The 172,261-nt window shown below is 73.2% G+C and carries 165 protein-coding genes, 4 pseudogenes and 2 riboswitches (1 of these 171 only partly in view); of the genes and pseudogenes, 81 read left to right on the forward strand and 88 right to left on the reverse strand.

The window, feature by feature from the left end; genetic code table 11:
- The 4 genes from FHU28_RS31405 to FHU28_RS31420 form a co-directional block, all read left to right on the forward strand.
- Nucleotides 1-1,524 carry the 3' portion of a M28 family peptidase gene (locus FHU28_RS31405; protein WP_184688753.1) on the forward strand. Its footprint begins 873 nt before the window's first position, so only the last 1,524 of its 2,397 coding nucleotides appear in the window; the start codon falls outside the window, past its left edge; the stop codon is at nt 1,522-1,524.
- 150 nt (nt 1,525-1,674) lie between these two features.
- Nucleotides 1,675-2,070, forward strand: coding sequence for a hypothetical protein (locus FHU28_RS31410; RefSeq protein ID WP_184688755.1), 396 nt, complete (start codon nt 1,675-1,677; stop codon nt 2,068-2,070).
- A gap of 5 nt (nt 2,071-2,075) precedes the next feature.
- On the forward strand, nt 2,076-2,669 hold the full coding sequence (locus FHU28_RS31415) for a YciI family protein (protein ID WP_184688757.1): 594 nt from the start codon (nt 2,076-2,078) through the stop codon (nt 2,667-2,669).
- A 10-nt stretch (nt 2,670-2,679) separates the two neighbouring features.
- A complete protein-coding gene (locus FHU28_RS31420; protein ID WP_184688759.1) occupies nt 2,680-3,414 on the forward strand; it encodes a PH domain-containing protein in 735 nt (244 codons plus the stop codon).
- A 71-nt stretch (nt 3,415-3,485) separates the two neighbouring features.
- On the opposite strand, the gene FHU28_RS31425 is transcribed toward FHU28_RS31420, so the two are convergent.
- The 3 genes from FHU28_RS31425 to FHU28_RS31435 form a co-directional block, all read right to left on the reverse strand.
- Complete coding sequence (locus FHU28_RS31425; RefSeq protein ID WP_013288724.1) at nt 3,486-3,740, reverse strand: Smr/MutS family protein; 255 nt, start codon at nt 3,738-3,740, stop codon at nt 3,486-3,488.
- A gap of 59 nt (nt 3,741-3,799) precedes the next feature.
- The gene (locus FHU28_RS31430) at nt 3,800-4,162 is read right to left on the reverse strand and encodes a tetratricopeptide repeat protein (RefSeq protein ID WP_184688762.1); all 363 of its coding nucleotides are present in this window, start codon (nt 4,160-4,162) and stop codon (nt 3,800-3,802) included.
- Between the two features lie 87 nt (nt 4,163-4,249).
- Nucleotides 4,250-5,020: an ROK family protein gene (locus FHU28_RS31435; RefSeq protein ID WP_184688766.1), complete on the reverse strand. Its 771-nt coding sequence runs from the start codon at nt 5,018-5,020 to the stop codon at nt 4,250-4,252.
- 85 nt (nt 5,021-5,105) lie between these two features.
- On the opposite strand from FHU28_RS31435, the gene FHU28_RS31440 reads away from it, so the two are divergent.
- From FHU28_RS31440 to FHU28_RS31450, 3 genes and pseudogenes are all read left to right on the forward strand, one after another.
- Nucleotides 5,106-6,743: an ABC-F family ATP-binding cassette domain-containing protein gene (locus FHU28_RS31440; protein WP_184688768.1), complete on the forward strand. Its 1,638-nt coding sequence runs from the start codon at nt 5,106-5,108 to the stop codon at nt 6,741-6,743.
- A gap of 38 nt (nt 6,744-6,781) precedes the next feature.
- Nucleotides 6,782-7,033 (forward strand): annotated as a pseudogene (locus FHU28_RS31445) (hypothetical protein); the annotation flags it as partial.
- Between the two features lie 639 nt (nt 7,034-7,672).
- Complete coding sequence (locus tag FHU28_RS31450; protein WP_184688774.1) at nt 7,673-8,398, forward strand: methyltransferase domain-containing protein; 726 nt, start codon at nt 7,673-7,675, stop codon at nt 8,396-8,398.
- 128 nt (nt 8,399-8,526) lie between these two features.
- Here the strand turns inward: FHU28_RS31450 and FHU28_RS31455 are convergent, their stop codons facing one another.
- Nucleotides 8,527-9,531: a LacI family DNA-binding transcriptional regulator gene (locus FHU28_RS31455; protein WP_116508818.1), complete on the reverse strand. Its 1,005-nt coding sequence runs from the start codon at nt 9,529-9,531 to the stop codon at nt 8,527-8,529.
- Nucleotides 9,532-9,682: 151 nt separating this feature from the next.
- Between FHU28_RS31455 and arfA the strand changes: the two genes are divergently transcribed.
- Genes arfA through FHU28_RS31480 form a run of 5 tightly spaced genes read left to right on the forward strand, consistent with a single transcriptional unit; the run spans nt 9,683 to nt 15,380 of the window.
- Complete coding sequence (gene arfA / locus FHU28_RS31460; protein WP_184688776.1) at nt 9,683-11,194, forward strand: arabinosylfuranosidase ArfA; 1,512 nt, start codon at nt 9,683-9,685, stop codon at nt 11,192-11,194.
- 37 nt (nt 11,195-11,231) lie between these two features.
- On the forward strand, nt 11,232-12,563 hold the full coding sequence (locus FHU28_RS31465) for an ABC transporter substrate-binding protein (protein WP_184688778.1): 1,332 nt from the start codon (nt 11,232-11,234) through the stop codon (nt 12,561-12,563).
- 6 nt (nt 12,564-12,569) lie between these two features.
- Nucleotides 12,570-13,532, forward strand: coding sequence for a carbohydrate ABC transporter permease (locus FHU28_RS33180; RefSeq protein ID WP_184688780.1), 963 nt, complete (start codon nt 12,570-12,572; stop codon nt 13,530-13,532).
- 10 nt (nt 13,533-13,542) lie between these two features.
- Nucleotides 13,543-14,367 carry a carbohydrate ABC transporter permease gene (locus FHU28_RS31475; protein ID WP_073829028.1) on the forward strand — a complete coding sequence of 275 codons (825 nt, stop codon included), beginning with the start codon at nt 13,543-13,545 and terminating at the stop codon, nt 14,365-14,367.
- Nucleotides 14,364-15,380, forward strand: a complete 1,017-nt coding sequence (locus FHU28_RS31480; RefSeq protein WP_184688783.1) for a glycoside hydrolase family 43 protein — start codon at nt 14,364-14,366, stop codon at nt 15,378-15,380. Before FHU28_RS31475 ends, FHU28_RS31480 begins: the two co-directional genes overlap by 4 nt.
- Before the next feature lie 90 nt (nt 15,381-15,470).
- Here the strand turns inward: FHU28_RS31480 and FHU28_RS31485 are convergent, their stop codons facing one another.
- Nucleotides 15,471-16,964, reverse strand: a complete 1,494-nt coding sequence (locus FHU28_RS31485; RefSeq protein ID WP_184688785.1) for an amino acid permease — start codon at nt 16,962-16,964, stop codon at nt 15,471-15,473.
- A 271-nt stretch (nt 16,965-17,235) separates the two neighbouring features.
- On the opposite strand from FHU28_RS31485, the gene FHU28_RS31490 reads away from it, so the two are divergent.
- Together FHU28_RS31490 and FHU28_RS31495 are read left to right on the forward strand one after the other, a co-directional pair.
- The gene (locus tag FHU28_RS31490) at nt 17,236-18,900 is read left to right on the forward strand and encodes a glycoside hydrolase family 10-like protein (RefSeq protein WP_184688787.1); all 1,665 of its coding nucleotides are present in this window, start codon (nt 17,236-17,238) and stop codon (nt 18,898-18,900) included.
- Nucleotides 18,901-19,060: 160 nt separating this feature from the next.
- A complete protein-coding gene (locus tag FHU28_RS31495) occupies nt 19,061-19,603 on the forward strand; it encodes a phospholipase (protein ID WP_184688789.1) in 543 nt (180 codons plus the stop codon).
- A gap of 60 nt (nt 19,604-19,663) precedes the next feature.
- Here the strand turns inward: FHU28_RS31495 and FHU28_RS31500 are convergent, their stop codons facing one another.
- Together FHU28_RS31500 and FHU28_RS31505 are read right to left on the reverse strand one after the other, a co-directional pair.
- Entirely contained in the window at nt 19,664-22,477 is a 2,814-nt protein-coding gene (locus FHU28_RS31500) for an ATP-binding protein (RefSeq protein ID WP_184688791.1), read from the reverse strand.
- A gap of 155 nt (nt 22,478-22,632) precedes the next feature.
- On the reverse strand, nt 22,633-22,848 hold the full coding sequence (locus FHU28_RS31505; RefSeq protein WP_073829034.1) for an FmdB family zinc ribbon protein: 216 nt from the start codon (nt 22,846-22,848) through the stop codon (nt 22,633-22,635).
- A 55-nt stretch (nt 22,849-22,903) separates the two neighbouring features.
- On the opposite strand from FHU28_RS31505, the gene FHU28_RS31510 reads away from it, so the two are divergent.
- The 3 genes from FHU28_RS31510 to FHU28_RS31520 all read left to right on the forward strand — a co-directional run bounded on the left by FHU28_RS31510 (nt 22,904) and on the right by FHU28_RS31520 (nt 28,767).
- On the forward strand, nt 22,904-24,319 hold the full coding sequence (locus FHU28_RS31510) for a lytic transglycosylase domain-containing protein (protein WP_184690072.1): 1,416 nt from the start codon (nt 22,904-22,906) through the stop codon (nt 24,317-24,319).
- Between the two features lie 67 nt (nt 24,320-24,386).
- The gene (locus FHU28_RS31515; protein WP_184690073.1) at nt 24,387-25,403 is read left to right on the forward strand and encodes a GNAT family N-acetyltransferase; all 1,017 of its coding nucleotides are present in this window, start codon (nt 24,387-24,389) and stop codon (nt 25,401-25,403) included.
- Between the two features lie 91 nt (nt 25,404-25,494).
- Nucleotides 25,495-28,767, forward strand: coding sequence for a lamin tail domain-containing protein (locus tag FHU28_RS31520; RefSeq protein ID WP_184688793.1), 3,273 nt, complete (start codon nt 25,495-25,497; stop codon nt 28,765-28,767).
- A gap of 32 nt (nt 28,768-28,799) precedes the next feature.
- On the opposite strand, the gene FHU28_RS31525 is transcribed toward FHU28_RS31520, so the two are convergent.
- From FHU28_RS31525 to FHU28_RS31550, 6 genes are all read right to left on the reverse strand, one after another.
- Nucleotides 28,800-29,435, reverse strand: a complete 636-nt coding sequence (locus FHU28_RS31525; RefSeq protein WP_311773682.1) for a helix-turn-helix domain-containing protein — start codon at nt 29,433-29,435, stop codon at nt 28,800-28,802.
- Nucleotides 29,436-29,912: 477 nt separating this feature from the next.
- Nucleotides 29,913-30,896 (reverse strand): porphobilinogen synthase, encoded by a 984-nt coding sequence (hemB, locus tag FHU28_RS31530; RefSeq protein ID WP_184688798.1) that lies wholly within the window; start codon nt 30,894-30,896, stop codon nt 29,913-29,915.
- A 13-nt stretch (nt 30,897-30,909) separates the two neighbouring features.
- Nucleotides 30,910-32,490: a bifunctional uroporphyrinogen-III C-methyltransferase/uroporphyrinogen-III synthase gene (locus FHU28_RS31535; RefSeq protein ID WP_184688800.1), complete on the reverse strand. Its 1,581-nt coding sequence runs from the start codon at nt 32,488-32,490 to the stop codon at nt 30,910-30,912.
- Nucleotides 32,487-33,473, reverse strand: a complete 987-nt coding sequence (hemC, locus tag FHU28_RS31540) for a hydroxymethylbilane synthase (RefSeq protein WP_073829041.1) — start codon at nt 33,471-33,473, stop codon at nt 32,487-32,489. The genes FHU28_RS31535 and hemC overlap by 4 nt, the downstream gene beginning before the upstream one ends.
- On the reverse strand, nt 33,470-34,843 hold the full coding sequence (locus FHU28_RS31545) for a glutamyl-tRNA reductase (RefSeq protein ID WP_184688802.1): 1,374 nt from the start codon (nt 34,841-34,843) through the stop codon (nt 33,470-33,472). Before FHU28_RS31545 ends, hemC begins: the two co-directional genes overlap by 4 nt.
- Nucleotides 34,840-35,610: a redox-sensing transcriptional repressor Rex gene (locus FHU28_RS31550; RefSeq protein WP_184688804.1), complete on the reverse strand. Its 771-nt coding sequence runs from the start codon at nt 35,608-35,610 to the stop codon at nt 34,840-34,842. Before FHU28_RS31550 ends, FHU28_RS31545 begins: the two co-directional genes overlap by 4 nt.
- Nucleotides 35,611-36,000: 390 nt before the next feature.
- Between FHU28_RS31550 and FHU28_RS31555 the strand changes: the two genes are divergently transcribed.
- Together FHU28_RS31555 and FHU28_RS31560 are read left to right on the forward strand one after the other, a co-directional pair.
- Nucleotides 36,001-37,305, forward strand: a complete 1,305-nt coding sequence (locus FHU28_RS31555) for a sensor histidine kinase (protein WP_184688806.1) — start codon at nt 36,001-36,003, stop codon at nt 37,303-37,305.
- Between the two features lie 66 nt (nt 37,306-37,371).
- The gene (locus FHU28_RS31560; RefSeq protein ID WP_184688808.1) at nt 37,372-38,028 is read left to right on the forward strand and encodes a LuxR C-terminal-related transcriptional regulator; all 657 of its coding nucleotides are present in this window, start codon (nt 37,372-37,374) and stop codon (nt 38,026-38,028) included.
- 98 nt (nt 38,029-38,126) lie between these two features.
- On the opposite strand, the gene FHU28_RS31565 is transcribed toward FHU28_RS31560, so the two are convergent.
- The 3 genes from FHU28_RS31565 to FHU28_RS31575 are packed head-to-tail and all read right to left on the reverse strand — an operon-like array spanning nt 38,127 to nt 40,710.
- A complete protein-coding gene (locus FHU28_RS31565) occupies nt 38,127-38,768 on the reverse strand; it encodes an HAD family hydrolase (protein ID WP_184690074.1) in 642 nt (213 codons plus the stop codon).
- A 24-nt stretch (nt 38,769-38,792) separates the two neighbouring features.
- Nucleotides 38,793-39,047, reverse strand: coding sequence for a glutaredoxin family protein (locus tag FHU28_RS31570; RefSeq protein ID WP_073829047.1), 255 nt, complete (start codon nt 39,045-39,047; stop codon nt 38,793-38,795).
- Nucleotides 39,037-40,710 (reverse strand): AMP-binding protein, encoded by a 1,674-nt coding sequence (locus tag FHU28_RS31575; protein ID WP_184688810.1) that lies wholly within the window; start codon nt 40,708-40,710, stop codon nt 39,037-39,039. Before FHU28_RS31575 ends, FHU28_RS31570 begins: the two co-directional genes overlap by 11 nt.
- Before the next feature lie 512 nt (nt 40,711-41,222).
- Between FHU28_RS31575 and FHU28_RS31580 the strand changes: the two genes are divergently transcribed.
- The 3 genes from FHU28_RS31580 (at nt 41,223) to FHU28_RS31590 (ending at nt 44,334) form a co-directional block, all read left to right on the forward strand.
- On the forward strand, nt 41,223-42,194 hold the full coding sequence (locus tag FHU28_RS31580; protein WP_184688812.1) for an ECF subfamily RNA polymerase sigma factor, BldN family: 972 nt from the start codon (nt 41,223-41,225) through the stop codon (nt 42,192-42,194).
- A 292-nt stretch (nt 42,195-42,486) separates the two neighbouring features.
- Nucleotides 42,487-43,344 carry a DUF5667 domain-containing protein gene (locus FHU28_RS31585; protein ID WP_184688814.1) on the forward strand — a complete coding sequence of 286 codons (858 nt, stop codon included), beginning with the start codon at nt 42,487-42,489 and terminating at the stop codon, nt 43,342-43,344.
- Nucleotides 43,345-43,455: 111 nt separating this feature from the next.
- Complete coding sequence (locus FHU28_RS31590; protein WP_184688816.1) at nt 43,456-44,334, forward strand: HAD family hydrolase; 879 nt, start codon at nt 43,456-43,458, stop codon at nt 44,332-44,334.
- A 15-nt stretch (nt 44,335-44,349) separates the two neighbouring features.
- On the opposite strand, the gene FHU28_RS31595 is transcribed toward FHU28_RS31590, so the two are convergent.
- The 11 genes and pseudogenes from FHU28_RS31595 to FHU28_RS31645 form a co-directional block, all read right to left on the reverse strand.
- Nucleotides 44,350-45,207: a lysophospholipid acyltransferase family protein gene (locus tag FHU28_RS31595; RefSeq protein ID WP_184690075.1), complete on the reverse strand. Its 858-nt coding sequence runs from the start codon at nt 45,205-45,207 to the stop codon at nt 44,350-44,352.
- Nucleotides 45,208-45,593: 386 nt separating this feature from the next.
- Nucleotides 45,594-46,667: an NAD-dependent epimerase/dehydratase family protein gene (locus FHU28_RS31600; RefSeq protein ID WP_184690076.1), complete on the reverse strand. Its 1,074-nt coding sequence runs from the start codon at nt 46,665-46,667 to the stop codon at nt 45,594-45,596.
- 120 nt (nt 46,668-46,787) lie between these two features.
- Complete coding sequence (locus FHU28_RS31605) at nt 46,788-46,889, reverse strand: 30S ribosomal protein bS22 (RefSeq protein ID WP_007465623.1); 102 nt, start codon at nt 46,887-46,889, stop codon at nt 46,788-46,790.
- Between the two features lie 221 nt (nt 46,890-47,110).
- Nucleotides 47,111-47,320, reverse strand: a complete 210-nt coding sequence (locus tag FHU28_RS31610; protein WP_013288759.1) for a helix-turn-helix domain-containing protein — start codon at nt 47,318-47,320, stop codon at nt 47,111-47,113.
- A gap of 202 nt (nt 47,321-47,522) precedes the next feature.
- Complete coding sequence (locus FHU28_RS31615) at nt 47,523-48,707, reverse strand: ABC transporter permease (protein WP_043328082.1); 1,185 nt, start codon at nt 48,705-48,707, stop codon at nt 47,523-47,525.
- Nucleotides 48,704-49,558: an ABC transporter ATP-binding protein gene (locus FHU28_RS31620; protein ID WP_184688818.1), complete on the reverse strand. Its 855-nt coding sequence runs from the start codon at nt 49,556-49,558 to the stop codon at nt 48,704-48,706. Before FHU28_RS31620 ends, FHU28_RS31615 begins: the two co-directional genes overlap by 4 nt.
- Nucleotides 49,555-50,951, reverse strand: a pseudogene (locus FHU28_RS31625) (efflux RND transporter periplasmic adaptor subunit). Before FHU28_RS31625 ends, FHU28_RS31620 begins: the two are co-directional and overlap by 4 nt.
- A gap of 30 nt (nt 50,952-50,981) precedes the next feature.
- Nucleotides 50,982-52,523: a hypothetical protein gene (locus FHU28_RS31630; RefSeq protein ID WP_184688820.1), complete on the reverse strand. Its 1,542-nt coding sequence runs from the start codon at nt 52,521-52,523 to the stop codon at nt 50,982-50,984.
- A gap of 95 nt (nt 52,524-52,618) precedes the next feature.
- Nucleotides 52,619-52,840: a YrdB family protein gene (locus FHU28_RS31635; protein WP_260413218.1), complete on the reverse strand. Its 222-nt coding sequence runs from the start codon at nt 52,838-52,840 to the stop codon at nt 52,619-52,621.
- On the reverse strand, nt 52,837-53,406 hold the full coding sequence (locus tag FHU28_RS31640) for a TetR/AcrR family transcriptional regulator (protein WP_184688822.1): 570 nt from the start codon (nt 53,404-53,406) through the stop codon (nt 52,837-52,839). Before FHU28_RS31640 ends, FHU28_RS31635 begins: the two co-directional genes overlap by 4 nt.
- Entirely contained in the window at nt 53,399-54,193 is a 795-nt protein-coding gene (locus tag FHU28_RS31645; RefSeq protein WP_184688824.1) for an alpha/beta fold hydrolase, read from the reverse strand. Before FHU28_RS31645 ends, FHU28_RS31640 begins: the two co-directional genes overlap by 8 nt.
- A gap of 77 nt (nt 54,194-54,270) precedes the next feature.
- Here FHU28_RS31645 and FHU28_RS31650 point away from each other — a divergent pair, with 77 nt between their 5' ends.
- Entirely contained in the window at nt 54,271-54,675 is a 405-nt protein-coding gene (locus tag FHU28_RS31650) for a VOC family protein (RefSeq protein ID WP_116508871.1), read from the forward strand.
- A 1-nt stretch (nt 54,676) separates the two neighbouring features.
- Here the strand turns inward: FHU28_RS31650 and FHU28_RS31655 are convergent, their stop codons facing one another.
- Nucleotides 54,677-55,597, reverse strand: coding sequence for a proline dehydrogenase family protein (locus FHU28_RS31655; RefSeq protein ID WP_116508873.1), 921 nt, complete (start codon nt 55,595-55,597; stop codon nt 54,677-54,679).
- Nucleotides 55,598-55,715: 118 nt separating this feature from the next.
- On the opposite strand from FHU28_RS31655, the gene FHU28_RS31660 reads away from it, so the two are divergent.
- The 3 genes from FHU28_RS31660 to FHU28_RS31670 are packed head-to-tail and all read left to right on the forward strand — an operon-like array spanning nt 55,716 to nt 57,745.
- Entirely contained in the window at nt 55,716-55,991 is a 276-nt protein-coding gene (locus FHU28_RS31660) for a hypothetical protein (protein WP_311773683.1), read from the forward strand.
- 1 nt (nt 55,992) lies between these two features.
- Nucleotides 55,993-57,159, forward strand: a complete 1,167-nt coding sequence (locus FHU28_RS31665) for a glutathionylspermidine synthase family protein (protein ID WP_184688826.1) — start codon at nt 55,993-55,995, stop codon at nt 57,157-57,159.
- Between the two features lie 19 nt (nt 57,160-57,178).
- The gene (locus FHU28_RS31670) at nt 57,179-57,745 is read left to right on the forward strand and encodes a CGNR zinc finger domain-containing protein (RefSeq protein WP_184688828.1); all 567 of its coding nucleotides are present in this window, start codon (nt 57,179-57,181) and stop codon (nt 57,743-57,745) included.
- Nucleotides 57,746-57,767: 22 nt separating this feature from the next.
- Here the strand turns inward: FHU28_RS31670 and FHU28_RS31675 are convergent, their stop codons facing one another.
- Both FHU28_RS31675 and FHU28_RS31680 read right to left on the reverse strand, forming a co-directional pair.
- Complete coding sequence (locus tag FHU28_RS31675) at nt 57,768-58,574, reverse strand: sugar phosphate isomerase/epimerase family protein (protein WP_184688830.1); 807 nt, start codon at nt 58,572-58,574, stop codon at nt 57,768-57,770.
- 75 nt (nt 58,575-58,649) lie between these two features.
- Nucleotides 58,650-59,594 (reverse strand): Ppx/GppA phosphatase family protein, encoded by a 945-nt coding sequence (locus FHU28_RS31680; RefSeq protein WP_073829066.1) that lies wholly within the window; start codon nt 59,592-59,594, stop codon nt 58,650-58,652.
- A 74-nt stretch (nt 59,595-59,668) separates the two neighbouring features.
- Here FHU28_RS31680 and FHU28_RS31685 point away from each other — a divergent pair, with 74 nt between their 5' ends.
- The gene (locus FHU28_RS31685; RefSeq protein ID WP_184688832.1) at nt 59,669-60,475 is read left to right on the forward strand and encodes a DUF3109 family protein; all 807 of its coding nucleotides are present in this window, start codon (nt 59,669-59,671) and stop codon (nt 60,473-60,475) included.
- 46 nt (nt 60,476-60,521) lie between these two features.
- Here the strand turns inward: FHU28_RS31685 and FHU28_RS31690 are convergent, their stop codons facing one another.
- The 3 genes from FHU28_RS31690 to FHU28_RS31700 form a co-directional block, all read right to left on the reverse strand.
- A complete protein-coding gene (locus FHU28_RS31690) occupies nt 60,522-61,097 on the reverse strand; it encodes a hypothetical protein (protein ID WP_184688835.1) in 576 nt (191 codons plus the stop codon).
- Nucleotides 61,098-62,061: 964 nt separating this feature from the next.
- The gene (locus FHU28_RS31695; protein WP_184688837.1) at nt 62,062-62,745 is read right to left on the reverse strand and encodes a response regulator transcription factor; all 684 of its coding nucleotides are present in this window, start codon (nt 62,743-62,745) and stop codon (nt 62,062-62,064) included.
- Between the two features lie 21 nt (nt 62,746-62,766).
- Nucleotides 62,767-64,059 carry a sensor histidine kinase gene (locus tag FHU28_RS31700; protein ID WP_184688839.1) on the reverse strand — a complete coding sequence of 431 codons (1,293 nt, stop codon included), beginning with the start codon at nt 64,057-64,059 and terminating at the stop codon, nt 62,767-62,769.
- Nucleotides 64,060-64,259: 200 nt separating this feature from the next.
- On the opposite strand from FHU28_RS31700, the gene phoU reads away from it, so the two are divergent.
- Entirely contained in the window at nt 64,260-64,904 is a 645-nt protein-coding gene (phoU, locus tag FHU28_RS31705) for a phosphate signaling complex protein PhoU (RefSeq protein ID WP_184688841.1), read from the forward strand.
- Nucleotides 64,905-65,004: 100 nt separating this feature from the next.
- On the opposite strand, the gene FHU28_RS31710 is transcribed toward phoU, so the two are convergent.
- Nucleotides 65,005-65,772 (reverse strand): phosphoglyceromutase, encoded by a 768-nt coding sequence (locus FHU28_RS31710; RefSeq protein ID WP_184688843.1) that lies wholly within the window; start codon nt 65,770-65,772, stop codon nt 65,005-65,007.
- 150 nt (nt 65,773-65,922) lie between these two features.
- Between FHU28_RS31710 and FHU28_RS31715 the strand changes: the two genes are divergently transcribed.
- Both FHU28_RS31715 and FHU28_RS31720 read left to right on the forward strand, forming a co-directional pair.
- The gene (locus tag FHU28_RS31715) at nt 65,923-67,248 is read left to right on the forward strand and encodes an MDR family MFS transporter (RefSeq protein ID WP_184688845.1); all 1,326 of its coding nucleotides are present in this window, start codon (nt 65,923-65,925) and stop codon (nt 67,246-67,248) included.
- Between the two features lie 80 nt (nt 67,249-67,328).
- A complete protein-coding gene (locus FHU28_RS31720) occupies nt 67,329-68,579 on the forward strand; it encodes an MFS transporter (RefSeq protein WP_184688847.1) in 1,251 nt (416 codons plus the stop codon).
- A gap of 367 nt (nt 68,580-68,946) precedes the next feature.
- Here the strand turns inward: FHU28_RS31720 and FHU28_RS31725 are convergent, their stop codons facing one another.
- From FHU28_RS31725 to mshA, 3 genes are all read right to left on the reverse strand, one after another.
- Nucleotides 68,947-69,768 (reverse strand): hypothetical protein, encoded by an 822-nt coding sequence (locus FHU28_RS31725; protein WP_376700886.1) that lies wholly within the window; start codon nt 69,766-69,768, stop codon nt 68,947-68,949.
- Nucleotides 69,769-70,056: 288 nt separating this feature from the next.
- On the reverse strand, nt 70,057-70,590 hold the full coding sequence (locus FHU28_RS31730) for a type III secretion system chaperone family protein (protein ID WP_184688852.1): 534 nt from the start codon (nt 70,588-70,590) through the stop codon (nt 70,057-70,059).
- A 51-nt stretch (nt 70,591-70,641) separates the two neighbouring features.
- Nucleotides 70,642-72,003 carry a D-inositol-3-phosphate glycosyltransferase gene (gene mshA, locus FHU28_RS31735; RefSeq protein WP_184688854.1) on the reverse strand — a complete coding sequence of 454 codons (1,362 nt, stop codon included), beginning with the start codon at nt 72,001-72,003 and terminating at the stop codon, nt 70,642-70,644.
- A 171-nt stretch (nt 72,004-72,174) separates the two neighbouring features.
- On the opposite strand from mshA, the gene FHU28_RS31740 reads away from it, so the two are divergent.
- A complete protein-coding gene (locus FHU28_RS31740; protein ID WP_184688856.1) occupies nt 72,175-72,939 on the forward strand; it encodes an SDR family NAD(P)-dependent oxidoreductase in 765 nt (254 codons plus the stop codon).
- A gap of 56 nt (nt 72,940-72,995) precedes the next feature.
- Complete coding sequence (locus FHU28_RS31745) at nt 72,996-73,778, forward strand: class I SAM-dependent methyltransferase (protein WP_184688858.1); 783 nt, start codon at nt 72,996-72,998, stop codon at nt 73,776-73,778.
- A gap of 290 nt (nt 73,779-74,068) precedes the next feature.
- On the opposite strand, the gene FHU28_RS31750 is transcribed toward FHU28_RS31745, so the two are convergent.
- Nucleotides 74,069-75,160 carry a UDP-N-acetylmuramate dehydrogenase gene (locus tag FHU28_RS31750; protein ID WP_184688860.1) on the reverse strand — a complete coding sequence of 364 codons (1,092 nt, stop codon included), beginning with the start codon at nt 75,158-75,160 and terminating at the stop codon, nt 74,069-74,071.
- A gap of 70 nt (nt 75,161-75,230) precedes the next feature.
- Between FHU28_RS31750 and FHU28_RS31755 the strand changes: the two genes are divergently transcribed.
- The 7 genes from FHU28_RS31755 (at nt 75,231) to FHU28_RS31785 (ending at nt 82,798) form a co-directional block, all read left to right on the forward strand.
- The gene (locus tag FHU28_RS31755; protein WP_184688862.1) at nt 75,231-75,986 is read left to right on the forward strand and encodes a maleylpyruvate isomerase family mycothiol-dependent enzyme; all 756 of its coding nucleotides are present in this window, start codon (nt 75,231-75,233) and stop codon (nt 75,984-75,986) included.
- Between the two features lie 194 nt (nt 75,987-76,180).
- The gene (locus FHU28_RS31760) at nt 76,181-77,491 is read left to right on the forward strand and encodes an ABC transporter substrate-binding protein (protein ID WP_184688864.1); all 1,311 of its coding nucleotides are present in this window, start codon (nt 76,181-76,183) and stop codon (nt 77,489-77,491) included.
- Between the two features lie 68 nt (nt 77,492-77,559).
- Entirely contained in the window at nt 77,560-78,549 is a 990-nt protein-coding gene (locus FHU28_RS31765) for a carbohydrate ABC transporter permease (protein WP_184688866.1), read from the forward strand.
- The gene (locus FHU28_RS31770; protein WP_030504579.1) at nt 78,546-79,379 is read left to right on the forward strand and encodes a carbohydrate ABC transporter permease; all 834 of its coding nucleotides are present in this window, start codon (nt 78,546-78,548) and stop codon (nt 79,377-79,379) included. Before FHU28_RS31765 ends, FHU28_RS31770 begins: the two co-directional genes overlap by 4 nt.
- Nucleotides 79,376-80,743 (forward strand): GH1 family beta-glucosidase, encoded by a 1,368-nt coding sequence (locus tag FHU28_RS31775; protein WP_184688868.1) that lies wholly within the window; start codon nt 79,376-79,378, stop codon nt 80,741-80,743. The genes FHU28_RS31770 and FHU28_RS31775 overlap by 4 nt, the downstream gene beginning before the upstream one ends.
- A gap of 19 nt (nt 80,744-80,762) precedes the next feature.
- Nucleotides 80,763-81,770, forward strand: a complete 1,008-nt coding sequence (locus FHU28_RS31780; protein ID WP_116505108.1) for a LacI family DNA-binding transcriptional regulator — start codon at nt 80,763-80,765, stop codon at nt 81,768-81,770.
- Nucleotides 81,771-81,892: 122 nt separating this feature from the next.
- The gene (locus FHU28_RS31785) at nt 81,893-82,798 is read left to right on the forward strand and encodes a GNAT family N-acetyltransferase (RefSeq protein WP_184688870.1); all 906 of its coding nucleotides are present in this window, start codon (nt 81,893-81,895) and stop codon (nt 82,796-82,798) included.
- Here FHU28_RS31785 and FHU28_RS31790 read toward each other — a convergent pair.
- Both FHU28_RS31790 and FHU28_RS31795 read right to left on the reverse strand, forming a co-directional pair.
- Entirely contained in the window at nt 82,791-83,309 is a 519-nt protein-coding gene (locus FHU28_RS31790; RefSeq protein WP_184688872.1) for an O-acetyl-ADP-ribose deacetylase, read from the reverse strand. The two genes, FHU28_RS31785 and FHU28_RS31790, sit on opposite strands and share 8 nt — an antisense overlap.
- Nucleotide 83,310: 1 nt before the next feature.
- Nucleotides 83,311-84,102, reverse strand: a complete 792-nt coding sequence (locus FHU28_RS31795) for an EI24 domain-containing protein (RefSeq protein ID WP_184688874.1) — start codon at nt 84,100-84,102, stop codon at nt 83,311-83,313.
- Between the two features lie 40 nt (nt 84,103-84,142).
- On the opposite strand from FHU28_RS31795, the gene FHU28_RS31800 reads away from it, so the two are divergent.
- On the forward strand, nt 84,143-85,138 hold the full coding sequence (locus tag FHU28_RS31800; RefSeq protein WP_184688877.1) for a helix-turn-helix transcriptional regulator: 996 nt from the start codon (nt 84,143-84,145) through the stop codon (nt 85,136-85,138).
- On the opposite strand, the gene FHU28_RS31805 is transcribed toward FHU28_RS31800, so the two are convergent.
- Nucleotides 85,129-86,043 (reverse strand): SDR family oxidoreductase, encoded by a 915-nt coding sequence (locus FHU28_RS31805; RefSeq protein ID WP_184688879.1) that lies wholly within the window; start codon nt 86,041-86,043, stop codon nt 85,129-85,131. The two genes, FHU28_RS31800 and FHU28_RS31805, sit on opposite strands and share 10 nt — an antisense overlap.
- Before the next feature lie 76 nt (nt 86,044-86,119).
- Here FHU28_RS31805 and FHU28_RS31810 point away from each other — a divergent pair, with 76 nt between their 5' ends.
- Entirely contained in the window at nt 86,120-86,791 is a 672-nt protein-coding gene (locus tag FHU28_RS31810) for a nucleotidyltransferase domain-containing protein (protein ID WP_184688881.1), read from the forward strand.
- A gap of 9 nt (nt 86,792-86,800) precedes the next feature.
- Here FHU28_RS31810 and FHU28_RS31815 read toward each other — a convergent pair whose 3' ends face one another.
- From FHU28_RS31815 to FHU28_RS31835, 5 genes are all read right to left on the reverse strand, one after another.
- On the reverse strand, nt 86,801-87,538 hold the full coding sequence (locus tag FHU28_RS31815; RefSeq protein ID WP_184688883.1) for an alanyl-tRNA editing protein: 738 nt from the start codon (nt 87,536-87,538) through the stop codon (nt 86,801-86,803).
- A gap of 11 nt (nt 87,539-87,549) precedes the next feature.
- On the reverse strand, nt 87,550-88,437 hold the full coding sequence (locus FHU28_RS31820; protein WP_184688886.1) for an alpha/beta fold hydrolase: 888 nt from the start codon (nt 88,435-88,437) through the stop codon (nt 87,550-87,552).
- Nucleotides 88,434-88,748: a DUF2516 family protein gene (locus FHU28_RS31825; RefSeq protein ID WP_030504568.1), complete on the reverse strand. Its 315-nt coding sequence runs from the start codon at nt 88,746-88,748 to the stop codon at nt 88,434-88,436. Before FHU28_RS31825 ends, FHU28_RS31820 begins: the two co-directional genes overlap by 4 nt.
- Nucleotides 88,749-88,820: 72 nt before the next feature.
- Entirely contained in the window at nt 88,821-89,576 is a 756-nt protein-coding gene (locus FHU28_RS31830) for a hypothetical protein (RefSeq protein WP_184688888.1), read from the reverse strand.
- On the reverse strand, nt 89,573-90,190 hold the full coding sequence (locus tag FHU28_RS31835; RefSeq protein ID WP_184688891.1) for a helix-turn-helix domain-containing protein: 618 nt from the start codon (nt 90,188-90,190) through the stop codon (nt 89,573-89,575). The genes FHU28_RS31830 and FHU28_RS31835 overlap by 4 nt, the downstream gene beginning before the upstream one ends.
- Before the next feature lie 112 nt (nt 90,191-90,302).
- Here FHU28_RS31835 and FHU28_RS31840 point away from each other — a divergent pair, with 112 nt between their 5' ends.
- The gene (locus FHU28_RS31840) at nt 90,303-91,106 is read left to right on the forward strand and encodes an alpha/beta fold hydrolase (protein ID WP_184688893.1); all 804 of its coding nucleotides are present in this window, start codon (nt 90,303-90,305) and stop codon (nt 91,104-91,106) included.
- Between the two features lie 118 nt (nt 91,107-91,224).
- On the opposite strand, the gene FHU28_RS31845 is transcribed toward FHU28_RS31840, so the two are convergent.
- The 4 genes from FHU28_RS31845 to FHU28_RS31860 all read right to left on the reverse strand — a co-directional run bounded on the left by FHU28_RS31845 (nt 91,225) and on the right by FHU28_RS31860 (nt 94,756).
- Entirely contained in the window at nt 91,225-92,184 is a 960-nt protein-coding gene (locus FHU28_RS31845; protein ID WP_311773684.1) for an asparaginase, read from the reverse strand.
- Between the two features lie 94 nt (nt 92,185-92,278).
- Nucleotides 92,279-93,121: a beta-keto acid cleavage family enzyme gene (locus tag FHU28_RS31850; RefSeq protein ID WP_184688895.1), complete on the reverse strand. Its 843-nt coding sequence runs from the start codon at nt 93,119-93,121 to the stop codon at nt 92,279-92,281.
- 112 nt (nt 93,122-93,233) lie between these two features.
- On the reverse strand, nt 93,234-94,352 hold the full coding sequence (gene ygfZ, locus FHU28_RS31855; protein ID WP_184688897.1) for a CAF17-like 4Fe-4S cluster assembly/insertion protein YgfZ: 1,119 nt from the start codon (nt 94,350-94,352) through the stop codon (nt 93,234-93,236).
- Complete coding sequence (locus FHU28_RS31860) at nt 94,349-94,756, reverse strand: Fur family transcriptional regulator (protein ID WP_184690079.1); 408 nt, start codon at nt 94,754-94,756, stop codon at nt 94,349-94,351. The genes ygfZ and FHU28_RS31860 overlap by 4 nt, the downstream gene beginning before the upstream one ends.
- A 91-nt stretch (nt 94,757-94,847) precedes the next feature.
- On the opposite strand from FHU28_RS31860, the gene FHU28_RS31865 reads away from it, so the two are divergent.
- Nucleotides 94,848-95,738 (forward strand): aminotransferase class IV, encoded by an 891-nt coding sequence (locus FHU28_RS31865; RefSeq protein ID WP_184688900.1) that lies wholly within the window; start codon nt 94,848-94,850, stop codon nt 95,736-95,738.
- Here FHU28_RS31865 and FHU28_RS31870 read toward each other — a convergent pair.
- On the reverse strand, nt 95,695-96,282 hold the full coding sequence (locus FHU28_RS31870; RefSeq protein ID WP_184688903.1) for a heme-binding beta-barrel domain-containing protein: 588 nt from the start codon (nt 96,280-96,282) through the stop codon (nt 95,695-95,697). The genes FHU28_RS31865 and FHU28_RS31870 overlap by 44 nt on opposite strands.
- A gap of 4 nt (nt 96,283-96,286) precedes the next feature.
- Nucleotides 96,287-96,391 (reverse strand): small membrane protein MtfM, encoded by a 105-nt coding sequence (gene mtfM / locus FHU28_RS33185; RefSeq protein ID WP_030504452.1) that lies wholly within the window; start codon nt 96,389-96,391, stop codon nt 96,287-96,289.
- 12 nt (nt 96,392-96,403) lie between these two features.
- On the opposite strand from mtfM, the gene FHU28_RS31875 reads away from it, so the two are divergent.
- The 3 genes from FHU28_RS31875 to FHU28_RS31885 all read left to right on the forward strand — a co-directional run bounded on the left by FHU28_RS31875 (nt 96,404) and on the right by FHU28_RS31885 (nt 99,312).
- Nucleotides 96,404-96,778 carry a DsrE family protein gene (locus FHU28_RS31875; RefSeq protein ID WP_073829103.1) on the forward strand — a complete coding sequence of 125 codons (375 nt, stop codon included), beginning with the start codon at nt 96,404-96,406 and terminating at the stop codon, nt 96,776-96,778.
- A gap of 78 nt (nt 96,779-96,856) precedes the next feature.
- Nucleotides 96,857-97,240, forward strand: a complete 384-nt coding sequence (locus tag FHU28_RS31880; RefSeq protein WP_184688906.1) for an SCP2 sterol-binding domain-containing protein — start codon at nt 96,857-96,859, stop codon at nt 97,238-97,240.
- The gene (locus FHU28_RS31885) at nt 97,237-99,312 is read left to right on the forward strand and encodes an amylo-alpha-1,6-glucosidase (RefSeq protein WP_184688908.1); all 2,076 of its coding nucleotides are present in this window, start codon (nt 97,237-97,239) and stop codon (nt 99,310-99,312) included. Before FHU28_RS31880 ends, FHU28_RS31885 begins: the two co-directional genes overlap by 4 nt.
- Before the next feature lies 1 nt (nt 99,313).
- Here FHU28_RS31885 and FHU28_RS31890 read toward each other — a convergent pair whose 3' ends face one another.
- The 7 genes from FHU28_RS31890 to FHU28_RS31915 all read right to left on the reverse strand — a co-directional run bounded on the left by FHU28_RS31890 (nt 99,314) and on the right by FHU28_RS31915 (nt 104,882).
- Complete coding sequence (locus FHU28_RS31890) at nt 99,314-100,162, reverse strand: hypothetical protein (protein ID WP_184688911.1); 849 nt, start codon at nt 100,160-100,162, stop codon at nt 99,314-99,316.
- Nucleotides 100,163-100,217: 55 nt separating this feature from the next.
- On the reverse strand, nt 100,218-101,270 hold the full coding sequence (locus tag FHU28_RS31895) for a hypothetical protein (protein ID WP_184688914.1): 1,053 nt from the start codon (nt 101,268-101,270) through the stop codon (nt 100,218-100,220).
- Between the two features lie 128 nt (nt 101,271-101,398).
- Nucleotides 101,399-101,737 (reverse strand): DUF1416 domain-containing protein, encoded by a 339-nt coding sequence (locus tag FHU28_RS31900; RefSeq protein ID WP_184688917.1) that lies wholly within the window; start codon nt 101,735-101,737, stop codon nt 101,399-101,401.
- Nucleotides 101,737-102,585, reverse strand: coding sequence for a sulfurtransferase (locus tag FHU28_RS31905; RefSeq protein WP_184688920.1), 849 nt, complete (start codon nt 102,583-102,585; stop codon nt 101,737-101,739). The genes FHU28_RS31900 and FHU28_RS31905 overlap by 1 nt, the downstream gene beginning before the upstream one ends.
- Nucleotides 102,586-102,787: 202 nt before the next feature.
- Entirely contained in the window at nt 102,788-102,865 is a 78-nt protein-coding gene (locus tag FHU28_RS33190; RefSeq protein WP_310503780.1) for an Ms5788A family Cys-rich leader peptide, read from the reverse strand.
- Between the two features lie 105 nt (nt 102,866-102,970).
- Entirely contained in the window at nt 102,971-103,753 is a 783-nt protein-coding gene (locus tag FHU28_RS31910) for an LmeA family phospholipid-binding protein (RefSeq protein ID WP_184688922.1), read from the reverse strand.
- 79 nt (nt 103,754-103,832) lie between these two features.
- Nucleotides 103,833-104,882: a hypothetical protein gene (locus FHU28_RS31915; protein WP_184688925.1), complete on the reverse strand. Its 1,050-nt coding sequence runs from the start codon at nt 104,880-104,882 to the stop codon at nt 103,833-103,835.
- A 246-nt stretch (nt 104,883-105,128) separates the two neighbouring features.
- Here FHU28_RS31915 and FHU28_RS31920 point away from each other — a divergent pair, with 246 nt between their 5' ends.
- The 7 genes from FHU28_RS31920 (at nt 105,129) to pstB (ending at nt 112,230) form a co-directional block, all read left to right on the forward strand.
- The gene (locus tag FHU28_RS31920; RefSeq protein WP_176722767.1) at nt 105,129-105,848 is read left to right on the forward strand and encodes a winged helix-turn-helix transcriptional regulator; all 720 of its coding nucleotides are present in this window, start codon (nt 105,129-105,131) and stop codon (nt 105,846-105,848) included.
- Between the two features lie 151 nt (nt 105,849-105,999).
- Complete coding sequence (locus FHU28_RS31925) at nt 106,000-106,854, forward strand: polysaccharide deacetylase family protein (protein ID WP_184690080.1); 855 nt, start codon at nt 106,000-106,002, stop codon at nt 106,852-106,854.
- Between the two features lie 67 nt (nt 106,855-106,921).
- Entirely contained in the window at nt 106,922-107,890 is a 969-nt protein-coding gene (gene mshD / locus FHU28_RS31930) for a mycothiol synthase (RefSeq protein ID WP_260413219.1), read from the forward strand.
- A gap of 233 nt (nt 107,891-108,123) precedes the next feature.
- Nucleotides 108,124-109,221, forward strand: coding sequence for a phosphate ABC transporter substrate-binding protein PstS (gene pstS / locus FHU28_RS31935; RefSeq protein WP_184688928.1), 1,098 nt, complete (start codon nt 108,124-108,126; stop codon nt 109,219-109,221).
- 41 nt (nt 109,222-109,262) lie between these two features.
- Nucleotides 109,263-110,348, forward strand: a complete 1,086-nt coding sequence (gene pstC / locus FHU28_RS31940) for a phosphate ABC transporter permease subunit PstC (protein WP_184688930.1) — start codon at nt 109,263-109,265, stop codon at nt 110,346-110,348.
- Nucleotides 110,345-111,433 (forward strand): phosphate ABC transporter permease PstA, encoded by a 1,089-nt coding sequence (gene pstA / locus FHU28_RS31945; protein ID WP_184688932.1) that lies wholly within the window; start codon nt 110,345-110,347, stop codon nt 111,431-111,433. The genes pstC and pstA overlap by 4 nt, the downstream gene beginning before the upstream one ends.
- 20 nt (nt 111,434-111,453) lie before the next feature.
- Nucleotides 111,454-112,230, forward strand: coding sequence for a phosphate ABC transporter ATP-binding protein PstB (gene pstB / locus FHU28_RS31950; protein WP_184688934.1), 777 nt, complete (start codon nt 111,454-111,456; stop codon nt 112,228-112,230).
- Nucleotides 112,231-112,302: 72 nt separating this feature from the next.
- Here the strand turns inward: pstB and FHU28_RS31955 are convergent, their stop codons facing one another.
- The gene (locus FHU28_RS31955; protein WP_184688936.1) at nt 112,303-113,118 is read right to left on the reverse strand and encodes an NUDIX hydrolase; all 816 of its coding nucleotides are present in this window, start codon (nt 113,116-113,118) and stop codon (nt 112,303-112,305) included.
- A gap of 136 nt (nt 113,119-113,254) precedes the next feature.
- Between FHU28_RS31955 and FHU28_RS31960 the strand changes: the two genes are divergently transcribed.
- Nucleotides 113,255-113,842: a DinB family protein gene (locus FHU28_RS31960; protein WP_184688938.1), complete on the forward strand. Its 588-nt coding sequence runs from the start codon at nt 113,255-113,257 to the stop codon at nt 113,840-113,842.
- A 60-nt stretch (nt 113,843-113,902) separates the two neighbouring features.
- Nucleotides 113,903-114,871, forward strand: coding sequence for a Gfo/Idh/MocA family protein (locus FHU28_RS31965; RefSeq protein ID WP_184688940.1), 969 nt, complete (start codon nt 113,903-113,905; stop codon nt 114,869-114,871).
- 48 nt (nt 114,872-114,919) lie between these two features.
- On the opposite strand, the gene FHU28_RS31970 is transcribed toward FHU28_RS31965, so the two are convergent.
- From FHU28_RS31970 to FHU28_RS31980, 3 genes are all read right to left on the reverse strand, one after another.
- Nucleotides 114,920-115,924, reverse strand: a complete 1,005-nt coding sequence (locus tag FHU28_RS31970) for an inorganic phosphate transporter (protein ID WP_184688942.1) — start codon at nt 115,922-115,924, stop codon at nt 114,920-114,922.
- Between the two features lie 4 nt (nt 115,925-115,928).
- Nucleotides 115,929-116,555 carry a DUF47 domain-containing protein gene (locus FHU28_RS31975; RefSeq protein WP_184688944.1) on the reverse strand — a complete coding sequence of 209 codons (627 nt, stop codon included), beginning with the start codon at nt 116,553-116,555 and terminating at the stop codon, nt 115,929-115,931.
- 149 nt (nt 116,556-116,704) lie between these two features.
- Nucleotides 116,705-117,655 (reverse strand): PPK2 family polyphosphate kinase, encoded by a 951-nt coding sequence (locus tag FHU28_RS31980; protein ID WP_184688945.1) that lies wholly within the window; start codon nt 117,653-117,655, stop codon nt 116,705-116,707.
- Between the two features lie 205 nt (nt 117,656-117,860).
- On the opposite strand from FHU28_RS31980, the gene sigJ reads away from it, so the two are divergent.
- Entirely contained in the window at nt 117,861-118,811 is a 951-nt protein-coding gene (gene sigJ / locus FHU28_RS31985; protein ID WP_184688947.1) for an RNA polymerase sigma factor SigJ, read from the forward strand.
- A gap of 6 nt (nt 118,812-118,817) precedes the next feature.
- Here the strand turns inward: sigJ and FHU28_RS31990 are convergent, their stop codons facing one another.
- Nucleotides 118,818-119,324, reverse strand: coding sequence for a DUF402 domain-containing protein (locus tag FHU28_RS31990; RefSeq protein WP_184688950.1), 507 nt, complete (start codon nt 119,322-119,324; stop codon nt 118,818-118,820).
- 124 nt (nt 119,325-119,448) lie between these two features.
- Between FHU28_RS31990 and FHU28_RS33305 the strand changes: the two are divergent.
- Together FHU28_RS33305 and FHU28_RS33310 are read left to right on the forward strand one after the other, a co-directional pair.
- A pseudogene (locus FHU28_RS33305) lies at nt 119,449-120,795 on the forward strand (ATP-dependent DNA helicase); the annotation flags it as partial.
- 111 nt (nt 120,796-120,906) lie between these two features.
- A pseudogene (locus FHU28_RS33310) lies at nt 120,907-121,593 on the forward strand (ATP-dependent DNA helicase); the annotation flags it as partial.
- Between the two features lie 51 nt (nt 121,594-121,644).
- Here the strand turns inward: FHU28_RS33310 and FHU28_RS32000 are convergent.
- Nucleotides 121,645-122,943: an AI-2E family transporter gene (locus FHU28_RS32000; RefSeq protein WP_260413220.1), complete on the reverse strand. Its 1,299-nt coding sequence runs from the start codon at nt 122,941-122,943 to the stop codon at nt 121,645-121,647.
- A 154-nt stretch (nt 122,944-123,097) separates the two neighbouring features.
- On the opposite strand from FHU28_RS32000, the gene FHU28_RS32005 reads away from it, so the two are divergent.
- Nucleotides 123,098-123,445, forward strand: coding sequence for a GroES family chaperonin (locus FHU28_RS32005; RefSeq protein WP_184688956.1), 348 nt, complete (start codon nt 123,098-123,100; stop codon nt 123,443-123,445).
- Nucleotides 123,446-123,518: 73 nt separating this feature from the next.
- On the forward strand, nt 123,519-123,686 hold the full coding sequence (locus FHU28_RS32010; RefSeq protein WP_167796936.1) for a hypothetical protein: 168 nt from the start codon (nt 123,519-123,521) through the stop codon (nt 123,684-123,686).
- A gap of 3 nt (nt 123,687-123,689) precedes the next feature.
- On the opposite strand, the gene FHU28_RS32015 is transcribed toward FHU28_RS32010, so the two are convergent.
- Nucleotides 123,690-125,228, reverse strand: a complete 1,539-nt coding sequence (locus tag FHU28_RS32015) for a PrsW family intramembrane metalloprotease (protein WP_184688958.1) — start codon at nt 125,226-125,228, stop codon at nt 123,690-123,692.
- A gap of 23 nt (nt 125,229-125,251) precedes the next feature.
- Nucleotides 125,252-125,374: riboswitch (SAM riboswitch) on the forward strand.
- 46 nt (nt 125,375-125,420) lie between these two features.
- On the opposite strand from FHU28_RS32015, the gene FHU28_RS32020 reads away from it, so the two are divergent.
- Nucleotides 125,421-126,683, forward strand: a complete 1,263-nt coding sequence (locus FHU28_RS32020; protein WP_184688960.1) for an aminotransferase class V-fold PLP-dependent enzyme — start codon at nt 125,421-125,423, stop codon at nt 126,681-126,683.
- Between the two features lie 134 nt (nt 126,684-126,817).
- On the opposite strand, the gene FHU28_RS32025 is transcribed toward FHU28_RS32020, so the two are convergent.
- Entirely contained in the window at nt 126,818-128,077 is a 1,260-nt protein-coding gene (locus tag FHU28_RS32025; protein ID WP_184688962.1) for an FUSC family protein, read from the reverse strand.
- Between the two features lie 69 nt (nt 128,078-128,146).
- On the opposite strand from FHU28_RS32025, the gene FHU28_RS32030 reads away from it, so the two are divergent.
- Nucleotides 128,147-128,782: an HD domain-containing protein gene (locus tag FHU28_RS32030; RefSeq protein ID WP_184688964.1), complete on the forward strand. Its 636-nt coding sequence runs from the start codon at nt 128,147-128,149 to the stop codon at nt 128,780-128,782.
- On the opposite strand, the gene FHU28_RS32035 is transcribed toward FHU28_RS32030, so the two are convergent.
- Nucleotides 128,708-129,046, reverse strand: a complete 339-nt coding sequence (locus FHU28_RS32035; protein ID WP_184688966.1) for a DUF4031 domain-containing protein — start codon at nt 129,044-129,046, stop codon at nt 128,708-128,710. The genes FHU28_RS32030 and FHU28_RS32035 overlap by 75 nt on opposite strands.
- A 33-nt stretch (nt 129,047-129,079) precedes the next feature.
- Here FHU28_RS32035 and FHU28_RS32040 point away from each other — a divergent pair, with 33 nt between their 5' ends.
- Entirely contained in the window at nt 129,080-130,480 is a 1,401-nt protein-coding gene (locus FHU28_RS32040; protein ID WP_184688968.1) for an FAD-binding oxidoreductase, read from the forward strand.
- A 1-nt stretch (nt 130,481) separates the two neighbouring features.
- Here the strand turns inward: FHU28_RS32040 and FHU28_RS32045 are convergent, their stop codons facing one another.
- On the reverse strand, nt 130,482-130,991 hold the full coding sequence (locus FHU28_RS32045; protein WP_184688970.1) for a hypothetical protein: 510 nt from the start codon (nt 130,989-130,991) through the stop codon (nt 130,482-130,484).
- A 66-nt stretch (nt 130,992-131,057) separates the two neighbouring features.
- Nucleotides 131,058-132,875 (reverse strand): glycerol-3-phosphate dehydrogenase/oxidase, encoded by a 1,818-nt coding sequence (locus FHU28_RS32050; protein WP_184690082.1) that lies wholly within the window; start codon nt 132,873-132,875, stop codon nt 131,058-131,060.
- Nucleotides 132,876-132,943: 68 nt separating this feature from the next.
- Here FHU28_RS32050 and FHU28_RS32055 point away from each other — a divergent pair, with 68 nt between their 5' ends.
- Both FHU28_RS32055 and FHU28_RS32060 read left to right on the forward strand, forming a co-directional pair.
- Nucleotides 132,944-135,349, forward strand: a complete 2,406-nt coding sequence (locus FHU28_RS32055; protein ID WP_184688974.1) for a S8 family serine peptidase — start codon at nt 132,944-132,946, stop codon at nt 135,347-135,349.
- Between the two features lie 585 nt (nt 135,350-135,934).
- Complete coding sequence (locus tag FHU28_RS32060) at nt 135,935-137,392, forward strand: hypothetical protein (RefSeq protein WP_184688977.1); 1,458 nt, start codon at nt 135,935-135,937, stop codon at nt 137,390-137,392.
- Between the two features lie 57 nt (nt 137,393-137,449).
- On the opposite strand, the gene FHU28_RS32065 is transcribed toward FHU28_RS32060, so the two are convergent.
- Nucleotides 137,450-137,968 (reverse strand): DUF1877 family protein, encoded by a 519-nt coding sequence (locus FHU28_RS32065; protein ID WP_184690084.1) that lies wholly within the window; start codon nt 137,966-137,968, stop codon nt 137,450-137,452.
- Between the two features lie 72 nt (nt 137,969-138,040).
- Between FHU28_RS32065 and FHU28_RS32070 the strand changes: the two genes are divergently transcribed.
- Both FHU28_RS32070 and FHU28_RS32075 read left to right on the forward strand, forming a co-directional pair.
- Nucleotides 138,041-138,967: a GNAT family N-acetyltransferase gene (locus tag FHU28_RS32070; protein ID WP_184688979.1), complete on the forward strand. Its 927-nt coding sequence runs from the start codon at nt 138,041-138,043 to the stop codon at nt 138,965-138,967.
- A 70-nt stretch (nt 138,968-139,037) separates the two neighbouring features.
- A complete protein-coding gene (locus FHU28_RS32075) occupies nt 139,038-139,259 on the forward strand; it encodes a hypothetical protein (protein ID WP_073829133.1) in 222 nt (73 codons plus the stop codon).
- A 69-nt stretch (nt 139,260-139,328) separates the two neighbouring features.
- Here the strand turns inward: FHU28_RS32075 and groL are convergent, their stop codons facing one another.
- From groL to FHU28_RS32090, 3 genes are all read right to left on the reverse strand, one after another.
- Nucleotides 139,329-140,951, reverse strand: coding sequence for a chaperonin GroEL (gene groL, locus FHU28_RS32080; RefSeq protein ID WP_184688981.1), 1,623 nt, complete (start codon nt 140,949-140,951; stop codon nt 139,329-139,331).
- A gap of 275 nt (nt 140,952-141,226) precedes the next feature.
- Nucleotides 141,227-142,681, reverse strand: coding sequence for a hypothetical protein (locus FHU28_RS32085; RefSeq protein ID WP_184688984.1), 1,455 nt, complete (start codon nt 142,679-142,681; stop codon nt 141,227-141,229).
- A gap of 113 nt (nt 142,682-142,794) precedes the next feature.
- Complete coding sequence (locus FHU28_RS32090) at nt 142,795-142,998, reverse strand: cold-shock protein (RefSeq protein WP_067305333.1); 204 nt, start codon at nt 142,996-142,998, stop codon at nt 142,795-142,797.
- A gap of 222 nt (nt 142,999-143,220) precedes the next feature.
- Between FHU28_RS32090 and FHU28_RS32095 the strand changes: the two genes are divergently transcribed.
- Nucleotides 143,221-143,736, forward strand: coding sequence for a GNAT family N-acetyltransferase (locus FHU28_RS32095; RefSeq protein ID WP_184688987.1), 516 nt, complete (start codon nt 143,221-143,223; stop codon nt 143,734-143,736).
- 72 nt (nt 143,737-143,808) lie between these two features.
- Here FHU28_RS32095 and paaN read toward each other — a convergent pair whose 3' ends face one another.
- From paaN to thrC, 3 genes are all read right to left on the reverse strand, one after another.
- On the reverse strand, nt 143,809-145,482 hold the full coding sequence (gene paaN, locus FHU28_RS32100) for a phenylacetic acid degradation protein PaaN (protein ID WP_184688989.1): 1,674 nt from the start codon (nt 145,480-145,482) through the stop codon (nt 143,809-143,811).
- A 51-nt stretch (nt 145,483-145,533) separates the two neighbouring features.
- Nucleotides 145,534-146,553: a GNAT family N-acetyltransferase gene (locus FHU28_RS32105; protein WP_184688992.1), complete on the reverse strand. Its 1,020-nt coding sequence runs from the start codon at nt 146,551-146,553 to the stop codon at nt 145,534-145,536.
- A gap of 297 nt (nt 146,554-146,850) precedes the next feature.
- Nucleotides 146,851-148,140 (reverse strand): threonine synthase, encoded by a 1,290-nt coding sequence (gene thrC / locus FHU28_RS32110; protein ID WP_184688994.1) that lies wholly within the window; start codon nt 148,138-148,140, stop codon nt 146,851-146,853.
- 12 nt (nt 148,141-148,152) lie between these two features.
- Nucleotides 148,153-148,285: riboswitch (SAM riboswitch) on the reverse strand.
- A gap of 303 nt (nt 148,286-148,588) precedes the next feature.
- Here thrC and FHU28_RS32115 point away from each other — a divergent pair.
- Nucleotides 148,589-149,230 (forward strand): DUF4232 domain-containing protein, encoded by a 642-nt coding sequence (locus tag FHU28_RS32115; protein WP_184688996.1) that lies wholly within the window; start codon nt 148,589-148,591, stop codon nt 149,228-149,230.
- A 64-nt stretch (nt 149,231-149,294) separates the two neighbouring features.
- Here the strand turns inward: FHU28_RS32115 and FHU28_RS32120 are convergent, their stop codons facing one another.
- The 3 genes from FHU28_RS32120 to FHU28_RS32130 form a co-directional block, all read right to left on the reverse strand.
- Nucleotides 149,295-149,744, reverse strand: coding sequence for a DoxX family protein (locus FHU28_RS32120; RefSeq protein ID WP_184688999.1), 450 nt, complete (start codon nt 149,742-149,744; stop codon nt 149,295-149,297).
- Between the two features lie 150 nt (nt 149,745-149,894).
- Nucleotides 149,895-150,803, reverse strand: coding sequence for an ABC transporter permease (locus FHU28_RS32125; RefSeq protein WP_184689002.1), 909 nt, complete (start codon nt 150,801-150,803; stop codon nt 149,895-149,897).
- Nucleotides 150,803-153,667 carry an alpha/beta fold hydrolase gene (locus FHU28_RS32130; RefSeq protein WP_184689004.1) on the reverse strand — a complete coding sequence of 955 codons (2,865 nt, stop codon included), beginning with the start codon at nt 153,665-153,667 and terminating at the stop codon, nt 150,803-150,805. Before FHU28_RS32130 ends, FHU28_RS32125 begins: the two co-directional genes overlap by 1 nt.
- A 374-nt stretch (nt 153,668-154,041) precedes the next feature.
- Here FHU28_RS32130 and FHU28_RS32135 point away from each other — a divergent pair, with 374 nt between their 5' ends.
- The 7 genes from FHU28_RS32135 to FHU28_RS32165 are packed head-to-tail and all read left to right on the forward strand — an operon-like array spanning nt 154,042 to nt 162,586.
- Nucleotides 154,042-155,223, forward strand: coding sequence for a hypothetical protein (locus FHU28_RS32135; protein ID WP_184689007.1), 1,182 nt, complete (start codon nt 154,042-154,044; stop codon nt 155,221-155,223).
- On the forward strand, nt 155,210-158,086 hold the full coding sequence (locus tag FHU28_RS33195; RefSeq protein WP_184689009.1) for a sensor histidine kinase: 2,877 nt from the start codon (nt 155,210-155,212) through the stop codon (nt 158,084-158,086). Before FHU28_RS32135 ends, FHU28_RS33195 begins: the two co-directional genes overlap by 14 nt.
- A complete protein-coding gene (locus tag FHU28_RS32145; RefSeq protein ID WP_073829144.1) occupies nt 158,083-158,547 on the forward strand; it encodes a roadblock/LC7 domain-containing protein in 465 nt (154 codons plus the stop codon). The genes FHU28_RS33195 and FHU28_RS32145 overlap by 4 nt, the downstream gene beginning before the upstream one ends.
- Nucleotides 158,544-158,993 (forward strand): DUF742 domain-containing protein, encoded by a 450-nt coding sequence (locus FHU28_RS32150; protein WP_073829145.1) that lies wholly within the window; start codon nt 158,544-158,546, stop codon nt 158,991-158,993. Before FHU28_RS32145 ends, FHU28_RS32150 begins: the two co-directional genes overlap by 4 nt.
- Nucleotides 158,971-159,765, forward strand: a complete 795-nt coding sequence (locus tag FHU28_RS32155; RefSeq protein ID WP_184689011.1) for a GTP-binding protein — start codon at nt 158,971-158,973, stop codon at nt 159,763-159,765. Before FHU28_RS32150 ends, FHU28_RS32155 begins: the two co-directional genes overlap by 23 nt.
- Nucleotides 159,766-159,812: 47 nt before the next feature.
- A complete protein-coding gene (locus tag FHU28_RS32160; RefSeq protein ID WP_184689013.1) occupies nt 159,813-160,304 on the forward strand; it encodes a hypothetical protein in 492 nt (163 codons plus the stop codon).
- Between the two features lie 38 nt (nt 160,305-160,342).
- Nucleotides 160,343-162,586, forward strand: a complete 2,244-nt coding sequence (locus FHU28_RS32165) for an AAA family ATPase (RefSeq protein WP_184689015.1) — start codon at nt 160,343-160,345, stop codon at nt 162,584-162,586.
- Nucleotides 162,587-162,602: 16 nt separating this feature from the next.
- Here FHU28_RS32165 and FHU28_RS32170 read toward each other — a convergent pair whose 3' ends face one another.
- The 4 genes from FHU28_RS32170 to FHU28_RS32185 form a co-directional block, all read right to left on the reverse strand.
- Nucleotides 162,603-163,640, reverse strand: a complete 1,038-nt coding sequence (locus tag FHU28_RS32170; protein WP_184689017.1) for an SRPBCC family protein — start codon at nt 163,638-163,640, stop codon at nt 162,603-162,605.
- Between the two features lie 2 nt (nt 163,641-163,642).
- Complete coding sequence (locus tag FHU28_RS32175; RefSeq protein ID WP_184689019.1) at nt 163,643-164,050, reverse strand: hypothetical protein; 408 nt, start codon at nt 164,048-164,050, stop codon at nt 163,643-163,645.
- Nucleotides 164,051-164,211: 161 nt separating this feature from the next.
- The gene (locus FHU28_RS32180; protein ID WP_184689021.1) at nt 164,212-164,721 is read right to left on the reverse strand and encodes a GNAT family N-acetyltransferase; all 510 of its coding nucleotides are present in this window, start codon (nt 164,719-164,721) and stop codon (nt 164,212-164,214) included.
- Between the two features lie 150 nt (nt 164,722-164,871).
- Nucleotides 164,872-165,774, reverse strand: a complete 903-nt coding sequence (locus tag FHU28_RS32185) for a hypothetical protein (protein WP_184689023.1) — start codon at nt 165,772-165,774, stop codon at nt 164,872-164,874.
- A 152-nt stretch (nt 165,775-165,926) separates the two neighbouring features.
- On the opposite strand from FHU28_RS32185, the gene FHU28_RS32190 reads away from it, so the two are divergent.
- The gene (locus tag FHU28_RS32190; protein ID WP_073829150.1) at nt 165,927-166,139 is read left to right on the forward strand and encodes a hypothetical protein; all 213 of its coding nucleotides are present in this window, start codon (nt 165,927-165,929) and stop codon (nt 166,137-166,139) included.
- Between the two features lie 6 nt (nt 166,140-166,145).
- Here FHU28_RS32190 and FHU28_RS32195 read toward each other — a convergent pair whose 3' ends face one another.
- The 4 genes from FHU28_RS32195 to FHU28_RS32210 all read right to left on the reverse strand — a co-directional run bounded on the left by FHU28_RS32195 (nt 166,146) and on the right by FHU28_RS32210 (nt 169,669).
- A complete protein-coding gene (locus tag FHU28_RS32195; RefSeq protein WP_184689025.1) occupies nt 166,146-166,583 on the reverse strand; it encodes a DUF3263 domain-containing protein in 438 nt (145 codons plus the stop codon).
- A gap of 138 nt (nt 166,584-166,721) precedes the next feature.
- Nucleotides 166,722-167,735, reverse strand: coding sequence for an ABC transporter permease subunit (locus tag FHU28_RS32200; protein WP_184689027.1), 1,014 nt, complete (start codon nt 167,733-167,735; stop codon nt 166,722-166,724).
- Nucleotides 167,732-168,730, reverse strand: a complete 999-nt coding sequence (locus tag FHU28_RS32205) for an ATP-binding cassette domain-containing protein (protein WP_311773492.1) — start codon at nt 168,728-168,730, stop codon at nt 167,732-167,734. Before FHU28_RS32205 ends, FHU28_RS32200 begins: the two co-directional genes overlap by 4 nt.
- A 153-nt stretch (nt 168,731-168,883) precedes the next feature.
- Nucleotides 168,884-169,669, reverse strand: a complete 786-nt coding sequence (locus FHU28_RS32210) for a DeoR/GlpR family DNA-binding transcription regulator (RefSeq protein ID WP_073829154.1) — start codon at nt 169,667-169,669, stop codon at nt 168,884-168,886.
- 198 nt (nt 169,670-169,867) lie between these two features.
- Between FHU28_RS32210 and FHU28_RS32215 the strand changes: the two genes are divergently transcribed.
- From FHU28_RS32215 to FHU28_RS32230, 4 genes are all read left to right on the forward strand, one after another.
- The gene (locus FHU28_RS32215; RefSeq protein ID WP_184679688.1) at nt 169,868-170,797 is read left to right on the forward strand and encodes an SIS domain-containing protein; all 930 of its coding nucleotides are present in this window, start codon (nt 169,868-169,870) and stop codon (nt 170,795-170,797) included.
- Nucleotides 170,794-170,994, forward strand: a complete 201-nt coding sequence (locus FHU28_RS32220) for a hypothetical protein (protein ID WP_184679689.1) — start codon at nt 170,794-170,796, stop codon at nt 170,992-170,994. Before FHU28_RS32215 ends, FHU28_RS32220 begins: the two co-directional genes overlap by 4 nt.
- A complete protein-coding gene (locus tag FHU28_RS32225; RefSeq protein ID WP_184679690.1) occupies nt 170,991-171,923 on the forward strand; it encodes an ROK family protein in 933 nt (310 codons plus the stop codon). The genes FHU28_RS32220 and FHU28_RS32225 overlap by 4 nt, the downstream gene beginning before the upstream one ends.
- Nucleotides 171,920-172,261: amidohydrolase family protein (locus FHU28_RS32230; RefSeq protein WP_184689030.1), on the forward strand; the 342-nt coding region annotated here is incomplete at its 3' end. The genes FHU28_RS32225 and FHU28_RS32230, both read left to right, overlap by 4 nt.

Here is a 172,261-nt window from a genome sequence, read left to right on the forward strand (position 1 = left end):
CTGGACGTACCGGCCCGGGTGGACCGGGGCAGCCTCCAGATGCACGGCGACAACGCGCTCGGCCTGGCGCGCGAGTTCGGCCGTACCGACCTGGGCGACCTGAGCGCGGGCCACGACGACACCTACTTCCCGGTGTTCGGCGCTCTGGTGAGCTACCCCGGCTGGCTGACAGTGCCGCTCGCCGTGGCCGCGCTGCTCGCCGTCGGCGCGCTCGGCTGGCTCCTGCGCCGCCGGGGCCGGGCCACCGCCGGCACGCTCGCCGCCGGCTTCGGCCTGACCCTGCTGCCGGTCGTCGTGGCCCCGCTGGGCGCGTGGCTGCTCTGGGCCGCGATCACCACGATCCGCCCCGGGTACGCCGAGCTGCTCGACCCGTACCGCCCGGTCTGGTACCGGCTCGCCGTGGTGGCGCTCTCCGCCGCGGTGCTGTTCTGCTGGTACGCGCTGCTGCGCCGCCGGGTCGGCCCGGCCGCGCTGGCGTTCGGCGGGCTGGCCTGGCTCGCCGTGTTCGGTGTGCTGCTCGCCGTGGCGGTGCCCGGCGGGGCGTACCTGACGACACTGCCGGCGCTGGCCGGCGCGCTCGCCGGTTTCGCGGCGCTCGCCACCCGGCGCGACGGACCATGGCCGGTGGTCGCGGTGACGCTCGCCGCCGCCGTGGCAGTGGTCATCCTGCTGCCTCCGGTGGTGCTGCTGTTCCCCGCGCTCGGCATGGGCATGGGCGCGGTAGCCGCGCTCGTCGCGGTGCTGCTCGGCCTCGCCGTACTCCCGGTGGTGGACCTGCTGCACCCCCGGGCCGGCGGCCAACGCGGCCTGCTCGCGCTGCGCGCACGCCGGCTCGGCGCGCTGCCCGCCGCGGCCGCCGCGCTGGCGGCGGTGGTGCTCGCCGGGGTCGGCCTCGCAGTGGACCGCTTCGACGCCGCGCACCCCGTGCCGACCCACCTGATGTACGCGCTCGACGCGGGCACCGGTAAGGCGGCCTGGCTCACCCGTGAGGAGAAGCCGCAGCCCTGGACCGACGGCTACGTCGACGGCACGGTCTCGATCGCCGACGACTTCCCCGGGTTGGGCGCCACCGAGTTGCGCGGCGGACCGGCCACCGCCGCGCCCCTGCCCGCCCCGAAGGTGGAGCTGCTCTCCGACACCCGCTCCTTCTCCGACCCTCCCTCGCGTGACCAGCGCGTGCTGCGGGTGCGGGTGGTGCCGCAGCGGCAGGTACGCCTGCTCACGCTGCACGTCGACACCAGCACCGCCACCGTGCGGTCCGCCTCGGTGGCCGGGCGGGACGTGCCGGTCGAGCCGGGCGAGGGCAAGTGGGGATTCGGGGTCGTGTTCCACGCTCCGCCACCGGAGGGTGTCGAGGTCACGCTGACGCTCGTGCCCCGCGGCGGTGCTGTCTCGGTGCGCGCGATGGACGCCAGTGACGGGCTCTCCTCCGTGCCCGGGTTCCGGCCCCGGCCGGCGGGTGTGGGAGTGGTCGGCTCGCACAGTTCGGAGATGCTGGCGGTGGCACGCACGTACCCGCTCTGACCGGCCTGCTCGATCGACACCACTGCTTGACCGACACCACCGCTTGATCGACACCACCTCGCCGAAGTGGCGGTATCCGCGCGCCGGGATACCGCCACTTCGGCGTACCGGGGTCGGCATACGTCGGTGGATCTCCCTAGCATCGACGCCGTGGGATACAGCGTGTGGCCTGCCGGCCGTCTGCACCTGCCCGAGCGGAACGAGGTCGCCGCCGTGGCCGCTGTTCGAGCGACCTGCGCGCGGCGGAAGGGCTGGTTCGACCCGGATCGGGAGCCCGCCGCCGAGACGCTTTCCGACCTCGCGTGGGTCGGTGCGGCCTCGTTCGTCCGCGACGGCGACTGGATCGAGGTCGGCCGGAGCCGGGACGACCCCAAGTGGTCGGATCAGGCCACCGCGTTCTACGTCGCGCTGGCTCCGTTCGTACGGTCCGGCACCGTCGGGTTCGAGGGTGAGGGCGAGGAGCGCTGGTCCTACACGTACGCCGACGGCCGGATCACGCAGCAGGGCCGCAACGGCTGGAACGGCTCCACCGAGCCGGTCGGCTGAGGGCCATGGACTTCTTCTGCTACCACCGGGACCGGCACGGCTCGATGGCGCTGCGGAGTGAACTCGTCGAGGAACACTGGACCTATATGGACCCGTACGCGGAGCAGATGATCGCGCGCGGCCCGACTCTCGCCGACGACGGTTCGCCGACCGGCAGCGTGCACATCCTGAGCTTGCCCGGCCCTGCCGCCGCCCGGGCGTTCGCCTTCGACGAGCCCAACTACCAGGCCGGCGCGTACCGGGACGTGATGCTGCGGCGGTGGACGAACATGCTGGGCCGCACCATGTGGGAGTTCCCCGGGGGCCGGACCGGCGGCAACCGGTACCTGGTGCTCGGCCTCGGTCCGGAGCAGGGCGCCGGTCCGGTGCTGCCGCAGCGGCAGGACGAGCTGATCGCGTACGGGCCGCTGCTGTCCGACGACGGCGGGACGTGGGTGGGGACTGCGGCGCTGGTCCGGGCGACCGGGCCGTACGAGGCACGCGCCGTGCTGGCCGCCGACCGGTACGCCGAGGTGGAGTCGCGCAACTGGATGTTCGGCGGACGCCCGGACCAGGCGTCGCCACCTCGGCGCAGCAGACGGGGTGAACCCCGGTTGTAGGGTCGCGGGAGTGATCGACGCGATCTCGGCCGCCGTGGCACGGCACCGACGTCCCATCCTGGTGACAGGTGTGCTGGTGGCGGGCGGAAACGCCGCCGCCATGGGCTACGCGCCAGACGTGGCGCGGGCGTCGTCCCTCCCGCTCCTCCTCCTCGCTCTGGCCTTCCTGCTCCTTGCGATCATCAACATAGGTACACGGTCCGCCACTCTGGTGGTGCTGCCGCGGAGCGCGGCCTTCGCCTCACCGGTCCCGGCGTGGCGGGTTCTCCTCACCCTGGGCCTACTCGGCCAGTCCTCCGCGACCGTCGGCGCATACCTGCGTTCCACAGAGGCGGGCATCGCAACAACGTTCGACGTCCTCGTGAGCCTGCCCTGGCTCGTGCTGATCGCGCTGCTGGTAGCCGCGGTGTGGAGCGGGCACAGCGTGCGGCTCAGCCCGGACGGCGTACGCACGACAGGACTCCTCGGGTCGCGCATGATCCCGTGGGAGGCCGAGCCGCGCGTCGAGGCGTCGAGCAACGACATGCGGTCGCTCCTGCGGCTACCGCTGAGGCTCGGGAACCCCACGCTGGTACGGCGTCGTGGCCTGGTGGGCCGCCCCGCGATGCCCGTCGACAGCGTCCAGCCGCGCTTCCTCGCCTCCGTGATCGACCACTACGTCGCCCACCGGGGCCATCGGGCCGCCATCGGCACGCCGGACGAATACCGTCGGCTGGTCACCCACCTGCACGGTACGGCCAGTTGAGCTGACTTCCGGTTCCCCCTCGGCGGGCGTGACCACGGCTGCGACCGATCTTCAAGCGGCGAACCGCCGGCCTACTTCCAGCGGAAGTGCACGAACAGCCGGCCGAAGTTCTTCGAGTCCTTCTCGACCCGGTGGTAGAGCTGCTTCACGTCCTTCTGGTCGAGGAAGCGCAGCACCTTCTTCTTCAGCGCGCCCGACCCCTTGCCCGGGATGATCTCCACGAGCGTGGCCTTCTTCGCCACCGCCTCGTCCATGATCCCGCGCAGCGCACGGTCGATGTCGTGGCCCTTGTTGTAGATGTCGTGGAGGTCGAGCTTGAGCTTCACGCTCCCATCCTAGGTACGCGGAAGGGCAGCCCGCCCGGGCTGCCCTTCCGCGTGATCCGTCAACGACCGACCTTGCCCTCCACCCGGCGCAGCGCGGTGGCGTAGTCGGTGTTCGTCGAGTACATCGCGGCCGCGATGCGCAGGTGCCGCAGCGCGTCCGCCGGCCGGTTCATCCGCTCCAGCGTGCGGCCGAGCACGTGGTGCGCGTAGTGGTCGCTCGGGTCGCGGTCGACCAGCGCGCGCAACTGCACCTCGGCCCGGTTGAGCTGGGCCGACTGGAAGTAGGCGCGGGCCAGCAGCTGCCGTACCGAGGAGTTGTCCGGCTCGGCCTCGATGATCGGTTCGAGCAGCCGGGCCGCTCCGGTCGCGTCACCCGCTTCGAAGAACATGGTCGCCCGCCGGTACTCCGCCAGAAGATCCACTCGACCCACCTCCTCGTGTCGCGCCAGACCTTGGTCCGACGCTGACACAACACCGGCGCGAGCGCGAGTGTTCCTGCGAGGCGAAGATCAGGCAGTGGGGTCGTACCGGCCGCCGACCAGGTCCCAGGCCCGGACACCGCCGACGATTCCGGCCGTGTTCGGGACGATCACCACGTCGTCGCCCATCCGGGCCACCTGCTCGGGCCGGATCAGCCGGGAGTTGCCGCCGCCGAGGTACAGCCGGTCCCAGCGGAACACCGGCCGCAGGCCGTCCACCACCTGCCGGATCCGCCGGGACCAGAACGCGTCGCCGAGGCGCCGCCGTTCCGGCTCCCCCACGTACGTGTCGTAGGTGGTGTTCCACCGCACCGGCGCGTGCGACAACTCCAGGTGCGGGGCCAGCACCCCGCCGTCGAACAGCGCGCTGCCCAGCCCGGTGCCGAGTGTCAGCACCAGCTCGCAGCCGGCCCCGGCGACCACGCCCGCGCCGTGCACCTCGGCGTCGTTCAACACCAGCGCCGGTACGCCGAAAGCCTCGCCCAGCGCGGTGCGCGCGTCGTACCCGGACCACTCGGCCAGCAACTCGGGGTCGACGCGGCTGCGCGGCCCGGACCGGGTCACGTAGTGCGGCGTCGCCACCACGACGCCGTGCCGGATCATGCCGGGCATGCCGACGGTGAGCCGGTCCGCCGTGGGCAGCCGGGCGCCGAGATCCAGCAGCGTCTTGACGAACAGGCCGGGCGGCAGCGGGTACGGCGTGGGCACGCGCAGCGGCCGGGCGCGCATGGTCCCGGCGGCGTCCAGCACGGAGGCCTTGATCCCGCCGCCACCGCAGTCGATCGCCAGTGTGGTCACCACGGCTGTGAGTCTCCCTCAGATCGGCGCCGCCGCGAGCGCGGGTCACGGTAATCCGGATGCGCGCGCCGGTAGGCTCAAGCACCTGATGAGCGCCACGTTGATCGCCAAGGACCTCACCGCCGGCCACGGTGACCGCCTCCTCTTCGAAGACCTCGACCTGGTCGTCGCGCCGGGCGACGTGGTGGGGCTGGTCGGGGTCAACGGCGCCGGCAAGTCCACGCTGCTGCGTACCCTCGCCGGGCTGGTCCCACGCGAGCAGGGCACGGTCTCGCTCAGCCCGCCCACGGCGACTGTCGGCTACCTGCCGCAGGAGCCGGAGCGCCGGCCCGGCGAGACGGTCCGGGAGTTCCTGGCCCGGCGCACCGGGGTCAGCGCCGCGCAGGCCGCGCTGGACGCCGCCACCGAGGCGCTCACCGCCGGGGCGGCGGGCGCCGACGACGCGTACGCGAATGCTCTGGAACGCTGGCTCGACCTCGGCGGCGCGGACCTGGACGAGCGGGCCGCGCAGGTCGCCGCGGAGCTGGGTCTCGACGTCGGCCTGGACCATCCGATGACCGGCCTGTCCGGCGGGCAGGCCGCCCGCGCCGGGCTCGCGTCGCTGCTGCTCAGCCGGTACGACGTCTTCCTGCTGGACGAGCCCACCAACGACCTCGACCTGGCCGGGCTGGACCGGCTGGAACGCTTCGTCACCGGCCTGCGCGCCGGCACCGTGGTGGTCAGCCACGACCGGGAGTTCCTCACCCGCACGGTCACCCGGATCGTCGAGCTTGACCTGCACCAGCGGCAGGTCAACCACTACGGCGGTGGCTACGCGGCCTACCTGGAGGAGCGGGAGGTGGCGCGCCGGCACGCCCGCGAGGAGTACGAGGAGTTCGCCGACACGAAGGCCGGCCTGGAGGCGCGTGCCCGCACGCAGCGCGCCTGGATGGAGAAGGGCGTCAAGAACGCCCGGCGCAAGGCCACCGACAACGACAAGGTCGGGCGCAAGTTCCGCGCCGAGTCGACCGAGAAGCAGGCCGCCAAGGCCAAGCAGACCGCCCGGCTGATCGAGCGGCTGGAGGTGGTCGAGGAGCCGCGCAAGGAGTGGGAGCTGCAGATGGAGATCGCCGCCGCGCCCCGCGCCGGCGCCGTCGTGGCCTCGCTCCGAGGAGCGGTGGTACGCCGAGGCGGCTTCACGCTCGGGCCGGTGGACCTGCAGATCGACTGGGCCGACCGGGTGGCGATCACCGGGGCGAACGGCTCCGGCAAGAGCACCCTGCTCGCCGCGCTGCTCGGCCGGCTGCCGCTGAACGAGGGGCACGCCGCGCTCGGCCCCGGTGTGGTGGTCGGCGAGGTCGACCAGGCCCGGGGACTCTTCCTCGGCGACCAGCCGCTGCTCGACGCGTTCGGTGCCGCCGTACCCGATCTGGCCCCTGCGGAGGTGCGGACGCTGCTCGCGAAGTTCGGCCTGCGCGCCGATCACGTGCTGCGCCCGGCGGCGACGCTGTCCCCCGGCGAGCGGACCCGGGCCGCGCTGGCCCTGCTCCAGGGCCGCGGCGTCAACCTGCTGGTGCTCGACGAGCCGACAAACCACCTCGACCTGGCCGCGATCGAACAGCTCGAATCGGCGTTGGCCACCTATCCGGGCACGCTGCTGCTGGTGACCCACGACCGGCGGATGCTCGACGCGGTGAGCGTGAACCGGCGGCTGGGCGTGGCGGACGGACGGATCGCCGAACACTGATCCGTGCCGACCCGGCCGCGCGGGTCCACAATGAGCGCATGCTCAAGTGGGAGTACGCGCTGCTGGTCCGCCGTCGTCAACCCGCCGCGACCGACCTCGGGTTCGAAGTCGTCTTCATCTGGTACGGCCCGGACGGCTCCATGATCGACGTGACGCCGTACGGCGACACCGCGCTGGCCCACCTGAACCGGGCCGGTGACCAGGGCTGGGAACTGGTCGCGATGAGCGAGGACCCGTCGCTACCGGGCAACAACGAGCTACACCGCTACCACCTCAAGCGCCCGAAGACGGCCGCCACGCAGCCCCGCCAGCGCATGCGCAGCTCCCGCACCGTCCGCCGAACCCTCTCCGGCTAACCCCACCCCTCGTCCTCCCTCGCCCGCCCTGCCCCGCCCCGCCCCGCCCCGCCCCGCCCCGCTGATCTTGCAGTTGAGGCCCCTCACCTGCCCCTTTTGCGAGCTTGGTCCGGGCCACAACTCCATGATCGACGAGGCAGCAGCCCCAGGCCCCCGGCACCGGAGCGCACCCCGGCCCGAGACCGGCGGTGATCAAGGAGTTCGTGTCAACAGCGCCCTCGAAAAAGGACACAAACTCCTTGATCATCGAGGTGGGCGCAGCGTCGGGGAGGGCACGCGCACCGCTCGCTCGGGCGATCAAGAAGTTTGCGTCCACCCGCCCGGCCGAGCCGAGCCGACACAAACTCCTTGGTCATCGCCGCAGCCCATGGTCGCCGGAGATCTTGGTAGGAAAGTGCCCCCATGAGGGCCGTTCGGTACCAAGATCTCGGGGCGTCGCTCCGGTGATCAAGGAGTTTGTGTCTCCGGGCGCGTCTTCTGGTGACACGAACTCCTTGATCACGGCGACAGACGGGGCGGGTGGGCGGGGCATATTGGGGTGAAATGGGGGTAACGGGCCGCCGGAGGTGGCGCATGGTGGCGATGGGGCAGACCGCGCTCTCGGGTGAGCGACTCCGGCAGACCGACGACTTCCTCGCCGAGGCGTGGGCCGATCTGGCCCGGCACGACGAGCGGCTGCGCGGGACGACCGTCGAGGTGCGCTTCGACAGGGGGGTGGCGCACCTGACCGGCGCGGTCGCCGACCCGGCGCAGTTGCGGCTGGTACGGGAGTTGATCGGCCGGCTGGCGGGCGTACTCGGGATCTGGTGCCGGGTCGCCGTGGCCGGGCGGGCACCGGTGGTGGTCGACCTGGGCTGCGGCGCGACCAAGCAGTGGCCGGGCAACCTGGGGCTGGACATCTATCCGGCGCCGGGGGTGAACGCGGTCGCCAATCTCGCCGGCTCGCTGCCGCTGCGCGACGACTCGGTGGACGTGTTCTTCGCCGTGCACATCGTCGAGCACCTGATCGACTTCCTGCCGCTGTTCGACGAGTGCCACCGGGTGCTGCGGCCCGGCGGGGTGCTCCACGTGATGAGTCCCTGGTGGCGGCACGTCAACGCGGTTGCCGACCCGACCCACGTACGCCTGCTGGACGTGCAGACGTTCAAGGGCATCTGCGCTCAGCGCCCACCGGGTACGCCGCGCTGGTATCCGCTGCACGTGGGCTGCGACGGCGCGTCGATCTTCGCCGACCTCACTCCCCTGCCCCCGGACGCGCCACCCCCACCCGCGTCCCACCTGGCCCGCTTCTTCGACTGACCACACCACCCCGCACCCCCGGGCCAACCCGGACCACCCCGTTGATCATGAAGTTGGCGGCACTTCTGGAGATCGACATCGCCGCCAACTTCATGATCGACGCGGCCAGGAAGAGGGCTGGAAGAGGGCTAGAGGGGGGCGGACTCGCGTAGGGCCAGGTGGTGGGGGGCCACGAGCTCGCGCGGTGGGGAGTCGCGGTCGGGGCCGAGGCGTCCGGCCAGCAACTCGACCGCGAGGCGGGCGATGCGCTCCTTGTCCGGAGCGACTGTGGTCAGCGTCGGGATCGAGAAGCGGCCGTCCTCGATGTCGTCGAAGCCGGCCACCGCGACGTCCTCGGGCACGCGCAGGCCCACCTCGTGCAGGGCACGCAGAGCGCCGAGCGCGAGCGTGTCGTTGAAGCAGAAGACGGCGTCGGGGCGTACCCCGGTGGTGAGCAGGTTGCGCATGGCGGCGGCGCCGTCCGCGCGGTGCCAGGCCGGCGCGGGCGCCACCAGGCGGTCGTCGTACGCGATGCCGGCCTCGCTCAGCGCGGCGGTGTAGCCCGCCAGGCGGAGCCGGGCGCTGGCGCCCTCGGGGGTGCGCTGGGAGCCGATCGCGGCGATCCGGCGGCGGCCGAGCCCGATCAGGTGGGCGGTGATCTCCCGGGCGGCGGCCACGTTGTCGATCATGACGTGGTCGGCGGGACCGTGGTCCACCCGTTCACCGAGCAGCACCATCGGCAGGCCGTGCAGGGCGGCGAGGTCGTCGGAGGTGAGCGCGAGCGGGCTCAGGATGAGGCCGTCGATCATGTGGTCGCCGATGCCGCTGGCAGCCTTTCGCTCCTGTTCGGAGCCGCCGCCGGTCTGGTCGATGAGCACCGTCCAGTCGTGGTCGGCGGCGGCGGTGACGACGTGCCGGGCCAGCTCGGCGAAGTAGGGGATGTCGAGTTCGGGCACGGCCAGGGCGATCACCCCGGTACGCCCTTTGCGCAGGTTGCGGGCCGACAGGTTGGGCCGGTAGTTGAGTGCGGCGATGGCCTCCTCGACCCGGGCCCGGGTGTCGGCGCGTACGTGTTGGTAGCCGTTGACGACGTTGGAGACGGTCTTCACCGACACTCCGGCCCGCTCCGCGACGTCCTTGAGCCTGTGCCGCACTGAACTGTCCTCCCGGTGAACGCTGGCCGCACTGTACCGCGTCACGACGACGTAACAACCTCTTTACACGAGCACTTACAACGTTGTAGAAACCACTGACAGGGGGGTGGCCGCGGTCACCGGCAACACCAGTGGGAAAGAGGTTGGCATCGTGCCGAACGCGCAGCTCACGATCGATCCGGCGTTCCGGATCGGGCCGGCGGACCGCCGGATCTTCGGTTCCTTCGTCGAGCACATGGGGCGCTGCGTCTACGGCGGGGTGTACGAACCGGGGCACCCCGCCGCCGACCCGAGGGGTCTGCGGCGCGACGTGCTGGACCTGACCCGCGAACTGGGCGTCTCGGTCGTCCGGTACCCGGGCGGGAACTTCGTCTCCAGCTACCGCTGGGAGGACGGCGTCGGTCCGGCCGGTGACCGCCCGCGCCGGCTCGACCTGGCCTGGAAGACCATCGAGACGAACGAGTTCGGCCTGGACGAGTTCATGACCTGGGCGGCCGAGGCCGGGGTCGAGCCGATGATGGCTGTCAACCTCGGCACCCGCGGCGTGGCCGAGGCGCTCGACCTGCTGGAGTACACCAACCACCCGGGCGGCACCCAACTGTCCGACCTGCGCCGCAAGCACGGCGCCGAGCAGCCGTACGGGGTGCGGCTGTGGTGCCTCGGCAACGAGATGGACGGGCCGTGGCAGGTCGGGCACAAGACCGCCGACGAGTACGGCCGCCTCGCCGCCGAGACCGCGCGCGCCATGAAGATGATCGACCCGTCGATCAGCCTGGTCGCCTGCGGAAGCTCCAACCGGGGCATGCCCACGTTCGCCGCGTGGGAGGCCACCGTGCTGGAGCACACCTACGAGCACGTCGACTACATCTCCGCCCACACCTACTACGACCCGTCCGACGGCGACCGGGCCAGCCTGCTCGCCTCCGCCGTCGACATGGACGCCTTCATCACCGAGGTCGTCGCCACCGCCGACCACGTGGGCGCCAAGCTGCGGCAGAAGCGCAAGCTGAAGATCTCCTTCGACGAGTGGAACGTCTGGTACCAGTCCCGCCTCCAGGCCGACCTGGACCGGCGCGGCTGGGTCGAGGCGCCCGCGCTGATCGAGGACGACTACACCGCTGTCGACGCGGTGGTCGTCGGCGACCTGCTGATCACGCTGCTCCGGCACGCCGACCGCGTCGGGGTGGCCTGCCAGGCGCAGCTCGCCAACGTGATCGCCCCGATCCGTACCCGAAACGGCGGCCCGGCCTGGCGGCAGAGCATCTTCCACCCGTTCGCCCTGACCGCCCGGTACGCGCGCGGCACCGTGCTGCGGACCGAGCCCACCGGCCCCACCTACGAGACCCGCCGGTACGGCGACGTGCCCGCGCTGGACACCGTCGCCGTGCACGACGAGGAGACCGGCGAGCTGGCCGTCTTCGCCGTCAACCGAAGCCCGCAGGACCTTCCGCTCGACCTGGACCTGCGCGGCCTGCCCGGCCTGCGGGCCGAGGCGCACACCACTGTGGCGGCCGGGACCGAACCGGACGCCACGAACACCGAAGCGGACCCGGAGCGGGTCACGCCCCGGGACCTGACCACTCCCACAGTCGACGGCGGCCGGGCCTCCGTGCTGCTGCCGGCCACCTCCTGGAACCTGCTGCGCTTCGTGCCAGCACTGTGACCAGGCAATACTCCATCCCGTCCCCCAAGGAGTACCCATGATCCAGAACGAGATGAGCCGGCGGCGCCTGCTCGGGCTCGGCCTCGGTCTCGGCGCGGCGGCCACGATGACGCTGAGCGGCTGTGGCGGCGGCAGCAGCAGCGACAGCTCCGGCGCCTCCGGCAACGGCGGCAAGGACTACACCGGCCCGAAGGTGGACCTGAAGCTGTGGAACGGCTTCACCGGCGGCGACGGCGACATCTTCAAGGCGCTGGTCCAGCAGTTCAACAGCGAGCACCAGAACATCGCGGTCAGTGTGATCACGTACCAGTGGGAGGACTACTACAGCAAGCTCCCCGGCGCGGTCTCCAGCGGCAACGGCCCGGACATCGCGGTCATGCACATGGACCAGCTCGCCACGTTCGCCGCCCGCGGCACGATCACCGAACTGGACGACGTGGCGAAGACCCTGGAGCTGAGCGAGGGCGACTTCGCCCCGACCGTCTGGAAGGGCGGCCTCTACAACGACAAGCGGTACGGCATCCCGCTGGACATGCACCCGCTGGGCTTCTACTACAACAAGGCGGTCATGCAGAAGGCCGGGCTGGACCCGGAGAAGCCGCCGACCACCCGGGACGAGTACACCGCGGCGCTCACCGAGCTGAAGAAGTCGGGCGTGCAGGGGTTCTGGGTCAGCCCGTTCCAGTTCACCGGCGGCATGACCTTCTACAGCCTGCTGCACCAGTGGGGCGGCACGCTGTTCGACGCCGAGGTGGCGAAGGCGACGTTCAACTCCGACCCGGCGGTCGAGGCGTGCACCTGGCTGGTCGACCTGATCAAGCAGGGCCACTCCCCGGCGAACGTCGGCCAGGACGCCGACTACCTGGCGTTCAAGAGCGGCAAGAACGCGTTCAACTGGAACGGCATCTGGCAGATCAGCGATCTGAAGAAGAGCTCGAACGTGCAGTGGGGCGTCGCGCCGCTGCCGCAGATCGGCAGCCAGCAGGCCGCCTGGGCGAACTCGCACAACTTCACCATCGTCAAGCAGCGCTCCGCGAACGCGAACAAGACCGCCGGGGCGAAGGTGTTCATCAACTGGCTGAGCCAGCACTCGCTGGACTGGGCCAAGGGCGGCCAGGTGCCGGCCCGCAAGGCCGTCCGCGAGAGCAGCGAGTTCAAGGGCCTCACCGAGGTCAACGCGCTCGCCCCGGAGCTGGAGTACGCCGCGTTCCCGCCGGCCGCGCCCGGTCTCGGCGAGACCATGCTGACCTTCTACAGCGCCTTCAACGAGGCGGCGCTGGGCAAGAAGTCGCCGAAGCAGGCGCTCGACGACGGCGTGGCCAAGGCGAACAAGCAGCTCGAGGACAACCGCAAGAAGTACGGGAACTGATCCGCCGTGGCGGACGTGATCGAGGCCGGGGCGGCGCGTGAGAACGCGCCGCCCCCGGCGGCGCCCACCCGCCGCCGGGGCGCGACGGAACGCGGCAACCGCACGACGCCGTACCTCTTCCTCGCGCCGTACCTGATCCTGTTCGGCGTCTTCGGCCTCGCGCCGATCCTGTTCGGGGTCTGGATCAGCCTGCACCAGTGGGACCTGCAACTGCCCAACCGGCCGTTCGTCGGGCTCGGCAACTACCGGGACCTGTTCTCCAGCGACTCGGCCATCTACGGGGACTGGTGGTCGAGCGTCCGGGCCACCGGGACCTTCACGCTGTTCTCCGTGCCGCTGCTCGTGGTGATCCCGCTCGGGCTGGCGCTGCTGCTCAACCGCTCGTTCCCCGGCCGGACGTTCTTCCGGGCCGCGTTCTTCGCCCCGTACGTGCTCGGCGTGGCGGTGATCGGCCTGCTCTGGCGGTTCCTGCTCGACGCCAACCTGGGCCTGGTCAACCGGCTGCTCGGCGTGGTCGGCCTCCCCTCGGACACACCCTGGGTGACCGACGTGCCGTGGGCCTGGATCTCGCTCGTCGGCGTGACCGTCTGGTGGACCTGCGGCTTCAACGCGGTGATCTACCTGGCCGGTCTCCAGGACATCCCGGCCGAGCTGTACGAGGCGGCGAAGGTCGACGGCGCGGGCGCCTGGGACCGGTTCCGCCACGTCACGATCCCCGGCCTGCGCCCGGTCATGCTGTTCGTCTTCACCACCACGATCCTCGCGTCGGCGAACGTCTTCGGGCAGGCGTTCCTGATCACCCAGGGCGCGCCCGGCGAGCAGACCCGGACCGTGGTCTGGCGGATCGTCGACGAAGGACTTCGGGACTACGACGCCGGGCGGGCCGCCGCGATGAGCGTGTTCTTCGCGCTGATGCTGGCGGTGGTGAGCGTCGTCAACTTCCGGCTGTTCCGCTACCGGGAAGACTGAGGGGGACGACATGAGGAACGTACGCGCGGTGGCGCGCTACGGCGTACTGCTCCTGATCACCGCGATCTTCGTGACCCCCCTGGTCTGGATGCTGCTGACCTCGGTGAAGACGTACGAGGACGCGCAGCAGGTGCCGCCGGGCTGGCTGCCGAACCCGTTCTCCACCTACGGCTACGAGCAGATCATCGACAACACGGCGAATCCGGTGCTGCGCTGGTTCGTCAACAGCATGCTCGCGGCGACCCTGCACACGCTGCTGGTGCTGGTGACCGCGTCGATGGCCGCGTACGCGCTGGCCCGGATGCGGTTCCGCGGGCGCAAACTGCTGTTCGCGCTGATCGTGGGCACGCTGTTCCTGCCGCCCACCTCGTTGATCATCCCGAACTTCATCATCGCCGAGCGGCTGAGCTGGATCGACACGCTCACAGTGGTGATCGTGCCGGGCGCGGCCAGCGCGTTCGGGGTGTTCTTCCTGCGCCAGTTCTTCCTCTCCATCCCGGCCGAACTGGAGGAGGCGGCGGTGCTGGACGGGGCGAACCACTGGCAGATCTTCCGCCAGGTGCTGCTGCCGCTGTCGAAACCGGCACTGGCCACGCTCGCGGTGCTGTCGTTCCTGACCAACTGGAACGACTTCCTCTGGCCGGTGTACGTGCTGTTCAGCCCGGAACGGCTGACCCTGCCGGCGGGCCTGGGCCTGCTCCAGGGCGCGTACGTGACCGACTACCCCGTCATCATGGCGGGCGCGGTACTGGCCAGCGTGCCGGTGCTGATCCTGTTCGTGCTCGCCCAGCGGCACGTCATTCAGGGTGTCTCCCGCAGCGGCCTGAAGGGATGAACGCCGGGCGAACGAGGCGACGCGGCGCGGCGGCGGTCCTGGCCGCCGCGCTGCTCGTCGCCGGTTGCGGCAGCACACCCACCCCGTCGAGTACGCCGGAGGACGCGCGCGTGTTCACCAACCCGGTCGTCCGCAGTGACGCCCCCGACCCGCAGGCGATCCGGGTCGGCGACACCTGGTACCTGTTCCACACAAACGCCGTCGGCCGGAACGTACCGGTGCTCACCTCACCCGACCTGGTCGACTGGACGCCGGCCGGCGACGCGCTGCCGGCGCTGCCCGACTGGGCGGACGCGGGGAAGACGTGGGCGCCCGAGGTGATCCAGTTGGCCCCGGACCGGTTCGTCCTCTACTACACGGTGGCCGACCGGGCCTCCGGCCGGCAGTGCCTGAGCCGGGCGGTGGCGAGCACCCCGCTCGGCCCGTACGCGGACGACTCGGACCGGCCGCTTGTCTGCCAGGCGGACCTGGGCGGCTCGATCGACGCCAGCCCGTTCCGGGACACCGACGGCAGCCTGTGGCTGCTGTGGAAGAACGACGGCAACGCGATCGGTGTGGACACCTGGCTCTGGTCGCAGCGCCTCTCCCCGGACGGGCTGCGGCTGACCGGTCCGGCGGCGAAGCTGCTGCGGCAGACCGAGCCCTGGGAGGGCACGCTGATCGAGGGGCCGTTCCTGCACCGGCACGACGGGAAGCTGTTCCTGTTCTTCGCCGCGAACGCGTACGACAAGGGCGCCTACGCCGAGGGGTACGCGGTCTGCGAGAGCCCGGCCGGGCCGTGCGTGAAGGCGCCGGAGAACCCGATCCTGCGCGGCAACGAGGTGGCCTCCGGGCCGGGGCACGCCTCGATCGTCGAGCACGACGGCCGTACCTGGCTGCTCTACCACGCCTGGCCGCCGGGCCTGGAGGGCGCGACCGATCCGGGCCGGCAGGTGTGGCTGGACGAGATCGTCTGGGAGAACGGCAGGCCGGTGGTGAAGGGTCCCACCGGGTCCGCCCAGCCCCGCCCGTAAGGAAGGGCCCCTTCTTAACGCCTCCGGTAGTAGAAGGGCCCCTTCTTAACGCGCGGCGTTAAGAAGGGGCCCTTCCTTCGGGGGCCCGCCTCAGGGGGTGGGGGCGGGCTCGGGGGTGTCCGAGTGCTCGCGCCGGGCGAGCCGGTTCTTGCGGTGGCCGTACCCGAAGTAGATGACCGCGCCGAGCAGCATCCACGCGAGGAACCGCAGCCAGGTCTCCACCGACAGGTTCAGGCTCAGGTAGAGGCACGCCACGGCGGTGACGATCGGCAGCACCGGCGAGAACGGCACCTTGAACGGCCGCTCCAGGTCGGGGCGGCGCCTGCGCAGGATCGGCACCGCGATCGCGACCAGCGTGAACGCGCAGAGCGCGCCGATGCTGACCAGGTCGGCGAGCGCGGACAGCGGCAGGAAACCGGCGAGCAGCGCCACCGCGACGGTCATGATCCCGGCGATCCGGTACGGGGTGCCCCAGCGCGGATGCACCTTGGCGATGGCGGGCGGGATGAGCCCGTCCCGGGCGATGGCGAAGCCGATCCGGCCCATGGCGACCAGGTCGACCAGGATCACGCTGGTGAGCCCGGCGACGGCGGCGATGGAGACGAGCACCGCGGCCCAGCCGGCGCCGACCGCCCGGAACGCGGACGCGATCGGCGCGCCCTCGTCGATCTCGGTGTACTTGACCATGCCGACCACGACGAGCGAGACGCCGATGTAGAGCACGGTGGAGATGACGAGCGTGCCGAGCAGGCCCAGCGGCAGGTCCCGCTTGGGCTTGCGGGTCTCCTCACCCAGGTTCGCCACGGCCTCGAACCCGGTGTACGCGAAGAACACCACGGCGGCGGCGGTGAGCACCCCGACGAAGCCGAAGACGGAGGGCTCCAGCCCGAAGATGGCCTGGGTGACCGGTTGCTTGATGCCGTCGTCCCCGGCCCCGGCCGGCTCGGCGGACGGGATGAACGGGCTGAGGTTGGCCGCCTTGACGAAGAACAGCCCGGCGATGATGACGAAGGCGCAGATCGCCACCTTGACCAGCACCAGCACGTTGGTGACCCGGGCGGACTCGCGGATGCCGACGACGGCGACCACGCCGAGCACCAGCACGATGCCGATCGCGCCGAGGTTGACGACGCTGCCCTCCTCGGCGAACCAGGCGCTGGGCAGACCGAACAGGTCGGCGAGGTAGCCGGACCAGCCGCGGGCCACCACCGCCGCGCCGAGCGCGAACTCCAGCAGCAGGTCCCAGCCGATGATCCAGGCGACGATCTCGCCCATCGTCGCGTACGCGTAGGTGTAGGCGCTGCCGGCGGTCGGCACGCTGCTGGCCAGTTCGGCGTAGCAGAGCGCGGCGAGCAGCGCGACCAGGCCGGCGATGCCGAACGAGATCACCACGCCTGGCCCGGCGCTGTTGCGCGCCTCAACACCGGTGAGCGTGAAGATGCCGGTGCCGATCACGATGCCGATGCCGAAGCCCATCAGGTCGACCGCGCCGAGCCGGCGCCGCAGTCCCGGTTTGCCGTCCTCGCCGTCGGCGTCGCCCTGGGCGAGCACGTCCGCGATCGGCTTGGTACGCAGGACCGACATCTGATCACCTCCCCCACCGCGTGGCCGCCACGGTGGCGGTCTGACGCCGGCTAGCTACCCAGCCGTTTTCCGCTCCAATCCCGCACCGCAGGTATCGGAATCGTCACGATCCGGCCGAGTCGGACTGCCCGGGACATCGATCACCGGTCAAGGTCTTGCGCCGGGCACGGATAGATGAAAGTTTCCTACCGGAGGCATGGACAGTGCGGCGAATCTTGCCGCACACCCGCCGCCGATCGTCCCCCCGGACCCGACGAAGGGACCGCACCGCATGAAGGCAACTCGGCTCGGAGCAGCCGCGCTGGCCGCGGCGCTGCTCAGCGCGCTGGTCGCCGGCACGCCGGCGCAGGCCGCACCCGACGACACCAGCACCGCCACTTCCCCCTCCACCGACTGCGTCACCGACCCGGCCACCCCCAAGCGCCAGTTCCGGGCCATGTGGATCGCTTCGGTGACGAACATCGACTGGCCCACCAAGGACTCCTGGACCGCACCGGACCAGGTGGCCAAGCAGAAGGCCGAATACCTGGCCTGGCTCGACCTGGCCCAGAAGCTCAACCACAACGCCGTCGTGGTCCAGGTCCGCCCGACCGCCGACGCGTTCTGGCCCTCGCCGCACGAGCCGTGGTCGGAGTACCTGACCGGCGTACGCGGCAAGAACCCCGGCTGGGACCCGCTGGCCTTCCTGGTCGGCGAGTCACACAAGCGCAACCTGGAGTTCCACGCCTGGTTCAACCCGTACCGCGTCTCCATGCCCGCGCCCGGCGGCGCCGGCGCCGACCTGTCGCAACTGGCCCCGGACAGCCCGGCCCGCCAGCACCCCGACTGGGTCTTCGCCTACCCGCCCGCCGGGGTCGCCGGCAGCCGGCTCTACTACAACCCCGGCGTCCCCGAGGTCCGCGAGTTCGTCCAGACCGCGATGATGGACGCGGTCAAGCGGTACGACATCGACGGCGTGCACTTCGACGACTACTTCTACCCGTACCCGAGCGGCACCCACCAGGTGCCCGACGACGCCACGTTCGCGGCGTACAACAGGGGCTTCACCGACAAGGCCGACTGGCGGCGGGACAACATCAACCTGCTGATCCAGGAGATGAACGCCAAGATCAAGGCAGTGAAGCCGTATGTGAAGTTCGGCGTCAGCCCGTTCGGCATCTGGCGCAACGCGTCTGCCGACCCGAACGGCTCGGACACCACCGGCTCGCAGTCGTACGACATCATCTCCGCCGACTCCCGCAAGTGGGTCAAGGAGGAGTGGATCGACTACATCGTGCCGCAGCTCTACTGGTACATCGGCCAGTACCCGGCTGCCGACTACGCCCGGCTGGTGCCGTGGTGGGCCGAGCAGGTACGCGGCACGCGGGTCCAGCTCTACATCGGCCAGGCCGACTACAAGAGCGGTGACCCGGCGTACGGGTCGTTCTGGATGAACCCGCAGGAGCTGTCGAACCACCTGACGCTCAACCGGTCGTACCCGGAGGTGCTCGGCAACGTGCACTTCTCCGCGGTGCAGGTCCGGGCTGACCGGCTCGGCGCCACCGACATCTACGCGGCCGAGCACTACTCCCGCCCGGCGCTGGTGCCCACCATGACGCACCTGCCGCGCAAGCCGCTGCTGTTCCCGGTGGTCACCAAGGCCCAGCGGGAGGCGGACGGGGTACGCCTGAGCTGGCGGCAGCCGGCCGACGGCAAGGGCCCGCTCGGCACCGCCGCGTCGTACGCGATCTACCGGTTCGACGGGCACGGCCTGGCCGGGCGCTGCGACTTCGCGGACGCCTCCAACCTGGTCGGCACCGTGCGGGCCACCGACGGCCCGGTGCAGTCCTGGGTGGACACCACGGCGGCCGACGGCGCCCGGTACACCTACTACGTGACAGCGCTGGACCGGCTGGCGAACGAGAGCCCGGCGAGCCCGCCGCGCTTCGTACGCTGATTCACCCCGAATGCCCCCGGGCCGCCTCGCCGACCCGGGGGCATTCGTCTGTTTGAGCGGATGTCAGCGAGCGGTCACCCGCAGCGTCGCCCCAGCTCACCCGCTTGATCGACACTTGTCGACATCCGGAGATCCCGGCCACCACCCCGCGGAGGTTCCCGTGTCCCGTCGCCTCGCCACCACTCTCGCCGCCGGAGCACTCGCCCTGCTCACACTGCTCGGCCTGGCCACACCGGCCGCCGCCGCGGTGAGCACCCAGCAGAAGCTGTCCGTCCTGACCAGTTGGACGCAGACCAGCGCGTCCAGCTACAACGCCTGGAACAGCGCCCGGCAGAACCGGTCGCCCTGGACCGAGTACGGCTTCGACTGGTCCACCGACTACTGCTCGTCCAGCCCGGACAACCCGATCGGCTTCAACTTCAAGCTCTCCTGCTACCGGCACGACTTCGGCTACCGCAACCACAAGGCGATGGGCGTCTTCTCCGCCAGCAAGTCCCGGCTGGACAACGCCTTCTACGCCGACCTGAAGCGGGTCTGCGCCACGTACAACGCGGTGGTCCGGCCCGCCTGCTACAGCCTCGCCTGGACGTACTACCAGGCAGTGAGCGTCTTCGGTTCGGTCGCCGCCGTGTCCCAGGCCGACCTCGACCGCGCCGCCCGGATGAAGGCCGACGCCGAACGCCGCGCCGCCGCGCGCGCCTGACGCACCACGCGGGGAGTCCGCCGCACGGCGGGCTCCCCGCCATGTGGCGGGCTCGCCCCCTCAGCCCGCCGTGCTGCGTGGCTGGAACGCCGGCCAGGAGCCCTGCGCGGTGAAGCCGAACCGGGGTGAGTCGGCTGCCAGGTCCGGGTGCTCGACGTGCAGCGCCAGCGCCGCCACCTCGTCCAGCCGCAGTCCCGCCCCGGCGCCGTACGCGGCGTCGAACGCCTCGTCGCCGAGAACCCGGCGCAACTCCGCCTGCCGGGCCGCCCAGTACGGGCCGTATATCCCCGGCGTGGCCCGCAGGTTCGACCGGGTGGCCTGCGCCGCGCCGAACAGCCGGGCCGCGGCGAGCGCGTCCCCGGCCAGCGCGCAGCGCACCGCTATCGCGTTTATCGTGTCGCAGGCCCGGCCCAGGTAGCCGTGGCTCATCCGCGACCGCAACGCCACCAGCAGGTGCTCGTGCGCCGCGACCAGGTCACCCCGGGCCAGCGCCACCATCCCGAGCAGCATGTCCACCGAACGGCCGCCCCGCTCCGCCGGCCGGGACGCCTCGACCGGGCGGGCCCCGGCGAGCACGTCGGCCGCCTCGTCCAGCGCGCCCCGGCGCCAGAGCAGCTCGGCCAGGTTGTAGACGGCGAGCAGCGCGTCCCCCACCACGTCCTGCGCGTACGCCCAGTCGATCACCTCACGGCAGATCCGCTCCGCCTCGGCGAACTGGCCCATGTCGACAAGCGGCGCCGCGCGCCCGGCCAGCACCCGGGCCAGCAGACCCCGGTCGCCGGACTGCCGGGCGGCCGCCTCGGCCCGCTGCGAGTACCGCAGCTCCTCGCCGAACTCGCCGTCCGCCCCCGCGTGCAGCGAATGCATGTGGTACGCGGCGGCCAGCTCGGCCTCCGGCATCACCTCGCCGGTCTCGGCGAGCCGGCCGTAGAGCCGGAACAGCCATAGCCGCCCCTCCCGGGCCAGCCCGCGCTCCCGCCACCACTGGTCCAGGTCGCCGGCCAGGCGCAATCCCGCCCGGGCGCTGCCGCCGGTGGCGCACCAGCGCAGCGCGGCCCGCAACTCGCCGGCCAGCGGGTCCAGCGCGTACAGGGAGAGCGTCACCGGACGGCCGTCCGGCCCGAGGCATGCCCGGTCCAGCGCATGCCGGCACCAGTCCACGTGCCGGTCCCGGGCGCTCTGCTCCTCGCCCGCCTCGACCAGCCGCCGGGCCGCGTACGCCCGGATCGGGTCGAGCATCCGGTACGTGCTGCCCGAGGCGTGCGGCTCGGCCAGCACCATCGACTTGTCCACGAGCACCGAGAGCGGATCGAGCGGGTCCTCGCCGAGCAGCCACTGCACGGTGGGCAGGTCCACCGGTCCGGCGAACACCGCCATCCAGCGCAGCAGCCGGGCCGAACGCGCGCCGAGCGTCCGGTACGACCAGGTGACGGTGGCCTGGATGGTCAGGTGCCGCTCGCTGGCCGAGCGCTGCACCGCGCGGGTCGCCGGCGTGGGCGGGGCGGCGCCGGTCGCCGCAGCCACCAGGTCCACCGTGTCCTGCTGGTTGCCGCTCCAGCCCGCCTCCACCGGCGGCGGCTCCGCCGTCTCCCGTCCCGCGTCGAGCGTGCCCAGCATGTCGTCCAGCCGCTCCGCCAGCTGCCCGGCGGAGAGCACCCGCAGCCGGGCGGCGGCCAGCTCTATGGCCAGCGGCAGCCCGTCCAGACGGCGCACCACCCGGTGCAGGTCGGCCTGCTCGGCCGCCTCCGGCGCCCGCCCGCCCCGGGCCACGGCCGTGCGGTCCAGCAGCAGCGCAACGGCGTCGCTGCCGCCGTCGGGACCCTCGTCCACCGACAGCGGCGGGATCCGCCACACCACCTCACCGGGTACGCCGAACGACTCCCGGCTGGTCGCCAGCACCCGTACCCCCCGGCCCCCGGCCAGCAGCCGGCTGATCACCTCGGCCGACGCGGCGGTCTGGGCGTCGCAGGTGTCCAGCAGCACGAGCATCCGGCGCGGCGCCGCGTACTCGACGAGGGTGTCGAGCATCGGCCGGCCGGGCTCCGGGCGGAGGCCGAGCACGGCGGCGATCTCGAACGCCACGAGCCCCGGGTCGGTCACCGCGGCGATGTCGACGAACCAGACCCCGTCCGGGTAGTCCTCGACGATCCCGGAGGCCAGCTCCACGGCCAGCCGGGTCTTGCCGGCGCCGCCCGCGCCGAGCACCGTCACCAGGCGGTACGCCTCGACCAGCCGGCCCAGCTCGGCGCGCTCGGCCTGCCGGCCGACGAACGAGGTGACCTGGGTGGGCAGGTTGTGGGCCGTCGCGTCGGCGGTACGCGGACGCGGGAAGCGCCGCTCCAGCCCGGGCGCGACGAGCTGGAACAGCCGCTCCCGGTCGTCGAAGCCGCGCAGCCGGTGCAGGCCGAGGTCCAGCAGGGACACACCGTCCGGCAGCGGCTCGGCGTGCCGGGCGGTGGCGGCCGAGCAGAGCACCTGCCCGCCGTGCGCGGCGGCGGCCACCCGGGCGGCCCGGTGCACCTCGGGGCTGGCGTACTCGCCGTCGCGGGGTTCGGCGTAGCCGGTGTGCAGACCCATCCGGACCCGGGGCGTGGCGTCCGGGTTGGGCCACTCGTGGCCGGCGAGCGCGCGTTGCGCGGTCAGGCAGGCGTGGACCGCGGCGGCGGCGTCCGGGAACACCAGGAAGAACGAGTCGCCCTCGGTCAGCAGCTCCGCCCCGTCGGTGCCGGCGAGGGTGTCGCGCAGCAGCCGGCGATGCTCGTGCAGCACCGGCCGGTAGACCGGACCGAGCATCCGGGCCAGCCGGGTCGAACCTTCGATGTCGGTGAACACGAAGGTCACCCACCCGCTGGGGAGGTGGTGTCCTGGCGACATACGTCGAACCTCCGCCCGCTGACGTCGGGTCCATGCTGCCCTATGATCGCGCCGTCACGCATCGTGAGAACGGTTGGGCGGATTCCGACCCAAGGTGCCAAAAGATCACACGGGCGGCAAGGGGCCGTTCGACCCGCGGGACGAGCGGCGGAAACTCAGCAGCCGCAAGACCCGCCGCAGCAACCTCCACCGCTGGGAATCCCACCAGTCGGGCCGGAGCCACCACGCCCCGTGACGGCGACAGCGGAGAGCAGCTTCACCGTGTCGGCGTGGCCCTGCGGGCAGGTGGCCGGCTCGGCGGCCTCGGCCATCGGGCGGTTGACCTCGAAGGTGTCGCCGCAGGCGCGGCAACGGAACTCGTACCGGGGCATGACATCAGCCTACGGCGGGCCTGACGCCGTCACACGGATGGGTGATACTCGACGGGTGGTGGACGGCGAACGGCGAGCGACGGCCCGGCCCCTGCGACCCGCAGCGCCGCCCGACGGCGACGCCCGGCCCGTCCCGCGACCCCGCCGCGATCCCCTCCCCCCGGAGCGCCCCGCCGACCCGCCCCGCGACCCGGACGCCAAGGCCGGCGCGCCGAGCACGGACGCGAGCGCGAAGCCGGACGCGAGCACAAAGCCCGACGCGAGCGCGAAGCCCGCAGTCGGCACGGACGCGAAGCCGGACGCAGACGCGAAGCCCGGAGCCGACGCGGGTGCGAAGCCGGACGCAGGCTCAGGCGCAGACGCCGAGCCCGACGCGGGCGCCAAGCCGCAGCCCGGGCAGGACGCGAAGCCGGAGCGCGCGCCGGATGCCGGAGCCGACACGGACATCAAGCCTGACGCGGATGCCCCGTCCGGCGAGAAAGCGGAGCCGAAGGCGAAGGACGAGGCGGCGGACGCAGACGCGCAGCCGGCCGGCGGGCGGCGTCGGCGCGTACCGTTCGCGCACGCCGTCCGCACGCGGCCGCGGCAGCTCGCCGTCGGCGCGGCCCACGCCACCCGCGCCTGGTCCCGCCGCCCCGCAGGGCGCACCGCGCTGCCGGCGCTGTTCCTGCTCGCCCTGGTCGGCGTCGCCACCACGGCCGGCGCGGTGATCGTGCCGGCCGCTGTCGGCAGGCAGGCGTCGGTCGACGAGGCTCTGCCGGAACCGAGCGTGGCGCGGACCGCCGCGCCCGCCGCGACGCCCCTGTTTCCGGACCCGTCCGGGCTGCCCGGCACCGCCGCGCCGACGGGAACGCCGCTGCCCGGCGGCGCGACCGTCGCACCGCCCACCGGCCGCCCCGCCGACGCGCTGGCCGACTGGGCGAGGCGGGTCAGCGCGGTCACCGCCATCCCGGTGGTGGCGCTCCAGGCGTACGCGTATGCCGAGCTGGTGCTCGCCCAGACCAACCGTGCCTGCCAGCTGAGCTGGACCACGCTCGCCGCCATCGGGCACGTCGAGTCCGGGCACGGCTCGGCCAACGGCGCCACGCTCGGGCCCGACGGGCGGGCGCTGCCGGAGATCAAGGGGCAGCCGCTCGACGGGCAGGGCGGCCGGTCCCGGATCCTCGACACCGACCAGGGGCAGCTCGACGGCGACCGCGTCTACGACCGGGCGCTCGGCCCGATGCAGTTCATCCCGACCACCTGGCAGGAGATCGGCGCGGACGCGGACAACGACGGCGTGAAGAACCCGCACGACATCGACGACGCGGCGCTGGCCGCCGGCCAGTACCTGTGCAAGGGCGGCCGGAACATGACCATCCCGGGCGACTGGTGGGGGGCCATCCTCTCCTACAACGATGTGCGCCGCTATGCCCAGGCCGTCTTCGACAAGGCCGACGAGTACGGCAGGCTCAGCCGCAACGTGAGGTGACCGCTCGCGTACATTCGCGGACTGAACCCTTCCCCCCAGCAGCGGTTGACGGCAAGCTAGACGGGTGATGGTGCGCGAGTGGAACCCTCGGACCGCCTCGTCCGCCGAGATCGCGTCCCTGCTGGACACGCTGAACGCGGTCCTGGCGGCCGACCTGCCGCAGGACCCGCCCTGGCGGGACAGCTCCATGCGGGAGTACCTGTCCGAGGTGATGCCCGGCGAGCGGCGGATCTCCTGGGTGGCGCAGGAGGACGACGCTCCGGACGGCACGCCCGGAGCGATCGTCGGACACGTGCACGTGCTGCTGCTGGGCGGCATCGGCGTACTGGAGGTTCTGGTGCACCCGGCCGTCCGGCGCACCGGGCTCGGCCGTGACCTGGTCCGGGTTGCCGCCCGCCGGGTGTGGGACGAGGGCTTCCAGTCGATCGGCGTGGAGGTGGTCGGCGACACCCCGGCCGTGGCGTTCTACGAGTCGCTGGGCTTCACCCGCGACTATGTGGAGACCCGCAGCGTGCTCGACCTGCGCACGGTGGACTGGCCGGCGCTGACCGAGATGGCCGCCGAGGTGGGCGCGGGCTACCGGGTCGAGTTCTGGCCGGGCGGGCCGCCGGACGAGTTGATCGAGGCGTACGCGCGGGCCAAGGCCGAGGTGCGCGACTCCGACGACGTGGAGCTGCGGCCCAGCTCGTACGACCCGGACCGGCTGCGCGACAGTCTCGCCACGTTGCACCGGCGCGGCATGAAGCCGTACATCGTGCTGGCGCTGCACGAGCAGACCGGGGACGTGGCCGGGTTGACCGAGGTGGTGGTGCCGGCGCAGCACCCGACCCGGGCCGACCAGTACGACACGATCGTCGTTCTCGACCACCGTGGTTACGGCATCGACCGGGCCATCAAGGCGCGGATGCTGCTGGAGCTGCGCTCCGCCGAGCCCCAGCTGGTCGAGGTGCAGACCTGGAACGCGCAGGACAACGAGTCGATGCTGAAGGTCAACGCCGAGCTGGGCTACCGCCCCGACCGTGACTGGTGCGAGTACGGAGTGGACGTCGCCGAGCTGGTGCACCGGCTGGACAGTCACCGCTGACCGTTCACCGGACGGCCATCGAAGGGCTGGACGGTGGACCCACGAGAGCCTTAACGTTCGTTAGTTCCTGTCCACCCACCGTGGAGGCCCCATGCGCCCGCGCCGCACCCTCGCCGCGCTCGCGACCACCGCCGCCGTCACCCTCACGGCGATCGCTGTCGCACCCCCCGCGGCCAGTGCCGCGCCCACCGACCTGCTCATCTCCGAGTACGTCGAGGGGTCGTCCAACAACAAGGCCGTCGAGCTGTACAACGGCACCGACGCCCCGATCGACCTGGCCGCCGGCGGCTACCAGCTCCGGCTCTACTTCAACGGCTCCAGCACGTCGACGAACGTCGCGCTGACCGGCACCGTCGCCACCGGGGACGTGTTCGTCTTCGCCGCCGCGTCGGCCGCGCCCGCGATCCTCGCCCAGGCCGACCAGACGTTCGGTGGGTCCCTGTTCAACGGCGACGACGCGATCGTGCTGCACAAGGGTGACACGGTGGTCGACTCCATCGGCCAGGTCGGCGTCGACCCGGGCACCGAGTGGGGCAGCGGGCTCACCAGCACCGCCGACAACACGTTGCGCCGGCTGCCCTCGGTGACCGCCGGCGACACCGACCCGGCGGACCCGTTCGACCCGGCCGCGCAGTGGGCCGGCTTCGCCACCGACACGTTCGACGGGCTGGGCAGCCACACCGTCGGCGGAGGCGGCCCGATCGACCAGCCGCCGACGCTCGCCTGCGGCGGCGCGCTGACGCTGTCGGCGGGCGCCACCGCGACCCGCGAGGTGACCGCCACCGACGCCGACGACACGATCACCGACCTCGCGGTCACCGCCGTCGTGCCGGCGCCGACGAGCGGCTCGATCAGCCGTACCGCGTTCGCGCCGGCGGCCGGGGACGGTGGCACGGCCACCGCCACGCTGACCGCCACCGGCCTGCCGGCCGGCAGCTACGCGGTGACTGTGACCTCCACCGACGACGACGGCGACACCGCCACCTGCACGCTCAGCGTGCAGGCCACGAGCGTGCTGTCGATCGGTGAGGTGCAGGGCCGCACCGGCGACGACGAGGACGGCCGCGCCGACCGGTCGCCGCTCGCCCCGGCCAGCGGCAACGGCACCAGCTCCACGTTGTACGACGTGCGCGGCGTCATCACCGGCATGTCGCTGACCCGCAGTTCGGCCGGGGCCGACCAGTGGGGCTTCTACCTGCAGAGCCGGCTCGGCACCGAGGACGGCGACCCGCTCACCTCCGACGGTCTCTTCGTCTTCATGGGCTCGTTCACCACGCTGATCGGCGGGTACGCCCCCACCGTCGGCGACGAGGTCGTGCTGCGCGGCCGGGTCTCCGAGTACTTCAACCAGACCCAGCTCTCCAGCGCCTCGCTGGTCCGCAAGCTCGACTCCGGCCTCGACGTGGACACGGTGGTCCGCGTCGACGACGCGATCCCGCCCGCCGAGGCGGCCGCAGCTGACCTGTTCTGGGAGCGGCACGAGGGCGAGCGGATGCGCGTCCGCGCCGGCAGCGGCGTCTCCGCGCCCCGGCACATCTACTCCTCCACCGCCGACTCCGAGATCTACGTGCTGGACCGGGAGGACCCGGTCATGAAGCGGTCCGACCCGTACGCCCGGCGGGTGTTCCGGGACGCGCACCCGCTCGACGACATCCCTGGCACGCTCTTCGACAACGGCAACAACCAGCGCATCCTGCTGGGGGCCGGCGGTGTGAAGGCGACCGCCGGTGACTCCGGCGCGCTGCTGCCCGAGGCGCGTACGTTCGACACGCTGACCGAGGACGCCTACGGCTCCGTGTCGTACGCGTTCAGCAAGTACAGCGTGCAGCCCGAGCAGCTCACCCTGACCGGTGGCGCGGACCCGGCCGCGAACCACCCGCCGCAGCCGGCCGACCGCGGCAGCGAGGTCGCGATCGCCACCTACAACGTGGAGAACCTCTACGACTACCGGGACGACCCGTTCGACGGCTGCGACTTCGCCGGCAACACCGGATGTACGGGGGTCAGCCCGCCGTTCGACTACGTGCCGGCGAGCCAGGAGGCGTACGCCGCCAAGCTGGCCGCGCAGGCCCGGCAGATCGTCAACTCGCTGCACAGCCCGGACCTGATCCTGGTGCAGGAGGCCGAGGACCAGGACATCTGCTCGGTGGTCGACGGCGCTCTGGCGTGCGGTGACACGAACAACGCCGACGGCGCCCCGGACACCGTGCAGGAGCTGGCGCTGGCCATCGCGGCCAACGGCGGCCCCGCCTACACCGCCGCGTACGACCGCACCGGCGCGGACGCCCGGGGCATCGCCTCGGCGTTCCTCTACCGCACCGACCGGCTCACGCTGGCCGAGGCGACCGCCGCGGACCCGCTGCTGGGCTCGGCGCCGACTGTCCAGTACCGCTCGGCGGCGCTCGGGTCCAACACGGACGTGCAGAACCCGAAGGCGTTCAACGCGGTGCTGCCGGCCGACGTGGACCGGTCGACCGGTGTGGACGGCAGCAACGTCTACACCCGCGCGGCCCAGCTGGCCCGGTTCACCGTCAAGGCCGCGCCCGGCTCGACCGAGCGGTTCACGCTCTGGGCGGTCGCCAACCACTTCTCGTCCGGGCCGGACAGCCGGGTCGGGCAGCGCCGCGAGCAGGCCGCGTACGGCGCCGCGATCGTCGCGGCGGTCGAGGCGAGCGACCCGAACACCCGGGTGGTCTACGGCGGGGACCTGAACGTCTTCCCTCGCCCGGACGACCCGATCGCCACCGCCCAGAACCCGACCCCGTCGGACCAGCTCGCCCCGCTGTACGAGGCCGGACTGCACAACCTCTGGGACGACCTGGTGGCGGACGCGCCGGCATCGGCGTACTCGTACACCTTCAGCGGCCAGGCGCAGACGCTGGACAACCTCTTCGTGAACGACCCGATGCACGACGACCTGGTGCAGGTACGGACGGCGCACATCAACGCCGACTACCCGACCGACGCGCCGGAGCTGGGCGACCGGGGAGCCAGCGACCACGATCCGCAGGTGGCCCGGTTCCGTTCGCGCGCCTCGCTGCGCGTTGCCGACACCTCGGTGGCCGAGGGCGACAAGGGCACCCGCGCGATGACCTTCACGGTCACCGTGTCCCGCCCGCTCTCCGAGCCGGCGCTGATCTGCGCGACCACCTACGGCACGACCGCCCAGGCCGGGTCGGACTACGACCCGTACGTGGGCTGCAAGCTGCTTCCCGCGGGCCAGACGTCGCTGGCGTTCCCGGTCACCGTGCGCGGCGACCGCAAGCGCGAGGCGGACGAGAAGCTGACGCTGTACGTGGCGGGTGTGCCGGGCCTGCGGCTGGCCGACCCGTCCGGCGTCGGGACGATCCTGAACGACGACTGACAGGTGTTTCGCGGGGCGGCCCGTCGATTCGCTCACGGGCGGATCGGCGGGCCGCCGCGGTATCCGCACCGCTGCGGGTCCGGCGGGGACGGCACGTTCCGGTACTTGGCCACCCGCACCTCCCACTGGCTGCGACGGCGCAGCGCGTCCCGGACCGCCCGGTCGCGGTAGAACGTCTCCGGCGGGCGGGCCAGCCCGTAGCGGTCGGCCCACCACTCCCCCGGCTCCGGGTCGGTGACGACGTCGAGGTGGGACGGGTACCGCCGCTCCGCGCCGTCACGCAGATCAGCCCGGTCACGCATCGGTTTGAGGACCATGCCGGCCTCGTCGACGACCACGAGCCGGAAGCCGGCCGTGCCGATGACGCGCGACAGTATGGCCAGGCTCGGGGTCAGGCTGCCCGCCTCGATGCGCCCGATCGTGCTCGGATGCACCCTGGCGAACCGGGCCAGCTCACGCTGGCTGGCGTCGGCCCGACGACGCACCGCCCGGATGATCCCCGGCGCCGGGAACGGGACGTCGAACGGCTCGGTGAGCAGCGCCGGCCCGCCGTCCGCCGCGGGCCCGCCGTCGGTCGCTGTCACGGGGGCCGCCACAGTCGCTCCCGGCGCTTCGCAGGCACCTGCTCCGGTGGCCGCCTCCGGCCCGGTGTCGGCGATGTCTGTCACGCCGCCCACGGTCCCGCCTGGGGCATCGGCCCGGCAACCCCGCTCCCCGCCCCTGTGGAAAACCCGGGATCCGGCGTCCGACCACGCCTCGCCGCCGCGTCGGCCACCCCACTCAAGGCACACGGAGCGTGACATCACTGTGCGTTAAGCATTGCTGCCAAAACGAGCAACGCGCCGCCGGAATGAAGAGCAATCAAGCGGACATAATCCCCGGCGAGGCCGGGCATGGGAAGACTGCCTCGGCCGACTTTGCTCTGCAGCCATCGAGGCAGCGCTCACGCTTCGTGACAGATGCGTCCATGGCTGCAGAGCAAAGTCGCCCGGGGGTAATGCCGTCTTCCGCCCAGAAAACTACTGCGAGTTATCGCGTCCGGCTGTGGAAAACGCGAGGCGACGCACCTCCCGCTGATCTCGCCGACGGCACGGCGCCGGCACCGGCGCGAGCCCGCTCCGGGCCCGACGCCGGCCAGGCGAGGGTCAGTAGCGTTGGCGCAGCAGCTGGGCCGCCTCGACCGCCCAGTAGGTGAGGATGATCTGCGCGCCGGCCCGGCGGATCGAGGTGAGCGTCTCCAGCATGACGCGCTCCCGGTCGATCCAGCCGTTCGCGGCGGCCGCCTCGACCATCGCGTACTCGCCGGAGACCTGGTAGGCGGCGACCGGGACGTCCACCGCGGCCCGGACCGCCGACACCACGTCGAGATAGGGCAGCGCGGGCTTGACCATCACCATGTCGGCGCCCTCGGCCACGTCCAGCTCGACCTCGCGCAGCGACTCCCGCAGGTTCGCCGGGTCCTGCTGGTAGGTACGCCGGTCGCCCTCCAGCGCCGACTCCACAGCGTCGCGGAACGGGCCGTAGAAGGCGGAGGCGTACTTGACCGCGTACGCGAGCACCGAGACGTCCTGGTGCCCGGCGGCGTCCAGCGCCTTGCGGACCACGCCGACCTGGCCGTCCATCATCCCGGACGGCCCGACCACGTGGACCCCGGCGGCGGCCTGGGCCACCGCCATGTCCGCGTACGCGGCGAGCGTGACGTCGTTGTCCACCCCGCCGTCCGGCGTGAGCAGGCCGCAGTGCCCGTGCGAGGTGAACTCGTCCAGGCACAGGTCGCTCATCACCACCGTCGAGTCGCCGACCTCGGCGATCACGTCCCGGATCGCCACGTTGAGCACGCCGGCCGGGTCGACACCGCCGGAGCCGGTCTCGTCGCGCGTCGCCGGCACCCCGAAAAGCATGATCCCGCCGACCCCGGCCTGGACCGCCTCCGCGGCGGCCTTGCGCAGCGAGTCCCGGGAGTGCTGGAGCACTCCCGGGAGCGACGCGATCGCCCTCGGCTCGGTCAGCCCCTCCTTGACGAACATCGGCACGACCAGCTCGGCCGGGTCGACGCGGGTCTCGGAGACCAGCCGCCGCACGGCCGCGTTGCGGCGCAGCCGGCGGGGCCGGATCTCGGGGTACGGCATGCGGAGCCTCCTGTCAGCGGAACCTCAGGGCGGTCGGGCCCTGCACCTTGGAGCCCCGGCGCTGCTTCGCCGGCATGGCGGCGAGCTTCTCCCGCAGCTCGACGGCGTAGGCGGCGAGCGCCTCCACCAGGTCGGGCACCGAGGCGTGTGGCGGCTGCACGTCGACCCGCAGGCCGAACTCGGTGGCGGTCTCCGCCGTCTTGGGCCCGATGACTGCAACAACCGTGCGCGCGTGCGGCTTCCCGGCGATACCGACGAGGTTCCGCACCGTGGACGACGACGTGAACAGCACCGCGTCGAACCCGCCCGACTTGATCGCGTCGCGGATCTCGGCCGGCGGCGGCGCCGCCCGCACCGTCCGGTACGCGGTCACGTCGTCGACCTCCCAGCCCCGCTCGGTGAGCCCGGCGGCCAGGGTCTCGGTCGCGATGTCGGCACGCGGCAGCAGCACCCGGCCGACCGGGTCGAGGACCTCGTCGTGCGGCGAGAACTCGGCCAGCAGGCCCTCGGAGGACTGCTCCCCGGAGGGGATCAGCTCCGGCTGGATGCCGAAGGCGCGGACCGCCTCGGCGGTGGCGTCCCCGATACAGGCGATCTTGACGCCGCCGAAGTGGCGGGCGTCGAGGCCGTGCTCGGCGAACTTCTCCCACACCGCCCGGACCGCGTTGACCGAGGTGAAGATGACCCAGGCGTACCGGCCGTCGACCAGGCCCTTCACCGCCCGCTCCATCTGTGCCGGGGTACGCGGCGGCTCGACCGCGATGGTCGGCACCTCGCACGGGATCGCCCCGTACGCGCGCAGCCGGGCGCTCATCACGCCGGCCTGCTCCTTGGTGCGGGGCACCAGCACCTTCCAGCCGTACAGCGGGCGGTTCTCCCACCAGCTCAGCTTGTCGCGGTCGGTGACGGCCGCGCCGACGGTGAGCACCACCCGGCCGGTGAAGCCGAGCGCAGCCGCGACGAAGGAGTCGACTGTCGACGTGGTGGTGTACTGCGTCTCGCCGGTGCCGTCGCCGGTCACCCCGACCGGGGTGGTGCCGTCGACCCCGGCGGCCAGCAGACCGTCCCGGACGGCGGCCAGGTCACCGGCGTCCACGGCGAGCGCCAGCGAACCCCGGCCGACTGCGGTGGCGAGCGCGTCGAAGTCGAGCGCGGTGACGTCCTCGACGTCGGCGGCGGTGCGTACGCCCGGCAGCGGAACGCCCGCGTAGGTGGCGACGCCCTCGGCCTGGCCGACGCCCGGCACCACCTCGAAGTGGGCGGCGGTACGCGCGACCGCCTGCACCTCCTTGACCACCGAGTCGTGGCCGAACGGGTCACCGGAGACCAGGTGCACGGCGTTCTGCCCGGCCCGGGCCGCGGAGATCAGCACCTTCGCCACGTCCCCCGGTACGCCCTCGGCGGGGCTGAACTCGGCGTCGGGCCGGGCCTGGGCGCGTACGTGCGCCAGGAGCGACTCGGGTACGCCCCGGTCGTAGACCACCTGGTCGGCCTCGACCAGGGCGTCCAGCGCCCGGCGGGTCAGCAGGCCGGGGTCGCCGGGGCCCGCCCCGACGAAAGCGATCTGGCCTACGGGCTTACGGGTGCGGGTCATTCTGTGCTCCCAAGTTGCTGGGTCCCCGGGCCGGCCTGTGCGTCCTGGCCGAGGATCGAGTCGGCGCCGAGTTCGAGGAGTTCGGCGGCGAGTGCCTTGCCGATCTCCGCCGCGTCGGCGGGCGTTCCGGTGCGGGACAGCCGGAGGTCACGGGTACCGTCCGGGCTGATCACCGCACCGCGCAGGTAGATCTCCTGGATCACGTCGCCCTCTTCGGTGATCTCGCCTTCGGCGAGGACGGCGTACGCGGCCACGGGTGCGCTGCACCCTGCCTCCAGGGTGGCCAGCAGCGCCCGTTCCGCGGTGATCGCGGCGCGGGACGGCTCGTGGTCGAGCAGCGCGAGCATCTCGATCACGTCCTGGTCGTCGGCCCGGCACTCGACGGCCAGCGCGCCCTGAGCGGGCGCGGGCAGCATGAGCATCGGGTCGAGCGTCTCGGTGATGACGTCGGCGCGGCCGATCCGGTTGAGCCCGGCGCGGGCCAGCACGACGGCGTCGAGGTCGGCGTCCGGGCCGAGTACCCGGGCCACCCGGGTGTCGATGTTGCCCCGGATCGGGGCGACCTCCAACTGCATGCCCAGCGCGTGCAACTGGGCGATCCGGCGCAGCGCGCCGGTGCCGACGCGGGCGCCGGGCGGCAGCTCGGCGAGCGTACGGCCGTTCGTGGCCACCAGCGCGTCGCGCGGGTCCTGCCGGGGCGGCACGGCCGCGACGTGCAGGCCGGGCGCCGCCGCGGTGGGCAGGTCCTTGTACGAGTGCACAGCGAAGTCGATCTCACCGGCGGTCAGCGCGTCGCGCAGCGCGGACACGAACACGCCGACGCCGAGTCGCTGCACCGGGGCGGTGGACTTGTCGCCTGCGGTCACCACCTCGACCAGCTCGACCGGGCGGCCGGTGGCCGCGGTGAGGGCTTCGGCCACATGGCCGGACTGGGCCATCGCCAGGGCGCTGCCCCGGGTGCCGAGGCGCAGTGGGGCGGTCATCGCGCACCTCCGGTGGGCGGGATGTCGGCGGCGTCGAACGACGGCCGCCCGTCGAGATCGGTGGCGACCACGTCGGGAACGGTGTCGACCGGGGACGTCTGCGGAACGTCCAGGTCGAACAGCTCGCGCAGCAGCGCCGCGTACTGGTCGCCGCCGGGCTCGGCGGCGAGCTGGCGGACCCGTACGGTCGGCTGGTGCAGCAGCCGCTGCACGACCCGGTGCACGGTGCGGGCCACCTCGGCCCGCTGGTCGTCGCTGAGGTCGGGACGGCGCTGGCCGAGCCGGCGCAGCTCGGTGGCGACCACGTCGTCGGCCCGGCCGCGCAGGGCGGCCACTGTCGGCGCCACGTCGGCGCCGCGCAGCCAGCTCAGGAACGACTCGACCTCACCGGCCACGATCCGGGCCACCTCGGCGGCGTCGGCGGCGGCCGGCCCGTCGGCGAGCACGGCGGCCATCCGGTCGATGTCGATCACCTCGACGCCGGGCAGCTCGGCGACGCCCACCTCGACGTCGCGCGGGACGGCCAGGTCGAGCAGGACCAGGGGGCCCCGGTCGGCGTCCCGGCGGGCCAGCGCCCGGGTCACCGCGTCGCGGGTGAGCACCGGCTCGGTGGCGGCGGTGGCGGCGACCACGACGTCGACGTCGGCGAGCGCGGTGATCAGCTCGGCCATCGGCACGGCGGACGCGCCGTACGACTCGGCGAGCCGGACGGCGCGGGCGGCGCCCCGGTTGGTCACGGTGAGCGGGCCGGCGCCCAGCCGGGACAGCGTGGCCACGCCCAGCGAGCCCATCGCGCCGGCGCCGACGATCATCGCGGACCGCCCGGCCAGCTCGCCGTCGAGCAGCTCGGCGGCGAGGTCGAGGGCGGCGGTGACCACGCTCTGCCCGGCCCGGTCGATGTTGGTCTCGGCGTGCGCGCGCTTGCCGACCCGCAGCGCCTGCTGCATCAGCTCGTGCAGCAGGCGGCCGGCCGAGTCGGCGCCACCGGCGGAGTGGTACGCGTCGCGGAGCTGGCCGAGGATCTGCGCCTCGCCCACCACCATCGAGTCGAGCCCGGCGGCGACCCGGAAGACGTGGTCCACGGCGGCGGCGTCGTAGTGCACGTAGAGGTGCGGGGCGAGCGCCGCCGGCTGGCAGCCGGCCTGATCGGCCAGGACCGCGCAGATGTCGCCGAGTCCGCCGTGGAACCCGGAGACGGCCGCGTAGACCTCCACCCGGTTGCAGGTGGAGACCAGGACGGCCTCGGCGACGTACGGCTGGGCGATCAGGCGGTCCAGCGTCCGGGTCAGGTCTGCGGGCGGGACGGCGAGCTCTTCCAGGGTGGCGACCGGTGCGGTGCGGTAGGACGCGCCGACGACGAGCAGTTTCACGTGCCGATCGCCTCCTGGGTGTCGGTGGCCGCGAGACCGCCGGGCAGGGCGGTGAGGGCGGACCCGCCGGTGGCGGGAAGCGCGGTCAGCGATGCCTTGCGGTGCTCGTGGAAGGACAGGATCTGCAGCTCGATGGCGAGGTCGACCTTGCGCACGTCGACCCCCTCCGGGACCGAGAGTACGCAGGGCGCGAAGTTGAGGATGCTCGTCACGCCGACGGCGACCAGCTGATCGGCGACCGCCTGGGCGGCCGGCGCGGGGGTGGCGATGACGCCGATCGAGATCGACTCCTCGGCGACCACCTGGGGCAGCTCGTCGATGTGCTGGACGACGAGCCCGTTGATCAGCTCGCCGACCCGGGACCGGTCGGCGTCGAGGAGAGCGGCGATGCGGAAGCCGCGGTTGGCGAAGCCGTCGTAGCCGGCCAGCGCGTGACCGAGGTTACCGACGCCGACGAGCGCGACGGCCCGGCACTGGGTGAGGCCGAGCACCGAGGAGATCTGGTCGACCAGGAGCGCCACGTCGTAACCGACGCCGCGGGTGCCGTACGAGCCGAGGTGGGACAGGTCCTTGCGGAGCTTCGCGGAGTTGACGCCGACGGCGTTCGCGAGCCCTTCGCTGGACACCGTCTCGTGCCCGGAGTCGGCCAGCGCGTGCAACGCACGCAGGTATTCCGGGAGCCGGGACACGGTCGCCTCGGGCAGGTCCGGAAGCGCCGGTACGGCACCGGTGCGACCGGGCGCGCCTGGTTGACGGTGCTGACTCATGAGACTCCGTGCGGTGCGATCCTCGACCAGCGACGGAGGCCGGTCGTTTCGGGACTCCCGCTGGCGACCGTTGTTGCCGGCTGTGCTAGCAGGGCGCGTCGAAACTACAGAGTAGGCGCTTGTGAAGAGGTGCACAAATCGCGATCTTGAAAGCTCGCGACGCGCCTTCACCTGCCCCTCCATTCCTGCAAGATCGATCGACCGCGCTCTTCGGCGGCGCGTGGCGATTATTGCTCAATCCCGACTTCCCTGACCAATCGCGCGCGGCCCGTAGCGCTCCGTCACCGGCGTGGCGAGGCGAGTCTCACGTTTTGCAGTAGGGAGAACCCCACCCTGAAGAGGCCAGCGTGCGGGATGGGTCGGCAGGTCGTACGCCCATAGCCTCGAACCATGACCGCAGCACCACTGGCCACCGCGCCCACCCCGACGTCGCCCGTCCTCGGCCTCCTGCGCCGCCTCGGCCGGGACTCCGCCTACGTACTCCTCGGCCTCCCGCTGGCCATCGTGGGCTTCGTCCTCGCCGTGGTCGGGATCTCACTGAGCGCCGGGCTGCTGGTGACCACGCTCGGCCTGCCGATCCTCGCCGGCTTCCTGTACGCCACCCGCGGGCTGGCCGACATCGAGCGGCTCCGGCTCGCCGGGGTGCTGGACCGGCCCCGGGTACGCCCCGTCTACCGCCGGCCGGAGCCGGGTGCCGGGTTCTGGCGGCGGGTGTTCACCCCGATCCGGGACGCGCAGTCGTGGCTCGACCTGCTGCACGCGTTCGTCCGGCTGCTGGTGGCCCTGCCCACGTTCGTGGTGCTCGTGGTCTGGTGGGTGCTGGCCCTGGGCGGCACGCTCTACGTCGTCTACGACTGGGCCATTCCGCGCGGCGTCGACGACCAGGACCTGAGTCAGCTCCTCGGGATGGGCGACGGGGCGGGCGCGCGGATCGCCCTGAACACCGCGATCGGGCTGTTCGCCCTGTTCACCCTCCCGCTGGTGGCGCGCGGCGGCGCCCGGCTCCAGGCCGGGCTGGCGTACTCGCTGCTCACCGGGGTGGCCGAGATGCGACAGCGGATCATCACGCTGGAGGAGCAGAAGCGCGCCGCCGCCTCGGCCGAGGCGGTCGCCCTGCGCCGGCTGGAGCGCGACATCCACGACGGCCCGCAGCAGCGACTGGTCCGGCTCGCCATGGACCTCGGACGGGCCCGCCACCAGCTCGCCGCCGACCCGGAGGCGGCGCGGCAGACGCTGGACGAGGCCGTCGCCCAGACCCGGGAGACGCTGGACGAGCTGCGTGCCCTCTCGCGGGGCATCGCGCCGCCGATCCTGGTCGACCGGGGCCTGCCCAGCGCGCTCGCCGCGCTCGCCGCCCGCGCGCTGGTGCCGACCGAACTGGTGGTGGACGACGAGCTGGGCACCGCCGCCGGCCGGCTCGACCCCGGGGTGGAGAGCACCGCGTACTTCGTGGTGGCCGAGGCGCTGACGAACGTGTCGAAGCACAGCCGGGCGAGCGCCTGCCGGGTGGAGGTGACCCGGAAGGTGGGCCGGCTGGAGATCACCGTCACCGACGACGGCGTCGGCGGCGCCCACCTGGCGAAGGGACACGGGCTCAACGGCATCGCCGACCGGGTCCGGGCGGCCGGCGGCACGCTGGACGTGACCAGCCCGGAGGGCGGACCGACCCGGGTCCACGCGGAACTGCCCAGGTGAAACGACACGCCCCGGACCCGGCCCGCCCGATGGGCGCCGGGTCCGGGCGTGATAGACACCGGACCCATGCGGGTGGTGATCGCGGACGACGCCGTACTGCTCCGGGAGGGGCTGATCCGGCTGCTGACGGAGTACGGGCACGAGGTGGTGGCCGCCGTCGGTGACGGCGTCGCCCTGGTCGAGGCGGTGGTGACGCACCGCCCGGACGTCTCGGTGGTGGACGTGCGGATGCCGCCGTCACACACCGACGAGGGACTGCGCGCCGCGGTGGAGGCCCGCCGCCGGGTGCCTGGTACGCCGATCCTGGTGCTGTCCCAGTACGTCGAGGTGTCGTACGCCGACGACCTGCTGGACACCGCGGGCGGGGCCGGCGGCGGCATCGGCTACCTGCTCAAGGACCGGGTCGCCGCGATCGACGAGTTCCTGGACGGCCTGGCCCGGGTGGCCGCCGGCGGCACGGTGCTCGACCCGGAGGTGATCAGCCAGTTGCTGGTCCGGCGGCGGCGCGACGACCCGCTGGCGTCGCTGACCCCGCGCGAGCGCGAGGTGCTGGCGCTGATGGCCGAGGGCCGCTCGAACACCGCCATCGCCCGCGCGCTGGTGGTCAGCGACGGCGCGGTCGAGAAGCACGTCCGCAACATCTTCACCAAGCTCGACCTGCCGCCGGACGCCACCACCCACCACCGCCGCGTCCTGGCCGTCCTGGCCCACCTGCGCGCCTGACCCCGGGTGATCCACTCCAGGTCGGGGAGGTGGTGGGGTCCGGCGCACCCCGAGGCCACCACCTCGCCGAAGTGGTGACGATCAAGGGGTCATGAGGGTCAGGACAGGGTGCGGGCCACTGTCACCGCGTCGGTGAGCGTGTCGGCGGCCGGGTGGCCGCTGGCGCGCAGCCGGTCCGGGTCGGACAGGCCGCCGGTGTAGAGCACGCAGCGGGCGCCGGCCGAGGCGGCCGCGTCGGCGTCGTCGAGCGAGTCGCCGATCAGCACCACCTCGTGCCCACCCAGCCCCAGCTCCGCCAGGTGCTTCTCCAGCCACTCGGCCTTGCGCCCGCCGCCGACAGTGGCGCGCAGCCCGTCCACCCGGCGGAAGTGCGGGGTCAGCCCGTACGTGTGCACCGTCGGCACCAGCTCGTCGTGGAACCACATGGACAGCAGCGACTGGCTGCCCTCCCAGGACTCGATCGCGGTGGTGGCGTCGGCGGCCAGCGCGCAGGTGGTCAGCCCGGCCCGGTACGCGTCGTGGAAGACCCGGTCGAGCGTGCCGAACGCGTCGGCGTCCACGGCCCGGCCGAGCATCTCGGCGTAGTAGTCGGCGATCGGCCGCCGGAACCGCACCCGGTGCTCGGCGGCGGTGACCGCCGGCCCGCCGGCGCTGGCGAAGGCGACGTTCGTGGCCTGGACCACCAGGTCGAGGTCGTCGAGGAGCGTTCCGTTCCAGTCCCACACGAGGTGGCGTCCCATACCCGTCACCCGAGCACTCTAAGGCTAGAGCTGCGGGGTGGTCAGGTCGCGCAGCAGCCGGTCCTCCTCGACCCGCCAGTAGCCGTGCTCCTTGCCGTCGAGCAGCACCACCGGCAGCCGGTCGCCGTAGTCGCGCTCCATCTCCAGGTTGCCGGTGACGTCCCGCTCCACCCAGCGGTCACCGGTGACCGCCACCACCCGGTCGAGCGCGGCCTTCGCGTCGTCGCACAGGTGGCAGCCGGGCCGGGTGATCAGGATGAGCCTCGGGTCACTGGACATCGGATACCTCCGTGCGGATCTCGGTCGGCGGCGACGGCGACGGCACCGCGGGCGCCGGGCGCAGCTCGGTCTTGCGCACCTTCCCGATCGCCGAGTACGGCAGGCTGTCGACGAACTCGACGGCGGTCGGGCACTTGAACCGGGCCAGGTTACGCGCGCAGTGGGCGAGCAGATCGTCCGCCGTCACCGCCGGATCGGCCGCCCGCACCACGTACGCCCGCACAGTCTCGCCGGTCCGCGGATGCGGCACGCCGAGGACCGCCGACTCGGCCACCCCGGGGTGCGCCTGGAGCACCAGCTCCACCTCGTGCGGGTAGACGTTGAAGCCGTTGACCAGGATCAGCTCACCGAGCCGGTCGACCAGGAAGAGGTCGCCGTCGCCGTCGGCGTACGCGACGTCGCCGGTTGCCCACCAGCCGTCCGGGTCCGGCCCGCCCCGCCCGTCCGGCCAGTAACCGGCGAACAGGTTCGGACCGCGTACCACGATCTGCCCGGGGTCGGTGCCGGCCAGTTCGTCGGAGAGGTCCATCTCGTCGTCGTCGGGCTCGTCGGCGGGCACCCCGTCGCGCCACAGCTCGGCGCCGTCCGCACCGGTCAGGCGCAGCTCGACGCCGGGCAGCGGGCGACCGATCGAGCCGGGCTTCGGCTCGCCGCCGACGAGCGTCGAGGTGAGCACCGGCGCGGTCTCGGTGAGCCCGTAGCCGACGTGCACCGGGTGCCCGGTCAGCTCGGTGAAGCGCGCGCCGACGGCCGGCGGCAGCGGCGCCGCGCCGCACACCGCGACGCGCACCGAGGTCAGCGCCGCGGCCGGGTCACGCTCCGCCTCGGCCCAGGTCAGGAACATCGACGGTACGCCGACGAGCACCGTTACGCGGTGCCGGGCGATCTCGTCCAGCGTCCCCGCCGCGGGCTCGTCGACGAGTACGCCGGTCGCGCCGTGCCGCACCACGGCGCCGAGCGCGGTGTTCAGCCCGTACGCGTGGAACAGCGGGAGCGCGAGCAGCACGACGTCGTCGGGGCCGAGGACCGGCGGCTCGATCCGGTCGGTCTGGTCGTGGTTGGCGGCGAGCGCGCGGTGCGACAGCATCGCGCCCTTGGGCTGCCCCTCGGTGCCGGAGGTGTAGAGCAGGACGGCCAGGTCGTCGCCGGAGCGGGCCGGGAACCGGGTCGGCCCGGCGTCGCCGCCCACCGGCGGCGCGGTGTGCACGGCGCGCAGCCCGGGCAGTTCGGCGCGGTCCACCCGGCCAATCACCTCGGGCGCGCCGACCAGCATCGCGGCGCCGGAGTCGGTGAGCACGTGCCGCAGTTCGCGGGCGGTGAGCGCGGGGTTGACCGGTACGGCGACCAGGCCGGCCCGCAGCGCGGCGAGGTAGGTGACCACGAAGTCCGGGGTGTTGCCGAACGCGACAGCCACCCGGGGCGGATGCCCCGTTCCGGCGGCCGGCGGCGCGTCGGCGACCAGCGCGCGGGCGGTGGCGGTGACCGCGTCGTCCAGCTCGGACCAGGTGAGCGTCCGCTCGCGCCAGTGCAGCGCGGCCCGGTCGCCCCGTTCGGCGGCGGCCCGGCGGACCCGGTCGGCGAGGTTCGGCGCGGAGCTTTCGGCGGCGTCCTGCACGGTGGCTGAGTCTGGCACAGCCGCGTCCGCCGGACCATGCCCGGACACGGTGCCGGGTCCGCCAAACGGGACTGGGAATGCAGTACGGTGGGATTCCCCAGCACGGGATAACGATCTCCAACGGCACGCGCCGAGCAGCCCGGGGCGACCCGCGTGAACCGCCTTCGCGACACGCCGAGCGGAAAGAAAATCTGCTCCGACCAGGACTTTCCACTGCGGACCACGATCCGGTGCGAAAGTCAACCACACGCGACGGACAACGGGTCCGCCATCCGTGCGATCCGGCGGGAAATACTTCCGCTCTGTGTAACGGACTTGCCACGCGTGGGTGACGTTGGCCCTATCATCACTCGGGTCGGCTCACCCCATTTGCCGTGAGTCGACACCCCTCAGCCCGAGGAGGCCCCCGTGCCCGTCAGCGCATTGGACCAGCACCTCAAGGGGATCTGCCGCCCGTCGGCACGTCCCGACCCGGCCGCGCCCGGCCGGGTTCCACCCGGTCCCCCGGCGCCACAGTGGCGCCCGGCGCGGTCGCTTCCGATTCGGACCGGGGAGGCGCGGTGACCACCTTCGGTTACGCCGAACGGCCGGCCGGCGTCACCGGCCCGACCCAGCGCAACCCGCTCAACGAGCGCGCCGATCCACCTCCCCGGGGCACCGACGGCCAGATCGCGGTACGCGGCGAGGGGCGGCGCGTACGCAGCCGCGCGCACCACACGAACGAGGCGCCGGCACGCCCCGCGACGCCCGGCGGCAACGCGAAGCCCGCGGCCGGGCGACTCGGCAGCCCGGCCCGCCCCACCATGCCGGCCCAGGCCCGGCGCGGTGACGCGGCAACCGGCGCCGAGCCCTCCGCCGCGGAGACCGCGATCCTGCCGGCGGTGACCACCGGCGACACCGCCGTCCTGCCCGCCGTGCCGGCCGCCACGCCCGCCACCGGCTTCCCCAGCCGCCCCGACCCGTCCGACCCGGCCACCGAGGTGTGGACGCTCGTCGAACGCGCGCAGGCAGGCGAGTCCGAGGCGTTCGGGCTGATCTACGACAGGTACGTCGACACGGTGTTCCGGTTCGTCTACTTCCGGGTCGGCAACCGCCAGCTCGCCGAGGACCTCACCTCCGACACGTTCCTGCGCGCGCTCAAGCGGATCGGCAGCTTCACCTGGCAGGGCCGCGACCTCGGCGCCTGGCTGGTCACCATCGCCCGCAACCTGGTCGCCGACCACTTCAAGTCGGGGCGCTACCGGCTGGAGGTGACCACCGGCGACGTCCTCGACGCCGACCGGGAGGACCGCGGGCCGGAGGGCAGCCCGGAGGCCGCGGTGGTGGAACACATCACCAACGTCGCCCTGCTCACCGCCGTCAAGCAGCTCAACCCGGAGCAGCAGGAGTGCATAGTGCTGCGGTTCCTGCAGGGTTTCTCGGTGGCCGAGACGGCCCGGGCCATGGGCAAGAACGAGGGCGCCATCAAGGCTCTCCAGTACCGGGCGGTACGGGCCCTGGCCCGGCTGCTGCCCGACGGCTTCCACTCCTGAGCGGCAGCCCCACATCAGTCCTCCCACCGGCGCTGTCGCCGGGCGCTGTCGCGTGCCCGACGCGCCACGCGGGCCGATCACTCTTGGTGATTTCGCCGCCGCCCCGGCCGTAACCGGCGACCGGCGCGGTCCGTTTCTCCGGGTGCGACCAGTGGTTGTCCCGGCGTCCCCCGGGCCACCCGGTCCGGCGGGTCAGGTCGGCCGTCCCGGTCGACTCTGCGCCTCACGCTGCCACCGGTCGCTGGTGACGACGACGGCCGCCCGGCCGTGACCAGCGAGAGGGGGTGCCGCGGTGGACAGCGACCTCTTCTCCCGTCGGCGGGCCGAGCGCTTCGCGCAACTCCTCGACGAGGCCAACGGCGGACGCCGGCACCACGTCCGGTCCAAGGCGGACGGTGAACTCACCGCGCTCGTCGAGGTGAGCCGCCGGCTCACCGCAGAGGGGCCCGACGTCGAGCCGCGCGCCGAGTTCCGCACCGGACTGCGGGCGATGCTCGTGGCCACCGCCGAACGCGAGGGCATCGGCACTCCGGCCAAGCCCGCCACCACAGGAGTACGCGGCGCGCTGCTGCCGGCGATCACCGGACGCCGGGCGCGGGCCCGGGGCGCGATCCTGGTCGGCGTGGCCGCCGGCGCGATCGCCCTCTCCGGGATCTCCGCCGCCAGCGAGAACGCGCTGCCCGGCGACGCCCTGTACGGAATGAAGCGCTCCACCGAGCGCGCCCAGCTCGCGCTCGCCAGCTCGGACATCAGCCGCGGGCAGCTCTTCCTCGACTTCGCCCGCACCCGGCTCGACGAGGCCGCCTCGGTGCACGGCGACCAGCTCGGCTTCAGCGCCGTCCTGGACGACATGGACGCGGACACCCGTCAGGGCGTACGCCTGCTGACCACTGTCGCCGCGCAGCGCTCCGACCCGGCGGCGCTGGACGCGGTGGACACGTTCCTCGCCGGCCAGCGCCGGGTGGTCAGCGGCCTGCTGGACCGGCCCGACCACGCCGACCGGGAACGCACCCGCCGCTCACTGGCGCTGCTCGACGCGGCCGGCAAACGCGCCGACGCGCTGCGCGAGGCGATCGCCTGCGGGCTGCCCGCGCCGCAGGCCAGCGACGCGCTCGGGCCCGCCCCGGCCGCCTGCCCGGCCGACCGCTGAGCGCGGACGCCGACCGCGCCACACTTCTCCCGGCGGACACCCGCCCGTCACACCCTGCCGGATACGCTCGGCGCGGAGGGCGTACGCGGTCGTCGAGGCAGGGAGGTCGCCGTGGCCGGCACCCGGAAGGTGACCGTCAGCACCGACGCGCACGGGCACACCGCGGGCTGGTCCGAGGCCCCGTCGGCGCCCGCGACCACGGTTCCGCCCGACCCCACGGCTGCCGCCTTCTTCGACGTCGACAACACGATGATGCAGGGCGCCTCGATCTACTGGTTCGCCCGTGGGCTGGCCGCCCGGAAGTACTTCACCACCGGCGACCTGGCCCGCTTCGCCTGGCAGCAGGCCCGGTTCCGGCTGCTCGCCACCGAGCACGCGGGCGACATGTCCCAGGCCAAGGAGGCCGCGCTCGCCTTCGTCCAGGGCTGGCGGGTGGACGACATCGAGCGCCTCGCCGACGAGATCTTCGACGAGCTGATGGCCCCGCGCATCTGGGCCGGCACCCGCCGCCTCGCCCAGCGTCACCTCGACGCGGGCGAGCGGGTCTGGCTGGTCAGCGCCGCCCCGGTCGAGATCGGCCGGGTGATCGCCGCCCGGCTCGGCCTGACCGGCGCGATCGGCACGGTGGCCGAGGTGGTCGACGGCGCGTACACCGGACGGCTGGTCGGTGACCTGATGCACGGTCCGGCGAAGGCCGAGGCGGTGACCCAGCTCGCCGCCGTGGAAGGGCTGGACCTGGACCGGTGCGCCGCCTACAGCGACTCGGCCAACGACCTGCCGATGCTCTCCGCCGTCGGCCGCGCGGTGGCGGTGAACCCCGATCCGGCGCTGCTGCGGCAGGCCCGTGAGCAGGGCTGGGACGTGCGCGACTTCCGCACCGGGCGACGGGCCGTACGCATCGCCGTGCCCTCCACCGCCGCCGCCGGGCTGCTCGCCGGCGCGGTCACGGCCGGACTGGCGCTGCACCGGCGCCGGCACCGCGAGGCCTGAGCCCGCCCTGACCGCTCAGGGGCCGAACGGGTCGGGGCGGCGTTCGAGCAGCTTGTGCAACGTCTGCTGGATCGTCTCCCGCACCTGGTCGGCGAGGTTGAACACCACCAGCGGGTCGTCCGCGGAGTCACGCAGGTGCGCCGTCGGGATCGGCGGGCAGAACTCGATCAGCCACTTGCTCGGCAGCGGCACCATGCCCAGCGGCCCGAGCCAGGGGAACGTGGGCGTGACCGGGAAGTACGGCAGTTTGAGCAGCCGGGCCAGCGGCTTGATGTCGGCGAGCATCGGGTAGATCTCCTCGCCGCCGACGATGGCCACCGGCACGATCGGCGTACCGGTGCGCAGCGCGGCGGAGACGAACCCGCCCCGGCCGAAGCGCTGGAGCTTGTAACGGTCGGTGTAGAGCTTGCCGACCCCCTTGAAGCCCTCCGGGAACACGCCCACCAGTTCCCCGTTGCCGAGCAGCCGCTCCGCGTCCGGGCTGCACGCGACGGTGCCGCCGGTCTTGCGGGCTATCTCGGACACGACGGGCATCCGGAAGACCAGGTCGGCGCCGAGCAGCCGCAGGTAGCGGCGCGCCGGGTGCCGGTCGTGCAGCGCGGCGGAGAGGATCAGCGCGTCGATCGCCACGGTGCCGGAGTGGTTGCCCACGACCAGGCCCGCGCCCTCGGCCGGTACGTGCTCGATGCCGCTGACCTCGGTGCGGAACCAGTCCCGGTAGAGCAGCCGCACCAGCGGGTGGACCACCGCGTCGGTCAGGTCGGGGTCGAAGCCGAACTCGTCGACCTCGTACTCACCGGCGAGCCGCCGTCGCAGGAACGCCAGGCCCTGGGCCACCTTGCGGTCCCAGTGGTCGCCCGGCCGGTCGGCCACCGCCGGTCCGGGCGGCGTGTCACCGGCCGGTTCGCTCCCGGCCGCCGGATCAGCTACTGCCTTCTTCGCGACGGCCTTCTTCGCCACGGTCTTCTTCGCCACCGTCTTCTTCGCGACCGTCTTCTTGGCCACGGTCTTCTCGGCCGTCGGGCGGTGCGCCGCCGGGCTCGGGGCGACCGTCCCGGCCGGAGCGCCGGGCCGGTCGGCAGCGGTGCCGGGCTCGTCGGCGGAGGTGTCCGGCTCGTCGGCCGGGTCCACCGGCGCGGCCGGGCGGGCGGACGGCGCGGTCACCCGGCGGTGTCCGTTGCGCCGCGCCGGCTCCGCGCCCGGTCCGGGCACGTCCAGCGGTACGTCGTAGCGCGCGTCGCGCCGCTCCTCCGGGCTGCTCACGAACGCTCCCGTACGGTCGAGCGGACCTGCCGGATGCTCTCCAGCACCAACTGCTCGGCCGCGGCCAACTGGTCCCGGGTCACCACCACGCCGCCGTGGTGGGCTCGGATGAAGTCGTCGAACGCGGCGGCGGTCGAGCGGGGCGTGAAGCCGAACTCCCGCTCCAGCCGGCTGGTGTCCACCACCCGGCCGTGCACGAACAGGTCCACCTGGTCCAGGCCGTACCGGCCGAAGCCCAGGCTGCGGGCGATCGCGGCGACCCCGGCCAGGCCCGGCTCCAGCACCGGCACCGCCACCCGGCCCGCCCGGCGGATCGCCTGCGACAGCGACAGCACGCCCGGCCCGGCGACGTTGTACGTGCCCGGGTGGTCCTCGGCGACGGACCGGTGCAGCACCTCCAGCGCGTCGTCGAAGTGCACGAACTGCAGGCGCGGGTCACGGCCGAAGACGGTGGGCACCACCGGCTGGGAGAAGTAGCGGGTGAGCGTGGTGTCGGCGGCGTACCCGATGAACGGCGCGAAGCGCAGCACTGTCGCGGTGACGTCGGGCCGGCGGCGGCGGAACCCGCGGACGTACCCCTCGATGTCGAGTATGTCGCGGCCGAAACCGCCGCGTGGCACCTCGCGAGGCTCGGTCTCCTCGGTGAAGACGGCCGGATCGCGGAACGACACCCCGTACGCGGCGGTGGACGAGCGGACCACGAGCTTGCGCAGCCGGGGCGCGCGCTGCGCGGCGGCGAGCATCTGCATCGTGCCGATGACGTTCTGTTCCTTCATCCCCGACCGGCCGCCGTGCTGCGGATCGGGGGAGGTGACGAGCGCCAGGTGCACCACGGCGTCGACGTCGAGGTCGACCAGGAGGCCGCCGAGCGAGTCCAGGTCGAGACGGACCGGTTCCACGTCGGTGAGCAGATCGGCCAGCTCGGGGTTGGGCGGGGCCGGATCGACCCCGATGACGCGCTCGATCCGCGGGTCGGCGGCGAGCCGCGCGGCGACGTGCGCGCCGAGCCAGCGACCGACTCCGGTGACGACGACGACCCCCGGGGCACCGGAGGTGTCACCGGGGGTCATGTCGTGCGCCTTGCGCGGCAGGCAGGATCGAGCCGGGACGTCCACGGCCTGATCACCTGAGCCTCCGAGGGTCGACAGTTGGCAAGTGGTGCCGGGAGCCGGGCCAGTGCCCGGCCCCGGTCACTTGCCGAGACGGCGACGCTGGACGCGGGTCTTGCGCAGCAGCTTGCGGTGCTTCTTCTTAGCCATGCGCTTGCGGCGCTTCTTGACCACCGAGCCCATACGACAGCCTTTCGATGCAACGTTCGGGGCGGACCGGAAGACACCACCGCCGGTGGTGCCTTGACCGCTTGCGGACAACGGACCGGACCAGCGTGGTGGGCAGGGCACACCAGAGGGCGATCACGGTCGTGGTCCAGCCTAACCGGAGTGCGTCAGCAGGACCAACGCGCCCCCGTCGATGCCCCTTTTCGCCACACTCGGCGGACCGGCCCGCCGAGTGGTCAGGCGGACTCCTGGAAGGCGCCCCGGAGGTATTCGTGCACGGCGTGCTCGGGCACCCGGAACGAGCGGCCGACCCGTACCGCGGTCAGCTCACCGCTGTGCACGAGACGGTAGACCGTCATCTTGGAGACCCGCATGACCGTCGCCACCTCGGCGACGGTCAGGAACCTGACATCCGACAGCCGTGCGTCGGACTGCGACCCGGCCATGGCTCACCGACCCATTCCCGTGCCCGGCGCGTGTCACCGGGCAGGTGCTCCCGCCTCGACGAGCGACGCGCGTGTAACCAGTACGGTAGCGGGACGGCTGTGACCTGCGCGATCCCTTCCACCCTTTGATCATGGCGGGGCAGCCGTTCACCCGATGTCCAGCAGGGGTTTTTCGCCCGGACGGGTGCCTCGTCCGATCCGCCTACTCGGCGCGCAGCGCCACCACCGGGTCGAGCCGGCCCGCCCGCTGCGCCGGCACCACGCCGAAGACGATGCCGACCGCCGCGGAGACGCCGAACGCCAGCGCCAGTGACCACCAGGTGATCGCCGCCGGGATCGGGGAGAACGCGTCCACGAGCAGGGCGGTGCCCACGCCCAGCGCCATCCCGGTCAGGCCGCCGACCGAGGTGAGCAGCACCGCCTCCAGCAGGAACTGCACGCCGATGTCCCGGGGGCGGGCGCCGACCGCCTTGCGCAGGCCGATCTCGCGGGTCCGCTCGCGTACCGAGACCAGCATGATGTTGGAGACGCCGACGCCGCCCACCAGCAGCGAGATGCCCGCGATGGCGGCCAGCACGCCGGTGAGCACGCCCAGGATGTCGCCGAGCACGCCGAGGATCTGCCGTTGGGTGACGGCGCTGAACTCGGTGTCCGGGTGCCGGCGGGACAGCTCCGCGACGATCCGCTCGCCGAGTTCGTCGATCCGCTCCCGGTCCGGCGCCTTGACCGCGATGCCGTCGATGCGCTGGGTGCCCCACAGCCGTTGCGCCGCCGTCACCGGTACGTGCACCTCGTCGTCCCGGTCCACGCCGAGGCTCTGCCCGAGCGGCGCGAAGACGCCGATCACCCGGAACCGCACCCCGGCCAGCGTGACCTGCTGGCCGAGCGGGTCACGGTCGGGAAAGAGCGCCCGGGCCACCGAGTCGCCGAGCACCGCCACGCGGCGGCTGGTGTCCACGTCCGCCCCGGTCAGGTAGCGGCCCCGCGACAGCGACCTGGTGAACACCGACGGGGTGGTCTCCAGCACGCCCTGCACCGTGGTGAAGTCGGACCGGTTGCCGGCCCGCGCGGTCGCCCCGGAGGCCACAGTCACCGCCACCCGTCCGGGGTCGCCGACCACCCGGGAGACGGCGTCGGCGTCGCTGAGGTCCAGCGGCGAGACCACCGGCGCGTTGCCCACCTCGATCCGGCCCGGCACCACCAGCAGCAGGTTGGAGCCGAGCCCTTCGACCTGCTGCTCGACCTGCTGTTTGGTGCCGGTGCCGATGGCCACCAGGATCACCACCGAGGCCACCCCGATGATCACCCCGAGCATGGTCAGCACGCTGCGCAGCCGGTTGGCCCGCAGCGCGTCCCACGCCACCCGCCACGCCTCGGCCAGCCTCATCCGGCGTCCCCGCCGGCCCGCGGAAGGCGCCCGGTGGCACCGGCGGCGCCACCGGAGCCACCGGGCGGGTGCCCCGGGCCGCTTCCGGACGCGGACCGGGGCTCCGCGCTGGGAGCGGGGTCCAGTGTCGCAGGTGCGCCGGAACCCTCCGACGGCGGTCGATCATGAGCGCTGTCGGAGCGGATCAGGCCGTCCCGCACCGCGATCCGCCGACGCGCCCGGGCGGCCACCTCCTGGTCGTGGGTCACCATCACCAGCGCCACCCCGGACTCGGCGTTCAGCTGTTCCAGCAGCTCCAGCACCGCCTCGCCGGTGGCGCTGTCCAGGTTGCCGGTCGGCTCGTCGGCGAGCAGCACCGCCGGTTCGGTCACAAGCGCCCGGGCGATCGCCACCCGCTGCTGTTCACCACCGGAGAGCTGATTGGGCCGATGGTGCAGCCGGTGACCGAGGCCCACCCGGCCCAGCATCGCCGCCGCCCGCTCCCGCCGCTGCCGCGCCCCGACGCCCCGGTAGACCAGCGGCAACGCGACGTTGTCCACAGCCGACGTACGGGCCAGCAGGTGGAACGCCTGGAACACGAAACCGATCGTCTCGTTGCGCAGTGTCGCCAGTTCCGGAGCGGTGAGCGTGGTGACGTCCCGGCCGCCGATCACCAGCCGGCCGCCGCTGGGCCGGTCCAGCCCGCCGAGCAGGTGCATGAGCGTCGACTTGCCCGAGCCGGACGGCCCGATCACCGCCACGTACTCGCCCTGGTCGATGGTGAGTGACACCCCGCGCAACGCGGACACCGAGACGCCGTCCAGCTCGTACGTGCGCCAGACGTCGACGGCCTCGACCGCCGGGGCCGTCACCGCAGTTCCTGGCCGTCGCGCACCTGGTCGGCGCCGCGTACCACCACCCGGTCGCCGGCCCGTACGCCGTCGACGATCTGCACCAGGTCCTGCCCCTGCACGCCCACCGTCACCGGCACCCGGTCGGCCCGGCCGTCCCGCAGCACCCAGACCGCGTCCCGCCCGTCGGCGGAGAAGACCGCTGACGCCGGCACCGCCACCGCGTCGGCGGCCTCCCGCACCCGCAGCCGTACCACCGCGTTCATGCCGGGCGGGGCGCCGGGGCGGCCTCGGCCTCACCCAGGCGACCGGCGCCCAGGTCGAGCCGGACCCGGTAGGTGACGCCACCCCGCGCCGAACTGCTCGGCAGCACGTCGACAGACCGCACAGTGGCGTCGTACGTCGCGCCGGTCACCGCGTCCAGCTCGACCGTCGCGGGCACCCCCGCCCGGACCAGCAGCACGTCGGTCTCGTCCACCTCGGCGAGCAGGCCGAGCCGGCCGGTGTCCACCACTGTGAGCACCGGTGTGCCGGCGGTGACCCGGCCACCGGCCGGGATCGCGTCGTCCACCCCGGGCGGCGGTCCGCCCTGCCCACCCGCACCGAGCGCCGACGGGTCGAGACCGGGCACCGCCGCGCCACCGGCCGCCCCGAGCAGCCCGGCCAGGTCGGCCGGCGCCGCCGATCGGGTGCCGCCCGGCTGCACCACACCGGCGATCGGGGCGCGCAACGTCAACGCGTCCACAGTCGCCTTCGCCAGGTCGTACGCCTGCTGGGCCTGGAGTCGCTGCGCGGCCGAGAGCGCGCCGACGGCGCTGTTCAGGCCGGCGACCCCGCGCTGCACCTGGGCGACCGCCCGGTCGGCGGCGCGGGCGGCCGACTCGTACTGCCGCTGCGCCGACTGGACCTGGAGCAGCAGCGCGGCGCGTACCTGCGGGTCGCCGACCTTGCCGGCGGCGGCGCGGGCGGCGGCGAACGCCTCGTCGGCGGCCCGGTCGGTGCCCCGCCGGCTGCCGCCCAGGTCGCCCGTGCCGGCGCCCCGGCCGGCCCGCTTCGCCGCGCGCAGCGCCTCCCGTGCCTGCGCCAGGCGCTCCCGGGCGGACGGCGAGTCGATCACCGCGAGCACCTGTCCCCGGGCGACCCGCGCGCCGGGCTGGACACGCAGGCTGGCGAGCGTGCCGTCGGCGGGGGCGGTGAGGGTGGCCGCGGCCCGCGCGGTCACAGTGGCCGGCGCGTCGATCACCTCGCTCACCGGCGCGCGGCCGACCTCGGCGACCGTCACCGCCGGTGCGTCGTCACCGCAGGAGGCGGCGGTGGCGCCGGTCAGCGCGACGACGGCGAGAAGCGCGGTGACGAGACGGGGGCGGCGGGCCGCGGGCAGCCGCGGCGAGGGAGTGCGGGCCACCCGGCCCATGCTACGACCCCGTCGACAGCCGTCGACGTATCAGCCGACGACGGCCCGCACGTAGGCGACGCACTCGTCGTGCAGCATCGACCACGGGTCGCCGAGCACCTCGTCGGCGGCCTGCGCCGGTGGCTTCCGCTCGTGCACCACGGCCCGGTAGAAGTCGAGCATCCGCTGCTCGCCGTAGCGGTCGACCAGGTGCCGCACGGCCAGGTAACCGACGCCGTAGGCGCCGCCCACCCGGCTGTCGCTCGCGTCCGCCTCCGGCGCCACCGCCTCCAGCCGCCCGGACCAGCCGCCGCGCAGCAGCTCCCGCATCTCGGCCAGGCCCTCGTAGCGGTGGACCGGCTGGCCGTCGGCCCCGGCGTACTCGGCCAGCCCTTCCACCAGCCACCAGTCCGCGCGGTCGGCGTACCCCCGGTCGGGCAGCGAGGCGGCGTGGGTGAGTTCGTGCCGCAGCAGGTCGTCGACGCCGTCCGGGGTGACGGTCTGGGCGTTGAGGACGACGTCGTGGCGTCCACCGCCGACGCCGACCGCGTACCCGGCGGTCCACTTCGGCCGGCCGCCGCCGTACCAGCGCCGCCACTCGGCCTTCCCGGCGTAGTAGACGAGATACCGGTCCGGCCGCGCGTCGCCGACCGCGTACCGGTCCGCGACCCGGGCGGCCGTCTCGGCCTGGGCGAGCAGGCCGGGCAGCTTGCTCCGCTGGGCGGGCGTGGTGGCCACCACCACCCGCTTCCCGACCGTCACGGCCAGGTCGTTCGCCTGCCACGGCCGCACGCCGGCCGGATCCGCGCCGGACGGTTCCAGCGCGGTCAGCCGGGGCTCCTCCCCCACCAGCCGCCAGCGTGCGTCCAGCTCCACTGTGCTCGGCGCGCAGTCCGGCACCACGAAGCAGTAGCCCACGGTGATCGTCTGCCGCCACTCCCCGGGCCGCCCGTCGGCCGCCGCCGGAACCTCGTCGGCCGCCGGCCGCCACACCGTGACCCGCAGCGCCCGCAGCGCCGCGTACCGCCCGCTCAGGGCGGGCCGCGCCGCCGGATCGGCGATCGCGAGGAAGCCGGCCCGGTCCGCGCCGACGAGCGCGGCGGCCTGCCGGTCCAGCAGCGCGAGCATCCGCTCGCCGAGCCGCCGCTGCGCCGCAGTGCCCGGGTCGTCCCGGCCCGCGGCCGACCGCCCGGCCGCGTCCGGTGACAGCTCCCGCAGGAGTACGCCGGGTACCGCGCCCGCCACCAGACCGAGCACCAGGCCGAGCGCGGTCCAGAGGGGCCAGCGCCGCCGTTTCCGCACCGTCCGCGTCTGCTCGCCGACGTGCGCCAGGGGTACGGGGTACGGCGCGGATGCCGTGACGGGGTGCGGCGGCGGGTTCGTGTCCGCGACCGAGGCCGCGACGGGGTGCGGCGGTGGACTCGTGTCCGCGACCGGGGCGGGGACGTCGGGCGCGTTGTCGGCCCCGTCGATCGACTCCGCCGGCGTCGGGCTCGCGTCGGCGACGGGGGCGCCGCCCGGGGTGGTGCTGTCGGTACGAGACTCGTCGCCGTCCGTCGTCCGGCCGGGAGGCTGCTCGTCGCCGTCGGTCACCGGCGAAGGGTACGACCAATCGGGCGTTCCGGGAAAGAGTCCCGCCGTTGTTCCGCCGCGTCGGAGGCCGTGGGACGGACGTCGTCCAGGATCTCTCAGATCGGGGTGCCGGTCAGCGTCAGCGCGGCCTTGTCGGCTGTCCAGAGGGCCACCAGTGCCACAGCTGGGACGGCGTGGCCGGCCACTGCGAGCAGCACGCCGCCGGTGAGGAAGCAGGCGGCCTGGACGGCGAGCTTGGCCGGGTCGGGCAGCGTCACGGTGGCGCGGGGTGAGCAGAACAGCCCCCACACCACAGCGATCAGCAGTGGCGCGGTCATCGGTCCCCCCAGGAACGGTAGGCGCGGTCCAGGCCCGCGATGAGCTGGTCGAAGGAGCGGTCGGTGTCGCGGGGCAACCCGAATCCGCCGGCCGCCTCCAGAGCGACGAAGCCGTGCACGGCGGCCCGGAACATCCGGATGGCGTCGATCGCGTCGTCGCCGTCCAGGCCGTACCCGAGCAGGATCGCCCGGACGGCGCCGACCGCGCGCTCACCGGCGGCGAGGTGGTCGGCGTCGGCGGGGTCGGGTGCCCGCTGGGCGGCCGGGTAGCGGCCGGGGTGCTGCCGCGCGTACGCCCGGTAGGCGGTGGCGACGGCGCGCAACGCGTCGCTGCCGGCCCGGCCCGCGGCGGCGGCGGTCAGCACCTCGGCGATCTCGGCGGTGGCGAGCACGGCGAGCTGCTGGTGCAGCGCGTCCACGCCCCGTACGTGCTTGTAGAGGCTGGGCAACGCGACGCCGAGTCGCGCGGCGAGCGCCGCCAGGGTCAGCTTCTCGTAGCCGGCCTCGTCGGCGAGCACGGCGGCCTCCCGCACGACTGTGGCCGGGGTCAGGCCGGCCCTAGGCATGCGCGGTCACCGCCAGGAACTCGACCAGGTCGGCGGCGGTGGCGTCGGGCTGGTCGGCGTGCGGGTAGTGACCGGAGTCGGCGACCATGCGCGCCTCGGCGACGGCGAACAGTCGCCGCGCGGCCCGTGCCTCGGCGCCCGGGTCGGGGAAGTCCGGGTCCTTGGTGCCCATCAGCACGAGCACCGGCCGGCGCACCTCGGGTGCCCGTGCGGTCCAGTGCGGGTCGGCCGGCGCGACCACGCCGCGCACCGCGTCCATCCGGCCGCGCAGCTTGGCGACCAGTTCCTTGCGGTACGCGGCGTCGTCCACCGGGCGCCCGCAGGGGAACAGCGTGCGGTGGAACAGCCCAAACAGCCGAGGGCTGCGCAGCACGGCGGCTTGCGCGGCCCGCATCAGCGGGTTCGGCTTCGGCGTGCCGACGAACGGGCTTACCTGCACGATGCCGCTGACCAGTTCCGGCGCCTCGGCCGCGGCGAAGACCACTGCCGCGCCGCTGGACGAGCTGCCGACCAGGGTGGCGGGGCCACCGCCGAGTGCCCGCACCACGGCGAGCAGATCGCCGCCGACCTGCTCCGGGGCGTACGTGGGCCAGTGCGGGCTGGAGTCGCCGTGCCCGCGTACGTCGACCGTGGCGACCCGGTAGCCGGCCGCCACGAGCCGGGGCGTCAGGTGACGGAAGGCCGCCCGGTTCTCCCCCATGCCGTGCGCGAGCACCACGAGCGGACCCGACCCGTGCACCTCGTACGCGATAGTGCCGCCGTCCCGCGCCACCTGGCTAACCGTCATAGCCAACAAGCTAATGCCATTAGCTTTCTGGGTCAAGGCTTGACCTCAACACGACGTGAAGTCGCACGATCGCCGACATGCCGATCACCGCCGACACCCACGTACGCCTCGCCCGCCCGAGCCGCGACCTGACCGCCGCCGAACGGTTCTGGGCCCACGGCGTCGGCCTGGACGTGCTGTTCCGCGCCGAGGCCGGGCGTCCGGGCGAGCACGACCTGGTGATGCTCGGCCTGCCCGGCGCGGCCTGGCACCTGGAGCTGGTCGGCGGCGCGGCACTGACCGTCGCGCCGCGCCCCACCGAGGAGGACCTGTTGGTGCTCTACCTCGACGGCCCCGCCGACGACGAGCTGGTGACGAGACTGGAACGGGCCGGCGGGACACGGGTCTCCGCCGGCCCGTACTGGGACAGGTGGGGCATCACGTTCGCCGACCCGGACGGCTACCGCCTCGTGCTGTGCACCCGGGCCTGGTCGAACGAGTGACTCACTTCTTCGACAGCACCGCCCGGCCGAAGAACGCCAGGTTGGCCGGGCGCTCCGCGAGCCGGCGCATCAGGTAGCCGTACCACTGGTCGCCGTAGGGCACGTAGGTGCGCACGGTGTAGCCCTCGTCCACCAGGCGCTTCTGCTCGTCCGGGCGGATGCCGTAGAGCATCTGGAACTCGAACCGGCCCGGTTCGCGGTCGAACCAGCGGGCCCGGTCCTCCCCGATCGCGATCAGCCGCGGGTCGTGGGTGGCGAGCATCGGGTAGCCGTCGCCGGACATCAGCACGTTCATACAGCGCACGTACGACTTGTCGACCTCGCGGGCCGACTGGTACGCCACCGACTCCGGCTCCTTGTACGCGCCCTTGCACAGCCGCACCCGCGACCCGGCGGAAGCCAGCTCCCGGCAGTCCGACTCGGTGCGCCGCAGGTACGCCTGGAGCACCGCCCCGGTCGACGGGTGGTCCTTACGCAGCTTCGCCAGGATGTCCAGCGTCGAGTCGGTGGTGGTGTGGTCCTCCATGTCCAGCGTGACTGTGGTGCCCGCCGCGTCGGCCGCCGCGCAGATCGCCCGCGCGTTGTCGTACGCGAGCTGCTCGTCGAACATCTGGCCCAGCGCGGACAGTTTCACGCTGACCTCGGCGCCCGGGGTGAGCCCGGCGGCGCCGAGCCGGCTCAGCAGCCTGAGGTACTCGTCCCGGGTGGCGTTCGCCTGCTCCGGGGTGGTGGTGTCCTCGCCCAGGTAGTCGAGGGTGACCGCTTGGCCGTCGGCGACCAGCTCGCGGGTGGCGCGCAGCGCGTCGTCGGTGGCGGCGCCGGCGACGAACCGGCGGACGACGTCCCGGGTGAACGGGGCCGTCGCGACGAGCCGCTCCACCTGGGAAGACCGGGAGGCGGCGAGGATGACGGAACGGAGCATGAGCCGAGCGTAACGCTCACCACCGGGCCCCCGCCGGGTGCGTCCGAGGCCCGTCCCCTCCCGCGCTGCGGCCTGGGCCGGGCTCCCCAGGCTGGCGGAGATCGGCTACAACGTTCACGTGGATCGACGACACCCCCGGCGCCGGCTCCGCTCGGCCTCCGTGCAGCTCGGCGCGCTGACCGCGCTGGCCCTCGCGCTCTCCGGCTGCAACAACGGTTACGACGACGACGATGACGACTGCGCGCTCGGACCGGCCGGTGGAGGCGCCGACACCGTCGCGGTCGCCCTGCGCGTGCCCGCGCCGGCCACCGCCGCGCGCGGCGAAGCGGCCCCGACCGCCGCGCTGCCCGAGCGCGGCGGCTTCGGCACCCACCTCGCCTCCTGCGGCGGCTGACGTGCGCCGCGAGGCGAGCACGCCGCGCCCCGGCTGGGACGAGACCATCCGGGCCCAGGGCCTGGTGTACGTCGACACCGAGCTGCCCGACGGCGAGATCATGTCGTACTGGGACGAGACGGCGGCGTACTCGTTCACGCTGGACGAGGTGCTCCGGCTGGAGGAGGCGACCGAGGAGCTGCACCGGATGTCGGTGGCCGCCGCCGAGCACGTGGTGGCCCGCCGCCGGTACGCCGAGTTCGGCATCCCCGAGTGGGCCGCCGAGGCGGTCGCCCGCTCGCTGCGGGAGAACCCGCCGACGCTCTACGGCCGGTTCGACCTCTGGTACGACGGCAGCGGCCCGCCGAAGATGCTGGAGTACAACGCCGACACCCCGACCGCGCTGGTCGAGGCGAGCATCGTGCAGTGGTACTGGCTGGAGCACACCCGGCCCGACGCGGACCAGTGGAACAGCCTGCACGAGCGGCTGGTCGGCGCGTGGGCCAAGATCGGCGCCGGGCTGCACGAACGCCGGACGCACGTGCTCTGGTCCGACGAGGAGGAGTCGGGCGAGGACCAGATCACCGCCGGCTACCTGGCCGAGACGGCCCGCCAGGCCGGGCTGGACGTGACGCTCGTGCCGATCCAGCAGGTCGGTTGGGACGGGCGGCGCTTCGTCGACGCCAACGACCGGCCGATCACCACCTGCTTCAAGCTCTACCCCTGGGAGTGGATGCTCGCCGAGCCGTACGGGCGGCCCGCGCTCGCCCCGGGCACGCCCACCACCTGGATCGAGCCGGCCTGGAAGCTGCTGCTGTCGAACAAGGCGCTGCTCGCCGTGCTCTGGGAGCTGTACCCGGGGCACGACTACCTGCTGCCCGCGTACCTGGACTCGCCGCGCGGCATGACCGAGTACGTGGCCAAGCCGCTGCTCGGCCGCGAAGGCGGTTCGGTACGCATCGTGACCGGCGAAACAGAGATCACCAATCCGGGGATCTACGGCGACGAGGGCTTCTGCTATCAGGAGTTCCGCGCGTTGCCCGAGTTCGAGGGCAACCGGACGGTGCTGGGCAGCTGGATCGTGGACGGCGAGTCGGCCGGCGCGGGCGTGCGCGAGAGCGAGAGCCTCATCACTGACGGTTACGCGCGGTTCCTGCCCCACTACATCGACGCACCGCGTCTGCCCTGAGTCGTCTACCGTTGGTGTCGTGAACTTCGACGCGTACGCCCGGACCGGGGTCGAGCTCGTCAACGCCCGGCTGGACGACCTGGACGGCCTGCGGGCTGTGTTCTCGGACGAGCAGGGCTGGATGCGCGACGAAGTCGCGGAACGGGACCTGGCGATCTTCCGGAGAGCGCAGAAGCGCCTCCGGGACGTCTTCGAGTACGGCACCTCGGGCCGGGACAACGAGGCGGTGGCGGAGTTGAACACGCTGCTGGAGGCGTTCCCGGTGCAGCCACGCATCTCCGGCCACGACTCCTCGGACTGGCACATGCACGTGACCAGCCGGGGCGCCTCCGTCTCCTCGGAATACCTCGCCGGCGCGGTCTGGGGCCTGTCGGTGTGGCTCTGCGAGTACGGCAGCGCCCGCTTCGGCGTCTGCGCCGACGACCGCTGCGGCAACGTCTACCTGGACACCTCGTCCAACTGCTGCCGCCGGTTCTGCTCCGAGCGCTGCGCCACCCGCTCCCACGTGGCGGCGCATCGGGCCCGCAAGCGGGCCGCGGTCGGCGAACAGGCCGTCCCGGCGCAGCCGCTCTCCCCGGTGAGCTGACCTCCGAAGGCGGCGCCGTTGGTCAGGCGTCGACCGGGGACGGCGCGGTCAGGTGGGCCCGGGCGAACTCCAGCGACTCGCGCAGGTCCGCCTCGCGGACCGCGCGGCTCTTCGCGCCCCGCGTGGTCACCTCCACCGCTACCGTGCCGCTGAAGCCGCGCCCGGCGAGCGAACGGAGCATCTCCGCGCAGGGCTGCCCGCCGCGACCGGGCACCAGGTGCTCGTCGCGCCCCTCGCCGGTGCCGTCGCCCAGGTGCACGTGCGCCAGGCCGGAGCCCATCCGGTCGGCCATCGCCATCGCGTCGGTGTGCGAGGCCGCGCAGTGCGACAGGTCGAGCGTGTAGGAGGCGTACCCGATCTCCGTCGGGTCCCAGCCCGGCGCGTACGGCACGAACTGCCGCCCCGCCATCCGTACCGGGTACATGTTCTCCACCCCGAAGTGCAGGCCGCCGAACTGCCCGGCGATGGTGTCCAGCCCGTCGGCGAAGTTGCGCGCGTAGTCACGCTGCCAGGTGAACGGCGGGTGCACCACGACAGTCGGCGCCTCCAGCGTCTCGGCCAGCTCGGCGGCCTTGCGCAGCCGCTCCCACGGGTCGGGGCTCCACACCCGCTGGGTGACAAGCAGGCAGGGGGCGTGCACCGACAGCACCGGCACGCCGTAGTGCTCGGCGAGGCCGCGCAGCGCGCCCGCGTCCTGGCTGACCGGGTCGGTCCAGACCATCACCTCGATGCCGTCGTAGCCGAGTTCGGCGGCGAGCTGGAACGCCGCCGCGGTCCGTTCGGGGAAGACCGAGGACGTGGACAGGAGTACCGGAACGCGGTAGGTCACGTCTCCGAGGGTAGCTCCAAGCGCCAGCGAGCATCGGGACGAGCAACCGCAAAGCAACCCAGAGCGCTCGGCCGGTCACATCGGCGCGAGCTGATCCAGCCGACGCAGGATGACTCCCTCGCGCAGCGCCCACGGGCAGATGTCCACGCGGTCCACGCCGAGCCGGCGCATCACCGCCTCGGCCACCACCGCGCCCGCGAGGAGCTGGTGCGCGCGCTGCGCGCTGACCCCCTCCAGCTCGGGCAACTGGGCCGGCGGGATGTGCCTGATGAACCCGAGCACCTGCCGGAGGCCGGTGCGGGTCAGGCTGCGCCGCGCCCACAGGCCCGCGCCGGAGGGAGCGGCGCCGGCCAGCCGGGCCAGCGTGCGGAACGTCTTCGACGTGGCGACCGGGCGTTCCCAGCCCACCGCCGTCAACTGCTCCACCACCGGGTCGAGCTGTGCGTCCACGTACGCCCGCAGTTCCTCCACGGCCTCGGCCGACGGCGGCGCCGTGCCGGCCGGGTCGACAGCCAGCCGCTCCCGGCTCAGCCGGCCCGCGCCGAGCGGCAGCGAGACCGCCACGTCCGGGTGCTCGTCGATGCCGGCGGCCAGCTCCAGGGACCCGCCGCCGATGTCCATCGCCAGCAGCCGCCCGGCGGACCAGCCGAACCACCGCCGCACCGCGAGGAACGTCATCCGCGCCTCGTCCGCGCCGGAGAGCACCTCCAGGCGTACGCCCGTCTCGTCGCGGACGCGGGCCAGCACGTCGGCGGCGTTCGTGGCGTCGCGAACAGCGCTCGTGGCGAACGCGAGCAGATCCTCGGCGCCCAGCCCGTCCGCCGCCGCCCGGGCCATGCCGACCGCCTTGACCAGGCCGTCCGCGCCCCCGACCGTGAGCGCGCCGTCCGGGCCGATCTGCTCGGCCAGCCGCAGCACCACCTTCTCCGAGTGTGCCGGCCAGGGGTGCGCGCCATGATGGGCGTCGACCACCAGCAGATGCACCGTGTTGGAACCGACGTCGAGGACACCCAGCCGCATGGGAAAGACCCTAGGGCCAACACGTTTCGTCGGCTCGTCGGCCGGGCGGGGTCACCGCGCGTAGGCTGGTCCGAGTGACAGGGCAGATCGAGCTTCACGTGCTGGTGGACGACCCCGAGGACCCGCGCAGCCGCGAGGTCGGGCTGGACTTTCCCCGGGAGTGGATCGAGTTCGTCGACCCGGCCGACCCGAAGCACGTCGTCCGCGCCGACCTGACCTGGCTGCTGTCCCGCTGGACGTGCATCTTCGGGCAGGGCTGCCACGGCATCGTCGCCGGGCGGGCCGCCGACGGGTGCTGCTCACACGGCGCGTTCTTCACCGACTCCGACGACGAGAAGCGGGTCCGGGCAGCCGTCAAGCGGCTGACGCCGGAGACCTGGCAGCACTTCCGGCGCGGCTTCAAGAACTGGACCGAGAACGACACGGTCGACGGCAAGACGCCGGCCCGGCGTACCGCCACCCGCGCCGTGGACGCCCCGTGCGTGTTCCTCAACGACGCCGGCTTCGCCGGCGGTGGCGGCTGCGCGCTGCACGCCCAGGCGCTGCGCGACGGGGTGCACCCGCTGGAGTACAAGCCGGACGTCTGCTGGCAGCTGCCGGTACGCCGCGACCAGGAGTGGCACACGCGGCCGGACAACACGAAGGTGCTGATCTCCACGCTCGCCGAGTTCGACAGGCGCGGCTGGGGCGCGGGCGGGCACGACCTCGACTGGTGGTGCACCAGCTCGACCGACGCGCACGTCGGCGCGGACCCGATGTACGTCTCGTACGGGCCGGAGCTGACCGCGCTCATCGGTGCGCCCGCGTACGCGAAACTGGCCGAACTCTGCGCCGCCCGGCTGCGCCAGGGACAGGTCGCCCCGCACCCGGCAAGCGAGTGAAGGCCGGCACCCCGTCTTGGGGGTGCCGGTCTTTCACGTGTGTCTGTTACTTGTTCCAGTGTTCGGCGACGAGGTCGGCGGCCTGCTGCTCCCACTGGGCGTAGTGGTCGGGGTAGGCGGAGACCTGGACGGTCTGGGCGGCCTTGGTCAGCGGCATGTCCTGCCAGCCGTCGACCTGCTTCAGGCCCTTGAGGAACGCGGTGGTGGAGTATTCGGGGTCGGTGATCTGCTCGACCGTGCCCCACCCGCTGGAGGGGCGCTGCTGGAACAGGCCCTGCGAGTCGTGGTCGTTGCGGTCACCGAGGTGGCCGAGGTTCTCCAGCTTCGACTCCTGCAGGGCGGTGGCGATGGAGACGACGGCGGCGCGTTCGTCCATGCCGGCCTTCTTCGTGGCCGCGATGATCGCCTTCACATTCTTGGTCTGCTCATCGTTCAGCTCGATGCGCGACTGGTTGCCCTGCACACCGTGCGGGATCAGCTTGTCCGACTGGACGGTGGCCGTGACCGGCTTGGCGTTGGCCGTGGTGTCGGCCGCGTGGGCGGCGACCGGGCCGGCGAACACGCCACCGGTGAAGGCCAGACCAGCAATACCCAGGACGCTCTTACGCAGAATCGTGTTCATGATGGGGCTCCATTCGGGGGTCGACGCACCCGGGGGACGGGGTGCGTGGGCACCGTCAGGCGCTCAACAGAAAGTCTTCGCGGGGGATCTCGGCTGCTCGCGGGGCCGGGGGGCTCGGCGCGGCGCCGGAAGGATGTCCAACGACCGGTGGCCCGGCGTCATTCCCGGGCCGCCTCGCGCCACCGGCAAGGCGGCGCGGGTTCACGTCGTCGGAACCATGCTCAACGACCGGCCGGGCGAGATGATTCCCGCGGCTCACGGCGTCGGAACCGAACTCAACGACCGGCAGCTGCGGACTGTTCCCATACCCGGCGCCGCCTTGAGGGGGCGTGGCCTTGCTCGGTCGGTCACCTGATTACAACGCCACCGGCCCGCCCACGATTCCACCACCAGAGTGCCGCCGACCACCCCCGAACCGGACACCCACCCCACACGCACCCGGATCCCCACCGAGCCCGGCCCGGGGCACCTGCTCTGCGCCCCGTGATCAAGGAGTTTGCGGACTTTCCGGGCGTCCGCGAGACCACAAACTCCTTGATCACCCCCGAAGAAGCCCTCCCCGGGCCCCCACACAGGGGTTGATCATGAGGTTGGCGGCGGCAAAACGGACACCGAGTGCCGCCAAGTTCATGATCGACGCGACCGGGCGGGGTGTGGCTGGACGGGAGCGCAGCGGCCGCCGACAGGCTGCGCGATCTTGCAGTTCGAGCCCTCCGGGCGTCCCATTCGCGCGGTTTGCGGGGCACCAAAGTGCAAGATCGCGCGCGGCCCCAGGGAGCCCTGGGCGGGATGGGGGGCCGAGAACTCCCCCGAAGGCGGCTCGGGTCGGCGATCTTGGAGTTGTGGCACCTCGCGAAGGGTGTCAACCGGGCATCCTGGGCGCCACGCCACGACTCCAAGATCGACGGCGCGAGGTGGGACGGGGCGGACGGGGCGTGGGCGGGGCGGACGGGCGGGCCGGGGATCAGGGCTCGAACTTGTAGCCCAGGCCGCGGACCGTGACGATGTAGCGCGGCGCGGACGGCTCCGGCTCGATCTTGGAGCGCAGCCGCTTCACGTGCACGTCCAGCGTCTTCGTGTCACCCACGTAGTCGGCGCCCCAGACACGGTCGATCAACTGCCCGCGGGTGAGCACCCGGCCGGCGTTGCGCAGCAGCAGCTCCAGCAGCTCGAACTCCTTGAGCGGGAGCTGCACACCGGCGCCGCCGACGGTCACCACGTGCCGTTCGATGTCCATCCGGACCGGGCCGGCGGCGAGCGTCGGCGCCCCCGTCTCGTTCGACTCGGCGCTCCGCCGGCGCAGCACCGCCCGAATGCGGGCGACCAGTTCACGCGGCGAGTACGGCTTCGTCACGTAGTCGTCGGCGCCGATCTCCAGGCCGACCACCTTGTCGATCTCGCTGTCCCGCGCGGTGACCATGATGATCGGCACGTGCGAGCGCTGGCGCAGCTGCCGGCACACCTCGGTGCCCGACATCTCCGGCAGCATCAGGTCGAGCAGCACGATGTCGGCGCCGGTCCGGTCGAACTCGGTGAGGGCGTCGGTGCCCGTCGCGGCGACGGAGACCTCGAAACCCTCCTTGCGGAGCATGTAGGACAGGGCGTCGGAGAACGACTCCTCGTCCTCGACCACCAGTACGCGGCTCAACGGGTGTTTCCTTTCCTGTGGTCAGACCTGCCGGAGCTCGGCCGGGCCGGCCTCGATTCCAGCGGAGGCGAGTGTCGTCTCCAGGTCGTCCGGGGGGCGGGCGGGCAGCCGGAGGGTGAACGTCGACCCCCCACCAAGGGTGCTCGACACCTCCACCCGGCCGCCATGGTTGCTGGCGATGTGCTTGACGATGGCCAGTCCCAGACCGGTGCCGCCGGTCGCGCGGGAGCGGGCCTGGTCGGCGCGGTAGAAGCGCTCGAAGACCCGGTCCACCTCGTTCGGAGCGATGCCGATGCCCTGGTCGGCCACGGCGATCTCGACGTGCTCGTCGGTGCCGGTCACCGTGACCCGGACCGTGGTGTCCTCGGCGGAGTAGGTGATCGCGTTCTCCACCAGGTTCGCCACCGCGGTGGCGAGTTGGCTGTCGCTGCCGTACACGGTCAGGCCCCGCTGCCCGCCGACGGCGATCTCCACCCGGCGGGCGGAGGCCGCGGTGCGGGTCCGGTCGACGACCTCGGCGAGCACCCAGTCCACCGAGACCGGCTCGGGGGCGGGTTGCGGCTCGGCGCCCTGGAGCCGGGTGAGTTCCAGCAGCTCCTGCACGAGCCGGCCGAGCCTTGTCGACTCGTGCTGGATCCGCTCGGCGAACCGCCGTGCGGCGACCATGTCCTCGGACAGGTCGGGCGCGCCGCCGGCGGCCGGCTCGGTCGCGTCGACGAGCGCCTCGGCGAGCAGTTGCAGCGCGCCGATGGGTGTCTTCAACTCGTGGCTGACGTTCGCCACGAAGTCCCGCCGTACCCGCGCGAGACGGTGCGACTCGGTGACGTCGACCGCCTCGATCGAGACGTAGCCGGAGCCCAGTCCCATCGCCCGCAGGTGCACGCCGAGCGGGTTGTCGCCACCGCCGTCGCGGCCCCGGGGCAGGTCCAGCTCGATCTCGCGCCGCACGCCCGTGCGGCGGACCTGCCCGGCGAGGGTACGGATCAACGGGTGCGCCGCGATCGATCCGGGTGTCGCCCCGGTACGGAGCAGACCCATCGCCCGGGCGGCCGGGTTGACGAGCACCGGCACGTCGTCCGGGCCGAGCACCACCACGCCGGCGCGCAGCGAGTCGATCGTCTTGCGGCCGAGCCCGGATAGGCCCCCCTGCTGTTCGTCCGGAATCGTCGGCCTCCCTGCGTCACGGCGGGTGGTCCCGCCGCCCTGCGACGCCCGCCGGCGCCGCCATTGTTCAACCGGTCCGGACAGCGTCGCTCCGGCGACCAGCCCGGTCACCAGCGCCACGGCCACCGCGATGGCCACTGCCCATTCCACCCGGCGATCGTAGGGTCATTGTTAACCCGGGGATCGGGCACAAAGGGACGAACCACTCTCGCTTTCGGCAAAGTTCACCTGCGGGCCCCGCGTCGTTCACTCACGTTCATCCTGGTGCCGACCGTTCGGCCTAGCGTGGGGCGCGCACCTGCTCCCGCCGTACCCCTCGGGGCCGCGGCCACCGACCTCAGGAAGTGACGATGCGCGACGAGTTCCGGGCCGACCTGCAGATTGTCAGCCAGTTGCTGGTGGACATGGCCGAGGCGGTACGCGCGGCCATGCGGCAGGCCACGAAGGGCCTGCTGACCGCCGACCGGACGGCCGCCGAGACGGTGATCGCGGGGGACGCCGAGATCGACGAGCTGTACCGGCACGTGGAGGAGCGGGTCTGCGACCTGCTGGCCCGGCAGGCGCCCGTCGCCTCCGACCTGCGTGCCATGATCACCGCCCTGCACGTGGCCGCCGACCTGGAGCGGATGGGCGACCTCGCCGACCACGTGGCCAAGACGGCGCTGCGGCGGCACCCCTCACCGGCCGTCCCGGCGGAGCTGCGGCCGGTCTTCACCGACATGGCCGGGATCGCCGACCGGATGGCGGAGAAGATCGGGTCCGTGCTGGCCAAGCCGGACGCCGATGTGGCCGCCGAACTGGACGGCGACGACGACGCGATGGACGACCTGCACAAGAGCCTGTTCGGCGTGCTGCTCGGCGACGACTGGCCGTACGGGGTGGAGACGGCTATCGACGCGACGCTGCTGGGGCGCTTCTACGAGCGCTTCGCCGACCACGCGGTGAACGCGGGCGAGCACGTGGTCTACCTGATCACCGGTTCCACGTCCGCCTGACCCCGCCCCTCGTGCAAGGAAGGGCCCCTTGTTAACACCGAGCGTTAACAGGGGGCCCTTCCTCTACCGCAGGCGTTAAAAGGGGGCCCTTCCTTACACCTCAGCGGCCCTGGTTGGCGACCGCAGCGGCGGCGTCCTTGGCCGCCGCCGGGTCCAGGTACGTGCCGCCGAGCACCTGCGGGCGCAGGTCGGCGTCCAGGTCGTAGCGCAGCGGGATGCCGGTGGGGATGTTCAGCTTGGCGATCGCCTCGTCGGAGATCTGGTCGAGGTGCTTGACCAGGGCACGCAGCGAGTTGCCGTGCGCCGCCACCAGCACCGTCCGGCCGGCCAGGATGTCCGGCACGATCGAGTCGTACCAGTAGGGCAGCATCCGGTCGACGACGTCCTTCAGGCACTCGGTGCGCGGCATCAGCTCGGTCGGCAGCAGCGCGTACCGGGGGTCGCCGACCTGGGACCACTCGTCCGCGTCGTCGATCGGCGGCGGCGGCGTGTCGTACGACCGGCGCCAGAGCATGAACTGCTCCTCGCCGTACTCGTCAAGGGTCTGCTTCTTGTCCTTGCCCTGCAGGGCGCCGTAGTGGCGCTCGTTGAGCCGCCACGACCGGCGCACCGCGATCCAGTGCCGGTCGGCGGCGTTCAGCGCCAGCTCGGCGGTGCGGATCGCCCGGCGCATCAGGCTCGTGTGCACCACGTCCGGCAGCAGGTCGTGCTCGCGCAGCAGCTCGCCGCCGCGCCGCGCCTCGGTCTCCCCCTTGGTGGTCAGGTCGACGTCGACCCAGCCGGTGAAGAGGTTCTTGGCGTTCCAGTCGCTCTCGCCGTGCCGCAGCAGGACCAGCGTCCCGACGGTGGGCCCCTCGCTCGCAGTCATGCCGATCATCCTGCCGTACCGGCGCGACGGGCACGCGCCGACCGGTCGTGACGACCACCACGTGGAAAACCTGATGACCACGCCTCCGGCCCGGCACTAGGTTGTAAGGCGTTCTAAACAGGTCGGTCATTACCACACGGGGGCGTCGGGATGCGGACGGTACGGGGCTGGTTACAGGACACGGCCGGTGGCCTGCCACGGACGTTCTGGTACCTCTGGGCCGGCACGCTGATCAACCGGCTCGGCTCGTTCGTCCTGATCTTCCTGGCCATCTACCTGACCCAGGAGCGGGGCTTCTCCGCCTCCCAGGCCGGTCTGGTGATCGGCCTCTGGGGCGCCGGCGGCGCGGTCGGCACCACCATCGGCGGCACCCTGACCGACCGCTGGGGGCGGCGGCCCACGCTGCTCACCGCGCACGTCGGCGCGGCCGGCATGATGATCGCGCTCGGCTTCGCCCGCCCTCTCTGGGCGGTCGCGGTGGGCGCGCTGCTGCTCGGCGCGTTCGCCGAGGCGGCCCGCCCCGCCTTCGGCGCGATGATGGTCGACGTGGTGCCGGACAAGGACCGGCTGCGCGCCTTCTCGCTGAACTACTGGGCCATCAACCTCGGCTTCGCCTGCGCCGCCGTGCTCGCCGGCTTCGCCGCCCAGGGCAGCTACCTGCTGCTGTTCCTGGTGAACGCGACCACCACGCTGGTGACCGCGCTGATCATCTTCGCCAAGGTCGGCGAAACCCGCGGCCCGGTCACCGCGCTCCCGGCCAAGGGCATGCCGGCGCCGGCCGGCGCGCTGCGCACCATCCTCGCCGACCGGGTGTTCCTCGGCTTCGTCGCGCTCAACCTGCTCGCCGCGCTGGTGTTCCTCCAGCACATCTCGATGCTGCCGATCGCCATGGGCGACTCCGGGCTCAGCCCGGCCACCTACGGCTCGGTGATCGCACTGAACGGCGTGCTCATCGTGTTCGGCCAGCTCTTCGTACCCCGGCTCATCAAGGGCCGCAGCCGCTCACACGTGCTGGCGCTCGCGTCGCTGGTGATGGGCGCCGGGTTCGGGCTCACCGCGCTCGCCGACACGGTCTGGCTCTACGGCCTGACCGTGCTGATCTGGACCCTCGGCGAGATGCTCAACTCCCCGTCCAACGCCACCCTGATCGCGGAGCTGTCGCCGGCCGCGCTGCGCGGCCGCCACCAGGGCGTCTTCTCGCTGTCCTGGCAGCTTGCCGGCGCTGCCGCGCCGATCCTCGGCGGCCTGGTCCGCGAGCACGCCGGCAACAGCACGCTCTGGCTGGGCTGCGCGGGCATCGGCGTGGTGGCGGCGGTCGCCCACCTGATCTCCGGCCCGGCCCGGGAGCGCCGCGCCGTCGCGCTGCGCGCCGTGGGCACGCCCGTCACGCCGGTCAACGTCACCGCCACCCCGGCGCCCGAGGCGGCCGAGGCCGCGGCCACCTCACCCGCCGACCCGGTCCGCGCCGGTTCCTGAGTACGCCCCGACGCGACCGCCCCGAGGCGGGTGGATACCGTACGGGACGGAATCGGTAAGGAAACCTTCCTGGAGGACGGGTGCGCGGCCTGCGGCGCTGGTGGGACGACACAGCCGGCGGACTGCCGGCCACGTTCTGGTACCTCTGGTCCGGCCTGCTGATCAACCGGGCCGGCGCGTTCGCGCTGCTGTTCCTGTCGCTGTACCTGACCGCCGCGCGGGGTGCCCCGCCGTCGCTGGCCGGGCTCGTGGTCGGCGCGTACGGGATCGGTGGCGCGGCCGGCACGCTGCTCGGCGGCGTACTGGCCGACAGGTGGGGCCGGCGGGCCACGCTGCTCGCCGCCCACCTGGTCGCCGCGGGCCTGATGGCGACGCTGGCGTTCAGCACGCACCTGGCGGTGATCGCCGCGCTGGCCACGCTGGTCGGGGTGGCGCACTCGATGCCCAGCCCGGCGTTCGTGGCGGCCATCGTGGACGTGGTGCCCGAGGCCCGCCGCTCCCGCGCGTTCAACCTCCAGTTCTGGGCGTTCAACCTCGGCATGGCGGTGGCCTCGCTGCTGGCCGGCGTACTCGCCGAGGCCAGTTTCACGGCGCTGTTCCTGGTCGACGCCGGAGCCACGCTGGCGGCGGCAGTGGTGATCGCGCTGAAGGTGCCGGAGACGCTAGGCCGGCGTCCGGCGCTCACGCCCCGGGCCGCAGTGGGACGCCGTCCCGGTCTGCACACCGCGCTCACCGATCGCACGTTCCTGGCGTTCGTCGGGCTGACGTTCCTGCTCGCCGTGCTGACCATGCAGACCTCGACGATCATGCCGCTGGCGATGCGCGCGGACGGCCTGCGCCCGTCGGCGTACGGGCTGGTGGTGGCGCTCGGCGGGGCGCTCATCGTGGCCGGGCAGCTGTTCGTGCCCCGGCTCATCGAGCCGTACCGCAAGTCGACGGTGCTGGCCGTCTCCACAGGTCTGATGGCGCTCGGATTCGGCACGCTCACAGTCGCCGACGGGCTGCCGCTCTACCTCGGCGCGGCGGTGGTCTGGACGGCCGGGCAGATGCTCGCCGCGCCGCCGAACGCGCAGATCAACGCCGACCTCGCCCCGCCCGAACTGCGGGCCCGCTACCAGTCGGTGTTCTACCTGACGTTCCCGGCCGCGTCGTTCGTGGCGCCCGCGCTCGGCGGGCTCAGCCTGGAGCACCTGGGTGAGCGGCACTGGCTGGTGGTCGGCGCGCTCGGGCTGTTGGCCGCGGCCGGGCACCTGCTCGCCGGGCCGCCCCGGGAGAGCCGGGTCGCGGCGCTGCGGGCGGCGGCCGCGGAACCCGTCAGGTCCGCCCGCTGACAACGGCAGAGCGCCCACCCCGACCCCCGTCGAGATGGGCGCTCGTACCGTACGCCCGGCGGCGGCGGGCGACACTCACCCCCGTAAGCGTCGCCCGCTCGCGCCGCCGGTTCCACGGGCGGCACCGTCCCCCAACGGCGTGATCCACCCGATCTTCGCGTCTCACTTGCGCGGATCTGATCGATCCACCGCTCCCCCGAACGGAAACAAGCGTGACGCGGTGCAATAAAGTTAGTTCGCCCGGATTCCGGATTCAACCCAGATCGCTGTCTTGCCCGTCACAGCGTCCGTGTCGGGAATCCGGCTGCCCGTGCTGTGGTCCCTGGGATGGCAAACATCGGGTTCCCGGGGTCCATTCCCGTAAACCTCAGCCGTCCTCGCGATTCGGGTTCTCGGTCCGGAAGAAGTTGCTCTGCCGCCCGTCCCGCATCTGCTCCTGGTAGATCAGGTTCAGACGCCGCAGGTCGAACGTCCGGAACCAGTCGTCCCAGGTGATCTCCCGGATCCGGCTGCTCTCCCGGTACCCCGGCATGTTGAACGTGAGCACCCCGGGCCGGTCGCCGCGCTCGGTGCCGGCGATGGTGGCCGGCTTCGCGCCCCGCGCCCGCGCCCACCGCTGGATCACCTCGTGGTTGCGGGTGACCAGGCTGCGGCCCGGACGCTCCGGCCGGTCCGCGAGCGACGTGATGAGCTGCGAGGACCCGACCGACCGGCTGGACGCCGGACCGCGGGTCGGCGCGCTCTGCGCCCGAGCCGACGTCGCCTTGCGGGTCGTGGCCGCCTTGGCCGGGGCCGCCTTCGCCCGAGCAGGCGCCGCCTTGGCGCGAGCCGGAGCCGCCTTCGCGCGCGTCGTCGTCGCCCGCGACGAGGTCGCCTTCGCCCGTGCCGGAGCCGCCTTGGCGCGTGCTGCCGGCCGCGACGAGGTCGCCTTCGCGCGGGACGGAGCCGCCTTGGCGCGCGTCGTCGTCGCCCGTGACGAGGTGGCCTTGGCGCGGGCGGGTGCCGCCTTGCGCGTACCCGTCGCCTTGGCCCTGGCCCCGGTGGCCCGCGCGGCCGGCGCGGACTTGGCCGGCGACGTCGCGCGGCGGGCGGTGGTCTTCTTCGCGGCGGTGCTCTTGCGGGTGGCCGACGGCCGGCCGGCCGGGCCGGCGCTGCGCCGCGCGGCGCCACCGCCCCCCTCGGAGCGCATGCTGCGCGCCAGGGTCTTCACCAGTTCCGGCTTCCGCAGCGCGGAGATCCCGGAGACTCCGCGCCGTCGGAGCTGGCTGCGGATGTCGTCGACCTTCATCCGGGAGATCTCGGACTCCGACACCCTCGGGGTGTTCGGCGTCTGGTTGCCGGTTTGCCGCTTGGTACGGGTCGCAGTCGTGCCGCGACCTGAGCTGTTGCGCTGAGCCATGGGACACGCTCCTCGACAGTCCGTCCTCGGCCCGCGGTGGGTCCCAAATGCTCCGCACCGCGCGGGGCGGCATACCCGTCAGGAGGGCTCCGAACCTCCGGGGGGCGATCCGGCCGTGGCGGAAGGCTCGAAGAGGTGCGCGAACGCGGCCAGGTTGGCTGTCGACTCGCCGCGCTTCACCCGCCACTCCCACTCCCGGCGGATGGCGGCGCCGAAGCCGATCTCCAGCATGCTGTCGAACGACTCGTCGGCGTACGTCAGCACGGAGCCGAGCAGGCGGTCCAGCTCGTCGGCGTCGACCCCGGCCAGGTTGACCCGGCCGGTCAGGTAGACGTCGCCGACCGAGTCGATGGAGAACGAGACGCCGTACATCCGGGCGTTGCGCTGCAGCAGCCAGGCCCACAGCTCCTCGCGGCGCTCGTCGGGCTGGCGCATCACGAACGCCTCGACCCGAAGCGCGTGCTCGCCCACGATCAGGTTGCAGATCGTCTTGAGCTTGTGCGTGCCGGGCAGGGTCACCGCGTACGACGCCTCGCCTGTCGACTCCCACTCCAGCTCGCGCTCGGCGCAGACGGACTCGATCAGCGCGGCGACCTCACTCCTGCGGCTCATCGCACCCACTCTACGACCGGCGTAGCGGGGCCGCCCGATGGCCGGTGGCGGTCACCAGGAGCACAGCAGGGCCGGGTCGCCGAGCCGCCGCGCCAGCCGGGCCCGGTGCTCGGTGATCGCCTCCCCGTAGACGGCGAGCAGGCCGGAGGCGGTGCGGTGCCAGGAGAACTCCCTGGCGTGCCGCTCGGCCCCTCGGCCCAGCGCGGCACGGCGTACCCGGTCGGGCAGCAGGCGCGCCAGCTCCCGGGCCCAGTCCGCCGGGTCGTGGCCGTCGATGAGCACCCCGCTGACGCCGTCGCGTACCGCGGTGACCAGGCCGCCCACGGCGGCGGCCAGCACCGGCGTGCCGCACGCCTGGGCCTCCAGCGCGACCAGGCCGAACGACTCGTTGTGCGACGGCACCGCGACCAGGTCGGCGGCGCGGTAGAGGGCGGGCAGGTCCGCGCCGGTCTGCGGCGGCAGGAAACGCACCCGGTCGGCCACGTCGAGCGCGTGCGCCAGCTCGATCAGCGCGGTCGGCCGGTCCAGGCCGCTGCCGCTGGGCCCGCCGCAGATCACCACGGTCAGCTCGTCGGCCAGCGCCGGATCCCGCTCGCGCAGCGCGGCGACGGCGCGGACCAGCACGTCCGGCGCCTTGAGCGGCTGGATCCGGCCGACGAACGCGACCACGTACCCGTCGGTCGGCAGGCCGAGGCGGCGACGGGCGGCCCGGGTCGCGGCGGCCCGGTCGCCGGATGCGGGACGGAACCGGTCCAGGTCGACGCCGGGCTCCACCACCGCCACCCGGTCCGGCTCGGCCGCGTACCGGTCGAGCAGGTCACGCGCCTCCACCCGGGTGTTCGCGACCAGCCGGTCGGCCTCGGTGACCACCTGCTCCTCACCGATCACCCGGGCCTTCGGCTCCGGGCGGTCCCCGGCGGCGAGCCGGGCGTTCTTCACCTTCGCCAGCGTGTGCGCGGTGTGCACCAGCGGTACGCCCCAGCGCTCCTTGGCCAGCCAGCCGACCTGCCCGGAGAGCCAGTAGTGCGAGTGGATCAGGTCGTAGTGGCCCGGCGGGCGGGCCGCCTCGGCGCGCAGCACGCCGGCGGTGAAGGCACAGAGCTGACCCGGCAGCTCCTCCTTGGTCAGCCCCTCCAGCGGCCCGGCGGTGACGTGCCGGACGGACACACCGGGCGCCACCTCGACCAACGGGGGCAGGTCACCGGCGGTGGCCCGGGTGAAGATCTCCACCTCGACGTCGGCCTCGGCCAGCCGCCGGGCCACCTCCAGGATGTAGACGTTCATGCCGCCCGCGTCACCGGTGCCGGGCTGGTGCAGCGGCGACGTGTGCACCGAGAGAGTGGCGATCCGGCGGGGCCGCGGCCACGGCAGCGCACCTCGCTGACGACCGACACCGGTGTGCATATCCGCCACGTCCGCTCCCTCTGTCACGGTTGATGCCGTCCCGCACGACCGGCGCTTCTCGGTCAACCCGTGTGCCGGATGTCATCTTCCCCATCGGGGTACGGAAATGCCCTTCGCCGGGTCCCCGGCGTGACGGACCTCATCACCGCGCGGGGCCGGGCGGCGGGAGACAATGGCCGGATGACTTCCGTCGCCATCGTCACCGGGGCGTCCAGCGGGATCGGCGCGGCCACCGCCCGCCGGCTGGCCGCCGAGGGCTTCCACGTGCTGGCCGCCGCCCGGCGCACCGACCGGCTGGCCGCGCTGGTCGCCGAAATCGAGGCGGCCGGTGGCGCGGCGACAGCGGTGGCGTGCGACGTGACCTCGGACGAATCGGTCGCCGGCCTGGCCGCTGCCGCCGACGCCGCGCCCGGGCCGGTCACGCTGCTGGTGAACAACGCCGGCGGCGCCCGCGGCCTGGACCCGGTCGAGACGGCCGACGTGGGCGACTGGCAATGGATGTACGACGTCAACGTGCTCGGCACGCTGCGCGTCACCAAGGCGCTGCTCCCGGCGCTGGAACGCTCCGGGGCCGGCACCGTCGTGATCGTCAGCTCCACCGCCGGGCACGTCGTCTACGAGGGCGGCGGCGGTTACACGGCCGCCAAGCACGCGCAGACCGCGATCGCCGGGACGCTCCGGCTGGAGCTGTGCGGACGCCCGGTCCGGGTGATCGAGATCGACCCCGGCATGGTGAAGACCGAGGAGTTCGGCCTGGTCCGTTTCGGCGGTGACGCCGACCGGGCGGAGGCGGTCTACGCCGGGGTCGCCGAGCCGCTCGTCGCCGACGACGTGGCCGACTGCGTCGCCTGGTGCGCGACCCGCCCGCACCACGTCAACATCGACCAGCTCGTGGTCCGCCCGCTGGCCCAGGCCGCGCAGCACAAGGTGCACCGGACGTCGTGAAGCGCGAGGAGTGAGCCGGTGTTGCGAGCCCCGCAGTCGCTGACCCGGAGGCACTGATGGAGCGTCCGCTCGGCGTGGCCACCCGGGGCACCACCAACCCCAACCGGCTCCGGCGGGTGGACAACTGGATCGTCGAGACCTGCGGCGACGCGCTGCGCGCCGCCGCCGACCCGCTCGTGGTCGACCTGGGCTACGGCGCCACCCCGGTCACCCCGGTCGAGCTGCGGGCCCGGCTGGCCGCCGGGGTCCGCGCCGACGTGCGGGTGGTCGGCCTGGAGATCGATCCGGTACGCGTGGCCGCCGCCCGCCCCGCCGCCGACCCGCCCGGCCTGACGTTCGCCCGGGGCGGCTTCGAGCTGGCCGGACTGCGTCCCGCGCTCGTGCGGGCGTTCAACGTGTTACGCCAGTACGACGAGAGCGAGGTGGCCGACGCCTGGCACACCGTCACCGGCCGGCTCGCGCCGGGCGGGCTGCTGGTCGAGGGCACCTGCGACGAGCTGGGGCGGCTCGGCTCCTGGGTGCTGCTGGACGCCACCGGCCCGCGCACGCTCACGCTGTCGGCGAAGCTGACCACGCTGGAGAGCCCGGCGACGCTCGCCGAACGGCTGCCGAAGGCGCTGATCCACCGCAACGTCCCAGGTGAACGCATCCACGACCTGATCGAGGCGCTGGAGCAGGCGTGGCGCTCGGCCGCCGGCTACGCCCCGTTCGGGCCGCGGCAGCGCTGGCTGCGAACGGTCGAGGCGGTGAAGGAGTCAGGCTGGCCGATCCAGGACAGCTCTCGCACGTGGCGCCACGGCTACCTCACGCTCCCCTGGCCCGCCGTATCCCCCCGCTGACCCGCCACACCCGCACCCACCCTCGCACCCCGCCCCGTCGCCCCGTCGCCCCGTCGCCCCGTCGATCTTGGAGTTGCGGCGCCTCGGATGTTCGGTTAGCGCAGTTCGTGACGTGCCACAACTCCAAGATCAAGGAATTGCCCACCCTTCCCCCGGGAGCCCTCGGTGGCCCTGCCGAGCCCAGCGCCGATCTTGCACTTGTCGTCCGGGCAAAGCGGGCAAACCACCCGCGCCGAGGGTCGGAAGCGCAAGATCGGCGAGGTGGGGCGAGGGCGGGGGCGAGGGCGGGGTTAGATGGTGCAGTTGATCAGGACTGGTTCGGGGTGCAGGGTTACGCCGAAGCGGGACTGCACGCCGTCGCGGATCTCGCGGGCCAGCGCCACGAGCGCGGCCGTGCTGGCGGCGCCAGAGCGGTTCGTCAGCGCGAGCGTGTGCTTGCTGGAGATGGTGACGCCCTCCGGGCCGGCGTACCCCTTGCCGAAGCCCGCCTTGTCGATCAGCCACGCCGCGCTGACCTTCACCATGCCGTCGACGCCCGGCCAGTGCGGCGGCTCGCCCAGGTCGGTGGCGCGTTCCCGGAGCTGTTCGTACGCCTCGCCGTCCAGCACCGGGTTGGTGAAGAACGAGCCGACCGACCAGGTGTCCGGGTCGGCCGGGTCGAGCACCATGCCCTTGCCGGCGCGCAGCCGCCGCACGGTCGACCGGGCTTCGACCAGCGGCACCCGGTCGCCGACCTCGACACCGAGCGCCCGGGCCAGTTCGGCGTAGCGGACCGGCCCGGACAGCGGGGACCGGGCGAGCCGGAAATCGACCGAGAGCACCACCCAGCGGTCGCTGTACTTGAAGATGCTGCCCCGGTAGACGAAGCCGCAGTCGGCCGCCGCGATCCGCACCACCCGGCGCTCCGTCCGGTCGTACGCCTCGACGGCGACGATCGTCTCGGCCACCTCCTGGCCGTACGCGCCGACGTTCTGGATGGGGGTCGCGCCGGCCGAGCCGGGGATGCCGGAGAGGCACTCCAGCCCGGACCAGCCGCGCTCGACGGTGGCGGCGACGAAGTCGTCCCAGGGCTCGCCTGCCTGCACACGTACCGTGACGGTGTCGCCCTCCTCGGCGACGACCTGGAACCCGCGTGAGCGGACGAGCACGACGGTGCCCGGGAAGCCCTGGTCGCCGATGACCACGTTGCTGCCGCCGGCCAGGACCAGCACGGCCTGCTCGCGGGCCTCCGCTTCCTGCACTTTTCGTACGATCTGGGCGGTGTCACCGGCGATCTCCAGCCGCCCGGCGGGCCCGCCGAGCCGCAGCGTTGTGTAGCGCGCCAGGGTGACCGGGTCGGTCGGGTCGGCGGCGGTCGTCGGATCGGCGTAGACGTCTGACACGCCTTTCACCCTAGGCTGAGGGGTAGCCGGCGCACCCACTGGTGGCCCGGTCACCCCCGGGAGGATGGCGATGAGCAGACTGCACCACACGAAGGACTTCTGGATCGGCGCGCTGCGTACGGAGGGCCCCGCCTTCGCCACGGCGGTGTCGGAGGCGCCGCCCGAGACACCCGTGCTGTCCTGTCCCGGCTGGACGGTGACCGATCTCGCCCATCACCTGACCCGCGTGTACGTCTGGGCGGGCACCGTGCTGACCACCGGCGGCACCACCCGTCCGGAGAGGCACGACCCGGAGCCGCCGGCGGGCCTGACCCCGGCCCAGTGGTACACGCGGGAGTACGAGCGGATCAGCGCGCTTCTGGAGGCGACCGATCCGGAGGCGCCGGCCTGGAACTTCGCACCCCAGCCGAAGAAGGCGGCGTTCTGGCCGCGCCGGCTGGCGCACGAGACCGCTGTGCACCGCTGGGACGCCCAGCTCGCGATCGGGGCAGGTGATCCGATCGAGGCCAAGCTCGCGGCCGACGGGGTGAGCGAGGTGCTGGACACCTGGCTCCCGGCGGGCCGGCGGGTGCGGCCGGGGCAGTGGCACGGCGTGGTGCAGCTGAGCGCGACGGACGCCGCGCAGGAGTGGTACCTGCGGCTGCGCGGCGAGGGGGTCGCGCTGCTGGACACCGCGACGATTCTGGACCACGACGACCACCGGGCCCGGGCGCAAATGGCCGGCACGGCGAGCGATCTGCTGCTGGCCCTGATGGGCCGGATCAGCTTCGACGCGCTGGACGTGGCGGGCGACCGCGGCCTGCTGGACGGTCTGCGGGTCGGCTGAGGCCAGCGCCGAGCCGGGCGGCGATTACGGGCGGAGAGGGGCGGTAACCGTCCCTCTCCGCCTTTTTCGGTTGCTCTGAGAGCGCTCTCTTGACAAGGTCCGGGACCCTCCACCACGCTGTCGTGAGAGCGCTCTCTTAGTTCCGGAACCGTCTTCCACCACCCGATTCGACGACCCCGAGAGGTCAGGACAGCATGCTCACCTTCACGCGCCGTCGCCTGGCGGCGGTGGCCCTGGTCGCCGCCACCGCGCTGCTCGGCACCACCGCCTGCGCAGGCGGCGACGACGAGGCCGCCGCCGACGGGCCGATCACGCTCACCGTCGACGTCTTCGGCCAGTTCGGCTACGCGGATCTCTACCAGGAGTACATGGCCAGCCACCCCGGCGTGAAGATCGTCGAGCGCGGCACCGGCGGCAACCTCGACGAGTACTCCCCGAAGCTCACCCAGTGGCTAGCCGCGGGCAAGGGCGCCGGCGACGTGGTCGCCATCGAGGAGGGACTGCTCGTCGAGTACAAGGCCAACCCGCAGAACTTCGTCAACCTGCTCGACCACGGTGCGGCCGACCTGAAGGGCAACTTCCTCGACTGGAAGTGGAACCAGGGCCTCACCGCCGACGGCAAGCAGCTCATCGGCCTCGGCACTGATATCGGCGGCATGGCCATGTGCTACCGCACGGACCTCTTCGCCAAGGCCGGCCTGCCCACCGACCGGGAGGCGGTGTCCAAGCTCTGGCCCACCTGGCAGGACTACATCAAGGTCGGCGAGCAGTTCACCGCGAAGAAGACGGGCGCCTCGTTCCTGGACGCCGCGACGAACACGTTCAACACGATCCTGCTCCAGACCGCCGGCAACGCCAACGGCTACAGCTACTACGACACCGACAACAAGCTGGTCGTGGGCAGCAACCCGGCGGTGAAGCAGGCGTACGACACCACGATGGACATCATCGACTCGGGGCTGTCCGGCAAGTACGGCTCGTGGTCCGAGGAGTGGGTCTCGGCGTTCAAGCAGTCGAAGTTCGCCACCATCGCCTGCCCGGCCTGGATGACCGGTGTGATCGAGGGCAATGCCGGCGCGGGCGCCAAGGGCAAGTGGGACATCGCCCAGATCCCCGGCAACGGCGGCAACTGGGGCGGCTCGTTCCTGGCGGTGCCGAAGCAGAGCAAGCACCAGGCCGAGGCGATCGAGCTGGCCAAGTTCCTGACCAGCGCCAAGGGCCAGATCGGCGCGTTCAAGGCGAAGGGTCCCCTGCCCTCTTCGCCGCAGGCGCTGGAGGACCCGGCGATCGTCGACTCGAAGAACGCCTACTTCTCCGAGGCCCCGGTCGGGAAGATCTTCGCCGAGGGTGCCAAGAGCCTGAAGCCGGTCTACATGGGCCCGAAGAACCAGGCCGTGCGGACCGAGGTCGAGAACGCCGTCCGCAGCGTGGAGCTGGGTAAGCGCTCGCCGGAACAGGGCTGGACCGACGCGGTCGCCAACGCCGAGAAGGCCGCCGCCAAGTAACCCGAGCAGCGCGTGCGGGCGGTCCCGGCAACGGGTGCCGCCCGCACGGCGGAAAGGAGTCCCGGGTCATGGCCGTCCAGCTCGACGCCCGCCCGCCGGTCGCACCGGCACCCCGCCCCACCCGTCCCGGCCTGGGCAACCGGCTCAGCCGGTTCGACACCAAGTACTCGCCGTACCTCTTCGTCGCCCCGTTCTTCCTGCTCTTCGGCGTCTTCGGGGCGTACCCGCTGGCGTACACCTTCTGGGTCTCGCTGCACGACTGGGACCTGCTCGGCGCCGAGCACCCGTTCATCGGCTTCGACAACTACACCCAGTTGCTCGCCGACCCGGACTTCTGGCACTCGGTGGTCAACACGCTGGGCATCTTCGTGATCTCCACGGTCCCCCAGCTGCTCGCCGCGCTCTGGCTGGCCAACCTGCTCAACCGCCAGCTCCGCGCCCGTACCACCTGGCGGATGGCGGTGCTGATCCCGAACGTCACCTCGACCGCCGCCGTGGCGATCGTGTTCGCGGTCCTGTTCGGCCGCGAGTTCGGCATGATCAACTGGCTGCTCGACCACGTCGGCGTCAGCGCGATCGACTGGAAGGCGAACCGGTTCGCCGCCTGGGTCGCCATCTCCACCATGGTCGACTGGCGCTGGACCGGCTACAACGCACTGATCTTCCTGGCCGCCATGCAGGCCATCCCCCGCGACCTGTACGAGTCGGCGGCGATCGACGGCGCCGGCCGGGCCCGGCAGTTCTGGTCCATCACGGTTCCGCTGCTCAAGCCGACGATCATCTTCGCGGTCATCATCTCCACCATCGGCGGTCTCCAGCTCTTCACCGAGCCCCGGATGTTCAACTCCGGCACCAACGCGATCCGCGGCGGCCCGCTACGGGAGTCACAGACCGTGACCATGTACATGTTCGAGAACGCGTTCGCGCCGCACTACAACTTCGGCTACGGCTCGGCGGTGGCCTGGCTGCTGTTCGCGCTCATCGCGGTGGTGGCGGCGATAAACGTCCTGCTCCTGCGCCGGCTCGGCGGCGGCTCCCGCAAGGAGGTCTCCCGATGACCCGCCTCTGGTCGGCCAGCCGGCTCACCTACCTGGCGCTGACCCTCTCGGCCGTCCTGTCGATCTTCCCGATCTACTGGATGTTCGTGGTGGCCAGCCGGACCAGCGACACGATGGGCCAGGTGCCGCCGCCGCTCACCCCCGGCGGCAACCTCGGCGCCAACATCGCCCGGCTGTTCGACAACACCGACGCGTACTTCCTGACCGGCCTGATCAACTCCGCCATCGTGGCCACCACCGTCACGATCTCGGTGGTGTTCTTCTCCACGCTGGCCGGGTTCGCGTTCGCCAAGCTGCGCTTCCGCGGGCGCAACGCACTGCTGCTGGTCATCGTCGCCACCATGATGGTCCCCACCCAGCTCGGCGTGATCCCGCTCTACCTGCTGATGACGAAGCTGAACTGGAACGACCGGCTGCCCGCCGTGATCGTGCCGGCACTGGTCACCGGCTTCGGCGTGTTCATGATGCGCCAGTACGCGGGCCAGGCGGTCAGCACCGAGCTGATCGAGGCGGCCCGGATGGACGGCTGCAACACCGCCCGGATCTACTGGAACGTGGTGCTGCCCGCGCTGCGCCCGGCCGCCGCCGTGCTCGGCCTGCTCACGTTCATGACCACCTGGAACGACTTCCTGTGGCCGTACGCGGTGCTGAACGACCCGGAGAACCCGACGGTGCAGCTGTCGCTGCGGGCCCTCTCCGACGGCTACTACCAGGACATGTCGCAGGTGTTCACCGGCACGGCCATCGCCACGCTGCCGCTCCTGCTGGTGTTCATCGTCTTCGGCCGCCAGATCATCGGCGGCATCATGGAAGGTGCGGTCAAAGCATGAGCAACGTCCGATTCCCGGAGGGCTTCGTCTGGGGCGGGGCCACCGCCGCGTACCAGATCGAGGGCGCCGCCCGCGAGGACGGTCGCGGCCCGTCGATCTGGGACACCTTCAGCCGTACGCCGGGCGCGGTGTTCCAGGGCCACACCGGCGACGTGGCCTGCGACCACTACCACCGGTACGCCGAGGACGTCGCGCTGATGGCCGAGCTGGGGCTGCGGGCGTACCGGTTCTCGGTGTCCTGGCCCCGCGTCCGGCCCGACGGCACCGGTCCGGTCGAGCCGCGCGGTCTGGACTTCTACGACCGGCTGACCGACGCGCTGCTGGCCGCCGGCACAGATCCGATCGTCACGCTCTACCACTGGGACCTGCCGCAGGCGCTGGAGGACCGGGGCGGCTGGACCGTCCGGGATACCGCCGAGCACTTCGCCGAGTACGCGCTCGCCGTGCACGGCAGCCTCGGCGACCGGGTCCGCACCTGGACCACGCTCAACGAGCCGTGGTGCTCGGCCTACCTCGGGTACGGCTCCGGCGTGCACGCGCCGGGGCGGCGGGACGCCGGTGACGCGTTCCGGGCCGTACACCATCTGCTGCTCGGCCACGGCCTGGCGGCGCGGGCGCTGCGCTCGGCCGGCGTGGAGACGCTGGGGATAACGCTCAACCTGGCCGACGTGCAGCCGGCGGACGTCGCGAGCGCCGCAGACGCCGAGGCGGTCAAGCTCGTCGACGGCCTGCACAACCGGATCTTCCTGGACCCGCTCACCGGCGCCGGCTACCCGGCGGACGTGCTGGCCCACGTCAGCCAGATCGTCGCGCCGGACTTCGTGCGGGACGGTGACGAGAAGCTGATCGCCGCGCCGCTGGACCTGCTCGGCCTGAACTACTACGCGCCCACGTACGTGGCCGGACGGGCCGGCGGCGCCGGAGGCGACGCCTACCCGGGCACCGCCGGGACTGTCGAGTTCCTGCCGCCGGCCGGGCCGCTGACCGACATGGGCTGGTCGATCGAGCCGGCCGGGCTCACCCGGCTGCTGGAGCGGGTGGCCGCCGACTACCCCGGGCTGCCGTTGGTGATCACCGAGAACGGCGGGGCGTTTCCGGACACCGACGTCGACGAGCAGGGCGGGGTGGCCGACGCCGACCGGGTCGCCTACCTCGACGGGCACCTGCGCGCGGCGCACGAAGCCATCGCCCGCGGCGTGGACCTGCGCGGTTATCTCGTATGGTCGGTGCTGGACAACTTCGAATGGGCCGAGGGTTACCGGAAGCGGTTCGGGATCGTCCACGTCGACTACCTGACCCAGCGGCGCACACCCAAGCGCAGTGCCCGCTGGTACCAGGAGGTGATCGCCCGGAACGGGCTGTGACGAGGTGGTGGTAACGGGGATGACGACGGCACAGCGACCGACCCTGGAGGCGGTGGCCCGGCTGGCCGGCGTGTCCCGGGCCACCGTCTCCCGGGTGGTGAACGGCTCGACCACTGTGGCCGAGCCGATCCGGCAGGCAGTACGACGGGCGGTCGAGGAACTCGGGTACGTCCCGAACCTCGCCGCCCGCAGCCTGGTCACCCAGCGGACCGACTCGGTCGCGCTGGTGCTGCCCGAGGCGGCCACCCGGGTCTTCTCCGACGACCAGGTGTTCCCGGGCATCATCCGGGGCGCGGCGCAGGAGCTGGAGGCGGCGGACAAGCAGCTCGTGCTGATGCTCGCCGGCTCACCGGCCGGGCACGAACGGGTCGAGCGGTACACCACCGGCCGGCACGTCGACGGGGTGCTGTTCGCCTCGCTGCACGGCGAGGACCCGCTGCCCGGCCGGCTGGCCCGCCTCGGCATTCCGGTGGTGTGCAGCGGACGCCCGCTCGACGGCGCCGACGTCCCGTACGTGGACGTCGACCACGAAGGCGGCGTGAGCACGGCGGTCCAGCACCTGATCACGAGCGGACGACGGCGGATCGCCACCATCGCCGGGCCGCAGGACATGGTCGCCGGGATCGAGCGGCTGATCGGTTACCGCAGCGCGATCAGCGAGGCCGGGCTGCCGGAGCTGGTCGCGTACGGCGACTTCACCCGGGAGTCCGGCACCGCCGCGATGCGCGAGCTGCTCGCCGCCGACCCGGAGCTGGACGCCGTGTTCGCCGCCTCCGACCTGATGGCGCACGCCGCCCTGCGGACGCTGCGGGAGGCCGGGCGGCGGGTGCCCGAGGACGTGGCGGTGATCGGTTTCGACGACATCGAGACGGCCGCGTACACCGAGCCGCCGCTGACCACCGTGCGGCAGCCGATAGTGGAGCTGGGCCGGTCGATGACCCGGCAGCTGCTGCGGATCGCGGCGGGCGAGACGGTCGAGCAGACGCTGGTGCTCCCCACGGAGCTGGTGCTGCGCGAGTCCGCGTAAGGAAGGGCCCCCTCTTAACGCCTCAGGTAGAGGAGGGGGCCCCTCTTAACGGCCCGCCCGGTACAACCCGCCGCGCGTTAACCGGTCGCGGCGCGGAGGGCGGCAGGTCTAGGGTCCGCCGGGTGAGTGGAGCCCTGATCCGTCCCGCCCGTGCCGACGACGCGCCCGCCGTGGTGGCGTTACGCGCGCTCGTCTATCCCTACCTGGTGCGCGGCGTCGAGTCGACCCGACGCATGATCACCGAACCGCCGCCCGGTGAGGGCTGGGCCGGCTGGGTCGCCGAGGCGGACGGGCAGATCGTCGGCTGGGTGTCGGCGTACCGCAACACGCAGACCTCGACACCGGGCGTGGGCGAGATCGCCCTGCTGCACGTGCATCCGGAGCACCGCCGCCAAGGCGCCGGCACCGCGCTGTTCGACACCGCGCTCGGTCACCTGCGGACGCTCGGGGCCACCCGGGTGCTCACCCACGCGCGGACCGAGTCGCTGCCGTTCGCGCAGCGGCACGGCTTCACAGCCAGCCGGGAGTTGCGCTACTCGGCGCTCGACCTGACCACCGCCCTGCCGATGCCGCAGGCGCCGCCGGGCGTACGGCTGGTGTCCGCCGCCGGGCTCGACCCGCGCCTGGTGCACCGGGTCGACGCCGAGTCGTCCCGGGACGAGCCGGGGGACGTGCCGACGGACTCGCTCGGCTTCGACCTGTGGCGGCACGAGTGCTGGGACAACCCGGGGCTGGACCGGGAGGCCAGCACGCTCGCCGAGGTGGACGGCGAACTGGTCGCGCTGAGCCTGGTCAAGCGCGACGGCGACCGGATGTGGTCGGACTTCACCGGCACGCTGCCCGCGTACCGGGGACGCGGGCTGGCCCGGCTGGCCAAGCAGGCCGCGCTGCACGCCGCCGCGGCACGCGGGGTACGCACCGCGTACACGTCGAACGACGAGGCGAACGCGCCGATGCTGGCGGTGAACGAGCGGCTCGGCTACCGGCCGGTGGACAGCCAGTGGTCGTGCCGGCGCAAACTCAGTTGAGCCCGGCGGCCACCCGCACCGCCGCGGCGTACGGGTCGGCGCCGAACAGCACCAGCCGGGCCTCGGTGACGTGCGCGGGGGTGGCCGCGTGCAGCACGCTGAGCGCCTGCGCCACCGCGTCCTCGACCGGCCAGCCGTAGATCCCGGCGGAGATCAGCGGGAACGCCATCCGGGTCGCGCCCAGCCCGTCGGCGACCCGCAGGCTGTTGGCGTAGCAGTCGCGCAGCAGCGCCGACCGGTCCTCGCCCGGCGAGAAGACCGGCCCGACCGTGTGCACCACCCAGCGCGCGGGCAGGTTGCCGGCGGTGGTGGCGACGGCCTGGCCGGTGGGCAGCCCGCGCCCGTAGCGGGAGGCGCGCAGCGCCCTGCACTCCTCCAGGATCGCCGGGCCGCCGCGCCGGTGGATCGCGCCGTCCACGCCCCCGCCGCCGAGCAGCGACGAGTTGGCGGCGTTGACTATCGCGTCGACCTGCTGGGCGGTGATGTCCCCCTCGATCAGGACGGTGTCCATCTCAGCTCTCCTCGATGGGCTGGCCCAGCGACCGGCGGGCCAGCAGCGCGGCGCCGGCGACGGCGGCCGGCATGACCAGCACCGCGCCGAGCGGGATCAGGAAGCACAGGAAGACCGCCACCCCGAAGCCGAGCGCCGTCGGCCGGTCGGCCCGCAGCCGCACCCGCCGGTCCGGCAGCCGCATCCCGCGCCGGTAGAACGGCGCGCCGACCAGCTCCAGCGCCAGGAACCAGCCACCCACCAGGGCACCGACCACCGGGACCACCGTCTGACCCACCACCGGGATGAAACCGGCGGCGAACAGGGGTACGCCGATCAACGCGGACAGCGCCACCAGGCGCAGCGAGTCGGCGAGGCTGCGCCGCAGTGAGGACCAGAACGGCACGTCCACCGCGCCCGGGGTGCCGCCGAGCCGGTCCTCGACCCGCTCCGAGATCGCCTCGTAGAACGGGTCGCCGATGACGAGCGTGACGGCGGTGAACGTGAGCACCCCGATCAGCCCGGCGACCCCGACCACCGCCAGTCCGGCGGCGACCCGCAGCAGCCCGCGCCAGGGCGACGACCAGTCGTCGGCGAACGGGGTGAGCCAGCCCGCCAGGTCGTCCACGAAGTAGAGCAGCGTGGCGAACAGCGCCACGTAGAGCACGCCGGTGATCAGCGCTGGGATCACGCCGAGCAGCATCAGCTTCGGGCTGCGGACGTACATGCCGAAGCCGCGCAGCAGCAGCCTGACGCCGCCGAGGAAGCGGGTGGCCGCGCCGGTGACGGGCGCGACGGTACGGGAGGCGTTCACGACGGCACAGCCTAATCTGCCGGTGCACCACAATGGGCCTGTGCGTGCGTCCCGGCTGATCTCGCTTGTGCTGCTGCTCCAGTCCCGGGAGACGATGACCGCCGCCGAGCTGGCCCGCGAGCTGGAGGTGTCCGAGCGCACCGTCTACCGGGACGTGCTGGCGCTGTCCGCCGCCGGTGTTCCGGTGTACGCGGACCGGGGCCGGGCGGGCGGCTACCGGCTGCTCGGCGGCTACCGGACCCGGTTGACCGGGTTGAGCCGGGACGAGGCCGAGGCGCTGTTCCTGGCCGGGCTGCCCGGTCCGGCCGGGGACATGGGACTGGCCGACTCGGTGGCCGCCGCCGAGCTGAAGGTGCTGGCCGCGTTGCCGCCGAGCCTGCGGGACGCGCCCGCGCGTACCGGGCAGCGGTTCCACCTGGACGTGCCCGGCTGGTTCCGGGAGACCCCCGCACCGCCGACGCTCGCCGAGCTGGCCCGGGCGGTCTGGCGGGACCGGATGGTCGAACTGCGCTACCGGCGCGGGGACCGGGAGGTGAACCGCACGCTGGCGCCGTACGGGCTGGTGCTGAAGAACGGGGTCTGGTACCTGGCCGGCCGGGTCGGCGACGCCTGGCGGACGTACCGGGTGGACCGGGTGGTGGCGGTCGAGGTGAGCGCCGACGGATTCGACCGGGACGAGGGTTTCGACCTCGGGGCGTACTGGCGGGAGCAGGCCGGCGCGTTCCTGCGTGAGCTGCTGCGGGAGCGGGTCACAGTGCGGCTCGGCCCGGCCGGGCTACGGGCGCTGCGGCGCCTGGTGGACGCGCCGTTCGTCTACACCGAGGCCGTCGACGCGGCCGGGCCGCCGGACGAGCAGGGGCGGCTGGTGCTGCGACTGCCGGTCGAGTCGGTGGACGTGGCGTACAGCCAGTTGCTGGCGCTCGGCCCGGAGGTGGAGGTGCTGGCGCCGCCGCAGCTGCGGGCTCGCTTCGCCGAGGCGGCCCGCCGCGCGGCGGCGCTCTACACCGAACCGTCGAAGGACGCCGGTCAGCGGTAGCCGGCGTCGTCGGCCGGTTTGCCCGGCTTGACCACCTCCTCGTAGTAGCGGGCCCAGTGCGGGCGGGTGCCGTCGATGTCGGTGAAGCCGTACACCTGGGCCAGGCCGCCGCTGTCGAGGGACTGCCCGTTCCAGCGGGCCCGGTCCGGGTCGGCGGCCAGAGCGGCGACCGCGCGCCCGACGAACGCCGGCGTCTCCGACATGACGAAGTGCGGCTCGGTCTTCGCGCCGTCGCGCCAGGTGGCCTCGGTGACGCCGTAGTGTTCGAGCATCGCCTCCGAGCGCAGCCAGCCGGGCGTGAGCGCGACAGCTGTGCAGCCGTGCGGGGCCAACTCGTGCGCCTGGCTGAAGCCGAGCCGGTTCACCGACACCTTCGCCAGGTCGTAGAAGACCGACAGGCGGTACTCGCTGTCGTTGTGCTCCTTGGTGCCGTCGCCGACCTCGACGACCAGCCCGCCCGGGTTGCGGATCAGCAGCGGCAGCGCGAAGTGGCTGGTGATGATGTGCGTGTCGACTGCCAGCCGCAGCGTGCGGAACCCGGCGTCGAGCGGCTGCTCCCAGACCGGCTTCTCCCAGGTGATCAGCGGGTCCGCGCCCCAGACGTCGTTCACGAGCACGTCGAGGCGGCCCTGCTCGGCGTCGATCCGCTCGACCAGGGCGCGTACCTGTTCGGGGTCGAGGTGGTCGACCGCGACGGCGATCCCGGTGCCCCCGGCGGCGGTGACCAGCTCGGCGGTCTCCTCGATGGTCTCCGGCCGGTCCATCTCGGAGCGGCGCTCCCGGGTAGTGCGGCCGGTGGCGTAGACGGTGGCTCCGGCGGCGCCGAGCTGCACGGCGATCTGCCGGCCGGCGCCCCGGGTCGCGCCCGCGACGAGCGCGACAGTTCCGGTCAGTGGTGAGTTCATGGGATCACCGTGTAACAGATACCTGACAGCGGAAGTCCGGTTTCCCGGGAGACCCGGATGGGCGATCATCACCGGTATGCACCTGCTGCTGTCCGGGATCGTCGGCTCGGTCGCGTACGGGCTGGCCGGTCCCGGCTCGGACACCGACCGGCTCGGCGTGTTCGCCGCGCCCACGGTCGCGTTCCACGGCCTGCGCCCGCCCCGCGAGTCGGTCGTGACCACCGAGCCGGACGTCACCCTGCACGAGGCCCGCAAGTACGCGCTGCTGGCGCTGAGCGGCAACCCGACAGCCACCGAGCTGATGTGGCTGCCCGACGACTGCTACGAGACGCGTACCGCATTCGGCGAGGAGCTGATCGCCATCCGGTCGGCGTTCCTGAGCGCGCCCCGGGTCCGCGACGCCTACGTCGGGTACGCCGCCCAGCAGTTCCGCAGGCTCGCCGCCACCCCGACGGACACCGGTGGGCGACGGCGCTCGGCGAAGCACGCCCGGCACCTGGCCCGACTGCTGCACCAGGGCCGGGCGCTGTACGCCACGGGCGTGCTGGAGATCCGCCTCGCCGACCCGGACTGGTTCCGCGCGTTCGGCGAACGGGTCGCCGGAGGCGCGCTGGACGACGCGCAGGCCCTGGTGGCGGACGCCGAGGCCGAGTTCGACCGGATCCGCTCGCCGCTGCCGGAGCGCCCGGACGAGAAGACAGTGGAACGCTGGCTGCTCGCCGTCCGGGCCGCTCACCTGCCGCGGTGACCGGACGGGTCAGTCCGCCAGGCGCACGCGTACCCGGCGGTTGGCCCGCCCCTTGCTCTCCACCTTGACCACCTGGACCTTGCCGATCTGGGCGGTGGAGGCGACGTGCGTGCCGCCGTCGGCCTGCACGTCCAGCCCGACGATGTCGACGATCCGCACCTCCTGCTCCTCCGGCGGGATCAGGTTCGACTGGGTACGGATGATGTCCGGCAGCGCGAGCGCCTCGGCGCGCGGCAGCACCCGCACGGCGACCGACCGGTCGGCGGCCACCTCGGCGTTCACCAGCTCCTCGATGCGGGCCTTGAAGTCCGGCGGCACCTCGGGCAGGTTGAAGTCCATCCGGGCCTCGCCCGGCTCCATGTTGCCGCCGGTGACGAGCGCGCCGAAGTCACGGAACACCACGCCGCAGAGCACGTGCAGCCCGGAGTGGGTACGCATCAGCATGGTCCGGCGGGCGTCCTCCACCGCGCCGGTGACCTCGGTGCCGACCGGCGGCACCGGGTCGCCCTCGGCCGGGATCAGCCACAGGTCGTCGCCCTTGCGGGTGCCGACGATGCGGGTCTGTACGCCCTGCCAGAGCAGCACCCCGTGATCCGGCGGCTGCCCGCCGCCACCGGGGTAGAACGCGGACCGGTCCAGCACGATGCCCTGCTCGGGATCGGCCGCCAGCACCCGGCACGTCCACTCGCGCAGGGTCGGGTCGGCGAGGTCGAGCCGGTGCGTACGGCCGTGGTGTGTGACGCCCATGGACGGCGACGTTACCCGTTCAGGAACTCCGAGACGCGCCCCCGCAGGTCGGCGCGTTCGGTCCAGAGCACGCCGGGCCGGTCGTACACGTGCAGTGTGGCGTTGGGCAGCGCGGCGGCCAGCCGTTCGGCGACGGCGACCGGGTGCAGGTCGTCGTCGGCGGCGGCGATGACCAGCGCCGGCGCGGTGACCGCGGCGAGCGACCCGGCGTCGTCGAGCGGGGCCTGCCCGGGCAGGTCGGCCAGACCCGGCGCGAGCCCGTCGCGCAGCAACTGGTCGAGCCGCTGCCGCAGATAGGCCCAGCCGGCGGGCGTGTTGCGCACCGACGGCGGCAGTTCCAGCGACACCACGTCGGCGAGCGCCGAGGCGTCACCCTCGGCCACCGCGTCGAGCAGGCCGGTGAGCCGGGCCCGCGCCACCTCGCCACGCGGCGTGTCCAGCACGGCGGGCAGGAAGAAGACGAGCCGCTCGAAGCGTTCCGGGCTCTCCGCGAGCAGCCGGCAGAGCGCGCCCGCTCCGAGGCTGGCACCGAACGCCCTGGTCGCGCCGCCCAGGTCCGAGATCGCACGCAGGTCACGAGCGAGATCCAGATAGCTCCACGGGCCGGGCGGGGAGTCGGAGCGGCCGTGCCCACGGAACTGGAAGAAGATGCGCCGACCGGCGACGCCGCTGCCGAACGGACGGGTGGTGGCGATGCCGTTGCCCAGCCCGTGCGCGAACACGGTGACCGGCTCACCGGTGCCGGTGACCAGGCGCTCCAGGCTCACGCCGTGCGGCGTCGCGACCAGCTCCGTCTCCGGCTCCGGCAGCGCGGGCCGCCCGGTCCGGGGCGCGCCGGGACCCGGCCCCCAGGTGCGGGGACCGCCGTCCGGCGGCGGGGGCCAGCGGAAACCTCTCACCAGGACCCTCGGCCGTCGTGCAGGTCCCGCAGGCCGGGCCGCACGTCGAGCAGGTAGATGAGACCGGCCGCGATGCCGATCAGTCCGAAGAGGCTGATCGGGCCGAAGCCGAGCAGGGTCAACAGCAGGCAGACCGCCAGGATGGCGACCCAGCCGCCCTTGGGCAGCGTGCCGATCGCGGCGAATCCGTCGCCGCGCTGGGTGACCGCGTGCACCAGCGCCACTCCCTGAACGACCAGGGCGAAGACGAGCAGGATCAGCTGGATCACGTCTTGGACTGCGAACGCGAAAATCGGCGCGGCGATGGCCATGGGGGCAAGCTTATGCCGAGACCCCGGAAACGTCCGACAAGACGTTGTCCGGGGTCCCGCTGGTGCGACGGATCACTCGGCGGCCGGGCGGGTCCGCTTCGTGGCCTTCGGCAGCTTCGCCGACGGGGTGGCCGGCTTGGCGGCCTTGGTCGCGGTCGCCTTGGTGGCGCGGGTGCGCTTCACCGCGGCCGGCTTGGCGGCCACCGCCTCGGCCACCTCGGCCGGGCTGGGCACGTCAGTCGTCACGGCGGCGGCCTTCGGGGCGGCGTCGGTCTTCGGGGTTTCGGCGGCCTTCGGGGCCACGTCGATTCCGACGGCCTCGGTGGCCGCGATGTCGGCGTTCACCGTGTCGGCGGCCTCCAGCACACCGGCGCCGACGACGCGCTCACCGCGGGCGACCAGCTCGGCGTACGCGGCCATGGCGCGCTCCTGCGCGGCGTGCGCACCGGCCACCACCACGGCGGCGTTGCGGGTGGCGGCCTCGCGGAGCTTGTCCAGGTTGGTGGCGTCCCGGAGCTTCTCCAGGTTGGCGGCCTCGCGCAGCTTCTCCAGGTTGGCCGCCTCGCGGAGCTGGTCGAGGTCGGTGGCGACGGCCCGCTCGCGCAGCCCGGTGGCGGTCTGGTTGGCGGTCTTCAGCGTCTCGGTGGCCTTCTGGCGCAGCTCGAAACCGGTGACGACGGCCTTGCCGCCGAGGTCGGCGACGACCCGGGTGCCGAGGCCGCTGACCACCGTCGGCAGCTTGCGCAGCTGCTCCAGGGCCAGCTCACCGGCGCCGGCGGCGGCGTAGAGGGGTGCGGGAATGCGGTTGGTCTTCGGCTGGGTGGTCATGACTGCTCCTCCTCGGCCGCACCGGCGGCCTTCTGGGCCGCCCGGCGGGCGGTCGTGTGCTCAGGGGCGGCGGTGGTCGGCGCGGGCGCGGCGCCCGCTTCGGTGACGGCTACCGATTCGAGGACCGCCTCGGTCGGTGTGCCCTCCGGCGTGACGGGACCGGTAGCTGCAGCGGTGACGGTCGCCGGAGCCTCGGGCGCGGTGGCCGGCTCCGTCGGGGCGGCCGTCTCGGCCGTTTCCGTCGTCGCGGCTACCTCGGTCGCCTCGGCCAGGCGCGCGTTCTCGCGCCGGAACGTCTCGTAGATCTGGGTGAGCGACTGCTTCTGGGCCATGGTCAGCTCGGGATCGACAGCGATCGCCGCGAGCACGCCCTGGCCCTCCTTGTCGTCCAGCAGCCCGGCCCGCAGGTACATCGCCGGGGTGGAGACGCGCAGCGCGCTCGCGAGCTGCTGGAGCACCTCGGCGCTCGGCTTGCGCAGCCCTCGCTCGATCTGGCTCAGGTAGGGATTGCTGACACCCGCCTGCTCGGCGAGCTGGCGCAGTGAGATCTTCGCGTTGCGCCGCAGGTCGCGAATGAACCCGCCGACATCGGGAAGGTCCTTGCTGGTGGCCATGACTCAACGCTAGCTCGGGCTGCTAACTCCTGCAAGCAAAACGCTAACCAGAGTTAGCAGGGTCACCAATGGCGGTTGCGGAGCCCATGTCCGGTCCGTACCGTTCTTCCCCGTGACCAAGATCGAGATCAACGGCGCGCGGCTCGCGTACGACGAGAGCGGCACCGGCACCGGCACCGCAGTGGTGCTGCTGCACGCCGGCATCGCCGACCGGCGGATGTGGCGCGGGCAGATCCCCGCGCTCGCGCAACGGCACCGGGTCATCGCGCTGGACCTGCGCGGCTACGGCGAGTCGGAGCTGCCGCCCACGCCGTTCACCCACCACGACGACGTGATCGGGCTGCTCGACGCGCTGAGCATCGAGCAGGCCGCGCTCGTCGGCTGCTCGTTCGGCGGCCGGGTCGCGGTGGACGCCGCGCTCGCCCACCCGGAGCGGATCTCGGCGCTGGCGCTCTTCGGCGCGCCGGTCTCCGGCAACGAGTGGTCCGAGGAAACCGAGCAGCTCTGGGAGGAACTGGTCGGCGACGTGGACCCGGAGGACTTCGCCGCCACTGCCGCCGGGGAGGTGCGGTTCTGGGTGGTCGGCCCGACCCGCCGCCCGGAGGACGTCGACCCGGAACTGATCCGGTTCGCCGAGGAGATGGACCGCCGGGCGCTCGCCGCCGAGCAGGCGCTGAGCGCGATCGACGTCGGCGAGCTGGACCCGCCGGCGATCGACCGGCTGGGCGAGCTGCGCGTACCGGTGCTGGTCGGCACCGGCGCCGACGACCTGGCCGACATCCGCCGCCTGGCCGACCGCATCGCCGACGAGGCCCCGCGAGGTGTACGCCTCCCCGACGTCCCCGACGCGGCGCACCTGCTCCCCCTGGAGCGCCCCACCGAGGTCAACCCCGCCCTCCTGTCCTTCCTCCCCTGACCTCTCGCACTCCAACCCCCGGCGATCTTGCACTCGCTACCCCGACAAACAGGGCGTTACGGGCACACCTGGGGCCGAAGGTGCAAGATCGCCGAGCCAGGGCGGGGCAGCGTGGGGGTTACCAGAGAGGGCGGGTTGCGCCTACGGGGAGGCCGCCGCCCAGCACGGGGGTTTCGGCGTACTCGGTGAGGATCGGCGCGCGGACGTCCAGGCGGGACAGCGCCGAGGCGAGGACGGGCATGCGGGCCCTGGCCGCGCCGTCATCGATCTTCAGGGCGACCCCGCCGACCCCCGGGACCGCCGCCGCGATCACGCCCTCCGCGCCGACCTTGGCGAGCAGGCCGGGTACGCCGCGCATCAGCCGCGTGTCCTCGGCCTGGGTGCCGCCGACCAGCTCCGGGTACGTCCGCATCGCGTCCGCCACGGTCCGCTCGACGGTGCCCGGCTCGGCGTCGACCAGCCGCAGGAACGCTCGCGCCAGCCCGGTGAGCGAGACGGCCAGCACCGGCGCGCCACAGCCGTCCACCCCGACCGCCGCCGCCCGTTCCCCGGTGAACTCCTCGATCGTGGCGGCCAGTCGCTGCTGCAGCGGGTGCTCGGGCCGCCAGTAGCCGTCCAGCGGCCAGCCGGCGGCCAGGCAGGTGCGCAGCATGCCGGCGTGCTTGCCGGAGCAGTTCATCAGCACCCGGGCGGGACCTCCGCCGGCCCGCAGCACCGCCTCGCGGGCGGCCTCGCCGACCGGCAGGTCCGGCGGGCAGTGCAGCGCGTCCCCGGTCAGCCCGGCGTCGCGCAGCAGCGCGGTCACCCGCTCGATGTGGAACTCCTCACCGGCGTGACTGGCCGCGACCAGCGCCACGTCGGCGGGGTCGGTGAGCGGCAGACCGGCCCGCAGCATCCCGATCGCCTGCATCGGCTTGTTGGACGAGCGGGGGAAGATCGGCGAGGTGACGTCTCCGGCCCCGGCGACAGGCGCACCGGCGGCGTCGAGCACCACCACGGAACCCCGGTGGACGCCCTCCACGAAGCCGGACCGGACCACCTCGGCGAGCGGCACGCCGCCCTCGTACGTCTTTCCCACGTTATGGACGGTACCGATGGGGCGGACCCGGTAGGCGGCGGGGTGACCTGCGACGTCGTCCGGGGCCGTACATGGCTGCCGGCCGGTGCGCCGCTTACCGGGCGGCAGTCGGAAGCCCGAGCAGCGTACGGGCCTCGGCGGTGCTCAGCGGGGGCCGCTGGGCGAGTTGGGCGAAGCCGACCGCCCGCGCGACGAGCTGCATGTTGGACTCCACCGGGCGCCCCTTGGCGTACGTGACCGTGTCCTCCATGCCGACGCGCAGGTGACCGCCGGTCGACAGCGCGGCCATCATCACCGGGATCGTGCTGCGCCCGATGCCGGTGGCCGAGAACGTGGTGCCCTCCGGCAGGTCGCGCAGCATCTGCTGGGCCGCCACCAGGGTCGCCGTGGTGCCCGGCATGCCGCCCGGCACACCCATCACGAAGTCGACGTGCACGTGCCCGCCGTGCGGCAGGCCGTACTTGCCGAGCAGCCGTTGCAACGCGGTGAGGTGGCCCAGGTCGAAGATTTCGTACTCGGGGACGACGCCCCGCTCCTGCATCCGGGTGTGCAGGTCGACGATGAACTCCCACCGGTTGAGGAACACGTCGTCACCGAAGTTGACGGTGCCCATGGTGCAGGAGGCCATGTCCGGCCCGGCGTCGAGCACGGCGAGCCGGGCGGACTCCGGGTCGGTCACCGCGCCGCCGGAGGAGAGCTGCACGATCAGGTCGGTGTTCTCCCGCAGCGCCGCCACGGTGGCCCGCAGCCGCCCCTGGTCGAGCGTGGGCCGCGCGTCGTCGTCGCGGATGTGGACGTGGATCACGGCGGCGCCCAGCGCCTCGCACTCCTTGGCGGTCAGCAGCAGCTCGTCGAGCGTGACCGGCAGCGCCGGCACCTCCGCCTTCGCCGACTCCGCGCCGGTGGGGGCAACCGTGATCAACGTCCCTGTCGTCATGCCCCGGATCCTAGACCGGCGCCCGGCGCCGGGTCGACCGGAGGATTTCCGGCGTGAGCGGCGTTAAGAAGGGACCCTTCCTCTACCGGAGGCGTTAAAAGGGGGCCCTTCCTTACACGTCGACGGCGGCGGCGGTTTCGCCGACCAGCAGGCGGGCGTCGTCGGGCGTGTTGCGCTTCAGCACCGCCAGCGCGACCTGGCCCAGCTCGTAGTGCTGCACGGCGGTGCCCACGAATCCGACGGTCCGTCCGTCGAGCGTCACCGGCGTACCGGCGGCCGGCGGCTGGTCGCTCATCACGCCGTCCAGGTGCAGCAGGACGAGCCGGCGCGGTGGCTTGCCCAGGTTGTGCACCCGGGCCACTGTCTCCTGCCCCCGGTAGCAGCCCTTGTCGAGGTGCACGGCCGGGGCGATCAGGTCCACCTCGGCGGGGATCGTGCGGTGGTCGGTGTCCACCCCGGCCCGCACCTGCTTGGCGGCCACCCGGGTCGCCTCGTACGCCCACAGCCCGGCCACCGGCACCCCGGCGCCGCGCAGTTCGGCGACCACTCCGTCCATGGCCGCGCGGGGTACCAGCAGGTCGACGCCGAGCGCCACCCGGCGGGCCCAGCCGCCGATCGGCAGCGGCTTGACGTCGTACACCACTGAGGGCCGCGCGGGCAGCTCGCCGGAGCGGAACTTCGGACCCGGCACCGCGACCACGTCGGGGGCGGCCAGCCCGGTCACGCCGAGCGTGTCGAGCGTGTCGAGCGCGCCGGGCGCGTCCGGCCCGACCAGCGACAGCAGCGCGTACTCGGCGGTGGCGTCGCGCGGGTCGACCTTGCTGAAGAACCGCATCTTCTCCAGGTACGACAGCAGGCCGCCGGTCATCCCCGGCTCGGTGTCCAGCCAGGTGGTCTCGCCGTCGTCGGCGACCATCGCGTGCTGTTCGACGTGCCCGTGCGGCGAGAGCACCAGCAGCTCGGTGCCCTGCCACGGAGCCAGCGCGGCCAGATGCTGGCTGGTCAGCGTGTGCAGCCAGCTGATCCGCTCCTCGCCCGGCACGGCGACCACGCCCCGGTGCGAGCGGTCGACCAGCCCCACGCCGGTGGCCAGGAGCCGCTGCTCGCGCATCGGGTCGCCGTAGTGCGCGGCCACCGGGCCGACACCGGCCGCGCGGTGGGCCGGTTCGGGCTGGTCGCGGGTCTGGTCGTCGATGGCGTCGGTGGTCACCGCTCCGGCGATGTCGATCATGTGCGTTCCCCGTTCTGTGCGCAGCGGCCGCAGACTCCGAAGAGCGCGACGTGCCCGATGTCGACCTGGAACCCGCGCTGGTCGGCCAGCTGGTCGGCGAGCGGGCGGAGCATCTCGGGTGAGATCTCGTCGATCGCTCCGCACTCCCGGCACACCAGGTGCACGTGCTGGTGCTCGCCGGCCGCGTGGTAGGTCGGCGAACCGTGCGACAGGTGCGTGTGCGTGACCAGACCGAGCCGTTCCAGCAGCTCCAGGGTGCGGTAGATGGTGGTGATGTTGACGCCGGCCGCTACCTCACGGACCGCCGTGTGCACCTGCTCCGGGGTGGCGTGCCCGAGGTCGAGGACGGCCTGGAGCACGAGCTGCCGCTGCGCTGTCAGCCGCAGCCCGCGCGCGCGGAGCATTTCCGCGAGGGAGGATTCGGACACCCTTCGATCATAGTTCGGCCGCCGCGCCGGTCCGTGCGCCGCCGGGGTACGCCACTACGCTGCGGCCGTGGAGGCGACGCGGGTGGCGGTGCTCGGCCGAGGGCTCGTGCCGGCCGGTGAGCCGGTGCTGCGCGGCGACGACCGGGGTGTGCTGCACGGCGACGGCCTGTTCGAGACGCTGCACCTGCGCGACGGGGGCCCCTGGCTGCTGGCGCCGCACCTGGCCCGGCTGCGGGCCGGCGCGGCGGCGATCGGCCTGCCGCTGCCCCCGGACGGCGCGCTCGTCGAGTTGCTGGACGCGGTCCGCGCCGGCTGGCCGCCGGAGACCGAGGGCGCGCTGCGGCTGGTCTGCACCCGGGGGCCGGAGGGCGGCGGGCCGGCCACGGTGTACGCCACGCTGGGCGAGGTGCCCGCCGTGGTCCGGCTGGCCCGGCGGACCGGGGTGACGGTGGCCACGCTGCCGCTCGGGGTGGCCGCCCGGGCCCGCCCCGAGCTGGGGTGGCTGCCCAGCGGCGTGAAGTCCACCTCGTACGCGCTGAGCACCGCCGCCCGGCGGTGGGCGCAACGTTCCGGGGTGGACGACGTGCTCTGGGTCTCGACGGACGGCTACGTGCTGGAGGGGCCCACCGCCAACGTGGTGTGGCTGCGCGGCGGGACCCTCTCGACGGTGCCGGCGGCGGAGACCGGCGTCCTGCCCGGCGTGACCGCCCGCCACCTGCTGGAACGGGCCGGCGAGCTGGGCCTCGCGGCGGCCGAGCACCTGCCCACCGTGCCCGACCTGCACGAGGCCGAGGCGATCTGGCTGACCAGCTCCCTACGCGGCCCGGCGGAGGTCCGGACCCTGGACGGCACTCCCCGCCCGAGTTCCCCCCTGACCCCCCGCGTCCAGGCCCTCCTGAACTTCCCCCGCAGGGTCAGCCGGCTACCCGGGTCAGGCGGGCGGACAGGTGCGGGGTGAGGGGCTGGCCCACGGCGGCCATCTCCTGCGCGTACAGCAGGGCGCCCTCGACGATGCCGAAGAGCCGGGCGCCGGCGGTGACCTCCTTCGCCGTGGCGGTACGCACCACCGCGTCGGTGACGAACTCGATCTGGGTGCCCTTGCGCTTGCCGATGTGCAGCTCCATCACGCCGGTCGGCGTGGTCATCAGCGCCTCGAGCTCGTCGGTGACCCGCTCACCGTCGAGCACCGGACGCCACCAGCCCACCTCGCGGCCGGCCGGACGGACCGGGCGGCTCTGCTCGTCCAGGAGCCAGGCCCGCGACTCGTAGAACAGGAACGGCCGGCCGTCGTGGCTGATCCGGATCTCCTGCGCGTAGTCGAAGTCCTCGATCGTCGGAAACCCACCCCGGCCCCGGCCGCGCCACACCCCGATGTACGGCAGCAGGCCGTCCAGGCTCGGGTGCAGCTTCGGGCCGACGCGCAGGTCGTGGCTCTCCTCGTACGGGTACGGGTCGACCGGCGGCGCGTTCAACCACGGCGGCTGAAGCGGATTCTCACTCACAGATTCACCACTTACCTCTAGCTATGCGGACCGCGAGATAGACCAGGCCACCGGCGAGCGCGCCCAGGCCCGCGACCAGCAGGCTGACGAACCCGATCTCGGTAACCATCCGGACCATCCTATGCTGGGCGGCATGGCGCGCTCTCTCGTCGTCAAGGCCACCGCCGGCGCGGACTCACCGGAACGCTGCGCCCAGGCGTTCACAGTCGCCGCCACCGCTGCCGCGGCCGGGGTGGACGTCTCGCTCTGGCTCACCGGCGAATCGACCTGGTTCGCGCTCCCCGGGCGGGCCGAGTCGTTCGAGCTGCCGCACTCCGCGCCGCTGGGCGAACTGCTGCACGTCGTCCTGGCCACCGGCCGGGTGACCGCCTGTACCCAGTGCGCGGCCCGGCGGGACATCGGCACGGACGACGTCATCCCCGGCGTACGCATCGCGGGCGCCGCCGTGTTCGTCGAGGAAGCGATGGCCGAGGGCGCACAGGCGTTGGTCTACTGACAACCGGCCCAGGTTGTCCATTCTGCCCAGTGCGCCGATCCTGACCCGACATGTCCGGATGCTGCCTACCATGCGAATGTGAATCAGGCGATCCAGGAATTCTTCGCGTCGTTGCCGGCGCGTGCCGCAGCCGTCCTGAACAGCCCGGTCGGGGGGACGCTTCAGATCGACCTGGCCGACGGCAACCGTACCGAGCACTGGTACGTGACGCTGGCCCCCGGATCGGCGCAGGTGAGCCGGGAGGAGCTACGGCAGGCGGACGGCGTGCTGACGCTGTCCACCGAGCTGTTCGAGAAGCTCGTCACCGGGCGGGCCGCCGGCCTGGCGGCGGTCCTGCGCAACGAGGCCACGTTCAGCGGTCACGTCGTGCTGTTCCTGGCGTTCCGCCGATTCCTGCCGCAACGGCCCGACGTGCGGGATCCCCGGGACGCCGCCCGCGAGCACGTCCGGCGGCTGGTGTGAAGGACCGGGTCAGCATCCTCGACGGCAACACGTTCCTGGTCAGCGACGATCGCGGCAACATCGAGCCGTCGTACGACTTCCCCACCGGGCTGTTCGCCTTCGACACCCGGTTCCTCTCCACCTGGTTCCTCACCATCGACGGGCAACCCCTGCACGCGCTCTCGATCGACGACTCGCTGTCGTACAAGACCCGGTTCTTCCTGGTCCCCGGCGAGCCGACGCACTACCTGGACGCCAACGTCTCGGTGATCCGCAGCCGCGCGATCGGGGCCAGCCTCGACGAGGAACTGACAGTGCTCAATCACTCCGAACAGGAACAGGAGTTCCACCTCCGGCTGAACATCGGCTCCGACTTCGCCGACCTCCTGGAGATCAAGAACCGGCGTGACAAGAAGGGACGCACCACGCCGACGGTGGAGCGGAACGGCCTGCGGCTGACCTACCACCGGGAGGCGTTCCGCCGCGAGACGCTGGTGACCAGCAGCGCGCCGGTCGAGGTCGACGCGGACGGGATGACCTTCCGGGTCCGGATCGGCCCGCACGGCGAATGGACCACCCGGCTGCACGTCAGCACCATCATCTACGGCGCGCGTGGTGAGGACATCCGGGCCGTCCTGCCGCTGGGCGGCCAGCGCACCGCTGCCGAGATCGAGGCCGAGCAGAGCGCCCTGATCAGCCGCGCGCCGAAGCTGGGCTGCGACTGCGAGCCGCTGGCCGGGGCGTACCGGCGAAGCCTCAACGACCTGGCCGCGCTCCGGTACGAGTCGATCACGCTCGGGGTCCGGCTGCTCGCCGCCGGCCTGCCCTGGTTCATGACGCTGTTCGGCCGGGACAGCATCTTCACCTCGCTCCAGGTGCTGCCGTTCCTGCCCGACCTGGTCAAACCGACGATCGTCATGCTGGCCGGCCTGCAGGGCAGCCGGGTCGACGACTTCCGGGACGAGGAGCCGGGCAAGATCCTGCACGAGCTGCGCTACGGCGAGAGCGCCGGGTTCGAGGAGCAACCGCACTCGCCGTACTACGGCGCGGCCGACACCACGGCACTGTTCGTGATCCTGCTCGACGAGTACGAGCGGTGGACCGGCGACGCCGATCTGGTACGCAACCTGGAGAACGAGACCCGGGCGGCGCTGACCTGGCTCGACACGTACGGGGACCTGCTCGGCACCGGATACGTCTGGTACATGTCCCGCAACCCGGAGACCGGGCTGCCGAACCAGTGCTGGAAGGACTCACCGGAAGCCATCTCCTACGCCGACGGGCGGATGCCGGAGTTCCCCCGGGCCACCTGCGAGCTGCAGGGATACACGTACGACGCGAAGATGCGCGCCGCCCGCATGGCCCGCACCCACTGGCAGGACCCGGCGTACGCCGACCGGCTGGAGCAGGAGGCCGCGGCGCTGAAGGAACGGTTCAACCGCGACTTCTGGATCGCGGACCGGGAGTACTACGCGCTGGCGCTCGACCCGCGGGGCCAGCAGGTGGACGCGCTCTCCTCGAACATCGGCCACCTGCTGTGGAGCGGCATCGTGGACGAGTCCCGGGCCCCGGCGATCGCCGGGCATCTGCTCGGGCCGCGCCTGTTCTCCGGCTGGGGGGTACGCACGCTCGCCGACGACCAGGGCCGGTACAACCCGGTCGGCTACCACGTCGGCACGGTGTGGCCGTTCGACAACTCGATCATCGCCTGGGGCCTGTGGCGGTACGGCTTCCGCCGGGAGGCCGGCCTGCTCTGCGACGCGCTGATCGGCGCTTCCCGCTACTTCGACGGCCGCCTGCCCGAGGTGTTCGCCGGCTACGAACGTGGCCTCACCGACTACCCGGTGGAGTACCCCACGGCGTGCAGCCCGCAGGCGTGGTCCGCCGGCACTCCGCTGCTGCTGCTACGGGTGATGCTCGGGCTGGAGCCGCAGGGCGAGCACCTGATCATCGACCCGGCCGTACCGCCGGGCATGGGCCGGGTGGAGCTGCTCGACATCCCGGGCCGCTGGGGCCGGGTGGACGCGCTGGGCCGCAGCCGGGAACCGCACGAGGAGCCGGCGCCGCCGCCGCTCGCGCTGCCCGGCGAGTGAGTCAGGCCGGGCAGGGCGTGGTCACCGCCACGCGCACCCGCTCGTCGACCCGCTCGGCCAGCACGGCCGGCTCGCCCGGGCGCGCGTATCGGTCGGCGGAGTCCACCACCGGCGCGGCGCCACCGCCGAACGCGGCGGCGAGCGGCTGATCCGCCGGCGCGGCGGCCTCGCCCCGGGCGGTGCGGGCGGCGCCCCCACCGGGGCAGGGCGCGGCCAGGACCTGGACCGCGCCGGTCGCGCCGCCCCACCGGCCCAGCGCCGACGCCAGCGCGCCGGCTTCGGCCGCGGCGTCGGCGGTCGGCGCGCGGTAGCCGGAACCAAGCGGCCGGCAGCCGGTCGCGGCGGTCAGCAGCACCCGGCCCGGGCCGTCGGCGCGGCCCTCGACCGCGACGAAGTCACCCGCGTCGGCACGCAGCAGCGGCTCGCCGTCGAACGTCGACACGCCCGCCCGCCACGCCTGCGGCAGCCGGTCGGCGATGCGCTGCAGCACCACGCGCACGTTGTCGCCACCGATCGCCACCTCGACGCCGCGCTCAAGCGTCGCGCCGGAGTCCATGGGCGTGATCCGGCAGCCGCGTTCCAGCCGGACCGGCACGAGCGCCGGTACGCCGTCGGATCCGACCGCGCCGGTCAGCTCACCGATCGCCCGGTCCACCACCGGACCGGCCGCGTCCAGCGAGCGCTGCTCCTTGACCGTCGGCGGGTCGGTGCGCACCGACCACCAGGTCAGCCCGGCCAGCAGCACGGCCCACGCCACAGTGGCGACCGTCAGCCAGCGCAGCCGACGCCGGCCCGCGCCCGGCTGCTCTCCAGGGGTGGGCGGGACGTAGCCCGTCTCGACGGCAGTCACCCGGCCATGGTGTCACGTGCCGGCGAGGCGCCCGGCCGCGCCTCGGCACTCCCGGTCAGGCCGGGACGGACCGGCGGGACAGCAGCCACAGCAGGTAGAAGGGGCGCTGCCGCAGCTCGCCACGACGGTCGGCGTACTGGTCGGCGGCGAGCACCGCGGAGAAGAACCCGCCCGCGCCCAGCATGCCGAGCACCGGCGCCAGGTGGGTGCCCTCGACCGCCACCAGCGTCGCGGCGACAGTCGCCATCGCAGCGCCCGCGGCCTGCACGGCCGAGCGCCGGGCCACCCGGGCGACCTCGGAGCGAGCCGCCAGTACCCCCTCCTGGATCTCCGCGTCGAGCTTCGCGAGCTGCACCAGCGCCTTGTCCGGATCCGTGTCGACGTCCAGCATCCGGCCCCGCAGGTACGCCTGGGTCGCGGCGAGCGCGTCGCTCTCCTGAGTCAGGATGGCGCAGTAGTCCCGCAGCGAGGTGCCCTCCAGCATCGGCAGGTCGAGCTGGAGCAGTGGGGTCACCAGCCGCGCCTTCACCGGATCCCCGCTCGGCACGTCGACGACACGGTGCCCCTTGACGATCAGGTCGAGCGTGCGGTCCGGGTTGTCGCCCAGCTCGATCTGACCCACGCTGTTGAACGGCGAGGAGGTGGACTGCGCGTCCGGCGCGCGTGACTCCAGGTGGCGGCGGCGGAAGGTCTGCGGGAAGTAGACGAGCTGCCCCTGCTCCAGCAGCGGCGCGCAGTCCCGCAGGTACGCGCCGAGGCGGTGCAGGTCGTCGCACTCGGCGAAGAGCTGGTCGATCTGGATGTCCTCGTACCGGCAGTCCGGGCCGCAGCGCTCCGGGTCCTTGCCGCACCACTTGCAGGTTTCCCGGTTGACCAGATAGCGGTGCTCGCCGCCGGGCTGGGAGAGGATCAGCTTGGCGGTGACGAGCGTGGCCCGCTTGGTGAGGAACGACAGGTCCGTGTCGAGGCTGGCGACCGAGACGTCGAACGGGCGCGTGCGGCCGGACCCGTCGGCGCCTTGGAGTTCGCGGACGATCGTCTCGCCCCGGTTGCCGTCGATGAAGTCGATCAGATAGCGAATCGCGTGGGCAGCGGCGTCGTCGGGCATCTGGTCCCCCTCCGGCGCGTCCGGGGCGCACCGCCGTCCAGCCTGCCAGCCACGGCCGGGACGTACCTCGCCGGAACGGCTCGTGGCCCGCCACCCCTGTGGGTGGCGGGCCACGATCAGAGCGTGGGTCAGGCGGCGACCGAGACGGTCACCTCGTTGATCCCGCGAGCCGCGGCCACGGCGGTGTCGCCGTTGCCGTGGCGGGACAGCGCCCGCAGCGTCCACGAGCCCGGCGCGGCGAAGAACCGGAACTGCCCGGCCGGCGACGTCACCACCTCGGCGGTGAACTCACCGGTGGAGTCGAGCAGCCGCACGTACGCGCCCGGCACGACCTCGCCGGACTCGGACAGCACACGGCCGGTGATGACGGTCTCCTTCTCCAGATCCAGGCTGGCCGGGAGGGGGGCGGCCTGGTCCGGCGCGGCGCAGCCGGCGGCAGCCGTCGAGGCGGCGGAGGCGGCGGTCATCAGGCCTCCCCGGGCTCGTCGCCGAGCGCCACCGGCACGCCGACGAGCGAGCCGTACTCGGTCCAGGAACCGTCGTAGTTCTTCACGTTGCGGTGCCCGAGCAGCTCCTGGAGCACGAACCAGCTGTGCGAGGAGCGCTCGCCGATCCGGCAGTAAGCGATCGTCTCCTTGCTGTCGTCCAGCCCGGCGGCGGCGTAGATCTTGCGCAGCTCGTCGTCGGACTTGAACGTGCCGTCCTCGTTCGCCGCCTTGGACCACGGGACGCTGATCGCGGTCGGGATGTGACCGGCCCGCTGCGCCTGCTCCTGCGGCAGGTGGGCGGGGGCGAGCAGACGGCCCGCGAACTCGTCGGGGCTGCGCACGTCGACCAGGTTCTTGGTGCCGATCGCGGCGACCACCTCGTCGCGGAACGCGCGGATCGAGGTGTCCGGCTCCTGCGCGACGTACTGCGTCTTCGGCCGCTCCACCGCGTCGGTGACGAGCGGACGCGCGTCCAGCTCCCACTTCTTGCGGCCGCCGTCGAGCAGCTTGACGTCGCCGTGGCCGTAGAGCTTGAAGTACCAGTACGCGTACGCGGCGAACCAGTTGTTGTTGCCGCCGTACAGGATCACGGTGTCGTCGTTGGCGATGCCCCGGTCGGACAGCAGCGCCTCGAACTGGGACTTGTTGACGAAGTCCCGGCGGATCTGGTCCTGGAGGTCGGTGCGCCAGTCGAGCTTGACGGCGCCGGCGATGTGCCCGGTGTCGTAGGCCGAGGTGTCCTCGTCGACCTCGACGAAGACGACGCCCGGGGCGTCGAGGTTCTTCTCGGCCCACTCGGCCGAAACGAGTGCGGTGTCGCGACTCATCAGATCACTCCCTGGTGAGGATGGTTGGTGAGCCTGCGCGCGGAGATCGATGTCGATTGTTGTCGCACCACGCGCGGGACCCAGAGCTAGGAACGGATCACGGGTACGTGCGACGGCGCCGCTGCCGGGCGTTGAGGGGAACCGGGAGAGGTTCGTGGACCCTGGGTGGCCGCCGTTCAGGCGGCCGGAGACAGCCCCGCCGTCAGATGACGGGGCGACACAGGCAGGTGGCCACGCGGCACAGGTCGACCGCGCGCCGTTTGGTGAGGTGGGTCCCCATGGGCAGGGAGATTACCAGCCCACGCCCACAGCGCCACCACGCCGACCAGCATCCGGGACAGCCGTCCGGCTGGTCAGCCGGCTGAGTCGACGGCAGGCCGGCTGGTCAGCCGGCGGAGTTGATGGGCACGTTCGCCGCGTCCGCCGTGACCACCAGGCCCTCCGGCTTCGGCTCCACCTTGCGCAGGTTGAGCTGGAACGGCAGCTCCGGCAGCGGCACGTCGATCGAGATGCCCTGCGCGTACCGGGTCAGCGCGGCCCGGGCCAGTGGCACGTTCGGCAGGCCGTCGGCGGTGAGGTCGTTGAAGCGCAGCGCGACCTTGCCACCGGCCACCGTGACGTCGGCGGTGCCGTTGACGGTGAGCTTGACGCCGAGGATGTCCACCGGAGCCGTCACGGCGAGCTTGCCGTTCCGCTCGCCGAGCGTCAGCCCGGGGCGGTCCAGCAGCTTGGCCAGGCTCTCGTAGGTGACGGTGCCCCGCCCGTCCACGCTCTCGGCCACCACGTCGCCCCGGCCGGAGCGCAGCGTGTCCAGCGACGCGGTCACGTTGCGCGCGTCCACGTCCAGCTTCGGCACCTCCACGGCGTCACCCTGGACGGCGCCACGCACGTCGGTGAGCTGGATCGAGATGCGCTGGTACCGGCCGTCGAGCACCTGGGTGAGGAACGGGAAGCCACCCACTTCGACCTGCGGCGCGGCGGACTGCGCGTCCTGCTTGGCGATCTCCTGCCGCACCTGGTCGGCGATCGCCCGCTCGGCGACGCCTGCGGCGACCCGGTCGGCGACGACGAGCAGCCCGGCCAGCACCAGCAGCAGGACGACGAAGCCGATCAGCACCTTCCGGCCGCGTCGCCGCGGTCGGCCCTCTGCCGGATACGCCTCTGCCACGCCGCCTCCCGTCCTCGCCGCCGTCACCGCGTCTCGCGGCGCAACCGTACTTACCCGAGGCGAATCTTCCCCAACCGCGTCAGAGGAACAGTACGCACATCGCGTACGCGGCCGGCGCGGCCAGTGCGAACCCGCCCAGTGGCCCCTGCATGTGCCGGGCCGCCCACATCGTCGGCGGCTCACCGGCCATCAGGCGGCCCGCCTCGGCGTACCCCACGGCGAGGTCGGCCAGGACGGCGGTGGCCGCGCTGACCACGCCGACCAGTGCGGCGCTGGTCGGCGTGAAACCGACCAGGTAGCTGCCGAGCACGGCGCTGGTGAGGGTGCCGAGCATGGCGCCCGCGACCACGCCGGCCGCGCCGCGCGGCACCTGCGGGGCGAGCCGCGGCCACGGCGCGACCGCGTCGGTGAGCCGCGCCACCAGCAGTCCCACCCCGGCGGCGGTGAGGCAGACCGTGATCGCCTGGGTGCCCTTGGGAATCCGGCTGAGCACGATGAGCGTGCCGAAGGCGACCACGCCCACCACGATGAGCAGGGTGCCGCCGAGCGAGTCGGTCACCCGGACCCGGTCCACCCGCCGGACGAGCTGCCCCAGCACGGCGAGCAGGAGCCCGGCGGCCGCGGCGTACCCGAGCGGGGCCAGGCCGGCGATGTCCGACTGCACGGCCGCCACGTCGGCGATCACGGCCGTGCCGACGCTGCCCAGCGCGACGACCAGCAGCGCGGGCGGGCGCATGGCCATCGTCCAGGCGAGCACGAAGAGCAGCTGGACGCCGAAGATGATGGCCGCGAACGGCAGCCGGTGCCCGGGGCCGGAGGTCTGCGCGCCGAGCACCAGGCCGACGCCGAGCAGCGCGGCGAAGCCGGCGACGGTGAGCGCCAGCGGCCGGCGGACCGGGACCGGTGGCAGCTCCTCCTCGGGCGCCTCGTCGGACTCGTCGTCGGGCCGCCGGCCGGGACCGCCCTTGCGCAGCCGGCGCGGCCCCTTCCGCTCCGGCCGCTCCCCCTCCTCGTCGGCCGGGCCGGTACGCGGGGCGGGAGGGTAGCCACGGGCGGGCCCGGACGGCCCGGGAGGCGGACCGTCGGGCCACGGGTCACGACCGGCGTCGCGCGAGGTAGAGGGAAACACGCCCCGATCGTGCCAGACCCGGGCGGCTCGGCGGAGGTCCCGGTTTCGGCGACGTTAAAACCTGCGCCGCGATCATGGGCAGAAAGGGCAAACGGGAAAGCGCCCCGGAGGTGACGGCCGGTCCATCAGTTACGCTCAGGCCGTTACCCGCCCGTCAGCGACGCCGGGACCCACGCAAGTTCACAGCGCCGCCCTCACCCGGGCGTGTTGCTGGTCGCGCGCGGCCGAAGGGCCGCCGGGACGGAGGTGATCGTGGAGCTCCTGCTGCTCGTGACCGCACGGGCCGGTGAGCCGTCGGCGGTGTTGCCGGCACTCGACCTGCTGCCGCATTCGGTCCGCACCGCACCCCGCGACGTCCGCACGCTGGTGTCCGGCCCCACGCCGGACGCCGTACTGGTGGACGCCCGCTCCGAACTGAGCGAGGCGCGCGCCACGTGCCGGATGCTGCACGCCACCGGGCTCGGCGTGCCGCTGGTCGCGGTGGTCACCGAGGCGGGCCTGATCGCGCTCAACGCGGACTGGGGCGTCGACGACGTGATCCTGGCCGGCGCCGGGCCGGCCGAGGTGGAGGCCCGGCTGCGGCTCGCGGTCGGCCGGCTGAGCAACGCCACAGCCGGCGCCGGCGGCTCGATCCGGGCCGGTGAGCTGAACATCGACCCGGACACCTACGCCGCGAAGCTCAAGGGCCGCCCGCTCGACCTCACGTACAAGGAGTTCGAGCTGTTGAAGTTCCTGGCCCAGCACCCGGGGCGGGTGTTCACCCGGGACCAGTTGCTGCGCGAGGTCTGGGGCTACGACTACTTCGGCGGCACCCGGACGGTCGACGTGCACGTGCGGCGCCTGCGCGCCAAGCTCGGCTCGGAGTACGAGTCGATGATCGGCACGGTGCGCCAGGTGGGCTACAAGTTCGTCGTCCCGCCGTCGCGCTCGCTGCCGGAGTCGGAGCCCGCCCCGCTGCCGGTCTGATCGTTCACGCCCCACTCCGGTAGGGGGCATTTCCGCAGAATGCCCTTTTTGCCCGATCAGTCAGCCATATCCTGGCTGCCGGATTCACCGGGCAAAAGGGGGCGGCGGTGCGTGCGGTTGACACGGGGGCCACGAACGGCCGGTGCCGCTGATGCGGGGCTCGACGCTGCGCGCCGCAGGGCTCGTAGTCGTGGTGCTCGCGGGCCTGCTCGGCTCGGCGTTCGCGCTCGGCCGCAGCCTGGTGCCGGAACACCCGCCGTCGAACGCCGGGGCCACCACGGCGCTCACCGGGCCGCACTACGCCGACCAGCCGCCCAGCACGGACTTTCCCGGAGGCCGGGCCACCGCCGGTCCGAGCCCCGACGCCGCGCCGGACGCCGCCCCGGTCGCGCCGGGCGGCGACGGCCCGTACGGCAGCCTGGTCGCCACCGGCTCGTCCCGGGTCGCGCTGACCTTCGACGACGGTCCCGACCCGCGCTGGACTCCGCAGGTGCTCGCGCTGCTGGCCCAGTACGGCGTGAAGGCGACGTTCTGCGTCGTCGGCGAGAACGCCGAGGCCCACCCGGATCTGATCCGGTCGATAGTGGCCGAGGGCCACACCCTGTGCAACCACTCCTGGGAGCACGACGTCAACCTGGGCAAGCGGTCTCCGGCGACGATCCGGGCCGACATCCTGCGCACCAACGACGCGATCCTGGCCGCCGTGCCGAACGCGCGGATCGCGTACTACCGCCAGCCGGGCGGCGCATGGACGCACCCGGTGGTGTCGGCCTGCGCCGACCTGGGCCTCACCCCGCTGCACTGGAGCGTCGACCCGTCGGACTGGAAGGCGCCCGGCGCGCTCGCCATCGAGACGCTGGTCCGCACGCAGATGGTCCCGGGGTCGATCGTGCTCATGCACGACGCGGGCGGGGACCGCTCCGGCACGGTCGCGGCGTTGCAGCAACTCCTGCCCGAGATGCTGGTCCGGTTCGAGCTGGAGTCGCTGCCCGTCGGCCCGCAGTGACGAGCGCCACCGACCGCCGCCCTCGTCCGGCGCGAACCGCTGCCGGACGGCCGCTACCGTGACTCAGATGAGCCCCGAGCCGACGAGTGGTCCCGCAACCGACCGGATCGCCCGGACGGACCGGCTGACGCCGGACGGGATCGACCGGACGGACCGGCTGACGCCGGCCGAGGTCGCGGAGGTGCTGGCGCTGGCCCGCGCCGCCGGGGACGCCGACGGCGCCGACCCGCTCGACGAGCACGTGCTGCTGCGGCTGCGCGACCCCGAGGCGCCCGCAGTGCACCTCACCGCCCGGACCGCCGACGGCACCCTCACCGGGTACGCGCACCTCGACGTCACCGCCCCGGCCGAGGGCGTCGGCGCGGAGCTGGTCGTGCATCCCGCGTACCGGCGGCGGGGTTCCGGCCGGGCGCTGGCCCGGGGAGTGGTGGACGCCGCTCCCGGACCGCTGCGCGCCTGGGCGCACGGCGACCACCCGTCGGCCGCCGCGCTCGCTGTCGACCTGGGCTTCACCCGGGCGCGGGTGCTCTGGCAGATGCGCCGCCCGCTGACCGCCGAGTTGCCGGCGCCGGTCGTGCCGGACGGCGTGACGCTGCGCGCGTTCCGTCCGGGCGAGGACGACGAGGCGTGGCTCGCGGTGAACAACTCGGCTTTCGCCCAGCACCCCGAGCAGGGCAAGTGGACGCTCGACGACCTGCGCGTACGCATCGCCGAGCAGTGGTTCGACAAGGCCGGCTTCCTGCTCGCCGTCGACTCCACGACCGGGCGACTGCTCGGCTTCCACTGGACCAAGGTGCACGAGCGGCCGGGATCGGCCCGGATCGGCGAGGTCTACGTGCTCGGCGTCTCCCCGTCCGCGCACCGGGGCGGCCTGGGCCGGGTGCTCACCGCGGCCGGCCTGACCCACCTGCGCGACGAGCGCGGGCTGGACCGGGTGATGCTCTACGTGGACGAGAGCAACACCGCCGCTGTCGCGCTCTACGAGCGGCTCGGCTTCGCCATGTGGTCCGCGCACGTCAACTACCAGCTCGGCTGAGCGTTCCCGGCCCCGGAAAGCCGCCATAAAGGCGATACCAGGCTGCTAGTTCACGAAATGGACAACCCTTCCTCGGCGTACGGCCATCTCGACGGCTGAACGTGTTCACCGCGCGTTCACTTACGCCCGGCGAACCGTCCACCTGGCCCTCCTACCTTTCGTGTCAGCCGGTCAGCGCCGGCCCCCCGGCACTCCGGGCGACCTGACCAAAGACGTGAAGGGAAACCCCTGAAGTGAAGCTCCAGCGGCACGGCGCCATCGCCTGTCTCGCTCTCACCGCGGTTCTCGGTCTCAGCGCCTGCGGCTCGGACAACAACGAGCCCGCCAGCGCCTCCGGTTCCACCGCCGCGGTGGACTGCGCGACGGGCACGCTGAACGCGCAGGGCTCCTCGGCTCAGAAGAACGCCATGGCCGAATGGATCAAGGCGTATCAGCAGAAGTGCGCCGGCAGCACGATCAACTACGAGCCGAGCGGCTCGGGCGCCGGCATCCAGGCCTTCATCGCCGGCACCGCCGACTTCGCCGGTTCGGACTCCCCCCTCAAGCCGGAGGAGCAGCCGCAGGCCGACGCCAAGTGCACCGGCGGCCAGGCGCTCAACCTGCCGATGGTCATCGGCCCGGTCGCCGTGGTCTACAACGTCAGCGGCGCGGACAACCTCCAGCTCAGCCCGGCCACCCTGGCGAAGATCTTCGCCGGCACGGTGACCAAGTGGGACGACGCGGCGATCAAGGCCGACAACCCGGACGCCAAGCTGCCGTCGACCGCGATCCAGGCGGTGCACCGCTCCGACGAGTCGGGCACCACCGACAACTTCACCAAGTACCTCTCCAAGACCGCCGAGGCGGACTGGACGCTCGGCAACTCCAAGGCGTGGAAGGCCCCGGGCGGCGTCGGCGCGGCCAAGTCCGACGGTGTGGCCAGCAAGGTCAAGAGCACCGACGGCACCATCAGCTACGTCGAGTGGTCGTACGCCGAGAACTCCGACCTGAAGATGGCGAAGATCAAGAACGGCAACGGCGAGTTCGTCGAGCTGACCGGTGACTCGGCCGGCAAGACCATCGCCGGCGCCAAGTTCGAGGGTCAGGGCAACGACCTGAAGATGTCGATCGACTACAACACCAAGGAGGCCGGGGCGTACCCGATCGTCCTGGCGACCTACGAGATCGTCTGCAGCAAGGGCCTCGCCGCCGACAAGCTGCCGCTGGTCAAGGGCCTGCTCGGTCACGCCGCCAGCGCCGAGGGGCAGAAGGAGCTGGTCGAGCTCGGCTACGCGCCGCTGCCCGAGACCGTCCGCACCAAGGTCGAGGCCGCGGTCAAGAGCCTCTCCTGACGCTCCGACCGACACCTCCTCAACGCGAAGCGAGCGAGCAGATGGGTGACACCCCTCACCGCTCGGCCGGCGCCGGCACCGGCGGGAACCCCGTGGCCACGAGCCACGAGCGACCCGCCGGTGCCTCGGCGCGTCCGGCCGAGCGCTCCGGCAACCCGGGCCGCCCCGACGGCGGCCTCGGCGGCGGCGGCGCCCTCCCCCGGGCCCGCGCCTTCGGCGCGGAACGGGCGTTCCGCGGCCTGACGCTGGCCGCCGGCACCACAGTCCTGGTGGTCATCGCGGCGATCGCGATCTTCCTGGTCGCCAGGGCCGTCCCGGCGCTGCGGGCGAACACCGAGTCGTTCTGGACGTTCGAGGGCTGGTTCCCGAACGACAACCCGCCGCAGTTCGGCATCGGCGCGCTCGCCTTCGGCACCGTCCTGAGCTCGCTGCTGGCGCTGCTCATGGCGGTGCCGGTCGCGCTGGGCATCGCCCTCTACCTGTCGCACTACGCGCCCCGGCGGCTCGGCAACGGCCTGGGCTTCCTGATCGACCTGCTCGCAGCCGTACCAAGCGTCGTGTTCGGCCTCTGGGGCCGGGACTACTTCGCCCAGCCGGTCGCCGACCTGTCCGCGTGGCTGAACAGGTACTTCGGCTGGATCCCCATCTTCGGCGACGGCCCGTACGGGAACTCGATCCTGCTCGGCTCCGTGGTGCTGGCGATCATGGTGCTGCCGATCATCACCTCGCTGTCCCGCGAGGTGTTCCGGCAGACCCCGACCGCGAACGAGGAAGCCGCGCTCGCGCTCGGCGCCACCCGCTGGGAGATGATCCGCACCGCCGTCCTGCCGTACGGGCGGCCCGGCGTCATCGCCGCGGTGATGCTCGGCCTGGGCCGGGCGCTCGGCGAGACCATCGCGCTGGCGCTCACGCTCGGCTCGACGTACGCCATCTCGTTCAACATCCTGCAGAGCGGCGGAAACTCGATCGCCGCGAACATCGCCAACCGGTTCGCCGAGGCGAACGACACCGGCCGCGGCGCGCTCATCGCCTCCGGCCTGGTGCTGTTCGCGATCACGTTGATCGTCAACATCACCGCCCGGGCGATCATCCACCGGCGGCGCGAGTTCACGGAGTCGGCCGCATGACCACCACCCTCACCCCCCGCCGCCCGCGCCCGCCGGCCCAGCCGGCCACGCTGCGGGCGAAGCGTCTTCCCGCGTACGCCGCTCCGGCCATCGCCGTCGCGGCGCTGCTGCTCGCGGCGGCCATCGTGTACGGCGGCGGCATCGGCGGCCCGGTCCTGGTCGTGGTGGTCGGCGCGCTGCTCTACCTGGCCGGTCTCTTCGCCGCGGCGAACGCGGTGGAGGGCCGCCGGTCGGCCCGCAACCGGACCTGGAGCGCGCTGATCCACTCCGCGTTCGTGCTGGCGGTGCTGCCGCTGGCCTCGGTGGTCTGGACGCTCGTGAGCAAGGGCTCCGAGCGGCTGGACGCGAACTTCTTCGGCACCTCGATGAACAACATCGGGTCGCGCGACGCCAACGGCGGCGCGTACCACGCGATCGTCGGCACGTTGCAGCAGGTCGGCATCGCCACAGTGATCACGGTGCCGCTCGGCGTGCTCTGCGCGATCTACATCGTCGAGTACGGCCGGGGCCGGTTCGCGTTCACCATCCGCTTCTTCGTGGACGTGATGACAGGCATCCCGTCGATCGTCACCGGCCTGTTCGTGCTGGCCTTCTGGGTGCTGATCGTCTCGCCGTGGTTCAACGACGGGCGGCCGGGCTTCTCCGGCTTCGCCGCCGCGCTGGCGCTGAGCGTGCTGATGCTGCCCACTGTGGTCCGCTCCACCGAGGAGATGCTCCGCCTGGTGCCCGCGCCGCTGCGCGAGGGCGCGTACGCCCTGGGCGTACCGAAGTGGAAGACGATCCTGCGGGTCGTGCTGCCGACCGCGCTGCCCGGCATCGTCACCGGCATCATGCTCGCCATCGCGCGGGCCGCCGGTGAGACCGCGCCGGTGCTGCTGGTCGCCGGCGGCGGCGCGGCGATCAACTTCAACCCGTTCGAGAACAACCAGTCGTCGCTGGCCCTTTTCGTCTACCAGCAGGCCGGTGAGGCGTCGAGGTACTCGCCGGCACGGGCGTGGACCGCGGCGCTGACCCTGGTCGCCCTCGTCCTCGTCCTCACCGTGGCGGCGAAGCTGCTGTCCCGCCGCAACCGGCTCGGCCGATGAACCCCGGAGGTACCGCCACCATGGCCAAGCGCATCGAAGCCACGAACGTGACCGCCTACTACGGCGGGTTCAAGGCGATCGAGAACATCAACCTGACCGTCGAGCCGAAGACGGTCACCGCCCTGATCGGCCCGTCCGGCTGCGGCAAGTCCACCTTCCTGCGGTCGATCAACCGGATGCACGAGGTGCTGCCCGGCGCCCGCGTCGAGGGCAGCCTCACCATCGACGACCAGGACATCTACGACCGCGACGTGGACGTCACGGCGGTCCGCCGGATGATCGGCATGGTCTTCCAGCGGCCGAACCCGTTCCCCACCATGAGCATCTTCGAGAACGTGGTGGCGGGCCTGCGGCTCAACGGCGTACGGCGCAAGTCGATCCTGGAGAAGGCGGCCGAGCGGGCGCTCCGCTCGGCGAACCTGTGGGACGAGGTGAAGGACCGCCTCGCCAAGCCCGGCGCGGGCCTGTCCGGCGGTCAGCAGCAGCGGCTCTGCATCGCCCGCACCATCGCTGTCGAGCCGCAGGTGGTGCTGATGGACGAGCCCTGCTCGGCGCTGGACCCGATCTCCACGCTGGCCATCGAGGACCTGATGTTCCAGCTCAAGGACAAGTTCACGATCATCATCGTCACGCACAACATGCAGCAGGCCGCGCGGGTGTCGGACCGGACCGCCTTCTTCTCCATCGAGAAGACCGGCGACCCGGGCCGCCTGATCGAGTACGACAACACGCAGAAGATCTTCAGCAACCCGAGCCAGAAGAAGACCGAGGACTACATCACCGGCCGCTTCGGCTGAGCTGTAAGGAGGGGCCCCCTGTTAACCGCCTCCGGTAGAGGAAGGGGCCCCTCTTAACACCGCAGGCGCAGGTCAGCGCAGCAGGAAGCGGGGCTCGGCGCCGTCCAGGCCCTCGATGTACGGCAGGATCGGCGTACCCGGATCGCGCTCCGCCGCGTCCCGCGCCACTCCGGCGAGGTCGCCCGCGGCGGCGACCTCGGCGAGCGTGACCATGGTCGGCGGCAGCATGGTCAGCTCGCCGGCCAGCGCGTCCGCCGGGCGCAGCCACAGCGTGTGGTCGGCCTCGCCGGACACGTCGCGGGTCCGCTGCCCCTCGGGCAGCAGGGCGACGAAGAAGTACGTGTCGAAGCGGCGCGGCTCGAACTCCGGCGTGATCCACCGGCTCCACGGCAGCAGCAGGTCGGACCGGAGCGTCAGGCCCTTCCCGGCCAGCAGGTCCGCGAAGCCGGCCCGCCGGCCCACCAGGTCCTGCCGGGCCTCCTCCCAGTCGTCGCCGCTCACGTCGCCGACCACCGTGTCCGGGTCCGGCCCGGCGAGCAGCACGCCCGCCTCCTCGAAGACCTCGCGGGCGGCGGCGCACACCACCGCCTGCGCGGCGGCCGGATCGAGCCCGAGCCGTTCCCCCCACGCCGCCGGGTCCGGGCCGGCCCAGCCCAGGTGCGCCTCCGAGTCGGAGCGGTCCACCCCGCCGCCGGGAAAGGCGTACATGCCGCCGAACGTCATCGCCGCGACCCGGCGGATCATGTAGACCTCGAATCCGTCGCCGGCCGGACGGAGCAGCAGCACTGTGGCGGCGACCCGGGGCACGGCCGGTACGGCGCCCTCGGCCTGGAATCGGCGGGCGTGCTCCACCAGGGCGGGAGGTGCGGCGAAGCCGTCGATCGTCATGCGCCCGAGCCTAGTTCCCGCCCGGGCGGATCAGTGGGGACGGTGCTGCCCCGCCGGAAGCCGGCGGCGAGCACGCGATCCGGTCACGTCGCCACGGGGCTGCGTCCGTCGGCAACGCCTGGCAGGGTCATGACCCGTGATCGACGATTTCGCGAAGGAATACCTGCACAACGATCTGCGCCAGATCCGCGAGGCCATGCTGTGGAAGCTCGACGGACTGTCCGAGTACGACGTCCGCCGTCCCCTGACCGCGTCCGGCACCAACCTGCTCGGGCTGGTCAAGCACCTGGCGGTTGGGCAGGCCCGGTACTTCGGCGAGGTGTTCGGCAGGCCGTTCCCGGAGCCGCTGCCCCGGTGGGACGACCCGGATCCGGACGGCACCGACATGTGGGCGACCGAGCACGAGAGCCGCGAGGAGGTGATCGGTCGTTACCGGCGAGCGTGGGAGCACGCGGACGCGACGATCGACGCCCTCGCGATCGACGCGCCCGGCCATGTGCCGTGGTGGCCACGGCCGGACGTCAAGCTGTTCAACGTCATGGTCCACGTGCTGACCGAGACCAGCCGGCACGCCGGGCACGCCGACATCCTGCGGGAGCAGCTCGACGGCTCGACCGGGGCATGGGCCGAGTACGCGTACCTGGAACCCGACCGGACGACGCTGACGACGCGGCGGGCGATGATCGAACTGGCCGCCCGGGCCGCCGCCGACACCCCCCGCTGAGCCGTCCCGACCGGTGGATCACCCTCCCTGCCCCGGAGCGGTCCGGGATAGCGTGCCGGCATGACGCGTTGGGGAATCCTGGCCACCGGACACATCGCTGCCTGTTTCGCCGCCGATCTGCGGCTGGTGCCGGACGCCGAACTGGTGGCGGTCGGATCGCGCACCCGGGAGAGCGCCGAGCTGTTCGCGCGCCGGCACGACGTGCCGCGGGCGTACGCCTCATGGGCGGAACTGGCCGCGGACCCGGACGTGGACGCGATCTACGTGGCCACCCCGCACGCTGCGCACCACGAGGCGGCGCTGGCGTGCCTGGCCGGCGGCAAGGCAGTGCTGGTGGAGAAGCCCTGCACGCTGGACCTGCCGACCACCACCGAACTGGTGGAGACGGCCCGCGCCCGGGGTCTGTTCCTCATGGAGGCCATGTGGATGCGGACCAACCCGCTGATCCTGCGGGTGCTGGAGCTGATCCGGGACGGCGCGATCGGCGAGGTCACGCACGTACGGGCCGACTTCGGCGTGGCCGGACCGTTCCCGCCGGAGCACCGGATGCGGGCCCGCACGCTCGGCGGCGGCGCGCTGCTCGACCTCGGCGTCTATCCGCTGAGCCTGGCCCACCTGGTGCTCGGCGTGCCGCAGCACGTGCAGGCGTGGGCGAAGCTGACCCCGGAGGCGGTGGACGAGAACACCGGCATGGTGCTCGGCTGGGACTCCGGCGCGGTGGCGACGCTGAGCTGCGGCATGGTCGGCGCGACAGCGATCACCGCGTCGATCACCGGCACGACGGGCCGGATCGACCTGCCCGAGCTGTTCTTCCGGCCCGCGCACGCGGTGCTGCACCGGGCCGGCGCCGAACCGGAGACGATCCCGGGGGACCTGACCGGCGGCGGCTACCAGTACGAGGCGATCGAGGTGCAGCGCTGCCTGGCGGCCGGGCTGACCGAGAGCCCGCTGGTGCCGCACGCCGCCACGCTCGAGGTGATGGGCCTGATCGACGACGTCAAGGCCCGGATCGGCGTCTCCTACGCGTGAGGGGCCCCCGCCACGGCGGGGAACCCCTCGACGTCGTCGCGCGGGAGATCAGAACAAGGGGCGGACCAGCAGGTACGCGAGGCAGGCGATCGCGGCGGCGGCCGGGAACGTGATGATCCAGGCGATCACGATGTTGCCGGCCACGTTCCAGCGCACCGCGGAGAGCCGTTTCGTCGAGCCCACACCCATGATCGCCGAGGTGATCGTGTGGGTGGTGGAGATCGGCGCCTTGAGCACCAGCGCGTTGAAGTAGAGCACCGCGCTGGCCACGGTCTCGGCCGCGAAGCCCTCCGCCGGGCCGAGGTCGATGATCTTCCGGCCGAGCGTCCGGATGATCCGCCAGCCACCCGCGTACGTGCCGGCGGCCAGCATCGCGGCGGAGGTCCAGAAGACCCAGCCCGGGATGTGGGTCTTGCTCTCCTGGAAGCCGCCGGTGTAGAGCGCCAGCACGATGATGCCCATGGTCTTGGCGGCGTCCTGCATGCCGTGGCCGACCGACATGGCGGCGGCGGACACGGTCTGCGCCCAGCGGAAACCGCGGCTGAGCTTGCCGGGCTGCCCCTTCCGGAACAGCCACATGATCGCCAGCATCACCAGGAAGCCGAGGACCAGGCCGACCATCGGCGAGAGCACCATCGGGATGAGGACCTTCTCGACGATGTTGCCCCACTGGACGATGCCGTCGGCGGCGAACAGGGTCGCGCCGACCAGGCCGCCGAAGAGGGCGTGCGACGAGGAGGACGGCAGGCCGAAGTACCAGGTGATCAGGTTCCAGATGATCGCGCCCAGCACGCCGGCGAAGACCACGCCCAGGCTCTCCACCCCGGTGGGCAATGTCACCAGGCCGTCGCCGACCGTCTTGGCCACGCCGGCGCCGAAGTGCGCGCCGATGAAGTTGCCGACTGCTGCCAGCCCCAAGGCGATCCGGGGGGTCAGCGCCCGGGTCGAGATGCTGGTGGCGATCGCGTTTGCCGCGTCGTGGAAGCCGTTCGTGTAGTCGAACGCCATGGCGACCGCGATCACCGCCAGCACGGCGATGAGTTCGGGACTCACTGGATCAGGACTCCTTGACCGCGATGGTCTCGACGGTGTTGGCGACGTGCTCGAAGGCGTCGCAGGCGGCCTCCAGCTCGTCGGCCACCTCCTTCATCTTCAGCACCGTGAGCGCGTCGTACTCACCGGAGAAGAGGCGCACCAGCAGCATCCGGTACGCCTGGTCGCCGTCGTTCTCGAGCCGGTTGCACTCGATCCAGTAGTCCTCGAGGTCCTTCATCGACTTCAGCCGGGGCATCGCCTCGGCGGTGAGCTTGGCCTGCAGGTCGAGCACGTTCACCAGCTCGTGCAGCTCACGCGGAAGCGACGGGAGCTTGGTCAGGCCGTACAGGTAGAGCAGGTTGCCGACCGCCTCCAGGTGGTCCATCACGTCGTCGAGCAGCGAGCCGAGCCGGTAGATGTCCTCCCGGTCGAACGGCGTGATGAAGGTGGAGTTGATCTTCTTGTACAGCTCGTGCGTGATCTGGTCGCTGTCGTGCTCGATGTCGGTCAGCCGCTCGCTGATCGACTGCACGTCGGCGCCGGGCAGACCCAGCTCGTTGAGCAGGTCGGTCCCCTTCACCAGGTTCTGCGCGGCCTTCGTGAAGAGCTCGTAGAAGGCGCCCTCGGTGGGACGGAAGGAAAACTTCACAGCACGGACCTCGTCGTGTCGGTGGAAGGGTGGCCGTCGCCGCCCGGGCGTCTGCATTGCGCATGCTAGGGACCGCGTCCAGGCGGCTTTCGATCGGCCCACCCCTGGTCAAGCCCGATTCACCGGTCGTTCACCTTCCGTTCACCTGATCACCCGCTGAACTGGTTCCGTAACCGGTCACGCTCCCGATCAACGTCGAAATCGGCAGCCGGATACCCCAGATGCAACCCCTCGAACGTCTCGCGCAGCAGGTGGGCCACCGCCCAGTCCCGGTACCACTTGCGGTCCGCCGGGACCACGAACCAGGGCGCGTCGTCGCTGCCGCACCGCTCGATCGCCTCGGCGTACGCCGCCTGATAGTCGTCCCATCGTGCCCGGGTGTCCAGGTCACTGGGGTTGTACTTCCAGAACTTCGTCGGGTCGGTCAGCCGCTCCATCAGCCGCTCACCCTGCTCGGCGTACGAGATGTGCAGCATGACTTTGATCACCGTGACCGCCTGCTCGGCCAGTTCCCGCTCGAAGTCGTTGATGATCGCGTACCGGGACCGCCAGGTCGCCTCGTCGACCAGCCCCTCGACCCGGGCGATCAGCACGTCCTCGTAGTGCGAGCGGTTGAACACGCCCACGTACCCGGGCGGCGGCAGCGCCCGCCGTACCCGCCACAGGAAGTCGTGCCGCAACTCCTCCTCGGTCGGCGGCCCGAACGAGCGGATGTGCAGCCCCAGCGGGTTCATCGCGCCGGCCACCCGCTTCACGGCGCCGTCCTTGCCGCCGCAGTCCATCGCCTGGAGCACCAGCAGCACCCGGCGCGGCCGGCCCGCACCCAGTCCCGCGCCCGCCTGGGCCGGCGCGCTCGTGGCGCCGCCCGGACCGGCGGCGCCCTGCGCCGAGGCGTACAGCATCTCCTGCTGCCGCCCCAGTTCCGCGCCGACCATCTCGACCTGGGCCCGCGCCCACTCCTTGCGCGCGGGCCCGCGCCCGGCCGCCGCCGGCAGCCCCGGTGTCGACCGGGGGTCGATCGCCGCCAGGTCCACCGGCCCCGGCCCCACCCGCAGCAGTTCCCGCATCGGCCCGCCCTCGGGCCACACCACCTCACTCATCCCCCGATCCTCACCCCCGAACGCAATCCCCGAGTACGTCGCGCCCCCTAAAACCCCCTTTGTCCCCCTCCTCCACCGCCCCCACCACGCCGATCTTGCAGTTGCGGCCCCTTGCACGTCCGGAAAGCGGCGTTTGCCGGGGCAGCAAGTACAAGATCGACGAGGGTGGGTGGGGGTGGGGTGCGCGGGGCGGGAGAATGGGGGGGTGGATGAACTTACGGGGGAGTTCGAAGCGGAACGGGGGCATCTGCTGGCTGTCGCGCGGCGGATGCTCGGCAGCCGCAGCGAGGCCGAGGACGCCGTGCAGGAGACCTGGCTGCGCTTCTCCGGCGCGCTGAGCGACCCCGAGCAGCGCGCCCGCGTACGCGACCTGCGGGGCTGGCTCATCACCACCTGCTCACGGATCTGCCTGGACGTGCTCCGCTCCGCCCGGGTGCGCCGGGAGGCGTACCCGGGTCAGTGGCTCCCCGAGCCGGTGGTGACCACCGTGCCGGCGGCGGACGGGTTCGCGCCCGACCCGGCCGAACGGGCGGTACGGGCCGACCAGCTCGGCACCGCGCTGCTGGTGGTGCTGGAACGGCTGACGCCGGAGCAGCGGGTGGCGTTCGTGCTGCACGACGTGTTCGCGGTGCCGTTCGCCGACGTGGCGGACGTCCTCGCGGTCACGCCGGAGGCGGCGCGTCAGCTCGCGTCGCGGGCCAGGCGGGCGGTGCACGCGCCGGACGCCCCCCGGCACAGCGCGGACCTCGCCGAGCAGCGGCGGGTGCTCGACGCGTTCGCCGCGGCGGTGGAGTCCGGTGAGCTGGAGCAGCTGGTCCGCGTACTCGCCCCGGACGTGGTGTCGATCGGCGACGCGGGCGGTCACTTCCCGGCCGGGCGGCGGCCGGTGGTCGGCGTCGAGTCGGTCGGCCGCCTGCTGCTCGGCCTCTACGGCCAGGCCCAGCGGCGCGGCGGCCTGCGCGGACGGCCGGTGCTGGTGGACGGGACGCTGGGGTGGCAGTCGGAGTTCTTCCACCGGGACGGGCGACCCGTCCGGATGGTCACCTCGTTCGCCGTCCACGAGGGGCGGATCACCGGCGTGTTCAACCAGCTCAACCCGGCCAAGGTCGGCGAGCTGCCGCCGCTGGGCCCGGAGGCCGTCTGGCCGCCGCGGTGAGCCGGCTCAGACCACCAGCGCCAGCCACTTCCGGTACGACGTGGCGAACGGCTCGGTGCCGTCGCCGAGCGCGCCGAGCAGCCAGCGGGCGGCCGCCTCGGCCTCGGTGACCACGTCGTCCGGGTAGCCCCAGCGGGAGCGGTGCTCGGCGAACTCGTCCTCGTCGCGCAGCTCGACCAGGGCGGTCTCGCGGCGGCGCACCACGTCCAGGTCGAGGTCGATCAGGTGGACGGTCTCCTCACCCTCCCAGCGGGCCGGGGTGGCGATGTCGCAGTAGACCTCGCTGGTGCGCGGCGGCGGATTGAACATGCCGGTCCACCAGGCGTGGTGGGGCACCAGCAGGACGAACGGGATCTGCTCGACCGAAGGGCGGCCGTGGTAGACGGATTCGGTGCCGGCGGGCACGCCGAGCCAGACGCCGAGATCGTCCTCGGCGAGCCGACGGGCCGGGTAGTCGCGGTGGGCGCTGCCGTCGTACTTGCGGTAGATCACGCGGACCACGTCGCTCGGCATGCCTGGCACCCTAACCGATTCCGGCCACGCCACGCGATCGGGAGGTAACCGGACGCGACCCGCCGGTACGCCACGCCGCCGGAGCGACCGGACCCCCGTCGGTGCCGACGGGTACGGTCGCACGGTGACCCCGTCCCGCACCGCCACCGGCCCGGCCGTCCCGAAGAAGCGCCGCGGTGGCCGCGCCGGTGCCGGGGAGCTGCTGACCGCCGCTGTGGGCGCGGTTCCAGGCGGCGCGGCCCGGCCGGGTCAGCAGCAGATGGCCGAGGCGATCGAGCGCAGCATCGCCTCCGGCGAGCACCTGCTGGTGCAGGCCGGCACCGGCACCGGCAAGTCCCTGGCGTACCTGGCCCCGGCGCTGACGGTGGACGGTCCGGTGGTGGTCTCCACCGCCACGCTGGCGTTGCAGTCCCAGCTCGTCGAGCACGACCTGCCGAGGCTGGCCGACGCGGTCGAGCCGGTGCTTGGCCGCCGCCCCACCTTCGCCGTGCTGAAGGGGCGCCACCACTACCTGTGCCTGGCCCGGCTGGACAGCTCGGTCGAGGACGAGCCGGACGACGCGCTGTTCGACGCGCCGCGGCCCGGCAGCGGCGGCACCAAGTGGCTCGGCGAGGCGGGCCGCCTGGGCAAGCAGGTGCAGCGGCTGCGCGACTGGGCCGAGGAGACGGCCACCGGCGACCGCGACGAGCTGGACCCGGGCGTGGACGACCAGGTGTGGCGCAGCGTCTCCATGCCGGCCCGGGAGTGCGTGGGCGCGAGCCGCTGCCCGTTCGGGTCGGAGTGCTTCGCCGAGGCGTCCCGGGCCCGCGCCCGCGAGGCCGACATCGTGGTGACCAACCACAGCCTGCTCGCCGTCGACATGCTCGCCGGTCGGCACATCGTGCCGCCGCACAAGCTGCTGGTGGTGGACGAGGCGCACGAGCTGGCCGACCGGGTCTCCTCGGCGGCCCAGGCCGAGCTGGTGCCGGAGCTGATCGACAGGTCGACCCGCCGGGCCCGGCCGCTGCTGCGCCCGGACCTGGCCGAGCGGCTCACCGAGGCCGGGGACGCCCTCGCCGTGGGGCTGGCCGAGGCGCCCGCCGGGCGGCTCACCGCCGGTCTGCCGCCCGCGCTACGGGAGGCGTGCACGCTGCTGGACTCGGCGACCCGGGCCGCGCTGGAGGCGATCGGCGACGTGAAGTCCGACGACCCCGACCCGGTACGCAAGCAGCAGGCCAAGGCCGTGCTGGACGAGCTGTCCACCACCGCCCAGCGGCTGCTGGAGGAGGCCGACCACGACGTCGCCTGGGTCGAGAAGCCGGACAACGGCAGCCGGCGGGCGTTGGTGGTCGCGCCGCTGTCGGTCGCGGGCACGCTCGCCACCCACCTGTACGACGAGCGCACCGTGGTCGCCACCTCGGCGACGCTGGCGCTGGGCGGTCGCTTCGACACGGTGGCCCGGGCGCTGGGGCTGGACGCGCCGCCGCCCGCCCCGCCGTCCCCGGCCGCCGCCGCGCTCGCCACCGCCGCCGCCGCGGGCCGCCCTCCGGTCACGCCGCCGGTGGCAGCCACCGAGGGCAGCCGCGCGGCGATCGGCACCGTGCCGGCCACCGAAGGGCCGGGCTGGAGCTCGCTCGACGTCGGCTCGCCGTTCGACTACGCCCGGCAGGGCATCCTGTACGTGGCGGCGCACCTCCCGCGCCCCAGCGTCTCCGGGCTGCCCGGCCCGGCCGGTGAGGAGCTGCTGGCGCTGGTCGGGGCGCTCGGTGGTCGTACCCTCGGGCTCTTCTCGTCGCGGCGGGCCGCGCAGCAGGCGGCGGAGCTGCTCCGCGCGCGGACCGACCTGCCCGTGCTGCTCCAGGGCGAGGAGGCGCTGCCGCTGCTGGTCCGCCGGTTCCGCCAGGAGCGGGAGAGCTGCCTGTTCGGGGTGATGTCGCTCTGGCAGGGCGTGGACGTGCCGGGTGACGCCTGCCAGCTCGTGGTGATCGACAGGTTGCCGTTCCCCCGGCCGGACGAGCCGCTCGCCGCGGCGCGCGCGGCGGCGGTGGACGCCGGTGGCGGCTCCGGTTTCGCGGCGGTGAGCGTGCCGATCGCGGCGGTCCGGCTGGCCCAGGGCGTCGGCCGGCTGATCCGGGCCACCGGCGACCGGGGTGTGGTGGCGGTGCTCGACTCGCGGCTGGAGACGGCGCGCGGGTACGGCCCGTTCCTGCGCCGCTCGCTGCCGCCGTTCTGGTACACCACCCGGCCCGAGGTGGCCCGGGGCGCGCTGGAACGGCTCGCCAAGAGTTGACGCCCGCGCCTCCCCGGGCGGGGCGACGCGGGCGTCAAGGGGTCTTGCCTGTCAGGGCGCCTGGGAGGCGACCACCACCGCGTCCGGTGGGGTGTCCGGCACGGTACGCGCGGCGAGCCGCCGGACCGCTGTGTTGAGCACGGCGATCAGCGGCACCGCGACGAGCGCGCCGGCGATGCCGGCGAGCACCACGCCGGCGGCGATACCGATGATCACGGCGAGCGGGTGGATGGCCACCGCCCGGCCCATGATCAGTGGCTGGAGCACGTGGCCCTCGACCTGCTGCACACCGACCACCGCGCCCAGGATGATCAGCGCGGTCACCGGGCCGCTGTCGACGAGCGCCACCAGCACGGCCACCACGCCGGACAGGAACGCGCCGACGATCGGGATGAACGCGCCCAGGAAGACCAGCGCGGCCAGCGGGAACGCGAACGGGACGTCGAAGAGCACCAGGAAGATGCCGATGCCGACCGCGTCGATGAAGGCGACCAGGACGGTGGCCCGCACGTAGGCGCCGAGCGTCGCCCACGACGCGCGTCCGGCGTCGTCGACCTTCCACCGCGCCGCGACCGGCAGCAGCCGGACCAGGAACCGCCAGATGTTGTTGCCGTCGCGCAGGAAGAAGAACGTGGCGAAAAGCACCAGTACGGCGCCGGTGAGCACCTCGGCCAGCGTGGTGGCGGTGCTGAGCGCGCCGCTGGTGAACCGCTCGGTGTTGCCGTTGATCCAGTTCTGCGCCTCGTCGATGTAGCGGTCGAGTTGGCTGTCGGACAGGTGCAGCGGCCCGGTCTTGAACCAGTCCTGGATCTGCCGGACGCCCTCGGAGGACTTCTCGCTCAGCTTCGGCACGCCCTTGATGAACTCGTTAACCACGAGCGTCAGCGTGCCGACCACCGCGGCCAGGCCGCCGACCAGCACCACGGCGGTCGCCAGGGAGCGGGGCAGCCGGGCCCGGAGCAGCCAGCCGACCGCCGGGGCGAGCAGCGCGGAGAGCAGCAGCGCGACCGTCAGCGGGATGATCACGATGCTGATCGTCCCGACGATCTTGAGCAGGGCCCAGGTGACGATGCCGATCACGATCAGCCGCCAGCACCACGCGGCGGCGATGCGCAGCGCGTGCGGCACCTCGGTGTCGTCCCGGCTGACTGTCGAGGAGTGCATCGCGGCCGGCGGCTCGACGCCCACCACTGCCGCCTCCGGCGACGCCGCCGGTCCCGGTGCGGCGGGCGAGGCCACGCCCGCCTCCCCCGGCGCCGCTTCCGGGTCGGTCCGGCGGGTCCGGGCGGTCTCCCGGCCCGACTCGTACGCGCGGCGTAGCCGTCCGCGCATCCGCTCGAAGCGGCTCAAGCGCACCTCCGGCAAAGTTGGCCCCACCACCTCGCAGGGGGCACAGGATACGTCTGCTCGCCCCACCCTAGGGCGACTCGGCCACACATTGCCCGCCCGGCGCTCCCGCCAACCACGGCGGGATCGACAGTCGGGCACGCGGTAGCGTCTTCGCGTGACCGCCGACCAGAGTCTCGACGCCGGGCTGCCGATCCGCCTGCTGCACGACCGCGTGCTGGTACGCACCGAGGGCGCCGAGGGCGAACGCCGTTCCACCGCCGGCATCGTGATCCCCGCGACCGCCGCCGTGGGCAAGCGGCTGGCCTGGGCCACCGCGGTCGGCGTCGGGCCGCACGTCCGCTCGATCGTGGCCGGCGACCGGGTGCTCTTCGACCCGGACGACCGCTCCGAGGTCGAGCTGCACGGGCGGGCGTACGTGCTCCTGCGCGAGCGGGACGTGCACGCCGTGGCGGCCGAGCGGGTGGAGACCGCCGCCGCCGGTTCCACAGGTCTCTACCTCTAGCTCGGCACCGGCGCCGTTTGCGGCGCTGCCCGGCGGGAAGCCCAGGCACCTGAGCGCCCTGGGGAGGGACACCATGCCGGTAGTGATCAAGAAGATCCTCGCCTGGGGATTCCTCGCGTTCCTGATCTACTTCATGGCGTTCCGTCCGGACGGGGCCGCGCAGGTGTTCAAGGGGATCGGGGCAGCGCTCATGGCCATCGCCCAGGGGCTCGGCGACTTCCTGACCGGCCTGATGAGCTGACGTTCAGCGGCCGGGGTGCCAGGGCGCGCCCGGGTCGTGCCAGCCGGCCGGGCCGTGACCGCCCGGGCCGTGACCACCCGGGCCGTAGCCACCCGGGCCGTAGCCACCCGGGCCGTAGCCACCCGGCGGGAACGCGGGCGGCGCGGTGAGTACCACCGGGATCGGCACCACCGGGTCGTCCGGCGCCTCCACCGGGCGCTGCGAGCCGTCCGGGAACCGCAGGTGGTAGCGCTGACCGTCCCAGAGGCCGACCGGCGCCTGCGGGTCACGACCGACGAAGAACGACCGGTACGCGGAGATCGCCTCCAGCAGTTCCCGTTCCTCCCGCGCTGTCCGTTCCTGCTCGGCGGGCTTGCGGTCCAGTCCTCGGCGCATCCCGTCGCGCAGCAGCGCGAGCCGGGTCGCGGCGAACTGGTAACCCCGCATCGCCTTCACGCCGCCGTCACCGGCGACCCGCCGCGCCCAGGTACGCGCCGCGTGCCGCCGGCCCAGGCTGCCCAGCGCGGCCACCTCGGGCGGGGTGAGCCAGCCCGCCCGGACGTAGTCGGGCAGCGTGCGCTCGGTGAGCCGGCCCTCCCAGGCGCGCAGCCAGATCGCCAGCCCCACCATGGCGAAGAAGATCGGCACCATCACGCCGATGTACCCGTAGAGCACGATCACCGTCTGCCCGGTGGCCTGGGCCAGCGAGGGCAGCAGGTTCCAGGTGCCGTGCAGGATCATCGCCAGCAGCAGGCCGGCCAGCGGGGCGAGGATCCGCACCCGACGGTCGGCGGTACGCGCCGCGACGCCCAGCCCGACGCCGGTCATCGAGGTGAACAGCGGGTGGGCGAAGCCGAACAGCAGGATCCGGACGATGAAGATCGCGATCACCTGCTGCGCGCCGGTAGCCGGGCCGTACTGCTCCACGCCGGTGCGGTAGCCGTACCCGCCCAGGTAGAGGATGTTCTCGACCATGGCGAAGCCGACCGCGGAGAGCCCGCAGTAGACCAGGCCGTCGGTGATCCCGGAGAACTCCCGGCGCCGGAAGATCAGCACCAGGAGCGGGCCGGCCGCCTTGGTCAGCTCCTCGATGAACGGGGCGACGAGCACCGCTGTGAGCGCGGCCGGCAGCCCCCAGTCGTCGAACAGCCGCGCGCCGGTCTCGTTGACCAGCAGCGAGATCGCGGTGGAGACGAAGGCGCCCCACGCGAAGCAGAAGATCAGGTACTTCAGCGGCTCCGGCTCGTAGCGGTCGAGCCACAGGAAACAGGCGACCAGCACCGGCACCGGCAGGATCGCCGCGATCAACCCCACCAGCAGCGCCTCGGCGCCGAGGCTCTCGCCCAGCGTGAAGACCATGAACAACGCGCCGGCCGCGATCAGCAGCACCACACCGGCCAGTGCGAGGAAGCGCCGCCAGCCGAGCCGGCGCAGCGGCATCCGGGGCGTCGGCGCCCCCGGTGGCGGGGCGGCGGGGGCGGGCGGCGGCGGCAGGGCTCCGCCGGGCGGGGTGTCGGCCATGCGGTCAGCGTAGTCACCCGCGACCCACTGGTCCGGGTTCATCGCTGCGGCTATGCTCCCGGACAGGTTACGAGCGCCAGCGTCAAGCCCCGGCTTGCTGGCCGGCAACCCTCGTCGAGGTTCGCGGTGGGGTGCCCCGGGTGATGACCGGGCCCAGCGCCGCTCCGCGTGCTGGGCAAGCGCGGACCCCGTCCCGGCACCACCCGGGGTCCCCCGTGACCCGGGAGGCTCGGCATGACCCTCACTCTCGTACCCCCGTCACCAGTGCTGCCCGCGCCGGTCCGGCCCGACCCGCTCGGCGTGCTCGGCGTACCCGGGGAGATCAACCTGGACCACGCCGCCAGCGCGCCGTGCGCGCGGGCCGCGGCCGACGCGGTGGCCGGGCTTCTTCCCTGGTACGCCAGCGTGCATCGCGGCGCGGGCGCGCTGTCGCGGCGCTGCACGCTCGCCTACGAGCGGGCCCGGCAGACCGTCGGGGACTTCCTCGGCGCCCGCCCCGACGACCACGTGATCTTCACGCGGAACACCACCGATGCGCTGAACCTGCTGGCCCGGGCGCTGCCGCCGGGCACCACAGTGATCACGTTCGGCGGCGAGCACCACGCCAACCTGCTGCCCTGGCCGCGCGGCTCGGTACGCCTGCCGGTGCCGGACAGCCCGGCCGGCGCGGTCCGGTCCCTCGCGGCGGCGCTGGGCGAGCTGGCCCGCGACGCCCGGCCCGGCCTGCCGGTGCTGGTGGCGGTCACCGGCGCCGGCAACGTGACAGGCGAGTGCTGGCCGGTCGCCGAGCTGGCCCGCATCGCCCACCGGCACGGCGCCCGCATCCTGGTCGACGCCGCGCAACTCGCCCCGCACGCTCCGGTCGACCTGGCCGCGCTGGACGTGGACTACGTGGCGCTGTCCGGCCACAAGCTGTACGCCCCGTTCGGCGCGGGCGTGCTCGCCGGGCGGGCGGACTGGCTGGACGCGGCCCCGCCGTACCTGGCCGGAGGCGGCGCCACCAGCCACGTCGGCGCCGCCACCCACGAGGTGCGGTGGACCGTCGGCCCGGCCCGGCACGAGGCCGGCACCCCGAACCTGCTCGGCGCGGTGGCGCTGGCGGCGGTCTGCGCCGCGCTCGGCGAGACCGACCGGCAGGCGCTGCACGTACGGGAGCAGGCGCTGCTGACCCGGCTGCGCCGCGGCCTGGCCACGCTGCCGGACGTGGTCGAGTTGCGCACGTTCGGCCCGGACGCGCCCCGGGTGGGCATCGTCAGCTTCGTGGTCGCCGGCCGGGACTCGGGCGAGGTGGCCGCGCACCTGGCGAGCCGGCACCGGATCGGGGTACGGGACGGCTTGTTCTGCGCCCACCCGTTGACCCGTCGCCTGCTGGCCGAGGCCGCCGCCCGTACCGGCCGCACCGACCTGCCGCCGACCGCCCTGCGCGCCAGCCTGGGCCTGGGCACGACAGAGACGCAGGTGGACGCCCTCCTGACCGCCCTGTCCCACCTCCCCTGACCGACAGCCCTCCCATTACCGGGGCGGTGATCAAGGAGTTTGGGGCAGAGTTGATCTCCGCTGGGGACGTTAACTCCTTGATCAACGCAGCAGGCGGCGCCACGGCCCGGTGGGCGGTGGGGGGTGGGGTGGGGTCAGCCGATTGGAGGGGCTGTGGGTGGGTGGGCGGCGGGGTTGCGGTCGGTGGGTCCGCCGGTGCGGTGCTCCTTCTCGCCGAACGCCTGCCGGACCAGCCGGTTCGCCTCCTCCTGCTCGATCCCGGAGGCCACCAGCAGGTCACTCGCAGTAGTCCGCACCTGGGCGATCACCACGCTGCCGGAGAAGCCCACCCCCTCGGCGTACGCCCGGCCGGCCTCGCTCACCGCGCGCAGCGACCGTTCCCGGGCCTCCTCCGGCTCCTGTCCGGCGGCGAACTCCTGCCGGAGCATGCGTACCGACTCGGCCAGGTGTGCGACCGCGTCCGGCATCGGCTCGGGGATGGGCTCCTCGTCCTCGATCATGGTGACCGAGCGGCGGATCAGCGTGCCGCTGTTGCGCATGGCCCGGTCGATCGGGTCGGCCGCCTCGGCGTAGTGGGTCAGCTCGCCGCGCCGGTGCCAGCGGGCCGGGGAGAGCGTGCTCGTCTCCTTGGCGCCCTCGATCGCCTCGGAGAGCGCGGCCAGTTCCTCCTTGTTCTCGCGCAGCCGCAGCAACGCCCGCTGCGCCGCCTCCCGGTCCCGGCCGCGCAGCGCGTCGGCGGCGGCGTCGAGCTGGTCGGAGAGCAGGTCCAGCGCCGGCCGGGCGGCCCGGTTGATCACCCGCAGCGGGTTGAGCGGCAGCAGGATGGCGGTGACCAGCAGCGCGATGCCGCCGCCGAGGAGTGCGTCGATGAAACGGGGGAACTCCAGGTTCTCCGTGGACGGGCTGAGCGTCACGATCAGCACGGCGGTGGCCGCCGCCTGGATGACGATGGCGACGCTCGCCCCGGCGAAGATGCTCAGCAGGATCGCCGAGGTCACCACGAGCGCGAGCTGCCACGCGCCGGTGCCGACGAAGTAGATGAGCGCGTCGCCGACGAGCACGCCGACGGCCACGCCGGCGATCAGCTCGACGGTGCGGCGGAACCGTTGCCCGACCGAGGCGGCGAGCGTGCCCACCGCGGAGATCGGGGCGAAGACCGGCTGCGGGTTCTTCAGCAGCCGGTGCGAGATCAGGTACGCCAGGCCGGCGGCGAGCCCGGCCTGCACCGCCAGGCCGAACGCGGTACGGACCCGGTGCATCCGGTCGTGCAGGGTCGCCTTGCTCCGGTGCCGCAACTCCTCCATCGCGGAGGCGATCCGCTGCCCGTCGCGGTCGGCCCGCCCGTCACGCAGCTTTCCACGACGCAAGAACTGCAGACGTCCGTCCCGGCCCATGGCCGGTACTACCCGTACCGCCCCGGCTGAATCCCTCCGCCCGGGCCGGAGTGGGGCAGACTGCACCCGGTGGACGACCTGACGGCACGGTGGCGGGAGACGGCGCGGGCGGCGGGCGCGACCGATCCGGCGGCAGTCGACCGGGCCGGCGCCCGGCTGCTGGCGGGCTGGCGGGAGCCGCACCGGCGCTACCACGACGAGGCGCACCTGCGGGCGGTGCTCGACGTGGTCGACGCGTACGCCGCGCTGGCCCCCCACCCCGACCTGGTCCGGCTCGCGGCGTGGTGTCACGACGCGGTCTACGACCCGCGCGCGGCGGGCGACGCCAACGAGCGGGCCAGCGCCGACCTCGGCGGCGAACTGCTGGCCGCCGCCGGGCTCCCGGCCGCGACGGTGACCGGGGTACGCCGCCTGGTGCTGCTCACCGCCGGTCACGCGGTCGGGCCGGACGACCCGGACGGCGCGCTGCTCTGCGACGCCGACCTGGCGGTGCTGGCGGCCCCGCCGGAGCGCTACGACAGGTACGCCGCCGCGATCCGCGCCGAGTACGCGCACGTGCCCGACCCGGACTTCCGCGCCGGACGGGCCGCGGTGCTGCGGCGCCTGCTCGCCCTGCCGGCGCTGTACCGGCTACCCGAGCCGCACGCCCGCTGGGAATCCCGGGCCCGGGCCAACCTGTCCCGGGAGCTGAGCGGCCTCACCTGAGGCGCGGACGACGTGCTTCGGCCGGCGCAGACCCGTGTCACGCAGCAGCCGGACGATCTCCCGCGAGGGCACGACTGTGGCGCCGAGCCAGACCGCCGCCCGGAACCGCTCGGCGGGCAGGTCGTAGTGATCCCGGTCGAAGCCGCGCCGGGGCGCGCCGAGCATCTCGGCGAACGCGTGCAGCTCGGCGTACGAGACGTCGCTGATCAGGTGCGACCAGAGCCGGCCGCGCCAGGGCACGGCGGGCGGGTCCAGGTAGAGCACGGCCACAGACGGTACGCCGGTAGCCTTCCCGGCATGGCCGCCCATCCCCTCCTCGACGACCTGCGGGCCGCGCTCGGCGACGCCGCCGTGCTGACCGATCCCGACCTGCTGGCCGGGCACGCGCGCGACGAGGCCGACCTGTGCGACTCGGGCATCCCGCTGGTGGTGGTCCGGCCCCGCGACACCGAGGACGTGGTGGCGGTGGTCCGGGCGGCCGGGCGGCACGGCGTACCCGTGGTGCCGCAGGGGGCGCGGACCGGGCTGGCCGGCGCGGCGAACGCGGTGGACGGCGCGGTGGTGGTGAGCACCGTGGCGATGGACCGGGTCCGGGAGATCGACCCGGTCGGCCGGATCGCCGTGGTGCAGCCCGGCGTGGTCAACGCGGCGCTCGCCCGCGCGGTGCGGGAGCACGGCCTGTGGTACCCGCCGGACCCCGGCTCGTGGGAGTCGTCCACCGTCGGCGGCAACGTGGCCACGAACGCCGGTGGCATGTGCTGCGTGAAGTACGGCGTGACCGGCGAGTACGTGCTGGGCCTGGAGGTGGTGCTCGCCTCCGGCGAGGTGCTGCGCACCGGGCGGCGTACCGCGAAGGGGGTCGCCGGGTACGACCTGACCCGGCTCTTCGTCGGCTCGGAGGGCACGCTCGGCGTGATCACCGAGGTGACTGTGGCGTTGCGGCCGGCCCCGGAGGAGTCACTGACCCTGGTCGCGGTCTTCCCCACGGTGGCCACGGCCGGTGGCGCGGTCGCCGGGATCGCCGAGCGGGGTCTCACCCCGAGCCTGCTGGAACTGCTGGACCGGACCCATCTGCGCGCGATCGAGGCGTACCGGCCGATGGGTCTGCGCACTGATGCCGAGGCGCTGCTGCTGGCAGCGGTGGACACCGGCGCCCGGGCCCCCGACGACCTGGCCCGGCTCGCGGAGGTGTGCGCCGCGGCGGGCGCCGACGAGGTCTACGCGGCCAGTGACGCGACCGAGGCCGCGGCGCTGCTCCAGGCCCGGCGGCTGGCCCACCCGGCGATGGAGCGGTTCGCGGCGCAGACCTACCCCGGCGGCAACGGGGGCCTGGTCATCGACGACGTGGCGGTGCCGCGCGGCCGGCTGGCGGAACTCCTGGACGGGGTGGCCCGGATCGCCGAGGCGTGCCAGGTGCCGATCGGGGTGGTCGGTCACGCGGGCGACGGCAACATGCACCCGAACATCGTGGTCGACCGGGCCGACCCGGCCGCCCTGGCCCGGGGGCGGCGGGCCTTCGACGAGATCATGGCGCTCGGGCTGGAATTGGGCGGCACCTGCACCGGGGAACACGGCGTGGGGCTGCTCAAGCGGGACTGGCTGGCCCGCGAGATCGGCCCGGTGGGCGTACGGGTGCACCAGGCGATCAAGGCGGCGCTGGACCCGGCGGGGTTGCTCAACCCCGGCAAGGTGATCTGACTCAGCCCTTGTCCTCGGCGGGCGTGGCCTGGGTGACGAGCAGCAGCACCTCGTACGCCAGCTTCGGCTTCGGCTCGCCCGGGCAGTCCTGGATGGTGACGGTCAGGCCCGGCGGGACGAGCAGCGTCGAGGTCAGCACCCCGATGCAGCCCTGCTTGTAGCTGCGGGCCTGGTCGGTCTCCTTCGCCAGCGCCGGGTCCGCGAGCATCCGCTGGAGGCGGCGGGTCTGCTCGGGGCTCAGCGTGCCGGTGGCGTCCACGCCGTCACCGGCGCAGTCGCGGCACTGCCAGCGGCCGGACGGGTCCACCTCCAGGTTGCGGACCGGGCCCTCGTCGCCGAGCTTCTGCACCAGGGAGACGCGCTTGCCGACCGGGGTCGGGCTGACCGTTCCGGCCGCTCCGGGCGCGGTGGCGCCTTCGGCCCGGCCGAACGCGCAGCCGGTCAGAGCGGTCGCCAGCAGGACGGCAGCGGACAGAGCGGAGACGCGCGACGACCATGATGGGCGAACCACGCGGGGAAACCTACACTTCCGTAGGTAGCGCGCACTACCGGCCGAGTGGCCCGGGGTGGGGATCCCCTACCTGGGGGAGGCCGGAAGTTCAACGCCCGAGCCGTCGGTCCCTCGATCTGCTGCGAATCCACGCACATCGGGCGCCCCGAGGCGGGCCGCGTCGGCCGCGATGTCGTCCGTCATGAGCTGCGACTCCCGCTCGGCCAGCACCCGCGCCCGGTAATGGGCCACCTCCCGGTCCCGGGTCGCCTCGTCCCAGCCGAGCACCGCGCCCATCAGCTCCGCGGCGTGCTCCGCCGACTCCAGGCCGCGGTGGCTGGTCTCGATCGAGATCCGGGTACGCCGGGTCAGCACGTCCTCCAGGTGCAGCGCGCCCTCGGCGCGGGCGGCGTACGTCACCTCGGCGGCAAGGTATTCCGGCGCGCCGGCCAGCGGCGACCCGAGCAGCGGATCGGCGTCGACCAGGGCGAGCAGGTCCAGGGTGAGGTTGCCGTAGCGCTCCAGCAGGTGCTCGACCACACCGACCGCGACTCGGTGCCGGCGGGCCAGGTCGGCCCGGTCCCGCCACAGGGCCGCGTACCCGTCGGCGCCCAGCAGCGGCAGGTCGGCGGTGCGCGAGGGGCGGACCTGGCCGAGCCGGTGCATCGCACGGTCGACCACGTCCGAGGCCATCACCCGGTAGGTGGTGTACTTGCCGCCGGCCACCAGCAGCAGGCCGAGCATCGGCTCCACCACTGCGTGCTCGCGGGAGAGCTTGGAGGTGGAGTCCGCCTCGCCGGCCAGCAGCGGGCGCAGCCCGGCGTAGACGCCCTCGATGTCGGCGGTGGTCAGCGGCCGGTCCAGCACCTCGTTGACCTGCGACAGCAGGTATTCGATGTCGCTCGCGGTCGCGGCCGGGTGGGACCGGTCGAGCTGCCAGTCGGTGTCGGTGGTGCCGATGATCCAGTGCCCGCCCCAGGGGATCACGAAGAGCACGCTCGTGGCGGTACGCAGGATCAGGCCGGTCTCGCCGACGATCGCCGACCGGGGCACCACCAGGTGCACCCCCTTGGAGGCCCGGACCCGCAGCTTGGGACGGAGCCCGACGTCGTTGAGCATCCGCGACATGTCGTCGCTCCACACGCCGGTGGCGGCGATCACGGTGCGGGCGCGTACCTCGAACTCGGCGTCCGGCGAGCCGGCCGGCGCCTCCAGGTCGCGTACCCGCACGCCGGTGACCTCGCGGGCCTGGCGGGTCAGGCCGACCGCGCGGGCGCTGGTCACCACAGTCGCGCCGAGGCTCGCCGCGGTGCGGGCCAGCGTCACCACGAGACGGGCGTCGTCGACCTGACCGTCGTAGTAGCGGATCGCGCCGGCCAGCTTGTCCGGACGCAGGCTCGGGAAGATCCGGCGCGTGCCCTCGCGACTCAGGTGCCGGTGCAGCGGCATCCCCCGCCCGCCGCCGAACACCCCGGCGAACGCGTCGTACGCGGCCACCCCGAGGCCGTAGTAGGAGCGGCGGAAGAACCGCCGGGGCAGGTCCCGCGCGCCGCCCTCGGCCGGGAGCGGCACCAGGATGGGCACGGGGCGGACCAGGTGCGGGGCGAGCCGGGTGGCGAGCAGTCCGCGTTCGGTCAGCGCCTCGTGAACCAGGTGGAACTCCAGCTGCTCCAGGTAGCGCAGGCCGCCGTGGATCAGCTTGCTGGACCGGCTGGAGGTGCCGGCGGCGTAGTCGCGCGCCTCCACCAGAGCGACCTTCAGCCCGCGGGACGCGGCGTCGAGCGCGGCGCCCGCTCCGGTCACCCCGCCGCCGATGACCAGGACGTCGAACCGCTCGGCGCGGAGCCGGCGCAGGTCGTCGGCGCGGCGCTCGGCGGAGAGCTGACCGGCCACGGATCGGGACACATTGGGGTCGCGCACCCGTCCACGGTAACCGTCCCGGGCGCGCGATGACATGCGACGCCCGTACGGTGATGACCATGCTGACCGGCCCGCCGTTCGTGCCCGTACCCCCGCCGCCGCCGCGCGAGACCGGGCCGTGGCCGGTCGTCGCGGCGGTGCTCACCGGGTTCTGGGTCGTGCTGGTGACCGTTCCGGGTCAGGTCGGCGGCTGGCTCGTCGAGCAGGTCGTGCTGGTCATGGGCCTGGACCGGGCGGTCGCGGTCTGGCCGGTGGTGGCGGTGGCCACCGTGCTGCTGGCCGGCGCGCCGTCGCTGGCGCTGGCGCTGGCCCCCCGCTCCCCCGTGCTGCGGGTGACCGGCCGCGCCTGGACCGCCGCCGTGGTCGCGCTCGGCGCTACGACGCTGCTGCGGACGGTGCCGCCGGTGCACCACGAGGCGTACCTGGCCGCGCTGGCGGTGACCGCCGCGGTGCTCGCGTTCGTCGCCGCCCGGCTCGCCCGCGTGCGCCCGCCCGTCGCCGTGGACGCGGTCCCGGAGGGCCGGTTCGGGACGGTGTCGCTGCTGGCGATCGCGGCCGGGCTGGCGTCGCTGCTGCCCTGGGCGTGGGTGGGCGCGCTGGGCGGAGCGCTGGAGACGGTGCTCGCCGGGCTGGCCGCCGCCGCGCTCGGCGCGCTCGCCGGGGCGCTGCTCGGCGCCCGGTTCTGGGCCGCGTTCGGGCCCGGTCCGGCCCGGCTGGTGCTGGTCGGCGGTCTGGTCGCGGGCGTCGCGCTGACGCCGCTCGCCGCCGCCGCCGGGCAGTCCGGCGTACAGCTGCCGGCGCTGTTCCTGCTGCCGCCGCTCGGTTTCGTGCTGGCCGCGCTGGAGGCGGCGGCCCGGCACGCGGGCCGGCCGGCCGGGCCGGCGCCGGTGCGCCTGCTGGTCGGGCTGGCGCTGCTGGGGCCGCTGGCGTTCACCGACCCGGACGAGATCACTCTTCTGCTCGCCACCACCCGCGACACGCCGTTCTGGGTCGCCGTGGGCACCGGCGTCGCGTTCGCCGTCGCGGTCCTGCTCGCCCTCGGGTACGGCGTGCTGCTCGCCCGGTCCCGCGCCCGCGCGCCCCGGCGCGGCCCGGCCGCGCTCGCCGCCGCCGCGCTGCTCGTCGCCGTCGCCGTGGTGTACGTGGTCCCCGGCCAGCCGGGCCTGCACGGCGAGCGGCTGCTCGTGGTGCTGCGCGAGCAGGCCGACCTGACCGGGTTGCCGGCCGGGACGCCGGGGCGGGCGGGGCGGGACGCGCGGGCGACGGAGGTCTACCGGCGGCTGGTCGCCACCGCCGACCGCACCCAGGGCGACCTGCGCCGCACGCTGGCGGACATGCGACTGAACCCGACGCCGTACTACCTGGTCAACGCGATCGAGACGGACGGCGGGCCGGCGGTGCGCGCCTGGTTGTCCGGCCGGCCCGAGGTGGCCCGGGTGCTGGTCAGCCAGCGGCTGCGCCCGCTGCCCGCGCTCGCCCCGACGGCGCGCGGCGACGCCCCGGCGCCGACCGGACCGGCCTGGAACATCTCGCTGATCGGGGCGGACCGGGTCTGGTCGGAGCTGGGCGTCACCGGCTCCGGCGTGGTGGTGGGCAGCTCCGACTCCGGAGTGGACGGCCGGCACCCGGCGCTCGCCGGCGGCTTCCGGGGCGGCGACGACTCCTGGTACGACCCGTGGGAGGACCGCCGCGCCCCGGCCGACCGGGGTGGTCACGGCACCCACACGCTCGGCAGCGCGGTGGGCCGGGACGGCATCGGCGTGGCGCCGGGGGCGAGCTGGGTCGGCTGCGTCAATCTGGACCGCAACCTGGGCAGCCCGGCCCGCTACCTCGACTGTCTCCAGTTCATGCTGGCCCCGTTCCCGGCCGGCGGGAACCCGCTGACCGACGGCCGTCCCTCCCGCGCGCCGGACGTGCTCACCAACTCGTGGGGCTGCCCGCCGCTGGAGGGCTGCGACCCGGGGGCGCTGCGACCGGCGACCGCCGCGCTGACCGCGGCCGGGATCCTGGTGGTGGCCGCCGCCGGCAACACCGGCCCGTCCTGCGGGTCGATCGCGGACCCGCCCGCGCCGTACCCGGACGTGCTGACCGTCGGGGCGGTGGACCGGCAGCGCCGCGTCACCGACTTCTCCAGCCGTGGCCCGGCGCCGGACGGTGTGGCCAAGCCGGATCTGGTCGCCCCGGGCGCGGCTGTGCTCTCCGCGATGCCCGGCGGCGGGTACGCCACCCTGGACGGCACCTCGATGGCGACGCCGCAGGTGGCGGGCGTGGTGGCGCTGATGTGGTCGGCGAATCCGGCGCTGGTCGGGGACCTGGAACGGACCCGGGCCATCCTGCGCGAGACCGCCGGCCCGGTCACGCAGCCCGCCAGGGCGGACGCCTGCGGCGGGCCGCAGGACGTCTCCGGCGCCGGGCTGGTCGACGCGTACGCGGCGGTGCGGGCGGCCCGGGCCGGGTAGCTCCTGGCGGCTTTCCGCACCACCCTTGACAGTGGACGGACCCGCACTGATCATGTGGGCACTCCAGCCCCGGCCGTTTCCATGATCAGGCCGGCGACTGGCACCTACGAAAACGGGGGAAACAGTGCGGCGGTCTCAGCGACGACAACGGACATCAGGCGCCCCGAGCGGGAGCCGCCCAGCCGGCTCGTCGCCGGCCTGACGGTGAGCGCCGCCGGGAGGCGGTGACCATCAGCCGGAGTCCGGCCGCGCCAGGGCTCAGGCGTCTTCCACCTGTACGCGTCGGCACACCGGCCGGGCGCGACGGCCGGCCGATGTCCGTGGAAGCCGCAGCACCTGACGTCGCCGCCCGGGCGCGGCACGTGACACCACGGCACCTGCGGGTGCGATCTGAAGCAACCGATCGGGGGACGGTTGTGCGTGCTCGCGCGTCCCCCTCGGTACCGGATACGAGCGAGGACTCAGCGAATGCCCGAGACACCCAACCCGATCCCGCCCCACCCGACCGGCCCGTATCCGGGAGGTCATCCGGCACCCGGACCCCACGGCCCTCCGGGACAGCGCCCCGGGCCTTACGGGCCGCCCGTGCACTACGCGCCGCCCGGCCAGTACGGACCACCCGGCCAGTACGCGCCGCCCGGCCCGTTCGGACCGCCGCCCACGCCCCGCAAGACGTCGAAGCGCTGGATCTGGATCACCCTGAGTTCGGTCCTGGCGCTGGTACTCGTCTGCGTGGGCGGCGCCTTCGCGCTACGCAACCACAACCTGCAACGGTCCGCCGAGCGCGCCGCCGCCTACGACGAGAAACGCAACCCGGTCAAGCGCGAGTCGGTCGATCGCCTGCTGGCCGAGCACACCCGGGCGCTGAAGGACCGGGATCTCAAGGCGTTCCTGGCGCCCTTCGACCCGGCCGACAAGAAATTGATCGCGGACCAGACCCGGGTGTTCCACAACCTCACCAGGATCCCCTTCAGCGAGGCGACGTTCGCCAACAGGACCATGCGTGACGTCACGCCGCTCGGCGCGGGGTTCACCTTCGACCTGATGGTGGGGTTCCTGCACCGGATCGGTGAGTACGACCGCGCGCCGGTCGAGCGGAGGTACTTCTGGAAGGTCGTCCAGGACGAGAGGAACGGCCCGCTCAAGGTCACCGCGATCGACCGGATCCCGGCCGGGTTCAAGGCGTCGGATGACGACTTCTACCCCACGCCCTGGGACAAGTGGGCCACCGTCCACGTCGAGAAGACCGAACACACGGTGCTGATCGTTGACGGATCACTGCGCGCCGAGGCCCGGCGTCACGCACCGGCGGTCGAAGCGGCAGCGGTCAGGAACATCACCACGTGGAAGGCCTCGGGCGTGGAGGGTGAGATCCCGTCGGGCTTCGTCGTCTCACTCGTGAAGGGCAGGAAGGATCTGGGGTCACTGTGGCGCGTCGCCGATGAGCCGCCCACGGAGGCCGGCGTCTCCATCAGCATGCCCACCGCCGAGTACGACGCGAACATGGAACAGCTCGACGGCCCGCTCATCGGCGGCAGCCGGGTGGTGATCGACCTGAAGACCTCGTTCTTCACCGCCGCTGCTCCCGACGGCCCGCCGCTCATCTTCCGGCACGAACTCGCCCACTCGATGGTGGCGGCCCTCACCGCCGTCGACAAGGACAGCCCGGAACGGTCCGAGCGGTCCCTGTGGACGGTCGAAGGGTTCGCCGAGTACATGGCCTATTCGCCCAAGCCGTGGACGGCCAGCTACAACATCCCGGAAGGCAGGCGACAGTTGCGCGCGGACCGCGGCGAGGTGTCGTTGCCCGGCAACGGGGTCTGGAACTCGTCGTCCGCGGGCCGGTTGAACTACCACTACCTGCTGGGTCACACGGCCATGGACTACATCGCCGGGAAATACGGTGCGCAGAAGCTCTTCCAGTTCGTCGCCGGGAACTACCGGGGCAAGTCGGTCGAGAATCTCACCCAGGAACTGTTCGGCGTCTCGTACCAGGAGTTCGAGCGGCAGTGGGCCGCGCACGTCACCGGCAAACTGCGCTGATCCGCGCGAGCCGTGGTGGCCGGTCGTTCCGCCGGTCACCACGGCTCGGAAGCGGCGTCAGTCGAGCCAGCAGATGACCGCGTCACCGGCGCCGGCCGCGGCGGCGAAGAACTCCCGCGCGTACGGCAGGTGGTGGGTGACCCAACTCAGCTCACCGTCCCGGTCCCAGATCAGCGGGTAGATGCCGGCCGCGGTCAGCTCGGCCGGGTCGACACCGCGCACCAGGTCCTCCTCGGTGATCCCGGCCAGCGCGGTCGCCGCCTGGGCCACCTGCTCCGGCGTCAGGTGGCACGGCGGTCCGTAGCCCCAGTCGTAGGCGTCGAGGAACTCCGCCCAGTCCCCGCCCTCCGGCGGCGCGTCGGGCAACGGCACGAGCAGGTCGCCCCCGGTGACCACCGGCACCGTCACGCCGTGCCGTTCCAGCAGGAACTCCAACGCCTGCCACGCCTTCCCGGTGCCGCCGTACCGTACGTCCTCGGCGTCGGCCGCCGCCCGCGCCGACTCGTACGCCCAGTCGTGGTCTGCTCTGGCCCGGGCCAGTTCGTCCGGCGTGACCCGCAGCCAGTTCCCGTTCATGCTCACGAGGGCGCAGCCTAGGAGCCGGGTCCGACACCCGCTACCCCGTTGCGGGCGCTACCGTCGGCAGCCATGAACGTGGAGATCACCGATCTGCCGCCCGAGCCGTCGCCGGCCGTCGTCGAGCTTTGCCGGCGAGCGCTCGACCTGCCCGAGGACGCGGCCGAGGCACCGCACATCCTGGAGACGCTCACCCGGCGCGCGGCGGCCCACCGGCCGGTCGTGGTGCTCGGCGCGGTCCGCGACGGCTCGCTGATCGGGGTGCTCGTCGGGTCGCTGTCGGCAGCCGATCCGCGGCTCGGCCACGTCGACCTGGTCGCGGTGACGCACGAGGAACGCTGCCAGGGCGTGGGTGGGGCGCTGCTGGCCGAGGCGGAGAGCCGGCTGGGCGCGCTGGGCGCGGTTGAGGTGCTGCTCGCCGGCAACCCGCCGTACTACGCCTGGCCCGGAATCGACGTGCGCTACACCCCGGCGGTCTGCGCCGCGCAGCGGCTCGGTTACCGGCAGGACCGTACCGCCTGGAACATGACCGCCGAGCTGTCCGAGGGGTCGGCGGCGCTGCGTCCCACCGAGGCCGCCGAGCAGCGGCTGGCCGGGCGGGGCGTGACGGTACGCCGGGCCACCGCGGACGACCTGCCGGCGCTCACCGCGTTCGCCCGGTCCACGTTCGGCGGCACCTGGGACGGCGAGCTGGCGGGTTCGGTCGGGCGGCCGGACGCGGGCGCGCACCTCGCCGAACGGGACGGTGAGATCCTCGGTTTCGCCGCGTACGGGTCGGCCCGGCCGAGCTGGTTCGGTCCGATGGGCACCGCGCCGGCGGCGGAGGGCTCCGGGATCGGCGGCGTGCTGTTGCGCCGCTGCCTGCGTGACCAGGCGGCGGCCGGGATCACCGCGGCGCAGATCGGCTGGGTGGGGCCGGTGCCGTTCTACTCGAACGCGGCCGGGGCGCGGATCGAGCGGGTGTTCTTCCTCTATCGGAAAGCCGCCAAAGGGGCATAGACGCCAATAGCGCCATTCGGCCTCCTTCGTCATCGACCGGGTTCTACGGTCGGGGCAGAGGAGGCGGTGCATGACCACCAATGACGAACGGGCCGAGGAACCGGCGGACGAGCTTCCCGGGCAGCTCCCGTTCGACCGGCTCGACATCGGCGACGCCGAGCAGCTCGCCGAGCTGACCGGCGCGGACCGGCCACCGGTGGAGGAGCCACGGCAGCCGGTGGACGAGCCGCGGCGGCTGCCGCCGTACGACCGGACGCACAAGCGGCGCAACCAGCGCCCGCTGCCCACCTGACACGCACGCGGAAAGGGGGCGGACCGCTGACGCGGCCCGCCCCCTTCGGCGTACTGGGTGGAGCTGGACTCAGAAGTCCATCTCCCCGCCACCCGGACCGGCCGGGGCGGCCGGGTTCTTCTCCGGCTTGTCCGCCACGACGGCCTCGGTGGTGAGGAACAGCGCGGCGATCGAGGCGGCGTTCTGCAGCGCGGAACGCGTCACCTTGGCCGGGTCGATGATGCCCGCGGCCAGCAGGTCGACGTACTCGCCGGTCGCGGCGTTGAGGCCGTGACCCGGGTCGAGGTTGCGGACCCGCTCGACGACGACGCCACCCTCCATGCCGGCGTTGACGGCGATCTGCCGCAGCGGGGCGTCCAGCGCGATCTTGACGATCTGCGCGCCGGTCGCCTCGTCACCGGCGAGGTCCAGCTTGTCGAAGGCGGTCTTGCCGGCCTGCACCAGCGCGACGCCACCACCCGGGACGATGCCCTCCTCGACGGCGGCCTTCGCGTTGCGGACGGCGTCCTCGATGCGGTGCTTGCGCTCCTTCAGCTCGACCTCGGTGGCCGCGCCGACCTTGATCACCGCAACACCGCCGGCCAGCTTGGCCAGACGCTCCTGCAGCTTCTCCCGGTCGTAGTCGGAGTCGCTCTTGTCGATCTCGGCCCGGATCTGGTTCACCCGGCCCTGGATCTGCTCGGCGTCGCCGGCGCCGTCGACGATGGTGGTCTCGTCCTTGGTCACCACGACCTTGCGGGCGCGGCCCAGCATCTCGAGGCCGGTGGCGTCCAGCTTCAGGCCGACCTCCTCGCTGATGACCTGGCCACCGGTGAGGATGGCGATGTCGGTCAGCATGGCCTTGCGGCGGTCACCGAAGCCCGGCGCCTTGACGGCGACCGACTTGAAGGTGCCACGGACCTTGTTGACCACCAGGGTGGCCAGGGCCTCGCCCTCCAGGTCCTCGGCGATGATCAGCAGCGGCTTGCCCGACTGCATGACCTTCTCCAGGATCGGGAGCAGGTCCTTCACCGACGAGATCTTGCTGTTGACGATCAGGATGTACGGGTCGTCGAAGACGGCCTCCATACGCTCCGGGTCGGTCATGAAGTAGGCGGAGATGTAGCCCTTGTCGAAGCGCATGCCCTCGGTGAGCTCAAGCTCCAGGCCGAAGGTGTTGCTCTCCTCGACGGTGATGACACCTTCCTTGCCCACCTTGTCCATCGCCTCGGCGATGATCTCACCGACGCTGGGGTCGGCGGCGGAGATGGAGGCGGTGGAGGCGATCTGCTCCTTGGTCTCCACGTCCTTGGCGAGCTTGAGCAGCTCCTCCGAGACGCTGGCCACGGCCGCCTCGATGCCCCGCTTCAGGGCCATCGGGTTGGCGCCGGCGGCCACGTTGCGCAGACCCTCACGGACCAGGGCCTGGGCCAGGACGGTCGCCGTCGTCGTGCCGTCACCGGCGACGTCGTCGGTCTTCTTCGCGACCTCCTTGACCAGCTCGGCGCCGATCTTCTCGTACGGGTCCTCGAGCTCGATCTCCTTGGCGATGCTCACACCATCGTTGGTGATGGTGGGGGCACCCCACTTCTTCTCGAGCACGACGTTGCGGCCCTTGGGGCCGAGCGTCACCTTCACGGCGTCGGCGAGCTGGTTCATGCCCCGCTCGAGGCCGCGGCGCGCCTCTTCGTCGAACGCGATCATCTTGGCCATACGGCGTTGTCCTCCTGGACACTCACGGGCCACCCGGGATCCCCGGATGGGCCGTCTGGTGTACGCACCTTGGGGACGTCGCCACCTGGCGACGACGACGTCTCCTCGGTCGGGCCGGACAGCCCGCGACGACCGGCCCCGTACCGCTCCGGCGCCACCTGGGACACCGATGCGGCCGTGGCCCTACCGCCCCGACCTTCTGGCACTCACCGTATGCGAGTGCCAATGACTTGTTTAGCACTCTCCCTAGCCGAGTGCAAGCACGACCGCCCCGCTCAGCCGAGTTCCGCAGCCAGCTGGGCCGCAGTCACCGGGCCTTCCTGGGCCCGCTGCTCGGCGTACGTGACGACCAGCCCGACCTGCTGCACCAGGTAGGTCGGAGCCGCCACCGCGGCGCTGAGAACGGTGATCGTCACCGCGCCGATCGCGGTGCCCACGGCGCCCATCGGCTCGACCCCGAACAGCTCCACGTTGATCCCGGCCAGCACGACGTCCAGCAGCGTCGCCGCGACCAGCGCCGCTACCACCAGCATGACCCGGCCCAGCACCATGCCGAACCGGCTGTGGAACATCTGCCACGACCGCCCGACCGGATCCCGCCGCTCGAACAGGTAGACCGGACCGAACAGGGCGAGCGCGAGCGCGACGTAGACGCCGGGCAGCAGACAGAAGCAGGCGCCCAGCGTGACCAGCAGCGACACCACGATGGTCCAGCCCCAGAGACCGAGGGCACGGCTCAGCCCGTACCGGAAGGCGGAACCGAGCCCGGCCGGCTGACCGGCCGCCTGCCGGGCGATCACCCAGGTGCCCGCCGCCCAGCCCATCGCCTGGAGCGCGCCGAAGATCAGCCCGGCGAACAGGATCGCGCCGTAGAAGCCGAGCGTCTGCGCCCAGAAGCCCTCCGGCAGCGCCGGCGCGCCGTTCGGCGCGGTCGCCATCTGCCCGTCGGGGCTGATGATCAGCGTGAGGACGCCGATCACCGTCGCCGGGAGTACCTGGGTGAGCAGCACGATCGGCAGGAGCTGCCGCCAGCCGCGCCGCAGCGCCCCCCAGCAACGGGCGAACCAGGGACCGATGCCCGCGTGCGGCGGGTTGACGAGCGGGTCCTGCGGGTCGAAGCCGGAGGGCCAGCCGGCGTACGCCCCGGAGCCGGCGGGCACCGGGTAGGCGGCGCCGGGCATCGGATGAGCCGGGTACCCGGGCCCGGTCCAGCCCGCCTGCGGAGCACCGGTCGGGTAGCCCTGCGGCGTGGGGTAGCCGGGCATCGCGGGGTAGCCGGGGGACGGGGTGGCGCCGGGCGCGGTCCAGCCGGACTGGCCGCCTCCCGGATTCGGGGTGCCGCCCGGTGCGCTCCAGCCCGAGGGCGGAGTGCCGTGCGGTGCGCTCCAGCCCGAGGGCGGGGTGCCGTGCGGTGCGCTCTGGCCCGGCGGGTGCGAGGCGGGCGCGTTCCGGCCGGCCGGGTCGCCTCCACCGGGCGGGGTGGCCGGGTCGGGCGGGTTCGGGTGGGCGGGCTGCGTGCCGTACCCGGGTTGCTGCGGGATGGCCGGGCCGTGGCCGGTCTGATCGGCCCACGGATCGGCGGGCGCCGGGCCGGGAGCTGGCACGGACGGCCCGGCGCTCCCCGACGACGCCGGATCGGCGGCCGCAGGCGGGGGCGCGGTCGGGTCGGCCGGAGGGCCGGACGGCGTCGGCGGCACCGGTTCGGAACCCGGCGGAGGCAGATCGGACATGGGCCCTCCTCAGCGGCTACGGCTGGAACGGCTCTCGATCTTCCACTGTGCGCGCTCGCGCCACAGCCCTCCGATCGGCGGACCCGGCTGCGGAACCGCCCGGCGGGCGGAGGTCAGGCGATGACGCGGACCCGCTCGGCCTGCGGGCCCTTCTGCCCCTGCGCGATCTCGAACTCGACCCGCTGGCCGTCGTCCAGTGCCTTGTAGCCGTCCATCTCGATCGCGGAGAAGTGGACGAAGACGTCCTGCCCGCCGTCGACGGCGATGAAGCCGTAGCCCTTTTCGGAGTTGAACCACTTCACGGTGCCCTGTGCCACGGTGCACTTCCTCACTCTGCGCGGCGTTCCAACACCCGGGAACCGGCGGACCGGCACCGGTGGCGCACCGGTTCGGCGATCGGCGACCGTCGCTGAATTCGGTGACCGAAATCGCACGCTACACGAGGCGTGACGACGGCGCACGACCACAAACCGGACATATTCCGGGCGGTCCCGGCCCCGGTCACACGCCTTCGCCGGCCCGTCCGGTATGCATGCGGCATGACCAGCGCGCCCACCACGACCATCGTTCGCCGGGTCCGGCCGACCGACGCCGCCCGGATGCGGGCGCTGCGGCTGGAGATGCTGGCCGACTCCCCGCTGGCCTTCCTGGAGACGGTGGCCGAGGCCGCCGCCCGGCCGCACGCGGAGTTCGCGGCCCGGATCGCGGGCGTCTCCCGGGGCGACCACACCGCCCAGTTCGTGGCCGATCCGGGCGGCCGGCTGGTCGGCCACGCCGGTGGTACGGCCGCACCGGACGAGCCGGGCCTGACGCTCGTCTACGCGGTCTACGTGACGCCGGCCCGACGGGGCAGCGGCCTGCTCGCGGCGCTCGTCGACGAGGTGTCGGCCTGGTCGCGCGCCTGCGGACGGCCCGAGCTGATGATGGAGGTGGTGGTCGGCAACGACCGCGCCTACCGGGCCTACCAGAAGCTGGGCTTCGTGGACACCGGGGTACGGGTGCCGCACCCCCGGATCCCCCGCCTGTACGAACTCCAGATGCGCCGCCCCGCGTGAGGCGCCGACCGGGCGCAGCTGTTAAAAGGGGGCCCCTCCTCTACCGGAGGCGTTAAGAAGGGGCCCCTCCTTTCAGGAGTGGCGGCGGCTCTGGACGATGCGGAACCGGTTCGCCACGTACGCGCCGTCGGTGAGCGCCGAGTTGGCCGCCGCGTTCGCGCCCGAGCCGTGGAAGTCGGAGAACGCAGCCGACTGGTTGACGAACACCCCGCCGGTGAGGTTGCAGGACAGGTGCACGCCCGCGTCGATGGCCGCCTTCTCCGCCTCGTCCAGCACCGCCTCGTCGGTGGAGTAGACGCCCGCGGTCAGCGCGCCCTTCTCGCCCACCGTCTCGCGCAGGATGCGCAGGCTGTGCTCGGTCGAGTCGGTCGCGATGGCGAACGAGATCGGCCCGAACCACTCCCGCGAGTAGGTGGCGGTGTCGGCCGCGTCCAGCTTCACCACCGTCGGCGTACGCACCACCGCGCCGGGGAAGGACGGGTGCTCGACGACGCGCGACTCCAGCACCGGCTCGCCGACCTTGGTGACCTCGTCCAGCCGCTCCAGCACGCCGTCGTTGACGATCGCGCCGGTCAGCTCGACGCCCCGGGCCGGGTCGGCGGTGAGCTTGGCGACCGCGCCCGCGATCCCGGCGGCCACCTCGTCGAAGCTCTTGTGCCCCTGGTCGGTGGCGATGCCGTCGCGCGGGATCAGCAGGTTCTGCGAGGTGGTGCACATCTGGCCGCTGTAGAGCGTGAGCGTGAAGCCCAGATTGCGGCAGAGCCCGGCGAAGTCGTCGGTGGAGTCGATCACCACCGTGTTCAGGCCGGCCTTCTCGGTGTAGACGGCCGCCTGCCGGGCGTTCGCCTCCAGCCAGTCGCCGTACTCGGTGGAGCCGGTGAAGTCGACGATCTTCACGGCCGGGTCCAGGGCCAGCGTGGTGGCGAGCTTCTCGCCGGGTCCCTCGGGCGCGAGCTGCACCAGGTTCGGGTCGAACCCGGCCTCGGCGAGCACCTCGCGGGCGTACTTCACGGTGACCGCCAGCGGCAGCACCGCGCGCGGGTGCGGCTTCACCACCACCGGGTTGCCGGTGGCCAGCGAGGCGAACAGGCCGGGGTACGAGTTCCAGGTGGGGAACGTGTTGCAGCCGATGACCAGCGCGACCCCGCGCGGCACCACGTGGAACGTCTTGGTCATCCGCAGCGGGTCGCCCTTGCCGGCGGCCTTCTCCCAGCCGGCGGTCCCCGGGTGGCGGGTCATCTCGGCGTACGCGTAGGCGACCGCCTCCAGGGCGCGGTCCAGCGCGTGCGCGCCACCGGCCTGGAACGCCATCACGAACGCCTGGCCGCTGGTGAACTGCACCGCGTTCGCCAGCTCGAAGATGTTCCCGTGCAGCCGGGCGAGGATCTCCAGGCAGACGCCCACCCGGGCCTGCGGGCCGGCGTCGCGCCAGGCGGGCAGCGCGGCGCTCGCGGCGGACACCAGCTGGTCGGCGCTCGCGTGCGGGTAGCGCACGTCCAGCGCCACGCCGAACGGGCTGACCTCGGTCGCCACGGTGGTGCCGTCACCGGCCTGGTCCAGCGGGAAGTCGCCGCCCAGGTACGCCTCGAAGGCGGCCTTGCCGTCGGCGGCGGCGGTCTCGCCGTACACCCGGGGGCTGGGCGACTCGGGGTAGGCCGACCAGTACCCGCGCTCCGCGATGGCGGTCAGCGCCCGGTCGAGGGTCTCGCGGTGCCTGTCGTACAGGGGGTGCGGGGTCTCCGTCATGCCGCCATCATGCAACAGTCAGGCACCAGATCAGTAGGGGCGTGTCACAACTCAGATCGTCAGCTGCCAGTCGACGGAACCGGCGGCGGGGCGGAAGCCGAGCCGCTCGTTGATCGCGATCATGTGGCGGTTCGCCGCCGCGTTCCAGGTGTCGACGGCCCGCAACGCCGGTTCGTGCGCCAGCACGTACGCGAGGTTTCCGGCCTTGCAGAGCAGGCCGAGCCGGTGGCCGCGGTGGTCGGGGTCGACGAGGGTGATCTCCTGCCAGGCGTGGTCGGTGCTGCCCGCGTCCAGGCCGAGCTGGGTCCAGCCGACCAGCCTGCCGGTCGCCTCGTGCACCACGCCGGTGTTGTACCGGCGTACGCCCCGGGCATCAAGCGCCCGCTCCGCGTCCCGCACCCGCGCCGCGTCCATCTGCTCCGGCTCCCAGTCCAGCTCACCCATCGGCGCGTCGAGCAGCAGCCGGCCCTGGAGGTAGGCGACGTCCGCGACGTACTCCTCGGGGGTGTGGTCGCGCCACCGCACCGGCCGGTAACCGGTGGCCGCGGCGCGGGCCTCGGCCAGCAGCGCGCCCAGCTGGTCGCGGTCGAGCCCGGTCACGTCGAGGCGGCGGCGGACGTCGGCCAGCGCCGGTTTGGCGCCCAGGGCGGCGGCGAACGCGGCGCCAGGGAAGACCCGGTCCTCCTCGCCGGGCAGCGCGGCGGTGGTCGAGCCGACAAGGCGTTTGCCGCCGTGCTCGCGGAGCAGCCGCACGCCGTGCTCGTGCAGCACGCGGCCGATGCCGCGCCGCCGGTACGCCGGGTCGACGGTCAGTTCGACGGTCGCGTTCTCGGTGTTCTCGATCGTGTGCAGGTGCAGCCGGAGCCAGCCCACCGGCAGGCCGTTCAGGCGGGCGACGAGCCAGCGTCCCTCGATGCCGGGCATCGGGTGCGACAGCGGCGCCTCGAACCGCCGCCGGCAGGGGGCGGGCAGGTCCGGCTCGTCGACGGCCTGGGCGGCGCACGCGACCCGGTACACCGCGTCGAGCGTCGGCCGGTCGGCCGGATCCAGCGGTGTCACGGTCGGCGTCATGTCACCCAGGGTGCGCCGGAGACAGCGAAGAGGCCAGCGGTTTCCGCTGGCCTCTTCGGACGTTGGTCGGGAGGGACGTCCGCACAACGCCTCCGGCGTTGGGTCGCAAGAACTTGAAAAGTCTCCGGCGGATGCCCTCCCGCACGAAGCATCTTGCGCCGTCCGGTTCCTGCCGTCAAGTCCTTGAGGGTGGCTTTCTGGCACTCACCGCACATCACCGGTTACCCACCGGTCTCCCCCGATCCCCCACTCGGGCGAGCCGCGCATCCCCCACCCGGCCGAGGTGCCGGTTCCGGGTCAGGACAGCAGGTCGGCGTCCCGGGCGGCGCGCAGGGACGGCTTGATGCGGTGGGTGGGCCCGACCTGCGCGGCCACCGCGTCGAGCGTCTTCAGGCCCTCGCCGGTGTTGAACACGACAGTCTCGGCGGACGGGTCGAGCCGGCCCGACTCGACCAGCTTGCGCAGCACCGCGACCGTCACGCCGCCCGCCGTCTCGGCGAACACCCCGGTGGTACGGGCGAGCAGCCGGATGCCGTCACGGATCTCGTCGTCGTCGGCGTAGTCCATCCAGCCGCCGGTGCGCCGCACCGCCTCCAGCGCGTACAGCCCGGCTGCCGGGTCGCCGATGTTCAGCGACTTGGCGATGCCGGTCGGCTTGACCGGCGTGATCGTGTCGGTGTCGCCGTGCAGCGCGGTGGCGATCGGGTTGCAGCCGGCCGACTGCGCGCCGAACACCTTCCAGCCGCCGGCCGGTGCCTCGACCAGCCCGATCTCGACCAGCTCGGTGAACGCCTTGTCGATCTTGGTGAGCAGCTCGCCGCTGGCCATCGGGATGACCACCTGGGCCGGGATCCGCCAGCCGAGCTGCTCGGCCACCTCGTAGCCGAGCGTCTTGGAACCCTCCGCGTAGTAGGGCCGGACGTTCACGTTGACGAACGCGGTGTCCTCGAACTCGTCGGTCTCCACCAGCTCGCCGCAGAGCCGGTTAACGTCGTCGTACGAGCCGTCGATGGCGACCAGGTCACCGCCGTAGACAGCGGTGGTGACGACCTTGCCCTGCTCCAGGTCGCCGGGGATGAAGACGATCGACGGCACCCCGGCCCGGGCCGCGTGCGCGGCGACGGAGTTGGCGAGGTTGCCGGTCGACGCGCAGGCGTACCGGGTGAAGCCGAGCTGCCGGGCCGCGGTGAGCGCCACCGAGACGACCCGGTCCTTGAACGAGTGGGTGGGGTTCGCGCTGTCGTCCTTCACCCAGAGCGGGGCGCTGAGCCCCAGCTCGGCGGCGAGGTGCGGGGCGGCGACGAGCGGGGTCAACCCCGGGTCGAGCGTGACCCGGGTGGCCGGGTCCTGACCGGCCGGCAGCAGGGCCGCGTACCGCCAGATGTTGGCCGGGCCGGCCTCGATCTGCTCACGGGTGACGGCGGCCAGCGCGGCGGTGTCGTAGTCGACCTCCAGCGGCCCGAAACACTCGTAGCAGGCGTGCTGGGCGGCCAGCGGGTAGCGCGCCGAACAGGCACGGCAGACCAGGGCGCGGGCCGGGCTGAGGGTGGTGTCGATGCCGGTTTCGGCGGGAAGCGTCGACGTCATGTCGAGGATTTCCTCTCATCTTTCCCCGCATCGCCGGGTGCGGCGGGGACGGAATTGGCACCTGCCCGCTGTCGCTCGTCGTCGAGCGTGCGGGTGGTTGCCGGGGCGTCGTCGGGCCGTATCCCTCAGCCCCTCTGGATGAGGTATTCAGTTGTGCCGCCGAGTCTATGCGCTGCTCACGGGCGCGCCACCTCGGGATCCCACGCTGTGGGCCGGCTCGACGTCCGACCACCGCGGCCGGTTCCACCACCGCGGGCCGGTCCACCACCGCGAGCGGCTGCGGCGCCGTCGTGGTCACCGCCGCCGAGCGGGTACGGGTGACGAGGTTCGCGGCCGCGACGAGCTGGACCGCCTCTACCCGGGCCTGCTCGATGCCGTCCTCACGGCGCCCGCCCGGCCGGAATGATCAGCGCCCCAGCCGCTCCCGGCGGGGTGACATGATCGCCTGATGCGGAAGGCGGCGGCCCGGATCGGGCTCCTCACCGGCGCGACGCTGCTCGCCGGCTGCGCCACGGCGCCGGCCCCTGTCGACGGGCTGCCGTCGGTGCCGCCCCGGCCCGGCGCCGAGGCCGCCCCGCCCACCACCGCCGCCTGCTCCCCGGAGGGCATCCGGATCACCGGGCTCGGGGTGAGCGCGGCGATGGGGCTGCGCGCGATGGGCCTGGACCTGGTCAACTGCGGCGATCGCCCGTACGAGCTGCGCGGCTATCCGGCGGTCGCGCTCCGGGACGCCGACGGGGACGCGATCCCGGTACGGATCATCCCGGGCGCCGCGCCGATCACCTCCGGCTTCGACGACCCGCCCACCCGGATCGTGCTGGCGCCGGGCGAACGGGCCGGCGCGGCGCTGATCTGGCGCAACCTCGTCACCGACGCGACAGTGGTGGCCACGGCGGGCACGGAGCTAGACGTCGCCCCGTCGACCGGCCGGCCGGCGTACCCGGTCGCGCTGGACGGGCCGATCGACCTCGGGAACACCGGTCGGCTCGGCGTCAGCGCCTGGAAGCGCCGCGACAGCGCCCCGGCGACGCAGGCGCCCCAGCCGTCCGATCCACCGGCCCCCTCGACCTCGCCGGTCAACCCGCTCTGACGCCGATCGTGGCACGGGACGGCCCTTCGGGGGCCGCTCCCGCACCACGATCTCGCCGCGCGGGTCAGACCGGGACCGAGGCGGGCGACGCGGGGGCGGACTCGGCCGGGGCGGCGCGGCGACGGGCGAGCAGCGCGTCCAGCGCCCAGTTTCCCGGGCCGAGCACGGCGACCAGCAGGAACGACCAGCAGAAGAGCGCGGCCAGCTCGCCGCCGTTCTCCAACGGCAGCAGTTGTTGCGGCTGGTGCACCACGAAGTACGCGTACGCCATCGAGCCGGAGGCGAGCAGCGCGGCCGGACGGGTGAGCAGGCCGACGAGCACCAGCACGCCGCAGACGAGCTGGATCAGGGCCGCCCACCAACCGGGCCAGGTGCCGAGCGGGATGGCCTCGCCGGAGCCCCGGTTGCCGCCGAAGACGCCGAATATCGACGCCGCGCCGTGGCATAGGAACAGCACCCCCACAACCACGCGGAACAGGGACAGGACAGGGCCGCTGAGCTGGGTCGGAATCATGTGTGACCTCCTGGGGCGAGTGCTTGACGGCTCCAGGATGGCGATCACACGTATCGATGTTAATCGATTTCTTTGCAGGCGGGACAATTGCTTGGGAACGCTCCCATGATATGGGCGGACGCGCCAACGTGGGTACCCCCGCCGGTGACCTCAGCTGGTGATGTCCTTGCGGGTGAAGCGCCAGAAGGCCAGGCTCCAGAACAACGTGGCGTAGACGATTGCCGAGAACGCGCCCTTGACAACGTCATCGGTCTGCATCGGCGAGGACAGCAACCCCAGCCAGGCGCTGCTGTAGTGGGTGGGCAGCAGGTTCCGCAGGCCGCCCAGCGCGGTGATCTGGTCCAGGATGCTGGAGAGGATCCAGAGCAGCACCGCGCCGCCGACCGCGCCGAGCGCGGCATCGGTGGTCACCGACAGCAGGAACGCCAGCCCGGCCACCACCAGCAGCACCACCGCCAGGTACCCGAGCACCCCGAGCAGCCGCAGCAACCCGTCGGCCGGGGCCAGCTCGGCCGAGACCTGGCTGCTCAGCGGCTTCCAGCCGTACCGCAGCGTGCCGGCCAGCAGCGCGGTGCCGGCCAGCAACAGCAGCGCCAGCCCGGAGTACGCGAGCGCGACGACCAGCTTCACCGCGAGCAGCCGGGCCCGGGGCACCGGTACGGCCAGCAGGTAGCGCAGGCTGCCCCAGCTCGCCTCGCTGGCCACCGTGTCGCCGCAGAACAACGCCACCACCACGACCAGCAGGAACGACGCGGAGACCAGGATCGAGAACAGGGTGAAGTTGAGCCCGCCCGACGTGGCCAGGTCGGCCAGGCTGGAGAACTCGCCCCGCCCGCCGCGGTCGTCGTCCCCGGAGTCGAACTGGAACGCCACCAGGATGATCAGCGGCAGCAGCACCATGAACCCCAGCGCGAGCTGGGTACGCCGGCGTGACGCCTGCCGCCGGAACTCCGCGGCGAACGGAAGCGTCGCCGAGGGCCGGTAACCGGCCGCCGCACCGCCCGCGCCGGGCCCGGACGCGCCACCACCAGGCGACGATGCCACAGACGAACCCGCCATCACCGGTCCCCGCTTCCCCGAGAGTTCTCGCCGACCAGGGCGAGGAACGCGTCCTCCAGGCGGCGCCGGGGCACCACCCGGTCCACTCCGATACCGGCCCGGACCAGCTCGGCCACCACCTCGCTGCGGGCGGTGCCGTTGGTGTCGACCACCAGCCCGCCGTCGCCGTCGGGCAGCACCCGTACGCCGCCGAGCCGGTCGAGCACCGTACGCGCCGCGTCCGGGTCGCTCACGTCGAACAGCACGCTCGGCGACTCGCCGACGATCTCCTCCACCGGGCCGGACGCCACGATCCGCCCCTTGTTGACCACCACCGCGTGCGTGCAGGTCTGCTCCACCTCGGCCAGCAGGTGGCTGGAGACCAGCACCGCCCGGCCGTCGGTGGCGTAGCGCTGGAGCACCCGGCGCATCTCCGCGATCTGCGGCGGGTCCAGCCCGTCCGTCGGCTCGTCCAGCACCAGCAGCTCGGGCAGGCCGAGCATGGCCTGGGCGATGGCCAGCCGCTGCCGCATGCCGTGGCTGTACTTCTTCGTCCGCCGGTGCACCGAGTCGCCCAGGCCGGCGATCGCCAGCGCCTCGTCGAAGTGCGCGTCCTCCCACGGCCGGCCGGTCGCCCGCCAGTACGCCTTGAGGTTGTCCAGCCCGGACAGGTGCGGCAGGAAGCCCGGCCCCTCGACGAGCGCGCCGATCCGGGACAGCACCGGCGAGCCGGGCACCAGCCGGTGACCGAAGACGTAGATCTCCCCGGCGGTGGGCTGGGTCAGCCCCATCAGCACCCGCAGCGTCGTGGTCTTGCCCGCGCCGTTGGGCCCGAGCAGGCCGACCACCTGGCCGGGGTGCACCTCGAAGTCGACGTCGGAGACCGCGACGAAACCGTCCGCGTACTCCTTGCGCAGGTTGCGCACGGCGAGCGGGACGCCCGCGTACTCCGGGTGCACCGAGCTGTCCTGGCGACGGTGCCGGCGGCGGGTGAGCAGCACGACCACGACGAGCCCGAGCACGATCGCGGCGAGCAGACCGGCCAGCGCCCAGCGCCACACCGCAGCCGTGGTGGGGATGGGCGAGGCGTCGACGGTGGGCAGCGTCAGCGGCCCGTCGGCCAGCGCCACGGTGTGCACGGCCGGCTCGGCCGGGGAGGCGTACGCCTGGTCCGACGTCGCCACCACGAGCCGCAGCCGGTGCCCGGCCTCGACCCGCCGGACGATCCCCGGCAGCGTGACGGTGACCGGCGTGGCCGCGTCGACGGTGGCCGGCAGGCCGGTCAGTCGCACCGGCGCCACCAGGCCCGACGGCAGCGTGGCCGCGCCCTGCGGGTCGACGTCGTAGAGCTTCACGAAGAGCACCGCCTCGCCGGTCGGGGAGGCGGCCCTGATCCGCACGGTGGGCGCGCCCACCACGTCGACCGCGTCGTCGAGCGGCGCCGACTCGAAGCGGGCGTGCTGGCCGGGGATGTCCCCCGCCACGCCGTCCAGCAGCGAGCCGAGCGCGCCCGCGAACGGCACCGAGGAGATCGCCGCCGGGTTGCCGTTCGGCGGTACGGCGACCGGCTGGGGCGGGCCGGCGAGCGTCACCTCGCGGCGGTCCTGCCCGGCCAGCCCCGGATAGTCGGCGGTACGGAAGCCGGTGGCCACCAGGCCCCGGTCGAGCGCGTCGAACCCGGCGATCCGGGAGAACGTGAACGTGTCGCCGGGGGCAGCCCCGTCGCCCTTGACGTAGTGGTCGAGCCACTGCGCGGTCAGGAACTTCACCCGGTCGGAGTCGGAGGTGGGTCCGGAGCCGCCGTCGTGGCCGCCGGTGAACCAGGCGACCCGCACCGGCGTGCCGGCGGCGGCGATACCACGGGCGTTGGCGTCCGCCTCGGCCAGCGGGAAGAGCGTGTCCGCCTCGCCCTGGACCAGCAGCGTCGGCGACTTGATCCGGTCGAGCACACCGGCCGGCGACGACCGGCGGAGCAGCTCGACCGCCGCCGCGTCGGCCCGGCCGGTGGTGGCGATGCGCAGGTACGCGGCGCAGACGTCGGCGGCGAAGCGGCCGCAGGACGGGTCGGCGGCGCCACCCGGAGCGCGACCGGAACCGGTGCCCGGACCGGCGCCCGGCTGCGGGCTCGGCGGGCCGGCGGACTCGGGCGCGCCCTCCGGCGCGGCGGCGGTGGCCCCGGAGAGCCCGGCCGGACCGGAGCCGGCGTTCCCGCCGCCGCCGAAGAAGATGCCGGCCCAGCCCTTCTTGAACACGCCGTCGGTGGACTGCCGGCCGGTGCTCTCCGGCAGGAACGCCCGGGACAGGTCGTTCCAGGTGATCATCGGGACGATCGCGTCGACCCGCTGGTCCTGCGCGGCCAGCAGCAGGGCCAGGCCGCCGCCGTAGGAGCCGCCGACCACACCGACCCGGGGGTCGCCGGCCGCGTCGAGGCGGATGTCCGGCCGCTCCGCCAGGCGGTCGAGCAGGCGCTGCGCGTCCCGCACCTCGTAGTCGGGGCTGTCCAGGTGGATCTGGCCGCCGCTGCGCCCGAAGCCGCGAGCGGTCCAGGTGAGCACGGCGTACCCCCGGGCGGCCAGGTCCTCGGCGTCGGAGCGGACCGAGTCCTTGGTGCCGCCGAAGCCGTGCGCCAGCAGCACCGCCGGTACGCGGTTCGCGGCCGACGCGCGGTCCGGCAGGTAGAGCGTGGTGTCCAGGTCGACCGGCTCGTCGCCGGAGGGCCCGGAGCGGACTGTCACCAGCGCCGACTCGGTGCGGAAGTCCGGGCTCTGCGGCCGGGCCACCCAGACGAGCCCGGCGGCGACGAGGACGACCACCGCCACGACGGCGACGATCCGGCGTGGGCGTCCGGCCAGGGCGCGCCGGATCCGCGCGACTGGTGATCTCATGCGGCACACGGTACGGGCCGATCGCTGTGCATTCGCTGAGATCCGCCGTACGTCTGTCCGGTTGCGCCGTTCGTCGCCCGCAGACCGTCGTCCGCCAAAGGTCCAGAACATCCCAGCGGTGCATGTTCGGATCATGTGAATTCACATCTACACGCGCAAACCACCATCGATGTCACTTCTCGGCCACATGATCGGACGCTGAGTGACGCCCAGGCTCACTCAGCGTCGCCCAGAATGGACTGACGTGAAGCCGACTCATCGACCGAGGTTGCACCGACGTCCGGTTCGGCTACTTTTCCGGTCCGGTGCACGGGACTGCGTACGGCGACCTCCCGGGGCACCGACCGCCCCGCCGTCGCCGGAGGAGACACACCATGACAGTCCCCGCGCCGCGGGTCCGTCGGCGGCCCGCCGTACCGGGCCGTACGCTTCCCCTGCTGCTGGTGCTGGCGCTGCTCGTACCGCTCGGGTTCATCTTCGCCCAGGCCGAGAACAACGCCGCCGACGACCACGAGCTGGCGAGCCGGGAACGGCTCGGCGTCCGCTACCTGCGCGCTCTCGGCCCGATCACCGACGCGCTGGTGGAGGCGCAGGCGATCGCGGTCGCCGAGGGGTCCGTCTCCCGGACCGCGCTCACCGCCGCGATCGAGGGCGTCGCCGAGGTGGACAACGCCGTCGGCGACGAGTTGCGCACCCACGAGCGCTGGGCCGGGCTGCGGGCGAAGCTGGAGGCGCTGCCGGACCGCGGGCTCGGCGACCCCGAGGCCGCCTTCCGGGCCTACGGCGAGGCGTGCGACCTGCTGCTGGCCCTCTACCGCAAGGTGCGGGAGAGCTCCGGACTGATCCGCGACCCGCGCTCGGACTCGTTCTTCCTCCAGGACGGCATCGGCGGTGACCTGCCCACCGCGACGGTGCTGGCCGGGCGGCTCGTCGACCTGGCCCGGCTGGCGACCAAGCGTCCCGCCGCCGAGCGCGCGCGGACCGGAGCGGAACTGGCCGAGCTGCGCGTCGCCGCGCTCGGCCCGGCCACCGACCTCGTCGCCGACCTGCGCTCCGCTGTCGACAGCTCGGAGAGCACCGACCTGGGCGCCAACGTGCTCACCCCGCTGGACACCTACCAGCGCTCGCTGGAGACGTTCTCGGCCTACTCGGCGCCCGGCGGCGGCCGGTCCGCGCCGGGCACCGACCAGCTCACCCAGGCCGGGATCACCGCGCAGAACGCCGCCAAGCAGCTCCGGACGGTCATCCTCGACCAGCTCGACACGCTGCTGAAGGAACGGCTGGACGCGATCGACCGGGACCTGCTGCTGGGCCGGGTCGCGGCCGGCACGGCAGTCGCGCTGCTCGCCGGGATCGCCGCGCTGCACGTGGCCGCGGCGCGGCGGGAGCGGTCCTCCGGCCCTCCTCCGGCGCGCCGGACGCCGACCGAGGCAGGACCGCCACCGGCGGTCCACGAGGACCCGCCGATCGTCGCGTCCGAGGGTGACCGCCAGCCGGTCGCCGTCGGCCGGGGCGGCGACGCCGACCGGTGGAGGCCGTTCGATGCTGCTCGCTAGGTTACGGATCCGGGGCAAGCTCGCCCTGCTGGTGATCATCCCGCTGCTCAGCATGGTCGGGCTGGCCGTTCCGGTGGTCATCGACCGGGTGGCCGCCGCGCAACGGGCCGCCGACACCGCCGAGACGGTCCGCATCGCCAGCCGGGTCGGCAGCCTGGTCCAGGATCTCCAGCAGGAACGCCTGCTCTCGATCGGGCTGCTGCTCGGGCGGGTGACCCGCACCGAGCTGATCCAGAAGTCGGCCACCGTCGACGACCGGGTCGCCGACCTGCGCGCCGAGACGCTGCCCGCGCCGATCCGCGACAGCCTCGACGGGGTACGCAAGCTGGACGACGTCCGCACCGCCACGCTCGCCGGCCGGGCCAGGCCGGGCCAGATCCTGACCGCGTTCGCCGAGGTCGACACCGCCCTGATCGACGCGCTGCGGCTGCCGTACCAGGTGGACACCGACACCGCGGCCGGCCGGCAGGTGCTCGCCCTGGACGCGCTGCTGCGCGTCGACGAGGCACTCAGCTCCTGCACCACCCAGATCGTGCTGGTCAAGGCGACCGGCGACCCGCTGATGTCGCGGTCGTTCGTGGCGTGCATGGCGGCGCTCAACGTCGACAACCGGCGCTTCCGCCGGCTGATCACGCCGGAGCAGCTCAAGGTGGCCGAGCTGGACGACGCGGCGGTGGCCGCGCGGACCAGCCCGACGTTCCTGGTGGACAGCCTCCGCGACCCCGACGCCGCGATCGCGCCGGTCTCGCTGGACGTGCTCTTCCCCGCGTCCCGGTCCATGATCACGCTGGGCCAGTTCGTGGAGAAGAAGGTCGTCGCGGACGTCATCGCGGAGACCCGCGCCCGGGAACGCGAGGCCCTGACCGCGGCCTGGCTGGTCACCCTGGCGGCCGGCGTCATCCTGCTGGTCGTGGTGCTGCTGAGCATGACGGTGGCCCGTACCGTCGCCCGCCCGCTGAGCCGGCTCACCCGCTCCGCCGAGCGGGTCGCCCGGGTCGCCGAGGCGGAACTGACCCGGGTCGCCGACGACGAGTCCGAGAGCGTGCCACCGGTACGCCTCGACCCGGTGGAGGTCGGCGCCCGGGACGAGATCGGCGAGCTGGCCCGCGCGTTCGACCGGGTGCAGCGCACCGCCGCCCGGCTGGTCGAGCGCCAGGTGGCCGGACGCCGCAACGTGGCGCAGATGTTCGGCCACGTCGGGCGGCGTACGCAGAACCTGGTCGGCCGCCAGATCGCGCTCATCGACCGGCTGGAGCGGCAGGAGACGGACCCGGGCCGGCTGGAGCACCTGTACCGGCTCGACCACATCTCCAGCCGTCTGCGCCGCAACGCGGGCAGCCTGGTGGTGCTCTCCGGCGCCACCGGCTCGGACGGCCACGTGGCCCCGGTCCCGCTGGCCGACGTGGTCCGGCTCGCGCTCGGCGAGATCGAGGACTACACCCGCGTCGACGTGGAGGTGCCACCCGGTGTCGCGGCGGCGCCCGCGATCGTCGGCGACCTGGTCCTGACGCTGGCCGAGCTGATGGAGAACGCCACCTCCTTCTCGGCGCCGCACACCCGCGTCGTGGTGACCGGCGAGCTGACCGACGGCGGCGCCCGGCTCGTCGTGGTCGACCACGGCATCGGCCTGACCGAGGAGCGGATGACCGAGGAGAACGCCCGGTTCACCCGCCGGGAACGGCTCGACCTCGCCCCGACCGAGGTGCTCGGCCTCTTCGTCGTCGGCCGGCTGGCCCGGCGGCACGGCTGGCACGTCCGGCTGTCCCCGACCGTCGGGGGCGGCGTCACCGCCACCCTGGAGGTCCCGGCCGCCTCGCTCGTGGTCCGCCGGGCCGAGCCGGTCTTCGCCACCGCCTCGCGGGCCGCCGTACCGCCCGGAGGTGGGCAGGAGCCCGGCAGCCCACCGGCCACCGAACCGCCCTCCGGCTTCGACGCGGAGCTGCTGAGCCGGGCCACCCGCAGCATGTCCAGCGGCAACCCGTGGAACGCCTTCGGCAACCGGGGCGACGCTGCGGACACGACCGAGGACCTGGGCTTCCCCACCGCCGGTCCGCCGCCCGCCTGGCCACCGGCCGCCGGTGCGCCCGCCACCCGGCCCACCGGACCGGCGGCGCGCCCCGGCCGTACCTCCCCGCCGACACCGGTCGTCGGCCCGGTCCCGGTCGCTCCCCCGGCCGCCGGGCCGACGACCGGTCCGCCCCGCACGCCGCCGGCCGGTCCGGCCCTGACCCCACCGGCCGGTCCGGCCCTCGCGCCGACCGCCGGGGCCGGCCCGGCCGTCGGGCCGTCGTCGCCACCGGCCGCCCGGCCGGTGCGCACGCCCAGCGTCGGGTCCGCGCCCGTACCGACCGCCGGACCGGCGTCGGCCCCACCGGCCGGACCGGCCCGTTCGGCGCCGCCCGCCGGTGGTCGCCCGTCGGTCCCGGCCGGGCCGGAGCCGGTCGGCCCGCCCGCCGGACGGCCCGGCGCCCGGTCGCCGATCCGGCAGCGGGTGCCCGGGGCGAACCTCCCGGCCCCCGCGCCCACCGCCCCGGCCGGCCCGGCCACCGGCGGGCCGCTGATCGGCGTCCCCGCCGACCCGGCCCACGTCCGGGCCCTGGTCGAGGCGTTCCAGGACGGCGTACGCCGGGCCGAGGGCTACAGCGTCCCCGCCCCGCCCGGCGCGGAGCGGCCCCGGCTGAGCCGGCGGGTGCCGGGCGCGAACCTGGCCGCCACCGCGACCCAGTCCACGCTCCCGACCAGTTCCGACCCCGGCGACCCCGTCGAGGTCCGCAATCTCGTCAACGAGTTCGAGGCGGGCGTCGCCCGTGCTCTGCGCGAAGTCAGCCCAGACCGCCATTACGAAGAGGACCCATCACGGTGACCAGCCCGTTCCTGCACGACAACATCGAACAGAGCGCCACCGGCGACCTCAGCCCTGAGGCGCGCACCTTCAACTGGCTGCTCGACTCGTTCACCTCCAGCACCGCCGGGGTGATGGAGGCGATCGCGGTCTCCTCGGACGGGCTGCTGATGGCCATGTCCGCCATCAAGGACCGGTCCAACGCGGAACGGCTCGCCGCCGTGGTCTCCGGCATGACCAGCCTCGCCGGGGGCGCCGCGAGCTGGTACGCGCTGGGCGCGCTCAACCGGGTGATCGTCGACATGGCCGAGGGATACCTGCTGATCAGCGCGATCAGCAGTGGTTCGGTCCTCGGCGTCGTCGCCGACCGTACGGCGAATCTGGGCACCGTGGCGTACGAGATGACGCTCTTCGCCGGCCGGGCCGGCGGCGCCCTGAGTCCCCGCCTGATCGCCGAGCTGAAGAACGCCGTCCAGCAATGATCCCGGGGGCCGCCGGCGCGGACCCGGAGCCGGAACCCGGCATCCGGGTCCGCCCCTTCCTGCACGCGTCCGCTCCGAGTCCGGAGCCGGACGCGGGCGACGGGGAGCCGACCGGCCCGCGCCCGTTCGTGCTGACCGCCGGACGGGTGGACGGCGACCCGGCGATCGGTCTGGAGACCCAGGTCACCGCTCGTCCGGGCAGCACCTCGTGGGCGGTGACCGCCCGGCTCGCCCCGGAGCTGGCGGCGATCGTCGCGATCTGCGCCGAGCCCGTCTCGGTGGCAGAGATCTCCGCCCGGACCCGGATGCATTTCGGTGTGACCCGGGTGCTCGTCGGCGACCTTCGCGCCGCCGGTCATCTCGACGTGCACGTCGCGGACGGCGACGACGCCCTCGATCCCGACATCATCCTGCGAGTGATTGATGGACTTCGTGCGATCTCCTGAATGGCCGGCGGCGGCCCTGGGCGGGCCGTCCGCGAACAGCGCCCCGAGCCGCTACGGCGGACCGGCCCCGCTGATCGGCCGCGCCACACCGCCACCGCCCACCCCGCCGCTGCCGTACCTGCCGCCCGGGGTGCCGCCACAGGAACCCGCACCGATCGTCAGCCGGGTGCCGGCGCCCCGCCCGCCGATCCCGGTCAAGCTCCTGATCGCCGGCGGGTTCGGGGTCGGCAAGACCACCACGGTGGGGGCGATCTCGGAGATCGCGCCGCTGACCACCGAGGCCGAGATGACCACCGTCGGGATCGGCATCGACGACCCCGGCGGCGTCGCCGGGAAGACCACCACGACCGTCGCCATGGACTTCGGCTGCGTGACCATCGACCGCAGCCTCAAGCTCTACCTCTTCGGTACGCCCGGTCAGGCGCGGTTCGGCTTCATGTGGGACGACCTGGCCCGGGGGGCGCTCGGCGCGCTCGTGGTGGTGGACAGCGCCCGCCTCGACGACTGCTACCCGGCCATCGACTTCTTCGAACGGTCCGGGCTGCCGTTCGCCGTCGGCGTCAACGCCTTCGACGGGCGGCTGGCCCTCGACCTGCCGTCGATCCGCTGGGCGCTGGCGATCGCGGAGCACGTGCCGCTCGTACAGTTCGACGCCCGGGACCGGCTCTCGGTCCGGGACGCCCTGCTGGTCGTCCTGGACCGGGCGCTGGACCGGGCGACCCGGTCGGGCCGGCGCGGCGACGGGCCGGCTCCGCAGTCACGGCCGGGCTGAACACCGACAGTCGTTTCGATCCGTTGTCTGGCGAAGGGGTGGACGCCATGAGAGGTGATCTGGACGAGACACTGGCCCGGATGGCGCGACGCGAAGAGGCGATGCGCCGACGGGCGCCCGGCGAACCGGCCGGGAGGGCCGACCAGGACGTGCCCCTGGAGGAGCTGCCGGCCGAGCCGGCCAACGGGCGGGCGGGGCACGGCGCGTACCGGCTGCGGGGCGGCCCGGCGCCGGCGCGGCGTGACCCGGTCGAGGAGGTCGCCGAGGCGGTCCGGCGGGTCGTGGCCGATCACCCCGGGGTCGCCGTCACGCTCCGGGTGGAGCTGGGCGACCAGGCGTACCCGCTGCGGGTCTCCTGGTCGGGCCCCGCGGTCACGGTCGGCCCGGCCACGGCGCCGACGCCCCCACCGGCGTGGCCCATGTCGGTGAAGACGGTGCCCGCACCCGGCCAGGACTCGCTCGAGTCGGACCCGGCGGCCCGGCTGGCGGAGATGATCCGGCGGGATCCCTCGTTGCTGGACGGCCCGGACCCGCGCTGAGGCGGCACCGGCGTGGTCACGGCGGCTACTGTCGGCGGGTGGCGGAACCCGACCTGACCCTGACCGCGACGCTGCGGCCGGCCGCGCTCGACGCCCGCCGCGGCGTGGTACGCCTGCACCCGGAGGTGCTCACCGCGCTGGCGCTGCGCCCCGGCGACCCGGTGCGGCTGACCGGCCGCCGGACGACAGCCGGCATCGCTGCCGCTGCCGACCCGAACACCAGCGACGTCCTGCTGCACGCCGACGACCTGCTGCTCGGCAACCTCGGGCTGCGGGCCGGCGGCCAGGTGACGGTGAGCCCGCTGCCGGCCACCCCGGCGCGCCGGCTCACGCTGGCCGGCCCGGCCGCGGTGGTCGCCGCGGTCCCGCCGGAGATGCTGCGGCTCGCGCTGCTGGGCAAGGTCGTCACCCCCGGCGACGACGTCTCGCTGCTGCCGCAGGACGTGCTCCCGGACGCCGCCGTGCGCGGCCTGATCGAGGCCGCGCGGCGCAGTCTCGCCAGTTCCGTCGGGTACGCCTGGACCAGCACGCTGCTCAACGTCGTGTCCGCCGAGCCGACGACCGGCGCGCTCGTCACCATGGACACGGTGGTGGGCTGGGAGCACGGTCCGGCCACCCGAGGCTCCGGGCCGGTGTCCCCGGCCCCGGGCGCGCCCGTCTCCGCTTCCTCGGCCGCGCCGGCCGGGACGGAACAGGCCGAGGGCCTGCTCGGCCCGGAGGACGCCCCCGACGTCGACGAGCTGCCCGGCCTGCGTGCCCAGGCCGAGGAGCTGACCGAGCTGCTGGACCTGGGCTTCCACCACCGCGAGGTGCTGGGCCGGCTCGGCACCACCGTCTCGCTCGGCGTGCTGGTGGAGGGACCGGCGGGCTCGGGCAAGTCCGCGCTCGTGCGCGCCGTGGCCGCCCGGGTCGGCGCGGGTCTGCGCCCGCTCTGGGCACCGGAGCTGGCCGCGCTCACGAACGACGCCGCGGCCCGCAGACTCCGTGAGGCGGCGTCGGCGGTACGCGCCGGCGGACCGGCGGTGCTGCTGGTCACCGACGTGGAGGCGATCGCCCCGGCCGACGAGCCGGGTCCGCTGGCGACCGTGTTCCGGCAGGTGGTCGCCGAGACGCTGCGGGCCGGCGTGGCGGTGGTCTGCACCAGCGGGCGGCCCGAGGCGGTGGACCCGGGGCTGCGCGGCCCGGATCTGCTGGCGCTGCGGATCACCGTGCCGCTGCCCGACGCGGCGCTGCGCCGGGAACAGCTGACGGTGCTCACCCGGCAGGTGCCGCTGGCCGACGACGTCCGGCTGGACGAGGTGGCCGGCCGTACCCCCGGGTTCGTCGCGGCGGACCTGGCGGCGCTCGTCCGCGAGGCCGGGGTGCGCGCGGCGCTGCGGCAGAAGACGGCGGAGACGCCGACGGTGGCGATGCCGGACTTCACCGAGGCGCTGGAGGTGGTCCGGCCGACGACCATGTCCGCGTCCACGCTGGAGCTGGCGTCGGTGACGCTCGACGACGTGGGCGGGCTGCACGACGTCAAGCAGACGCTCACCGAGTCGGTGCTCTGGCCGCTCACCTACCCGGACACGTTCGCCCGGCTGGGCGTGACGCCGCCGCGCGGCGTGCTGCTCTACGGCCCGCCCGGCTGCGGCAAGACCTATCTGGTGACCGCGCTGGCCGGGTCCGGGCGGGCGAACGTGTTGTCGGTGAAGGGTGCCGAGCTGCTCTCCAAGTGGGTGGGTGAGAGCGAGCGGGCGGTCCGGGAGTTGTTCCGCCGCGCCCGCCAGGCCGCGCCCACGCTCGTCTTCCTGGACGAGGTGGACGCGCTGGCCCCGGTGCGCGGGCAGGCCAGCGACGGCGGCACCACCGACCGGGTGGTGGCAGCGCTGCTCACCGAACTGGACGGGGTGGAGGCGCTGCGCAACGTGGTGGTGGTCGGCGCGACGAACCGGCCGGAGCTGGTCGACCCGGCGCTGCTGCGGCCCGGCCGGCTGGAACGCCTGGTCTACGTGCCGCCGCCGGACGGCCCGGCCCGCGCGGAGATCCTCCGCGCCGCCGCCCGGGGCGTACCGCTCGCTCCGGACGTCGACCTCGACGCGCTCGGCGCCGAGCTGGACGGCTTCTCCGCCGCCGACTGCACCGCGCTGGTACGGGAGGCGGCGCTCGCCGCCATGCGGGAGTCGCTCAACGCGAGCACTGTGACTGCGGCGCACGTCGGGGCGGCCCGTGACCGTGTCCGGCCGTCGCTGGACCCGGTGCAGCTCGCGCACCTGGAGTCGTACGCGGCCGGCCGGTCCTGACGGGCCGCCCTGGCGGTCAGCTCTCGTCGCGGCGGCGGGCGGCCGGGCGGCGGGGCCGCTCCGGGACGCGGCGGGAGCGGTCGGCGCGCGGCTCCCGCTGCTCGCGTACCGGCCGGCGGCGGGAGCGCTCCGGCTCCGTGAGGACCGGCTCGCCGGCATACTCGTCGTCGTCGAAGTCGTTGCCCTCGTCGTAGGCGGCGTACTCGTCGTCGGCCGGCCCGGCCTCTCCCCGCTCCTCCCGGAGCGCGGTCTCGTGGTCCTTGACGACCTGGGAGTCCTCGATCTCGCCGCGCCAGCCCTCGACCGCGTCCGGGTCGAGCACGGTCCGGGTCATCACGTGCCGGACGAAGTGCTTCAGCTCCAGCCGGACCCGGCGGCCCTGGGCCCGCCACAGGTTGCCGGTGTGCTCGAAGAAGCCCTGCGGGTGGTACTCCAGCACCACCAGGATCTTCGTCAGCTCCGGGCCGACCTCGTGGAAGCTGACGGTGCCGTCGACCGAGCCCTTCTCGCCCTTGGAGCGCCAGTGGATGAGCCGGTCCGGGATCTGCCGGACGATCGTCGACTCCCAGGTCCGGTGCGACCAGAGCACCTGCGCCTTCCAGGTCATCTTCTCGTCGTCGTCGCAGTCGGCCTGCTCGACCTTCTTCATGAAGCTCGGGAAGTCGCCGAACGTCGTCCACTGGTTGTAGGCGACCCGGACCGGCACGCCGACCTCGATGGTCTCGACGATGTTGGTGACCTTGAGCTTCCGGCCGCCGTCGCCGCCGCCCTTGCGACCGAACGCCGCCATCAGCTTCTCCTTACCGCCGGCCACGCCGGCATGGAACATGGCCTTCACGGGGGAGTTGCCCTCGGCGAGCTTCCGCGCGCCGGTGGCGGCGGCGACCAGGCCGGGATCGCCGCCCTGCTTGGCGTACTCGGTGAGTCGCCCGGTCGCGTCGGTGACCCGATCGCTGATCGCCTGCACGGCCCGTTCACCGAGCGCCGAGGCGAGGTTGCGCAGCTCGCCGCCGATCTCGTCGCGTACCCGGTCGGTCAGACTGGTCGTCGCCACGGTCACCGCCCCCGCTGCTGTCGATCCGGCGCGACGGGCTGCTCGTCCAGTTCCGGCTCCTCGTCCGGCGCGGAGCGCTCGGTGTCCGGCCGGTCCGGGCCGCTCCTGCGGCGCAGCACGTCGGCGCCGTCGCGCAGCCGTCCGCCGATCGCGTCGATGCCGCCGCCGGCGGCGGCGGTCGCCGCGGCCCGCCCGGCCGCCACGAGCGGCGGCCCGAGCCCGCCGAGGTTGCGCAACTGCGGACTGGCGCCCATCAGGTCCGCGCCGAGTTGCCTGATGCCGCCCGGGCGCTGGCTGGCCCGCCCGGCGGCGACCGCCGCGGCGAGCGTCAGCGCGGTACGCATCTTCTTCCGGCGACCCAGCAGGTAGCCGAAGCCCACCGCCAGTGCCACCCGTGCTCCGCTTTTCATCCGCTCTCCTCCGCACTCCCCCGGGATGCGAACGCGATCCCGGAGAGGCGGGCAGTACCCGTCACCCCATTGGCAAAACATTTCCTCGGGGGAACGGAAAAGGCGGCCGAAACCTCGCAGCGAGCACTAGTGAGCAGCAAGAACGCAATCTGGTACGGGCGTCAGCGGATCGGCAGCGCCGAATCGAGGCACATTCGGGCGTGCACTTTTCCGCCCTCCTCGCGCAATTCCGCACCGCATTTCCGTAACACCGACAGCGCGCCCGTGTTGTCCGGCGTGGTATCCGCGACCACCGTGTGCATCCCGGCGGCCGCCGCGGTGTGCAGCAGCTGCCGCAGCGCGGCGGCGCCCAGACCCCGGCCCCGGGCCGAGCGGCCCAGCCACATGCCCGTCTCCACGGTGCCGGGCTCGTCCCGGCGGGTCATCCGGACCATGCCGACCACCTCGCCGCCGGAGACGATGGCGTACATGGCCGTGCGGGTCGGGCCGTTGATTCCACCGAGGCTCGCCCGGTGGAATTCACGGAACGCGTCCCGGCGGGCGAGCGACCAGCCCGCGGGCGCCTGCACCGGAGGCATCACGTCCTCCGGTTCCGCCTCCGCCGCCGCTACGGAGAGCAACGGTTCCAGGTTCCGCTCGTCCACCGGCTCCAGCCGTACCGCACCCGTCACGAGGCGCAGTCTGCCGCTACCCGTCCGGTCCGTCCACCCCTTTGGGCCCGGATTGCCGCTATGGCCGACCGCCTCGGCCGGTCGTACCCCCGGGGTGTTCCGCCTCACGCTGCGTTGTCATCCGACCGGGTCGTTCGGGCGTGAGCGTGCTCACGCCGAAGGGGCGAACTCGCACAGCACCACCGAGGCGTCGTCGGTGCGCTTGCGCCGCCGCAATCGCTCCGGGTGGTCCCGCTCGGCCGCCCGGACCCGGTCGATCAGTCCCTCCGGCCCCTCCACTGTCGCCACCTCCAGCAGCCCGGCCCAGTCGAAGAGACCGAACTGCTCGACGGCGCAGGAGGCACCGTCACTGAGCAGCGCGGCTCGGCGCAGCGCGTCCGGCCCGCTCAGCGGGACCGTCCCGGTCACCGCGTGGTACGCCGCGTCCGGGTCGCTCGCCGCCGTCCAGTAGCCGTGGGTGCGGTTCATCCGGGTCCGCTGCGCTGTCGTCGCCCGCCGGAACCAGGTCGCCGGGTCGGTCTCGCCGTCGGGCAGCGCGGCGGCGCTGCGGCGCAGGTCCGCCACGGCGGCCTCCAGCCGGTCGTCGGTGATCACCTCGATCCCGCCTCCGGTGTCGAGCACCAGCGGGCTGTCGCAGAGCACCAGGTAGTCGGCCCGGTCGCCACTTTCCCGCAGCAGGCAGACCGTCGACGACGGGGTACCCGGATGGTCGAGGTCGCAGGCCCCGCCGTGGTCGGCCCGGACCGCGAGGATCGCCGCCGCCAGGCTGCTCATCAGCGTGGCCGCGGGCCGGGCCGCGATCGCCAGGCCGATCCGGGCGGCGAGGTGCCGGACGTACCAGGCGGGACCGTGCACGCATCCGGTGTCGAAGCCGTCCGGCACGGTGGCCCCGTCGAGGACGCCGACGAGCGGACCGAAGCGGAAGACCACGTCCTCGTTCTCCGGGCGTCCCGGCGCCGGGTCGGAGGCGGAACGCACCCGCATCGTCGGCGCCTCCCCGACCGGGCGGGCCGGTCGGCTGCCGATCGCGTACCGGCGGTCTGGTGCCCCCATCGTGTCCTCCGTTCGTCGCCGTCAGCCGCCTACCCGCGCGCCGCCGGGCCATCCGCGGCGCGACCCCGATCGTGACAACCGACCGTCACCTACTCCGGACTTTCGGTAGCGTCGGACGCGACCGGGTCGGTCCCGGCGACAGGGGGTTGGGGATGTTGGAACGGTTGCACGAAGGGGGCATCCGGGCGGAGCACGCGTACCTCGCCGGATTCCTCAGCATCGGCCTCTCGGTCACCAGCTGGTTCCTCTCCAAGCACATGGAGCGCGCCGGAGTGGCGCGGGCGGACCGCTGGGGCATCTTCATCGGCGAGTGGGCGCCGACGTTCTTCGCCATCGGCAACGGGCTGCGCACGTACGAGAAGTGAGGCGGGTCAGCGGCGCCGGTTGCGGGCCCGGGACGAGCGGAGCCGGCGCAGCCGGCCGACGAGAACCGGCTCGGCGGCAAGCGCGGCCGGGTGGTCGAGCAGCGCGTTGAGCAGCTGGTAGTAGCGGGTCGCGGAGAGCCCGAACGTGTCCCGGATGGCCTGCTCCTTGGCCCCGGCGTGCTTCCACCACTGCGCCTCGAAGGCGAGGATGCGCTGCTCCCGCTCGGTGAGACCGGGCGGCGTCACCGCTTCCGGCGCGGCCTGCCCGACCGGCGCGATCGACTCGGGCTCGGCCGCTGGCCCGGCCTCGGGCGGCGGGGTGGACTCGACGGGCGGGGCGGTCCGGGGTGGCGGAACGGTCCCGCCCGCGTGGCGCGTACCCGCTGTCGGCCCCGGCGGCCCCGGCCGGTCGACGGCGGCCCGGTGTGAGGCGTCGGCGGACATGGCGCTCCTCTCCGGCGGCGGGTGACCGGCAGGCGGAGACGCGCGCCGGCCGGGGGGACCCCAGCGTAACCAGGGCCGCCCCCGGCCGCATCGGACGCGGGGTCCGCGCCGCCGGCCGGGCCGGCGGCGCGGACGAGGTCAGGAGATGTCGCGCCGGCGCATGGTCCAGAACGCGGCGGCCACGGCTGCCACCAGGGCCACCCCGAACACCACAGCCGACTGTTCCCACGTGACCACGTACTTGGCAGGCTCGCAGGCGCCCTGGGTGAACTGGCAGGTGTCGTAGTCGTACAGCTCCGCCTGCTTCAGGAACCACGACTGGGCGTACGTGGAGAGCACGTACCGGTCCCCGAACTGGACCCCCAGAATCGACACGGCGATCCGGATGCCGATCTCGCTCACCGCGAAGATCCCCACCGCCGCACCGAGCGCCATCGCGGTGTGCCGGCCCAGTGAGGCCAGCGCGAACCCGACCGCCGCCACGACGAGTGTCAACCCCAGCGCCCGCAGCCCGTCCAGCCCGATCGAACGCCAGGCTCCGGCGGTCATCCCCACGGTGGTGCCGCGCTGGCTGCCGATCACCCAGAACACCGCCGTCCAGATCGCGCCGAGCACCACTGTCAGGCCGAACACGGTGGTGAGCAGGGCGGCCAGCTTGGTGCTCAGCACGGCGAGCCGTTTCGGTCGCCAGAGCAGCAGGTTCATCATCCCGCCGGTGTTCCACTCGGCGCCCACGAAGGAGGCGCCGACGATGAAGGCGAACAGTGCCACGGAGGCGGCGAACACGGCGATGAACATGGGGAACTCGGCCCGGAAGTCGAACTGGTAGGGCAGGTTCCATTTCGGGTCGAACATGTCCGGCTGCGGCTGGTAGTCCTTGCCGCAGTTCGGGCCGTACCGTTCCTCGGTCTGCTCACCGCGGGCCTGCGCGGCCTCGCACTCCGTGATCGTGCGCTTCCACTCCTCCGTCGCCCGCTGGTACTGGGCCCGGGAGTCGGCCTCCGCCGCCGCCACCACCGTCGGCGAGAGCTTCTGGCTGGAGAAGCTGAACGCCGTGGCCACGGTGGCCAGGCCGACGAGCAGCAGGACGAGCATGAGCCGGGTCAGCCGGCGCTTGCCGAGCCGGCGCAGCTCGGTGACGAACAGGCTCATGCGCCCCAACCTCCTGCGGTACCGGTCTGGTCGACCTTGGCGGACTGATCGACCTGCCGGTGCTGGCCGGGAACCGGCGCGGTGGCGGTCAGTTCCAGGAAGACGCTCTCCAGGTCGACGGCGACCGGGGTGAGCTCGCTGACGTACAGGCCCTGCTCGGCGAGGAGCCGGCTGACAGTGGCGGGCTTGTCCACTCCGGACAACAGCAGGTGGTCCGGCTCGGCGGCCACGCGGACCCCGGCCCGGCTGAGCGCGTCCGCGGCCTGGGGCAGGTCGCTGACCGCCTCCAGGCGTACCCGCACGGCGCCCTGGGAATGGGCCGCGAGCACCTGCTCGACCGGCCCGAACGCGACCCGGCGGCCGAGCGAGATGATGGTGACCGAGTCGCAGATCAGCTGGATCTCACCGAGGATGTGGCTGGAGAGCACCACCGTCATGCCGCTCTCGGACAGTTCCCGCATCAGCCCGCGCATCTCCCGGATGCCGCCCGGGTCGAGGCCGTTGGCGGGCTCGTCGAGGATCAGCAGCTTGGGGTTCTTGAGCAGCGCGGAGGCGACGGCCAGTCGCTGCTTCATGCCGAGCGAGTAGGTCTTGACCCGCTCGCCGGCCCGGTCGCGCAGCCCGACCAGTTCCAGCACCTCGTCGACGCGCTGCTTGGGCAGCTCGCCGGCTTGGGCGAGCAGGCCCAGGGTGTCCCGCGCGGAGAAGTTCGGGAAGAACTGCGGACTCTCCACGATGGCGCCGACCTGCCCGGCGACCGCCGGCAACGCGTGCGGCAGCTCCTGGCCGAGAATGGTCATCCGGCCGCCGTTGGGCCGGATCAGGCCGAGCAGCGTACGCAACGTGGTGGTCTTGCCCGACCCGTTCGGGCCGAGGAAGCCGTGCACCTGCCCGGCCTCGACTCGCATGTCGAAGCCGTCGAGCGCGTGGCGGACCCCGCGCTTCCGGCTCCGGTACGTCTTGCGGAGACCTTCGATCTCCAGGACAGCCGACACAGCTGACCTCCCCCGATAAGTAGGCGTCAGCGACACCATACGCGGTATGCACGCGAAGGCAATACCCGGTATGCAGTGTCGGCGTGTTGAGGCGTGTTAAAAGGGGGCCCCTCCTCTACCGCAGGCGTTAAGAAGGGGCCCTTCCTTGCGCCGTCAGGCGCAGACGACGTGCACGCCCGCCTCGCGGAACGCCGCCACCACGTCCGGGGACGCGCCGGAGTCGGTGACCAGCGTCTCCACCCGGTCCACCGCGCAGATCCTGGCGAACGCGTGCCCGCCCAGCTTCGAGGAATCAGCTATCACCACCACCCGCTTGGCGCGGGCGACCATGAGGCTGTTCATGGCCGCCTCCCCCTCGTGGTGCGCGGCGGCGCCGAGCTGCGGGTCGATCGCGTCCACGCCGAGCAGCGCGACGTCCAGGGTGACCTCGCGCAGCAGCGCCCCACCCAGCGGACCGACCAGCTCGAACGACTTGGGCCGGACCACGCCGCCGGCCACCACCACCTTCATCCGCGAGCGCACCAGCAGCTCGTTGGCGATGTTCAGCGCGTTGGTGACCACCGTGAGCTGGGCGCCCTCCGCGCTGGTGTTGAGGTCCGGGCGCACGGCCAGCGCCCGGGCGACCTCGGTGCTCGTGGTGCCGCCGTTGAGGCCGACCACGGTGCCCGGGGAGACGAGCGCGGCGGCCGCCGTGCCGATCCGCTGCTTCTCGGCCGAGTGCTTAGCGGTCTTGTAGCGCAGCGGCAGGTCGTAGGAGACGCCGTTGGCGACCGCGCCACCCCTGGTCCGGGTGATCATCTGCTGCTGGGCGAGCTGGTCGAAGTCGCGCCGAATGGTGGCCTGGGAGACGTCCAGCCGGTCGGCCGCCTCCTCGACGGTGACCCGGCCGCTGTCGGTCAGCATCTCCAGCAGCGCGTTCCAGCGCGCGTAGCGGTCCACCGCGGGGGCCTCCCCTGACTATGCGTGAACGGTGATCGGTTGCGTGCACACTAGTGCGCGAAACTCAGTCCGCGCAAAAGCCTTCGCTGCGCGAACTTGGAGACAGTTGCCACAACCACGCCACTTCGCGCAGAATGACGCGCGAAAGACGGCAGTATCGCGCCGTATTGCGCAAGGTTTTCTCGGCGAGGAGTTGTCATGGCGTACGTGCACGCGGAGATCGCGAGCCAGCCCGACTGCTGGCGGGAGGCGGCGCGACTCGCCCCGACCGTCGCCGAGCGCCTGCCGCGCCCCGGCGAGCGGGTAGCGGTGGTCGGTTGCGGCACGTCATGGTTCATGGCCATGGCGTACGCCGGGCTGCGCGAGGCCGCCGGCCACGGCGAGACCGACGCCTTCCAGGCCAGCGAGTTCCCCACCGGCCGCCACTACGACCGGCTCATCGCGATCACCCGCTCCGGCACCACCACCGAGGTGCTCGACCTGCTCACCGCGCTGCGCGGGCGGATCCCCACCACGGTCCTGGTCGGCGACCCGGACTCGGCCGCCGTCGCGACGGCCGACGCCACTGTCGCGCTGCCTTTCGCCGACGAACGGTCGGTGGTGCAGACCCGCTTCGCCACCACCGCGCTCGCGCTGCTGCGCGCCCACCTCGGCGAGGACCTCAGCCGGCTGGCCGCCGACGCGGAGGTGGCCGTCCGGGCCCCGCTGCCGATCGACCCGGCCGGCATCGAGCAGGTCACCTTCCTCGGCCGCGGCTGGACCGTCGGGCTGGCCCAGGAGGCCGCGCTGAAGTGCCGCGAGGCGGCCACGTTCTGGGCCGAGGCGTACCCGGCCATGGACTACCGGCACGGCCCGATCTCGGTCGCCGCCCCCGGCCGGCTGGTGTGGGCGCTCGGCGAGATCCCGGACGGCCTGCCCGAGGACGTGGCCGCCACCGGCGCCGCGTTCGTGCACAGCCGCACGCACGGCTGGCGCACGGTGCTGACGAGCTGGTCGGCCGGCCGCAACCCGGTCGACCCGATGGCCGACCTGATCCTGGCACAGCGCTTCGCTGTCGCGCTCGCGACCACCCGTGGCCTCGACCCGGACGCGCCGCGTCACCTGACCCGGTCCGTGGTCCTGGCATGAGCGAACGCACCGAGCGCAGCGAGGGCCGTGAGCGCATGCCCAGCCAGCACGGCATGAGCGAACGCACCGAGCGCAGCGAGGGCCGTGAGCGCATGCCCAGCCAGCACGGCATGAGCGAACGCACCGAGCGCAGCGAGGGCCGTGAGCGCATGCCCAGCCAGCACGGCATGAGCGAGCGAAGCGAGCCCACGGCGTGAGCTCGGGCGACGAGGTCGTCGTCGCGCTGGACGTGGGCGGCACCGGGATGAAGTGCGCCCTGGTCCGGCCGGACGGCACGACTGTGCACACCGAACGGCACGCCACCGACGCCCAGCGTGGACCGGAGGCCGTGGTCGGCACGATCCTCGACGTGGCCGAAGGACTGGCCGGCAAGGCCCGCGCCGACGGCCACACGCCGGTGGCCTGCGGCATCGCCGTACCCGGGGTGGTCGACGAGGCGCGCGGCGTGGCGGTCTGGTCGGCCAACGTGGGCTTCCGGGACGTACCCCTGCGGGAGCTGGCGCGCACGCGGCTCGGACTGCCCGCGGCGCTCGGCCACGACGTGCGCGTGGGCGGCCTGGCCGAGGCGCGGCTCGGGGCCGGGCGGGACGCCGGCCACGTGCTGTTCGTCGCGATCGGCACCGGCATCGCCGCCGCCCACGTGGTCGACGGGTCGGCCGCCACCGGCGCGCACGGCGCCGCCGGGGAGATCGGCCACATCCTGGTACGCCCCGGCGGCCCGCGCTGCGGATGCGGGCGGACCGGCTGCCTGGAGGCGGTGTCGTCGGCCTCGGCGATCGGACGCCGGTACGCCGAGCTGTCCGGCGCGCCCACCACCGCGGCCGAGGTGGCCGACCGGGCGGCCGCCGGTGAACCGCTCGCCGTCGAGGTGTGGCAGGAAGCGGTCGAGGCGCTCGCCGACGGACTCGCCACCGGGCAGGCGCTCTACGATGTGTCGACAGTGGTGCTCGGCGGCGGGCTGGCCCAGGCCGGTCCCCGGCTGTTCGACCCGCTGCGGCGGGCGTTGCGCGAGCGGCTGACGTTCCACCGCGAGCCGCGCCTGGTCGCGGCCGGCCTCGGGGACGAGGCCGGCTGCCTCGGCGCCGCCCTGCTGGCCCTGGACACCCTGGCGAAGGAGAGTCGATGACCCGGCGCGTGACCGGCAAGGTGGTGACCCCGACCGGCGTCGTCCGGCAGGGTTGCGTGGAGATCGCGGACGGGCGGATCACCGCCGTGGCCGAGTATCCGTCGGTGCGCGACGGGCACTGGATCGTGCCGGGCTTCGTGGACATGCACACCCACGGCGGCGGCGGGCACACGTTCACCACGGGTGACCCGGAGGCGGCGCGGCAGGCCGCCGCGTTCCACCTCGGGCACGGCACCACCACGCTGCTGGCCAGCCTGGTCAGTTCCCCGTTCGAGCTGATGCGCGACGCCGCCGCCGCCTACCGCCCGCTGGTGGAGGAGGGCGTGCTCGCCGGCGTC

Source organism: Micromonospora echinospora (assembly GCF_014203425.1).
Lineage (GTDB): Bacteria > Actinomycetota > Actinomycetes > Mycobacteriales > Micromonosporaceae > Micromonospora > Micromonospora echinospora_A.

Excerpts from the sequence above, each read along its gene's own strand:
- FHU28_RS31415 (WP_184688757.1), top strand. The coding sequence starts at position 2,076 with ATGGACTTCTTCTGCTACCACCGGGACCGGCACGGCTCGATGGCGCTG.
- FHU28_RS31440 (WP_184688768.1), top strand. The coding sequence starts at position 5,106 with ATGAGCGCCACGTTGATCGCCAAGGACCTCACCGCCGGCCACGGTGAC.
- FHU28_RS31450 (WP_184688774.1), top strand. The coding sequence starts at position 7,673 with ATGGTGGCGATGGGGCAGACCGCGCTCTCGGGTGAGCGACTCCGGCAG.
- FHU28_RS31465 (WP_184688778.1), top strand. The coding sequence starts at position 11,232 with ATGATCCAGAACGAGATGAGCCGGCGGCGCCTGCTCGGGCTCGGCCTC.
- FHU28_RS31475 (WP_073829028.1), top strand. The coding sequence starts at position 13,543 with ATGAGGAACGTACGCGCGGTGGCGCGCTACGGCGTACTGCTCCTGATC.
- FHU28_RS31480 (WP_184688783.1), top strand. The coding sequence starts at position 14,364 with ATGAACGCCGGGCGAACGAGGCGACGCGGCGCGGCGGCGGTCCTGGCC.
- FHU28_RS31485 (WP_184688785.1), bottom strand. The coding sequence starts at position 16,964 with ATGTCGGTCCTGCGTACCAAGCCGATCGCGGACGTGCTCGCCCAGGGC.
- FHU28_RS31490 (WP_184688787.1), top strand. The coding sequence starts at position 17,236 with ATGAAGGCAACTCGGCTCGGAGCAGCCGCGCTGGCCGCGGCGCTGCTC.
- FHU28_RS31500 (WP_184688791.1), bottom strand. The coding sequence starts at position 22,477 with ATGTCGCCAGGACACCACCTCCCCAGCGGGTGGGTGACCTTCGTGTTC.
- FHU28_RS31505 (WP_073829034.1), bottom strand. The coding sequence starts at position 22,848 with ATGCCCCGGTACGAGTTCCGTTGCCGCGCCTGCGGCGACACCTTCGAG.
- FHU28_RS31515 (WP_184690073.1), top strand. The coding sequence starts at position 24,387 with ATGGTGCGCGAGTGGAACCCTCGGACCGCCTCGTCCGCCGAGATCGCG.
- FHU28_RS31520 (WP_184688793.1), top strand. The coding sequence starts at position 25,495 with ATGCGCCCGCGCCGCACCCTCGCCGCGCTCGCGACCACCGCCGCCGTC.
- hemB (WP_184688798.1), bottom strand. The coding sequence starts at position 30,896 with ATGCCGTACCCCGAGATCCGGCCCCGCCGGCTGCGCCGCAACGCGGCC.
- FHU28_RS31535 (WP_184688800.1), bottom strand. The coding sequence starts at position 32,490 with ATGACCCGCACCCGTAAGCCCGTAGGCCAGATCGCTTTCGTCGGGGCG.
- hemC (WP_073829041.1), bottom strand. The coding sequence starts at position 33,473 with ATGACCGCCCCACTGCGCCTCGGCACCCGGGGCAGCGCCCTGGCGATG.
- FHU28_RS31550 (WP_184688804.1), bottom strand. The coding sequence starts at position 35,610 with ATGAGTCAGCACCGTCAACCAGGCGCGCCCGGTCGCACCGGTGCCGTA.
- FHU28_RS31555 (WP_184688806.1), top strand. The coding sequence starts at position 36,001 with ATGACCGCAGCACCACTGGCCACCGCGCCCACCCCGACGTCGCCCGTC.
- FHU28_RS31560 (WP_184688808.1), top strand. The coding sequence starts at position 37,372 with ATGCGGGTGGTGATCGCGGACGACGCCGTACTGCTCCGGGAGGGGCTG.
- FHU28_RS31565 (WP_184690074.1), bottom strand. The coding sequence starts at position 38,768 with ATGGGACGCCACCTCGTGTGGGACTGGAACGGAACGCTCCTCGACGAC.
- FHU28_RS31570 (WP_073829047.1), bottom strand. The coding sequence starts at position 39,047 with ATGTCCAGTGACCCGAGGCTCATCCTGATCACCCGGCCCGGCTGCCAC.
- FHU28_RS31600 (WP_184690076.1), bottom strand. The coding sequence starts at position 46,667 with ATGACCCCCGGTGACACCTCCGGTGCCCCGGGGGTCGTCGTCGTCACC.
- FHU28_RS31605 (WP_007465623.1), bottom strand. The coding sequence starts at position 46,889 with ATGGGCTCGGTGGTCAAGAAGCGCCGCAAGCGCATGGCTAAGAAGAAG.
- FHU28_RS31610 (WP_013288759.1), bottom strand. The coding sequence starts at position 47,320 with ATGGCCGGGTCGCAGTCCGACGCACGGCTGTCGGATGTCAGGTTCCTG.
- FHU28_RS31615 (WP_043328082.1), bottom strand. The coding sequence starts at position 48,707 with ATGAGGCTGGCCGAGGCGTGGCGGGTGGCGTGGGACGCGCTGCGGGCC.
- FHU28_RS31635 (WP_260413218.1), bottom strand. The coding sequence starts at position 52,840 with ATGACCGCGCCACTGCTGATCGCTGTGGTGTGGGGGCTGTTCTGCTCA.
- FHU28_RS31640 (WP_184688822.1), bottom strand. The coding sequence starts at position 53,406 with ATGCCTAGGGCCGGCCTGACCCCGGCCACAGTCGTGCGGGAGGCCGCC.
- FHU28_RS31645 (WP_184688824.1), bottom strand. The coding sequence starts at position 54,193 with ATGACGGTTAGCCAGGTGGCGCGGGACGGCGGCACTATCGCGTACGAG.
- FHU28_RS31650 (WP_116508871.1), top strand. The coding sequence starts at position 54,271 with ATGCCGATCACCGCCGACACCCACGTACGCCTCGCCCGCCCGAGCCGC.
- FHU28_RS31655 (WP_116508873.1), bottom strand. The coding sequence starts at position 55,597 with ATGCTCCGTTCCGTCATCCTCGCCGCCTCCCGGTCTTCCCAGGTGGAG.
- FHU28_RS31680 (WP_073829066.1), bottom strand. The coding sequence starts at position 59,594 with ATGCGGCTGGGTGTCCTCGACGTCGGTTCCAACACGGTGCATCTGCTG.
- FHU28_RS31690 (WP_184688835.1), bottom strand. The coding sequence starts at position 61,097 with ATGAACACGATTCTGCGTAAGAGCGTCCTGGGTATTGCTGGTCTGGCC.
- phoU (WP_184688841.1), top strand. The coding sequence starts at position 64,260 with ATGCGCGACGAGTTCCGGGCCGACCTGCAGATTGTCAGCCAGTTGCTG.
- FHU28_RS31710 (WP_184688843.1), bottom strand. The coding sequence starts at position 65,772 with ATGACTGCGAGCGAGGGGCCCACCGTCGGGACGCTGGTCCTGCTGCGG.
- FHU28_RS31715 (WP_184688845.1), top strand. The coding sequence starts at position 65,923 with ATGCGGACGGTACGGGGCTGGTTACAGGACACGGCCGGTGGCCTGCCA.
- FHU28_RS31725 (WP_376700886.1), bottom strand. The coding sequence starts at position 69,768 with ATGCGCTCCGAGGGGGGCGGTGGCGCCGCGCGGCGCAGCGCCGGCCCG.
- FHU28_RS31730 (WP_184688852.1), bottom strand. The coding sequence starts at position 70,590 with ATGAGCCGCAGGAGTGAGGTCGCCGCGCTGATCGAGTCCGTCTGCGCC.
- FHU28_RS31740 (WP_184688856.1), top strand. The coding sequence starts at position 72,175 with ATGACTTCCGTCGCCATCGTCACCGGGGCGTCCAGCGGGATCGGCGCG.
- FHU28_RS31745 (WP_184688858.1), top strand. The coding sequence starts at position 72,996 with ATGGAGCGTCCGCTCGGCGTGGCCACCCGGGGCACCACCAACCCCAAC.
- FHU28_RS31755 (WP_184688862.1), top strand. The coding sequence starts at position 75,231 with ATGAGCAGACTGCACCACACGAAGGACTTCTGGATCGGCGCGCTGCGT.
- FHU28_RS31760 (WP_184688864.1), top strand. The coding sequence starts at position 76,181 with ATGCTCACCTTCACGCGCCGTCGCCTGGCGGCGGTGGCCCTGGTCGCC.
- FHU28_RS31765 (WP_184688866.1), top strand. The coding sequence starts at position 77,560 with ATGGCCGTCCAGCTCGACGCCCGCCCGCCGGTCGCACCGGCACCCCGC.
- FHU28_RS31770 (WP_030504579.1), top strand. The coding sequence starts at position 78,546 with ATGACCCGCCTCTGGTCGGCCAGCCGGCTCACCTACCTGGCGCTGACC.
- FHU28_RS31775 (WP_184688868.1), top strand. The coding sequence starts at position 79,376 with ATGAGCAACGTCCGATTCCCGGAGGGCTTCGTCTGGGGCGGGGCCACC.
- FHU28_RS31780 (WP_116505108.1), top strand. The coding sequence starts at position 80,763 with ATGACGACGGCACAGCGACCGACCCTGGAGGCGGTGGCCCGGCTGGCC.
- FHU28_RS31790 (WP_184688872.1), bottom strand. The coding sequence starts at position 83,309 with ATGGACACCGTCCTGATCGAGGGGGACATCACCGCCCAGCAGGTCGAC.
- FHU28_RS31805 (WP_184688879.1), bottom strand. The coding sequence starts at position 86,043 with ATGAACTCACCACTGACCGGAACTGTCGCGCTCGTCGCGGGCGCGACC.
- FHU28_RS31810 (WP_184688881.1), top strand. The coding sequence starts at position 86,120 with ATGCACCTGCTGCTGTCCGGGATCGTCGGCTCGGTCGCGTACGGGCTG.
- FHU28_RS31815 (WP_184688883.1), bottom strand. The coding sequence starts at position 87,538 with ATGGGCGTCACACACCACGGCCGTACGCACCGGCTCGACCTCGCCGAC.
- FHU28_RS31825 (WP_030504568.1), bottom strand. The coding sequence starts at position 88,748 with ATGGCCATCGCCGCGCCGATTTTCGCGTTCGCAGTCCAAGACGTGATC.
- FHU28_RS31830 (WP_184688888.1), bottom strand. The coding sequence starts at position 89,576 with ATGACCACCCAGCCGAAGACCAACCGCATTCCCGCACCCCTCTACGCC.
- FHU28_RS31835 (WP_184688891.1), bottom strand. The coding sequence starts at position 90,190 with ATGGCCACCAGCAAGGACCTTCCCGATGTCGGCGGGTTCATTCGCGAC.
- FHU28_RS31850 (WP_184688895.1), bottom strand. The coding sequence starts at position 93,121 with ATGACGACAGGGACGTTGATCACGGTTGCCCCCACCGGCGCGGAGTCG.
- ygfZ (WP_184688897.1), bottom strand. The coding sequence starts at position 94,352 with ATGATCGACATCGCCGGAGCGGTGACCACCGACGCCATCGACGACCAG.
- FHU28_RS31860 (WP_184690079.1), bottom strand. The coding sequence starts at position 94,756 with ATGCTCCGCGCGCGCGGGCTGCGGCTGACAGCGCAGCGGCAGCTCGTG.
- mtfM (WP_030504452.1), bottom strand. The coding sequence starts at position 96,391 with ATGGTTACCGAGATCGGGTTCGTCAGCCTGCTGGTCGCGGGCCTGGGC.
- FHU28_RS31875 (WP_073829103.1), top strand. The coding sequence starts at position 96,404 with ATGCTGGGCGGCATGGCGCGCTCTCTCGTCGTCAAGGCCACCGCCGGC.
- FHU28_RS31895 (WP_184688914.1), bottom strand. The coding sequence starts at position 101,270 with ATGCCCGACGACGCCGCTGCCCACGCGATTCGCTATCTGATCGACTTC.
- FHU28_RS31900 (WP_184688917.1), bottom strand. The coding sequence starts at position 101,737 with ATGACCGCCGCCTCCGCCGCCTCGACGGCTGCCGCCGGCTGCGCCGCG.
- FHU28_RS31905 (WP_184688920.1), bottom strand. The coding sequence starts at position 102,585 with ATGAGTCGCGACACCGCACTCGTTTCGGCCGAGTGGGCCGAGAAGAAC.
- FHU28_RS33190 (WP_310503780.1), bottom strand. The coding sequence starts at position 102,865 with ATGGGGACCCACCTCACCAAACGGCGCGCGGTCGACCTGTGCCGCGTG.
- FHU28_RS31925 (WP_184690080.1), top strand. The coding sequence starts at position 106,000 with ATGCGGGGCTCGACGCTGCGCGCCGCAGGGCTCGTAGTCGTGGTGCTC.
- mshD (WP_260413219.1), top strand. The coding sequence starts at position 106,922 with ATGAGCCCCGAGCCGACGAGTGGTCCCGCAACCGACCGGATCGCCCGG.
- pstC (WP_184688930.1), top strand. The coding sequence starts at position 109,263 with ATGGGTGACACCCCTCACCGCTCGGCCGGCGCCGGCACCGGCGGGAAC.
- pstA (WP_184688932.1), top strand. The coding sequence starts at position 110,345 with ATGACCACCACCCTCACCCCCCGCCGCCCGCGCCCGCCGGCCCAGCCG.
- pstB (WP_184688934.1), top strand. The coding sequence starts at position 111,454 with ATGGCCAAGCGCATCGAAGCCACGAACGTGACCGCCTACTACGGCGGG.
- FHU28_RS31955 (WP_184688936.1), bottom strand. The coding sequence starts at position 113,118 with ATGACGATCGACGGCTTCGCCGCACCTCCCGCCCTGGTGGAGCACGCC.
- FHU28_RS31965 (WP_184688940.1), top strand. The coding sequence starts at position 113,903 with ATGACGCGTTGGGGAATCCTGGCCACCGGACACATCGCTGCCTGTTTC.
- FHU28_RS31980 (WP_184688945.1), bottom strand. The coding sequence starts at position 117,655 with ATGAGTGAGGTGGTGTGGCCCGAGGGCGGGCCGATGCGGGAACTGCTG.
- FHU28_RS31990 (WP_184688950.1), bottom strand. The coding sequence starts at position 119,324 with ATGCCGAGCGACGTGGTCCGCGTGATCTACCGCAAGTACGACGGCAGC.
- FHU28_RS32010 (WP_167796936.1), top strand. The coding sequence starts at position 123,519 with ATGCCGGTAGTGATCAAGAAGATCCTCGCCTGGGGATTCCTCGCGTTC.
- FHU28_RS32015 (WP_184688958.1), bottom strand. The coding sequence starts at position 125,228 with ATGAACCCGGACCAGTGGGTCGCGGGTGACTACGCTGACCGCATGGCC.
- FHU28_RS32020 (WP_184688960.1), top strand. The coding sequence starts at position 125,421 with ATGACCCTCACTCTCGTACCCCCGTCACCAGTGCTGCCCGCGCCGGTC.
- FHU28_RS32025 (WP_184688962.1), bottom strand. The coding sequence starts at position 128,077 with ATGGGCCGGGACGGACGTCTGCAGTTCTTGCGTCGTGGAAAGCTGCGT.
- FHU28_RS32040 (WP_184688968.1), top strand. The coding sequence starts at position 129,080 with ATGGCCGCCCATCCCCTCCTCGACGACCTGCGGGCCGCGCTCGGCGAC.
- FHU28_RS32055 (WP_184688974.1), top strand. The coding sequence starts at position 132,944 with ATGACCATGCTGACCGGCCCGCCGTTCGTGCCCGTACCCCCGCCGCCG.
- FHU28_RS32065 (WP_184690084.1), bottom strand. The coding sequence starts at position 137,968 with ATGAACGGGAACTGGCTGCGGGTCACGCCGGACGAACTGGCCCGGGCC.
- FHU28_RS32070 (WP_184688979.1), top strand. The coding sequence starts at position 138,041 with ATGAACGTGGAGATCACCGATCTGCCGCCCGAGCCGTCGCCGGCCGTC.
- FHU28_RS32075 (WP_073829133.1), top strand. The coding sequence starts at position 139,038 with ATGACCACCAATGACGAACGGGCCGAGGAACCGGCGGACGAGCTTCCC.
- groL (WP_184688981.1), bottom strand. The coding sequence starts at position 140,951 with ATGGCCAAGATGATCGCGTTCGACGAAGAGGCGCGCCGCGGCCTCGAG.
- FHU28_RS32085 (WP_184688984.1), bottom strand. The coding sequence starts at position 142,681 with ATGTCCGATCTGCCTCCGCCGGGTTCCGAACCGGTGCCGCCGACGCCG.
- FHU28_RS32095 (WP_184688987.1), top strand. The coding sequence starts at position 143,221 with ATGACCAGCGCGCCCACCACGACCATCGTTCGCCGGGTCCGGCCGACC.
- paaN (WP_184688989.1), bottom strand. The coding sequence starts at position 145,482 with ATGACGGAGACCCCGCACCCCCTGTACGACAGGCACCGCGAGACCCTC.
- FHU28_RS32105 (WP_184688992.1), bottom strand. The coding sequence starts at position 146,553 with ATGACGCCGACCGTGACACCGCTGGATCCGGCCGACCGGCCGACGCTC.
- thrC (WP_184688994.1), bottom strand. The coding sequence starts at position 148,140 with ATGACGTCGACGCTTCCCGCCGAAACCGGCATCGACACCACCCTCAGC.
- FHU28_RS32115 (WP_184688996.1), top strand. The coding sequence starts at position 148,589 with ATGCGGAAGGCGGCGGCCCGGATCGGGCTCCTCACCGGCGCGACGCTG.
- FHU28_RS32120 (WP_184688999.1), bottom strand. The coding sequence starts at position 149,744 with ATGATTCCGACCCAGCTCAGCGGCCCTGTCCTGTCCCTGTTCCGCGTG.
- FHU28_RS32125 (WP_184689002.1), bottom strand. The coding sequence starts at position 150,803 with ATGGCGGGTTCGTCTGTGGCATCGTCGCCTGGTGGTGGCGCGTCCGGG.
- FHU28_RS32130 (WP_184689004.1), bottom strand. The coding sequence starts at position 153,667 with ATGAGATCACCAGTCGCGCGGATCCGGCGCGCCCTGGCCGGACGCCCA.
- FHU28_RS32135 (WP_184689007.1), top strand. The coding sequence starts at position 154,042 with ATGACAGTCCCCGCGCCGCGGGTCCGTCGGCGGCCCGCCGTACCGGGC.
- FHU28_RS33195 (WP_184689009.1), top strand. The coding sequence starts at position 155,210 with ATGCTGCTCGCTAGGTTACGGATCCGGGGCAAGCTCGCCCTGCTGGTG.
- FHU28_RS32150 (WP_073829145.1), top strand. The coding sequence starts at position 158,544 with ATGATCCCGGGGGCCGCCGGCGCGGACCCGGAGCCGGAACCCGGCATC.
- FHU28_RS32155 (WP_184689011.1), top strand. The coding sequence starts at position 158,971 with ATGGACTTCGTGCGATCTCCTGAATGGCCGGCGGCGGCCCTGGGCGGG.
- FHU28_RS32160 (WP_184689013.1), top strand. The coding sequence starts at position 159,813 with ATGAGAGGTGATCTGGACGAGACACTGGCCCGGATGGCGCGACGCGAA.
- FHU28_RS32175 (WP_184689019.1), bottom strand. The coding sequence starts at position 164,050 with ATGAAAAGCGGAGCACGGGTGGCACTGGCGGTGGGCTTCGGCTACCTG.
- FHU28_RS32185 (WP_184689023.1), bottom strand. The coding sequence starts at position 165,774 with ATGGGGGCACCAGACCGCCGGTACGCGATCGGCAGCCGACCGGCCCGC.
- FHU28_RS32190 (WP_073829150.1), top strand. The coding sequence starts at position 165,927 with ATGTTGGAACGGTTGCACGAAGGGGGCATCCGGGCGGAGCACGCGTAC.
- FHU28_RS32195 (WP_184689025.1), bottom strand. The coding sequence starts at position 166,583 with ATGTCCGCCGACGCCTCACACCGGGCCGCCGTCGACCGGCCGGGGCCG.
- FHU28_RS32200 (WP_184689027.1), bottom strand. The coding sequence starts at position 167,735 with ATGAGCCTGTTCGTCACCGAGCTGCGCCGGCTCGGCAAGCGCCGGCTG.
- FHU28_RS32215 (WP_184679688.1), top strand. The coding sequence starts at position 169,868 with ATGGCGTACGTGCACGCGGAGATCGCGAGCCAGCCCGACTGCTGGCGG.
- FHU28_RS32220 (WP_184679689.1), top strand. The coding sequence starts at position 170,794 with ATGAGCGAACGCACCGAGCGCAGCGAGGGCCGTGAGCGCATGCCCAGC.